The sequence below is a fragment of the Bacillus sp. Marseille-Q3570 genome, assembly GCF_946151055.1.
Taxonomy (GTDB): domain Bacteria; phylum Bacillota; class Bacilli; order Bacillales; family Fictibacillaceae; genus Pseudalkalibacillus.
Genome location: NZ_CAMGYZ010000001.1, coordinates 460,805 through 626,122, shown reverse-complemented (window position 1 = coordinate 626,122; position 165,318 = coordinate 460,805). Strand labels below are relative to the sequence as shown.

Genomic DNA, 165,318 nt, shown 5'->3' with positions numbered 1-165,318 from the left:
TGCTTTTTAACATCTTCAATTACATCAATTTTCTTCTGACCCATTATTTCTCCCCCCTCTCCCAGACCTAATTCAAGTTTACTTTGAACTCATTATGGTGTCTAAATGAATAAGGGGGCTTAAAAGATTTCCTAAATAATCTGTTCACTTTAACATATAATCTGTTCATTTCTCCAATTATTTTGTTCATTTTCAGGATTAATCTGATCACTCTTTTCCACTTTAAATAAAGGGGACTAGTAATGCCTTCTATTTATTCCATCTTCATAATGGATACCTTTTGTGTAAAGCCCAGTTTGAACTGCACGATTAAAAGCAATACGATAAAGTTGCTAACAAAAGCTAATCCTTATATACTGAGGTAACAATTCCTTAACAGGAGGCTGCAAGATGGATCGTAAAGGTGAACGTTTTTATCTGGTACAAGAGGATGTCCTTTCCGAAGCGATGACGAAAACGCTGGAAGCGAAAGCGCTTTTGGAATCTGGGAAAGTGAGTACAATCAATGAAGCAGTTAAAGCAGTAGATTTAAGCAGAAGTGCGTTTTATAAATACCGGGATCGGATTTTCCCTTTTGAAACCATGGTCCAAAAGCAAATCGTGTCTATTTCTATCCATTTGGAAGACCGTTCAGGATCATTGTCGTCCTTACTTAGGATTCTTGCCGGATTAGGATGTAATATCTTGACGATTCACCAAACGATTCCCCTGCAAGGAAAAGCAAATGTTACGTTATCGATCGAGACGGCATCTTCCAAAGAAGACATCAACGGTATTCTAAAAGCACTTGAAAAGTTGGAGCATGTCAGACAAGTGAACATAATAGGATCCGGCGCATAGCCAGTATTGAAAGATATCGGTAAATCACCAAATTACACCGAATTATTTTAGAATTACTGATAAAACCAGAGGTGCACCGATAAAATTAGAATTTGCTTCAATATAGGAAATCAGCAACTTCTAAAGAGCTAATTAAAAAAGTTATGATCGTGGCAACAAGTATCCTTTCTCTTCTAATGCTCTGCATGCTTGGTCCAACTGATTTTCTGAATCTGCTTCTAATGTGTGGAGGTGCACACCGTCCGTCAATTCAAGCAGATAAGCTGCATTGGTTTCCCTTACTTTATTGATGAATTGTTCAACATCATGACGACTTTGAATCATGATCACCCCAGTCAAGTCTCCATAGACAGGATGTTCAATCGTAACATCTTTTACCGTAACGCCATAATCGACAATTGTATTGAGTTCATCCATTGTTTCATCAGAAGCATGCTGGCAGGCAATGATTCTTTTGTATTTCTGTTTTGAAGATACGGGCTGGAAGTATAAGTATCCATTGGACGTAGCCATAATGGGTTCATTACGAGCTTTCAACAACGAAATATCTTGAACAATCACCTGCCGGCTCACATTGGTCTGTTTTGCAAGATAACTTCCCGTCAGTGGACTCTCACTTTGCTTCAGCCATTGAAGAAGAAGATCTCTCCGTTCTTCCCCTAAGACCTTATCTCCTTTATCTTTCATTACATTTTCCTCCTAAAACAACAGTTTCTTTCATTTAAGAATACCATATTTCCAATCGGAATAACGAGCTCTTCACACCCATAAAGAATATGTGTTTCAACAGGTTCATATATTGATTATAGTGAACAGACCGTTTTTTTAAAAGTGTAGCAAGATGCCCAATCTCTCATATACTGTGTAATGAATTAGGCAGGGAGGAGATCGTTTTGAAAATACACATTGTCAAAAAAGGGGATACACTTTGGAAAATTTCTAAAATGTACGGTGTAGAATTACAAGATGTTATCAAAGCTAATCCCCAAATACAGAATCCGGATACCATCTATCCAGGTGCCAAAGTAAAAGTACCAACCAGCAATCCGAACGGAAAACCAAATAACCCGAGTAATCTGAAAAACAAAGTTATGCCACATATGAATATGAAAATGAAGGAGAAACCAATACCAAAGGAAAAACCAATGCCTAAACCGAAAAAAGAAATGCCGATCCAAGCACCTAAGAAAAAAGAGATGCCAATCAAGAAAGAAATGCCGATCAAAAAAGAGCTGCCGATAAAAGAAAAGCCGATAAAGGAAAAACCGATTGTGAAAGAAAAACCTATTGTTAAAAAACCTAAAGCACCAATAACAGAAGAAGAATTCCATATTACATTAGGCTTACAAAAAGAAGAAAAGACCACCACATATGAAATGCCTAAGCCAAAACCTGTTAAACCTTGTCCGCCAGTTGAATGTATTCCATATGATGATTGCTGTATGCCTGATCCTTGTGCAGGACCGTGGGGGCAATACGGTTCTTATCAAATGATGGATCCATGCTATGGACCGATGATGCAACCGTATGGCTATCACCATCAAATGGGAGGTTATCCTATGTATGGTCATATGGACCAATATGGAGATATCCCAAATGGTTATGCGTCGCCACTCGAAATGTATGGAATGGAAGAAATGGATTATGATGACTATCAGTGGATGGGGCAAGAACATGGCGGGGGACAAATGATGCCATGGATGGGTCAAGATTACGGCGGCGGACAAATGATGCCATGGATGGGTCAAGATCAAGGCGGCGGACAAATGCCATGGATGGGTCAAGATCAAGGCGGCGGACAAATGCCATGGATGGGTCAAGATCAAGGCGGTGGACAAATGCCATGGATGGGTCAAGATCAAGGCGGTGGACAAATGCCATGGATGGGTCAAGATCAAGGCGGCGGACAAATGCCATGGATGGGTCAAGATCAAAGCGGAGGGCAAATGCCATGGATGAGCCAAGATCAAAGCGGCGGTCAGATGATGCAGCAAGGTCAGAATAATGAATCTCTTAATCCTTGGGCGAGCCAGGACCAAGGAGGAATGATGGGTCAGCTCCCAATGATGCAAGGCCAGCAGGGCAGCGGCCAAATGCCAGGCATGCAACAGGATCAAGGAGGAATGATGGGTCAGCTCCCAATGATGCAAGGCCAGCAGGGCGGCGGTCAATTACCTTGGATGCAACAGGATCAAGGAGGAATGATGGGTCAGCTCCCGATGATGCAAGGCCAGCAGGGCGGCGGTCAATTACCTTGGATGCAACAGGATCAGGGAGGAATGATGGGTCAGCTCCCGATGATGCAAGGCCAGCAGGGCGGCGGTCAATTACCTTGGATGCAACAGGATCAAGGAGGAATGATGGGTCAGCTCCCGATGATGCAAGGCCAGCAGGGCGGTGGACAAATGCCTTGGATGCAACAGGATCAAGGAGGAATGATGGGTCAGCTCCCGATGATGCAAGGCCAACAAGGCGGCGGTCAGCTGCCATGGATGCAACAGAATCAAGGAGAAATGATGGGTCAGACTCCAGGTAGGGATCCATATTGGGACATTGACATTCAGATGCAGCCAAGGAAACAAAAGAAAAAAGACACCAAAAAAGAATAGGGAACTATTTCCGTCTCAAATCGGATTAAATTAAACCTCTGATTGCCATTCTAAATGGTGAAAGGAGGTTTATAAATGAAAAAATTAATGGTATTGACTTCAGCTTTAATGCTGACCGGTGCATTGACGGCATGTAATGCAGATGGTAACGGTGCGATGGAAACACGTTATGATAATGACACTCGCCCTATTGGTTACTATACGAATGACGAGGCAAATGAGGGACCTTTTACTCAGATAGCAGATCGTGATCGAAGAGACCTTGACAGGGCAGAAGTCAATTATGCAGATGATTACAACGGTGGAGACCTTGCTGCTCGAATTTCCAAGCGGGTCAAGGAAATGAAAAACGTTGATGATGCACGTGTCGTTGTCAACGGTGATACAGTTTTAGTCGGTGTAGATACAAATGATCAAAACGATCAGGATATCCGAAAGAACGTAAAGGAAGCTGTGCAGCAAATGACTGATAAAAACGTTCGGGTAACAACGGACGAAGAAATGTTTACAAGAATCAGAAATGTCGATGACGATTTGAGAGATGGGAATGGTTTCACAGAAGTTCGTTCAGATGTGAATGCAATTATGAACGATATCGGGAATGCAGTGCAACGACCTTTCCAAAACAATCGTTAACGAAGTTTTAAGCTGGAGGTGACACCTTTTGTGTCAGCTCCATTTTCTTTTTTATGGATGTAGTTATGTGCTATATTGAAAAAAGAAGTGTAAGAAAAGGGGAGAAACAATATGGCAGGACATTCCAAGTGGAAAAATATACAACGCAGAAAAAATGCCCAGGATGCTAAGCGTGGAAAAGTGTTCATGAAACTCGCTAAAGAAATTTTTATAGCTGCAAAAGAAGGTGGTGGGGATCCCGAGACAAATCCATCACTCCGTTTAGCTGTGGATAAAGCCAAATCTGCCAACATGCCGAATGAAAATATTGATCGTGCTATTAAGAAGGCGACTGGAAATCTAGAAGGCGTCAACTATGAAGAAATCGTCTATGAAGGGTATGGAGCTGGTGGTACAGCTGTGATGGTTGAAGTCCTGACGGATAATAAAAATCGCACGGCTGCTGAAGTGAGACATGCGTTTTCGAAAAATGGAGGGAACTTAGGCGAATCTGGATGTGTTGCTTTCATGTTTGACCGTAAAGGTGTGATTGTCATTGATCAAGACGATGTTTCACTTTCTGAAGATGAATTCATGTTGGAAATCATTGAATCTGGTGCGGAAGAGTATGAAGTGAATGAAGGAACGTATGAGATCTATACCGATGCCGATCAATTTTCAAATGTTAAGAATGATTTATTATCAAAAGGTTATACACCTTCAACTGCAGAAATCACGATGATCCCTCAGACGCTGACAAAGCTTGAAAGGGAGGATGAACAAAGAATGTTCAATCTCATCGATGCCTTGGAAGAGCTTGATGATGTTCAGGAAGTATACCATAACCTAGAAATTGCCGAAGAATAATTGCGATTCATTTTAGATGGATAAATTCCCCTGATTCGGTAAAACTATTACTGAATGTATTTTGTCTGAAGAAGACAAACGTGAGGTGATAGTCAGGTGAAAACCTTCCCTGTAAAAGCAGCTTGGATTTTTCCTATAGTTGTATCTGTATTAGGGGCAGTTTATGTGCTGTTGTTTCATTCGTTTGAGGATGAGGTGAAAGCAAACCTACCTTCTCAAGGTCATACACTAGAGCAGGAAGCACAGACCGTTTCTGGTCCACTCACTGTCGAGGTTCTTCTACAGCGAACTTATTTAGACGGGGAAAGCAGTCAAGAAGTTATTTATGAAACAATCTGGTCGATGGAAGATTTTTGGGCAGCTTATGCTGATTGGCAAATGATCGACCAAGATTTGAAACGAGTCATATTCGAGCAAGAAATTGATGATATTTCACCACTCTCAAAAGTGAATGGGTTTTTCGGTCTTACGGATGATGGCATCCTAACGATTTTCAATGGTAGACCTCATGAAGACCAAGTCATACAGTCCTTCTTTCAAATCGATGTTAAGAAACTCGAGAGTAATCTTCTTGAAAAATTGAAAGAAGGGATACGGATCGAAACCAAATCCGACTACCAGGAAGTACTCAATCAGTATGAACCATATGCTATCAAAAAATGAAAAATTCAACGGCCTGCTACTACTTTTCCCAGCAGGTCGTTTTGATTTCACCTAGCGAAAACAGCTTTAAGAAATAATAAAGTTGATTTCTCCACTGATTTAGCGAAATTCGAATGTTGCAAAAGTAGATTGATACTAGCGAATGAACCTCCATCAGCTCTTATATTCTTTCGACTTTTCTTCAATAGATGTGCTACAATGAAAAAATAAGAAGAAACGTTCGTATTTTTATGAATTAACATAATCCGGCCAGTTTCAAAAATATTCCGGCCGCTTCCAACAGTAATCCGGCCGCTTTCACGGTCATTCCGGCCAAAAGTGTAAAAGGAAACTAAAAAAGAAAAAGCGCTATACTTTTAAAACAGAACTTTTCTATAAAGAGATCAGATTCACTACAAATAGGGGGGAAGGTTACAAACATTGATTGATTATATTACAGGATTAGTGAAATACATACATACAGATCATGTCGTACTCGAATGCGGCAATATCGGATATAAAATTAACTGCCCGAATCCTTTCATATATCAAAAACAAATCGGTAACACAACGACCATTTTCACGTATCAGCATGTACGTGAAGATATTTTGGCGTTGTATGGATTTGAAAACCTTGATGAACGTGATTTGTTCATGAAATTGATCCAAGTTTCTGGAATTGGTCCTAAGGGAGCTCTGGCCATTCTTGCTTCTGGGAAGCCGGATCAGGTCGTTACTGCTATTGAAAATGAAGATGAGAAGTTTCTGACCCGTTTTCCTGGGGTCGGAAAGAAGACGGCCAGGCAGATGATTTTGGATCTCAAAGGGAAATTGACGAACTGGACTGAAGTGAAAATCGAAGAGAAACCAAAAGTTGAAATGCCGGAAGATGGTCTTCAAGATGCATTTGAAGCACTTGAAGCTCTTGGATATGGTCAGAAAGAAATCAAGAAAGTTGCACCTCAGCTAGAAGGTGAAGGTGGATTGTCAACGGATCAATACATAAAGAAAGCTTTACAATTATTATTGAATTGACCTGAGGTGGGTATGAATGGAAGAACGGATAATTTCGAATGAACTCAATCAGGAAGATGAAACGCTTGAATTTAGTCTGCGGCCACAGTACCTCCAACAATATATCGGACAACGTAAGGTAAAAGAAAATCTTCAAGTCTTCATTGAAGCTGCGAAGATGCGAAGCGAACCACTTGATCACGTACTCTTATATGGCCCTCCTGGTTTAGGAAAGACGACTCTTTCCTGTATCATCGCTAATGAAATGGGTGTAAACATTCGGACTACAAGTGGTCCGGCAATCGAGCGTCCTGGTGATCTAGCAGCAATTTTAACTGCACTTGAACCAGGGGATGTCCTCTTCATCGATGAAATCCATCGGCTGCATCGATCAGTAGAAGAGGTCTTATATCCGGCGATGGAGGACTTTTGCCTTGATATCGTTATTGGAAAAGGGGAAACAGCTAGATCTGTACGTTTGGATCTACCACCTTTCACATTAGTAGGGGCGACAACCCGAGCAGGTTTGTTATCTGCTCCGTTACGTGACCGTTTTGGTGTCCATAGCAGGCTTGATTACTATGAATTAGATGATTTGACGGAAATCGTCATCCGTACAGGTGATTTTTTTGAGATAAAAGTTCAACCGGATGCTGCTGAAGAATTAGGGCGGAGAGCTCGCGGGACACCTCGTATCGTAAACAGATTACTGAAAAGGGTTCGTGATTTTGCCCAGGTACAAGGAGATGGAATCATAACAAAGGATATTGCGGTGCAAGCACTTGAAAGACTTCAGGTGGACCGTTTAGGATTGGACAATATTGACTATAAATTGTTAAGAGGGATTATTGAAAATTACAAAGGCGGTCCTGTAGGTTTGAATACCATCGCAGCAACGATTGGTGAAGAACCTCAAACGATCGAAGACGTCTACGAACCTTACTTGCTACAGATTGGATTCATCCAAAGGACACCAAGGGGGCGTATGACAACGGGACTTGCCTACAAGCATTTTGACTTGGAGGAACCGAAAAGGCCATGAGCAAAATTTTCATTGTAATCGGAATCGTATTTATTCTATTTGGAATCATCGGCAGTTTCATCGGAAAATTACCAGGCGATATCGTTTTCAAAAAAGGTAATACGACCTTTTATTTTCCGATTGTCACATCTATTGTCGTGAGTATCGTCCTATCGTTGATTTTTTATTTGATCGGACGATTCAGATAGAGCCATCTCTTAACAACAATGAACATACAAAAAAGCAGATAAATAGGTGAATGGATAATGAAAGTAAATGAATTCGATTTTAATTTGCCAGAATATTTGATTGCGCAAACACCACTGAAGGATCGTACAAAATCGCGTATGCTCGTGGTCGATCCTGAATCAGGTGGTATTGAACATAATGCATTCAGTGAAATCCCAAAATACTTAAAACCGGGCGATTGCCTGGTATTGAATGATACTCGTGTGTTACCTGCACGATTATACGGTATAAAATCTGAGACCGGGGCGAAAATTGAAGTCTTGCTTTTGAAAGAAGAAGCGGACAATACGTGGAAGACCCTTGTCAAGCCAGCAAAGCGTGTAAAAAAGGGGACAACACTTTCCTTCGGCGAAGGCAGGCTGAAAGCGAATTGTATAGAAGAAGGAGATCAGGGAGAGCGATTATTGAGCTTTACCTATGAGGGAGTCACATTCCTCGAAATTCTCGATCAACTGGGAGAGATGCCTCTCCCTCCATATATAAGGGAACAATTGAACGATAAGGAACGGTATCAGACCGTCTTTTCAAAGCATATTGGTTCAGTTGCAGCTCCGACAGCGGGTCTTCATTTTACAGAGGAATTGATTGAAAAGCTTCAAAACAAGGGAGTCCATGTAGCTTATATTACCTTACATGTGGGACTGGGGACATTCAGGCCTGTATCGGTGGAGAATGTTGAAGAACATGAGATGCATGGAGAATATTATCAGATTTCTAAGGGTACCGCGAACTTATTGAACCAAGTGAGGAAAGACGGAGGGCGGATCATTGCGGTCGGTACGACATCTGCACGTACGCTTGAAACTGTTGCACAAAACAGCCCGAAAGAATTCGATGAGCAATCGGGTTGGACAGATATTTTCATTTTTCCCGGCTATGAATTTAAAGGGATTGATGGACTGATAACTAACTTCCACCTTCCACAATCTACATTGATCATGTTAGTAAGTGCATTTGCAGGAAAAGATTTGATCATGAAGTCTTATGAAGAGGCTGTGAATGCAGAGTATCGATTCTTCAGCTTCGGAGATTCGATGCTTATTTTAGAAGGGAGTATCAGTCATCAATGAGTGCAATACGATATGAACATATCAAAACCTGTAAGCAGTCAGGCGCACGTCTTGGAAAAGTCCATACGCCGCATGGCATATTTGAAACACCAGTCTTCATGCCGGTAGGGACTCTAGCGACTGTCAAAACGATGAGTCCTGAGGAGCTTGTACAGATGGGGGCAGGTATCATCCTCAGCAATACGTATCATCTATGGCTTCGACCGGGCCATGATATCGTAAAAGAAGCTGGAGGGCTCCATACGTTTATGAATTGGGACGGTGCAATTCTGACGGACTCAGGGGGATTCCAGGTTTTCAGCTTAAGTGATCTACGGAAAATTACCGAAGAAGGTGTCCACTTCAGAAACCATCTTAGTGGCGAAAAATTGTTCTTAACGCCAGAAGGTGCAATGGAGATTCAGAATGCTTTAGGATCTGACATCATGATGGCGTTTGATGAATGCCCGCCATATCCAGCAGAGTATTCTTATATGAGGCAATCAGTAGAACGGACAAGCCGGTGGGCGGAACGATGCTTGGAAGCTCATCAAAGGCCGGAAGATCAGGGCCTGTTTGGAATCGTACAGGGTGGAGAGTATGAAGAACTTCGAAAACAAAGTGCTCAGGATCTTGTATCACTCGACTTCCCTGGTTATGCAGTTGGCGGTTTGTCCGTAGGGGAACCGAAGGACGTTATGAACCGTGTTCTCGAATTTACGACACCCTGGCTCCCTGATGATAAACCAAGATATCTTATGGGTGTAGGATCACCTGACTCACTTATCGATGGGGCGATCCGGGGCATCGACATGTTCGATTGTGTTCTTCCTACAAGGATTGCCCGCAATGGGACGTGTATGACGAGCGAAGGTAGATTAGTCGTCCGAAATGCGAAGTTCAGCAAGGATTTCCGACCACTTGATGAAAATTGTGATTGTTATACATGCCGCAATTACTCAAGAGCATATATCCGACACCTCGTTAAAAGCAGTGAAACGTTCGGCTTCCGGTTAACGACTTATCATAATCTTTATTTTCTGTTAAAATTGATGGAGCGGGTCAGACAGGCGATACGAGAGGATCGATTGCTTGATTTCCGGGGAGAGTTTTTTGAACAGTATGGTTTCAATAAACCGAATGCAAAAAACTTTTAACATACATTATGATTTGAAAGGGGTGAACAACAAATGGAAGGTTTAGGTGGATTAATACCAATTATCCTTATGTTCGTGATTTTCTACTTCATCTTGATCAGACCTCAACAGAAGCGTCAGAAGAAGACGGCTCAAATGCAGTCTAATCTAGAAAAAGGAAATCGCGTCATTACGATTGGCGGTTTTCACGCAACGATCGAAGCGATTGATGAGGAGAACAACTCAGTCGTCCTTCGTGCAGGAGATGGATCGAAACTTACATACGATCGCTCTGCAATTCGTGAAGTGATCGATAACAATCAATAATAACCGCAAAAAAAGAGGCTGAAACAGTCCGTGCATCTGAATGCAGATTACACGGTGGATCAGTCTCTTTTTCGTTGGCTGTGAATAAGTGTAAGCGACCTTCCTAGTCACTTGTTTAGGTCACTGAAAATTGACGAGGAGATGTAGCCGCCTCTGGAAGTTTGAAGAGAATCAAATTGGCTGGTCGCTGAGCTGGGCATCACTTCCTGATCTTTAACGGACACAGGAGACCTTATTTGACCAAAATAATGGAATTTCTCAACCTTAACGGACACCAGGGACCTTATTTTGTAAAATATCATAGGAAATCACTGCTTTTTTCACAAATAACGGTTGTGGTGTCCGTTAAAGTTTCAGAAACAGCGGTTTTACCACAAATAACGGCTCTGATGTCCGTTAATTTTTAATCATGGCTTCTAGGTCTCCTCTGGCTCACTTTCTCCACAGAGCCTCTTAATTAACCTTTAATTCGTTGTCATTCCTAGTGTTTATGTGAGGAGAAGTTGACCCCCATCATCCCCCCTAAAGCTGAGGCAAGTAAATAACCAAGGTGATAGATATACTGGTGCGGATCAAATTTCACCTGATAACCAAGGTATTGGACAAGAAAGACCACCAATGTGAATAGCAATCCCGTTCCTGCTCCTAGCAACCATCCTTTTTCCTTTCCTTTTCTTCCTGATACGATCCCTCCAATGAACAGCGCTATGACTGACAAACCAAGGATGACCCAGGTTAAAGATTGTTCAGTCAGATTTGAGAATCGGAGGATAAGTGATAGTAAGAAGCTGGTGGTCATGATGATCGCCAATACGACAACTAGTCCGAACCCCATTGCGGACATCATACGTCTAGACATATTCCCTCACCCCTTATAGGCATGTATATTCTTTAGTACAACTTATTCAGGACAAAGATAAATTAGAAGTCGAACATGTTTACCTATTCTCTGACATACGATGTACTATTACGGACAAGTAGAGGATGGGAAATGTGAACGTAACCTTAGCGTTTATCATTTTTTTAGCCAGTTACATCGGAATCATGACTGAAAAAATCAATCGTGCACTTGTGGCATGCTGCGGTGGAGTCATCATGATCATGATAGGCCTACTGGAGGTAGAGCAAGCTTTCTTCGAGCATGTCGATTGGAATACGATTGCTTTGTTATTTTCAATGATGGTACTCGTTTCGATTACGAGTCAAAATGGGGTATTTGAATACATAGCGATCCTTTTGGCTCAACAGGTCAAAGGAAAACCGATACCTTTATTGATCGTCATGTCCACGATTACAGCGGTTGGATCAGCTTTTTTGGATAACGTCACTACAGTACTGTTGTTGGTCCCGATCATCATAACCCTGACGAATATGTTAAAGGTAACTAGCACACCATTCTTAATATGTTCGATTATTTTTGCGAATATCGGAGGGACTGCAACGTTGATTGGTGATCCTCCGAACATCATGATCGGCCAGGCTGTCGATCATCTTAGTTTCAATGATTTCATCCTGAACCTCGGACCAGTTGTGTTACTCATCTATTTTGTGGTCATTGGGGGTTTATCTTTCTTTTACCGTCGCAGTTTATTCATTTCAAGTGAAAAAAGATTGCAATTGATGCAGCTTGATCCAAAAGAATACTTGAAAAAAGGACCGATGCTTTATAAATCTGTAACGATTCTTCTCATGACGATTTGTGGTTTCCTTCTTCATCCAATCCTTCATTTGGATTTGACTACAGTCGCAATGAGTGGTGCTTTGTTGTTATTATTGTTAACCACGAAAGAACAGGAGATTGAAGAAGTTTTCCGTTCAATCGAATGGGTGACGCTGTTTTTCTTCATTGGTTTGTTCATTTTGGTCGGTGGGTTGATTGAAGTGGGAATCATTGATGAAATGGCTAGAGGGATATTGTCTTGGACAGAAGGAGATATACCTAAGACTGCGGTCATCATTTTATGGGGATCAGGGTTATTGTCTGGGTTCGTAGATAATATCCCGTTTGTAGCTGCCATGATTCCAGTCATCATGGAATTCGAGGAATACGGTATTCAAAACCTCGATCCGCTCTGGTGGGCTCTTGCTTTAGGTTCGTGTTTAGGAGGGAATGCAACCTTGATTGGTGCTTCAGCAAATGTCATCGTGGCAGGATTAGCGTCAAAATCAAAACAAACCTTCAGTTTTATACAATTCTTATTGATCGGATTCCCTGTTGTCATAGTTTCACTGATCATTTCAACCATTTATCTGGTTTTACGTTATTTATTAGCGTACTACTAAAATTTTACCATCCAGATCTTTTCATATCTTCTCCTTAGTCGGTGAGACTATGTAAGGAAAGGAGAAGACTTCCATGGAAATCGGGATTATACTGTTTCGGACCCTTTTCATATACTTTATCATCATCATCGTGTTCCGATTAATGGGGAAGCGGGAAATCGGTCAACTATCGATTGTAGACTTTGTTGTGTCAATCATGATTGCAGAAATGGCAGTCATATCGATTGAAAGTCCTGAAAAACCGATGATGCAATCGTTGCTCGGTATCGGTGTTCTACTGATGTTGCAAGTGTTTTTTGCCTATGTCTCTTTAAAAAGTGAAAAAATGAGACATATTATTGACGGTAAGCCCTCGGTGATCATTGACCGAGGTCAAATAGATGAAACGCAAATGAAAAAGCAACGCTATAACTTCGACGATTTATTGATTCAATTACGTGAAAATGGGATAAATAAAATCTCGGATGTCGAGTTTGCGATTCTTGAACCGACAGGGAGACTTTCTGTAATTAAAAAAGAAGAAGAAGAAAATGAGGATGATCCTGGGAGTAATCTTTTTCCTTTGCCATTGGTTTTAGACGGAAAAATCCAAGAAGAGCATCTGAAACGGTTAGGTAAAACGGAGCTTTGGTTACGGCAGGAGTTGAAAAAGCTGGGCTTTAGGGATTTGAAAAAGATTTCTTTTTGTTCTTTAGAGTCAGATGGAATCTTTTTCATCGATCTGACAGAAGACGATTAAAAATCAACCCACTAAAATGTGCGGGTTGATTTTTTATTGGTTTTGTTTCAATTAAAGAAAGTTTCTTCAATATCAGGGCAACTAAGGCTTTTTCAAATCTGGATACTAAGGTCATAGTACTAAAGTAATGAATTGTTCAGATAGGGCCATAATTGTTCAAGCTAGGACCGAAATTGTTCAAGCAGGGGCTAAAATTGTTCAAGACAGAGGAAAAGTTGTTCTGTTCCAAGTCGATTTTGTTCACCCTCTCAATAAAATGCCTCATCTATCCTCTGCTTTTATCAAAGGGCGAAGCTTCATTATAAGTTTGCTTAATTCAGTTCACTAAAGTCTATCCAGTACATATGGCTAGGCGCTTTCCGAATGTATTCGTAAGATTTCACCGTACGATCTTTTTCAAGAATGGGATGTACTGGACGTCTTCTTTTTTAATTAATTTTAGACCAATGACCAGTAGCAGATACAATAGCAGCGTAAACCCGATAGAAAACAATGTCCGAGGGAGGAGTTGCAGATCCACTATATGATGGAAACCTGTAACTGCTACTGCTGTCATTGCGATTGCCAGGATGCCTTTTAAATAGTCTTTGACGACGATCGTGTAACTGATGGCCTTTACAATCGTGGCAAAATGCAGCATGGTGACAAGTACGACATTGATGACAATTGCAAGGGCTACACCCATGATCCCGAGATCCGGTCTTGAAGCGAGCAAAAAGATCGCGATGATTTTGACGATAGCCCCGATGATACTGTTGATCATTGCGGCTTTAGCAAGGTCAAGAGCCTGCAGCACAGCTTGAAGAGGACCCTGGAAATACAAGAAGAAGAAAAATGGCGCCATCAATTTTACATAAACCGCAACTTCCGGTGTGTTATACATCAAATCCATTAAAGGTGCTGCCAGGACATAAGTGATGACAACCGAGACCCCTCCGGAAAGCATTGAAATCCTCAGAGCTTGATTCAGCCTGTATTCCACGACATGATGCTTTTTTTGTGCAGCTGCTTCGCTGATGGCTGGTACAAGTGAGACCGATAATGAGTAGGTGATGAACATCGGTAATGTCAGGAAAGGGATGACGTAACCTGCGAGAGCACCGTATTGTTGAGTTGCGAGTGGTATTGCAATTCCCGCGAGAAGTAGGCTTTGTGTGACGACAATCGGTTCGAAAAAATATGAAACCGATCCGACCAATTGACTGGCTGTGGTCGGTAATGATATTCGCATCAATTGATTGAACGTTTCTTTTCCTTTTGTCACATAATTGAAAAATCCTCTTCGAATTCTGATACGTTTTTGGAGTTTGAACGCCGAAAACATATAGAGGAGAGATGCAAGTTCACCGATTACAACTGAAATCATCGCTCCTGCAGCCGCATATTCAACACCGTAAGGAAGAAGTGCACTTGTCAGCACTGCCACAAGTATAATGCGTACAACTTGTTCGATTACCTGGGAATAGGCAGAGGGCTTCATGTTCTGCCTTCCCTGGAAGTAACCACGTATAACTGAAGACAGTGCGACAATCGGAACGACTGGTGCAATCGCAATGAGCGGGTAATAAGTTCTGTGGTCAGTTAATAATGTTCGTGATAAAATAGGTGCAAGTGCAATCAGTGCAATTGTAAAAATAATACTTAGAATTCCTGTTATTGTTAACGAAACGACAAGGATTTGTTTGATTTTTCTCGGATTGTTTTGGGCGTCAGCCTCTGCTACCAATTTGGAGATCGCTACCGGCAGACCGAGACGCGTCAATGCAATCGTAAGCAATAAGGTCGGGACAGCCATCATATATAATCCTACACCTTCAGGACCCATGATCCGGGCAATGACGATTCGATTGATGAACCCTAACACTTTTGTGATCAATCCAGCAACAATCAAAATCATTGTGCCTTGTATGAACGTTTGTTTTGACATGAATTCGTCCCTGCCTTCTTTTACTGCATACTTTGTACATAACGGTTCTTTGTGAAGGATACGTGCTTTCTTTTTCATGTATATGCAGAAAAGTGGGCCAAGCATGACAAGTATAAAATTTTTGAGGTGTAGACATTGAAAGAAGATATCAAGCAGTTTTTGGTAGAAAATCTCAGTTTTCTGCCGAATGAAGTAATCGTAGTAATTGTTTCTGCAATGCCGATATTAGAATTACGTGGAGGCATCCCACTTGGATATGGTTTTGGATTTGATTTTTGGCCGGCAGTAGGACTTGCGATTCTTGGCAATTTACTACCGATCGTTCCATTGTTGATCCTTTTTCGTCCATTAAGTACATTTCTGATGCGATATCGCTGGTATAAGCGTTTTTATGACTGGTTATATGAACGTACATTAAAGAACAGTAAAAACGTTGAGCGGTTCGGTGCAATCGGCTTGATCTTGTTCACAGCCGTACCACTTCCTACAACTGGTGCATACAGCGCCTGTGTAGCAGCGGCTTTATTCAACATCCGTTTTCATTATGCTTTCCTTGCTATCGTAACTGGCGTTTTAATTGCAGGGTTAGGAGTCGGAATTGCAATGTACTCGATTTTCTAAAATGTAGATTGTTGAACGAATCATTTTTAAGAAGGAGGAAGACGATTCATGTGTGAAGCAACTAGTGAAACGATGGTGCTTGAAGACTGGTTTCCTAAGGTACTGCCTGCTTTGGTCAGTAAAAAGGAAGAAATGCACTTCATGGGGTATGAAAGTGTGACAGAAGAAGAAATCTGGAAATGCATTCTCTCTCGTGCAAAAAAGACGAAAGATGAAGATTGGATGATCCACCAAGTCGTTAATAAAATACTGACCCTATCGACGAATGATTTCATGAATTGGTTGACCGTACAAGCGGTTACTGATGATAACTGGTACGAATTAGACACACTGAAGGAAAATTGACACACAATTCATCCGATGGATATAATAGGATGTATTGTCATTACATAACATAAGGACGGACATCCAGAATTGTCGGCGTAAGGGGAGGAATATACATATGGTAAAAAGAGGACGGATCGTCGCCTTTTTCCTGCTTGTCATCTTGATAGCTGGAACAATCGGGGGGACGACCAAAGACATCGTCCAGGAAATTAAACTCGGTCTTGATCTGCAAGGTGGATTCGAGGTTCTGTATGATGTTGAACCTACAAATGAAGGTCAAAAGGTAGATAAGGAATTACTGAATAATACAGTTAGTGCTCTTAATGAAAGGGTAAACGTACTCGGTGTCTCTGAGCCTAACATCCAGATTGAAGGCGAGCGAATCAGGGTACAGCTAGCTGGGGTCGATGATCAAAATAAAGCACGTGAACTATTATCTACACAAGCGGAACTGACATTCCGTGATGTTGATGATAAAGTCATGTTGAATGGCTCTGATCTTAAAGAAGGTGGAGCAAAGGTAGAGTTTGCTCAACAATCGAATCAACCTATCGTAGCTCTGGGACTGAAAGACGGGGATAAATTCGGACAAGTTACCAGAGAAATCATGCAGAAGGGACCGCCCGACAATCGTCTTGCTATTTGGCTTGATTTTGAAGAAGGGAAGGATTCCTTCAAGGAAGAAGTGAAAAAAGAAGGAAACGCTTCTGGTGAACCGAAATATATCTCAGCTCCACAGGTAACGGAAGTCATCAATTCAAAACAAGCAACCATTACAGGAATAGACTCTGTTGAAGAAGCACAGAATTTGGTGGATCTTTTGAACGCTGGATCCCTACCGGTAAAATTGAAAGAAGTCTATTCGACTTCAGTCGGTGCGAAGTTTGGTCAAGATTCCCTTGATAAAACGGTGACCGCTGGATTAATCGGGATCGCTTTCATCTTCTTGTTCATGATCTTGTATTATCGTGTTCCTGGAACCATCGCAGTTGTCACTTTAACTACGTACATTTATTTAATCTTGCTCATTTTCGAGTGGATGGAAGGTGTGTTGACACTCCCAGGAATTGCTGCCCTTATTCTAGGGGTTGGTATGGCTGTCGATGCTAACATCATCACTTATGAACGGATAAAGGAAGAGCTTCGTGCAGGGAAGTCGGTCATGTCTGCCTTTAAAGCCGGAAATAAACGCTCTTTATCAACGATTCTTGATGCGAACATTACGACTATACTTGCTGCAACGGTCTTGTTCATATTCGGTACTAGTGCGATAAAAGGATTCGCCCTTGTATTGATCATAAGTATTTTGACAAGCTTTTTGACAGCTGTGTATGGATCAAGGTTATTACTCGGCTTATGGGTGAACAGCCGAATCCTGAACAAGAAGTTCGGGTTATTCGGTGTCAAAAAAGATCAAATCAGTGGGTTGGATGATACAGATCGTCTTGATATCTCCAAAAATAAGTTCAAAAACATCGACTTTGTAAAGCATCGCAAGAAGTTTTTCACATTATCTGGTGTTCTGATTGGTCTCGGACTCTTGTCGTTAGTAATATTCCAATTGAACTTGGGTATCGATTTTGAGAGTGGGAGTCGTGTGGAAATCACAGCTGATGAAAAACTTGACCAGGGAACGGTTGAAGATGAACTTGAATCCCTGGGTAAGGAAGCAGAAGAAGTGATCATTTCTGGTGAAAACCAAAATATTGCTGTTGCCCGTTATGTAGGCGTTCTGGGCCAAAGTGATATTGCTGAGTTGAAATCTTTCTATGATGAAAAATACGGAAGTGAGCCGAATGTAAGTACTGTCGATCCTACAGTGGGACGGGAACTTGCAAAGAATGCCTTATATGCCATTGCGATCGCATCAATTGGAATCATCATCTATGTAACGATCCGATTCGAGTGGTTGATGGCCCTGTCCTCCATTATCGCTTTATTACATGATGCGTTCTTTATCGTAGCACTCTTCAGTTTGTTGCGGCTTGAGGTGGATCTGCCATTCATAGCAGCTGTACTGACGATTGTCGGGTACTCGATCAACGATACGATCGTCACGTTCGATAGGATCAGGGAAAACATGAAGTATGGCAAGGTGAAAACATTCGATGATCTGTCAAGGATTGTAAATGTCAGTCTTGTTCAAACCTTCGGGCGTTCGATCAATACAGTACTAAGTACGGTCTTTGCAGCTTTAGCATTGATGATTTTTGGAAGCCCTGCAATTACGAATTTCTCATTTGCATTGCTGATCGGATTAGTCGCAGGTACGTATTCTTCTCTTTTCATCGCAGCACAGATATGGCTGGTTTTGAAAGGAAAACAACTTCAAAAAAAACGTGTAAAACCTGCTCAATCAGCAGATTAATTGGATAAAAGGTTGACCTATTGCCGGTCAACCTTTTCTTTCTTTTTAAGTTCTGAAGCGAAGCTTTCGACACTTCCTTGGGAAAAGCGAGCCAGGCGGCACCAAGTAGCCATGATTTATATTAATGGACACCAGAGCTGTTATTTGTGACAAAACCGCTGATTTCCTATGATATTTGCGAAATAAGGTCTCCTGTGTCCGTTAACGGGTTCGCGAGGATAGAGTGCAAAGGTAAGTTATAGCAGGAAGTGAGGTCCAGCATAGTGACCAGTCACTTCAAACTTCTTGCGGTGGTCGACATCTTATGTATAAAACCGGGTCGCTTCCACTTTTCGTTCGAGTGGATTTTGTAGAAATAAACAATAAAAACGAATATGGTCTAATGATTAAAAACAAAGACTGTAGCGTAAGTTATTATGGAGATTGTTAGTTTGGAGTGGTTTTGTTGGACAACCAGAACGAAGAACGGTTCAAACAAGGGGAATTCGCAGCATGGGTAGGCATCATTGGAAATCTCGTACTTGCTATTATTAAGGGCGTGGTCGGATTCATTTCGAACAGCCGTGCTTTGATTGCTGATGCTGTACATTCGGCTTCTGATGTTGCTGGCTCATTTGCAGTGCTGTTAGGCTTAAGGGCTGCAAAGCTTCCTCCTGACCGTGATCATCCCTATGGTCATGGTAAGGCAGAATCAATTGCAGCGATTATCGTGGCGGTCCTTTTATTCATTGTTGGACTTGAGATCGGTTACTCATCTGTAGAGTCATTCTTTCATCCGATAGAAGCGCCCAAGATCTGGGCTGTCTATGCTGTCGTTTTCTCCATCATTGCAAAAGAGCTGATGTTTCAATATAAGTATCGTTTGGGTAAAAGAATTAAAAGTGATGCGGTTATAACAAATGCATATGAGCATCGGTCCGATGTCTATTCTTCAATAGCAGCGTTGATTGGTATAGGTGCGGCTGTCCTTGGTGGAAAGCTAGGGATTGATTGGCTTGAGTATGCAGATCCGATTGCAGGCTTGGTAGTCTCCCTTCTTGTCTTACGGATTGCATGGAAGCTCGGCGCAGAGTCCATCCATAATACGATGGATCACGTTCTCCATGAGGAAGACACAGTGGAAATGAAAGAAATCGTTGAAAGCGTTGAAGGAGTCATGAACCTTGATGAGTTCTTTGCCAGGGAACATGGATATTATGTCATCATTGATATTAAAATTGCAGTAGATCCAAAGATTTCTGTCCAACATGGCCATGACATTGGAAAAGAAGTGAAGAGGCGGTTAATAGAACAATCCATGGTGCGAGACGTATTCGTTCACATAAATCCTTACAATAATGAGAAGGATGGTGAGTAAACTTGAGAAGAGAATGGAGCTTCATCATCGGGTTGCTCTTTGCAATCATCATCGCGGTTTTCGCTGTTATCAATGTAGAGGCAGTAGAAGTGGATTATTTATTCGGAACGGCACAATGGCCACTTGTTCTTGTTATACTAGGCTCAACAATGTTTGGAGCACTTGCAGTTGGTGTTGCAGGTGCAGCGAGGTTCTTCTCTATGAAAAAAGAATTAAGAGCATTACTTAAAGAGACTCGCCAGTTGAAGGATAATCATAAAAGTTCGATCGGAAATGCTGAAAATGATCCTCTATCAAGCAAGAATACTGCCAATTCAACAAATGCTTCCGATCACTCTACTTCATAGTATAAATTACAATTTGCCACCTCTTGAAACACTCTTGTATAATGAGTGAGTTAAGAGGTGGTTTTATGTTGAATTCGAGGACACGATGGAGTGTCATGGAAGTAGACCAATCAAAAAGGGATGAATTGGTGAACGTCCTAGGTCTATCACCGCTTGTAGCGGGTTTGCTGGTGAATAGAGGTAAGAAAGAAATAGAAGAAGTTACGAACTTTTTACATACTGAAAATGTTGATTTCCATGACCCATTCCTATTGGATGGAATGGATTCAGCTGTCGATCGAATCAAAAAAGCGGTCGCAGGAGAAGAAAAAATCTTGATATTTGGGGATTATGACGCTGATGGAGTCAGCAGTACCTCTGTCATGATCTATACATTACGTGAACTTGGTGCAGATTTCGACTATTATATTCCCAATCGGTTCACAGAAGGCTATGGTCCGAACGAAGCTGCATTCAGATGGGCGAAAGAGCAAGGTTATACGTTAATTGTAACAGTAGATACAGGAATATCAGCGATCCACGAAGCTGAGGTTGCAAAGGAAATAGGCCTTGATCTTATCATAACGGATCATCATGAGCCTCAACCGGAGCTTCCTGATGCCTTTGCGACGATCAACCCGAAAAAACCTGGATGCCCATATCCTTTTAAAGGACTAGCAGGAGTGGGTGTTGCGATCAAAGTCTCCCATGCACTTCTAGGTGAAACACCGACACATTTGCTTGACATTGCTTGTATCGGGACAATAGCCGACCTTGTCCCCCTCGTGGATGAAAACCGTCTGCTTGTCAAACTTGGGATCAAGAAACTTGAAACAACCCCCAAGCCAGGGCTGCAAGCTTTGTTGAAGGTCTGTGGATTAGAAGGGAAGCAACTTACATCCGAACACATTGGATTCGGTGTTGGTCCACGCGTCAATGCAGCTGGCCGCTTGGACACTGCTGATCCTGCCGTTGATCTGTTCACGATTTCAGATATTGACCAAGCTGAAATGATCGCTAAGGAAATCGATGCAATGAATAAGGAAAGACAAAATCTTGTCAATGGCATTACAAAAGAAGCGGTTGAGATCGTTGAAACCCAATACCCACCTGAAGATAATTCGGTTCTGGTCATCGCGAAAGAAGGTTGGAATCCTGGTGTAATCGGCATTGTTGCTTCTCGTATTGTGGAGAAATTTTATCGCCCCACCATTATTTTGAGTATTGATCCAGAAAAAGGGGTTGCAAAAGGATCGGCACGAAGTATTGTGGGCTTTGATATGTTTGAAAACCTATCAGAATGCCGTGATATTCTACCACACTTTGGTGGACATCCAATGGCAGCAGGGATGACACTTCAGCTTGAATACCTTGATGAGTTAAGGGAACGCTTGGATCGACAGGCAAAAGAAAAGCTTAAAGAAGAAGACTTTTCACCAATAACATCAGTCGACCTTCAATGTTCAGTGGATGAAATCTCCCTTGATGTTATCGAAGAACTGGAAGCATTAGAGCCTTTTGGTGTGGAAAATCCAAAACCGAAGTTCCTTATCGAGCAGTGCCAATTAAAAGAAATTCGTAGAATAGGCAGTGATTCTAAGCACTTGAAGCTAGCACTCAAGGGAAATCATACAAATTTGGATGCGATTGGCTTTCATTTCGGAGAGGTTTTTGAAGAAATCACGCCGAATGCTTCGATTTCAGTTGTAGGTGAACTTTCAATCAATGAATGGAATGGCTTCCGAAAACCGCAATTGATGCTTCAGGATATTGCAGTAAAAGAAAAGCAGCTATTCGATTATCGTGGTATAAAGAATCTTACGAGTCGATTGAAAATGCTTGACCGAACCAAAATCCAGCTGCTTTCTTTTAAAGATAAGACAATAGAATCATTGCGTTTAGATGAATGGAAGGATCAAATTGTCCGAATTACCGAGGGTATGACTCTTGATAACGTTGAACTGAATGGGAAATATCTGATCATTCTCGATCTGCCTTCACATAAGCAACAATTGGATCAATTGATGTCCCTTGGTTCTTCAGCAGAACGCGTCTATACGGTTTTTCATAATGAGGAAGACCATTATTTCAACCCTATTCCGACACGAGAATCTTTCAAGTGGTATTATGCCTTTTTGAAGAAACAAGGAAGGTTCGACTATAAAAAGCGTGCAAAGGAATTGGCAGCCCATAAAGGCTGGACTGTAGAGTCTGTCTATTTTATGTCAGAGGTGTTTTTTGAACTCGATTTTGTTACAATAGACAATGGTGTTATTACAGTATCAGACCAACCAATGAAACGACCGCTTACAGAATCGGTGACGTATAGGAGAAAACAAGAGCAGGAAAGCCTGGAGAATGACTTATGTTACTCCTCCTATCGTGATTTAAAGCGATGGTTTTTTGAGAACGAAAAAGATGTTGTTCGATTTGAGGAGGCTTACTAGAAAGATGGATTACAAACAATATATTGAAGTTGTTGAAGATTTCCCGCAGCAGGGTATCCGTTTTAAAGATATCACGACCCTGATGCAGGAAGGTGAAATCTACAAAAAAGCGATGGACGATATCGTTACATATGCAAAAGAAAAGCAGATCGATGTTGTTGTAGGACCTGAGGCACGTGGATTCATTGTCGGATGTCCCGTTGCTTATGCAATGGAAGTCGGTTTCGTACCGATTCGAAAAGAAGGAAAACTCCCCCGTGAAGTGGTAAAAGTAGACTACGGGAAAGAATATGGAAAAGATGTGTTGACCATTCATAAGGATGCGATCAAACCTGGCCAACGTGTTCTGATCACGGATGATCTCCTTGCAACTGGCGGAACGATCGATGCAACGATCCAATTGGTTGAAAAGCTAGGAGGAAAAGTGGTTGGAATCGCATTCATGATCGAATTGACATACCTGAACGGTCGAGATAAATTGGACGGGTATGACATTTTTACACTGATGCAATATTAGGATGAAGAATATAGAACGGGCTCGTTATCGGGCTCGTTTTTTGTACATTTCTTTCTGAATAAACTAAAAATCGTGTAATTATGGCGCTTAATCGAACAACTTGCAAAAACGTGCAACTTTGTACGATTTTACTGCGAAAATCTTCTCATTTTAGTTTCGGGAGAGTGCGAATCCGTGTTTAGGTCGATTCACGCGACTCAAGAAGGACAACGTGTGGTAAAAGTAGATGTAGTGATAGAAGAAATTGACATAAGAAATGATTCGACAAATTTCTCTTTTCGCTTTACAGGAAGTTAAATTTTAACGATAATAGAATTTATATACCAATCAACATATGATAGGTGATTGCATGGCCATACAAGATGTATTGAATAAAGCGGCAACCTATTTGCCGAAAGAAGATATAGATTTTCTACAAAGGGCGTACGAATTTGCAAGAGATGCACATGAAGGACAATTTCGCAAATCGGGTGACCCTTATATTGATCATCCTGTTGAAGTAGCAGACATCCTCGTCAATCTGGAAATGGATGCCCCTACGATTGCAGCAGGGTTTCTTCATGATGTCGTCGAAGATACAGACGTCACATTGGATGAACTGACTGAAGCTTTTACTGAAGAAGTCGCCATGTTGGTCGATGGAGTCACTAAGCTGAAGAAAATCAAATTTAAATCAAAAGAAGAACAACAAGCTGAAAATCACCGCAAGATGTTTGTAGCGATGGCTCAGGATATCCGTTGTATCCTCATCAAACTAGCTGATCGTCTTCATAATATGCGTACACTTAAACATATGCCCAAAGAAAAACAAATTCAAAAGGCGAATGAAACGCTTGAAATATTCGCTCCGCTGGCTCACCGGCTTGGTATTTCTACAATCAAATGGGAGCTTGAAGATGTTGCTTTACGTTATTTGAATCCACAGCAATACTATCGAATCGTGAACTTGATGAAACAGAAGCGGAACGAACGTGAGCAGTATGTACAAGAAGTCATTGATGATATTCAATCCAAATTGAGTGAAGTGAATATTGAAGCAGATATATGGGGAAGACCGAAACATATTTACAGCATCTATCGTAAAATGACGAAACAGAATAAGCAGTTCAACGAGATCTATGACTTACTTGCTGTACGTGTCATTGTCGATAGCATCCGTGATTGTTATGCCGTCCTTGGCATCATCCATACGTGCTGGAAACCGATGCCTGGAAGATTCAAAGACTATGTTGCAATGCCTAAAGCGAATATGTACCAATCCTTGCATACGACGGTCATCGGTCCTAAAGGTGATCCTTTGGAAGTACAGATCCGGACCGAGGAAATGCACCGAGTTGCAGAATACGGGATTGCTGCGCACTGGGCCTATAAAGAAGGAATGAATAATCGAACCAATACGTTTGAAGAAAAATTGACATGGTTTCGTGAAATACTTGAGTGGCAGAATGATGCGACAGATGCAGAAGAATTCATGGAATCTTTGAAAGTCGATCTATTTTCTGATATGGTATTCGTTTTCACGCCTAAAGGAGATGTCATCGAACTTCCATCTGGTTCGGTCCCGCTGGATTTCGCCTATAGGATCCATACTGAAATCGGAAATAAATGTATCGGCGCAAAAATCAATGGCAAGATGGTTCCGCTTGATTATAGGCTGAAAACCGGTGATATCGTCGAGGTATTGACTTCGAAACATTCCTATGGACCAAGTCAGGACTGGCTGAAGTTGACACAAAGTTCCCATGCGAAAAATAAAATCCGCCAATGGTTCAAAAAGGAAAAAAGAGATGAAAACGTAGCTAAAGGAAAAGAATTGGTCGAAAAAGAAATCAAAAACGATGGCTACGAATTGAGAGATGTCCTTACCCAGGAAAATCTGAACAGGGTTGCACAGAAATACAATTTTTCTAATATTGAAGATATGTATGCAGCAGTCGGATATAGCGGAATCACTGCTTCACAGATTGCAACTCGTCTTGCAGACAAAGTCCGGAAGAAGAAAGATCAAGAGGCGGAAAGTCTTCTTCAATCAATCAATGAAACGAAGAGCCCTCAACCCAGGAAGAAAACAGAAATTGGTGTCCAGGTAAAAGGAATCGACAATCTGTTGATCAGGCTTTCCAAGTGCTGCAACCCCGTCCCCGGTGATGACATTGTTGGTTATATCACAAAAGGCCGTGGTGTTTCGATCCATCGCAAGGATTGTCCGAACATCCGGATGGAAGAAGACGAGAGTCGATTTTTACCTGTAGAATGGGAAGGTAGCACGAACCAGTCGAAAAATTATAGTGTGGATATCGAGATCAATGGCTTCGATAGAAGAGGTTTATTGAACGAAGTCCTTCAAGCAGTTGCTGAAACGAAGACAAATATCAGTGCTGTTTCCGGTCGCTCTGATAAGAATAAGATGGCAACCATCAATATGACGATCTCAATTCATAATGTCAGTCATCTTCAGAAGGTTGTCGAGCGGATCAAACGTATTCCAGACGTTTATGCTGTTCGCAGAGTCATGCAGTAGGAGGGAAGTGTAATGAAGGTTGTCGTACAAAGGGTTTCCAGTGGTGAGGTCCTTGTGAAAGACCGAACAGTTGGAAAAATCGGTCAAGGTCTTGTCGTGCTAGTTGGAGTAACCCATGAAGATACGATAGAGGATGTAGAATTCCTAGCTGAAAAAATACCGAATCTCAGGATCTTTGAAGATGGAGAAGGTAAGATGAACAGATCCCTTTTAGATATTGAGGGTACGATTCTTTCCGTATCGCAATTTACATTGTATGGAGATTGCAGGAAAGGGAGACGACCGAATTTCATGAATGCCGCTAAACCGGATATTGCTGAAGATTTATATGAAAAATTCAATTCAAAAGTACGTGAAAAAGGGATTCAAGTTGAAACAGGAGAATTTGGTGCAATGATGGACGTTCGAATTTATAATGATGGACCAGTCACCTTGATCCTGGATACAGATGAAATGAAAAAGTAAAAGTTGAAGAGCCTATCACCCATAAGCCGAAAAGAATCTTATAGGTGAAGGCTCTTTTCCAAAAGATTGTTGCTTTTGAGTCATTTTTTAAAAAACACCTTTTGCAAGTTGATTGGAGAGCAAGAGAGCAAGATGCGAGACTCCTCAAAAATGAAAATCGCATTTTCTTCGTGCGATGTAACGCTGCCGGAGCTTTCCTTGTCCTGCGGGATCAGCGTGCCTGCTACCTGAATAATTTCCTTGCAAGGCATGCGACGAGGAAGCTCGCTTCGACAGGACTTTCTTGTAGACGCAGGAGCAGAAATGCTTCCTTGAAAAGGAGACTCTTGAGGCCGCAAGGCGACGAGTGGGCTCACCGTACGCCCCGCGGAAAGCGAGCATGCTGGAGCGGAATTCAACGGCTTTTTAAAGAAAACTTGGCGAGACCAAGCCTTTTGTAGGTCGAGCCTTAGTTGCAAACTTATACTGAAGAAAGTATTTTATACTTTCTTTAAGTGCAAGAGCAACAAAGTTTGCGAAAATAAACTTGGTGAAAAACGTATAGACGAAAAACAGAAGGGGCTGTCCTAAAAGTATTTGAGTCTCTCCGATTTGAATAACATTTTGAGAAAATCGTGGTTTTGATCCAAAATGGAATTGGAGGTTTGTGAAACTTTACTTCAGGACAGTCTTTTTTGTATTTGTTAAACGTTTTAACGTATTAGATGCTGACTCGATACTACTTTATAAAAAATTATGGGGGAGTCTAATGGACATACATAATATACTCGTAGCAGGAAACTATGAAGAGCAATTCCAAGAACAGTTACCAGCTAAAACACCTCTGAGCTTTCTCTTTAAACGGATTGATGAAATAACAGAAGAGGATTTAGCATGGGCAGATGCTTATGTAGGTTTTAAGCCATGTCCAGGTTTCAACATCACGGAAATCAAATGGGTGCATTCTTTTAATGCCGGTGTAAACAACTATTTGGAAATTGATGGATGGGAGGAACATGATATCCTTCTGACCCGAACTGTTTGTTCGTTCGGACAAAGAATAAGCGAGTATTGTTTAAGCTATGTGTTAAGGGATCTTCAATATCATCACTACTTTGAAGGAAAACAAACGGAGAAGAAGTGGACTCCAAAAACTCCACGAATGATGAAGGATCAGACGATCGTTATCTTTGGTACAGGGGAGATCGGACAGGAGGCTGCCAAAGTATTCTCAAACTTTGGAGCCACCGTTTATGGCATCTCGCAGAGCGGCAAGCAAAAGCAATATTTTCAGAAGGTGGGGGAAACCAGCTCTGCTGACATGTTGGTTGCACAGGCAGATTGGATTATCAGCACATTACCTCTGACAATAGAAACGACTAAGCTCTTTGACCGTACATTTTTCAGTAATTTAAACGGCGCAGCCTTTATCAATGTCGGCAGAGGGGACACGGTAGACGAGCAAGCACTCAATGAAGCCCTGAATTCACGAAGGGTCCGGTACGCTGTTTTAGATGTTCTTGAAAAAGAACCGCTGCCAACGTCTTCCGAACTATGGGAAAGAGACGATATCGTCATTACTCCTCATATTTCAGCTGTGACAGAGCTGGATGAAGCAATAGCATGCTTTTTGGATACGTTGAAGAGAGTTGAAAATAATGAAGTTTTACCTAATAGGGTGGATTTTTTGAAGGGGTATTAAAGTATAACGACGGTTCCGTAAAACCTGGCAAAACGCCAGGTTTTACAGCCCAAGAACGACTTCCATGTTAAAACTATAGGCACTAGACTAGATTGCCTTAAAGATTTTGCCAATTGAATTAGGCCGACTATTCAGATTTTGTATCTATAAATAGAAACTGATAGTCAATTAACGAGTCTCATATAAATTCAAGACATCACTTTGTTGAAAAATACTTTGCAAGCCCGCGATAGATGGCATGTCCTGCCTTATCCTTATACGATGCTGTACGAAGATAATGCTCTTCCTGTGAGTTTGAGAGAAAGCCGAGTTCCAACAGTGCGGCAGGCTGATGGTTGGTCCGTAATACTTGGAAATTTCCGTATGCGACACCGCGATTTGATAATCCAGTTTGTCTTACGAGTTCATCCTGTAAGAAACTCGCAAGCGCAGCATCTTTCAATTTGGAATAATAAAAAGAATGAATTCCTTTTGCACTCGGAAAAATTGATGAATTGAAATGCAGGCTGATGAAGGCATCTGCTTGATTCGAATGAGCTAAGTATACCCTGTAAGGTAGACTGATATATTGATTGTCATCTCTTGTCATGACTACTTTTGCTCCTGCAGCCTGTAATTTTGATGATACCGTTTTGGCAACACTTAAATTCAAGTCTTTTTCAAGTGTTCCATAGGTGATCCCTATTGCACCGCTGTCATGACCGCCATGCCCCGCATCGACCACGATGGTTTTTCCTTTCAAATGGTCACCGACAGTCGGATGTGCAACTTCAGGGAGAGAAGCCCCGCTTAAAGATGCGATCCATCCAGCGACATAAGCTTCTTGTTGATTGGAAAGCTTTATTTTATACCAATCACCTTGCTTTGATAGCACCGGAAATTGATCCCCTTTGTTTCCTCTAGCAACGACTGTATGGTTTGTTGAAGGACCGCTTCTAAGATTAGTTCCGTTATAAAGCAATGTAATCGAAGGTTCTTTTGATAAATCTTCATTCTTATTTGGAGTAGTAGTCTTTTTATTTTTCTCTAAATACCAGGATGCTGCCCAGCCCTTCATTTTTCCATACTCGATGTAGGACCAGTCGTTCTGTTCCTTTAAAACAGCAACTTCTGCATTCTTCTTCAACTGACCGATGATTTTTCCATTCAGAGAACCTTTATCTCTAAGGTTCAATATCGAAGCACTGACTTTTGCTTTAGCAGAAGAGGTTGAAGGTGGGGTAGATGGAGTGCCTGAAGTAGTATCTGCCTCTGTCGACTTGGTTACATATTTGCCAGCAACCCATCCATTGCCTTTGTTGAATTTGATCTTATACCAGCCATTTTGAATATCCAATATTTCAACAACATCGCCTTTGCTGACTGAACCAATTACGTTGGATGTCGTTCCAGGTCCATTACGTACGTTAAGACTTGCTACATTAACAACCGATTGGTCGGTGGTCGACGGGGTTTCTGTACGTGTTGGATGACTGGTTGATTGGATCAGCCACGAAGCCAACCAACCGTTGTTGCTCTTATAATTGATTTTTGTCCATGAGCCTTTGGTTTCAATGGTTTGGAACTTTTCGTGGGGATAAATTTGACCTAGTACTGTAAATGAAGTATCAGGACCAGACCGTACATTCAACCCATCCACATTTGAAGAGACCCATTTACCTGATGATGAATTGATGTTATCACTTTGATCAGTTGAGAATTTATTGGTTTTTTTCGCAAACCAACCGGCAATCCAGCCTTTTATACTTCCTGTCTGGATTTGTATCCAATCTCCGCTTTCAGATAGAATTGGGTATTCCTTATTCTTATGTACTTGTGCCACAATCGGGTTGCCGAGTCCTGGGCCAGACCGAACATTCAGTGTATCCACAGTAATCCTCGCATTTCCATGATTTGCTGCAGACACGGAATTTCCTAAGTCGGGTAATAGGGTCCCAGTGACCAACATGCTGACGAAGAAGATATACCAATACTTTCTCACCTATACACCTCCAAAACTGGTTTGTATCTCTAATATCGGTACGAAAAGTCCAAAGCTTTATTTATTGGGTTCTTCAATTTCGTGAAAAAACCTTTCTAACATGTAAAAAAATACGACTAAAAGGTAATGATAGGTACTAATATGAAAAGTTCAGGTGGTTGTGAAAATGAGAAAAAGCCTAAAACATGATGCTATGAATCATCGATCAAATGCTTTGTTCGGGATGGATTTCCATAAGTTCATCGAAAAGGAACATATGATGAGCAATTATGAATTAGCAGAAGAATTCGGTGTCAGTCTTGAAGCTGTGAAGAAATTAAAACAACGGTTGATGCGCTGATCTTTGTTGTTGATTTAAACGAAATTCACGACACTCCTTCGGGAAGAGCGAGACAGGTAATACCCCAAAACAGTCTTGTAATTATTTTGAATGAAAAATAGGCTTGACATCAGGGGTAAAGGCCCGTATGATAGTAATCAATTCAAATGATACGTAAACAACCAGTGATGGAGAAAAGTACTTCAGAAACTCATGTTCAGAGATGGGATGCCAATGGCTGGAAGCATTCCTACAAAGAGCCTGGAAGAAAGACACTCCGAAGGTTTTGTCCCGAACCAGACATATTTGCAGTAGGGATTAAACGTAGGCAGGCGTTAACTGCAGCTTGAGTGGAAGCATTTATTATTGCTTCAACTAGGGTGGTACCACGGGTATATTCTCTCGTCCCTTCTTTTGATAGGGGCGGGAGTTTTTTTATACTTAAATACTTTCTTCAGTAGAAGTGCACAAGCTGGTGGCTTCGGAAGCAATACACCGCACGAAGGAAAAGCAATTGCTTTTTCGAGGAACTATGGTTCAGCCTTCGCTAAAGCTGGACTTTACCTAGTTTTCTTTATTTGCTTCGCTTTGTTAAACCATTATTGATGATATATGTAAACAACAGTAAGGTTATCTATAGTGGAAAGCTGATAGATCGTTTGAAAAAAGGTGAGGAGTGAAACAGGATGAGTTTTCAAATTCCTAGAGGAACCCAGGATATTTTACCAGGAGAAGTTGAGAAATGGCAGTTGATTGAAGAAAAAGCGAAAGAACTTTGCCGGAAATACAATTATCACGAAATTCGCACGCCGATTTTTGAATACACCGAGTTGTTCCAACGTGGTGTCGGTGATACGACAGATATCGTACAAAAGGAAATGTACACGTTCAAGGATCGCGGCGATCGCAGCTTGACGCTTCGCCCAGAGGGCACCGCTTCGGTTGTACGTTCATTTGTACAACATAAACTGTTCGGTGAAGCGCAACAGCCGACCAAGCTTTATTACATTGGACCGATGTTCCGTTATGAGCGCCCGCAAAAGGGTCGTACGAGGCAATTTGTACAGTTCGGTATCGAGGCGTTGGGCAGCAATGATCCGGCAATTGACGCAGAGGTGATGGCTCTAGCGATGGAACTCTATCAAAAGCTCGGTTTGAAACATTTGAAGCTGATCATCAACTCCCTCGGTGATAACGACAGTCGTACAGCTCACCGAGAAGCGTTAGTCGATCACTTCAAACCTGTTGTCAATGAACTTTGCGAAGTTTGCCAGAACCGGATCCATACAAACCCGTTAAGGATCCTTGATTGTAAAAAGGATCGTAACCATCCGAAAATGCATTCTGCGCCTTCGATTCTTGATTATCTGAATGATTCCTCTAGGACGTATTTTGAAAATGTCAAGGCGTACCTAGATGAACTCAATGTCGCTTATGAAGTGGATCCGACATTAGTTAGAGGATTGGATTACTATAACCACACGGCATTTGAAATCATGAGCGAAGCACCTGGGTTCGGTGCGATCACCACGTTAAGTGGTGGTGGTCGGTACAATGGTCTGGTCGAAGAAATCGGCGGGCCGGAAACACCTGGGATCGGTTTTGCAATGAGCCTTGAACGTTTTCTAGTCGCATTGGAGGCAGAACAAATCGATTTGCCTGTGCAAAGGGGAATCGATTGCTATCTTGTTTCGTTAGGGGAAGAACCGAAAAAACGCAGTATGTCCATTTTACACGATCTCCGCAACGCTGGATTGACTGCTGACAGAGATTTCTTAGATAAGAAAATGAAGGCGCAATTTAAAGCAGCTGATCGTTTGAGTGCTAAATATGTGCTTGTTCTTGGGGAAGATGAGTTAGATAAAGGAATCATCAATGTCAAGGACATGGGTACAGGTGAACAGGTAGAGGTACAGATTGGGGAAGCAACAAAATATATCGTTGAACAACTTGAGGGAGGATCACATTCATGATCGGAAGAACACATCATTGCGGAAAACTAACAGAAAAAGAAATTGGATCAGCAGTTCAATTGAAAGGATGGGTCCAGAAGCGAAGAGACTTAGGTGGTCTTATATTCATTGATTTACGTGATCGTTCTGGTATCGTGCAGGTTGTATTCAATCCTGAAACATCCAGGGAAGCAACGGAACTGGCAGAACGTGTCCGTAACGAGTACGTCCTTGACGTAAAAGGGACGGTGGTTGAACGTGATGAAGCGACCATCAATGAGAATATTGCAACTGGTAAGATTGAGATTCGTGCAGAGCAAGTTGAAATTTTGAATGCTGCGAAAACACCGCCTTTCGTTATTTCAGATAAAGAGGAAATCACGGAAGATGTGCGATTAAAATATCGTTACTTAGATCTTCGTCGTCCGATCATGCAAGAGACATTCAAGACCAGAAGCAAAGTGACGAAAGAAATCCGTAACTTCCTCGATAGTTATGAGTTCCTTGAATTGGAAACACCAATGCTTACAAAAAGTACACCTGAGGGAGCACGTGATTATCTAGTACCAAGCAGGGTCCATCCGGGTCAATTTTTTGCACTGCCGCAATCGCCACAGATTTTCAAACAGTTATTGATGGTATCTGGTTTCGAGCGGTACTATCAAATTGTCCGCTGCTTCCGTGACGAAGACCTTCGGGCAGACCGCCAGCCAGAATTTACACAGGTCGATATTGAGACTTCGTTCATGGATCAAGAAGACCTCTTCAAGATGACAGAGGAAATGATGAGCAGGATCATGAAAGAAACAAAGGGTATTTCTTTAGAAACCCCGATTCCAAGAATGACATATGCGGAAGCGATGGATCGTTACGGTTCTGATAAACCTGATACTCGTTTCGGCATGGAGCTTGTGGATGTTTCAGCTCTTGTGGAAGGATCCGACTTCAAGGTATTTGCTTCTACTGTCCAAAGCGGCGGCTCTGTAAAAGGGCTCAACGTAAGCGGTCAATCAGATCGATTTTCGAGAAAAGATATCGATCAATTGACTGACTTTGTAAAAGTTTATGGCGCAAAAGGACTTGCATGGCTGAAAGTTGAGGAAGATGGTCTCAAAGGACCGATTGCAAAATTTTTTGATGAAGCAATGCAACAAGGATTGACCGACGCGTTCGATGCCAAAGCCGGAGACTTGCTATTGTTTGTGGCAGATAAGCCAAAGGTAGTGGCAGAAAGCTTAGGTGCATTACGTATGAAGCTAGGGAAAGAATTGGACTTGATCGACAAAGAGAAGTTCAACTTCCTTTGGGTCGTTGACTTCCCGTTGTTGGAATTTGATGAAGATGCAGACCGATATGTGGCGGCACATCATCCATTCACAATGCCGAAAGTGGAAGACCTTGATAAGCTTGAAAAGGATCCGGTGAAAGTCCGTGCCCAAGCGTATGACCTCGTGTTAAACGGCTACGAAATCGGCGGGGGATCACAACGTATCTATCAAAAGGATGTTCAAGAACGGATGTTCAAAGCACTTGGCTTCTCATTAGAACAAGCCTATGATGAGTTCGGATTTTTGTTAGAAGCCTTTGAATACGGGACACCTCCACATGGTGGAATCGCTCTTGGACTCGATCGGCTCGTCATGCTGATCGCTGGACGCAGCAATCTGAGAGATACGATCGCATTCCCGAAAACAGCAAGCGCAAGCTGTTTACTGACGAATGCACCAAGTGCAGTTAGTGGATCTCAACTTGATGAACTTCACCTTAAAATTCAAGAAAAAGACAGTAAATAACAATTAATGAGCCATTGGTCACCTTCTATTTGGAAGGTGGCCACTTTTAATGGACTGTTATATTAGAGTTCAGTCATAAGGCTACTGATTGGAGTTACAAAAGTCGACCCAAGAGAGTCCTTTAACACATTAGTGAACTGATTAGTAAAGAAGTCTGATTTTTATGAAAACACTGACGAATCATTGAAAGCGCTTAAAGTTTATGCTATTCTTTAAATACAATATCAAAGAGTCCTGGGGTGTACGTTTCTGCCGAACGTTTGAGCCAACACTTTACAAATGGGAGTCTGAGTTTATGATTTGCGTGCAAGCCTTCAGTGAAAGGACGCATAAGAATTGTAACAAGACACCCACCTTTTCAGGCAGGTTCAACACAGAAGGATTTCGACGGCACATATGGGACTCTTACATGTTCAAACCACTGAAGCAATCAGGTCAATCTGGTTGCTTTTAAATTTGTACTTGAATAGAGCAATTAAGGCTCAGTCTGTGCCAAGGCTTGGCTTTGCCGAATTTTCTTTAGTCAACTTCTGTAATGTAGAGATTCTTTTTATTGGTTGTTGCATTCAAGGTGTTCCTTCATATATGCTATTATGGACATTTGATTGGAGCACGGGAGGAATTCACAAGATGTTACATCAGTTTTCACGAAATGAATTAGCAATTGGAAAAGAAGGATTGAAAGCACTCGAAGGTTGCACAGTAGCAGTGCTGGGAATCGGAGGTGTTGGGTCATTTTCTGCTGAAGCACTTGCCCGTTCTGGGGTTGGCAGGCTTATTCTTGTTGATAAAGACGATGTCGATATTACAAACGTCAATCGACAGCTACATGCATTATTGTCGACGGTCGGACAGCCTAAGGTCGATTTGATGAAAGAGCGGATCGCTGACATTAATCCTGAATGTAAAGTCGAAGCTTTGAAGATGTTCTATACAGAAGAAACATATGAAGAGTTCTTCAGTTATCCACTTGATTTTGTCGTGGATGCGTCCGATACGATTTCTTATAAAATCCATTTGATGAAGGAATGTTTGCGCAGGAATATTCCGATCATCTCTAGCATGGGGGTGGCCAACAAAATGGATCCGACAAGATTACGTATTGAAGATATCTCGAAAACAAGCTATGATCCAATAGCAAAAGTCATCCGTACGCGGTTGCGCAAAGAAGGGGTCCATAAAGGAATCAATGTCGTATTCTCTGATGAAAAACCTGTCCAAATACGCGAAGAGATACGTAAGAGCATCGTGCCGGATGACAATGCGAAGATTCGTAAAGCGAAAATGCCACCTTCATCGAACGCTTTCGTTCCATCGATTTCTGGCCTTATGATGGCAGGACACGTCATCAATAAGCTGTTGGAAAGCAACGATATAAAAGTGGATCGAATCAGATAGCCCTATTAAAAGGAAGGCTAACTCTCCATCTTATCGGGATGTAGAAGTTAGCCTTTTTTTAATTTACAGAAGTATCAAATTCTTTCTTCAAGCGCAAATGAAGCTTAGCCTGTGCTAAAGGTTTGGCTTTAGTTTTCTTTATTTCATTCCTGGATTGGTTCGATATTCCGAAATAGGAATGTCGAGAGCAGTAGATAGTTTGAACAACATATCACGATCAGGAATAAGTTCATTGTTTTCGATCCTCTTCAAAGTATGAATCGACAATCTGGAATTCAAAGCAAGCTGCTCAATGGAAATGTTCAATTCCTCACGGTGACGTCTGATTGTATCGCCTAATTGCAAGTTGTTCGCCTCCCATCCAGTAGATTTTTAATGCCCCTGTCAATGCTTAATGTTGATTCATACAGAAAGAATCTTTAAGTGAAACTTACAAATCTCTGCGGTAAACGGAGTGAATTTACTCAGGATAAATGGTTTATATTCATATATATGATTCTATTCCCTTATATCATAACGACTTTGGAAGATTTAAGCTGTGACAATCCTCACACATACAAAAGCGGAGCTGTCCCAAAAGTGTCTGACACTTTTTAGGACAGCTCCGTTCAGATATTTACATTTTGAGACAAAACTATAACTGCCAACAGAAAAGACGAACAATAAAATAGATTGGAGAAAATGAAAGACGGAAAAGCGTAGACAACATCCGTAGACTCCTGCGGGAACAGCACGAGTCGAAGACCCCGCAAGAAAGCGATTTGTGCTTTCTGAGGAGGCTGTGGCCGTGCCCGCGGAAAGCGAAGGATGTTGACGAAGCGGAACCTTCATTTATTACCACTGAAGAAAACCCGGACAAATTGTTCGGGTTTTCTATTGAACAAAGTTCATTTGTCCCAGTCCCATGTTTTCTTTATTTCGCTACTTTTTCTAAATTACCATTTTTGTCCATTTTGAACTTTGAAGCGGAAATCTCTTCTTGGTCTTGGAGCAGGACCATACGTCTTGCACGATCCATGATTTGAAGTAATGCTTGATAATCATCCTTTAAGGATGCGAAATTATCTTTCAGTTCTTTCAATTCTTCTTCATACTCGTTATTTTGCTTTTTGAGCATTTCACATTCTTGTTCAAGACGCTCGTTTCTTTCTTTGACAGACTGGGAACCTGTGTTGTCGTTTTTCAACTGACTTAAGAAATGGATGACAGTATCCAAGTCCATTGATTGCTTTGCAACCTCTTGTCTTTGAACAGGTTCTTCTTCTAGTTGTACCTGATTTGTTTCGGATTTCTCTTCAGTTGTATAAGTTCTATACTTCGGTTCAGAAAGAGGATGATAGTTTTCAAAATCCATAGTGTCATCAAAGCGAGTTTGATAAGCAGTGGATTTCTCTGGTTGCTTCGGTTTGTTTGATGCAGCAGCTCGTTTACGTTCTTTTCGTTGACGGCGTGCAATCTTCAGGGCTTGCTCGTATTTTTTGCGTACGATGGCATTCCATCTGAATCCTACGGCTGCAGAGGTTCGATCCAATTTGTCACCTACCTCTTCAAAAGCTTGAAGCTGTGTACTCCCTTCACGAACGTGTCTTAGCACTGTTTCGGCTAATAGTAGATCATCTTCTTCTGACCATGCATCTTGTCTATGATTTGACATGAAAAATTCTCTCCTTTTTATCCCAGAAGGTTTTTAGCCTTATCTTGGACAAAAATGAGAGAAACTATACAAGATTACTATATTATTTTTCGACTAAAAGATTGATTGATAGGTTATTCTCCTTTTTCAATCCGCTCTTTAAAATAATCAAGCCTTCGCGTTACCGTTTTTTCATAACCTCGTTCACTCGGCTGATAGAAGGATTTATGCTTCAGATGCTCAGGAAGATATTGTTGGGGAACATATCCATCCTTATGATCATGTGGGTATTTATAGCCGACTCCAGAACCTAATTCCTTTGCGCCGCTGTAGTGGGCATCTCTTAAGTGGGTCGGCACTTGACCGGTTTTTTCATTTTTGACGGTGTTCAAAGCCCTATCAATCCCAGTGATGACCGCATTGCTCTTTGGAGCGGTTGCGATATATAACGCTGCTTCTGCAAGCGGAATACGTGCTTCTGGCATTCCAATGAAATCGACTGCCTGAGCTGCAGCTTGAGCGATCAACAATGCATTCGGATCAGCAAGTCCCACATCTTCAGCAGCATGGACATACAACCTCCGTGCGATGAACTTCGGGTCTTCTCCTGCATAGATCATTTTTGCAAGCCAATAAAGGGTCGCATCAGGATCAGAACCACGGATGCTTTTGATGAAAGCGGAGATCGTGTCATAATGGTTGTCACCTTGCTTATCGTATTGTAGTACACGCTGTTGGATCGATTCTTCAGCGATTTCTATAGTTATTTGGATGATGCCATCTGAATCAGGCGGAGTGGTAAGCACAGCTAGTTCGAGTGCATTCAAGGCTGTACGTGCATCTCCACCGGCTACATCAACCAAGTGTTCAAGCGCTTTTTCCTCAGCACGGATGTTATGGTTCCCAAACCCTCTTTCAGGATCCTTGATTGCTGATTCCAACACTTCCTTCGTATGTTGATCAGTCAGTAGTTCGAATCGGAACAGCCTTGATCTAGATAAAAGAGCTCTGTTGATTTCGAACATCGGACTTTCTGTAGTCGCTCCAATCAAAATGATCGTTCCATCTTCAACATACGGTAAAAGGGCATCCTGTTGACTTTTGTTAAACCGATGTATTTCATCTATGAACAAAAGTGTTTTCTGATTATCCATCTTCAAACGTTCCCGTGCCTGGGTCGTAATTGTACGAATATCTGCCACACCAGATGTGACTGCGTTGATTTGTTCAAAATGCGCAGATGTCGTATTCGCGATGATTTTTGAAAGAGTCGTTTTACCCGTTCCAGGAGGTCCAAAGAAGATCATGGCTGAGAGCTGATCTGCTTCAATCGCGCGACGGAGAAGCTTTCCTTTGCCGACAATATGTTCCTGGCCAATGAACTCATCCAAATTCCTGGGCCGCATCCGGTCTGCCAGCGGTTTGCCCTTCGGACCCTCTTCCATCTGCATATCGAATAAATCCATATGTTCACGTCCTTTCATGGACAATCTTCAATAATAATCAGGTTTTATGACAATTCAACTGAACGATACTATAGGACTTGATTCAATGCAAGAAGAACCCTTTTCGTGCTATAATGTCATAGGAAAAAAATTCAGATTCAAACTAAAAGAAGAATTACATCACAACTTGAATTATAGACAAGCGGCCTAAAGAATAACAATATGGGAAATAACTAGTTTTACAGGTGTATTTGAGTTGTCAATTGAGGAGGATACTATGAAAATTTCGACAAAGGGACGTTACGGATTGACCATAATGATGGCACTGGCGAAGAAACATGGTGAAGGACCTATTTCACTGAAATCAATCGCAAAGGACCACGAACTATCGGAACATTATCTTGAACAATTAGTAGGTCCGCTCCGTAATGCTGGTTTAGTCAAAAGTGTACGGGGGGCATATGGAGGGTATACTTTGACCCGTGATCCGGAAACCATAACAGCAGGAGATATCATCCGCGTACTTGAAGGACCAATCACCCCGGTTGAAATCATGGATGACGAAGAACCCGCAAAAAGAGACCTTTGGATCAAAATCCGGGATGCGGTCAAGGAAGTGCTCGACAGCACTACTCTAGAGGAGTTGGCTTCTTATAGTGGTGGGGATGAGGATCAAGAGTCTTACATGTTCTACATTTAATTGTTACTTCAAAATAAAACGAATGATAAACTGCGAATTTCTGCGTTGTTCGGTTTTTCCGGTCCTCACGTATTACAAAATACGCTTTGGTCCTCAAAACTGTCACGCCTTGAACTTCTTGTTTCTAATTCGTCCATTTTGAACCTTGATTGAAACTGTTACTTCAAAATAAAACGAATGATAAATTGCGAATTTCCTAAGCGCATAGTAAATCCTGTACCTGCGTCTACAAGTGTACCATTGAAGAAAGCTTCCTTGGTACAACTCGCAGTTGTCTTGCATGTTTTGCTCGTTGCTAGTACTGTCGTTGTCAAAGGGCGTTATGGTTTTAGGCTTTTCCAACAAAATAAAGTTTTGTTCAACCCGGGTTGAACAAATCAATATAGGTGATATTTTATGAATGCGATTTACTTGGACCATGCTGCGACTTCTCCTACCCGTGAAGAAGTGGTCGAGGTGATGGTTCCTTATTTTACATCTCAATACGGGAATCCTTCGAGCATCCATCAGTTCGGTAGGAATACAAGGCAAGCCCTCGATGAAGCTAGAAGAGTGATCGCCGGTAGCATCAATGCAAATTTCAACGAGATCATTTTTACAAGCGGTGGTACCGAATCGGATAATATGGCAATTATCGGAACTGCTTCCGCGCTTCAGGAGCAAGGAAAGCATATCATCACGACGAAGGTTGAGCATCATGCAGTTTTACATGCTGTTGAATACCTTGAAAAGAGTGGATTTGAAGTGACATACCTTCCTGTTGATGAAGAAGGGCTCGTCGATTCACAGCAAGTAGAGGATGCAATACGTGAAGATACGATTCTAGTGACAATCATGTATGGGAATAATGAGGTCGGTACGGTTCAACCGATTCAAGAGATCGGAAGAATAACGAGTGAAAAGGAAGTCCTTTTCCATACCGATGCGGTTCAAGCGTATGGAAGTGTGATCATGGATGTGAAGCATATGGGTATCGACCTATTGTCTGTCTCTGCTCATAAAATCAATGGTCCGAAAGGGAATGGGTTCTTGTATGTCCGCGAAGGGATTTGGCTGGAACCACGTGCATTCGGCGGTGAACAAGAGCGTAAGAGGAGAGCCGGAACAGAGAACGTTCCTGGAATAATGGGCATGAAAAAAGCAGTGGAATTGATTCAAGATGAAAAGATCAATCGCCATGGTGAGCTTCTTCAAATGAAAAAAAGAATGCTTGAAATTTTTGATGATGCTAGCATCGAGTATGTGTTGAATGGATCAATCACCAATTCGCTGCCACATGTTTTGAATGTCAGCTTTCCTGGAACAAATGTAGAATCAATGCTTGTCAATCTGGATCTGTCAGGTATCGCAGCATCCAGCGGATCAGCTTGTACAGCTGGATCGATCGAGCCGTCACATGTGCTGGCGGCCATGTTCGATGATCATGAGCGGATGACTTCTGCAATCCGTTTCAGCTTTGGTTTTGGAAACACAGTAGAAGAGATTGAACGGGCAGCGAACGAAACAGTCCGTATCGTCAATAGATTGACATCAATGTGAATGGAGGTGAGGAATATGGAAAAACGACCTGAAGATACAAGAGTCATTGTTGGAATGTCTGGAGGGGTAGACTCTTCAGTAGCTGCATTGCTTTTAAAAGAACAAGGGTATGATGTGATCGGGATATTCATGAAAAATTGGGATGACACGGATGAAAACGGCTTTTGTACAGCAACTGAAGACTATGAAGACGTCATCCGTGTCTGTAACCAACTTGGTATTCCTTACTATGCAGTGAATTTCGAAAAACAATACTGGGACAAAGTGTTTTCCTATTTCCTAGAAGAATATAAAGCAGGAAGAACACCAAACCCTGATGTAATGTGTAACAAAGAGATCAAATTCAAGGCTTTCCTCGATCATGCGATGAGTCTTGGAGCAGATTATGTAGCAACTGGACACTATGCGCGAATCGGTGAACGTAACGGCGAGAAGGTCATGCTCCGGGGTGTCGATGAAAACAAGGATCAGACCTATTTCTTGAACCAGCTAAGTCAGGAACAGATTTCGAAAGTGTTGTTCCCGATCGGGGAATACAAGAAGCCTGAAATCAGGGAGATGGCAGAAAAAGCGAACCTGGCGACTGCGAAGAAAAAAGACAGTACAGGTATTTGTTTTATCGGTGAACGGAACTTCAAAGAATTCCTTAGCCAATACCTCCCTGCACAGCCTGGTGATATGCAGACCTTGTCAGGTGAGGTGAAAGGGCACCATGATGGACTCATGTATTATACGATCGGCCAACGTCATGGATTAGGAATCGGTGGCGACGGGGATCCATGGTTCGTTGTTGGAAAAGATTTAGAAAAGAATGTCCTTTTCGTTGAACAAGGATTTCATAATGAGCTGCTTTATTCGGATAAGCTTAACGCCACGAAGGTCAGTTGGATGACTGGGAAAAGAATGCCGGATGAATTCAAGTGCACGGCGAAGTTCCGTTACCGCCAGCCAGACCGATCTGTGACTGTCCGAAAATTGGAAAATGACACGCTTGATGTTATCTTTGATGAACCGCAGCGTGCGATCACCCCAGGACAAGCAGTCGTCTTTTATGATGGTGATGTATGTCTTGGCGGGGGTACGATCGATAAAGTCTATAAAAAAGAGGAAGCAATTTCTTATTTGTAGATTGATGATGGAACAGAGTGGGGGCTGTCCCAAAGTGTCTGACACTTTTTTAAGGACAGTCCCCACTTCCATTTTTTATAAACGGGTTTTGTTAACGCATGATGTTGATTTTTTCAGAAGGAGGCAGATGATGTCTGATAACAATAAACGCGGAATCGAATTGATGAAAGAAGGAAAATACGAAGAAGCAGCGAAGGCATTTCATAGTGCTCTTGAAGAAAGTCCTGACGACCCAGTCATTTATGTGAACTTCGGAAACCTTTTAGAACTGGTAGGGGAATATGAGAAAGCGATGGGCTTTTTCGATAAAGCCATTTCCATGGATGAAACAATGGCGCCAGCCTATTATGGTGCAGGCGTTGTCTTTTATAAACTCGAGCAGTATGATGATGCGCTTGACCTTTTTCAAGAGGCGATCAAACGTGGGCTCTCAGATGGTGATTCACACTTCATGCTAGGGATGAGTTTTTCACAATTGGGCGATATCGCACGGGCTCTTCCGCATTTCCAATCTGCCGCTGAAAAGAATCCCGCGGATGTAGAAGCATGGTTCCAATACGGAATGACACTCGGAAAGCTGAATTTATTTAAACAAGCCATCAAAGCTTTAGAAAACGTGATCGAGCTCGCTCCAGACCATGCAGACGCTTACTATAACCTTGGCGTAGCATATTTGTACACAGAAAACATCCATAAAGCGAAAGAGATGTTTACGAAAGCAATCGAAAATCAGAACGATCATCTGTTGGCACATAACGGAATCAAGAAAATCAATGAGATTCAAGAGTCTACTGAAACTAATGATTAGTGGGGCGAAACGATGGAGTTACAAAGCCAATTCGATTTAGGATCAGACGAAAAACAGTTTGTGAAAGGTACGATTATTCATGTGATCTATCAAAATAAAGAGACTTTCTATTCCGTTTTGAAAGTGTCTGTGAAAGAATCCAATTTAGCGGAAATGGATAAAGATATGATTGTGGTGGGTACTTTCCCAGTGTTGATGGAAGAAGAGACGTACATTTTCTGGGGAGATGTGAAAGACCATCCAAAGTACGGGAAACAATTTGTGGTTGAGTTTTACAGAAAAGATCTTCCCAGGACAGAAGATGGGATGGTCCAGTATCTTTCAAGTGATTTGTTCAGTGGAATCGGAAAGAAGACCGCAGAAAAAGTCATACATACACTCGGGAATAACGCATTTTCCAAAATCATCGAAGATCCGGAAGTATTGAACGAAGTTAAGGATTTGTCCGAAGAACGTGCAAAGATCATTTATGAAACCTTGATGGAACACCAGGGTTTAGAGCAGCTTCTCAGTACATTGCATCGCTACGGGATCGGACCCTCTATTGCGATGAAAATCTATCAATCTTACAAGAGTGACGCAATTTCCGTCATTCAGACCAATCCTTATCAGTTGATTTATGACATTGATGGAATCGGTTTTCGTAGAGCGGATGAAATCGGAAATGCTTTAGGAATCGAAGAAACTTCTTCAGAACGTGTACAAGCTGGCCTTCTTTATAATTTGAAGGAGCTTTGTAATCAGCAAGGACATACATACATTGAAGTAGATGATTTAATAGAAGAAACCAAAAAACTGCTTTTTACAAAGCCTGTTGACTCTGATGTTGATTTCTACAGCGAGATTGTTGCTTTACATGGTGAAGGGAAAGTATTGATCGAGGATGAAAATGCCTATCTTCCATCGCTGTATTTTGCTGAATACGGCTTACTTCAAAAAATGGAACGCTTATTGAAACAGGAAGAATATGATCGTATCGAGCTTTCGGACTTTTATAATGCTTTAGGTGCTCTTGAAGAATCACATGGAATCGAATATGCGGATGCTCAGAAAGATGCCATTTATAAAGCACTGACTTCCCCGATGATGATTTTGACCGGTGGTCCTGGAACAGGAAAGACCACCGTCATCAAAGGAATCATCGAAACGTATTCTGAAATCCATGGACTTTCACTCGAACTTCAGGACTATAAGGATGAAGATTTTCCATTTTTACTCGTAGCACCAACTGGACGTGCCGCTAAACGTATGAGTGAATCCACAGGCATTCCTGCTGTGACGATCCATCGGCTTCTAGGTTGGAAAGGAGGCAGCGGATTTGAACATCACGGTGAAAATCCAATTGCAGGTCGACTTCTCATCATTGATGAAATGTCGATGGTAGATGTCCGTCTTGCCTACAGGCTTTTCGACGCATTACCTGAAGAAATCCAGGTGATCATGGTGGGAGATGAGGATCAGCTTCCATCAGTAAGTCCTGGACAAGTATTGAAGGATTTCATTTCATCTGAAGTCATCCCAACAGTAAAGCTTGATGAGATTTATCGACAAGCGAAGGGTTCGACCATTGTTCAATTAGCTCATGAAATGAAAAAAGGAGAGTTGCCTGGGGACCTGAGTTCTCCTCAACATGACAGGCGGTTCTTCCCGTGTTCACAGGAACAAGTGACCACAGCAGTCCTCCAGGTTTGTAAAAGCGCCATGACAAAAGGGTTTACAGCGCGAGATGTACAAGTATTAGCACCAATGTATAGAGGCCGAGCTGGAATTGATGAGATGAACAAAGAATTACAAGAAATGTTCAATCCTCAGACTGGACAAAAAAGGGAAATCGAGTATTTTCAATCCATCTATCGTGTGGGTGATAAGGTTCTCCAACTCGTCAATGTTCCCGAGGAGCAAATCTTTAATGGAGATATCGGGGAAATCGTCTCGATCATCTTCTCAAAAGAAACAACGGATAAAGAAGATCAGATCATCATATCATTTGATGGCATTGAGGTGACGTTCAAAAAGACGGACCTGAACCAAATTACGCATGCCTATTGTTGTTCAATTCATAAATCACAGGGAAGCGAGTTTCCGATCGTCGTCTTACCGATTGTTAAAGGCTATTTTCGGATGCTTCGGCGGAATCTGATTTATACAGCGGTTACCCGGAGTAAAGAGTATCTCATCTTATGTGGTGAAATGGATGCATTAAAAAGAGCGGTACAGCAAAACGACTCAGGCACTCGCAACTCACATTTAAGTATGAAATTGAAAAAAAGGATCGAAAGCTCAAACGATAGCGGGACAAAAAGAGAAAGCGTATAAATCCCGAAAATACGGGACATCCTATTCGTAGCACTTTTTTTGATTTATCAGGAGGAGGAACGAACAATGAGATGTCCCAACTGCCAATGCAAAGACCTTGGCAAAATCGGGGTGGACCAGTATTACTGCTGGGGATGTTTCATCGAACTGACTGCTGTTGAAGGCAAATTGACTCTTAATCAAGTAGAGGAAGATGGCAGTTTGACTTCTTTAGATGATTTGTTCGATGATGACGATCTAAGTATTTCGATGTAACTTCATACTGGGATGGTGTTTAATGTGAACCGTACAATCATGACTATAGCAACGACCTGTGCCGGTGCGTATCTGATTAAATCTTTATATGGAAGAAATATGAAGGTGAATGGCATGCTATCAACGAAGAAAATGAAGCGGATCCGTAAAAGGATTGCAAAAGCGATTTATTGAAAAAGGGCTGACGTTCAGATGAATGTCAGTTTTTTTTGACCCTATAATACTTCCTGGATATTAAAATTCGTAGTGTAATTCGCTGCCTTCCCCTGCGATTCGCAAGCAATACCTTTAAAGAAAGTATCCACTTCCACCTTGTAGTTTTCTTTCGCCATGCATAGGGTGTTCAATTAAGCGCACGTTAAAGATACAAGAATACTGTGAAAAGATCCGGTGGCGCTTATGAAAAAACTGTTTACAATTGAAGCACTGGTAAGGCTCGGGATGGTCTTATTAGCTTTACTCTGTGCATTTGTCTTTATGAAATTGAAACCGTTTTGGGATCCGATCTTTGATATGATTTTGGCCGTCTTCATGCCATTTTTCGTCGCTATCTTCATCACTTATCTATTACACCCAATTGTAGAATGGATTCATCGGCGGGGCATCCCCCGATCTCTTGCAATCCTTGTGATTTATCTTGCCTTTTTCGGTGGCATCGGGTTTTTGATCTTTAAAAGTGTGCCCTATCTGATATCACAGCTCAAAGACCTGAGTGAACAATTACCTATATTATCAGAAACTTATCGAAACTGGATTAGGGAATTTTACGAGCATACTGATAATCTGCCGGAAACGGTCCATAATGAATTTGAAAAAACGTTGAATGCAGTAGAGCAATATTTAACAACATTAATAAGCGGCGTTCTTATTGCAATCAAAGGATTTTGGCGTAACATTTTTGCGTGGATCGTCATTCCTTTTCTCGTGTTCTATATGCTGAAAGACTTTAAGGTTATTACACGTATGATTTGGAACCTGACCCCTAAAAAGTGGAGAGGACCGGGAAAGAAAATCATCCATGATATCGATGTTTCACTTGGTAATTATATACGCGGGCAATTGACAGTAGCATGTGCACTTGCAGTTCTCGCAATTGGCGCGTTCTGGATAGCTGGTGTGCCTTACCCAGTGATTCTAGGTATCATCATTGGTGTCACTGATTTCATCCCCTATTTCGGACCGGTCCTCGGGGCAGTGCCAGTCGCGTTGATCGCAGCGACAATATCGATAAATAAACTGTTGATCGTAATTGGAATTGTCATCATTCTTCAATTCATCGAGGGGAATATTCTCGGTCCGCTTATTGTCGGAAAAACATTGCACATCCATCCGATAGGAATCATATTAGCATTGTTGATTGGCGGGGAAATCGGTGGAGTTGTCGGCTTACTCCTTGCCGTACCTTTCTTTGCAATAGGAAAAGTCATTTTCCAACATGCAAGAGAGCATTTCAGAAATGTTGACAATGCAGAAAAGTAAAGTCTATAATTAACGACAGCAGAACATGAATATAAAAAATTGATGATGGAATGAGTAGGTCAAAACCCTTCCTTGCAGAGAAGAACCTCCCAGGCTGAAAGAGGTTCTGGATGAAGATTGACTGAACGCTGATCCGGAATGCAGGCAAACCCTGCCGGCGCACACCGTTAATGTGTCGAGGTGATGAATACAGAAGATGTTTTCATAACCAGGGTGGTACCGCGTGATAACTCTCGTCCCTGTTTTAGGACGTGGGTTTTTTTATTGTCTAAAAAAGACAAACTCATAAATAGGAGGGAATCAATGATGAAAACGCTCACTTCAGCTGAGGTAAGACAGATGTTTTTGGATTTTTTCAAAGAAAAAGGACATAAGGTTGAATCTAGTGCCTCTCTTGTACCGCACGAAGACCCGTCCTTATTGTGGATCAACAGTGGCGTTGCAACCTTGAAAAAGTATTTTGATGGTCGTGTCGTTCCGGAGAATCCTCGTATCGTAAATGCTCAAAAATCAATCCGTACAAATGATATTGAAAATGTCGGTAAAACTGCTCGACATCATACGTTCTTCGAGATGCTTGGAAACTTCTCAATCGGGGACTACTTTAAAAAAGAAGCGATTCTTTGGGCTTGGGAATTCTTGACGGATGAAAAATGGTTAGGAATTGACCCTGAAAAGCTAGCAGTTACGATTCATCCTGAAGATGATGATGCGCATGGCATTTGGCATAATGAAATCGGCCTTCCAAAGGAGAAGATCATCCGTCTCGAAGAGAACTTTTGGGATATCGGTGAAGGCCCGAGTGGACCGAATACGGAAATCTTTTTTGATCGCGGGGAGAAGTATGGGAACGACCCGAACGATCCAGAGTTGTTCCCAGGTGGAGAAAACGAGCGTCACCTTGAAATCTGGAACCTTGTGTTTTCTCAATACAACCATAACCCTGATGGCTCGTATACACCGTTGCCGAAAAAGAATATTGATACAGGGATGGGGCTTGAACGTGTCGTTTGTGCGTTACAGGATGCTCCGACAAACTATGAAACCGATCTGTTCATGCCAATGATCGAAGCAACAGAAAAAATATCTGGTACTGAATATGGCAAGAATCCAGAATTCGATACTGCTTTCAAGGTTATCGCTGATCATATTCGGACAGTTACTTTTGCAGTTGCAGACGGTGCGTTGCCATCCAATGAAGGTAGAGGCTATGTATTACGTCGCCTCATCCGCAGAGCAATCCGTTTTGCTAAACAATTGAACATCAGCAAACCTTTTATGTTTGAGCTTGTGCCAGTGGTTGCAGATGTCATGAAAGACTTCTATCCAAATGTCCTTGAAAACACTGATTTTATCCAAAAAGTTGTTAAGAATGAGGAAGAACGATTCCACGAAACCATCAACGAAGGTCTTGCGATTTTATCTGAAATGATGAAACAAGCGAGAGAAAATGGGAAAAATCAACTTTCTGGCTCAGATGCTTTCAAGTTGTATGATACGTATGGGTTTCCTTTTGAACTGACTGAAGAGTATGTGGAAGAAGAAGGTTTGACTGTGAACCGGGAACAATTCGAAGTGGAAATGGAAGCACAGCGTGAACGGGCACGTTCAGCACGTCAGGACACAGGTTCTATGCAGGTTCAGACTGGCGTCCTGAGTGATATCAAAACATCGAGTGAATTCATCGGTTATGATCAACTGTATACCTCTTCTAAGGTCAGCGTGATGGTAAAGGGTGCTGATACGGTCAATGAAGCAAATGCTGGTGAAGAAGTCCTAGTGATCCTTGATCAAACACCTTTTTATGCAGAAAGCGGCGGTCAGATTGCTGACAAAGGGACACTTGAAAATGACAATGTTTTTGCTGTCGTAAAAGACGTCCAAAAAGCACCGAATGGCCAAAATCTCCATACTGTCCATGTTGAAAAAGGGACATTGAAAGTCGATGAAACCCTTACGGCAACCGTCAACGAGATCAGTCGTGCTGGTATCATTAAGAACCATACTGCAACACACTTGCTTCACCAAGCACTTAAAGATGTACTTGGAAAACATGTCAATCAAGCAGGTTCTCTAGTAACTTCTGATCGCTTGCGTTTCGACTTCTCCCACTTCAATCAGATCACTCCGGAGGAATTGGAGAAGATTGAATCGATCGTAAACGAAAAGATTTGGAACACGATTCCTGTTGAAAAGATGGTCAAGCCGATTGAAGAAGCAAAAGCGATGGGAGCAATGGCATTATTCGGTGAAAAATACGGAAGTGAAGTTCGTGTCGTAAAAGTCGGAGATTACAGCCTTGAGCTTTGCGGTGGCTGTCATGTTACAAATACTGCAGAAATCGGGTTGTTCAAGACCATAGCTGAATCGGGTATCGGTGCGGGCACACGCAGGATTGAAGCAGTTACAAGTGAGGGAGCCTATCGCCATCTCACTGGTCAAGTCCAAATCCTTAAAGATACAGCAGACGCTTTGAAATCTAACTTGAATGATGTACCTGCAAAGGTCGGTACTATACAATTACAAATCAAAGAGCTTCAGCGTGAAAATGAATCGCTGAAAGGGAAGCTTGCGAATATTGAAGCTGGTTCCTTGATGGATCATGCTGAAGAAATCAATGGTGTAAAAGTATTAGCTAGAAAAGTTTCTGCCAGTGATATGAATAATTTACGCTCAATCGTAGATGATTTGAAGAACAAGATCGGAAGCGGAGTAGTCGTTCTTGGTTCTGCACAAAATGAAAAAGTGAATATTGTTGCAGGAGTTACAGATAATTTAACGAAAGAAGGCTATCATGCAGGCAAAATTGTAAAGGAAGTCGCAACCCGATGTGGAGGCGGCGGAGGAGGGCGCCCAGATATGGCTCAAGCTGGCGGAAAACAACCTGAAAAACTGGATGACGCATTAAATTATGTTTACGAATTCGTCAAATCCATTTCCTAAACCTGTATGTGTATTGTACAATAAAGGTAGAAAAAGCGGGGATTTCCCAATCTAACGCTAAAGAGAGGTGTCAAGATGAGCTCATTTGACAAGACGGTGAAGTTCAATTTTCAAGACGACTCGATGGATGCCAACGTCAAGAGTGTATTGTTGTCAGTATACGAGTCTTTGCAAGAGAAAGGATACAATCCAATCAACCAGATCGTAGGGTACCTCCTGTCTGGCGATCCAGCTTATATTCCTCGTCATAATGATGCTAGAAGCAAGATCCGCAAGCTTGAACGCGATGAATTGATTGAGGAACTCGTAAAATCGTATTTAGTACAGCATCAGGAAAGTGAGAGATAATTTCTGCATATGCGAAAATTAGGGTTAGACGTCGGTACAAAAACAATTGGTATTGCACTTAGCGATGCGTTAGGATGGACGGCACAAGGGATTGAAACATACCGACGTAAGGGAGATATCGACCAGGAAATGCAGTATTTGAAGCAACTGATTGATAAGCATGAAGTTGACACAATCGTGGTCGGTCTACCGAAAAATATGAATGGAACAATCGGCCCTAGTGGAGAAATGTGTCAAGAATTTGCAAAGCATATTGAGGACACATTAAAAATATCCACTGTGCTGTGGGATGAACGCTTGACCACGGCCGCGGCAGAACGTATGCTCATTGAAGCTGATGTCAGTCGCAAGAAGCGCAAAGGGGTCATTGACAAAATGGCAGCTGTGCTCATCTTACAGAGCTATCTAGACAGCCCAGCCGCCAACTAAAAAAGAGGTGCTAAAATGACTGAGGAAGAAAAAGAGCGGATCATCATCCCTGATGAAAATGGTGAGGAACATTTATTTGAAGTACTATTTACGTTCGATGTAGATGCAACTGAACGTTCGTACATGGTCCTTGTTCCTGTTGAAAATGGAGAAGATGAAGAAGATGTTGAAGTGTTCGCTTTCCGTTACGAAGATAAAGGCGAAAAAGAGGATGATATCGAACTTTTCCCAATTGAAACAGATCAAGAATGGGATATGGTCGAAGAAATGTTGAACACTTTCCAAGAATCAGAAGAACTCTAAACAAAGATGATGAAGGACTGATCACAAATGTGTGGTCAGTCTTTTTTTTTGTGACAAAAAATCAGGTTGCGATTTGAGATGAAAATTGAGACAAACATCTAACGGACACCAGAGCCCTTATTTACCTGAATGAGCTGAAAAAACATACTCGTTTGGCAAAATAACGTCTCTCATGTCCGCTAAATTGTGAAATTGCCTTATTTTGCTCAGAATAAGGTCTCCTGTGTCCGTTAGCGTGGCGACCTTAGCAGATTTAATGAAAGAAGCTGGCCAAGGCTAGACTTGCCAAGTTTTTATTTTTGCTCACTTTGATTGAAGCGATATTTGCAAAATTCCAACAGGAAATGCCATCCAGCCAAGACAGTGAGGAACGAGTGATAAGGCTCTCTTTAAGGGAGGAGGTGAATAGCTGACGAAATCAACTTTTCAATATAATAGCCCTTCTTTTACAAAAATAGAACTTAACAGCAATTCATATCCTGATTTTGACAAAATCTAAAAAAATTGACGAATTTAGGCCGAATCAATACTGAATTATAGTATAATGGAACAGATGTATTAGAGGGGGGATATTTCGGTGCTTCAACCAAATCTAGATCAAGAAACGATCATGCGCCGTAATCAGGAAGCAAAGATTGTAAGACGAGTCGTTTTTACCGTACTTACACTCCTGGTTTTTTCGATCGTAGGCCTTGGAATCGGTGGCTACGTATATATTAAAGGTGCATTCGAGCCTGTTGATACTTCCAATAAAGAACCGATAGAAGTGGAAATACCAATTGGCACATCAACCAGTACAATAGCGAAAAAATTAGAAGAAAGCGGTGTCATTAAAAGCGCACTTGTATTCAAGTACTATGTCAAATATAAAAATGAAGATGATTTCCAAGCAGGAAACTATGAACTAACCCGATCTATGGAGATGAAAGACATCATCCATTCTCTGAAAGACGGTAAAGTATATAAAGAAGCGGAAATGACCGTCCGTATTCCAGAAGGACTCCGCATCAATGAGGTAGTATCCAAAATTGCAGAACAAACGGATTACACAGAAGAAGAAGTCCAGGGAAAAATGAAAGATAAGAAGTTCATTGAATCATTGATGGCACAATATCCGCTACTGGATGAAAAAATCTTGGATGAAAAAGTGATCTGGCCGCTCGAAGGTTATCTTTTTCCAGCGACTTATGAATTTTACGTGAAAGATCCGAGTTTGGAATCCATCATTGAATCCATGGTTAAAAAGATGAGTACAGTGGTGAAGAAATATGAAGCAGGATTACAAGAATCGAGCTATTCGACTCATGAGATCCTCACATTAGCTTCCATCATCGAAGAAGAGGCGAAAGAAAAGGAAGACCGATTCAAAGTTTCTGGTGTATTTTATAATCGTCTTCAAAAAGGGATGCCTCTCCAATCAGATGTGACGGTCACCTACGCCCAGCAACAGTCGAAAATTACAGTAACGTATAAGGACACGGAAATCGAATCACCGTATAATACCTACCATGAGTCCGGTTTACCGATCGGACCGATTTCCGCTCCCGGGGAATCAGCCATCGATGCTGCTGTAAATCCTGAGCCGAACGAGAATTATTATTTCTTCGCACGTCCGAACGGGGAAGTCCTATATGCGAAAACATTGGATGAGCATAATAAGATCAAGGAAAAATACATCCAAGAGTGGCGTGACCTTGCAAATAAAGACAAAGAATAATATTGGAAACAAGAGGGGATGAGGGAGACTCGCATTCCCTCTTTTCTTATGTTAAAATAGACCGGGTTAAGAGGAGGCTTCCACATGATTTCAGATGAGTTGAAATATTATATTGAAGGATTGATCCCAGATAGGCAGCAAGAAATTTTACAGATGGAAGAAGATGCGCGGGTCGAAAATGTCCCGATTATGGATCTGATAGGAATGGAAGCTCTGTTACAACTTATTCGTCTCCATAAACCGAAGCGTATTTTGGAAATCGGAACTGCAATTGGTTATTCCGCAATCCGGATGGTACAAGCCGCTCCAGAAAGTCGTGTTGTATCCATCGAGCGCGATTCAGAGCGTTATAATCAAGCAATTACCAATATTTCGAAACTTGAACTACAAAATTCAATTCACGTAATTGAAGGGGATGCGCTAGAGAAAATTTCACAGATTGAAGAAGAAGGACCTTATGACTTCATTTTCATAGATGCTGCAAAAGGGCAGTACCAGCGTTTCTTTCAGGAATTTGAAAACATGCTCTTACCAGGCGGAGTTATTGTAAGTGATAATGTCTTGTTCAGAGGATTCGTAGCAAAAGGGAACGAAGAAATCGAAACAAGGAGATTTCGGAAGCTGACGGATAAAATTCGGAATTACAATGAATTTTTGATCAGACAAACCAGGTTCGATACAACGATACTTCCTGTTGGTGACGGAATGGCTATTAGTATTTTGAAAGATAAAGTAAAGGAATAAAGGGGAAGGAAGCATGGGTAAGAAACCAGTTGTAATTGGTGTTGCCGGAGGTTCAGGATCCGGAAAAACGACAGTAGCGAAAGAAATCTTCAGGCAGTTTGCCGATCAATCGATTTTAATTCTTGAACAGGATGCATACTATAAGGACCAATCCGAAAAATCGATGGATGAGAGATTAGAAACGAACTATGATCATCCTCTCGCATTCGATAATGATTTGTTGATTGAACATATCGAAAAGCTCAGAAACAAAGAGGGCATTGAAAAACCGGTTTATGACTATACAGCACACACAAGAAGTGATAAAATAATTCCAATTGAACCAAAAGATGTTATCATATTAGAAGGTATTCTTATTTTAGAGGACGAACGATTGCGTGATCTGATGGATATCAAATTATTCGTTGATACTGATGCAGACGTCAGGATCATAAGACGTCTCCTTCGTGATATCAACGAACGTGGCCGTTCAATCGACTCCGTGATCGATCAATACACTACAGTCGTGCGTCCGATGCATAATCAATTTATTGAGCCGACGAAACGATATGCTGATATCATTATCCCTGAAGGTGGCCAAAACCGAGTGGCAATCGACCTGATGGTGACGAAAATCAATACAATCTTAGAAACTAAAGAAATATTGAAATCATAACAGGGGGTACGATCACCTCTGTTTTCAATATGAGATGAATGTCTTATATTTCAAGTAGTGTACAATGGGTACGCTTACATTTTTTTATTAATACGTCTTTAGTTCCAATGCATATACTAGTCGGTAACGAGAAGGTTTTAGAGGAGTGAAGGATAATGGCAGAAGAAAAGAAACACTATATGACTGAAGAGGGTAAACAGAAACTCGAAAACGAATTGGAATACTTGAAAACGGAAAAACGTAAAGAAGTCGTTGAACGTATCAAGGTTGCTAGAAGTTTCGGAGATCTATCTGAGAACTCTGAGTACGATGCTGCGAAAGATGAACAGGCATTTGTAGAAGCACGTATCCAACAGCTTGAAAAGATGATCCGTAATGCAGAAATCATCGAAGAGCAGGATCAGAATCCACATGTTGTGTCCATCGGTAAATCAGTGAAATTCATCGAATTACCAGATGGAGATGAGGAATCCTATACAATTGTCGGTAGCGCTGAAGCAGATCCGTTCGAAGGTAAGATTTCAAATGACTCACCTATGGCTAAAAGCCTGATGGGCCGTACCGTCGGTGATGAAGTTGCTGTCCAGACACCAGGTGGGGAAATGAACGTACGCATCGTAGAAGTAGGCTGAATAGATGGATGAAAGGACTGTCCTAGAAGAAGAGTGTCTCACTCGGAGGACAGTCCTTTTTTACGCATGAAGAAAGTATAGATACTTTTTTCAGTATAAGAGCAACTAAGGCTCAGCCTGCGCTAAAGGATTGGCTTGGCCAAGTTTTATTTAGGCTAGGTAGCCCAGAATTACATATAAGGTGACCAATGGTTTCTCTTAATTACGGTCTTCCTCTGAATTTTTATGAATAAATACCAACTATGATGCGATAATTATTTCAGTTTTAACATCGTTTGAAAAGGTTCAAGTTTTGCAGGCCATTGCGTTCTCGTATCCAATTGAATAAATGGTGAGAATCCCATCTGAATGGATAAGGATTTTGTAATAATCAACAATAAATAAACACGAAAGTATTGTTTTAAATAAGCTGTTTCGGGCGAGAATGTTGATGAGGTGGGGCTCACATGAATAATCCGAAACGGCTTTATTATATGTTAATCATATTCAGTATCGTATTGAGCGTGTTGATCGGCAGACTAGCGCATATCCAATTGGTCGATACAAGATCGTTTTCAAAACACCAGGTAAATTTAGTTGAAGAAAGTGTCAAACAACGAATACACTCGATCGCTTTAGATGATGGGAGAGGGAAGATGCAGGATCGCTATGGTGAACTCTTAGCGGAAGTGCATGAACCTTCTGTCATCCTTTTTCCGTTTTTAAAAGAAGATGAAGAAGCACTTGAAAAATTATCTCCTATGGTGAGCCATTCGACGTTTGAATTGAAGAGTAAATTAGAGGGCAGGAAAGATCCTCTTGTAATCAAAAATGAATACATCACACGTGACACAGTTGAACATGTAAATGATCTGATGATTCAGGGTGCATTCGGCCAAATGCTCTCAATAAATGAAGAAAACACCTTTGCAACACATTTCATAGGTTCCGTAGGTGAAAACCCTGGGGTGTTACGCGAAAAATACCCTGAACGTATTGACAAAGGTCTGATAAGCATATCAACCAAAACAGGGATCAATGGGATACAGGCAGCTTTCGATCCTTTTTTGATTTCAGAAGGAGAATCGAAACTTATTTATCATGTTGAACAGTCCGGAAAGCCGCTTTTCGGATTTGATGTCAAATATACAGCACCATCTAACCCGTTCTATCCTGTGACACTACGGACAACATTGGATCCAAAAGCTCAACGCATCGTAGAGGACGCAATAGATCAATTCAAGATCACAATGGGTGGTGCGGTCCTATTGGATGTGAATTCAAGTGATGTACTTGCGATGGCCAGCCGTCCATTGCCTCCACATTCCAATCCTTTAGCTGAAGGTACAGCCAATAAAATGTTAGAGACACATTTCCCCGGTTCTGTTTTTAAAATTGTCACAGCGGCAGCTGCTATCGAAGAAGATCATCTCTCGACTGACCCTGATCGCGTGTTTGATTGCAGTAGAAACACGTATAATGAGGGGCAGGAGCAACGTGATTTAGGCAATTTAACTTTTAAAGAAAGCTTTTATCAGAGTTGTAACAATACCTTTGCGACTTTACTTAACGAAATGATGGAAAATGATAAAGAGATCACTGATGAATATGCTGCAAAATTAGGACTTACTGCATTTTCAGGATGGACAGGAGATGTGTTTCATTTTGAGGATTTCGAGCACTATCCAGGGGAACACCCGAACACGATATGGAATGATGAACAGGATAAAAATGTTTCTCGTGCAATTGCCCAAACGGCAATTGGTCAGTTGAATGTACGTGTATCCCCACTTTCGGTGGCTAATATGATGGCCACGATTGCAAGAGGCGGCACAAAAAAACAAGTGCGCGCAGCCCATTCTGTTTTATATAAGAACGGAACGACACTTGCAGATTTCAAGGAAAAAGAAATACCTGGTGATACTTTATCTCGCTATTCGATCAAAGAGCTCCAGAAATTATTGAAGGGAGTTGTCTCTGATCCAAATGGGACTGGACATAGTTCTTTCAGTCAATTGCCCTGGGCTGTGGCAGGAAAATCAGGTACCGCTGAAAAAGGAGAAAAGGGTCAGAAAGTGTACAATAAATGGTTTGCGGGCTACTTTCCTGCTTATGATCCAAAATACGCGCTGGTCGTTGTTGACCTGGATGCAGCAGAAACAGAAACTGCTACAAACAAAACATTTGCGCAGATTGTTCAACAGTTGTATGAAACACAACAACAACCAGACTGAGCGAGTGTATGTTATGCTTTGGGTTGTACGACTTTCACTTCGTGGTTGGGGAGCAAGTGGTCCTGAAGGTGCTGTTCTTTGTAAGGCGCCAGGATGAATTCAAAGAGCCTCTGTTCAGAAACATCGAACACTTCTAGAGTCGAACCATCATGTAAACAGACATGTAACGTTTGCGTGTCTTTTTGATAGCCAATTGTATGAAACGTTTTCAGATTCCATTCTTCTGAATGAAAAGTTGTAAACTGCATACATATCACCCCTCCTTATCCATACTATTAGCCATAGTATAGAGAAAATCCTTTTTAACGACAAAACTAGTTTAAAAATTACAAATATTCACACTATTGATTATACAATATTTTCTTGTACGGTACAAAAAATAATCCTTCATCGAAACAATGTAGAGTGGTAGAATAATATGTAGAATTGGAGGGGAGACCATGAGAGATGATTTTTCAACAAACTCGAGATATCAACGCACACAAAAAAGTAAAAAGCAAACACTTATATTGAATATATTGATCGGTGTTGTCTTCATTGGGATCCTTGCCGTAGGAGCAAGTATGCTTTTAGGTGACGATGAATCCGCAACTGAAAAACAACAGAATCAAGATAATACAGCATCTGTACCTGATACCGATGAGAACACAGATGAATCGAGCAATAGTGATTCTTCAAATGAGCAAGCTGCCGAAGAAGAAAATAAGGAAAATGAAAACAACACGGACAGCGAGTCTAAGGAAGAAGATGATACATCTGTAAAGAAAGAGGAAGAAGAGGCATCTGAGGGAAGCAGTGAAGACAGTGAAGGATATAAAACCCATTCTGATGAAACTGCTGGACCTGATGGAGAATGGGAACCAGTCGGTACGGTACAGGAAGGCTCACATCAATCAAGCTTCGATAAAGGTACCACAGATTGGAAGGAAAAAGAAAAAGCACTACAATATGCAACAGGACTATCACCTGATGAGATCGAGTACTGGTGGATCGGAAACGGCGGATCTGCAACTACAGCTAAAGGTATTGTTAGTAAAGCCGAAAATAAAGATAACCCTTATGTCGTCATGCTTGAATGGGTAGATGGTGAAGGTTGGAAGCCAACATCTGTCGAACGTGTTCCAGGTGCAGCTAATCAATAAGAAATGAGAGAATGAAAATGACCCGAAGGATGATTGAATCCTTTCGGGTCATTTTTTCCATCATTCATTTCGGGGTATAAAAGATATTGCTCCATTTTCGTTATGCAAACCGAACACCTGACACTCCTGAAACTAAACCGATGATGATGCCGACTGTACAGAGAATTATCCAGATCCGTCTGTTTCGTGGCTTGTTCATGTAAAACCACCCAAGGAAGCCAAATAATATTCCCTCAATCATAAACCATGGCTCGAATAACAAAAGATCCCATAATACAAAAGAATGCTCATTTATATTGAATGGTACAGATTCCAACTCGACTACACCTGTCATTTGAAATATCCGATAGAAGATCCCATAAATGCCATGGGAAGTCGCTATCGAACATCCAAATAAGGCTATTCCGAGCAGTAACCAGCTAACGACTTTTTGTTTCCTAATATAGATGAACGCAATTCCTACGCATCCGGCAGCTGTCAGGAATCCTGATGCTATCCAGTTTATCCTTTCCCAAAAAGCTGCTTCTGCTACAGATTCCTTCAGTAAGGACAAACCGATTGTGCCCCCTAAAGCCCAATAAAGGTGAGGCAGCATATAAGCTATCGACCAAATGAATACTGCATATCCCGTAAAAACTAAATAATGTCGATGTTGTGGCTGCGGATGAATCGAATTAAGGATGTCTGCTTTACTTTCGTTCATTAAAACCCTCCTAACCCAACAAACTATTAGAACACACCTTTAATGAATTTTAAGATGCCCACTGGATACGGAGAGGGCTATATGGTGATCTCCAGATCCATGAGTCCCTTCTATCCTTTTCCGATCAGAAGTTTCATTTTCCAATGGGAAATCACAATCGATATGTCCGCTGCCCACTTTTCCTTTTAACTTGAATCCAGCATCTGTTGGTAGGTCTAATTCGGCTGATCCGGAACTTATCTCAACATCAATGTCTCCAGTCAGTTCATCCATCTGAACGTCTAATTTACCTGAAGATAAATCGGCAGCCAATGCCCCCGTATAATTCATGATTTTTACATTCCCGGAACTGATATTGAATGTTCCTTCGTCTGTTTTCAGATTATTTACATCTACATTCCCTGATGATGCATCATGGGTGAACTTCCTTGCATGAATATTTTTCAGCTTGAGGTTTCCAGAATTAATATCGACCTTTAAGGATGTCAATTTCATTTGGTCTGATGGACCATAAAAAGTTAAATTACCTGATCCATTTTGCAGTTCAAGTTCTTGATCGTAATCCTCAGGGATGTGTATGGTCAGCTTGGTTCGATCGAATCCAAACCAGCTGAACCACCCTTTTCTCGCTTTTACATGGATGTCATCACCGCGGCGATTGAGATCTACATCGCCTTTACCATTCAACTCTATTCTCAGATCGTTTCGTTTTTCAGGAATGATCTCCGTATTCATACCGGATACATCAATGTTGATCCGATCTGCATCTTTTACCCCTTCAGAAAGATCCTTGCTATTTCCAAATAAAGACCAGGTTGGTTTCGCTTCAGAAAAGAGGAGATATCCCCCGATCAGAATGATTAATATTGCAAAAAACATTTTCATAATGGTTACCCACTTTCGCTTTACTTTATTTACTTCGTTGTATTCAGATTAGGATACTTTCAGAATTGGAACAACGCACTCAAGCATGATTTAAAATTAAGGCTTGAGACGTAGAAAAAAGGAGCCGTTCTGCTAAAACGACTCCTTTGTCTCATTCATCCTTTGTATTTGAAATGTACGACTGCTGAATAGATATGTTTTCCATTGGAGGGGTCGATGTTCACCTGGTGAGAAACATGATGGACCCGAAGTAATAAGGCCTGGTTTTGTTCCACTTTTTCTTGAACTGCCGCTTCTAGTTTTGAAAGATCACCTGCTTCGAAAAACTCTATTTTATCCTCAATAAAATCAAGATGAAGCTTCATTCTTTCACACTCCTAAAATTCACTTTGTTTACAGGGGATTTTATCCAAATCCTCCTATGCTGAATAAGATTTTACCATGAAGGGACTGCACATGGATAGACGAAACCTGCCAACTCGCGGTTTTACCCGGTTTGCAATATTGCCAGATTCTCTCGATTATGATATGTTGTATCCATATTAAAATTAAATCATACTATATTGATAGGAATAATAAATTTTAAAATTTAGGAGTGTGGACAGGGTGGGTAGAGAGTTTATCGATCTCTTTAACCAATGGGCAGAATCTTATGATGAGACTGTTTCAAGTAAAGATAATGAATATCATGAGGTTTTTGAACAATATGAAGAAATCCTTGAACGAGTCGCTAGCAAATCTTCTGGGACCGTTCTTGAGTTCGGTGTAGGAACGGGTAATTTGACGAACGTCTTGATCACTAACAAATTGGATGTGGTGGGGGTAGAGCCGTCACCTGTCATGCGGGAGAAAACGTTAGAACGATTTCCAGACTTAAAAGTCGTCGATGGTGATTTTCTATCTTTTCCTGAGCCCGAAGAAAACATTGACACCATTGTAAGTACGTATGCGTTCCATCATTTGACAGACGATGAAAAAGCACATGCTATTCGTAATTATGGAAACCTTCTTGGTAACAATGGTAAAATTGTATTTGCAGATACTGTGTTTGAACATGAAGAAGCGAGAAAAGAAATTCATGATCGAGTAAAGAGCCAGGGTTACAAAAACTTGCTTCATGATCTACAGACGGAATACTACACTACAATCGGTGTTCTATCAGAAATTTTTCAAAATAATGGCTTTGAAGTTAGCTTTGAACGACTGAATAGGTATGTGTGGTTGATTCATGCAGTAAAAAAAGATTTGTAAAGGAATGTGAATATGAAAGTCGCTATTATTGGAGCAATGGACGAAGAAGTCATTTTAATGCAAGAATTGATTGAGGATTGTAAAACAGAAACGATCGCAGGGTGTATCTTCTATACAGGGAAACTATACGATCAAGATGTCATTTTGCTGAAATCAGGGATCGGTAAAGTGAACGCAGCGATTGCAACAACGTTATTGAATCAATTATATAAACCTGATTATGTGATCAACACGGGCTCTGCAGGGGGATTCAATCCTGACTTGAATGTGGGGGACGTGGTCATTTCAACGGAAATACGACACCATGACGTAGACGTTACGGCTTTCGGTTATGAGTACGGTCAAGTACCGCAATTGCCTGCTTTTTATATGCCTGATCCATTGCTGGTGGAAATTGCAGAAGAAAGTGCAAAGGACGTCACTGACATGCAGATCGTCAAAGGGTTGATTGCATCGGGTGATTCATTCATGAACGATGCATCACGGGTAAAAGACATCCGTGGAAAGTTCCCTGAATTATTTGCAGCCGAAATGGAGGCTGCGGCAATCGCCCAGGTTTGTCATCAATTCAAAATCCCGTTTGTCGTGATTCGTTCTTTATCGGATATCGCGGGTAAAGATGCACCGATGTCATTCGATCAATTTTTGAAAGTAGCGGCGAAAAATTCCGCAGATTTAATTCTGAAAATGGTAAAGGAGCTGAAGAAACATGGCTAAAAAAATGAATGTGGAAAGTTTCAATCTCGATCATACGAAAGTTCGTGCACCGTATGTCCGTCTCGTAGGGGTTACGAAAGGTCAACATGGCGACGAGATTTCAAAGTATGATATCCGTTTCAAACAACCGAACAAAGCACATATGGATATGCCAGGACTTCATTCCCTTGAACATTTGATGGCGGAAAATATCCGTAACCATCATGATCGCGTCATTGATATCGGACCGATGGGTTGTCAGACTGGGTTCTACCTTTCTGTATTGAATCATTCGGATCAAGAGGAAATCATGGACGTTCTGGAGAAGACGTTGAACGATGTCCTCAATGCAGATGAAGTTCCAGCTTGTAATGAAGTGCAATGCGGCTGGGCTGCCAACCACAGCCTTGAGGGTGCGAAGGTAATCGCCACGGAAATGCTTGAAAAACGAAGCGAATGGAAAGATGTATTTGGAGAGGAATAACATGCATGAGGTATTTTAAAAACGTTCAAGAGCTGATTGGTCATACACCACTGGTGGAGATCGCCAACTTTGATCTTCCCAATGGTGTACGGCTTTTCGCTAAACTTGAGTTTTACAATCCAGGTGGAAGCATCAAAGATCGACTTGGAAAAGAACTACTTGAGGAAGCTTTCATCAACGGAAAACTCAAGGCTGGCGGGACGGTGATCGAGCCTACTGCCGGAAATACTGGTATCGGCCTTGCCTTAGCGGCGGTGAACAAGGGAATCGAAGTGGTCTTCGTCGTTCCTGAAAAGTTCAGTGTTGAAAAACAGGAATTGATGCGGGCGTTAGGTGCAAAGATTGTCAATACCGAAAATGAAAAGGGGATGCGTGGTGCTATAGAAAAGGCGAAGGAGCTTGAGAAAGAAATCGAGAATGCCTATTATCCTGCTCAATTTGCAAATCCCGTAAATCCGAATACGTATTATAAAACACTGGGACCTGAGATCTGGGAAGCGCTTGATGGAAACGTCGACGTATTCTTAGCTGGAGCAGGAACTGGTGGTACTTTCATGGGCACTGCCCGCTATTTGAAAGAACAACGCAAAGACATCAAAACGGTCATTGTTGAACCAGAAGGATCGATCTTGAACGGAGGAGAGCCGGGGCCACACAAGTCTGAAGGAATCGGCATGGAATTCCTCCCGGAGTATATGGATACAGGTTATTTCGATGCAATCCATACAATTGAAGATGTGGATGCTTTTAACCGGGTGAAAGAATTAGCCTTGAAGGAAGGACTACTTGTCGGCAGTTCATCAGGAGCAGTTTTACATGCAGCATTGATCGAAGCTCAACAAGCAAAGCCCGGCAGCCATATCGTCACGGTCTTTCCAGACAGCAGTGAGCGTTACTTAAGTAAAAAGATCTACCAGGGAGGCATATAAATGAAGCCGAAAACGAAAATGATCCATGCTGGTATTTTCGGTGACGAGCATACAGGTGCCGTTTCTACTCCGATTTATCAGGTAAGTACGTATAAACAGGAAAGTGTCGGTAACTTCAAAGGATACGAGTATTCTCGTACAGGAAATCCGACACGTTTTGCACTAGAAGAATTGATCAAGGATTTAGAAGAAGGGGAAGCTGGATTCGCATTCGGTTCAGGAATGGCCGCCATTAATTCGATCATGATGATGTTCAATACTGGAGACCATGTTGTTTTTACCGATGACGTCTATGGAGGGACATATCGTCTAGTTTCGAAGGTGTTGAACCGACTAGGTTTGGAATCGACATTCGTAGACACGAGCAACCTTGAAAATATTGAAGCGGTGATAAAAGACAATACGAAAGCTGTATATGTTGAAACGCCTACAAATCCCCTGTTGAAAGTGACCGATATCGCAGGAGCTTCTAAGATTGCGAAAAAGCATGACCTGTTACTGATTGTCGATAATACATTCAACACTCCATATTGGCAGGTACCAATCAATCATGGAGCAGATATCGTTTTGCACAGTGCTACGAAATATATCGGAGGACATAGTGATGTAGTCGCAGGTCTAGCTGTAGTTAATTCAAAAGAATTAGCTGATGAACTGCACTTCATCCAAAACTCAGCTGGAGCAGTACTCGGACCACAGGATTCATGGCTGTTGATTCGAGGGATCAAAACACTTGGCCTCCGAATGGAAGCGACTGAGAGCAATACGAAGAAAATTGCGGAATTCCTTGAGAAGCACCCTGCTGTGGAAAAAATCTTTTATCCTGGATTGGAATCACACCCAGGTCATGAGCTGTCGAAGCGCCAGGCAGGCGGTTTCGGTGGTATGATCTCGTTTGATGTTGGAAGCCAGGAAAGAGCTGATCAGGTCTTGAGCAAAACGAGGTTCTTCACACTTGCGGAAAGTCTTGGAGCGGTTGAGAGCTTGATTTCTGCTCCTGCACGTATGACACATGCTTCCATTCCGAAAGACCGACGTGATGAACTAGGAATCACCGATGGGTTGTTACGGATATCAGTTGGAATTGAAGACGCAGAAGACTTGATTGAAGACCTTGAACAAGCGTTGGAAAGCTGAGCGCTTTAATACAGTTCAGTTGAAAGAGAAGGGTCCGCTAACGGCAAAGGGAATCTATGCCGGCGGGCTTTTTGCCTTTATAAGTAGCAATAGACCAAGCTAGTGCCGAAAGCCATGTCTGGTAACTTCAGGAATTGTCAGATAATCTCTTACTCTACTATCTGAATCATGTTACGATGATACCAGTAAAGGGGTGGGAGTATTGTCAAAGGAAATGGTCAAAGACACCAAAGATAAAATTGCAGATTTCAAACGTTTCAGCTTTGTACTCCTATCGTTGAGTGCATTTCTGTATATCGGGAGTATCGTCCCGTTTGATGGGAAAGAAACAGCAGATCAACTCGTGCTGTTGAGTACAAGCTATGTCTCAATTGCAATCGCATTGTTCTTTTATCGGAAAATCTCATTATGGAAAAAACAACTTAAAGAAGAATCATAGATACGGAAAGGACTGCGACAGTCCTTTCTTTTTTGTTGTTTTTGTAGTTTTAGGAGACCTTTTTGTCGTTAATGGCTTCATTTTTGTCGTTTATTTCAAATTTTTGAACAAAATCCTGAATTTTTGTAGTTATTGGCACTGCCGGCGGTTTTTTCGTAATGCGAACGCCGAAAAGAAGATGAAAATCATTAAAATAGCAGGATTTCATACTTGAAAAGCTAAACTAAAGAGGTAAATACGTAAAAAGGAGACGCATCCGGCTATGTTTTTCACTCAGTATCTTTTCCAGAATGACAATCCTTTTAAGACGACAATCCGTAATTACACTGATTCTGACTTCGAAGAGCTAATAGAGATTCAAAAGGAATGCTTTCCACCACCGTTCCCTTCTGATCTTTGGTGGACGAAGGAGCAGCTCGAAAACCATGTTCGACTTTTTCCACAAGGCGCGATTTGTGCAGAAGTGGACCGTGAGCTAGCTGGTTCGATCACGACACTGATCGTAAATAATCACGGAGAAGATCATACCTGGGAAGAAATCACTGATAACGGATCCATCGGTACACACGACCCTGAAGGAAATGCATTATATGTTGTCGATATCAGTGTCCGCCCCAGGTATCGGAAAACAGGTTTAGGAAAATTACTCATGCAATCACTCTATCATCTTGTTGTTGAATTAAAGCTTGAATCCGTACTTGGAGGAAGTCGTATGCCTGGTTTTGATAAAGTGAAAGATCAAATGGATCCACAAGATTATTTAGATCGGGTCATCCGGGGCGAATCCGAAGACCCTGTCGTATCGTTTTTGATGAAAGCTGGTCGTACACCTGTAAAGCTTATGCCAAATTATTTGGACGATCCTGAATCGGGGAATTATGGGGTGTTGATGCAGTGGAAAAACCCATTTTTTTAATAAATCAAATAAATTTTAAAAAAGAGGTTTACTTTTTATAACGAAGTGGATATAATTTACTCTGCAGGTTAAAAATTACCAAAGGAGGTCGAGCAAAATGATTTTATACGTAACTGGAATAGTAGCTCAATTGAATAGTCAAATCGTTCGACCGGTGAAACAAGCGTAATTTAACCGTTACTCAAACACGTTAATGACGCCACAGGTCGACGACTGCCTGTGGCTTTTCTATGCCTTTAGACGGGAGAAGAATGTCTAAATGTCATTGCGCCACAGGGAGTTATTCCTGTGGTGTTTTTTAATGGAGTAAATGAAAGGAGGCTGAATGGAATGTTGTATGAAAAAGTAGAAAGAAATTATTGGCTCAAGTGGGGTGTGACCCTGAAGTAAATCATAGAAAGGAGGGAATCCGCTATGATGCCGATCCATTTATTTTTATTGACGATCGTACAAAAAACATTGAAATTTGAAATGACATATGAAGAAATCAACAAAAAGAAGCATAATGAAGATTTGTATGAGCAAATGCGTGAGAAAGCATTCTATTACATTTCCATGATGTGAAAAAATAAGGAGGTTGAAGACAATGATAAGAGGCAAGGTTTTTCTTGATTGGATAGTTACGGAGAAAGATACGACCTGAAAGGAATTTCGCAAGGATAGGAGGGATACGGTATGATGCCATTTCAATTATTCATTTTAACGATCATTAAAAAAGTACGGAATCATGAGACTGATACACATATGATCGAACACAATGCACGCGTCCAGTCTTTGATGGATGCTGCCCATGATAAATCAGCACAATACATGGATATGATGTAGAACTAAAAAAAGCAAGCGGGGATCGCCACCGCTTGCTTTTTTAATATGAATGAGCGAACAAGTCGTACTCTTTATCAGAATTAATCATTACTATAGTCACGCTTTCCCTGTTATTTTTAAAACATTTGTAGCAGAGGGATTTGTTGAATGAAGTCGAATGAATTATTATCAGAAAATTATGAACAATAAGGGTGTTTTAAAACTTAAGGTTACAGTCTTTCCCAGATTAGTGAAGGTACAAATCAACGTAGGTGTTTAAAAAAGGAGTGTGAAGCAATGGAACAGAAAATCGAAAAGAATTATGAGGAATCGTATTCAGTGACTGCACCAACCACCACCAGATCAAAATTGAAGTTGATAGGTCCCGGTATTGTAGTTGCTGCTACTGGTGTAGGAGCAGGCGATTTTGTTATGGCAACGATTGCAGGCGCTAATTTCGGTTTGACGTTATTATGGGTTATCATTGCTGGGGCCTTGATTAAATTCTTCCTGACAGAAGGAATCGGGCGTTGGTATTTAGCTTCAGGAAAAACGATTTTAGAAGGATGGCACTCATTAGGATGGTGGGCAACCACTTATTTAGGAATCTATACCATAATATTTGGAATCATATACGGAGCTGCAATAACAGGTACATTTGCGCTAATCATGACGGCTATGTTTCCTGGTACACCTTTTTCACTTTGGGCCATTAGTTCAGGTGTAGCTGGTTTCCTATTGGTATGGTTTGGAAGGTACCGGTTATTAGAACGTTTCATGATGGTGTTGATCGGAATCATGTTCATTACAATCATCGGATCTGCGATTATTATTATCGCTAATTCCGGCAGTGTTGACTATAGTATAGCTCCTTCAATACCAGAAGGATCATTTTTTCAAATTTTAGGGATTTTAGGCGGGGTAGGTGGCTCTATTACTATTACAAGTTACTCATATTGGCTTAATGCTAAAGGGTGGAGAGGCAAACAATGGGTACCTACTATGAAAATTGATTCAACAGTTGCATATACGATTACAGGGTTGTTCGCCATAGCCATGATGATCATTGCTGCAGAATTATTGTTTGGATCAGGGACAACGATTAATGGGAATGAGGGTCTTGTAGGCCTTGCAGACTCTTATGAGGAGAGGTTTGGAAGTGTTGCACGCTGGGCCTTATTAATAGGTGTATGGGGAGCTGTTTTCACCTCCATTCTTGGTCCCTGGCATGGTATATCATATTTATTTGCAGATTTTATAAGGGTATTAAGAAAAAAAGGAAAGAAATCCTCACTCACAAATGATTCGATTACAGAAAAAGATCCCGCATACCGCGCTTATCTTATATGGATTACATTCCCGCCAATGTTGTTGCTGTTATTTGACCAACCAGTAGCCATTGTGCTTATGTATGGAGTACTGGGATCGATTTTTATGCCTGTCCTTGCTGCCGTTCTACTGTATTTGTTAAATTCGAAACAAGTTAACCATATCTATCAAAATAGTAAAGTTGGTAATACCATTTTTGGACTGATTATTTTATTGTATGTTTACTTAGGCGGAAGTGAGCTTTATAACATGTTCTTTGGATAAATTTCACCAGTCCCAATAAAAAATCTTCTGGTATGATTATGAGGAGGAACAATGAAATATCTAGCTGCAGTCTTACCGATGAAAGATCAGGAAAAAAGTGCTCAATATCGTCCACAACATTTGGAGTATCTTGAAGAACAAATGAAGAAAGGGAGGATTTTTGCAAAAGGGCGTTTTTCAGATGGAACAGGTGGGTTGGTTATATACATGGCTCCATCACTGGAAGAAGTGATGAAGATAGCAGAAAATGATCCATATGTTCTCAAAGGAGCAAGAGAATTAGAGATGCATGAATGGGAAATGGATAGTCCTTTTAATCATGAATAATGGTATGAAAGACTTTTGTAATTGGAAAGAATGCAAAACCATAATCACCTGACTGAAAAATATGGAAGCTGCATTTACACGCTTAATAAGAATAAGGATGTGTATAAAGATAAGAAGGAGCTGCTGGCCTCCTTCTTATCTTTTTTGCAAAGAATGAAAAGTGTAGTTCTGTTATGGGAGGGCGCTTACGAAATGCTGTTGTGCTGTCACCATGAGAAAGTCTCGGAAAGGCTTGCTAAAATATAGTTATGTTCCATCCAATTGTTCTTTTAACCTTTTAGTAAATCCCCACCGCATCAAATCCAGATTGAACTGCTGCCTCTTCATCACTATCCTCACCATAAATATCTGTTGCCGATTGAACGACGGCTGTACGTGCGTCGCTAAATTGAGAAGTTGGTGTTAAATAAACGGTCAGTGCACGATAGAATATTTTTCCTAGTTTTTCCCTGCCAATTTCTTGACCGATCAAGTATGCGGCATGGTTCGTAATAGAGGAGTTAACATGAACACCACCATTATCAACAGAACGTGGCATGTCATAATACTCATCCATATGGGCCGGATAGACTCCGCTTCCATACGCCGCTCTTTGCTCATTGCTGACTACAACACTGTTCGGATCACTTAAGCTGCGCAATCTCGTTTCACCATCAGCTATAGCAGCCGGCGCCATAATATCCTCACCGATTTCCCAATCACTATCATCGACGAGTGCACCAAAGATGTCAGCAAACGATTCGTTCAGTGCGCCGGATTGAAAACGGTACTGCAAATTTGCCGAATGAGAGATGACACCATGAGTCATTTCGTGAGCTGCAACATCAAGACCAGCTGAAAGTGAAATAAAGAATTCACCGTCACCATCTCCATATGTCATATAAGCTCCATTCCAAAATGCGTTGTTATAATTGTTGCCAAAGTGAACTTTAGAGATGATTGACATTCCTTCACCATCAAGGGAATTGCGGTCATGCTCATTCAGGTAATACTTATATACCTCTTCGGAATTATAATGTGCATCAACGGCAGCTCGATCATAATCGTCGATGAAGGCAGCATCATTCCCACTAAAGAGTTTATCATTACTGGAACTCCAGTCATTTTTTGCATCATAGGTAACAATACCTCCGAGATTTGCATGAGAGTAATCCGCTAATGCAAACTGAGTCCCGGATTTCTCTTCTCTTTGTTGGGAAATGTGTAATTCTCTGTGATCGCCGTGGACTCCTAATCCGAATCCCTTTTGAGTTTTCATTTCATCAGCATGCATCAAGCCATTATACTGATCGATGACTTTCCCAGTATTTGCATCCACATACACAAACCAGTTACCAGGCTTGTCTCCCATGAAGTTGATATTCGCTTTATAAGCTGTGAAATTTTCCCCTTCGAAAGGATATACAACAAGATCAACAGTCGGTTCGTATGTAAACTCTTCAGGAGCATCTATAGAGGATTGAGCAACTTGAAGGGCCTCTTCTTCACTAACAGAAGGTGTCGTATCCACTGCATCATCGACAACAGTCTGATTAACCCTTCCGTTTACGGCTACCACTTCATTATCCTTATTAAAATGAACAATGATTTCATACCCTTCTATTGGAACTCCATTTTTCGTCTGGTTAAAACGAACGTGAGTCATGCCCAATTCGTCTTTTTGGACATTTTTTACCTTCAAATTTTTATCCGGGCTATTGATTCCGGTTTTACCTTCATTTTTCTTGAGATAATTTAATGCATTGGAAGAGTTGCTGGCTGAGAATTTCTCTGCAAACCGCTCCTTCACGAAGACAGGAACATTAGCCTTTTCATTCCATTCCTTTTGAGCTTGTACACTACTTACCAAACTCGAATCATCATACTTCGCAAACACACTGTTCATTTGGATAGAACCCAACAATAATGCTGAAGACAGGGCAACAGGAACAATAATCTTTTTTTTCAATATTTCGACCTCCTAAATAAATTGGATGGATTAAATTATAAATTAAAAAAAGAAACAACTCTACAAATTATTGGAAAATTAGCAAAATTTCCCTAATTAATTATCCCATTATAGGAAAAATGTCCCGCAAAAGAACAAAATTTCTGAATGCACAAAGTGTCATATCGTCGAGAAAACTATATGAAAATATGAGAATCTCAAACGTTTGTTATTACATGAAAGGACAGGCAGGTTAGGAATACACGTTTAAAAATTTCGTAAAATAGATTAATAACCAAAAAGGAGGAAAACGATGAATACATTTCTTATCTTCGTGAACATCGCGGTTTTATTATTGCTTATGTTTGGTTTGTTCTTCATGCAAAAGAAGCAGGTCTCATTTTCGAAACGCGTATTCACAGGATTAGGTCTAGGAATTATTTTCGGTTATATCATTCACGTAATCTATGGAACTGGGCATGAAGTTACAGTTGGATCAATTGACTGGTTCAGCATTGTCGGCAGCGGTTATGTAAAACTTCTGCAGATGATTGTAATGCCGCTGATCTTCATTTCAATTGTCGGAGCGTTTACGAAATTGAAATTGACTAAGAATATCGGGAAAATCAGTTTCCTTGTCATTGGATTACTTCTTGGGACGACTGCTATTTCGGCAGCAATTGGAATTGGTTCCGCATTAGGATTTGGTCTCGATGGCGTAGAGTTGACTGCTGGTGAAGCAGAGAACGCTCGGAATGAGCAATTACAGGGACGGGTCGGAACTGTAGAAAATATGACGCTTCCTCAACAAATCCTTGAGTTGATTCCAAGCAATCCATTTCTAGACTTAACAGGTGCCCGAGCAACCTCTACAATCGCAGTCGTATTTTTTGCTGCAATTGTCGGGCTTGGCTACCTTGGAGTAAAACGTAAAGATCCGGAGCATGCTGAATTTTTTGCGAAGATCATCGACAGTCTATACAGTGTCATCATGAGAGTGGTAACGTTGATTCTCCGTCTGACACCATATGGTATCCTGGCGATCATTGCAAAAGTTGCTGCTACAAGTAATTATGATGCGATCATGCAATTAGGCACGTTTGTTGTGGCTTCTTATGTGGCATTGATTTTGGTGTTTATCATGCATTTACTGTTGTTATCATTCGCAAAACTAAACCCTGTGAATTATGTGAAAAAAGGGTTGCCGACTTTAACGTTTGCCTTTACGTCACGTACAAGTGCTGGAACACTGCCGATGACAATCAAGTCACAAACAAAGGATTTTGGTGTTTCGGATGGGATTGCAAACTTTGCAGGTTCCTTTGGACTTTCAATAGGACAGAATGGATGTGCTGGTGTTTATCCGGCAATGTTAGCCGTCATGGTAGCCCCAGCCGTGGGTATTGACCCTCTCAGTCCATCATTCATCATCTCTCTGATTTTAGTAGTGGCAATCAGTTCATTTGGCGTTGCAGGTGTCGGGGGAGGAGCAACCTTTGCAGCTCTCATCGTACTATCGGTCATGGATCTTCCGATTGCGATCGTCGGGCTGCTAATCTCAGTTGAACCTCTAATTGACATGGGCCGTACAGCGGTAAACGTCAGTGGAGCAATGACATCTGGAATCCTGACAAGCAAAGCCACAGGAGAATTCGAAAACGAAGTGTATCAGCAGAAAAATGTTGTAGAAGTGTAAATTAAAGTGGTGTCAAGTACCATTCGTGTATGAGTGATACATTTCTTCTGATTTCCTTAAAAGATTAAGTTGATCATTATCTAAAAGACCTTATTTGGATTACACCAGATAAGGTCTTAAGTTTGAACAAGGAAGATTTTTAATATAATAAAAATGTTTGTATACACGTTTAGACGTGGGTCGTTGTCGTACTGTCGTTTAACCATAAAAAATAAAAAGAGGCAGTGATAAGGGGGATCACTACCTGGCGAAAAAGTGAATTAAATAATGTGTTGCTTTAAAGCATAATAGTATTAAAGGAAAAAGTAAATAATACGAAAGTAGTATGCTTGATTAGAAAATTAAGTTAACAGCAATTTCATTTAAAGCAGCTATATAATCTGCTGAAAATAATATGAATATTCTTGCTTCTACAGGTATCAGCATTACAGGTGTTTTTGGTATTTTTCCGGATCGCTTATTTATTCGTTTAAATAAGAAAATGAATAAAAGTGGTACAGACACAACCAAGCCCAGCGTTACATAGGATGAAGTATGTGTGATAGCTGCCTATGGAGGTGAGGATGTGTCAAGCATCATCGCAGCACTGGCTTATTTTTTCAAAGAAGTCATGTTCTTCGTATCTTATGTGAAGAACAATGCGTTTCCACAACCATTGTCACCGAAAGAAGAAACCAGATACTTGAAAGAAATGGCGGAAGGGAATGAAGAAGCCCGGAATCGCTTGATTGAACATAATTTGAGACTCGTCGCACATATTTGCAAGAAATTCGAAAATACTGGAGAAGACACAGAGGATTTGATCTCCATCGGTACCATAGGTTTGATCAAAGCGATCGAGAGTTACTCAAGGGGGAAAGGGACGAAACTCGCGACTTATGCTGCCCGTTGTATAGAAAATGAAATCCTCATGCATTTGAGGGCGATTAAAAAGACGAAGAAGGACGTCTCCTTACATGACCCGATCGGAACGGATAAAGAGGGAAATGAAATCACACTGATCGATGTCCTCAAAGCCGATCTTGATGACATTGTCGATACCATTCAATTGAAGATGGAAAAGAAACAGATCTACGAACATATCCATATCCTCGATGATCGTGAAAAGGAAGTCATTATCGGCCGTTTTGGACTCGATCTAGAAAAAGAACGGACTCAACGAGAGATTGCAAAAGACCTGGGAATCTCAAGAAGCTATGTCTCTCGGATCGAAAAGCGTGCTCTGATGAAATTGTTTCATGAATTCTACAGACAAAGGAACGACAAGGAAAAAGGGTGAAAGCAACAGCTCTGGTGAACGATGCCAGGGCTGTTTTTTTATAAGTACAGGTAATATTGTCAAATGGATTAAATAAAGTTGCATTTAAATAATAACAACTAACTTATAAATTTATGTTACCATTTAATCTAACAAAATGGACGGGAGTGGTCATGATGTCAAAAGGGCTCGAGGGTAAGCATATCGTACTTACAGGATCAAGAAAGACTGAAGAAATGAGTACTTTAGTAGAAAAACAGGGAGGAATCCCCATAGTAAGGCCTGCTCAAGGTACAGTATTTTTGGATGAGAAAGAGGTAGCACCAGAGATAATACGAATCGTGGATGAAGGTGTTGATTGGATCGTTTTTACAACGGGGATAGGGACAGAAACACTTTTTAAAAGTGCTCGAAATTTGGGTGTATATGAACGTTTTCTTACTACAATCCAAAATTCAAATGTAGCTTCCAGGGGATATAAAACACGTTCAGTATTGAAAAAATTAGGAATTGAGCCGATCGCTATTGATGATGACGGAACAACCCAGGGACTTATCCGTAACCTTGAGGAATTTGATTTTAATGGTCAGAGAGTGATGATTCAGCTCCATGGTGATTCTGCACCAAATCTTATTCGATTTTTAGAGGGAAGAGGAGCTGTCTACTCGCAAATTCTCCCTTATAAACATCTGACCCCTGATCCTCAAGTTTTAAAAAGTTTGTGTGATGAAATCTCTAGTGGAAAAGTAGATGCGGTATGCTTCACAACAGCACTGCAGGTCCGTTTTCTTTTTGACTATGCACGAGATACTCAGTATTTATCTCAAATCAAAAATATGTTCAAAGACAAAGTGATGGCTGCAGCCGTGGGTAAAATAACAGCAGAAGCATTGCATGAAGAAGGGATAGAAAACATACTCCAACCTGAAAAACAGCGGATGGGTGCAATGATCATGAAATTGTCCCGATATTATTTAGAGAATGAAAGAAATACTGATCCTTATTAAAAAAGTAAGTTCTCTCTTTTTGAAAGATGATCGAATATTGAAAATCCAGTGCCCTCACTGTTTTTCTATACGCTATACCTCTTCTGTTTCAATGATTCTATTTTTGAAAGCGTTTACCATTCTAATCCTCCCATGACGGGCAATACTACACAGCTCTTGCGGTATTATGTGTTAATTTCCCTCATATTGATTACCTCAATAGTCTCTCTTCCGGTGCGAAAAAGGATAACTCCATTTTAATGAAAGTAATAACCGGGGACTCCAAAATGAAAGTCTGGCTGTATATTTGTCCCAAAATGCCAGCAATATGATTGTCATTACCGTGACTTGAGGAGAGAACAAAACATAATCAAATACCCCGGTTAACAGGATGACAGGCAACGAAAGTAAGAAAGCGTCCAGGTATTTGTTTTTTTGTTCAGTGAAGTAAAGATAAAGTACCTTATATACATTGATGATAACCACGATCAGAAAAGCCATTCCACCTAAAGTTCCGAACTCTGTGAACATAGCTAGAACCATGTTATGGGCGTGGGGGATTTTTTCATTGAAATGATATGAATATTCTTCTTTGAAACCTAAGGAAGTCATTCCGAATAAAGACTGTTCCTTCCAAAGATAGAATGAATTTTTCCATATACCCATTCTCGTTTCTATCGATTGTAAAATATGCTCATTCCTTGGCATCCATTGCAATAGCCAATTTACATTCATGCTCATGATTAAGATTAAAATGAAAGTGAATCCTTTCTTCAATCTGAATAAGAACAGGATGAAGATGACTACCATGGTTGAAAAGCCAGCCTTTGATCCCGTTAAAAGAATGGCATGGATGAATATCCAAGTAATGACTATTTGAGATCCTGCCAGAAAATAAGCCCCTTTTTTCAAGTTATTCAAGCATTCAGCAAGCAGAAAGGCTAAGCCTAACAGCAGTATAGTGACTGAAAAGTTTGGGTTGTAAGCAGCTCCAATCAATCGTTTGTAATCCTGCAGACTGGCATCACCAACTAAAACTGTGCCATAGATATAGTTCTGTAGACTAGGGAAGATCAATCTCCCTTGAAAAGGATACAAGCAGTAAAAATAAACACCTCCGAATATCATGATCCACTTGTATGTTGTAAACGTCTTCTTGACGCCTTCCTTCGTAATTTTCATATAAATACCGAAATAAGCCAGGATTAAAGAAGATACAAGAAAGTACGATTGGTCGTCCATTACGATCGAGGCACCAATGGATGAAACGAACAAACACCCAAACAAGAATAGACCAGTGGTCAGCCTCGCGAATTTTCCATACCTCCAGGTTTGATGCAATTCCCAGATTCCAATGATCAAAAGCATGATTACACCGATCGGCGGTAAAATGAAACAGAGCAATAGGCCAATTTCCAAGAGATATTTCTTAATGAATTGTTGAGCAGTTATATTCATAAGTAACCTCTTTAAGAATTGATTTAAAAATAATGTATCATACAGAATCTTGAATTTTTGATTTTTTACATTAATAAAATGAAATCTTTACGGTTGATCATTCGTTTAGTATGCCCCCAGTAGGTGGTTGGATTTAAAGGGGAAAGTCAGAACCCAGGCAAAGATGTGATGAAGGGATTTTTTATCTTATTAATCAAACACGTTATATGTTGCCTCTTCAAGGGTATGAAGGGAAGATAGAGAGGAGGCTAGAGGGGTGTTACAATCTAAACTGTTTCGCGCACTCATATGGATACTATTATTGTTCATCATTGTTTGGATCGGGACGGAAATATCCTTTCTATTCAAACCGATCGGAATCCTGATCACAACTTTATTCTTTCCAATTGTCGTTTCAGGTGTTTTTTTCTATTTATTCCGTCCAGTGGTCAAGTGGATACGGAAGTTGAAGATCCCTAAAATGTTGGCGATTTTGATCGTCTATCTTGCTTTTGCAGGGGTTGCCACAGGTGTTTTCTGGACATTTGGACCTGTTCTACAAGAGCAAATGAAAGGGTTAGTGGACGGTGCTCCTGAATTAGCAGAAGACTTCAAGGGAAAAATGGAGGATTGGAAACAACATCCTGCAGTATCTCGATTATTAGGCAGTGAAATGGTCAAAGAGGGGAATCTTACAGAACGGATATCCGGCTCTATTGGAAATATATCTTCTTCTATAAGCAGTCATATTCTTTCATTCTTGAATATACTGACGAACATCATCATCGTGATCATCCTGCTTCCGTTTATCCTTTTCTATATGCTTAAGGATGGAGAGAAGCTTCCAGGCTCCATTCTTCGTTTTTTACCTGAGAAACACCGTGAGGAGGGATTACGGATTCTAAAGGACATGGATGAAGCGTTGAGCGGCTTCATTCAAGGTCAATTGATCGTAAGTGTCTTTATCGGGACCTTCGTGTATATCTGGTATCTTATTATCGGTTTGGATTATGCTTTGATCCTTGCGTTGATTGCACTGGTATTGAATGTTGTGCCATTCATCGGCCCGATCATCGGAACTGCACCAGGCGTGATCGTTGGGTTGATCCAATCTCCTATGACGGCTTTATATGTCATCCTTGGTGTCATTGTCATCCAGCAGATTGAAAGTAACCTGATATCGCCACAAGTGATGGGGAAACGATTAGATGTCCACCCATTGACGATCATCTTGCTATTACTTGTCGCAAGCGCGATAGGCGGTATTTTAGGTTTGATCCTCGCTATTCCGACTTATGCTGTAGCAAAGGTCATCGTCATCCATACGAAACGACTAATCAAGCTTTATGGGAATAGTACATGAACCAATAATGGGGATGACCGGCTTGGTCACCCCCATTTTCATGTTTTCTTCTATTTCACTGTAGATATAAAACAAGCTTCATCTATTCTTATTGTTAAAAATCAATCAAATCCATCAACGCTTCTTTCGTAATCAGATTATTCCATGAAATTTCAGGGAAAGAGGCGAGCCAATCATTTCCTGTCATTTTCCCGGTAATGATCATCATACCGAAAAACACGATGATGATTGAGGAAATGATTACAATACCTTCAAAAAGATCTTTATTATTTTTCATTTTTTATCTCTCCTATTATCCTTTGTATGGATGGGCAAACTATTTTTCCAACACAAAATCACTCTTGTCTGATTTAAAAACAGAAAGAGCCAGTGGTTATGATCCAATTTCTTGGAAACTAAACAGTTTTTTAGGAGAGATAATTCGAGTGGTACATGACTGCATAAATGAAACTGATGGCATCAGATATGCGATGAGATCCACTTGTGAAGTCGTAAGGAACACATTCTAAAGGTTCTTCAACAAACAAGGACTGAAGGTTGGAGAGTGATTTAGAAGAACCTTTCGGATTGGTGGTAGGCGATGATAGGGTGACACTTTCTGCCGACACAAGATATCCGTAAGTCGAGATGACCTTTTCCTCATCAGGTTCCAGTGTCAGTTGATCGATTTGTTGAATAGGTGTGATGAAGGCTGATGAAATTGAAAGAACAAGTAATAACCCTAAAATAAACATTCTTCTCATGTTGAACGCCTCCCCTACAACCCCATATTACAATAAAACCTTCAAAATGAATATCATTAAAAAATTCACAAAAATCCCAACCATCCTTTGACGATAGCTGGGATTGCATTTCACGTCTTCAACTGATTTTCTTTAAATCTTCATACATGATGCATTCTTTCTCTTGAGGTGAGAGCAATGTAACAGCCAAGATTACCAATAAGGACACAGGAAGCCCGATGAAAACGGGATGTAGTCCAAACGGATGTCCGGCAATCTGCCAGATTACAGCTACGATCAATCCTGACCACATCGATATGATGCCTGCTGTTTTAGTGGTCCGTTTCCAAAACAATCCAAACAGCACGGGAGCCAGCAACCCTGATACGAGCATAGCTGATCCTGTGATCCATAAAGTGATCAATTGTGGAATATAGAGTGCTAATAAAAGAGCTACGCCGGATACAACTGCAACCGATAAGCGACTGTATAGCAGCATTTTCCGATTATCGATATCGCCCATCCTCGGTTTGATAATATCGTTGACGATTGAGGATGAAGCTGCGACAAAGAAAGAGTCTGCACAGGATATTACAGTAGCTAACAGGGCGAGCAACATCACGATCACCATTGGAAACGGAAGTACTGCACCAATTACCTCATAATAGATCAGTGCGGGATCAATATCTGTCATCAATAATCCGAATTTCGTGAAAACGCCAATTGCGACCACAATTGCAGCAGTGAGAAACCCAAGTACGATGGCTGCCCAATAGCCTGATTGTGCAGTCTTTATATCCTTAGCAGCCCAAAAACGCTGCCAGAGATCTTGCCTGATAAATTGATAAGCGCCGATCGTCAACATATAGACCAAAAACTCGGAAGTGGAGATATTGAAAATACTCAACATATTACCGTTTTCGGTATTCGTTGCCCTTGCTGAAATACTGTTCCAATCACCCATCGTAAACAAAATCACAGCAAAAAGAATGAATATCCCTACCGTTTGGATCGTCCCGTGGATAGCATCTTGCCAAATGACGGACTTCAGCCCACCGAAATAGGTTTTCAAAGTTAAAAGAACCCAGCTGATCAAGATTCCGACCGTCATGCTCATTCCAATCGTCAAATTCAAAATCGTAGCGATCGAAACGAATTGCATTCCTGTTATGGCACAATAAGCGACCATTATACAGATGACTGTGGGTATTCTTGCACCTTCTCCATAACGAAGAGCGGTAAAGTCACCGAGTGTGACCATATTGTATTTTTCACCAAGTAATCGGATCCGCTTCAATAAAAATATCGCCATTACAATCGACGTCAAGGTAAAGCCTATAGCCAGCCACTGCTGTCCCATGCCAAAGCGGTAGCCATTGGTCATATATCCAAGTAAAATCGAGCCGCCAATCGCTGTTCCGACAAAAGTGAGGATAAGGGGGACAAGAGAGACCGAGCGGCTTGCTACATTGTAATCATCATACGTTTTGATCCTTCGATTGATAAATAGAGATAAACCAAATAAAAAGAGAAAGTAGACGGCCACCACCGATATAAGAATCAATTGCTGCTGTTCACTAAACATCACATTCTCCTTTCCAGAACTTCATAATGAGTAGATTCGTGAATCATTTTTCCTTCAAGAAATGTTTTTTCAACCTTGATATCTTTCAATTTTTCTACATCTACATGCATTGGATCTCCTGAAGTGACTATAAGATCGGCTTTTGCTTTTGGCTTGATGACTCCGATCGTTTCCTCTTCAAATGAACTGTAGGCTGCATCAGTCGTATAAGCTTTTAATGCATCCCATACGGATATGTTTTGTGATTCATCAAGCACCTGTCCGCTGGATGATTTTCTTGTCACTGCTCCGTAAATACCCATCCATGGATTTACATCTGTAACTGGCGAATCCGAATTTCCTGGAGCGATAATTCCGAATTCCTTGAAAGATTTATGAGGTAAAAGATCCTTCATCCGTTCTTTTCCTAACTTATTTAAATAATTATCTCCGATATGGAAGAGAAATCCGATAGATGAAGCAGCAATCAATTCAAGCTCTTTCATACGTGAAAGGTGATTCCGGGTTGGTAAGGCACAATGCTCGATTCGGTTCCGCATACCAGCGACTTCATTCGTTTCATTGATCTTTTCAAATGCACTGAGAGCGACTTCAATCGCTCGATCTCCAATAGCATGAATGGCAATTCGTAAGCCTGATTCAATCCCTTTCTTCATTAATGGGAATATTTCGTCGGTGTCGTTATAGAGAATGCCGGTTTCCTGCGTTCCTAAGAATGGTTCAGTAACGGCTGCAGTCTTGCCGCCGACACTACCATCCAACATGAATTTCAACCCCTGGATTTTCAACATGTCGTTTCCAAAACCACTTCTTAATCCCACTTTAAGCACTTCCTCCATCGATCCATCAAAGCCATTCTGATCGATGGCCCAAATCCATGGCCGAACCCTCACTTTGAGCGCATCCTTTTGTAATAGATACTGGTAAAGTTGGAGATCTGATGTTTGAGTTGCCATGTCATGAACCGTTGTAATCCCTAATTGTGCGAAATACTCTTGGGCAAGTTCCATCCCTCTGATCATGTCCGCCAGCTCATACTTTGGATCAGCCAGCAACCCTTGAGCTTTTTCTTGCAATAAGCCAGTCAATCTCCCATTCTCGTCCCGTTCGATGTTACCACCAGTTGGATTGGGTGTATCTTCAGTTATTCCGCTCAATTCCAGAGCTTTTGTATTAACTACCGCCATGTGTGCACATGATCTTTTTAATAAAACAGGGTAATCAGGTGCGATTTCATCTAGTTCCCAACGAGTCGGATTTCGTTTTTCAGCAAGTTTGCTATCATCCCATCCCCAGCCTTTAATCCATTCACCTTTTGGGGTTTTGGCTGCTTGAGCGTCAACTTTCTGTAAAAGATGGGGGATGGATGGAGTGGTAGTTGGCTTGCAATCCACTTCTAATAAAGTCAATCCAAAAATGGAAGGGTGAATATGACTCTCGATGAAACCAGGCATTAACGTTTTACCGTCTAAGTCAATGACTTCAGTATCTTCATTTAAGAAGGACAAAGCACCAGGATGATCCCCCACGTATTGTATGACTCCATTTTTCACTGTTACAGCATCAGCTGAAGGGAAGGCGTCATCCATCGTAATCACCTTACCATTTAAGAAAATCATATCTGCATTTTCCAAAAAAACGCTGCCTCCTTAGTTCTTTTCTATGTATTGCAGTTAATAATAAAAGCCAGAAATATGAACAGCACAGGTAAATAGACATACTTACCCCCTGTACATATAACTGGCTTAAGCATCTAATGGATCGCTCTACTTTTGTATCAGTAAAGTCGGATTAGATGGTCAGTTATTCTACCATATAGTATTTGAATATATTAATAACCTATCAAGTATGAGGAACAAGGTCAATATAATTATTTGATAATTCAAACAAAATAGATAATTAGTGACCATTGTATCATAGACGAAATTCGTAATACAATAGGTGATAAGTGATGAGATTGGATTAAGGAGGAATTTATGAATATATTGTGGGATTTTGATGGAACGCTTGTGGATAGCTATCGTCTTTTTGTGAAGCTGTTCAAACAAGTTCTTGGGGATGACACCACGGAAGAAGAAATCTTAAGTCATATAAAAGTTTCGTTCACTCATGCATTTGAGTATTATGGATTTTCAGAAAAGTTGAAAGAGGAATTCCGAGCACTGGAGGATGAACTGGAACCTTCTGAATTTATCCCATTCGAATATTTGGAGAAAGTATTAGAGATTGCGGACCATAATTTCATTGTCACCCACAACTCGAAGAAAGTTGTAAAAAGTGTAATGGATCACCACGGGTTAACAGGGTATTTCACGAAAATCATTGGCTACGAGGATGAATTTCCGAGGAAACCAGACCCTGCAGCCTATAAATACATACTGAGAGATTATTCAATTGATCTCGTCGTCGGAGATAGAGAATTGGATTTGCTTCCTGCAAAAGAGCTTGGAATCGCCACATGCAGCTTCCAAAATGATGCGATTGAAGGAATGGATTATTACGTACATACTTACGAAGAACTTTATGCCATTATAAAAAAGAACGTCTTTTAAAAATTCCAAGAGGAAAAGGATAGGAAAAGAAGGTTAATCAGCGTGGGTTTGTGGAAATATACATAATACAATGGCAAAAGAGGGGTGAGGTTGAACGTATGGAAATCATTTTCAATGTATCCTTGATCCTGATGCTGGTCTACTTCATGTATGCATGTGCATTTGATTAAAAAACAGACACCCCGAGTGTCTGTTTTTTAAGTGGTGCTCCCAGCATGAGCACACACTCTGGAGTTCGAGGACCAACGTTGAAGATTGTTGTTGCCGTTAATGGAAAGGTGCGATTCTGGATACAGTATGGAGTCAGTGGCCACCAGGTTTGGACAGCGTAACACTTTTTTCTTGTTTTCTGTCCGAAGTTGTCCCGAGTTCGGACAGCATAACATTTTTTGCTCGAATAAATCGCATCTCTCAAAAAAGGGGAACAATTATGTCGAATGCATTCTCTTTTTTATTTTCACAATCTTCTTTATAATAAAGGTATTACATATTTTTAGGGAGGATGTCTATGAAATTAACACAGTTACCCCAAAAGTGGAATTTAGAAAATATTTTTCCAGGTGGTAGTTCATCTCAAGAATTAAAGGCATACATACAATCCATTGAGGAACAGATCGTAGAAGCGAAAAATACAATCGAGGATTGCAATCCGCAAAATCATGAAGATCTTGCCAAAGTAGTCGAAGAAATGAGTCGCCTATCTTCTCGTCTTCATGAGAGCGGTGCGTTTGTGGGATGCCTGGTTGCACAGGATGTAAAAGATAAAGAAGCAGTCGCTATCCGAGGGAAGCTGGATCAGATCGGTGCGAAATACCATTCTTTATGGACGCAGTTCGATGTGAAACTGACTCAACTAACTGAGAATGAATTGAAAACGCTTCTTCAATACGATGATCTTTACCCATACACGTTTGTATTGAGTGAACGTCAAAAAAATGCAGTAGAGAAACTCGGCTTTGAACAGGAATCGCTCATCAACGACCTGGCGGTTGACGGCTATCATGCATGGTCCAACCTTTATGATCTTGTAGTCGGTAAGATGAGCATTCCATTTGAAGAAGATGGTGAGAAAAAAGAGTTATCAGTCGGTCAATTGGATAATAAACTATCCAGTCAGAATCCAGAAATCCGTCATCGTGCTTTTGAAGCCTATGAAAAGGCGTGGGAAGAACAAGAAGATTTCTGTTCTGAAGCATTGAATCACCTTGCAGGGTTCAGATTGAACACGTATCAACACCGTAAATGGGATTCAGTCCTGAAAGAGCCGCTCAAGATCAATCGCATGAGTCAAGAGACATTGGATATGATGTGGAAGGTCATCGAACAACACAAAAATACTTTTGTGAAATATTTGGATCGCAAGGCAGAAATGCTTGATCTGGAGAAGCTTGGCTGGACTGATGTGGATGCACCAGTAGGCAAAGCCGATACAAAGGTCTCCTATGATGAAGCGGCTAATTTCATAATTGAGCAATTCAATCGGTACAATCCTAAAATGAGCGAGTTTTCACGTAAAGCATTTGAAAAAGCATGGATTGAGGCTGAAGATCGTACTGGAAAACGTCCAGGAGGGTTCTGTACCAGTTTTCCGAATGCAAAAGAAACACGAATCTTCATGACATTTTCGGGGACAGCAAGCAATGTCTCGACACTAGCACATGAGCTTGGACATGCTTATCACCAGCATGTTATGGATGAACTCCCATATTTGAATCAGAATTACGCAATGAACGTAGCGGAAACAGCTTCCACCTATGCGGAGATGCTTGTGTCAGATGCTGCTGTAGAAGCAGCGAAGACAGAAGAGGAGCGTATCGTTCTTCTTGAAGATAAGATCCAAAGGTCTGTCGCGTTCTTCATGAATATCCATGCACGTTACTTGTTCGAGACACGTTTCTACAGTGAAAGAGAAAAGGGGCTTGTGTCTGTACCTAGATTGAAAGAATTGATGGAGGAAGCACAAAGAGAAGCTTACCGTGATGCATTAGGAGAGTACCATCCATATTTCTGGGCTTCCAAGTTACATTTCTATATAACGGATGTGCCATTCTATAACTTCCCGTATACGTTCGGATATATGTTCAGTGCAGGAATTTATGCGATTGCAAGAAAGCAAGGGGCTGCATTTGAGGATAAATATATCGCTTTGCTACAAGATACTGGAACAATGTCGGTAGAAGAATTAGCAGAGAAACACCTTGGAGAGGATTTGACAAAGCCGAACTTCTGGAATAATGCGATTCAACTCGCAGTACAAGATGTGGAAGAGTTTTTGAAACTGACAAAATAAGAACATTAAAAAGGGACTGACTCATATAGGGTCAGTCCCTTTTTGTACTTAAAGAAAATATGAAAATACGTTCTCCAGTATAAGCGCAACTAAGGCTCAGCCTGCGCAAAGGCTTTGCTGAGACATTTTTATGTGCTACCGTTTTTTCACACTTACATTACTGATCATTAAAAAGGAAAATATAAGTACGAGGAACATGAAGATGTAATTCGGAACCATGTTCACTGTCAAAAAAGATAGGGCTATGATGCATCCGGCAGCTGTGATCGGTAAACCCCTGAAGTGGCCATCAAATTCAGTAATGTTGAATCTTGCCAACCGTATTGCACCACATATGATAAAAATAATGATAAAGACGATTCCTGGAATACCGAATTCATGAAGTACCGCCTGGTAGATCAAGAAGGCTGGAGCGACTCCGAAAGAAATCAAGTCACACAAGGAATCAAGTTGTTTACCAAACTCTGATTCTATTTGCAACTTCCTCGCAATCATTCCATCAAACCGGTCAAACAAAGCGCAAAGGAAGATGAACCAAAAGCTCAATTCCAATTGGCCTTTCAGGATACAGACGATTGCAATCGCACCTAATGTCAGGTTCAACAAAGTCATTGCATTGGCAGTCTGACTCTTCATCCGTTTAAGTGTATGGTCAACCCGTTCCAAAAAGTACATGATATAAGTCACTCCTTATTGGTTTTTCATGAAAATGAAAAATGAAAAATCCAATTTCTTTGAGTTTTTAAAACTATTATATGCCACAACCTCATAATAAGAAAGTCTTATTTAACAATTACTTAACATTTCAAATGATTACATCTAAAAACGTTCACATTTGTTTGTTAACGATATCAAATTTAGTCCAATTCCGTGGTTGATCACACGTTAATCCGGCGAGAATCTTACATAATCCGGCCAGTTTGAGGAATAATCCGGCGGGAATCACGCGTAATCCGGCCACTTTTGAACATAAACCGGCCAAAGGTTACTTTTTACACCAAATCCGAAGGGAAAGCCTTCTTTTGCTTAACTTTCACAGAAAAATAGAAGCTGGCAGATTATTTGCCTGCCAGCTTTCCGTTATCTGTTTCATGAAGATTCATCGTTATATTTTTTCTGTAATTCGTCTTTAATCGTCCGTTCAGAGAGTGGTACGCCTGTACGATATGCTGCCCTTGAAATCATGTGGCCAGATACAGGAGCAGTCATCAATACGAAAAGGATACCAAGGATCAACTTTCCACTGACCATGCTTTCCTCGACGATAAAGAAGATGAATGCTGCTATCAAGACACCAGATACTCCAAGTGTCGCACTTTTGGTTGCCGCATGAAGCCTGGAATAAACATCAGGAAATCTTAGGATTCCAAGCGAACTCGAGAAAACGAAAAATGTACCGAGTAAGACAAGGACACTAATCACGACTTCGATCAATGATAACACCCTTTTCTAAGAATTTCGCAATAGCGACCGTTGCGATGAATGTCAAAATTCCAATCAATAATATTACATCATTCAGTCTGATTGTGCTTAATTGAATTGCAACCAATCCAGTCATGGAAATGAGGTTGATGCCAATTGTATCGATGGCAACAGCTCTATCTGGATTAGATGGTCCTTTGATGGCACGATAGAGCAGAAAGATGATGGATATCGAATTGATGACCATACATAGCCAGACGACATTGTGTAGTAATGAGCTCATCGTGTCACATCCTTTATCGCATTCTCAAACGTTCCTTTGATCTGATTGATCGTTTCATCGACATCCGGCAAATCCATCGCATGGATGTAAAGGAATTTGTTATCAGCGGATACATCTACAGACAATGTCCCCGGTGTCAAAGTGATGAGGTTAGCCAGCAGGGTGATTTCCCAATTGGTTTTCAAATCGATCGGGAGTGCTATTATTCCTGGTTGCATATCCATTTTCGGTTTATAAACCATTTTCAATACATCGATATTTGCGATGAGAAGTTCCTTTGCAAATAAAAGGATAAGCTTCCAAATTGCAATCACATATCTCAAATAAAAGGTATCTGGTATAAAACGGTTTAACAAAAACAGCAGGAAAATCCCGATGATGAATCCAATCAAAAATGTAACAAAGGTATAGGATTCCATCAAAAACATCCAAATCAGACCGATTGCAAGATTGATTATTAGTTGAAATGCCATATCAAACTACTCCTTTAAGACTGCGTCGATATAAACAGAAGGCTCTGTCAAATCAACACCGATTTGTTGGATATGTGGTAAAAACCATTCTGCTCCAACTCCAAGTACAATCGAGAAAATCAATAGAAAGGAAATTGGAAAATACAGTGGTCTGATCGAGCGTTTTTCCTGTGGTAATTCCATTCCTTCACCCCAAAAGCCGAGGATGAAGATCCGCATGACTGAGATTAGAATCAATAAACTTGTCATCAACGCGATGATTGCAATTACATAGTGGCCATTTGCAAATGCACCTTGCAACAATTGTAGTTTGCCAATGAACCCGCTGAACGGAGGTAACCCTGCTAACACAATCGCAGCAATGAAGAACATCCAGCCAAGCAGAGGATAGTCCTTGATCAAACCGCTGATTTTTCGTATATCAGAGGTACCAGCTACGATAGCAATTGCTCCAACCAATAAAAACAACGCTGCTTTGATTACCATATCATGAACCAAGTAATAGACGGACCCAGATAGAGATACATCACTGAAAATACCAACTCCCATGATCATGAAACCGACAGCTGGGATGATGTTATACGCTATGATCAGTTTGATATTATTCGTCGATAAAGCCCCAGCGACCCCGAAAATCAATGTAAACCCAGCTAATACAATGAAAAATGTATGCGTATAATCGATATTTCCGTTAAAAATCAAGGTGAAAATCCGAATGATCGAATAAACGCCTACCTTTGTCAATAACGCACCAAACAGGGCTGATATCACTGCTGGTGGTTTTGTATATGAATGAGGCATCCAGAAATATAAGGGAAACAAAGCACCTTTCGTCGCGAAGACGATAAAGAATAATATCCCGATTGTTGTCAAAATTCCTGACTGATTGACCTGGTCCACACGTTGGGATAATTGAGCCATGTTGACTGTACCAGTTACCGAATAAAGAAATGCTACTGTTGTGACAAATAAGATTGAAGAAAAAAGGTTCAATAGGACATATTTGATTGATTCCCGAAGCTGTTGTCTTGTCCCTCCAAGAACAATCAACCCATATGAAGCCATTAACAATACTTCAAAAAAGACAAAGAGGTTGAAAATGTCCCCTGTCAAGAATGCACCACTGACCCCTCCGATGAGCATAAGGAAGAACGAGTAAAAATAAAATTCTTCACGGCCCTTATCTAAAGAAAAGGGTGCGTAGAATGCAGCAGCTACTGCAACGACATTCGTAGTCAGGAGCAGTGATAACGAAAGCCCATCACCGACTAGGATAATTCCGTAGGGGGCAATCCATCCACCAGTTTCAAGGACGATGGTACCATGTTGTATTACATGAAATGTGGCATATGCTGTGACAGCCAGATTGATAATGGTGGCAATTTGTGTTCCTGTACGGACCAGAGGCAGTCTTTTTCTGAAAAAGACGAACATGGTGCCGGCGATGAGTGGTATCAAAATTGGTAATATGATTAGATTAGTCATGATCAGATCCCCTTAGTTGCTCCATGTTGTCTGATTTATTGGTTTTATAAGCTCTATAGGCCAACACGAGTAAAAATGATGTTACACCAAAGCTGATGACAATCGAAGTCAAAATCAGAGCCTGTGGAAGAGGATCCGTATACACATCGATCCCTTCTTCCAGAATAGGAGGCGCGCCTCTGTTAAGCTTTCCCATCGTCAAGATGAGCAAATGGGCGCCATGAGATAATATTGCTGTTCCGAATATGATTTTCAGTAATTGTCTTTGAAGTAATAGGTAGACCCCAGCTGAAAAAAGAATGCCAGCCAGGATCGACATGATGATTTCCATGATTAATCGATCTCCTCCTTGTCGCGGAGTCGGATCATTGCGTAGATCCCTAATGCAGCTATACCGAGAACTGTGATTTCAAACAACGTATCCAGTCCACGCATGTCAACAAGAATTACGTTTACCACGTTATTTCCACCGCCAAGATGGTGTGATTCTTTAATGAAATAGTGAGCGATCGTTTCAAAGCTCTTTGAACTATGCGATGCGATCGCAATCAAAGTAACTAGCACGCCAACTGACGCTGAAATGATGATATTAACCGTTTTGGCTCCAGGTGTTGTTTTTCCCGTATCAAGCTTCGGCAAGTGGTAAAAGCACAGTAGAAATAATGCAACCGTCACTGTTTCGACAATCAATTGTGTCAAAGCAAGGTCAGGTGCACGGAAAAACACGAAAAGTAGAGATAATCCATAACCTACCACACCAAGAACGAGAATTGCAGCAATACGGTTTTTCATCATTATCGTTGCAAATGCAGCAACCGCCATAACGAGACCGACCGCGACTTCTGGCCAGGAAATTGGTGCTAAGTCACCAGTCTCAATTACGAATCCGTCTGTCACAAACAGGGTTACTCCAACTGCCCCAATTATGAAAATAAGGATGTATAACACATAATGTCTGATTGATCCTGTCATATAAGTCCGGGTTGTTTTCTCAGCAATACGGAATTTCATATTATAGATGGAATCATAAGCTTTATTTGCACTTAACACCCCAGGTATCCAATTATAGACAGCCTGCCATTTTGCTCTTGTCAAATAAAGGATGACCCCTAAAGCGACTACGATCAATGACATGTAGAGGGGGAGTTTAAAGCCGTGCCAAAAGACGATATGTTTACTAGGAATCTCACCGAAAATTGCCGCTGTAGCTGGTGTCAAAATTGGACCGTTGATCAAATTCGGTAATAATCCGATCACGACGACAAACATGACCAGCACGATAGGCGATATTAACATGCCTATTGGTGCCTCATGTGGTTTGACCTTCAATTCGCCACGTGTTTTCCCCGTAAACGTATGGAAGAAAAAGTACATTGAATAGACGAAAGTGAAAATGCTTCCTAATACAGCAATGGCTGGGACGAATGGTGCAAGGCTAGCGACAAGTGGTGATGTCGTATCCAAATCCAGGGACGTTTGGAAGAACATTTCCTTACTTAAGAATCCGTTGAAAATCGGTAAGGGAAAACCAGCCATTGAAAAGGCACCGAAAAATGCTAATGTTGCCGATATCGGCATCAGTGTCATTAAGCCACCCAGTTTTCTAATGTCGCGCGTTCCTGTTTCATGATCGACAATTCCAGCAACCATGAACAGACTTCCTTTAAAAGTCGCATGGTTGAAAATATGGAAAACAGCTGCGAAAACAGCCTCTTTCGTACCAAAGCCCAGCATTGTCATGATCATTCCCAGCTGACTGATCGTGGAAAACGCAAGGATCGCTTTTAAATCTGTTTGACGGACAGCCATGTATGATCCCCAACAGAGCGTCAATAAACCAAAGCCTGTTACTAAAACGAAAAAGATATCTGTACCGCCGAACAATAAGAAAAGGCGCGCAGTCAGATAGATCCCTGCTTTCACCATCGTTGCAGAGTGAAGGAAGGCACTGACCGGAGTCGGTGCTTCCATCGCATCTGGTAGCCAGATATGGAACGGGAATTGTGCAGATTTCGTGAAAGCACCTAACAGGATCAATAGTAAAATACCTGTAAAATAAGGACTCTCTAGTACGCTATCGCTAGCTGCAATCATCTCCCGTATACTTGTCGTTTCTGTAACGATGGTAAGGAGGATGAGTCCGCCGAGCATGGCAAGACCGCCTAATACAGTGATGATCATCGATTTCAGCGCACCATAACGTGATGCTTGCCGTTCATACCAATATCCGATCAAGAGGAAAGAAGATAAACTTGTCAACTCCCAGAAAAGATATAACGCATAAACGTTATCTGAAAGAACGACACCAAGCATTGCGCCCATGAAAATGAACAAGAAAACATAAAAATTATGCAACTTTTCGTTTTTATTCAAATAAAAAATGGAATACAAAACTACAAGAGTTCCTATTCCGCTTATTAATAATGAAAAGAGTAAACTGAGTCCATCTAAATAAAAACTGAAGTCCATTCCAAGCGAAGGCACCCATTGGACAAGCGAGTGAACATTTGCGCCTTCTGAAATTGTAGTAATTTGTGATAAAAAATACGCAAAGATCCCAAAAGGAATTGGGAGGATTAACCATCCTGTGTGGATTGCCCGTATGTATCGAAAGAAAAACGGCACAAATAATGCCGTAATGAACGGAGCAAGGACTGCATATTGCAACATAAAAAAGATCCTCCTATCAAGATTTCCGTATCAGTTATGTACTGTACCATTCCCATTGTAATCACAATAACTATGGATTATCAACAATTTTAACGTCAAATGACCTTAAAAATTCAACGATGTTACAATCTACTGACGATTTATCTTATTCTATTATCACCCAAGTTTGGAACTTTAATAGTTGTTAATGCTCAGGCTTTTAGATTTCTGTGAAATTCACTTCCATTCCGTTGGCGATTCAAGCCTCCTCATGAAATACCTCAATGTGGGGTCTCACCTGGCTCGTCTTTCCCGAAGGAGTGTGGGGAGTATCGCTTGTAAGTCGATAAAGTCATTGAACAGAACGAATGCAAAAAAAAAGAACCAACAAAAAATGTTGGTCGGGTTATAAGTGCGTAGAAATTAAGTTAGTAGTCAAATGCCGTCGGTCAATCTCTTTTTTGATCAAAGTGATGAATTCGTGGCTCAGTTTCAACTCTCTCGCTTTGTGATAGGACTCAATCAAGAGCTCATCAGATAGATTTTCCATAAGCACAGCCGAAAATGGGCTTCGCACCTCCAGACTCATTTAGAAATTAGTAGGATCGTTCTTTTGTAAAAAGTTCTGTTTTTAATGAAAGTATAAGTTCGAATATGATCAACATAGAGGAAAGCGTTGAGGCTCGTCATAAAAGATTTTTATAAGTCATATTGAATTCGAAGCTTGCATAAACTTTTATGTTATGATGTAAACCTAGCTTACCATGAAATGGAATGAGGAACAATCGTTCTCTTATCCACAAAACGAAGTGGATAACTTGTGGGTAAAATGTTCATAAAGTAAATGATTGGTTAATTTTCAATGTGTATATTGTGAGTAAAGTTATCCACAAATTCTGAATAAATCGAAATTTGTCGAAAAGTTTTTGTTTTTTTGTTTTGAGGAGTTTATCTTTTGTTTTAGAAGTTAGTGGCTTGGAATAGGATAGAGCGTTTTCCTCTGTCTATTCATTTTAAATTTGACACGTTTTTCAAAATGGATCTGTCTACAAGAAATGGTGAAAAAACATTGTCGATGGGTAAATTATTGATACAATAAAGGTTGGATTGAAGAAGAATTGGATATGAGGTGTATTGGTAGTGTTTAAACAATTATTGCCTAATGAACATGTTCCTTCTATTTATGATATAGATGCGAATGAGTTATTGGAAAGAGGAATCAAAGGAATCATTACAGATCTTGATAATACATTGGTCGAATGGGACCGTCCTGAAGCTACCCCTGAATTGATCAAATGGTTTGCGATGTTGAAGGATAAAGGTTTACAAGTGACCATCGTTTCAAATAATAATGAGGATCGGGTACGTAGTTTTTCTTATCCCTTGAATATCCCGTTTATTTTCCGAGCTCGTAAACCGATGACCAAAGCTTTCAAACGAGCAGCGAAAAATATGAAACTTCAGCATAATGAAGTGGTTGTCGTAGGAGATCAGATTTTTACAGATGTTCTTGGAGGCAACAGGCTCGGGTTATATACCATCCTTGTCGTTCCTGTGGCAAAAAGTGATGGAATCGCTACAAAGCTCAATCGTTATATGGAACGCCATGTTTTGCAGTGGATGAAACGTAAAGGGTTAATTAATTGGGAGGAATGATCTTTGGGTAATTCGATATTTTGTGAGGGCTGTGGAGTGGCCATCCAAACGGAAAATAAAAAAGAGTTAGGGTATGCTCCTCCATCAGCATTGGAAAGAGAACAAGTGATTTGCCAACGCTGTTTCCGTCTGAAGCATTATAATGAAATACAAGATGTATCACTTACAGACGATGACTACCGTAAAATCTTGTCAGGGATCGGTTCACAAGATGCATTGATTGTGAAGATTGTTGACATTTTTGATTTCAGTGGAAGCTGGTTGACAGGTATCCACCGCTTTGTCGGAAAGAATCCGATTCTGCTTATAGGCAATAAGCTTGACCTCCTGCCTAAATCAGTCAAACCGAATAAAATAAAAAATTGGATGAAGTATGAAGCCAAACAATTAGGCGTAAAAGTAATCGATGTCGAATTGATGAGTGCTGAAAAAGGTATGAGGGTAAAAGAAGTTGCTGCGACGATAGATGAGTATCGGAATGATAAAGATGTATACATAGTCGGTGCAACGAATGTAGGTAAGTCCACGTTCATCAATCAATTGATCAAAGAATTCAGTGAAGAGACATCAACATTAATTACAACATCACATTATCCCGGAACGACGCTTGATCTCATAGAAATTCCTTTAGATGAGAAGCGTTCACTTTATGATACACCGGGGATTATTAATCACCATCAGATTGCGCACTATATTAATAAGAAAGACCTTAAAAAAATCACACCGAAAAAAGAGATAAAGCCTAAGGTTTACCAGTTGAATGACGGACAAACCCTATTCATGGGCGGTCTTGCACGTTTTGACTTCGAATCTGGACCGAAGCAGTCGTTCATATGTTACTTGTCTAACGAGCTGCCCATTCATCGGACAAAGCTCGAAAAAGCATCAGACCTTTATGAAAAACAGGCAGGAGAACTGCTGAGCCCGCCTGATTCAGATGATGTGAGTCAATTGCCACCATTAGCAAAGCATGAATTTTCCATTAAAGAGGATAAGGTAGATATCGTGTTTTCTGGACTTGGATGGATCACGGTAACCTCTGCTCCTGCAAGAGTAGCAGCTTATGCTCCTAAGGGAGTGGGTGTCTATGTACGACAAGCGCTTATCTGAATATGCTGTGATTGGTGACCCGATTATACAATCGATGTCTCCGGAAATCCATAATGCATGCTTCAAACAACTGGGAATCGATGCAAAATACGAAGCAGTTCATGTGAGAAAAGAGGAACTGGTACAAAAGGTGCAAGCCCTTATTGAATCCGGCTACAAGGGCTTCAATGTTACCATTCCTCATAAGCTGGATATCATCAACCTTCTGGATGAAATGGACCCTTTCGCTAAGGCCATAGGAGCTGTCAATACGGTCATTGTGGAAGGATCTAAACTGAAAGGTTACAATACAGATGGTCCTGGATTTTATCAGTCTTTGCTTGAGGTTCATCCTCTCAATTTGAAGGAATCGAATATTCTTATTATCGGTGCTGGGGGAGCTGCCCGTGCTATTGTAAAGGCATTTCTTTTGAATGGAGTAGAACAGGTGACAGTCACAAACAGGACTGAAGAAAAAGCTGTTCAACTTCTTGAAGGGAGCAATGGACAAACCCTTCCACTAGAGGAAGCTGCATCGAGATTAGCCCAATATGATATTGTCATCAACACGACACCGATCGGGATGGTCCAAAATATCAACGGAACACCAATTTCCTTGGATTATCTGGAACCCCACACAGTCTTAGTTGATATCATTTATAACCCGTTGATGACGAAGTTTTTGAAAACAGGACTGGAAAAAGGATGTACGGTCCAAAATGGAGTGCCGATGTTCATACATCAAGCAGCACTTTCATTTGAACTTTGGACGGGGAGAAAGCCTGATCTAGGTTTGATGAAGTGGACTGTCGAACAAAAGCTTGGAGGGAAATGAACATGTTAACAGGAAAACAAAAGCGGTTTTTGAGGTCGAAAGCCCATCACCTGGATCCGATTTTTCAGGTTGGAAAAGGCGGTACAAATGAAAATATGTATTCACAAATCAATGACGCACTTGAAGCTCGTGAGTTGATTAAAGTCAGTGTACTGCAAAATTGTGAAGAAGATAAGGACACTGTGGCTGATACTTTGACAGAAAAAACTGGAGCTGAGCTTGTACAGGTAATAGGGAATACCATCGTTTTATATAAAGAATCGAAAGAGAAAAAAACAATCGAGCTGCCGTCCTGATCCAATGAAAAAGAAAAAAGTTGGCATTCTAGGAGGTACCTTTGATCCACCTCATATCGGTCATCTCATCATGGCACAGGAGGCGCTTGAGCAATGTAACCTGGACAAGATATGGTTTATGCCCAGCGCATCACCACCACATAAAAAGATTGATGGCGTCTCGTCTGGAAATGATCGCGTGAAAATGGTGGATAAAATGATTGAAGAAGTGGAAGAATTTGAACTTTCTCTTATTGAGTTTGAACGGGAAGGCCCGTCTTTTACAGTCGATACGATGAAAGAGATGAAAATGAAGCATCCTGATTATGATTTCTATTTCATCATCGGGGGAGATAGTATAGCAGCATTGCATACCTGGGAAAGGATCGATGAATTGATAGAGGACGTCACCTTCATCGGCATTGAACGACCGGGACATGAGTTCAAGAGCCCTTATCTTGGTAGTATCATCGCTATTGAAACCCCTTTGATCGGAATTTCTTCCACAATGTTAAGGGAACGTTTCCGACAAAAGAAAAACACAAAGTATTATGTGACTGAAACAGTCAAGGATTACATTGAGGTGAATCGGTTATATGACGAAGGATGAAGCGCTGAAAATCGTGAGAGAACAGCTTACGGAGCACCGATACCAGCATACGATCGGTGTCATGGATACAGCGGTAGAATTAGCTGAGAGATTCGGGGCAGATTCTGAAAAAGCGAGGATGGCTGCGATATTCCATGATTATGCCAAATTTCGTTCTAAAGAAGAAATGAAAAGAATCATTAAGGAACAGAATCTTGGAGAAGATCTGTTACGCTATGGTTCAGAGCTATGGCACGCTCCAGTTGGTGCTTACCTTGTCGAAAAAGAAGCGGGGATGGAGGACGAAGAGATCCTTCAAGCGATAAGTAGTCATACTTCCGGCAGAGTCGGGATGTCCATGTTAGAAAAAATCATTTTTCTAGCAGATTATATAGAACCAGGAAGACATTTCCCGGGAGTAGAGGACGTCAGAGAAGCAGCCAAAGAGAATTTAAATGAAGCTGTGAAGCAGTCTCTAATGAATACCATCACATTTCTTATGAAGAGAAATCAACTCGTTTTCCCTGAAACGCTATACACTTATAACGATATCGTTCGACAACAAGGAGGAAAAAATGAATGACATCAAATGAATTGGTTGAATTATCAGTACGAGCTCTTGATGATAAGAGAGCTGAAAACATAGTCGTCTTGGATGTGCAAGGGATTTCACTTGTGGCAGATTACTTCATAATATGTCATGGAAACTCGGAAAAACAAGTTGAAGCGATTGCCCGTGAAGTAAAAGACCGAGCCCAAGAAAACGAATACCCTGTCAAACGTTTGGAAGGATTGGATCAATCGCGGTGGGTCCTCATCGATCTTGGAGATGTCATCGTTCACATCTTCCATAAGGATGATCGCATGTATTATAACCTCGAGAAATTATGGGGCGATGCGCCAACGTTGAACATTGAATCTATGCTGACATAATGGAGTGAAATCATGAGTTATCAACATTTTGCAGGATTATATGATCGGTTGATGGAGGATGCACCTTACGATATGTGGGTCAGTTTCGTCAATAGAGCGATTGACACATACTGCAGCGGTCCTGCAAGCTCTTTACTTGATATCGGGTGTGGAACAGGTGAGATATCGTTACGCTTGTCGGAGAAAGGCTATAACGTACAAGGAATCGATCTTTCAGAAGAAATGTTGACTGTTGCAAGGGAAAAGGCTGAACATAAAGGTTTGCATGTTCCATACTATCAACAGGATATGAGAGATCTTGATGGTTTCAAAGAGCAAGACGTGGCGCTGATCTTTTGTGATTCTCTCAACTATCTTCGTACCCCAAACGATGTGAAAACGGCATTCCAATCCATATCTAAATCATTGAAGGTTGAGGGATTGCTCTTGTTCGATGTGCATACATTATACAAGATAGAAACTGTTTTTTCTGACCACATATTCACGTTGAATGATGAGGAAATCAGCTATATTTGGGAATGTCATCCTGGGGAAGAAGAAGGAAGCATCCATCATGATTTGTCCTTCTTCGTACATACTGGAAATGATGTATACAAAAGGTATGATGAGAGTCACTATCAAAGAACTTATTCGTTAGAAACATATCAATCATTACTTGATGAAGCAGGGTTTGAACTTCTCACTGTAACAGGGGATTTTACAGATCATCATCCGAATGATACATCAGAGCGTCTGTTTTTTACAGCAAGAAAAAGAGCTAGACTATGATTGATAAATGTAGGTAATCAAAAACCCGAAAATGACCTTTGAGAGTCATTTATTCGGGTTTTTTATTGTCGATAAGTGAAATCCACCATAATCCTGTGGGAAAATGCTACAATTTCCATCAACAAGGTAGAGCGTCTATTTAATTAAAGTAAAAAAAGGAAAAAGGTGATTTGTGTCGAAACATACCTTAATCCTAATATTGCTTTGTAAATTGTTGTTCGACGGCTTCGCAGTCTTCTTCGTATTTTGCGTGAGTTCTCTTGATCACATTGTTGAAAAGAGGACCAAGTTCTGCATCAAACACTTTTAAAGCCTCTCCGGTGACCCCGCCTTTGACACATACTTTTTCCAGCAAGGTAGGTAACGTATAAATCTCCTTCTCTATCAATTTACCCATCCCGATGATCATTTCACTTGCAAGCTGGGTAGCCTGTTCCTTAGAAATTTCCGTCTCCTCAACAGCGCTTTCGATGTAAGCTTGGAGTAAATAACTGAAAAATGCAGGACCTACACTTGATAAATCGGAAGCGACCCTCGTAATGGATTGATCGATTTCAACAGGTGAGGAAATCTTACTCATCAAGTTCTTCAAATTTCTCTTATGGGTTGGTGTACAACGTTTTCCGAATGTTATGAGGGACGCGCCGGAAAGCGCACGGTTCGTGATACTTGGTATCACTCTGGCGACACAGCAAGGGCTCACTTCTTCCAATTGTTCAACGGATATCGGACTAGTAATCGAAACGATCAGCTTTTCATTGGTTAAACATGGTGCGATCTTTTCTATCAATGCATGATACTCAAGTGGTTTAACGCAGATGAAGAGTATATCCGCAAAGGAAGCGACTTCACTGTTCGTTTTACCGACATTCAGGCCAGGATATTGTAGTTTCAATGCTTCTGCTTTTCGAGCAGTTCGATTGATGATCATTAAATCGGACGGCCTGACAGCTAACGATTCCATAAAAGCAGAGATCAATATTGTTCCCATGTTCCCTGTACCTATAACGCCCACTTTCATATATAAACCCTCCTCTTGACCGTCTTCTATCTTCAAATGTATGTGCCACTGACACCATTTATGAATAAAAACAAACCGTGGTAGGTTCTAAAGGATTAATGAATGGAAAGGAGGTGATCGTTTTGAATTGGGATTCCTTTTCAAAGCGGGAACGTATTTTAATTTTATTGATCATACTACTTGTCGGTGGCTTCTTTTGGATGTACCAGGGGGTTACGACAGGACCTGATGTCTCAGGAATACCCTCTACACTTGGAGAAGATGAAGAGGAAGGAGCTTTACCGAGCCAAGTAAATAATCAAAAAACAGAAGCGAGAGTTGAAAATCGTTTAATCGTTGATGTTAAAGGGGCTGTACGTTCACCAGGTATTTTTGAAATGAAATCTGGACAGCGGGTGAATGATGCTGTTCAGCTAGCCGGTGGATTTAATGAAGATGCTGACCAAAATAGTATCAATCTAGCGCAAATACTCGTTGATGAAATGGTCATCTATGTGGCTGCAATCGGAGAAACAGCGCCTCCTGTTGCTTCTGCGGAAAAAGAAGATGGAAAGATTGATATCAACCATGCAGAAGCATCAGCATTAGAAACAATACCAGGAATAGGTCCATCGAAGGCAGGAGCGATCATTTCCTATCGGGAGGAGAATGGAGGGTTTGCATCGATCGATGATTTGATGAATGTGCCAGGGATAGGGCAAAAAACATTTGAACAATTGAAAGAATATATTACAGCTTCGAAATAAGATTGCACAGGGGACAATCTATCGATAAACTTAAGGGAACAAGGGAAGGGGGCTTACGATTTTGGGTCGTATTTCATGGAACCAATATTTCATGGCACAAAGTTCGTTGCTCGCATTACGGAGTACATGTGAACGATTGGCTGTGGGAGCAACGATTGTAAGAGATAAAAGGATCATAGCAGGAGGTTATAACGGTTCGATCTCCGGTGGTGTCCATTGCAGGGATGAAGGATGTTATGTGATTGATGGGCATTGTGTCCGCACGATTCACGCCGAAATGAATGCACTTCTCCAATGTGCCAAGTTCGGTGTACCGACGGAGGGCGCTGAGATATATGTGACACATTTTCCGTGCCTTCAATGTTGTAAGGCGATCATCCAAAGCGGTATCAAGAAGGTTTATTATGCTGCTGATTATAAAAATCATCCGTACGCGATCGACTTATTCGAACAATCAGGTGTCGAAACAGAACTTGTGGAATTGCAAGACCAGTATGATCTGACCTCTAATGCCAAAAGGGATTTCACTTCTGAATTACTTGAACAACTTTCAAAACATTTGGATGACGAAAAAGCTGTTGATCGTCTGAATGAAAAGTTTGCACTACTTTACGAACGTGATGGACATTCTTGAAAAATGAAGATGCAATTTATTGCCATAACAGCCATCCTCGGGATTCTCACGACTACAACCCGATGGTGGCTGTGTGCTATCCTGATTAGTTACCTCATCATTAACTTCTATCTGAAAAGGTTATCCTTACTGGTATGTATAGTGATGACAGGTACCTATCTCTTTTTTGTCCTCTATACGCCTTTTTATAATGATCTCCATGCAACACAACTGTCTCTGGATCAAACATCCCTCACAGGCACGATCATTTCCACGCCGAATATCGATGGAGATCGTATCACTTTCCACTTAAAGCTTCCTAATAAAGAAAAGATTCTTGTCAAGCATAAAATCCAGACAGAAAAGGAACAAGATGACCTTAAAAACCTATATTACGGAGATGTTTGCAGGTTTTCAGGAGAATTGGAACAACCGGATGCGAACCGGAACTTCTACGGATTCAATTATCGTATGTATCTTAAAAACACTTTCAACATCCATTGGGTTTTTAGCACAACCAAGCTTTCTATAACAAATTGTGCAACAGGAGAAGGGATTCTTACTTCTTTACATCGTTTTCGTCAAGATCGTATCGCAATGATAAATGAAGACTTCCCGGAAGACCTGCGGGGGATGATGAATACCCTGGTATTTGGTGATCGGACCGGAATTGATGAAGATTTACAAGAACGTTATCAAAGCCTCGGATTGATTCACCTTCTAGCGGTTTCGGGTTTACACGTAGGGACGATTCTGGGCATTTTCTATTTTCTTCTCATTCGTGCAGGTGTCGTGAAAGAAACTGCCTTGTGGACCCTACTACTGTTCATTCCCTTTATTATTTTACTGACTGGTGGAGCACCGTCTGTCATACGTGCAGGGTTGATGGCTGCACTGGTGTGTCTTATCTTGCTGCTACGGATCAAAATGACGACTTTCAATCAATTGTGTATGATCCTGCTCGGACTGTTGCTCTTTAAACCAATTTTTGTTTACTCCATCGGTTTTCAGCTCTCCTTTCTAATTACCGCTTCGCTCATTTTATCAAGCAAAACGATTTTGCGTGATCTCCCACCATACAAACAGCTACTGTACGGGTCCTTCATCGCGCAAACTGCTGCCTTGCCGATTGTCTTATGGAACTTTTATGAGTATTCCATTTGGTCTCTTCCTTTGAACATGATTTTCACCCCTTTCATGACTATTGTTCTTCTCCCGTGTATCTTACTTACTTTTTCCATGTTCCTTTTGATTCCATTTCCCGTGTGGGAGTTGCCGAGTGCATTACTAAGTTTTAGTTTCAAGTATATTCATCTTGTCATGCAATGGGTGGACAACCTTCCGTTTGGGCTTCTGACTCTTGGAAGACCGAATGTGATCCTGCTTTTTGGGATAGTGATATGTTTTTATTTCCTGTTGGTGTCATGGGAAATAAATTTTAAGCGTTTGCTTTTACCGTTTATCAGCATCGTATTGCTGTTAAGTGCCCAGTTTATCCATCCAAAATTCAATGCAAATGCATATGTGACTTTCCTTGATGTCGGTCAAGGGGATGCAATCGTCATTGAATTACCGTTCAGAAAAGCAGTCTATGTGATCGACACAGGGGGAATCATCCGTTTCAACCAGGAAAAATGGATGGAAAGGAGGAACGAGTTCGACACAGGAGATGATATCGTTGCAGATTTTTTAAAAGCGCGTGGAATACGTAAGGTGGATGCCTTGATCCTTTCACATGGAGACTTCGATCATATTGGCGGTACAAACGGATTGTTGGAAAAAGTGAGGATAGAGCAGGTAGTGTATGGAAAATCAGATCATCTAGAGGCTTCAGAATTGGAATTTTTAAAAGGACTTGGGGCACCAATTCAATTGTTAGAGGAGAATGTATCGTGGAAAATCGGCTCCTCTTCATTCAAGACCCTGAATCCAGACCGAACACGTGAAAGCCGTAATAACAGATCGCTGGTTTTATATGCGGATATTCATGATAATGCTTTTTTATTCACAGGAGATATCGATCACAAAATTGAGGAGAGGATCTTAAACGAATATCCAACGTTAGAGGTGGATTACGTGAAGATTGCTCACCACGGGAGTGATACTTCTACATCACAATCATTTATAAACAAATTAACTCCTAAAGCTTCTTTTATTTCTGTAGGTGCAGATAACCGATATAATCATCCATCATCTTCGGTCATCGAAAGGTTGGAGAATCACAACATTGACATTTTTCGCACCGATGAACATGGTGCGATTATGGTAATTATTTCACCTGATCAAACACGTATAAAAACCGTTTCTCCATAAGATGATAAAGGAAAATCTATAGTCCTCTCCTATAATATTGTTAAAGTATTACAAACCGAAAATAAAAAAAGCGACAGGAAAAATCCCCTCGCTTTTCTAAAAAACGTATATGTACCCAACGAATTTCGGGTTTCTTTAAAGCGCAACAGCTTTAATGATCACTGCCGTAAAGAAAATGACGGTGAAGAACAAGAAAGAATAGAGAAAACCAAGTCCAGAATCAACTACATCATTGGTTTTAGCCTGTACATCTTTTTCAAAGTCATTCATTTCCGCAACCCTCCTGTTTCAACTCAAGTATACGGTATCTATCGCAAAAAATCCATATCTCTATTTTTTACGATTAGGTGAAACTTATGCGATTCATGTCATTCTTTAAACACCTAAAATCTTGCCCATATTGCTAAGAGTTGACACCTATACTTTCACCCTGCATAGGATAACATAACAATAAGCTTACGGGGAAGAGTTTTATCGTTAGTGGTGAAGCTTCCCGGGTCTTGACCGCTAACGTTTATATAAATGGAGGTTTGACTTTAGGGGTCGGACCTCCTTTACCCTGTACCTTGGCAATTTTATCATATATGCTTAAGATATTATAGTGGGGTGATGAAATTGTCTATAAAAGATTTGAATAAGAAACTGAAGAATGAAGCTTACTCTTCACTTTATTTATTATACGGAAAAGAAAAATACATACTGGAATATACGCAAAAAATGATTGTACAAGCTGCTCTGGATGAAGAAACTGCTGATTTCAACCTATCTGCTTTCGATATGGAAGAGCAGTCGATTGATACTGCGATTGAAGATGCAGAAACCCTTCCATTCATGGGGGAACGCAGGGTTGTCATCATACAGAATCCGTATTTTCTGACAGGCGCAAAAACCAAAAGTAAGGTCGAACATGATTTGAAGCACCTAGAATCGTATCTGAAAGATCCGGTCGAGCAAGCGATTGTCATTTTTGTCGCACCATATGAAAAGTTGGATGAACGGAAAAAGATCGTCAAGACGTTGAAAAAGCAAGCGGAAGTGATTGTAGCAGATAAAATGAATGTCCGGCTGCAAAAGGAGTGGATAGAACATGCAGCAAAAGAAGCCAATGTCACAATCTCAAACGAGGCCGCAGAAAGACTGATACAACTTCAAGGTGAAAATTTGGCTTTACTCATCAGTGAAGTCAAAAAAATGGCACTTTACGTAGGCGAAGGCGAGCAGATCGATCCTCGTACTGTCGACGAATTGATTTCGCGTTCTCTCGAAAGCAACGTGTTCACGATGGTGGAGCATGTTGCAAACCGGCGGATTGATTCAGCTTTACGAATCTGCTATGACCTATTGAAACAGAATGAGGAACCGATCAAATTGATGGCTTTACTTTCAAGGCAGTTTCGAATCATACTCCAAGTCAAACAATTGCGAGCACAAGGCTATACTGAAAAGAATATTGCATCAACTCTGTCTTTACACCCTTATGCGGTAAAGATTGCTGCAAAACAAAGTGTTTCTTTTCAGGAGGATGAGTTGAAAGCGTTACTGATGAAAGCAGCCGATGCCGATTTTGAGATGAAAACCGGCCAACGGGACAAAACGCTGACTCTGGAACTTTTCTTGACTAGCCTCGCCCGGCAGCCACAATCGAATTAAGTTAGCAGTAGAGACTGACTCCTCTCGTGATGGAAGAGTCAGTTTTTGTTATATATATCTACCCCTATTACCCTCACGACAAGCTGAGGTCTTAACGCGTTTTTCGTAAGTGGGGGAGCTGTTGGAATTAGAGGACAACTGTTCCGCTATCTGTGCCAAAAAGTGTTGATTTCAAAAATTAGAGGACAACTGGTACGTTATTTGGGTAAATTGACTCTGATTTTCTTTGGTTTTAGACGAATAAGGTCTCTGGTGTCCTCTAATTTTTGATATAGGAGGATTTGGGTCAAATAAGGGCTCTGATGTCCACTAATTATCGGTCGGGAAATGTTCTTGCTTAGAAACAGTGGTTTCCAAGCAAGTGAGCTTTGTGGATCATCAGTGGAATTTTAAACGAAAATAAAAACGACCTGTTATGTAGGTCGTTTCAGATTCCAGTATTTCATTCACTTATGAATTAAGCGCTAAGGCCGTTTAATTGCTTAGCAAGACGAGATTTCTGTCTAGCTGCAGCGTTCTTGTGAAGGATTCCTTTACCAGCGGCTTTATCAAGCTTTTTGGTTGCAACCAAGAATGCATTTTTAGCACCTTCAGCATCGTTGTTAGCTACTTTCGTTTCAAAGTTCTTGATAGCAGTACGCATGGATGATTTCATCGCTGCATTATGTGCACGACGCTTATCGTTTGTTTTAACACGTTTAATAGCAGATTTAATATTTGCCAATTCCGTTCACCTCCCTTGAATGCAACCGAAATTGCGGAAAATACAACACAAGATATTCTATCAAACCGTCCGTATAATTGCAATCTCTTTTGTACAAAGATAATCAGTTGACTGCTCTTTTTTAAAGAGAAATCTGAATCGAAAGAATGAAAAAAGTAGGAGAAGGCTATGCTATTTGATAATGCTATCAATAATCAGGGGTGAGCTGCCAATGGATAAAGATCTAGAATTATATAACGTCAGAACCGATTTGGCGATTGAATCCAATGAGATGATTACAAAAGAACAGGAAGAAGAATCGAAGCACAAGATCGATGGCGTCATCGTCAAAGAACGTGATATGGATGGAATTAAACTCACTAGGGTTGAAATAGAAGAAGCTGGACAAAAAGCGACTGGGAAAAAACCAGGAATTTATTTGACTATGGAAATGCAAGGTATTCGACAAAAGGATTCTGCTTTACAGCAGCGGGTTCAGGACGTCTTTGCCCATGAGTTCGCTAATTTCCTTCAGGAGCTTCAGATTGCGAAAGATGCAAGCTGTCTTGTAGTGGGTCTTGGAAATCTGAATGTCACACCGGATGCTCTTGGACCTCGTACGACAAATAACCTTCTCGTCACGAAGCACTTGTTTGAATTGGCACCAGAAAACGTAGAGGAAGGGTTCCGTCCAGTCAGTGCTCTTTCCCCCGGGGTCATGGGGACAACTGGAATCGAAACGAGTGATATCATCGTAGGTGTCATTGAAAAATCTAAACCTGATTTCGTGATTGCAATTGATTCCTTAGCATCCAGGGCAGTGGAACGGGTGAATACGACGATTCAAATCTCGGATACTGGCATCCATCCAGGTTCAGGTGTGGGAAATAAGCGTAAAGAATTGAGTCGGGAAACATTAGGAATTCCGGTCATCGCAATCGGTGTTCCTACAGTTGTTGACGCGGTCACAATTACAAGTGACACGATTGATTACATTTTAAAACATTTCGGTCGTGAGATGCGTGAAAAGGATGATCCTACAAAAGCACTGACACCAGCAGGAATGACATTCGGTGAGCGTAAAAATCTATCAGATGAGGATATGCCGGATGAAGAAAACCGGCAGGCATTTCTAGGAATGATCGGAACACTTGAAGATACGCAAAAAAGACAATTGATCAAGGAAGTCTTAGCGCCGCTGGGACACAACCTGATGGTTACGCCTAAAGAAGTGGATGTTTTCATTGAAGATATGGCGAATGTGATTGCTGGTGGATTGAATACAGCATTGCATGGTCAGGTCGATCAACAAAACAGCGGATCCTATACACATTGAGTTCTAATAGTTCTACAGCTTGCATAGGCTTGTACCAACACAAATTTCACATGGATTCAGTAGGAGGAAGTCGGATGGTCCGGTTCATGATGAAGAGTTTCATACTGATATCTGTCCTTTTGTTCGGCATTCTGATCGGAATGCAACAGGTCGGAGTTCAAATGGACAAGATGAAGGGTTCGGAAGGTAACAGCGCATTGGAATGGAAAGTTAATGATAGCGGTGATATTGAAGCGGAAGTACTCGGTTCGCAAATCACGAGCCATGACATAAAAGAAAAACAAAAGAAGCTTGAAGAAGTAGAAGCGTTCAATTTGTTTTCCAAGTTAGGAAAAATGGTTTCATCATTGATCAGTGAAATCCTGACAATCATCATGACGGTAATCGGCACAATACTGGACAAGATCTTGCACTTTCTGTTCACTTGAATTGAAGAAGGATGGGCTCATAACGTATCAGTTCATCACGATACGATAGGGCCGATTCTTTTTTTATTTGGCTTTTTTTAAAATGGCTTTTACGCAACCTTGTTTTGGGCAAATAAGCATTCCTGTGTCCGTTAACGGGTTCGTGCATCCTGGTTTAAGTGAAGGATAGAGTACGGAAGTCGGGTTTCCAGGGACCTCGCGGGCAACTTCCGCTTTTCTTTAGCCCACGGAGTAAATTTCAAAAAACAATAACCTATACGAAAAACAGACTTCAATAACCCATGCCTAGTCGCTAGTGGATGGAGAACGAAACATATAAAAATCAGAAATTTCTCACAATACTGGGCACATGCAGATAAATGCAGAAACAATTGAATAAAAAGAGTGCTATTGCTATAATCAATGCTAGCTTAGTTGTACGACCTTAGGAGTGAAGAGAATGAGTAATGATAAAAAATTGGAACGCCAATCGAGAATCCGTAACTTCTCGATCATAGCCCATATCGATCATGGGAAATCTACGTTGGCAGACCGGATTCTTGAACAAACCAGTGCTCTGACGCACCGTGAAATGAAAGAACAAATGCTTGATGCCATGGATCTGGAACGTGAACGTGGGATTACAATCAAATTGAATGCTGTTCAATTGACATATAAAGCAAAAGATGGAGAAGAGTATATTTTCCACCTAATTGATACACCTGGCCACGTCGATTTTACATATGAAGTTTCACGAAGCTTAGCTGCTTGTGAAGGTGCTTTATTGATTGTCGATGCTGCCCAGGGAATCGAAGCACAGACTTTAGCGAATGTTTATCTGGCACTGGAGAATGATCTTGAAATTTTGCCGGTTATCAATAAAATCGATTTACCGAGCGCAGAACCAGAGCGTGTCCGTCAAGAGGTTGAGGATGTAATTGGACTGGATGCTTCTGATGCTGTATTGGCTTCAGCGAAAAACGGCATCGGAATTGAAGATATCCTTGAGCAGATCGTTGAAAAAGTACCTGCACCTCAAGGAGATCCGGAAGCACCACTTAAAGCATTGATCTTCGATTCGCTTTATGACAGTTACCGTGGTGTCGTCGCTTACATTCGAATTACAGAAGGTACCGTCAAGGTTGGTCAAAAAATCAAAATGATGGCTACTGGTAAAGAATTCGAAGTCAATGAATTAGGTGTATTCACACCGAAACCAGTCATGAAAGACGAACTGACAGTGGGGGATGTCGGATTCCTGACTGCATCAATCAAAAACGTCGGAGATACCCGAGTCGGTGACACGATTACGTCTGCTAAAAACGGGGCAGATACACCGTTGCCCGGTTACCGTAAAATGAACCCGATGGTCTTCTGCGGATTGTATCCGGTTGATTCGAGTAACTATAACGATCTTCGTGAAGCTCTTGAACGGTTAGAATTGAACGATTCATCCCTTCAATATGAAGCAGAGACCTCTCAGGCACTAGGATTCGGTTTCCGTTGTGGGTTCTTAGGACTTCTACACATGGAAATCATCCAGGAACGAATTGAAAGGGAATTCGGGATCGACCTGATCACCACTGCACCTAGTGTCATCTATAATGTCCATTTGACAAACGGTGAAGAATTGGTGGTCGACAATCCAGCCAATATGCCTGATGCGCAAACAATCGATCGTGTAGAAGAACCCTATGTAAAGGCATCGATCATGACGCCAAACGACTATGTTGGCGCAGTCATGGAAATCTGCCAGAAGAAACGAGGGAACTTCATTACGATGGAGTACTTGGATGATATCCGCGTCAATGTGATCTATGAAATCCCATTATCGGAGATCGTGTACGATTTCTTTGATCAATTGAAATCAAGTACCAAAGGTTATGCTTCTCTTGATTACGAATTGATCGGTTACAGACAATCCAAACTTGTCAAGATGGATATCTTATTGAACGGTGAGAAAATCGATGCTCTCTCTGTCATCGTCCACCGGGATTTTGCTTACGAACGCGGAAAAGCTGTAGTAGAGAAATTGAAAGAACTGATTCCGCGTCACCAATTCGAAATCCCTGTCCAGGCAGCAATTGGGCAAAAGATTGTCGCACGTACAAATATCCGTGCTTTACGTAAAAATGTACTTGCCAAGTGTTACGGAGGCGACATCTCCCGTAAACGTAAGCTGTTAGAGAAGCAAAAAGAAGGTAAGAAACGGATGAAAACCGTCGGGAATGTCGAAGTTCCACAAGAAGCCTTCATGTCTGTACTACGTATGGATTCTGACGATTGATAATATGCTGGTAAGGACTGGCCGACGCCAGTCCTTCATTTATATACTGAAAGTGTGATGAAGATGGTAAAAGCTGCATATATCCACATACCGTTTTGCGAACAAATCTGCCATTATTGTGATTTCAATAAATTCTTGATCGAAGGACAACCGGTCGATGATTACTTGGATGCTATGGAACATGAAATCAAAAAAATGTTGAAAGAGTTTCCTGCAGTTCCGATCGAAACGATATATATCGGCGGAGGGACCCCGACGGCTCTTGATGATACTCAGCTAAAGCGGATGCTCGACATTGTAAACATTAATCTTAAGCCGGGTGTCGATACGGAATTTACAGTGGAAGCTAATCCGTCTGTAACCGAAAGACAAAAACTTCAAATTTTAAAAGAAGCGGGAGTCAATCGGCTTAGTATCGGGGTACAAGCATTCCAGGATACTCTCCTTACTGCACTCAACCGCAACCATCGAAGGAACGATGTTGCCAGAATGATCAATGATGCTCAGACGATTGGATTTGAAAACATCTCCATCGATTTGATGTTCGGATTACCCGGCCAGACAATTGAAATGTTCAAAGAATCTGTAAGTCTTGCACTTCAATTGAATGTGCCGCATATTTCTGCTTATTCCCTTCAAGTAGAAAAACAGACGGTATTTGGAATACGTGATAGGAAGGGACAGCTGTCGCTCCCTGGGGAAGAACAGGAATCGGATATGTTCGAATACCTGATTGATACACTGAAACAAAACGGTTTCACCCAATATGAAATCAGCAATTTTGCAAGACCAGGATATGAAAGCAGGCATAACCAGATGTACTGGAAGAACGAACGCTACTATGGGATCGGTGCTGGGGCTCATGGATATGTGAATGACATCCGATACGAAAATGTCAAACCACTCCCGCATTATATACGTAAAATCAATGAAGGGGTATTACCCCAAAGAATCGTGACTAGACTAGAAAAGAAAGACCGTATGGAAGAAGAAGTTTTTCTTGGACTCCGAAAAATGGATGGGGTCGATAAAGCTCGCTTTTATGAAAAATATAATCTTGAAATCGAGGAAGTTTTTTCTGAACAGATTGATAAATTGACTGCGGATGGACTCCTGATCAATGATCGAAAAAGCATTCGTCTCACGGATAAAGGACTTTTTCTAGGTAATGACGTTTTTCAAGAATTCATTGGTGTAATAAAATATTGACAAAGTATTTTCTCATTTGGTAATTTATAAATTAGAATTAGCACTCAAACAGATCGAGTGCTAACAAAGGGGATGAGATTCGATGTTAACGGATCGTCAGCTGTTGATTCTCCAAATACTTATTGATGAATATATACAGAATGCTGAGCCTCTCGGATCAAGGAGTATCTCTAAGCGGCAGGACATTTCGTTCAGTTCTGCAACGATTCGAAATGAGCTTGCTGATCTTGAAGATATGGGTTTTATCGAAAAGACACACAGTTCTTCAGGGCGGATCCCTTCTGAAAAAGGGTACCGTTTCTATGTGGATAATCTATTGTCACCTGTAGAAATGCGAAACAAGGATATGAAGCGGATTCATTCTTTGTTCCATGAAAAGATGCTGGAGCTAGAGATGTTGATTGAACATTCAGCGAATCTACTCTCTGAAATCACCAACTATACATCCATCATCTTAGGACCTGAAGTTTATGAAACGAAGCTGAAGCATTTGCAGATCGTTCCTATTTCTAAAGGTACTGCGATATTTGTATTGATTACAGATACCGGACACGTAGAAAAATATACGGTCGAATTGCCGGATGAAATGGATGCAACTGACCTTGAGCGGACGGTCAACATTTTAAATGAACGTTTGAAGGGTGTCCCGTTTTCACATCTGAAGATGAAGTTGCATCAAGAAGTTCAAGGTTTATTGAAAACACATCTTCATAATTATGAGAAGACACTTGATTTCCTGGCACAACTCTTCAAAAACGAAAAATCCGACAAAATCTATTATGGCGGTAAAACGAACATTCTCAATCAGCCTGAATTCCAGGATGTCGAAAAAGTGAAAGCTCTTTATAATGCGATCGAGAAGCAAGATTTGATCCATCAGCTTCTACATCAAGGGAATACTGATAAGATCAATGTCAAAATCGGCGCTGAAAACACCATCCAGGAGATGAAGAATTGCAGCCTGATCACGGCAAGTTACTCTATAGGCGGACAGCATATGGGGACTCTTGCCATCCTGGGACCGACCCGAATGGAATACCCACGAGTGATCGGATTGCTTGATCTGCTTTCAAAAGATTTGACGAGAGTACTTACGCAACGGTATTATTCAAACTGATTGTGGTAATACCTTTATAAGGACGAAAACTTATTCAACACATTTAAAGGGTGGGAGAACTCTTTATCTCCCATTCTTCAGTATGTTTTTTATACTGAAGAAAGTGCAAAAATACTTTCTTCAGTATAAGCGCAACTAATGGCTCAGCCTGTGCCATTGGTTTGGCTTTACCAAGTTTTCTTTAACGGAATTAAGATTGATGATAGAATCATTGATCAGGTCAGGGAGGTGAGTGTAGTGGAAGAAAACAAACAACAGCGTGTTCAAGATAATGAAGAATCCATCGAAGAATCAAAAGAGGAAAATCGAGATGAAGAAACGGTAGAGGAGTCTGCCGATAACACGATTGAGCTTGGAAATGAAGAAGATAACCGAGTGACTGAATTAGAAAAGGAACTCGAAGAAATAAAAAATCGTATGATCCGAGTGCAAGCTGACTATGATAATTTCCGTCGCCGTACGCGAGAAGAAAAAGAAGCGGCTGCGAAATATAGAGCACAAGGAATTGTAGAAGGGCTGCTTCCAGTCATCGATAACTTTGAACGTGCCTTGAATGTACAAACTGATGTTGAACAAGCTGATTCTTTACATCAAGGAATGAAGATGGTTTATAATCAGTTGATTGAGGTATTGAAGAATGAAGGTGTGGAGGAAGTGCCGGGAGCAGGAGAGGTGTTTGATCCTCATCAGCACCAGGCAGTCATGCAAGTACAGGAAGATGATTACGAAGACAATACGATCGTAGAGGTCCTACAAAAGGGCTACAAATTGAAAGACCGTGTTGTACGTCCTGCAATGGTGAAAGTGAATTCAAAGTGATTATCAATTCACTAATTGATCACCTTTAATTGGTAGTGTTGAAAATACGCGACACTCTTCCGGAAAACGTGCCATGAAAGACTTCAGCATCACGCACATCCATGTGTAAGCCAGAAAGCTTGCACATGGACAAGGAAATAGAGTGTATTTCACTTAAGTGAACAAACTCACGTTCAGCACAAATCAAAACGTTACATATTAAATATAGGAGGAATTGTCATGAGTAAAGTAATTGGTATTGACTTAGGAACAACAAACTCTTGTGTTGCCGTAATGGAGGGTGGGGAAGCAACAGTAATCCCGAACCCCGAAGGTAACCGCACGACACCATCTGTCGTCGCATTCAAAGATGGAGAGCGTTTAGTCGGAGAAGTCGCAAAACGTCAAGCTGTTACGAATCCGAATACGATCATTTCTATCAAACGTCATATGGGTACTAACTATAAAGTAGAAGCTGAAGGAAAAGAATACACACCACAGGAAGTTTCAGCTATCATCCTACAAAAGCTTAAAGCTGATGCTGAGGCATACCTTGGTGAAAAAGTAACTAAGGCTGTCATCACAGTGCCGGCTTACTTCAATGATTCTCAGCGCCAAGCAACGAAAGACGCTGGAAAAGTTGCAGGGTTGGAAGTTGAACGTATCATCAACGAACCTACAGCAGCTGCGCTAGCATATGGTCTTGAAAAAGAAGATGATCAAACAATTCTTGTATATGACCTTGGTGGAGGAACATTCGACGTTTCCCTGCTTGAACTTGGAGATGGATTCTTCGAAGTTAAAGCAACATCCGGCGATAATGAACTTGGTGGAGATGATTTTGACCAAGCGATCATCGACTATCTCGTGAGCGAATTCAAAAAAGAGAATGGAATTGACCTTTCTCAAGATAAAATGGCCCTTCAACGTTTGAAGGATGCTGCAGAGAAAGCGAAGAAGGACCTTTCTGGTGTAACGCAAACTCAAATTTCGTTGCCATTCATCACTGCTGATTCATCTGGTCCAAAACACTTGGAAGTGAACTTATCACGCGCCAAATTCGACGAAATGACTTCAGGACTAGTTGAACGTACCATGGGACCAACCCGTCAAGCGATCAAAGATGCTGGCCTTACGCCATCTGAGATTGACAAGGTTGTTCTTGTCGGGGGGTCAACTCGTATTCCTGCTGTACAAGAAGCAATCAAGAAAGTCACTGGTAAAGATCCGCACAAAGGTGTCAACCCTGATGAAGTGGTTGCACTTGGTGCAGCAATCCAAGCAGGTGTTCTTACAGGTGACGTAAAGGATGTGGTCTTATTAGACGTAACACCACTTTCTCTTGGAATCGAAACGATGGGTGGAGTGAATACGAAGCTTATCGAGCGTAATACGACGATCCCGACTAGTAAGTCACAGGTTTTCTCGACTGCTGCAGATAATCAGCCGTCTGTCGATATCCACGTCCTTCAAGGTGAGCGTGAAATGGCTGCAGACAACAAGACCCTTGGACGTTTCCAATTGACTGACATCCCACCAGCACCACGTGGGGTACCACAAATCGAAGTCTCATTCGATATTGATGCGAACGGTATCGTAAATGTTAAGGCGAAAGATCTTGGAACAAACAAAGAACAATCCATCACAATCACTTCTTCTTCCGGTCTTTCAGAAGAAGAGATCGAAAAGATGGTAAAAGATGCAGAAGAAAATGCAGAAGAAGACAAAAAGCGTCGTGAAGCGATAGACCTTCGCAACGAAGCAGATCAGCTTGTATTCACAACTGAAAAGACTTTGAAAGATCTTGAAGGTAACGTCGACGAAGCTGATGTGACAAAAGCGAATGAAGCAAAGGATAAAGTGAAAAAAGCTCTAGAAGGAGACGACCTTGAAGAGATCCGAACAGCAAAAGACGAATTGCAACAGGTCGTTCAAGAGCTATCAACAAAACTATATGAACAAGCTGCTCAGCAAGCTCAAGCTGCACAAGAAGGCGGAGAAAATCAAAACGCCCAAAATGATGATGTAGTGGATGCTGATTATGAGGAAGTAAACGACGATAACGAGAAGAAGTAACCACAATAAGGAAAAGTCAAAGTCAGTCTTCAAGGCTTTGGCTTTTTCTATGCTAGGGCAATTTAATGGCAACATGTTGCAGAATTGTAGACTATAGTGATATGATAATCGTTATGTAAAAGAACCGGGAGTGAGAGTGTTGAGTAAGCGTGATTACTATGAAGTCCTTGGCGTTGACAAGAACGCTTCGACTGATGAAATAAAAAAAGCTTATCGAAAACTCGCCAGGAAATTTCATCCGGATGTCAATAAAGAATCGGATGCTGAGGAGAAATTCAAGGAAGTCAAGGAAGCCTATGATGTCTTGAGTGATTCTCAGAAGAAAGCCCACTATGATCAGTTTGGACATTCAGATCCTAACCAGGGATTTGGTGCAGGTGGAGCAGACTTCGGAGGTTTCGGTGATATTTTCGATATGTTCTTTGGCGGTGGTGGTGGACGTAGAAATCCGAATGCTCCCCGTCAAGGTGCAGATCTGCAATATACGATGACTCTTAAATTTGAAGAAGCTGTATTCGGTAAAGAGACAGATATTCAAATCCCTAAGGAAGAAGAATGTGATACATGCTTTGGTTCTGGAGCGAAACCTGGAACAAAGCCTGAAACATGTTCACATTGCGGCGGCAGCGGTCAATTGAATGTCGAACAGAATACACCATTCGGCCGTGTAGTAAACCGCAGGGTTTGCCACCACTGTAACGGAACAGGCAAATTCATCAAGGATAAGTGTCATACTTGTGGTGGAAAAGGCAAAGTACGCAAGCAGAAGAAAATCCATGTGAAAATTCCGGCTGGTATTGATCACGGTCAACAAATTCGTGTAGCCGGAAAAGGGGAAGCTGGGGAGAATGGCGGACCTCCTGGAGATCTTTATGTGGTAGTTCGTGTATCTCCGCATGAGCTTTATAAGCGCGATGGAGATGATATATTCATTGATATGCCGCTTACATTTTCTCAAGTAACACTAGGGGATGAGATTGAAGTTCCGACACTACATGGCAAAGTGAAGCTTAAGATTCCAGCGGGGACCCAATCAGGAACGAACTTCCGTCTTCGCGGAAAAGGTGTTCAGAACGTTCGCGGTTACGGTCAAGGGGACCAGCATGTCAAAGTGAAAGTGGTTACACCGAAAAACCTGAACGAACGACAAAAACAACTTCTTCGTGAGTTTGCTGATATCAGTGGAGAAACAGTAGATGAACAGCATGACAATTTGTTCAGTAAAGTAAAAAGAGCTTTTAAAGGCGAATAACAACTGAAATAAAGTACCCGGACGATCCTGATGAATGAAAAATGAAAGGAAGATGGTAGATCTCATGAAATGGTCTGAAATCAGCATTCTTACAACACAGGAAGCAATTGAACCGATTTCGAATATCCTGCACGAATCTGGAGCTAGTGGAGTTGTAATTGAAGATCCGCAAGACTTGGTGAAAGTGTGGGATACCTCTATGGGAGAGATCTACCAGCTGAATCCGGACGATTACCCTGAGGAAGGTGTGGTCGTAAAAGCTTATTTGCCAGTTAACAGCTTTTTAGGTGAGACTGTCGAAGAGATAAAAGAAGCGGTCAATGGACTGTTGCTTCATAATATCGATATCGGCCATAATAAAATCACAATTAGTGAAGTACATGAGGAAGAATGGGCGACAGCTTGGAAAAAGTATTATAAGCCTGTGAAAATTTCTAAACGAATCACGATCATACCAACGTGGGAAGAGTATGAAAAAGTAAGTACGGATGAACTGATCGTAGAACTTGATCCAGGAATGGCTTTTGGAACAGGAACTCACCCTACGACTGTCATGTGTATCCAGGCAATAGAGAAAACTGTGGAACCTGACGATGAAGTGATTGATGTCGGAACAGGATCAGGAGTTCTAAGTATTGCTGCAGCGAAACTTGGGGCAAAGCATGTAACTGCATTGGATTTGGATGAAATCGCAGTGAAAAGTGCTCGATTGAACATCAAGCTAAATAAATCCCAGGATCAGATCACAGTAAGTCAAAACAACCTTCTGGATAACGTCAGCGGCGAATATGACATGATCGTAGCGAACATATTAGCAGAAATCATCCTCCGCTTTGATGAGGATGCTTTCAAATTACTTAAACCTGATGGGAAGTTCATTGTTTCAGGGATCATTAAAGGAAAAAAGGATGAAGTGAAACAAGCACTTCTTGAGCATGGATTCGTCATAGATGAAACGTTACTTATGGAAGACTGGGTCGCTTTCATTGCGAGAAAACCTTTACAAAAACAGGGGACACAATAATGCAACGGTACTTCGTCCAGCCTGATCAAATGACTGATAACTTGGTTACGATTGAAGGGGAAGATGTAAAGCATATCTCGAAAGTTATGAGGATGTCTCCTGGCGATCAAGTGATTTGCAGCGACAATCAAGGTCGTGTGGCCAATTGTACGATTCTTGAGTTGACAGATTCATCTGTGGAACTTTCGGTAGCCGAATGGATAGAAAACGAAACAGAACTGCCAATTTCTGTAACGGTTGCGCAAGGTCTCCCAAAGCATGATAAACTAGAGATGATTGTCCAGAAAGGTACCGAACTCGGTGCTGAGCGATTCATTCCTTTTCAAGCAAACAGGTCGATTGTGAAATGGGACTCTAAAAAGTCCAAAAAGAAAACAGATCGATTGCAAAAGATCATTAAAGAAGCCGCTGAACAATCGCATCGAAACAAAATGCCTGAATGTATCGAACCGGTTTCTTTCAAGGAATTGATTTCTCTAAGTGAATCGTATACGATGAAAATCGTTGCATATGAAGAACAAGCGAAACAGAACGAAACGTCCCGACTGGCAAAGCTTCTTAGCAGAGCGGATATCGGAAATGAGAATATCATCATTGTCATAGGACCAGAAGGTGGTTTGACAGTAGATGAAGTCCAACATCTTCAGGCTGCCGGTTTTATCGCCTGTGGTTTTGGACCGCGTATTCTTCGGACAGAGACTGCTTCATTATATGTACTCTCTGCTATTTCTTATCATTTAGAATTATTGAGGTGACCATAAATGCCTTCTGTAGCGTTTCATACATTAGGATGTAAAGTGAATCATTACGAAACTGAAGCGATCTGGCAGCTATTCCAGAGTCAAGATTACGAGCGTACAGATTTCGAAAAGCGTGCGGATGTGTATGTGATCAACACTTGTACCGTAACGAATACTGGGGATAAAAAAAGTCGTCAGGTAATTCGCCGTGCCATCCGGAAAAATCCCGATGCCGTCATATGTGTAACAGGATGTTACGCACAAACCTCACCTGCCGAGGTAATGGCGATTCCAGGTGTGGACGTCGTCGTAGGAACACAAGACAGAGTGAAGATGCTCGAATACATCGAGCAATATAAACGTGAACGTCAGCCGATCAATGGAGTAGGAAATATCATGAAAGCACGGGTCTATGAAGAGCTTGAGGTTCCTGCTTTCACCGATCGTACACGTGCTTCATTAAAGATCCAAGAAGGTTGCAACAATTTCTGTACCTTCTGTATCATTCCCTGGGCGCGTGGACTTTTACGCTCAAGAAAACCAGAGCATGTCATCGAACAAGCTCAGCAGCTTGTGGATGCTGGCTATCAAGAAATCGTTCTAACAGGAATCCATACAGCTGGCTATGGCGAGGACATGAAAGATTATAATTTCGCCCAGCTTTTATCAGATATTGATAAACAGGTCAAAGGCTTGAAACGTTTACGGATTTCTTCTATCGAGGCGAGCCAGGTGACCGATGAAGTGATCGACGTATTGGATCGTTCTGATATTGTTGTCCCTCATCTCCACATACCATTGCAATCTGGATCTGATACGGTGCTAAAGCGTATGAGGAGAAAGTACAGTATGGAAATGTTTGCGGATCGACTGAACAAATTGAAAAAAGCGCTACCAGGGCTTGCGATAACATCAGATGTGATCGTCGGCTTTCCGGGAGAAACAGAGGAAGAATTCATGGAAACATATGATTTCATTAAAGATCACAAGTTTTCTGAACTTCATGTATTCCCGTTCAGTCGCAGAACAGGAACACCTGCAGCCAATATGGAAGATCAAGTTCCTGAGGATGTGAAAAATGAACGCGTCCATCGGTTGATTGAGCTTTCGAATCAATTAGCAAAGGAATATGCCTCTCAATATGAAGGAGAAGTCCTTGACATCATCCCGGAGGAACTTGATAAAGAGAATCCGGACGGAGATCTGTACATCGGTTATACAGCGAATTATATGAAAGTCCGTATTCCTGCGACTGAAGACATGATTGGCAAGCTCGTTCGTGTAAAGATTACCCAAGCAGGATACCCTGTAAACGAAGGACAATTTGTCAGAGTCATGGATTCAGAGCAGACAACCGCGTCGGCTTAAAAAAACAAGATGTTAAAGTTAAGACATGTTGTTGATAACAACACGCGTGATTAAAAGGGCAAAAGTTAATGATTAAAGAGGAGATGCGAGTATGAACATTGCCAAAATGATCGACCACACAGCATTAAAGCCGGAATTGACAAAAGAAGACATTGTAAAGCTTGCTGAAGAAGCAAAAGAATATTCATTTGCTTCTGTTTGTGTTAATCCAACATGGGTTGGAACAGCATTCGAAATCCTGAAAGATACAGACGTGAAAGTATGTACAGTAATCGGTTTCCCGTTAGGTGCATCAACTCCTGAAACAAAAGCGTTCGAAACCAAAAATGCGATTGAAAACGGAGCGACAGAAGTGGATATGGTCATCAACATCGGTGCACTTAAAAGTAAAAACTACGATTTAGTGAAGGAAGATATCAAAGCGGTTGTTGATGCCGCAAAAGGGAAAGCTCTTACGAAAGTGATCATTGAAACATGTCTTCTTACTGACGAAGAAAAGAAACAGGCATGTGAACTTTCAGTGAATGCTGGAGCGGATTTCGTAAAAACATCTACTGGTTTTTCAACAGGTGGAGCAACTCCGGAAGACGTGGCATTGATGCGTAAGGTCGTAGGACCAGAAATCGGTGTAAAAGCGAGCGGCGGAGTAAGAGGACCAGAATCCGCAAAAGAAATGATCGATGCTGGAGCAACACGAATCGGTGCAAGTTCAGGAATCGCTATCGTTAAAGGTGAAACTTCACAATCAGATTATTAATACGAATGCAAAAAGGAGCTGTCCAAATGTGTCTGACACATTTGGACAGCTTCTTTTTTAGATAAGATTTGTTAATCTACTCTGTTGGTTTCAAACTTAAAACTATATTGCTCTTTCCCCATGAAGCTTCGTAATCAAAGCCGCAAGTAAACCTGCACATGGCAGCAGCAATAAGGATGAAATGACATTGAACAACACACTGGCATGTGCAATTTGCACGTCTGGAAGGTGGGTCAACAAAATGACGAACTCCGAAAAGATTTTCAAAAACGGAAGAAATAGGAACACACCGATGATATTGATCCAAATATGGGCAAAAGCGACGAGCTTCGCTTCACGTGTCGTACCAAGGGATGCAATCACTGCCGTGACACAAGTCCCGACATTAGCACCTAACATGATAGCGATGCCTGATGTTAATGTAAGGATGTTCTCGTGCATGAGCGACATGATGATAGCTGTAGTGGCTGTACTGGACTGGATGACCGCTGTCATTGTCGTTCCCAGGCCTAATCCGAATAATATATGTTCATTTGTCCTTTGAAGGAAATGCTGAACCCATGAGAGCTCAGTTATTGGACCTGCTAAAGCTTCAAAACCGTTCATTGCTACAAACATGCATCCTAACCCGAATAGGGCTGATCCGGAGCAAAACGACCATTTACTCGGATAAAGAATCATTATGAACCCGATGATCAGAAACGGTATGATCATCTGATTAAGTTCAAGTGTTATGATCTCAGTAGAAACGGTTGTCCCGATATTCGCTCCAAGTATGATTCCAATCGATTGCCGGAAACTCATGAGACCAGCCGCAACAAGACCGATGACGATCACCATGACAGCAGAACTGCTTTGTACGACGGCAGTAAGCAACGCGCCTAATAAAAAACCTTTCCAGGTCTTATCTGTATAACGAAGAAGTAAATCCTTGAATTTTTCTTGAGAAGCAGTATTCAAACCTAGACGCATCACAGTCATTCCGAAAATGAATATCGTCAAAAAAACTGCGAATAATGAGATTATCTGTGTCATCTGATCTTCACCTCTAGTCTATTTTATGGACGAGGTGTTTAGGACATGACGAAATAATTACACGAATAAAGGAAATAAAGTTGACGAAAAAAATAGGCATATATTATAATGTTTAAAGATATGGTTTTTCGCTCCTTTTCTATTTTTTTGAAGGAGCTTGGAGGGAGGGAAATATATGTCTATTAGAACAAGTGTTCGTAAGAACGAATCTATAGAAGATGCACTTCGTCGTTTTAAGCGCAACGTTTCTAAAGAAGGAACATTGGCTGAGGTACGTAAGCGTAAGCATTACGAAAAGCCTAGCGTAAAGCGTAAGAAGAAGTCTGAAGCAGCTCGTAAGCGTAAGTACTAAGAGAGGGTGTTCTAATTGAGTCTTCTTGACCGTTTGAATCAAGATATGAAACAAGCGATGAAAAATAAAGAAAAACAACGACTGACGGTCATTCGTATGGTGAAGTCTTCTCTTCAGAACGAGTCGATCAAGTTAGGACACGAATTGAATGAAGAAGAGGAATTAACGGTTCTTTCACGTGAAGTTAAACAACGGAAAGACTCCCTCCAGGAATTCGAAAAGGCTGGTCGTGAAGACTTAGTCGAAAACTTACGTCAAGAGATTGAAATACTCAATGAGTATCTCCCTGAACAATTATCCGAAGAAGAAGTCAATCAACTTGTCAAAGAAACGATTGAACAAGTAGGAGCAACTTCAAAACAGGATATGGGTAAAGTGATGGGAGCCATCATGCCTAAAGTGAAAGGCAAGGCAGATGGTGGTCTTGTGAACCGTTTAGTACAACAGAACTTATCATAATAAATGAGCTGAAAACGTCTTGCATATGCAAGGCGTTTTTTTACGCTTTAGAGAGTTGTGTGGATATGGTTCGGATTTTATAGACAAAATTTCGGATTATCTTACCAAAACTCCGGAGTATTTGGATAACTCTCAACTCATATTTTCGATGTTTGCTCTTACAAAAATATTTCCTTTTAAAAATGTGAAACTTAAATGTATTATTATACGTAGAAAGTGTAGATAGTAAAGGGGGTGGGTTTTATGAAATTGTTAACAAGAAATATGAAGATCACATTCTATATGCTCTTGATTTTATTACCAATGATTCTTGTACAAATAAATCCTTCACAAGCTGAAGACGGGAAGCCGGTTGTTTATGTTGCCCCTGTTCAGGACGCGGTGGAAAGAGGCTTAGAATCTTTTATTAAACGTTCCATCAAAACCGCTGAAGATAACAATGCAGACTACTTGGTCCTGGAGTTGGATACACCGGGTGGACTGGTCGATGCAGCTGGAAACATTGCAAAGATCATGAGGGAGTCTGAGGTGCCGATCGTTGCATATGTTACGAAACACGCTTTATCTGCCGGAGCGTACATTGCTTTAAATGCGGATCAGATCGTGATGAAACCATCGACTACGATGGGATCTGCTGGAGTCATCGATTCCCAGGGTAATGCAGCAGGGAAAAAAGCTGAATCAGCATGGATCGCCACAATGGAAGCTTCCGCAGAGTTAAACGATCGTGACCCGAAATATGCTAGAGCAATGGCAGATCCTGATGTTGAGATTGAAGAATTGGGTGTATCGAAGGGGGAATTCCTGACGCTGAATGCGACACAAGCGAAAGAAGTCGGTTATGCAGAAGCGATTGTCAGTAATCGCAATGAACTATTGAGCTATCTTGAAGTACCTGATGCTGAAATCAAGGAGATTGAAGTATCTTTTGCTGAAACAATCGCCCGTTATGTAACACATCCAGTCGTCGTTCCGATCTTATTATCCATTGGGAGTATCGGACTGGTGCTTGAACTTTATTCACCAGGATTTGGTATTCCAGGTGCATTCGGACTAGGTGCTTTACTTTTATTCTTCTTTGGCCATATGATCGCTGGACTTGCAGGTTGGGAATCTCTCATCTTGTTTGTATTGGGGATTGGATTGATTATAGCTGAGGTATTCGTGCCAGGTGGCATCCTCGGGGTTGGAGGAATTATCGCAGTGTTAGTGGGTATCGTGCTTGCTGGTGGATCTCTCGGAAATATCTTGCTTTCAATCTTGATTGCTTTAGTTGCTACAATCATTGTGTCAATCCTTTTCTTAAGATATTTTGGATATAATGGTCCATTAAAGAAAATCATACTCTTCGACTCCACTTCCAATGATAAAGGATACATTTCGAATATTACGAAGAGTGAGTTGATCGGTATGACTGGAACGACGATGACTCCTCTACGACCATCGGGTACAGCAATTATCGGAGAAGATCGTTATGATGTCGTCACCGAAGGCAGTTACATTGGAATAAATCGTCCAATAAAAATCATAAAAACGGAAGGTTCTCGAATCATCGTTAGAGAAATAGTAGAAGTAGAAAATCAAGGGGGTAACTAATTAAATGGATCCTAACATCTTAACCATGGTCATTCTAATAGGGGCAGTCATCATCGCCCTGGCCGTATTATTCACGTTCGTACCTGTAGCCCTGTGGATTTCCGCACTTGCTGCAGGAGTAAGAGTAAGTATTTTCACACTGATCGGAATGCGCTTGAGACGTGTTATTCCATCACGCGTCATCAATCCGTTGATCAAGGCGGTAAAAGCTGGACTTGAACTTAGTACAAACCAGTTGGAAAGTCACTACTTAGCAGGTGGTAACGTAGACCGGGTCGTAAATGCACTGATTGCGGCTCACAGAGCAAACATTGAATTGAGCTTCGAACGCTGTGCAGCGATTGATCTTGCTGGACGTGACGTTTTGGAAGCTGTTCAAATGAGTGTCAATCCGAAAGTAATCGAGACACCTTTTATCGCTGGTGTGGCGATGGATGGTATCGAAGTGAAAGCGAAAGCTAGAATCACAGTACGTGCAAACATCGAGCGCCTTGTCGGTGGTGCGGGTGAAGACACTGTCATCGCCCGTGTAGGGGAAGGAATCGTATCAACGATCGGTTCATCGGATAATCATAAAAAAGTCCTTGAGAACCCGGATTTGATCTCTCAAACAGTACTTACAAAAGGTCTTGATGCTGGTACAGCGTTCGAAATTCTGTCGATTGATATTGCCGACGTTGATATCGGTAAAAACATCGGGGCAGAATTACAAACCGAGCAAGCTGAAGCAGATAAGAATATCGCTCAAGCGAAAGCGGAAGAACGCCGTGCAATGGCAGTAGCACAAGAACAAGAAATGAAAGCGCGTGTTGAGGAAATGCGTGCCAAGGTTGTGGAAGCTGAAGCCGAAGTTCCAATGGCAATGGCAGAAGCGTTACGTTCAGGAAATATCGGGGTCATGGATTATATGAACTATAATAACGTAAAAGCCGATACTGATATGAGAGGATCGATCGGTAAAGCGACAGACCCTAAGGATGAAGACGACAATCCAGGAGGAGGCACTTACTAGTGCTAGAAGCAATCTTTGAACTGCTGATGCAAAACATCTTCTTCGTGATTTTGGTCATTGGCGGGATTCTCAGCTTCTTCAAGCGTCAAATCGAAAAACAAAATGAACAGCAGCAACCTAAACGTAGACCACAACAAAATCAACAACAGCCGCGTCCAGTTGAAACAAGACCTGCTCGTGCTGAGGAGAAGCCACGATCAGAACGGCAGTGGAAGGAACGCGGTGAAAAGCTTTCTACAGATTTGCAAGAAATGTACGAAACAAAACGGGAGGAAATAGGGCAATCGGTTCAAAAACAATTATCACGAGACTATGTACCAAGAGAATCGAGACTGCCTCGCCCCCAACCTAAGACAAGACCGAAACCTACCCAGAGTCAACTTCTGCCTAATCCAGACAATGTTGCTCAGGGGGTCATCTGGGCAGAGGTGCTTGGTCCGCCCCGTTCCAGAAAACCGCATTCTGTATCCGCTCGTTTAAGACAAAGGTAAAAATGATAAAGCCATGTACGCAATTTTTGTGTACATGGTTTTTTATTGCTTAAGTAAAGTATAAAATACTTTATTCAATATAAGGGCAACAAAAGCTCAGCCTGCGCCAAAGGCTTGCTTTACCAAGTTTTCTATACGCTCTATATTCATCATCGTTGATTACCAAATTTCTTTTCCTCACGGCGATCCACCAACCTCCTCACTTGAACAGATCTCAATGCAAAATGAAATCATTCTCCGTTTCTGAATGTTTCCTTATGAGCCCCTCTCTTTGGACATTTTCTGCTGATGGAAGCGGATATAATCTTTTCCGCATGAATTCAAATATGAAAAATATAATGGTGAAAGTATGGATAACGGTGATAGTTATTGCTTTTCATTCATAAAAATGAGATGAGAGGGGGTTCGTTTATGGCGCGTTTGAAACAGAAAGTGAAAAAGTGGATGACCCGTTCTTTGGAGTTGCCAGCTGATGTCGTCATGGACCTGCCCAGGATCACGATGATTGGACATTTGCACCTATATATTGAAAACCATAAGGGGGTTAAGAAATTCACTAATGAAGAACTCCGTCTTAACCTTCAACAAGGGGAGGTCTTGATTACAGGTGAGGATTTTGTGTTGAAAACGATCCTCCCTGAGGAAATTTTAGTAGAGGGTAAAATTCTTGATGTGCGTTACATAAACATTTCTTAAAATCAATAGGGGGAGGAGCCATGAAAAAATTTTGGACAAAGTACCTCAAAGGAACTGTTATTGTAAAAATTGAAGGAGAACATGCAGAAACCTTCCTCAATTATTGTTTGAATCATAATATTCACCTTTGGGATATAAGACGACGGAATGAATCACAGCTGGAATTTCATATGTTCACCGATGATGCTCTACACATGAGGAAAGGATTAAGGGAATCCGGATGCAGATTTACAGTGGTTCGAAAACAGGGAGCACCATTCATCGTTAAAAGGATGATATCTAGAGGCGGATTCATTATAGGGCTGCTTTCCTTTTTCGTTATTGTCTTCCTCTTATCCAACATGGTTTGGAAAATTGAAGTGAGCGGGGCCGATCCCAAAACTGAACATCACCTCAGAAAAGTGGTTGATGAGTTAGGGATCAAGAAAGGAAAGCTTTTATTCAGATTACCGGACCCGCGTGAAGTCCAATATTATGTTACCGAAAAAATGGACGAGGTCACGTGGGTCGGGGTCACGTTGGACGGGACGACCTTCAAGTTTAAAGTCGTGCAAAAGGAATTGCCTGAAAAGGTGAAGGTGACAGGACCACAAAACCTCATCGCTAAAAAGAAAGCCTTCATTACAGATATGTTCATCGAGCAAGGTCAGCCGAAAGTGGAAAGAAATCAATTGGTCCAAAAGGGAGAATTATTAGTTTCAGGGTATATTGGAAAAGATAAAAATACGCGTACCGTTGCTGCGAAAGGCAAAGTGTTCGGTGAGGTTTGGTATCGAGGAGATGTGACGCTGCCGCTGCAGTCGAGCTTCGAAACCTACACAGGTAACAATATTCACAAACATTACTTAAGCGTATTTGGTAAAAATATTCCGATATGGGGATTCAGCGATGTCACCTATGAGAATTATGAAGTATTGGAGGAAGAAAAGTCGTTTCGAATGTTCATTTGGGAATTACCGATCTCTTATTTAAGAAAAGATGTACAGGAATCAGAACGTGTCGTTCGCAAATATACAGAGAACGAAGCCATTGAAAAAGCAAAAGAAATGGCTGGCGAAGATCTGAAAAGCAAACTGGATGATGAAGCGACAATCAAGAGCGGAAAAATTTTGCACCATACAATTGACAATGGTAAAGTAAAAGTATCGATGTACTATAAAGTCATCGAAAATATTGTAAGTGAACAACCAATAATTGGAGGAGATTGAGCCATATTGTCAGAACACTTGAATTTAAAGAGTTTACAAATAGACAATCCTTCGGAAGGCATTGCCTTATTCGGTCCTAATGATTCACACCTGAAAACACTTGAACAGACGTTGGATGTAGAGATCGTTACGCGTGGCGGCGGAGTAGCTGTGACTGGGGAGGAGGATACAGCCCAACTGGTTGAAGATGTCCTTAACGCCCTTCTCTCATTGATCCGTAAAGGTGTCAATATCACTGACCGGGATGTCATCTATGCCGTACAGCTCTCGAATGAAGGCATACTCGAAGAACTTGATCAATTATTCGAAGAAGAAATCACAACAAATATCAAAGGTAGACCGATTCGTTCAAAAACACTCGGTCAACGCCATTACATCAATGCGATCAAAAAAAATGATCTCGTCTTTGGTATTGGTCCTGCAGGTACAGGAAAGACATTTTTAGCTGTTGTCATGGCAGTTAAAGCTTTGAAGGAAGGGAAGGTCAAAAGGATCATCTTGACGCGCCCTGCAGTGGAAGCAGGAGAAAGCCTTGGATTCCTGCCGGGTGATTTGAAGGAAAAAGTTGATCCATATCTAAGACCTTTATATGATGCACTACATGATCTTTTCGGAGTGGAACATACGGAAAGACTTATTGAGCGTGGGACGATTGAGATCGCGCCTCTGGCATATATGAGAGGACGTACATTGGACGAGGCATTCGTCATTCTTGATGAAGCCCAGAACACAACTCCTGAACAAATGAAAATGTTTTTGACGAGACTTGGTTTCGGATCCAAAATGATCATTACCGGTGACATCACCCAAATCGATTTACCACGTGGAAAAGCATCAGGACTTCGTAAAGCACAGACAATTTTCAAAGACATTCAAGGAATCAAGATTATGCATATGCAACAATCCGATGTAGTACGCCATCCTCTTGTACAAAAAATCATAAATGCTTATGAAGTCGAAGATAATGATTAAGACCAATCCCGCTTCAAGTCAGAACCTCTCATTTTTAAAATCGAGTTAACTGACTGGAAGTGTGGGATGGTCTTTTTTCTTGGCTGTTTTCGCAAATTTCGTTGCACTTGCACTTAAAGAAAGTAAAAAATACTTTCTTCAGTATAAGGGCAACTAAGGCTCGACCTACAAAAGGCTTGGTCTCGCCAAGTTTTCTTTAAAAGTCGTTGATTTCCGCTCCAGGATGCTCGCCTTCCGAAGCGTGCCCGCTCGTTGCCTTGCGACCCTTTTCAAGGAAGCATTTGTGCTCCTGCGTCTACACGAAAGTCCAATCGAAGCGAGCTTCCTCGTCGCATGCCTTTCGAGGAGATTATTCAGGTAGTAGGCACGCTGATCCCGCAGGACAAGGGAAGTTCGGCAGCGTTGCATCGCACGAAGAAAATGCGAATTTCATTTTCGAGGAGTCTCGCCCCTTGCTCTCCAATCAACTTGCACACAAGGTGTTTTTTAAAAAATGACTCAGAAGCAACAATCTTTTAGAAAAGTTGCGTTGAAAAAATCCTTCCCTTACCGCAGTTGCTTAAATATGAAGTTATTTTTGAAACTTTTTACGTTCATGAAAGGTAATAGAAGTATGCCTTCTTTACACTTAAAGAAAGACCAAAATAATTTCTCCAATATTAGCGCAACTAAGGCTCGCCTGCGCCAAAGGCTTGGCTTTGCCGAGTTTTCTTTTACAAAATTTTCTTAACCCTTGTCCCTATGGGTCGAAATACGTGATAAAATGATAACATGAGAGAATTTTTGATTTTAATCTTTATCTGACAAACCAGTGCACCACCAAAAGGAGTGGGATTGAATGTCTCCCAAGGTAATTAATCAACTGAAAACGAAATGGAATCAAATTGAAAATAGTAAAATAAGCAGATTCCTTCTTTATTTGGCGCTCGCTTTTGTAATGGTGGTTACGATGATAAGCAACGTCATTCCTGAAAAGCTGGATGTCAGTTTGAATTCGATTGCTGAAGATGATATTCAATCCCCTTACCGTATTCAAAATCAAAGGGAAACGAATGCTAAAGAAGCGGAAGCAGCTGCTTCTGTTCCGGATGAATATGTGGAAAAGGAAAATGTTGTCCTTGACCAGGTCGTTTATATAGAAAAATTGTTCACTCAGATCCAGGAGATTCAAGCAGAGACTTCCAAAGAAAACGATAAAACGGATCCTAAAAAAGAGGAAGATACACCTGAAACAAATGCTGACAAAATCACTACAACCAAACAAAACATCAGTTTGATCCGTGACAACCTTCCTGAATTCATTTCCAAAGACATTAAGGATGATTCATTGATCACTTTTTTGAATGCTTCTAAAGCGGATGTTTCAATGGCTAAAGATGTTGCGACCTCGACGATAAAAACGATCATGAAGGATAAAATCACCGTTGAGCAGATTAATGAAAAGAAGAAGGAAGTTGAACCTTTCATCGGAAATGCGTTCATATCTGACAGTGTTAAACCAGCTTTAAGCGAGATAACAGCAAGTGCGATTACATCGACTTATACATTTGATGCAGAAGAGACAAAAAGATTACGTGAAGAGGCGATAGCGAATGTAGAGCCAGTCTTCATCCGAGAAGGTGAAATCATAGTTGAACAAGGAAGCCGTATCACCAGTGATGTCCTCTATAAACTGGAGATTGTCGGCTTATTAAAAGAGGACTTTTCTCCTTATCCATACATCGGCCTAGGATTATTGGTCCTCTTAATGACCGCTTTCTTGATCTATTACTTACGTGATCTGATTGGTGATAAGAAAAAAGAAAACATCAAATTGATCATATATGTGTTATTGTTTTCGATCACTCTTATATTGATGAAAATTACCAGCTTGCTCAGTATCTATTATCCTAGTGTGGCATTCATCGTACCAGTCGCTTTTGGAACCATGATGATCAAAATGTTGATCGATGAACAGAGTGCAATCATTTCAAGTATCGTTTTCGCAATTTGTGGAAGTTTAATTTTTAACGAGAATACGGCAAGTCCATTCAATTTCACGATAGGAACGTATGTCCTGATCAGTTCTCTTTCAGGTATCCTTTTCCTTGGAAAAAGGAACGTCAAATCTAAAATTCTGAAAGCCGGATTCTTTGTATCTGTCATCAATTCGATTGTTGTGTTGCTCATTTTGGCATTGACGAATGGCCAATTTGGACTGACCGATATCTCCTGGCAAGTTGGATATGCCCTATTCTCGGGGTTCATATCCGCTGTATTGACCCTTGGGCTTTTACCATTCTTTGAAGCAGGTTTCGGTATATTGACTTCCATGAAGCTGATTGAACTTTCTAATCCGAACCATCCATTACTCAGGAAATTGCTCATGGAAACTCCAGGAACGTATCATCATAGTGTTGTTGTCGCTAATTTGTCTGAGGCTGCATGCGAAGCGATCGGGGCAAATGGTCTTCTGGCAAGAGTGGGATCTTACTACCATGATCTTGGAAAGACGAAGCGTCCTCACTTTTTCATTGAGAACCAGATGAATATTGAAAATCCACACGATAAAATATCACCACAGCTCAGTAAAACGATCATCATAGCACATCCGTATGATGGAGCAGAAATGCTGAGGGAATATAATCTCCCGACAGAGATTGTTGATATCGCAGAGCAACATCATGGCACCACGTTATTGAAATATTTTCACCATAAAGCGATGCAGCAATCGGATAAACAGGTCACCGAATCCGATTTCCGTTATCCGGGGCCGAAACCGCAAACAAAAGAAATTGCAATCGTGTCGATTTCAGATTCTGTAGAGGCTGCTGTCCGTTCTATTGCAAAGCCTACACCGACTAAGATAGAATCATTAGTACGGAAAATCATTGCCGAACGATTGGAGGATGGACAGTTCAACGAATGTTCGATTACATTAAAGGAACTCGAAACCGTTACGATAAGCATTTGCGAAACGTTGAATGGCATGTTCCATTCCCGTATTGAATATCCTGAGGAAATTCATAAGAAGAAAGTGAGCCAAGCATAATGTTATCTATAGATTTATTTGATGAAACCGAACAATTGGATGAATCCTTTATAAGTGAAGTAGAAAGTCTGCTTCAGCATGCTGCGAAGGAAGAATCGATCAAACAAGGAACAGAACTCTCTGTGACGTTTGTGACGAATGAACGTATCCAAGAGATCAATTCCGAATATAGAGGGATCGACAGGCCGACTGATGTCATTTCCTTTGCCCTTGAAGACGAAGTAGAGGGTGAATTGAAGATTGTTGAGGACGATCATCCGATTTTGCTTGGAGACATCATCATTTCAATTGAAAAGGCGGCCGAACAAGCCGAAGAATATGGTCATTCATTCATGCGAGAGACTGGTTTTCTAGCTGTCCATGGGTTCCTGCACTTATTAGGATATGATCATATGGGCGATGAAGATGAAAAGCAAATGTTAGAGAGACAAGACGCTATACTCAATTCCTATGGATTGAAACGGTCATGATCAAGGGGGTTGCGAGAAGTTTTCGCTTTGCGTTTGAAGGAGTATTACAGGGCTGGCGAGAGGAACGTAATTTTCGCATCCATTGTGTTTTTGCTGTTTTCACCATTATTTTTGCTTTCTTGCTCGATTTTTCATTTGTGAAGTGGTCGATTCTCTTGCTAACGATTGGAATCGTGATGGGACTGGAATTGATGAATTCGTCAATTGAACGAGTTGTCGACCTGCTGACAGATGAATATCACCCAATCGCGAAAAAAGCAAAGGACTTTGCTGCTGGTTCAGTCTTTATTTTCAGTATCATTGCTGTTATAATAGGATTCCTTCTATTTGCTGGACCAATAATTGAAATCGTTTTATAGAGGTGAATATACTTGACAAAAGATGAATTGATACAAGAAGCAATTGAAGCAAGGAAGTATGCATATACACCATATTCTAAATTCCAGGTCGGAGCAGCATTATTGACTGAGGAAGGTAAAGTCTATCGTGGAGCTAACATTGAAAACGCTGCCTACAGTCTATGTAATTGTGCTGAACGGACTGCCTTGTTCAAGGCATACTCAGAAGGGGACAAGACGTTCCAGGCTCTGGCAGTCGTCGCAGATACAAAACGACCAGTTCCACCTTGTGGAGCATGCAGACAAGTGATCTCAGAGCTATGTACACCTACCATGCCTGTTTATCTGACCAATCTGAAAGGCGACATCCAAGAGCTGAAAGTCAGTGATTTACTGCCAGGCGCTTTCTCACCGGAGGATTTAAATGAGTAGAGAAGGATTCAAATCAGGATTCGTTTCCATCATTGGACGTCCGAATGTTGGAAAATCGACGCTTTTGAACCATGTACTTGGACAAAAGATCGCCATCATGAGTGACAAGCCTCAGACAACTCGAAACAAAATCCATGGTGTCTATACAACGAATGAGGAACAGGTGGTTTTCATCGACACACCTGGGATTCATAAACCGAAACATAAACTTGGTGACTTCATGACAAAAATTGCGCAAGAGACGTTGAATGAAGTTGACATCATCTTGTTTTTGATCAATGCCGAAGAAGGTTATGGACGTGGGGATCAGTTTATCATTGATCGCCTGCAAAATATCAAAAGTCCTATTTTCTTAGTGATCAATAAGATAGATAAAGTGCATCCTGATGAGTTGCTGCCGATCATAGAGCAATATCGTGAAAAACTGGATTTTGCGGAAATTGTACCTATTTCAGCGCTGAATGGGAACAATATCAACACGTTGATGGAACAGATCACAAAATATCTTGAAGAAGGTCCGCAATATTATCCTGAGGACCAGGTGACGGATCATCCGGAACGTTTTGTCGTCGCTGAACTGATCCGTGAAAAAGTGTTGCATCTCACACATGAAGAAGTACCTCATTCCGTTGCAGTTGTCATTGATGAAATGAAACGCCGGGAGAGTGGGAACATGGTCGATATCACTGCAACGATCGTTGTCGAACGTTCTTCACAAAAAGGGATATTGATCGGAAAACAGGGCGGTATGCTGAAAAAAATCGGCTCCCTTGCGCGTCAGGATATCGAGCACCTCTTGGGTTCTAAAGTTTATTTGGAACTGTGGGTGAAAGTGCAGAAGGATTGGCGGAACCGTCCGTTCAATTTGAGAGATCTAGGATTCAGTGAGGACTCATACTGATTAAGCGGAATCGAATCGCCAGCTGGTGTAGATTCACCTTCATCACTAGGAATGTGTAAAGTGAAATTGTCAAAAATTCCATAACATGAAATTTGTAATCAAGGTCACTCTAATGATAAGGATTGCTTATTTTCTTTCGAAAGGTGGAGATATTCCATGAGGGACTTTACCTGGAAATTGTTTTGCGAGACAGGTAATATTGATACGTATCTCTTGTTAAAGGAACTAGAGAGTGAAAACGAACGATCATCTGACCTGTTGGAAATTGAAGAAAGGAAAGGCGATTTTTTAGAAACAGAACTTTGATTGCATCACATTGATAGTAGGCGGTGATGGTGATGTTGATCAAATCAGAAGCAATCGTGATCCGTACGTCGGATTACGGGGAATCCAACAAAGTAGTAACCGTTTATACAAAGGATTTTGGCAAAATGGGGATGATGGCAAGAGGGGCGAAAAAGACGAAAAGTCGCCTCTCTTCTGTTTCCCAGTTATTTACTCATGCTCACTTCCTAATACAAAAGGGTGGCGGGTTAGGCAGTTTAAGCCAGGGAGAAATCATCAATACGTTCCGGGCGATCAAACAGGATATTTTTAAAACAGCGTATGCTGCCTATATGGTCGAACTTCTGGATAAAACGACTGAAGATAACGAAGCCTCACCCGCTTTGTTCGAGTTTTTAAAGCTATCTCTGACCTATTTGGATGAGGGTGTTGACCCGGATATTTTGAAAGCGATCTTCGAAATGAAAATGCTTCGCCTTTCTGGGGTAAGTCCCCAGGTCGATCGGTGTGTCCTCTGTGGCAGAAGGGAAGCAATCTTTTCTTTTTCAATTGGTGAAGGAGGGTTCCTCTGTAATCAATGCAAGCATTCCGATCCTAATGCGCTTGTCCTGACAATGCAGACTGCAAAGCTTTTGAACCTTATTTACCATATTGATCTATCAAGGTTAGGAAAGGTTTCTGTAAAAGAGGAAACGAAAAAGACCTTGAACAAAGTTTTGACTACATACATCGATGAATATACAGGAGTCCGACTGAAGTCGAAACGGTTCCTTGATCAATTACAACAATTTGAATAAGATTTGACAAACTTATCAAAAACGATTATGATACTTTCAACAAAATTTAAATTGATGCGTTGAAGGAGAGGAGTACTTACTACTTCAATTCCAAGCGACTCTAGGATGGTGAAAGCTAGAGATTGAAAGGTAAGGAAGGGCGCTCTGGAGCATTTTAATAAAGCGGGGGCTGATGGATTAATCGAACACTTCACACTTGATCATCCTGTAGATGATCGTATGTATGAAGTCAGTCGATTAGGGACTCAACCCCAAATAGGGTGGAACCGCGGGTGAACTCTCGTCCCTATGTCAAGCCAGACATAGGGATGAGAGTTTTTTCATTTGCACTTGAAGAAAGTACAATAATACTTTCTTCAGTATAATGGCAACTAAGGTTTCAGCTTGCGACAAAGGCAGGGCTTCACCAAGGTTACTTTATACGACTTACCTGTGTCAGGTTCGAAAAGAAAAAACAAAACATTGAACGTGGAGGTGCGTTATGAATTTACAAGATATGATTCTTACACTGCAGCGTTTCTGGGCAGAACAGGGATGTTTCGTCATGCAAGCGTATGATGTGGAAAAAGGTGCAGGAACGATGAATCCTATGACATTTTTACGAAGCATTGGACCTGAGCCATGGAACGTGGCTTATGTTGAGCCCTCAAGACGACCTGTAGACGGCCGATATGGAGAAAACCCAAACCGCCTTTACCAGCATCATCAGTTCCAGGTAGTCATGAAGCCATCACCTGATAACATCCAGGAACTATATTTGGAAAGCCTTAAGGAAATCGGAATCGATTCAACAGAGCATGATATCCGCTTTGTAGAAGATAACTGGGAGGCACCGACTTTGTCTGCCTCTGGATTAGGTTGGGAAGTGTGGCTCGATGGCATGGAAATTACACAATTCACTTATTTTCAACAAGTAGGCGGTTTAGATGCAAAACCTGTTTCCGCTGAAATCACTTATGGAATCGAGCGTCTTGCTTCTTACATACAGGACAAAGAAAATGTATTCGATTTGGAATGGCATTCAGGAATTACGTATCACGATCTTTATTATCAATCTGAATACGAACACTCGAAATATACGTTTGAAGTATCAGATACAGAGATGATGTTCAACCTTTTCAATATCTATGAAAAAGAGGCGACGCGGGCAATCGAAGATCGGCTGGTATTCCCGGGTTATGATTATGTATTGAAATGTTCCCATGTCTTCAATCAACTTGACGCAAAAGGAGCAATTTCTGTTACAGAACGAACGGGATATATCGGACGTGTCAGAAATCTCGCAAGGAAATGTGCCAGAGCTTATTATGAACAAAGAGAACAATTAGGTTTTCCGATGTTGAAGGGGGCGAAAGTCGATGAGTAAACAGGATCTCTTATTAGAAATCGGTTTAGAGGAAATGCCTGCACGTTTTGTGACAGATGCAATGTACCAGCTATCTGATAAAGTTGCAGGTTGGCTCACGGAAAACCGGATTCCTTTCGGTGAGGTACTGCCTTACTCCACACCTAGACGACTCGCTGTGAAAATAACAGATGTTGCAGAGAAGCAAGAGGACCAAGAAGAAGAACTTAGAGGTCCTGCGAAGAAAATCGCTCTTGATGAAAATGGAAACTGGTCAAAGGCTGCGTTAGGCTTTGCCAGAGGACAAGGAGTAGATCCTGAAAACCTCTACTTTAAAGAAGTGAAGAATAATGAATATGTATTTGCGAATAAGTACACAACGGGTGTATCTACCATGGATCTATTACCTCAATTGGATAAAGTGATCCAAAACCTCCATTTTCCAAAGAATATGAGGTGGGGGGATCAAGAATTCAAATTCGTCCGCCCGATCAAATGGATTCTTTTCCTATTCGGTAGTGAAATCCCGAGATTAGAGGTTGCTGGGGTGCAAGCAGATCGAAAAACGTTTGGTCATCGTTTCCTTGGTGAAGAGATTGAAATAGAATCACCTGAACAATATCCTACGGATCTTCTTGGGCAATTTGTCATTGCAGATCCGAAAGAACGGAAAGAAGCAATCCAACATCAATTGGAAAACATCCAGGAGGAAGAAGGATGGAAGATTCCAATTGACGATGGACTATTGGAGGAAGTAAACAATCTTGTCGAGTACCCGACTGCTTTACATGGGAAATTCGATGATGAGTTTCTGGAACTTCCATCTGAAGTACTGATTACTTCGATGAAAGAGCACCAACGTTATTTTCCTGTCCAGAACCATGATGGAGAGCTTCAACCATATTTCGTAACAGTGCGGAATGGTGATCATAATCACCTTGGAAATGTCGTCAAAGGTAATGAAAAGGTCTTACGGGCGCGCTTGAAGGATGCTCAATTCTTCCACAACGAAGATAAACGAAAGTCAATCGATCATTACCTGGCTAAACTTGAATCCATTGTGTTTCATGAAGAGTTAGGGACTGTCGCGGATAAAGTTGAACGTATCAAGATTCATGCTTCTTCTACATGCGGTTTGCTCCAGTTGGATAATGAGTCGGAAATATTCATTCAGCGTGCTGCTTCTATCTGTAAATTTGATCTTGTCACCCAGATGGTTTATGAGTTTCCAGAACTGCAAGGCGTGATGGGTGAAAAATACGCAAAACTATTCGGAGAAGATGAGTTGATAGCTGCTGCAGTGAACGAACATTATCAACCACGGTTTGCAGGGGATTCTCTCCCAGGAACTGTCGTTGGTTCTGTTTTGAGTGTCTCTGATAAATTGGATACGATCGTCGGCTGCTTCGGTATCGGTATAATACCGACGGGTTCGCAGGATCCTTATGCACTGAGAAGACAAGCGGCTGGCATATTGCAAATCATGATTCAGAAGGCATGGCCGGTTGAGCTTGAACAACTCTTGAATGCTGCTTTAGATGTATATGAGGAAAAACAATTATTGAAAAATGATCGCCAAGAAGTTTTTAATCAGTTGATCGAATTTTTCAATATCCGCTTAAAAACGATTCTCCAGGATCAAGATGTCCGATATGATGTAATCGACGCAGTCTTGACCGGCAGATTAGGTCGGGTAGACTTACTGATCAAAAGAGCCGAAATTCTAGGTGCAAATATGAAACAGGAAACATTCAAAGATGCAAATATCTCCTTGACTCGTGTACTCAATATCTCTAAAAATCTGGATGAATCATTAAGTCATATAGACTCAGCATTATTCGAAAATGAAGAAGAAAAGGCATTATATGACCTCTATTTAAGTTGTAAAAAACAAAGCGAGGATTTACAACAACCAGAGGATGTCAATGGATTTTATATTCGTTTGATGCAATTGCCTGAAGTTATCGATCGGTACTTTGATAACACGATGGTCAACGCGGATGATGAGTCGATCAGAGAAAACCGCCAGTCACAGATGAAAAACTTATCAAAAGTGATTCTTTCATTTGCTGATTTCAATCAATTAGTGCTTTAAGGATAGTCTTTGATACAGAGTTTGTTGCATATGAAAAGAAGACCTTATGACAATGGTCTTCTTTTTCCATTGACTCTGCGAAAGGGAGTTGATTTAAAATCACTTTCTTTTTGTCTAGCTCTAGAAACCAGTATCTTTTCTTATTATGCTTTACTATTTAGGTATTAAGGTTACGTTTATTCGGAAATACTTCCTATTTCCATCCGGAGTAGGATATAATGTATCCAAAAGAGTATAGCATATACTGGGCAGTAAGGTGGTGTTACCAATCGAACTGAATGATAGACAAGAACGCATTGTAGAAATCGTCAAAGATTTAGGTCCTATAACAGGAGAACAAATTGCAGATAAATTAGATTTGACAAGAGCTACGCTTCGCCCGGATCTTGCCATTTTGACAATGGCAGGTTATTTGGATGCACGACCACGTGTCGGTTATTTTTATACAGGAAAAACAAGTGCACAGCTATTAACCGAGAAGATTCGGCAAATCAAAGTGAAGGAATACTTATCACTTCCAGTAGTCGTACAGGAGTCTTCGAATGTGTATGATGCTATTTGTACAATGTTTCTAGAAGATGTAGGTACACTTTTCGTGGTCAATAAAGAGTCTAGATTAGCAGGAGTTTTATCTCGTAAAGATCTCTTAAGGGCAAGTATGGGAAATCAAGAGCTGACATCAATCCCTGTAAATATCATAATGACTCGCATGCCGAATATAACGATGTGTACGAAAGAAGATTTATTGATCGAGGTAGCGGAAAAATTGATTGATAAACAAATCGATGCTGTACCTGTTATTAAAGATACATCAGGGGAAGATGCCTATGAAGTAATCGGGCGGATTACCAAGACGAACATAACGAAAGCATTAGTAGATTTCTCAAGTGATGCAATTCTATAAGAATTACATTAGTGTCGATAAAGGAGGTACCAATGTCAGACAAAATAGAACGACCAATCGTGTATGTCGTGTCAGATTCAGTAGGGGAAACGGCTGAATTAGTTGTCAAAGCAGCGGCGAGTCAGTTCAACTCTACCAATATTGAAATCAGACGGTTTCCATATGTGGAGGATGAACAAACTGTAAGAGAGGTTGTTGCATTAGCAAAAGATAATCATGCAATCATCGGATTCACCCTCGTAGTGCCAGAAATTAAAGACTATTTAGTAGAACTCGCGGCTAGTGAAGGTGTAGCTGCCATCGATATTGTGGGGCCGATGATCAATCAAATGGCAACGGTTTTTCAAAAAAGTCCTCGTAATGAACCTGGACTTGTCCATAAGCTTGATGAAGAATATTTCAGGAAAGTGGAAGCGATCGAATTTGCAGTCAAGTATGATGATGGGAGAGATCCAAGAGGGATATTGAAAGCGGACATCGTATTAGTCGGTGTATCACGGACTTCAAAAACACCACTTTCCCAGTATTTAGCGTTAAAACGGTTCAAAGTTGCGAACGTACCGATTGTTCCAGAAGTAGAACCACCCGAAGAGTTATTCAAGGTATCGACTTCAAAGTGCTATGGGCTCCGTATCAGTCCTGAAAAATTGAACGATATCCGCAGAGAACGTTTGAAAGCTCTCGGGTTGGATGATCATGCAAATTACGCCAACATGAGCCGGATCAAGGATGAACTGGAGTACTTCGATAAGGTTGTCGACCGCCTCGGCTGCAGAGTTGTGGATGTTTCAAACAAAGCAGTAGAGGAAACGGCAAACTACATTCTTAACATCCATAAAAACAAGAACCGGTAAGGAATAATCAGAATAGAAATTGAATAGGATGAAGGGGTTGACAAAAAGTGATCTGTCAGCCCCCTTCTTTTTTATATTGGAAGACGAATGGTATTACGGTATTAGGTAAATCAAGTGAATATAGAAAAAGGTTTTTAGAAATAGGTGAAAGAATTCCAAAATAAAAAAGGGTATTTGCATTTTTTGTCGAAATGTAAGGACAAAGAAATCTTTATGATAGTCAACAAAAGGAAAATGCGTTATAATACTCTATTGTGTGGATTTTGCACAAGTTATGAATAAACCATATTTTGGTTATACTATAAAAGCAGAATTCGACAATATTCTGAAATATAAAACATTGACCTGTTGGCAGGAATTCTTGAGAGGATGTAGAAATACAAGTACATGAAGAAAACTCGAAATGTGTTGGTTGATGCTGATGCTTGTCCGAATCAAATAAAGAAGGCAATCCTTGAAATCTCGAATTTCTATGAGTACAAGGTTTTTTTTATTGCCTCTTACAGTCATGCTACAGATCAACATCGAAGTGCCGAATGGATCATGGTAGACTCAGAACCAGAATCTGTGGACATGTATATCGTCAATCATTCTATAGAAGGGAATGTTGTCATCACTCAGGACCATGGCCTTGCAAGTTTATTGGTTTCCAAAGGTGTTAACGTCATATCACCCCGCGGGAAACGTTTTACAGAGGATGAAATGCCCTCATTATTACAATCTCGCTATTACTCAAGTAAACTGAGACGCTCGGGACACCGTACAAAGGGCCCGCCCCCATTTACAGAAGATGATGCTCAAAGGTTCAGTGAGAACTTCACAAAAATCTTTTCTGAAGGGACTAAATGAAACACTTTTTGTTTTCTTGTTTTAAACAAGGACAGAACAGTAAAGAATGGTGATAGCATGGGATCTCGGATTCCTGAAGAAACAATCGAACAAATACAAAAGTCGAATGACATCCTCGATGTTGTTGGTGAGTATGTTCAACTTAAAAAACAAGGCCGCAACTACTTTGGTCTTTGTCCGTTCCATAATGAAAACACACCTTCATTTTCTGTCTCAGGTGATAAACAGATCTTCAGGTGCTTTGGCTGTGGTAAAGGGGGAAACGTCTTCTCATTTTTAATGGAAGTAGAAGGTTTCACTTTCATTGAAACGGTCAAAAACCTCGCAGACCGCGTCGGTATCGAATTACCAGAGTTAGCTTCCTTCAATCAAAATGACAAAGTCAGCAAAGAAAAAGAAATCATGAAGGATGGCCATGGCTTACTTGCCCGTCTTTATCACCATTGTTTAACAAATACCGATTACGGGCAAAAAGCAAAAGAGTACTTGTATAATCGAGGCTTTACCGACGAAATGATCGAACACTTCCAAATCGGTTATGCCCCGGACTCCTGGGAATTCGTTAGCTCTTTCTTGCAGAAAAGGAATTATTCGCTTCCCATGATGCAGGAAGCAGGATTGGTTGGAAAGCGGGAATTCGATGGGAAATTTTTCGATCGGTTCAGGGACCGGATCATGTTCCCGATCTGGGATACCCAGGGGAAGAACATCGCTTTCGGGGGCAGGATACTTGGTGATGGAGAACCGAAATACTTGAACAGTCCAGAAACGAAAATCTTCAATAAAGGGAAGATTCTGTATGGGTATCATCTAGCTCGTCCAGCTATGCGGAAAGAGGATAAAGTGATCTTGTTCGAGGGCTATGTGGATGTCATTGCTGCATGGAAAGCTGATGTTACAAATTGTGTTGCAACATTAGGGACCTCATTGACACAAGATCAGGCAAAATTGCTAAGTCGGAATGTCTCGACAGTCATCATTTGTTATGACTCTGATAATGCTGGGATAACAGCAGCATTTCGTGCTACAGAACTTCTGGAAAAAGTGGATTGCAATGTGAAGATTGCACAGATGCCTCAAGGTTTAGACCCTGATGACTATATCCAGAAACACGGTGGAGATCGTTTTAAACAGGATGTAATAGGGGCAAGTTTAACAGTAATGGCATTCAAAATGCAGTTCATGCGTAGAGGAAAAAATCTCCAAGATGAAGGAGAACGCATGAGGTATATCGAAGAGATACTACATGAAATTGCAAAACTTCCTAAAGCTGTTGAAAGAGATCACTATTTACGGCAAATTGCCGAAGAATTCAACCTTTCTTTAGACGCAGTGAAGCAACAACAATATCAAGCATTTTTAAGTATTAAAAGGAAAAAGGATAATGATGGTCGAAATAGGGAGAATAACCATAAGAAATATATCGGGCAATCCTCACGGCTATTACCTGCTTTCCATAATGCGGAAAGAATATTGTTGGCGCATATGCTGAAAGATGTAAGTCTTGCTGAGAAAGTTGAAGAACTACTGGGTGGTTCATTTAACATCGAGGAATATAGTGCAATTGCGGCTTATTTATACGCATTTTACGCAGAAGGTCACACACCGGATATCGGCTTGTTCTTAGAGAGAGTCGATGATCAACGCCTGAAGCAAGTCGTTACTGAATTGGCGATGCTTACAATTAATGAGGATATATCGGATCAGGAATTATATGATTATGTTAATCAAATTAAAAAATATCCTAAATTAATTCAGATACAAGAGAAAGAAAAAGACAAGAAACGTGCAGAACGCGAACAGAACATGGTTGAAGCTGCACAAATCGCGATGGAAATCGTCGAGCTGAAAAGAGCATTGAAAGTCAATAACAGAAGTTAGAAGTATGGAAGGAGGGGATCGTATGGCTGAGAAACCTAATCGCCAAGAAGCGGAGGGTGAATTAACCATCGATCAAGTAAAGGAACAATTAGTTGAACTCGGAAAGAAAAGAGGCGTCCTCACTTATAATGAAGTAACCAATAAACTCGCCCCATTTGAGCAGGATTCAGAGCAAATGGATGTTTTCTATGAGTATTTGGGTGATCAAGGTATTGAGATAGTGGATGAAGAGGACGGCGATGACCCAAATATTCAAGAGGTAGTGAAAAGCGGGGATGACGAGTTCGACTTGAATGATTTAAGCGTACCTCCTGGAGTGAAAATAAACGACCCGGTCAGGATGTATCTGAAAGAAATCGGTCGTGTGGATCTATTATCTGCAGACGATGAAATCAGTCTAGCGCAACGGATCGAACAAGGCGATGAAGAAGCGAAGCGCCGATTAGCAGAAGCGAACCTTCGACTCGTCGTAAGTATTGCAAAACGATATGTAGGAAGAGGAATGTTATTCTTGGACTTGATCCAAGAAGGGAATATGGGCTTGATCAAAGCCGTTGAAAAGTTCGACTATCGTAAAGGTTATAAATTCAGCACCTATGCAACCTGGTGGATTCGTCAAGCGATTACTCGTGCTATTGCAGACCAGGCGCGTACTATCCGTATTCCTGTCCATATGGTCGAAACGATCAACAAGCTGATCCGGGTACAACGACAACTCTTACAGGACATCGGACGTGAACCGACCCCAGAAGAGATCGGGAAAGAAATGGAGCTTACCCCTGATAAAGTCAGAGAAATTTTGAAAATCGCTCAAGAACCGGTTTCACTTGAGACACCAATCGGTGAAGAAGATGACTCACACCTGGGTGATTTCATTGAAGACCAGGATGCTCTTGCTCCTTCGGATGCTGCTGCATACGAACTATTGAAAGAGCAGCTGGAAGACGTCTTAGATACTTTGACAGACCGGGAAGAAAACGTCTTGCGACTCCGATTCGGTTTGGATGATGGACGCACGAGAACACTTGAGGAAGTTGGTAAAGTGTTTGGTGTTACTCGTGAACGAATCCGTCAAATAGAAGCAAAAGCCTTGCGTAAGCTTCGTCATCCTAGCAGAAGTAAACGGTTGAAAGACTTTTTAGAATAAGAGTTCGATAATGAACGGATCATCCCGCAATTGGGATGGTTCGTTTTTTTATTGCTTCTTTGTCCTTTATTTTACTTATTTTCAACTCCATTTGCAAACCTTGTTCGGAAATTTTTGGTATATACGATTACTATTTTACACTATTTTCGGACTTTTTTTAACTGTTGAAAAATTACTGTATTTATACGTATAATTGATGTAAGCGTATACAAAGAGAATACAATTGAAACAGTCAGGAGTGGAGAAAATGAACTTCGATTTAACAGATGAACAGAAAATGATTTACAAAATGATCAGGGAATTTGCTGAGGAGGAAGTGGCACCTGGAGCAGAGCAGCGTGATAAAGAGAAAAGATTCCCTGTTGAGATTTTCAAAAAACTGGGAGACTTAGGGATGATGGGTCTTCCATTCCCTGAAGAATATGGCGGTGGTGGCGCTGATACTGTCAGTTTCGCAATTGTAGTAGAAGAATTGAGCAGGGCATGCGGTTCGGCAGGGATTACATATTCTGCCCATATTTCATTAGGTGGCGCGCCATTACACATGTTCGGTACAGAAGAACAGAAAAAGAAATACCTTACCCCAATATGTACTGGAGAATCACTTGGTGCTTTTGGTCTCACTGAACCGAACGCTGGCTCAGATGCAGGCGGAACTGAAACGACTGCGGTTCAACAAGGGGACGAGTGGATCATCAACGGAAGCAAATGCTTCATCACAAATGCAAGCTACGCGAAAAATTTAGCGTTGACAGCAGTAACTGGTCGCAAGGATGGGGAAAAGGAAATTACAGCATTCATCGCAAGTACGGACTCACCTGGTTTCAAAGTCATCGATAATTATGAAAAGTTGGGTCTGAACTCATCTAATACAACTGAATTGATCATGGAAGATATCCGTGTACCTGAAGAGAATATGCTAGGCCAGAGAGGTAACGGGTTCAGACAATTCCTGATGACACTTGATGGCGGAAGAATTGGTATTGGTGCTATGGGAGTGGGCATTGCTCAAGCTGCATATGAAAAAGCACTTGCTTATGCCCAAGAAAGAAAGCAATTTGGAAAGACACTTTCAAAATTCCAGGCTACCCAATTCAAGCTTGCTGATATGGCTATGAAGATTGAATTGGCAAGGACGATGGTCTATAAAGCTGCTTGGTTGAAAGATCAAGGCCGCAAGTTCGCGAAAGAAGCATCAATGGCAAAGCTTTATGCATCTGAGATCTGCATGGAAGTATGTACACAGGCCATCCAGATCCACGGCGGTTACGGATACATGAAAGATTATCATGTTGAAAGATTTTATCGTGATGGAAGACTTCTTGAAATCGGAGAAGGAACTTCTGAGGTCCAACGTATGGTCATAGCAAGAGAATTAGGCTGTTGATTACTGCTCATATTATTTTAGGGTGACCCTTTGAAGATCAAGTGTTTCCGATCATGGGAGCGGATCTTGATGGATAGGGCCAGCCCTTCTTTAAATAAGTCTGATAATTTTGATTATTCACACTTTAAAAAACGGAGGTGCTCGGATGTATTTGAATAAAACGATTGGTCAATTATTGAAGGAGAACGCAGAGCGGTTACCAGAGCATGACGCAGTGGTCTACAGTAAAGAGGGAATCAGACATACGTATGAAGAATTCTATAAATTGACTGGTCAAGTTGCTAAAGCCTTGATGGCATTAGGGGTCAATAAAGGAGATCATATTGCTGCATGGTCGACGAACCGTTTCGAGTGGTTATTGCTTCAATTCGGCTCAGCACGGATGGGAGCTGTACTAGTTACAGTCAACACCAATTACCAGAAGAGTGAATTGGACTATTTGTTGAAACAATCGGATACGACGACCCTATTCATGATGGACAAGTTCCGAGATACATCTTACGTTGAAATTGTTCAATCAATTGTCGGTACGACAGGTAATAATGGTAGGGTGAAATCAAATGATCTCCCTAAGTTGAAGCAACTTGTTTTCATGGAAGAGCAAGAAACTGATGGATTAATTTCCTGGAAAAGCTTTTTGAAAATGGCTGCTTCGACTTCGGATGAAGAATTGAAGAAGCGCGAAGCAGAACTAGACCCGCATGATGTCATCAACATGCAGTATACAAGTGGTACAACGGGTTTTCCGAAGGGGGTCATGCTGACCCACCATAATATCGTCAATAACGGCTACCAGGTAGCAAATGCAATGAATCTATCAGAAAAGGACAGACTATGCATCCCAGTTCCCTTTTTCCATTGTTTCGGCTGTGTACTCGGTGTACTAGCCTGTGTATCCGTTGGTGCCACTATGGTTCCTGTCGTACAATTTGATCCCGAACTTGTTTTACAGACAGTTGAAAAAGAAAAATGCACAGGGCTGCACGGAGTACCAACAATGTTCATAGCAGAATTGAACCTTGAAAGTTTCAATGAATATGATCTTTCAACGCTAAGAACTGGAATCATGGCGGGCTCTCCATGTCCAATCGAGGTTATGAAGAAAGTCATCAATTTGATGGGAATGGATGAAATCACAATTGCTTATGGTCAGACAGAATCTTCCCCTGTTATCACACAAACACGCACAGATGATCCAATTGAAAGACGGGTCGAAACAGTCGGGAAGAAACATCCAATTGTAGAAGTCAAAATAATTGATCCAGTGACAGGAGAAGAAGTTCCGACTGGTGATCAAGGAGAACTCTGTACAAGAGGATACCTCGTGATGAAAGGGTATTACAATATGCCTGAAGCAACAGCACAGGCCATTGATTCAGATGGATGGCTTCATACAGGAGACCTTGCTACGAAGGATGAGGATGGTTATGTGAAGATCACAGGGAGACTGAAAGATATGATCATTCGTGGTGGAGAGAACATCTACCCACGTGAAATCGAAGAGTTTTTGTATACCAATCCAGCAATCATCGATGTCCAAGTGATCGGGGTTCCGGATGAAAAATATGGAGAAAAGGTTGCGGCTTGTGTGCAAGTGAAAGAAGGGGAGGGCGTTACAGAAGAAGAGATCCGCTCTTATTGTGAAGGGAAAATCGCACACTATAAGATTCCAGAATATATCTTTTTCGTAGATGAATATCCGATGACCGCTTCTGGAAAAATACAAAAATATAAACTGCGAAAAATGGCAGAAGAATTAAAAGATAATTCTATGAAAACTGTTTGATATTCACCAAGACCAGCAGTTAAAGGCGGGGGAATCGTGTCCAAATCATGACAAATGTCTCGTCCCTCCAGTTAAGACTTTCCTTCCTATGAATTTTAAAGTAAAATAGTAAATGGCTTGTTTACTATTACATAGGTAGGAAACACTAACAACAGTATCAACCTGCATCAAAAGGAGGATAAGAGATGAAAAGAAATCCATTGATTCCATTCGCCATTACTGCTGTTTTCGGCATTGCTATTATGATTGTTTTATCTGCTGTAGGTGTTAACGAAGCGAAAGAAAAGGCAGCTGGCGGCGGAGAAGAAGTGAAACCAGAGCAAATTGTACAACAAACCTGTACATCCTGCCATGGTCAAAACCTAGAAGGTGGTATGGGACCTGCTCTTACAGATGTCGGTTCTAAGTATAAACCAGAAGAGATAGCTGATATCATCCAAAATGGTAAAGGCCAAATGCCTGCTCAGTCTTTGAGTGCTGAAGAAGCCAAAGCAGTCGCTGAATTCCTGGTAAATGGCGGAAAAGAAGGCGGCGGAGAAGGCGAAAAGTAAAAAGAATAGTAAGATCATCTGTAAAGGTTGACTCTATGTTAATGTTTGGCGTACAAACATCAAGGGTCGCCTTTTTTATACTTAAAGAAAGTATAAAATACTTTCTTCAGTATAAGTGCAACTAAAGGCTCAGCCTGCGCCTAAGGCTTGGCTTTGTCAAGTTTTCTTTATTAAGCATATTTGATAGATACGAATAAAAACGGCTATAGTAGGACTGTATTTCAAAAGAATAGGTGAAAATATATGATAACCATTTCAAACCGATTAGAAAAAGTAACGACATACATACCGAAAGGTTCCATACTGGCTGATATCGGTTCAGATCATGCCTTCCTGCCTTGTTTTGCTGTGCAAAAAGGTATTATCAGCAAAGCAATCGCAGGAGAAGTGAACGCAGGGCCTTTCCGTTCAGCCTATAATCAAGTGAAAGCACTCGACTTAGATGAGAAAATCGAGGTAAGACTAGGAGACGGCTTAGAAGTGATCGACCCACATGAGGTTTCGGCCGTAGTGATCGCAGGTATGGGCGGCCAGTTGATCAGCAACATTTTAGAACGAGGAAAAGAACGTCTTCAGGGTGTTGAACGTCTTATTCTTCAACCGAATATGGGGGCTCGTTTCATACGGGACTGGTTGGAAAGAAATAATTGGAAATTGATTGGAGAATCGATTCTTGAAGAGGATGATAAAATTTATGAAATCCTCGTGGCAGAACCGTCCGATGTACAGGTTATCTTCAATGATACGGAAAAGTTGTTAGGTCCATTTTTAATGAATGAATGCAATAGTACGTTCGAAAAGAAGTGGAAACGGGAAAAGGAGAACTGGGAGAGAATTCTTATTCAACTGGAAAAAGCTCTACCTACCGAAGACATCCGTGAACGCAAAGCACTTTTAAAACAGAAAATCAATGCTGTAACGGAGGCGATAAAGTGAGTAAACAACATGCACACGCTCAAGAAATCATACAAAGGATTGATAAGCTTGCCCCAAAATGGATGGCAATGGAAGGAGATCCGATCGGCCTACAAGTCGGTTCCTTGCAAAAACGCGTAAAAAAAATCATGGTGACGCTGGATGTCATTGAAACTGTTATCGATGAAGCAATCCGTGAAAATGTTGATTTGATTGTTGCTCATCATCCTCTCATCTTCAAACCATTAAAGAAGATCGATCTTGATACTTCATACGGGCGCACGATCCAAAAGCTGATGAAGAATGATATAACAGTTTATGCCGCCCATACCAACCTGGATGTTGCAACGGGTGGTGTCAATGATCTGCTTGCGGATGCAATTGGTATGACAGATACAGTGGTGCTAGTGGATACGCTTGAAGATAAGCTTAAAAAGCTAGTCGTGTTTGTGCCGGAAACGAATGCAGATGACGTGAGAAACGCATTAGGAAAGGCTGGAGCAGGTTTTATCGGAAACTACAGCCATTGTACATTTAATACACCAGGGACGGGGACATTTTTACCGCACAAGGGAACCAATCCACATATCGGTGAACAAGGTAAAATGGAATTCGTCGACGAGGTGAAAATCGAGACACTCTACCCAGCAAGTATTGAAAAGGAAGTATTGGAAGCACTACGAAAATCCCATCCATATGAAGAAGTGGCATATGACCTTCTTCCACTTGAGAACCAGGGTGAATCACTCGGGATTGGACGAATAGGAAAGCCCAAAGATTCCATGACAGTCGGCGAACTTGCCGAAAAGCTTAAGGAAACATTCAATTTGAGCGGTGTCCGGGTAGTCGGTGATCTTCAAAAGCAAGTGAACAAAATTGCTGTATCCGGTGGGGAAGGAAATGACTTCATAAGTAAGGCGATGTTTAAAGGTGCTGATGTATTCATCACCGGAGACATCAAGTATCATTATGCACATGATGCATGGATGGAAGGCATGGCGATCATCGACCCCGGACATAATATCGAAAAAGTGATGATTGACGGGGTGGCCGACATATTGGACCGCTGGCTGACCGAAAAGAACTCTGGAACTGAAGTATATAGAAGTAAAGAACATACCGATCCATTCAAGTTTATCTAGCTGTGATTTTCTTACGTTGAAATCAAATTGTGCAAGATTAAGTTTTTTAACGTTTTGGAGCGGCAAAACATCCCAGAAAATTCAAGGTCAAAGACTGAAATAATTATAAAACCACTCAATAAAGTCTAAAGGCATACAAAAGAAGGGGCTGTCCCAAAACAATCGTGGGACAGCCCTGATGTATTATTTTTTTGCAGCTTTAACCTTCGGCAGGATTTTGCTGGATTTTACTTTTGGCTCTCTTTTCCAGGTTGTTTCATCCTCATGATCATATTGATCAAGGAACATGATGACTTCTTTCGTGATAGGTGTCGGCGTAGAAGCTCCTGCTGTAACAGCAACCGTTTCGACGTTGTCCAACCACTCGAGCTTAATTTCTGTGACATCTGCAATCCTGTGTGATGGAGTACCTGCAATCTCCCATGAAACTTGGGCGAGGCGGTTTGAGTTGTTACTGCGAGGGTCTCCGACGACAAGCAACAGATCAGCCTCAACTGCTTGAACCGCAACAGCTTCCTGACGGACCTGAGTAGCCTTGCAAATTTCTTCATGTACTTCGGCTTGTGGGTATTTTTCCTGGATCTGTTCAATAAGATGTTGGACATCCCACTGACTCATGGTGGTCTGATTCGTAATTAAAATTTTATCTGCTTTGATATCGAGATTTTCAACATCATTTTTATTTTCTATCAAATGGACGATATCAGGTGCGATCCCCATAGCTCCTTCGGGTTCAGGATGCCCTTTTTTTCCGATATAAGCGACATGATAGCCTTCTTCTTTCTTTTCTTTGATCAGATCGTGAGTGACTGTCACATCCGGGCAAGTCGCATCTATTGTATGAAGACCTTTTTCACGCGCAATCCTTCGGACCTCAGGTGAGACACCATGAGCTGTGAAAATAACGGTTCCTTCATTTACTTGTTTCAGTATTTCAAGACGGTTTGGACCATCCAAAGTAATGATGCCTTCTTCTTCAAAAGCATCGGTGACATGTTTATTATGAACAATCATACCCAGGATATAGATTGGCCTAGGTATTTCGGGGTCACTTGCAGCTTGTCTGGCGATGACCATTGCATCCACAACGCCATAACAATACCCGCGAGGTGAGACTTTGATTACCTTCATATAAAAGGTCCTCCTTTAATAACAAGCACTTCTCGCTTTATTATAAAGGAGGACCGATACCGTTGACAAATATATATCGTCTAAATATACAATTTTGGTACCGAATCGCGTTTAAGTGCTTGAGGCGCAGGTTTAACATGCTTCACATTCGGAATGGATTTTTTCTTCAGTGGCTTCGTCGAAGCTTTCTTTCCACTACTTGCTGACGTTTTCTTTTTTTTACTGCTTGTTGATGTTTTCTTTTTACCAGTGCTTGCGGCTTTCTTTTTACCAGTAGTGGTAGATGTTTTTTTCTTACTAGATGACGATTTTTTATTTTTGTCTACGGCATTTTTCATTTCATCTTTTTTATCTTCTTTCTCTTCTTCTGTTGAGTCAGAATTGGAAGAATAACTTTGGTATTCTTTCAATAGCTCCAGCATAGATGGTATGTTCTTCACCATCGGACCATACTGTTGTATGAATGGCCTGACAGTATCAGCCATTTTCATTACCTTTTGTGCGTTTTCAACCATACTTACGAGATTGAGTCCACCGCCTGGATTGGGTGAAAGAAACCGAGTCAAAAACCCGGCTGATCGTGCAGCGGGAAATCCCCCTCTGAATGGCATCATTTGTCCGAATGGCGACATGGGCCCAATCCCATAGGGTCCAAATCCGGGAGGCATACGGTACATTAAGATGCTCCTTTCTCCTACTATCGATAACTTTACAGAAAAGTGGTTATTCTGATAAACAAGATATGCGAAAAATGAATGATTGGTGTCCATCCAACAAAAGAATGGGTATATCCCCAAAAACATGGAGATTTTTCTCTGTATCCTCTATAATACTTAAAGTGGGAAATACAACTGAAGGTGATAATAGATATGAAAAATAATGTGTTTGAACAACGTTTCAAATTAAAACCGTTTTTATTTGAGGCACTAAGAAAACAGAACTTCGAACGTCCGACTGAGATACAAGAACGGCTTATTCCGAGCATCATCAAAGGGAATGATGTAATCGGTCAGTCACAGACTGGCTCTGGAAAGACACTTGCCTTTTTGCTGCCTATTTTAGAAAAAATCAATCCCGAGGTCCAAAAGGTTCAAGCCGTGATTACAGCACCAACAAGAGAACTAGCGAGACAAGTATATAATGAAGCTGTGAAACTAGTTGAAGATTCATCCATCGTTGTAAAGACTGTGGTGGGCGGAACAGACAGGAAGCGTATGGTCGATCAATTGAAATATGAACCACATGTGATAGTAGGAACACCTGGGCGTATAAAAGATGTCGTTGTCGAAGAAGGGATATCCATTTTCAATGCGGATATGCTCGTCGTCGATGAAGCTGACCAAATGCTCGATATGGGCTTTATAGAGGACGTAGATCAGATTGCTTCACGTATGGCACATGAATTACAGATGATGGTATTTTCAGCAACGATTCCTGAAAGCCTGAATCCATTTTTACGTAAATATATGAACAACCCGAAGCATGTTCATGTGAAACCTGAGGAAACGTCTCCGGCAGAAATTGAACATATTGCAGTTCCTGTACGACATCGTGATCGGATTCAATTGACAATTGATATTGCGAAAAAGTTCAATCCTTATTTAGCGATCGTGTTTGCGAATACGAAAAAAGATGCTGATGAAGTGGCAGATGCAATGATACAAGAAGGGTTGAATGTAGATAGGCTTCATGGGGATCTTCCTCCACGGACACGTAAGCATGTGATGAAACGGGTTGCGAATGCGGAGTGTCAGTATTTGGTCGCAACTGATTTAGCGGCTAGAGGAATCGACGTAAAGGGAGTAAGCCATATTATCCATTATCAAATCCCGACCGACCTCGACTATTACATCCATCGATCTGGACGTACGGGTCGTGCAGGTATGAGTGGTATAGCTGCTGTCTTATATGAACGAGATGAAATTGAAAAACTCGAGAAGCTCGAGAAAAAAGGTATTACCTTCGAACACAAAGATCTTAAGGATGAGGAATGGGGAACTGTGAACGTCCAGCGTACCCGGCCAAAAAAGAAATCTAAGGATCCAAACGATTTCTTAATGCCGAAGCCTAAGAAGGTCAAACCAGGCTATAAAAAGAAATTCCAAGAAAAAAAGAAGCAATTGAACCGTAAAAGAAAGAAATAGAGGGGGAGCAATACATGATTAAATTAGGATCACATGTTTCAATGAGCGGAAAGAAAATGTTGTTGGGTGCAAGTGAAGAGGCGATCTCCTATGGTGGGAACACATTCATGATTTATACTGGAGCACCTCAAAACACACGCCGTAAAGCAATTGAAGAACTGAATATCGAAAATGGCGTTGCACATATGAAGGAAAACGGAATAGAGGAAATCGTCGTACACGCTCCTTATATCATCAATATCGGGAATACGACGAAACCACAAACCTTCCAGCTGGGAGTAGATTTCTTGCGATCCGAAATTGAACGGACAGAAGCGATTGGTGCCAAACAGATTGTATTGCACCCTGGAGCCCATGTCGGTGCAGGCACGGAAGCAGGCATAAAAAAAATCATCGAAGGGTTGAACGAAGTCATAACTCCTGAACAGAATGTCCAGATTGCATTAGAAACGATGGCAGGAAAGGGCTCTGAATGCGGGAGGACATTCGAAGAATTGGCAGCGATCATTGATGGCGTAACTCACAATGAAAAACTCTCAGTGTGTTTTGATACATGTCATACACATGATGCCGGGTACGACCTTATTAATGACTTTGATGGCGTATTAAATGAATTTGATAAAATTATCGGGCTTGATCGGATCAAAGTCCTTCACATCAATGATAGTAAAAACGAGTGCGGAGCAGGTAAAGACCGTCATGAAAATGTTGGCTTTGGAAAGATCGGATTCGATACATTGAATTACGTTGTTCACCATTCACAGCTTGAGGAAATTCCGAAAATCCTTGAAACCCCTTATGTACCTGTTAATGGAGACAAGAAAAACAAGAAACCTCCGTATAAGTTTGAAATCGAGATGCTGCACGGGAAAAAATATGATGCAGAACTACTTGAAAAAATCGTCCAAGCATAAAGTTGATTTTTTTTTACTGAAATGACTTTATTAATTTCTGTTTAATTTTGAATGTAGCGAAATTTGCGCCATTACTGCAGGAAAATCGGGCAAAGCGAGACAATAAAGTATAACAAAGCTGTTGAATTGAAATAGAGAAATAAAATAAAAGGCTGACTCTGAAAAGTATACCTGTTAAACCGAGCCTATGTAATGGCGGGTTTTATCAGAAACTATGGAGTCAGCTTTTTCTTGCATTTTCATCGTACGATCGATTGAAACATAACCTTTACAGTCTGAGCAGTATGTGGGCCAACGACAGCCTCAATTTGTCTGATGATTCGTTCCCTTTGCTGAAGATCTGCCACATCAATCTTCTCTTTTCTCAGAATTCGAATGATCTGAACTGCTTGTGTGTCAGTTAACTGGATGTTGTATTGTGATGCTAATGCAGTCAATTCCTCAGCAGACAGATTGTTCAGTTTATGGTTGATCATTTGTTGTAGAAAAGGATTCATCCTCCGTTCCCCTCCTCTTTGCATAATGTATGAGGCTGGCAGAATTTGTGTGCTTGTATGTAGAGGTGAATATTGAATGTGAAAATGTTGATTTTTGCCGAGATATGTCTAGGGATTTATTGGTTGTTGCACTAGGTATTGGAAGGCATATTTAGTATAATAAATATACTATGTCAATTATAATCGGGGGCGTGCTATGCAATATTGTCAATCTGACAACACTTTTGCAGCCTTTCAACATATTATGAATGATCTTACGGACGATATATATCTACTAATCAAGCCGAATGGTTCGATTATTGAATCGAACAGTATTGCCCAAGAGTCTATTCTGAGCGTATCGAATACAAATTTCTATGACCTTTTCATAAAAGAAGATCAGCCTGCTGTTTTCAAGTTTATTGAAAATCTCAGCTCCAAGAATGCCTCTGAAGGGGTTTTTGATCATTATTCAAATGAGGAGAAGATGAAAATCAAGTATCTTGGAAAAATGGTCGATGATGAAATTGTACTTCTCGGGAAGTTTCTTGATAATCCAAACAAAAAGAAAGAGCATCATGAAATTGATTACAAAGAAATGTACGAAAAAGAACACGAGTTCCGTAAGTTCATGTTCCGCGAGCTCGAGATTGGAATTTTGACGATCAATGCTACAAATGAAATTGATTGCTGTAACGAACGGATGAAATTGTTCGTGGACTTAGATTCAGTCAATCAGTTGATCGGAAAAAATCTTTTTCAACTGGATCATAAGCATCCTCTTTTATCGCAAATGCGCGAGATGACCAGGGAAATAAGGAGTACAGAAATCGTCAATGAACGCTTCTATTATGAAGACGATTGCCTTTATCAAGTGAAAGGGATGTATTTTGATTCCGATGAGAGCATAAGGTTCGTTCTATATGATCGTTCACATCAACAGCGTTTTGAAAATCTTCTGATGTATAAAAAACAGATGGAATCTGTATCCCATCTGGCCGCTGGTGTTGCTCATGAATTGCGCAATCCATTATCTGTAATACAAGGATTCATACAATTGTCAGCTGTCACGAAGGATTTCACCAAATACTATGATACCGTATTGTCGGAACTATCCCGTATGAATGAAATAATTGAGGATTTTCTGTCTGTCTCAAGACGTAAGATGCAGAAGCAAAAGCAAAGGCCTGATCTTATTATCAAATCTCTGATCCACATCATTCAATCAGAATGCCTATTACATAATATTGTATTTGAATGGGATGTGGAAGAAGCTGATGGATATATAATGGTTAATGAATCAATGATCAAGCAGGTTGTTTTGAATTTACTTCGAAATTCGATCGAAGCATATACCAAACAACAAAAGAATCGACTGATCCAGCTCTATGGAAAGGGAAGAGATCATCATTATGAAATCACATTCAAAGATCAAGGGCCTGGTATGGAGCAGGCGGTATTGGAACAACTCGGGAAACCGTTCTTTACGACAAAAGAAAAAGGGAATGGAATAGGGATCCCTCTATGTAAAAAGATCATTGAAGATCACGGTGGGACATTTCATATTGACAGTAAGCTTGGGGAAGGGACTATGATAACTTTCCAACTGCCTTTCTTACCTGAAAAAAACAACTGACTCCGTTGGCTGTTTTTTCTTAAAACCCACCACTGATTTTTTACCAGGGGTGTCGAGAAACTTAGGGAAAGCCAGCCGTAAAATCAGAAAAAACGCAAGTGATTCCAAGATAGGAATTTACTTGCGTTTTTAGTTTATTTACCAGTTCACATGTAAAAATGGAAGACGAAATTCAATATGAATAACGATGCCATTACATACATGGTTCTTGGTACTTGTTTAAATTGTCCGACTGCCATTTTGATGATCGGGTAAACGATAAATCCGAAAGCTAGTCCGTCAACAATACTATAGGTCAACGGAATCAAGGCAATGATCATGAAAGCTGGAAAACTTTCTGTGAAATCATCCAGCGGAATGTATCGGATCGATTGCATCATGACACCACCGATAATGATCAGAATTGGTGCAATGGCAGCGTCTGGTATCCCAGTAAGGACGGGTATGACGAATATTGAAAAGATGAATAACAAACCTGCTACTACTGCTGTCAAACCGGTACGCCCGCCTTCAGCAATACCTGAAGCACTTTCTGCTGTTGATATTGTCGGACTTGTTCCGAAGAATCCAGATAAAACACTTGAAAATGCACTTGATTGGAACGAACGATCAAATTTTTCTGTATCTGGCAACATTCCATATAACAACCCCATATTTTCTACGATCAATATGAGTGCAAGAGAAAATGATGCAATCCAGAACTTTGTTGTCATCCAACTCGAAAGATCTGCGTTGAAAATCAAAAACACCGATTCTTCACCATAAGCTTTTGATTCCGGGGTCAGCCCGAAAACATAAGCTGCTATGGTGATGATGATGATTGAAAGGATGAATCCTCCTTTAATTCTCTTGACAAACAATGTCAAGCAGATCAACAGTCCTGCCAATGCCAACAGAGTAGATGGTTCACTCAGATCGCCCAGTTTTACAAATGTATCCGGACTTTTCTCGACAATACCAGCTTTTTGTAAACCGATAAATGCGAGGAACAACCCGATACCGACTGTAATTCCATGCTTTAGTGAGTCCGGTACTGAACGTGACAATAATGACTTGATCGGGGTGAATGCTGCGATACAGAAAAGTAAACCTGCCATTACAACTGCGCCAAGTCCTTCCTGCCAGCTCAATCCCATACCTTCAACAATCGTGTAGGTGAAAAAGGCATTAACACCCATTCCTGGGGACAATATTATTGGTGCATTTGCATATAACCCAATGAAAATGCACGAAATGATACTGACGAGTATTGTTGCCATTAAAGCTCCATAATAGGGGATTCCAGCATCAGCCAGAATTAATGGATTGACGATAATAATATAACTTATCGTAAAAAAAGAGGTGATCCCCGCAATCAGTTCCTTTTGTATCGTTGTACCGTGGTTAGACAACTGGAACCAATTTTCAATAAGTTGTTTCATCAATAACCTTTCTTTCTGAAATGATCCCTCTCCCACCCATGACATAATAGATATGCCACGATTGTTAATTATAGCGGATTTTTTAAGAGTTTCAAGTAAACATGATATAATAATTCTTGGATATACCATGAACTAACTGTTAAGGGGTGACCAATGGAACAAGTTAAACAACACAAAAAAGAAAGTATCCCACACTTAATTTATCGATTTGGCATGATCATTCTTGGGGCTGGTCTTGCAGCACTTTCAATCGAATTATTTTTGATCCCGAACCAAATCATTGACGGAGGCATCATTGGCGTCTCGTTGATTTTGGATTACCTGACTCCGTTGAACTTCGCCATATTAGTCATCGTTTTAAACCTTCCATTCATGTATTCAGGTTATAAACAGATTGGGAAGACATTTGCCATATCTTCCCTTGTAGGAATTGTGTTCTTAGCAATATTTGAGACGCAACTGCACCATTTTGAGCCTTTTACGAATGAGCTGATCCTTGCTACGGTATTTGGAGGATTGACCCTTGGAGTTGGAGTAGGCCTTGTCATTCGTCACGGGGGTTCTTTAGACGGAACGGAGATTTTTTCAATACTGATTACAAAGAAAATCCCTTTTTCAATTGGTGAAATCGTCATGTTCTTGAATATTTTCGTATTTGCCTGGGCAGGTTTCGTTTTCGGTCCTGAACGCGCAATGTATTCGATCCTTACATACTATATTGCCTTTAAAACGATTGACACGGTAATCCAGGGTCTTGATGAAACAAAAGCGGTCTTGATCGTCTCAGACCACTATGAGGAAATCTCAAGCGCAATCCTGGACCGTTTAGGACGAGGTACAACGAAGTTGATGGGGAAAGGCGGTTATACAGACGCCCAAAAAGAAGTCATCTATGCAGTTATAACAAGGTTGGAAGTGACCAAGCTTAAGAACATAGTATATGATATTGATAAACAAGCTTTCATAACAATCATGAATACCCAGGAAACGAAAGGGGCTAAATTCAAGTCTCCAATCCATTAACGATCGAACTGTAAAATAATGTATAAAACACTTTAGCTGCTTGTTTTCTATACCCTCATCGTCTATGATGAAAGGCGTGTGCCAAAATATCTAGACGGTGAGGTGTTTTTATGTTTAAGAATAAATGCTTTTTATCTATCTCAGCAGTGATATTATCGCTCATCTTAGCGATTTCTTATACACTTGTACAAAATCATGAACTGAAACGAGACTTGAAAAAAGAAAAAGAACAATCTCAAATGTTTGAGGCTGAACAAGATTATAAACAGATGGTTTCTTTTTATAAGCAAAAAAGCCAAGGCGGAAAACCTAAAGCAAGCGGTTATGAAATGATGATAGAGTCCAAAAAGCTTGCAAAGCAATTTACAAAAGCAAGTGATGGAAGATTCAAGGAAGAGTGGGGACGCTTCCTTGTAAGGGAATCGATGAAGAAAGATATCGATCCTTATATCGTGTATGAATTATTACGTGTAGAGACCGGGAACCAATTCGATCCTAAAGCAGTGGGGCCGGAAACGAAATATGGACGAGCTTATGGGATGGCTCAGTTCATGGAAAACACAGCACCCTGGATTTCAAAGATGGCTGGACTTGAATACAAAAGTAAAGAGCAGTTATTTGATCCACTTTACTCGATTCAGCTTGCAATCGTCTATCTGGATTATTTGCATTCCAAATATGATGATTGGGATAAAGCACTGACAGCATATCACCGAGGCATATATGGAATGGAAAAATACATTCAGGAAAAAGGACATGCAAAAAGTTGGTATGCTGAAGAAATACAACAAAAAGCGAAAGAACAGGAATTATTAGCTGTTACAAATTGATGATATTGGAAAGGCTGACTATAACCGTCAGTCTCTTTTTTTAGCTCCCATATTGTATTTGATTTGACCAAGTTTCTTTACAAATGAGATATTTTAGATATACTTAATAAAGTAAATCGGAATCATTCCTAATTTCATTCCATTATGTTTTTGAAAGGGGATTGCGATGAAATCATCTATCGTATCCATAAAAAACGTTACATTCAACTATCAAGAGCGTAAAGTTCTTGAAAATATAAATCTGGATGTTCCTGAGGGATCTTTCCTTGCCTTGCTCGGACCGAACGGCTCTGGTAAATCAACACTTATCAAGATGATCCTTGGGCTGCTACCATTACAACAAGGTTCGATCTTCTTATTTGGCCAGAATGTGAAGAAATTCAAGAAATGGCCAAAAATCGGCTATGTTTCCCAAAAAGCAAACAGCTTCAACAGTGGTTTTCCAGCCACCGTTTTTGAAGTTGTCTCAATGGGTCTTTTCGGGAAAGTAGGGATGTTTAAATTTTTGAAAAAACATCATAAGAAACGGGTTCATGAAGCAATTGAAATCGTCGGATTGCAAGATTATACGGATCAAAATATCGGCGAACTATCCGGAGGCCAGCAGCAACGTGCCTTCATCGCAAGAGCTTTGGTAAGTGACCCGCAGCTTTTGATTTTAGACGAACCGACTGTTGGTGTAGATGCTACCTCAGTAGAAAGCTTTTATGAATTGTTAAGAGAATTGAATCAGCAAAAAGGAATTACGTTGATTCTTGTTACACACGATATCGGACCTGTCACAAACCTTGTTACGCATGTCGCGTGTTTGAATAAACAATTGCATTTTCATGGTGATACCCATGAATATGAAGATTTTGATAACCGTCAACTTTCATCCTTCTATGGTCACCCCGTCCATATGATGGATCACAAGCATTAGAGGAGTGCACTTATATGATCCAAGATTTTTTACAATATGACTTTATACGAAATGCCGCTTTGGTCGGTCTGATGATCGGTTTTCTTGCGCCTTTGCTTGGTGTATTCATCGTCGTGCGAAGACAAGCATTGATTGCAGACGCATTGTCACACATTACACTGGCAGGGATAGCTGCCAGCTTATTGTTGAGTAAACAAGTCATTGCTTTTAAAATGTTGAACCCTGTATACATCGGAATGGCTTTTTCAGTAGCAGGGTCAATTTTGATCGAGCGGCTGAGGAAAGAATATAAGCACTATCAAGAGCTTGCGATTCCCATCATTCTCTCTGTAGGAATCGGTTTGAGTGTCATTTTCATCTCATTAGCGAATGGCTTTAATACAGACTTATTCAACTATTTGTTCGGAAGTATCATTGCAGTTGGAACCTCGGATGTGTGGATGGTCTTAACCATATTGATAATCGTCGTGATTTTGGTTTTCGTTTTTTATAAAGAGCTATTTTTACTTTCTTTTGATGAAGATCAAGCACAAGTATCCGGAATCCGCTCACGTTCCATCCATTTCATGTTCATGGTGATGGTGGCATTGGTTATTGCAGCTTCGATGAGAATTGTCGGCATTTTACTTGTTTCATCCCTTATCACGTTACCTGTCGCCGCAAGCATCCGGATTTCGAGAGGGTTCAAACAGACGATATTCATTGCAATTCTTTTTGGGGAAACCTCTGTAATAGCGGGACTTGTGTCAGCTTACTATTTTGATTTAGCTCCTGGTGGTACAATAGTAATATTAGCGGCATTGATTCTTGTACTCGTGATTCTCTGGAAAAAATTCAGATTTTCATCTGGAACGAATAGAAAAGTGGGGGAAGAAGCATGAATGTAAGTGAAGCTCTCAAGATCCTCAAAGAAAATGGTTATAAATATACGAGTAAGCGTGAGATGTTTTTAGAGCTTTTTTCAAATGAAAGACGTTACTTGACGGCGAAAGATGTACTTGAGTACATGAAACCATCTTTTCCTGGACTCAGCTTTGATACGATTTATCGAAATCTTTCCGTTTTTACTGAATTAGGAATTGTTGAAGAGACAGAACTGGACGGAGAAAAACATTTCAGGTTTTCTTGCGCGACAAAAGGACATCATCATCATATTATTTGTCTTCAATGTGGTAAAACAAATGCAATCGAAGCATGTCCGATGAATGATATAACACCTGATGGTTTTGTCATTACGGATCATAAATTTGAAATATACGGTTACTGTCAGCAATGTCAATAAAATCTTTCATGTTTTGATGGAAAATGTGGCATTCTAACCTCTAAGGAGGAGATTAGAATGCCAGAAGTAAAATGTAACGTAGCAAACTGTGTATATTGGGCTGAAGGAAACAACTGCCATGCGGATGCTATTTTGGTTGAAGTGGACCAACATGCGAATGAAAATTACGATATGTCCGCATCAGGAAATTTCGTCGATGACGCTTTACACAAAGACAAAGCGGAACATGTTGCAGAAACTTGCTGCCATACGTTCCGTCCTAAGCATTAATCTTTTTTGAAATCCATCCAACTGTTTTGGATGGATTTCTAATTTTGCGGACCAGAGTACGATTCAAACCACTGGAATGTGTCGAAAACCATCAAATGTTAATAAAAGTGAAAATATGAACATTTATAATGGGAAATGTTCAATATATGCCGGGAAATGTACATAACCAAAACCTTTCTTCAAAAAACTTTTCGTATTTTATCAAATCTTCCCAAAACTGAATATGCTGTACAAAAATTCCCAACCGTTGATGTTATTAAGGTTAACAATCATTGACATCATGAAAGCCTCAAGTATGACCAATAATAAGAAGGCTCCTCCACTTTTGAAGAAAGAGAGGGATCCTGATGGAAAATCGATACGATCGTGAAAACGAAAATCACCGAGAGTATGAAGAGGATTTCATGGAAGAAACAGCAGCAGAGGTTCTCCCTCTACCTGAGCAAGAACGCGTAATGGATAAAGGACGCGAAGATCAAGATTTGTACAACGAAGTTGAAAATGGAGAAAATACTGAGGGGCGTGGCATGGGGATATTCGCCATTGCTTTATCGATTCTCTCCTTATTCTTCCTTCCTGTTTTATTAGGTGCCGCAGGCATCATTGTAGGATTTTTTGCAAGAAGACGAGGAGCACGTACGCTTGGGAACTGGGCAATCGGACTTGGTATCGCTTCAATAGTGATCAGTCTGATATTTGCTCCATTCTTTTAGTGTCGAAACGAAGGCAGTTCACCCTGCCTTCGTTTTTACATTTTAGTGCAAGAGCAACAACGTTTGCGAAAACAGCCAAATTTTATTGTTGATAAGAATCATTTTGTTAATAAAAGAAATCATTTGGATTCATGTATCTTCTTCTTATAAAATAAATACATATGATAATGATAATCAATTTGAGGTGATCCTTATGGATATAATCGAAGCGATCAGAACAAGACGGACGATAGGAAAGGTTACGGATCAGGTTCCTGATAAAGAATTGATCAAGACAATTCTTGAAGCAGGGACATGGGCACCTAATCATTATCGGACGGAGCCATGGAATTTTATCGTTCTGAGTGGTCAAGGTAGGGATATTCTAGGAAGGATATATGGAGAAATCGCAGTTGAGGAGTTGACCGATCCAACAGAAAAGGAAATTGAAATAGCCAAAGAAAAAGGGATGAAGAAAGCAAGGAGAGCACCTGTAATCATTGTCATGGTAATGGAACCCAGCGACCAAGAAAAGGTTGTATGGGTTGAGGAAATAGCTGCTTGTGCGTGTGCTGCACAGAATATGATGCTTGCTGCTCATTCATTGGGGCTTGGATCAATTTGGCGGACGGGGCAGCCAACTTACACCCAGAAAATGAAAGAAGCATTCAGGGTCTCGGAAAAAGGGCAGATTATGGGGTTTTTATATATTGGATATCCAGCTGCGAAACCGAAATCTTCTCGGCGAAAATCAATTTCAGAGAAAACGCAATGGTGGGATGGAAAATAACTAGTACTAAAAAAAGAGCCGTTTGAGACGGCTCTTTTCATGTCTTGTTTATACTTGTTGTTCTGCTTCTTCTTTTGCTTTTTTCTCGTGATATTCCTTTGCTAACTTATCGACTTCTTTTTTCAATTCATCAACCATCGTATCTTCTGGAATTTTCCGGATGATTTCTCCGTGGCGGAAAAGAAGACCTTCACCGCGTGCCCCGGCAATGCCGATATCCGCTTCCCGTGCTTCACCTGGACCGTTGACTGCACATCCCAGAACAGCGACTTTAAGTGGTGCTTTGATTTTCGAAATATACTCTTCGACTTCATTTGCAATCGAAATCAGATCAATTTCAATACGGCCGCAAGTAGGGCAAGAAATCAAGGTTGCTGCATTTGATGCTAAACCGAAAGTTTTCAACAATTCGCGAGCGACCTTCACTTCTTCAACCGGATCTGCACTTAAGGAGATACGCACTGTATTTCCGATTCCTTTGTGCAGTATAATGCCAAGTCCTGCAGCACTTTTCACTGTTCCCGCAAACAAAGTACCCGATTCGGTGATTCCTAAATGCAACGGATAATCAAATGCTTTTGAAGCTTTTTCATACGCCTCGACAGCTAGATTGACATCAGATGCTTTCATCGAAACAATGATGTCGTGGAAATCCAAATCCTCAAGGATTTTAATATGGCTTAAGGCACTTTCAACCATTCCGTCTGCAGTGGGATAGCCGTATTTTTCTAGGATTTTACGTTCTAATGATCCAGCGTTGACACCAATACGGATTGGAATTCCTTTTTCTTTCGCTGCCTTCACGACAGCTTCCACCTTTTCTTTTCGTCCGATATTACCCGGATTGATCCGGATTTTATCTGCTCCACCTTCGATCGCTTTTAGTGCGAGCTTATAATCGAAGTGGATATCAACTACCAAAGGAATGTTTATTTGTTTTTTGATGTCAGCAATTGCTTCCGCTGCTTTCATATCAGGACAAGCAACACGAACGATCTGGCAGCCTGCTTCTTCTAAACGGTGAATTTCTTTGACTGTTGCTTCTATATCATGTGTTTTTGTTGTCGTCATACTCTGGACAACGACTTCATTATTTCCGCCGATAGTCAGGTTTCCGACTCTTACAGGTCTTGTATTCGTACGGTGAGTAATTTCACTCATGTATATATCGCTCCTTTAAGGACGTAGATTACATATGGTACCGTCTTTCATTTTAGCAATGGTTTGAAGGTTTTGGCAAGGAAATGTGTCCTAGTCGAAGAAAGGGAAGCGATACGTTTGATTTGCTTGGATTGAATGTGCCGATGTATCAGGATTCAAACGTTCGAATTCAGATACTGCTTTTTCAATCGACACGGGGATACTGCCATTATGAATTCGCTCCAGGATCGTCAATACAGTCTCCCCAGGCTGGACCTGGATTTCTTTGTATACTAACTCATCGGCCGGAACCGAATTTGCTACTTGTACTTCGGCATCATCTTTGGCGGATGTCGGTAATGTCCCGACTTTCAAATCGAAATATGCACTATAGAAGAATAGAATGATCAGACTTGTGATTATGAATTTTTTCATGATCGATTCCTCCTGCGTCAGATATCGAATCTAGCAATCGTTCTAGTAAATGTATATGCCTGTCCAACTGCAGTATTCATGTTATTTTCACTTATAAAATGAAACCAAACTTCTATAAAAGCGTCTATTATCAGTAGAGTTATCTTAAAAAAGCCTGGAAATAAAGATAGCCAAGTCCTGTCATGCGTTGTAAAATATAGCCAGTACCTACAAAAAAACAGATTTTAAACGTATGGTATAGAGAATTCTTTCATAAAAAGGAGAGAAAACATGAGATTTAACAAATGGATTGCAATCATGATTTTAGTTGCATGTATGATTCCGGGAGTTGCTTTAGCAGATGCAGCACCTGGTGATATCATCGTCACATTGGGGGAAGACTTAACGGATAGTCAGAAACAAGATCTGATGGAAGAAATGGATGTACCAGCAGATGTTGAAACTGTCACCGTGACAAATGAAGAAGAACATCAATACTTAGGTGAATATATATCTAAAGCACAAATCGGATCTAAAGCGATATCCTCTACTAAAATTACAGTTGGTGAAAAGGATTCCGGACTGAATGTAGAAACGAACAACATCAATTGGGTAACCGAAGAGATGTACGCAAACGCACTTACAACTGCGGGTGTTACTGATGCGGATATCTATGTGACAGCCCCATTCGAAGTCTCTGGAACAGCTGCACTAACAGGTATTTTAAAGGCTTATGAAGTTAAAGCTGAAGTTGAAATCCCAGAAGAGAAGAAACAGGTAGCGAATGAAGAAATGGTGAAAACGGTCAAGCTTGGTGATCGTGTCGGTGCGGAAAAAGCGACTGAACTGATGACGAAAATCAAGCAGGAGTTAGCCGAAAACCCAGTTGAGACAGAAGAAGACCTCCGAGCATTGATTCAACGTGTTGCAGAGGATGTGGGCATCACCTTAACGGATGAAGAACTGAACGGGCTTGTATCCTTGTTCAACAAGATGAAAGATTTGAACATTGATTGGGACCAAGTGAAAAATAATCTTGAAAATGTGCGGAACAACCTGAGTGAATTTCTTAATAAAGAAGAAACGCAGGGATTCATCAGAACAATTCATGATTTCCTGATCCAATTGATCGAATCGTTGAAAAACCTTTTCAAATAATATGTGAAAAAAAGAGGGTGACATGTTGTCATCCTCTTTTGGTGTGTAAGCATTATCATTCAGTTTCTGTTGTCTTAGGTAATGGCACAAATTTAATGACTTGTGAGAGGAAAAAGATCGCGACAACCCAATAAAGTAGGAATTGTCCTGGGATGACGATGTTTAAAGCTTCTGTAATCGCAAAAAAGATTGTTGGAAGAGTCACTGTATAAGCAGAGAGAATCCATAATTGTCCGTAAGAAAGCTTTCTTTTCATCGTATTTTTGAGAATCAGCCCGATCAGTGCAAGGACTGTAATTCCAATAAACTTTAGTGCAGTCATGAAAATATACGAAACAAGGATTATCACACTAATGATCAAGGGTAATAAAGTATTAGCTGAATCTAAGAAATTGACGATATCGCTTTTTTGAAAACTGACATCCTGCATCATCGCATAGTCGAATGAGTCTGCCTGGCCAGCAGAAACAACTATAAGGCGATCGTCCAAAATTGCTACGACATCAGAATATTGATCAAGGTCATCTCTTGTGGTCTCTCCAGTCGTATCAAAAATGAAAGTTTGTTTTCCATCCTGACGGATAATCGGTTCAGAAATATCCGATGTCAACTGTCCATCCTGGAATTGAAAGGAAGGGATATCCTCTTCAAGAGCGCTTTCGAATTCATTGACAACATTCGTGATTGATAATGCAATATTCGTGCCTACGAATATGAAACTGATCAACATCATGACAAAAACATAACCGATCGTCTTGCCGATTTTTTGAAAACGGAACATGGCCACCGTTTTAGGTGAGTACAGGCTCATTACAAACTGTTTGAATATATTCATCGTGTTCCCCCTTTTATTCTCTAAAATCATTGTATCTTTACTGAACAGTACGGACAAGATAAAAAATGCCGTTAAGGGAAAAAATGCCATTGTTATAATGTATTGTTTTACAAAAAAATTAAATACCCTTAAAAGACTTTACAAACAAAACGAAGTTAGTTAATAATGAATGGGGCAATTTATGTCGAATATATGCGTAGGAGTTGAAAAAACTTGGATTTAGATATTCAGAAATTGATATTTGAATTTCTTGGTGGACTTGGTATCTTCTTATTCGGAATCAAGTACATGGGAGAAGGACTTCAAAACTCTGCAGGTGATCGTTTAAGGGATATCCTTGATCGCTTCACATCAAATCCTTTCATGGGAGTACTTGCTGGTATCATCGTTACGATATTGATTCAATCAAGTTCCGGTACGACAGTATTGACGGTTGGACTAGTCAATGCCGGTTTCATGACCCTCCGCCAGGCAATCGGCGTCATTATGGGTGCAAATATCGGTACAACGGTGACTGCTTTCATCATCGGTATTGATATCGGAGCATATGCCTTACCGATCATCGCTGCTGGTACCTTGATCATATTCTTCTTCAGTTCTAAAAAGTTAAGGAATTATGGACAAATCATCTTTGGGTTTGGTGCTTTATTCTACGGACTTGAACTGATGGGGGATGGAATGAAGCCTTTACGAGGTCTTCAATCATTCCAGGACTTGACTGTAGACATGAGTGAAAATGGATTGCTGGGAGTAGTGATTGGTACTTTATTTACGGTAATCGTTCAAAGCTCCAGTGCAACAATCGGTATCCTTCAAGAATTGTATTCACAAGGGTCATTAGAGTTGGATGCAGCTTTACCTGTTCTATTTGGGGATAATATCGGGACAACGATTACAGCTGTTCTTGCAGCCATTGGCGCAAGTGTGGCAGCGAGAAGGGCAGCTTTGACCCATGTTATTTTCAACTTATTGGGAACAACTGTCTTCCTTCTATTGATTGTTCCATTTACAGCTTATGTTGAATTTTTGACAAGCTGGTTAGACCTTGAACCGAAAATGCAAATCGCTTTTGCCCATGGATCATTCAATATTATCAACACATTGATTCAAGTCTGGTTCATAGGAGTGCTAGCTTACATCGTTACCAAGCTCGTCCCTGGAGATGACGGTGTGATCGAATATAAAGCGAAACATCTCGATCCGATCTTCTTAGAGCGTTCTCCTGCCGTCGCTTTAGGACAAGCGAAGATGGAAGTCATGCGAATGGCGGAGTATGCTAAGAACGGATTGACTGAATCGTTTGAATATCTAAACTCAAATCATAAAAAGAACGCTGAAAAAGCATATCAATATGAAGAAGCAATCAATAATTTAGATCAACGTATTACAGAGTACTTAGTTAAACTATCATCGTATACGTTATCTGCTCATGATTCTGAACAACATTCAATTCTAATGGACTCTGTACGTGATATTGAGCGGATCGGAGACCATATGGAAAACATCATTGAATTAGTTGAATATCAATTGACCCATAAAGTCGTCATCTCTGAAAAAGCAAAAGCTGATTTAGAGGAAATGTTCCAATTGACGATGTCAACGATCGATGAAGCTTTCCATGCGATTGAAGAAAAC

Annotated in this window: 163 protein-coding genes, 1 other RNA gene and 2 other annotated features (1 of these 166 running past the window's edge); of the genes, 128 read left to right on the top strand and 36 right to left on the bottom strand. The window is 41.0% G+C overall.

Annotated features, from left to right (window positions below):
* Positions 1–390: 390 nt before the first annotated feature.
* A complete protein-coding gene (locus tag N8M93_RS03220; RefSeq protein WP_261129656.1) occupies positions 391–840 on the top strand; it encodes an ACT domain-containing protein in 450 nt (149 codons plus the stop codon).
* A gap of 141 nt (positions 841–981) precedes the next feature.
* Here N8M93_RS03220 and N8M93_RS03215 read toward each other — a convergent pair whose 3' ends face one another.
* Positions 982–1,527, bottom strand: coding sequence for a transcription repressor NadR (locus N8M93_RS03215; protein ID WP_261129654.1), 546 nt, complete (start codon positions 1,525–1,527; stop codon positions 982–984).
* 206 nt (positions 1,528–1,733) lie between these two features.
* Here N8M93_RS03215 and safA point away from each other — a divergent pair, with 206 nt between their 5' ends.
* The 10 genes from safA to yajC all read left to right on the top strand — a co-directional run bounded on the left by safA (position 1,734) and on the right by yajC (position 10,369).
* Positions 1,734–3,449 (top strand): SafA/ExsA family spore coat assembly protein, encoded by a 1,716-nt coding sequence (safA, locus tag N8M93_RS22765; protein ID WP_314728248.1) that lies wholly within the window; start codon positions 1,734–1,736, stop codon positions 3,447–3,449.
* Between the two features lie 75 nt (positions 3,450–3,524).
* Entirely contained in the window at positions 3,525–4,085 is a 561-nt protein-coding gene (locus N8M93_RS03205; RefSeq protein WP_261129653.1) for a YhcN/YlaJ family sporulation lipoprotein, read from the top strand.
* A gap of 111 nt (positions 4,086–4,196) precedes the next feature.
* Complete coding sequence (locus N8M93_RS03200; RefSeq protein ID WP_261129652.1) at positions 4,197–4,931, top strand: YebC/PmpR family DNA-binding transcriptional regulator; 735 nt, start codon at positions 4,197–4,199, stop codon at positions 4,929–4,931.
* A 96-nt stretch (positions 4,932–5,027) separates the two neighbouring features.
* On the top strand, positions 5,028–5,594 hold the full coding sequence (locus N8M93_RS03195) for an intercompartmental signaling factor BofC (RefSeq protein ID WP_261129651.1): 567 nt from the start codon (positions 5,028–5,030) through the stop codon (positions 5,592–5,594).
* A gap of 420 nt (positions 5,595–6,014) precedes the next feature.
* Positions 6,015–6,608 (top strand): Holliday junction branch migration protein RuvA, encoded by a 594-nt coding sequence (gene ruvA / locus N8M93_RS03190; protein ID WP_261129650.1) that lies wholly within the window; start codon positions 6,015–6,017, stop codon positions 6,606–6,608.
* Positions 6,609–6,624: 16 nt separating this feature from the next.
* Positions 6,625–7,629, top strand: a complete 1,005-nt coding sequence (gene ruvB / locus N8M93_RS03185; protein WP_221566211.1) for a Holliday junction branch migration DNA helicase RuvB — start codon at positions 6,625–6,627, stop codon at positions 7,627–7,629.
* A complete protein-coding gene (locus N8M93_RS03180) occupies positions 7,626–7,817 on the top strand; it encodes a DUF2905 domain-containing protein (protein ID WP_221566209.1) in 192 nt (63 codons plus the stop codon). The genes ruvB and N8M93_RS03180 overlap by 4 nt, the downstream gene beginning before the upstream one ends.
* Positions 7,818–7,874: 57 nt before the next feature.
* The gene (gene queA / locus N8M93_RS03175) at positions 7,875–8,927 is read left to right on the top strand and encodes a tRNA preQ1(34) S-adenosylmethionine ribosyltransferase-isomerase QueA (RefSeq protein WP_261129649.1); all 1,053 of its coding nucleotides are present in this window, start codon (positions 7,875–7,877) and stop codon (positions 8,925–8,927) included.
* Complete coding sequence (gene tgt, locus N8M93_RS03170; RefSeq protein WP_261129648.1) at positions 8,924–10,063, top strand: tRNA guanosine(34) transglycosylase Tgt; 1,140 nt, start codon at positions 8,924–8,926, stop codon at positions 10,061–10,063. The genes queA and tgt overlap by 4 nt, the downstream gene beginning before the upstream one ends.
* Positions 10,064–10,096: 33 nt before the next feature.
* Positions 10,097–10,369, top strand: a complete 273-nt coding sequence (gene yajC, locus N8M93_RS03165; protein WP_261129647.1) for a preprotein translocase subunit YajC — start codon at positions 10,097–10,099, stop codon at positions 10,367–10,369.
* Between the two features lie 481 nt (positions 10,370–10,850).
* Here the strand turns inward: yajC and N8M93_RS03160 are convergent, their stop codons facing one another.
* Positions 10,851–11,228, bottom strand: a complete 378-nt coding sequence (locus N8M93_RS03160; protein WP_261129646.1) for a TIGR04086 family membrane protein — start codon at positions 11,226–11,228, stop codon at positions 10,851–10,853.
* A gap of 134 nt (positions 11,229–11,362) precedes the next feature.
* On the opposite strand from N8M93_RS03160, the gene N8M93_RS03155 reads away from it, so the two are divergent.
* Both N8M93_RS03155 and N8M93_RS03150 read left to right on the top strand, forming a co-directional pair.
* Positions 11,363–12,652, top strand: a complete 1,290-nt coding sequence (locus tag N8M93_RS03155; protein WP_261129645.1) for an ArsB/NhaD family transporter — start codon at positions 11,363–11,365, stop codon at positions 12,650–12,652.
* 73 nt (positions 12,653–12,725) lie between these two features.
* A complete protein-coding gene (locus N8M93_RS03150) occupies positions 12,726–13,391 on the top strand; it encodes a DUF421 domain-containing protein (RefSeq protein ID WP_261129643.1) in 666 nt (221 codons plus the stop codon).
* 379 nt (positions 13,392–13,770) lie between these two features.
* Here the strand turns inward: N8M93_RS03150 and spoVB are convergent, their stop codons facing one another.
* Positions 13,771–15,318: a stage V sporulation protein B gene (spoVB, locus tag N8M93_RS03145; protein WP_261129642.1), complete on the bottom strand. Its 1,548-nt coding sequence runs from the start codon at positions 15,316–15,318 to the stop codon at positions 13,771–13,773.
* Positions 15,319–15,453: 135 nt separating this feature from the next.
* Here spoVB and N8M93_RS03140 point away from each other — a divergent pair, with 135 nt between their 5' ends.
* The 10 genes from N8M93_RS03140 (at position 15,454) to N8M93_RS03095 (ending at position 27,948) form a co-directional block, all read left to right on the top strand.
* Complete coding sequence (locus N8M93_RS03140; protein WP_261129641.1) at positions 15,454–15,939, top strand: small multi-drug export protein; 486 nt, start codon at positions 15,454–15,456, stop codon at positions 15,937–15,939.
* Positions 15,940–15,987: 48 nt separating this feature from the next.
* On the top strand, positions 15,988–16,284 hold the full coding sequence (locus N8M93_RS03135) for a post-transcriptional regulator (protein ID WP_261129640.1): 297 nt from the start codon (positions 15,988–15,990) through the stop codon (positions 16,282–16,284).
* A 97-nt stretch (positions 16,285–16,381) separates the two neighbouring features.
* Positions 16,382–18,634, top strand: coding sequence for a protein translocase subunit SecDF (gene secDF, locus N8M93_RS03130; RefSeq protein ID WP_261129638.1), 2,253 nt, complete (start codon positions 16,382–16,384; stop codon positions 18,632–18,634).
* Between the two features lie 445 nt (positions 18,635–19,079).
* The gene (locus N8M93_RS03125; RefSeq protein ID WP_261129637.1) at positions 19,080–19,991 is read left to right on the top strand and encodes a cation diffusion facilitator family transporter; all 912 of its coding nucleotides are present in this window, start codon (positions 19,080–19,082) and stop codon (positions 19,989–19,991) included.
* 2 nt (positions 19,992–19,993) lie between these two features.
* Positions 19,994–20,338, top strand: coding sequence for a lipopolysaccharide assembly LapA domain-containing protein (locus tag N8M93_RS03120; RefSeq protein WP_261129636.1), 345 nt, complete (start codon positions 19,994–19,996; stop codon positions 20,336–20,338).
* Positions 20,339–20,403: 65 nt separating this feature from the next.
* Complete coding sequence (gene recJ / locus N8M93_RS03115) at positions 20,404–22,764, top strand: single-stranded-DNA-specific exonuclease RecJ (protein WP_261129635.1); 2,361 nt, start codon at positions 20,404–20,406, stop codon at positions 22,762–22,764.
* Between the two features lie 4 nt (positions 22,765–22,768).
* Positions 22,769–23,281 (top strand): adenine phosphoribosyltransferase, encoded by a 513-nt coding sequence (locus tag N8M93_RS03110; RefSeq protein WP_261129634.1) that lies wholly within the window; start codon positions 22,769–22,771, stop codon positions 23,279–23,281.
* Between the two features lie 349 nt (positions 23,282–23,630).
* Positions 23,631–25,802 (top strand): bifunctional (p)ppGpp synthetase/guanosine-3',5'-bis(diphosphate) 3'-pyrophosphohydrolase, encoded by a 2,172-nt coding sequence (locus N8M93_RS03105; RefSeq protein WP_314728247.1) that lies wholly within the window; start codon positions 23,631–23,633, stop codon positions 25,800–25,802.
* Positions 25,803–25,814: 12 nt separating this feature from the next.
* Positions 25,815–26,267, top strand: coding sequence for a D-aminoacyl-tRNA deacylase (dtd, locus tag N8M93_RS03100; RefSeq protein WP_261129632.1), 453 nt, complete (start codon positions 25,815–25,817; stop codon positions 26,265–26,267).
* 748 nt (positions 26,268–27,015) lie between these two features.
* Positions 27,016–27,948: a D-2-hydroxyacid dehydrogenase gene (locus tag N8M93_RS03095; protein ID WP_261129631.1), complete on the top strand. Its 933-nt coding sequence runs from the start codon at positions 27,016–27,018 to the stop codon at positions 27,946–27,948.
* A 196-nt stretch (positions 27,949–28,144) separates the two neighbouring features.
* Here the strand turns inward: N8M93_RS03095 and N8M93_RS03090 are convergent, their stop codons facing one another.
* Positions 28,145–29,929 carry an SH3 domain-containing protein gene (locus tag N8M93_RS03090; protein ID WP_261129630.1) on the bottom strand — a complete coding sequence of 595 codons (1,785 nt, stop codon included), beginning with the start codon at positions 29,927–29,929 and terminating at the stop codon, positions 28,145–28,147.
* Positions 29,930–30,095: 166 nt separating this feature from the next.
* Here N8M93_RS03090 and N8M93_RS03085 point away from each other — a divergent pair, with 166 nt between their 5' ends.
* The 5 genes from N8M93_RS03085 to N8M93_RS03065 all read left to right on the top strand — a co-directional run bounded on the left by N8M93_RS03085 (position 30,096) and on the right by N8M93_RS03065 (position 35,391).
* Positions 30,096–30,269, top strand: coding sequence for an RNA polymerase subunit sigma-70 (locus N8M93_RS03085; RefSeq protein ID WP_261129629.1), 174 nt, complete (start codon positions 30,096–30,098; stop codon positions 30,267–30,269).
* Positions 30,270–30,424: 155 nt separating this feature from the next.
* Positions 30,425–30,661: a binding site (T-box leader), on the top strand.
* 273 nt (positions 30,662–30,934) lie between these two features.
* Entirely contained in the window at positions 30,935–32,221 is a 1,287-nt protein-coding gene (gene hisS / locus N8M93_RS03080) for a histidine--tRNA ligase (RefSeq protein ID WP_261129628.1), read from the top strand.
* Entirely contained in the window at positions 32,218–33,993 is a 1,776-nt protein-coding gene (gene aspS / locus N8M93_RS03075) for an aspartate--tRNA ligase (RefSeq protein WP_261129627.1), read from the top strand. Before hisS ends, aspS begins: the two co-directional genes overlap by 4 nt.
* A gap of 228 nt (positions 33,994–34,221) precedes the next feature.
* Positions 34,222–34,400: non-coding RNA, 6S RNA (gene ssrS, locus N8M93_RS03070), on the top strand.
* Positions 34,401–34,623: 223 nt separating this feature from the next.
* Positions 34,624–35,391 carry a tRNA threonylcarbamoyladenosine dehydratase gene (locus N8M93_RS03065; RefSeq protein WP_261129626.1) on the top strand — a complete coding sequence of 256 codons (768 nt, stop codon included), beginning with the start codon at positions 34,624–34,626 and terminating at the stop codon, positions 35,389–35,391.
* Positions 35,392–35,529: 138 nt separating this feature from the next.
* Here the strand turns inward: N8M93_RS03065 and N8M93_RS03060 are convergent, their stop codons facing one another.
* The 3 genes from N8M93_RS03060 to N8M93_RS03050 all read right to left on the bottom strand — a co-directional run bounded on the left by N8M93_RS03060 (position 35,530) and on the right by N8M93_RS03050 (position 38,490).
* Complete coding sequence (locus tag N8M93_RS03060) at positions 35,530–35,736, bottom strand: helix-turn-helix domain-containing protein (protein WP_261129625.1); 207 nt, start codon at positions 35,734–35,736, stop codon at positions 35,530–35,532.
* 568 nt (positions 35,737–36,304) lie between these two features.
* Entirely contained in the window at positions 36,305–37,045 is a 741-nt protein-coding gene (locus N8M93_RS03055) for an RsfA family transcriptional regulator (RefSeq protein ID WP_261129624.1), read from the bottom strand.
* A gap of 113 nt (positions 37,046–37,158) precedes the next feature.
* Positions 37,159–38,490 carry an AAA family ATPase gene (locus tag N8M93_RS03050; RefSeq protein WP_261129623.1) on the bottom strand — a complete coding sequence of 444 codons (1,332 nt, stop codon included), beginning with the start codon at positions 38,488–38,490 and terminating at the stop codon, positions 37,159–37,161.
* Positions 38,491–38,746: 256 nt separating this feature from the next.
* Here N8M93_RS03050 and cymR point away from each other — a divergent pair, with 256 nt between their 5' ends.
* From cymR to N8M93_RS02965, 17 genes are all read left to right on the top strand, one after another.
* On the top strand, positions 38,747–39,169 hold the full coding sequence (gene cymR / locus N8M93_RS03045; RefSeq protein ID WP_261129622.1) for a cysteine metabolism transcriptional regulator CymR: 423 nt from the start codon (positions 38,747–38,749) through the stop codon (positions 39,167–39,169).
* A 396-nt stretch (positions 39,170–39,565) separates the two neighbouring features.
* A complete protein-coding gene (locus tag N8M93_RS03040) occupies positions 39,566–40,708 on the top strand; it encodes a cysteine desulfurase family protein (RefSeq protein WP_261129621.1) in 1,143 nt (380 codons plus the stop codon).
* 15 nt (positions 40,709–40,723) lie between these two features.
* A complete protein-coding gene (gene mnmA, locus N8M93_RS03035; protein ID WP_261129619.1) occupies positions 40,724–41,836 on the top strand; it encodes a tRNA 2-thiouridine(34) synthase MnmA in 1,113 nt (370 codons plus the stop codon).
* Positions 41,837–41,966: 130 nt separating this feature from the next.
* Positions 41,967–42,644: a tetratricopeptide repeat protein gene (locus N8M93_RS03030; RefSeq protein ID WP_261129618.1), complete on the top strand. Its 678-nt coding sequence runs from the start codon at positions 41,967–41,969 to the stop codon at positions 42,642–42,644.
* A 12-nt stretch (positions 42,645–42,656) separates the two neighbouring features.
* Positions 42,657–44,960 (top strand): ATP-dependent RecD-like DNA helicase, encoded by a 2,304-nt coding sequence (locus N8M93_RS03025; RefSeq protein ID WP_261129617.1) that lies wholly within the window; start codon positions 42,657–42,659, stop codon positions 44,958–44,960.
* A gap of 66 nt (positions 44,961–45,026) precedes the next feature.
* Entirely contained in the window at positions 45,027–45,215 is a 189-nt protein-coding gene (locus N8M93_RS03020; protein ID WP_261129616.1) for a hypothetical protein, read from the top strand.
* A gap of 24 nt (positions 45,216–45,239) precedes the next feature.
* Positions 45,240–45,389, top strand: coding sequence for a DUF3918 family protein (locus N8M93_RS03015; RefSeq protein ID WP_261129615.1), 150 nt, complete (start codon positions 45,240–45,242; stop codon positions 45,387–45,389).
* 225 nt (positions 45,390–45,614) lie between these two features.
* On the top strand, positions 45,615–46,694 hold the full coding sequence (locus tag N8M93_RS03010; RefSeq protein WP_261129614.1) for an AI-2E family transporter: 1,080 nt from the start codon (positions 45,615–45,617) through the stop codon (positions 46,692–46,694).
* Between the two features lie 33 nt (positions 46,695–46,727).
* Positions 46,728–46,938: a binding site (T-box leader), on the top strand.
* 62 nt (positions 46,939–47,000) lie between these two features.
* Positions 47,001–49,637, top strand: coding sequence for an alanine--tRNA ligase (gene alaS, locus N8M93_RS03005; protein WP_261129675.1), 2,637 nt, complete (start codon positions 47,001–47,003; stop codon positions 49,635–49,637).
* Between the two features lie 75 nt (positions 49,638–49,712).
* Positions 49,713–49,985 (top strand): IreB family regulatory phosphoprotein, encoded by a 273-nt coding sequence (locus N8M93_RS03000; protein WP_261129613.1) that lies wholly within the window; start codon positions 49,713–49,715, stop codon positions 49,983–49,985.
* A 9-nt stretch (positions 49,986–49,994) separates the two neighbouring features.
* Entirely contained in the window at positions 49,995–50,414 is a 420-nt protein-coding gene (ruvX, locus tag N8M93_RS02995) for a Holliday junction resolvase RuvX (RefSeq protein ID WP_261129612.1), read from the top strand.
* A gap of 15 nt (positions 50,415–50,429) precedes the next feature.
* A complete protein-coding gene (locus N8M93_RS02990) occupies positions 50,430–50,717 on the top strand; it encodes a DUF1292 domain-containing protein (protein ID WP_261129611.1) in 288 nt (95 codons plus the stop codon).
* A 577-nt stretch (positions 50,718–51,294) separates the two neighbouring features.
* The gene (mltG, locus tag N8M93_RS02985) at positions 51,295–52,434 is read left to right on the top strand and encodes an endolytic transglycosylase MltG (protein ID WP_261129610.1); all 1,140 of its coding nucleotides are present in this window, start codon (positions 51,295–51,297) and stop codon (positions 52,432–52,434) included.
* Between the two features lie 84 nt (positions 52,435–52,518).
* A complete protein-coding gene (locus N8M93_RS02980) occupies positions 52,519–53,178 on the top strand; it encodes an O-methyltransferase (RefSeq protein WP_261129609.1) in 660 nt (219 codons plus the stop codon).
* Between the two features lie 13 nt (positions 53,179–53,191).
* On the top strand, positions 53,192–53,833 hold the full coding sequence (udk, locus tag N8M93_RS02975; RefSeq protein ID WP_261129608.1) for a uridine kinase: 642 nt from the start codon (positions 53,192–53,194) through the stop codon (positions 53,831–53,833).
* Positions 53,834–53,988: 155 nt separating this feature from the next.
* The gene (greA, locus tag N8M93_RS02970; protein WP_261129607.1) at positions 53,989–54,465 is read left to right on the top strand and encodes a transcription elongation factor GreA; all 477 of its coding nucleotides are present in this window, start codon (positions 53,989–53,991) and stop codon (positions 54,463–54,465) included.
* 446 nt (positions 54,466–54,911) lie between these two features.
* A complete protein-coding gene (locus tag N8M93_RS02965; RefSeq protein WP_261129605.1) occupies positions 54,912–56,678 on the top strand; it encodes a penicillin-binding protein 2 in 1,767 nt (588 codons plus the stop codon).
* Positions 56,679–56,689: 11 nt separating this feature from the next.
* Here N8M93_RS02965 and N8M93_RS02960 read toward each other — a convergent pair whose 3' ends face one another.
* Positions 56,690–56,926 carry a KTSC domain-containing protein gene (locus tag N8M93_RS02960; RefSeq protein WP_221566106.1) on the bottom strand — a complete coding sequence of 79 codons (237 nt, stop codon included), beginning with the start codon at positions 56,924–56,926 and terminating at the stop codon, positions 56,690–56,692.
* A 192-nt stretch (positions 56,927–57,118) separates the two neighbouring features.
* On the opposite strand from N8M93_RS02960, the gene N8M93_RS02955 reads away from it, so the two are divergent.
* The gene (locus tag N8M93_RS02955; protein WP_261129603.1) at positions 57,119–57,820 is read left to right on the top strand and encodes a DUF1510 family protein; all 702 of its coding nucleotides are present in this window, start codon (positions 57,119–57,121) and stop codon (positions 57,818–57,820) included.
* 100 nt (positions 57,821–57,920) lie between these two features.
* Here N8M93_RS02955 and N8M93_RS02950 read toward each other — a convergent pair whose 3' ends face one another.
* The 3 genes from N8M93_RS02950 to N8M93_RS02940 form a co-directional block, all read right to left on the bottom strand.
* Positions 57,921–58,523 (bottom strand): DUF3995 domain-containing protein, encoded by a 603-nt coding sequence (locus tag N8M93_RS02950; protein WP_261129602.1) that lies wholly within the window; start codon positions 58,521–58,523, stop codon positions 57,921–57,923.
* 39 nt (positions 58,524–58,562) lie between these two features.
* A complete protein-coding gene (locus tag N8M93_RS02945; RefSeq protein ID WP_261129601.1) occupies positions 58,563–59,408 on the bottom strand; it encodes a DUF4097 domain-containing protein in 846 nt (281 codons plus the stop codon).
* 155 nt (positions 59,409–59,563) lie between these two features.
* Positions 59,564–59,773 carry a YrzA family protein gene (locus tag N8M93_RS02940; RefSeq protein WP_261129600.1) on the bottom strand — a complete coding sequence of 70 codons (210 nt, stop codon included), beginning with the start codon at positions 59,771–59,773 and terminating at the stop codon, positions 59,564–59,566.
* Positions 59,774–60,014: 241 nt separating this feature from the next.
* On the opposite strand from N8M93_RS02940, the gene N8M93_RS02935 reads away from it, so the two are divergent.
* From N8M93_RS02935 to N8M93_RS02885, 11 genes are all read left to right on the top strand, one after another.
* Positions 60,015–60,659: a class I SAM-dependent methyltransferase gene (locus tag N8M93_RS02935; protein ID WP_261129599.1), complete on the top strand. Its 645-nt coding sequence runs from the start codon at positions 60,015–60,017 to the stop codon at positions 60,657–60,659.
* Between the two features lie 12 nt (positions 60,660–60,671).
* Positions 60,672–61,376: a 5'-methylthioadenosine/S-adenosylhomocysteine nucleosidase gene (gene mtnN, locus N8M93_RS02930; RefSeq protein ID WP_261129598.1), complete on the top strand. Its 705-nt coding sequence runs from the start codon at positions 60,672–60,674 to the stop codon at positions 61,374–61,376.
* On the top strand, positions 61,369–61,839 hold the full coding sequence (locus N8M93_RS02925; protein ID WP_261129597.1) for an S-ribosylhomocysteine lyase: 471 nt from the start codon (positions 61,369–61,371) through the stop codon (positions 61,837–61,839). Before mtnN ends, N8M93_RS02925 begins: the two co-directional genes overlap by 8 nt.
* A gap of 5 nt (positions 61,840–61,844) precedes the next feature.
* On the top strand, positions 61,845–62,768 hold the full coding sequence (locus N8M93_RS02920) for a PLP-dependent cysteine synthase family protein (RefSeq protein WP_261129596.1): 924 nt from the start codon (positions 61,845–61,847) through the stop codon (positions 62,766–62,768).
* Positions 62,769–63,905, top strand: coding sequence for a bifunctional cystathionine gamma-lyase/homocysteine desulfhydrase (locus N8M93_RS02915; protein ID WP_261129595.1), 1,137 nt, complete (start codon positions 62,769–62,771; stop codon positions 63,903–63,905).
* Positions 63,906–64,107: 202 nt separating this feature from the next.
* Entirely contained in the window at positions 64,108–64,344 is a 237-nt protein-coding gene (locus N8M93_RS02910) for a YrhC family protein (protein ID WP_261129594.1), read from the top strand.
* Between the two features lie 262 nt (positions 64,345–64,606).
* Positions 64,607–65,260 (top strand): GNAT family N-acetyltransferase, encoded by a 654-nt coding sequence (locus N8M93_RS02905; RefSeq protein ID WP_261129593.1) that lies wholly within the window; start codon positions 64,607–64,609, stop codon positions 65,258–65,260.
* A gap of 414 nt (positions 65,261–65,674) precedes the next feature.
* Entirely contained in the window at positions 65,675–65,824 is a 150-nt protein-coding gene (locus N8M93_RS02900; RefSeq protein ID WP_261129592.1) for a YrzI family small protein, read from the top strand.
* Between the two features lie 111 nt (positions 65,825–65,935).
* Positions 65,936–66,085, top strand: coding sequence for a hypothetical protein (locus N8M93_RS02895; RefSeq protein ID WP_261129591.1), 150 nt, complete (start codon positions 65,936–65,938; stop codon positions 66,083–66,085).
* Between the two features lie 276 nt (positions 66,086–66,361).
* The gene (locus N8M93_RS02890; RefSeq protein WP_261129590.1) at positions 66,362–67,657 is read left to right on the top strand and encodes an Nramp family divalent metal transporter; all 1,296 of its coding nucleotides are present in this window, start codon (positions 66,362–66,364) and stop codon (positions 67,655–67,657) included.
* A 51-nt stretch (positions 67,658–67,708) separates the two neighbouring features.
* On the top strand, positions 67,709–67,984 hold the full coding sequence (locus tag N8M93_RS02885) for a YciI family protein (protein WP_261129589.1): 276 nt from the start codon (positions 67,709–67,711) through the stop codon (positions 67,982–67,984).
* 277 nt (positions 67,985–68,261) lie between these two features.
* On the opposite strand, the gene N8M93_RS02880 is transcribed toward N8M93_RS02885, so the two are convergent.
* Positions 68,262–69,932, bottom strand: coding sequence for a M4 family metallopeptidase (locus tag N8M93_RS02880; protein ID WP_261129588.1), 1,671 nt, complete (start codon positions 69,930–69,932; stop codon positions 68,262–68,264).
* 292 nt (positions 69,933–70,224) lie between these two features.
* Here N8M93_RS02880 and N8M93_RS02875 point away from each other — a divergent pair, with 292 nt between their 5' ends.
* The 3 genes from N8M93_RS02875 to N8M93_RS02865 all read left to right on the top strand — a co-directional run bounded on the left by N8M93_RS02875 (position 70,225) and on the right by N8M93_RS02865 (position 73,872).
* On the top strand, positions 70,225–71,607 hold the full coding sequence (locus N8M93_RS02875; RefSeq protein ID WP_261129587.1) for an L-cystine transporter: 1,383 nt from the start codon (positions 70,225–70,227) through the stop codon (positions 71,605–71,607).
* A gap of 565 nt (positions 71,608–72,172) precedes the next feature.
* Positions 72,173–72,886, top strand: a complete 714-nt coding sequence (sigK, locus tag N8M93_RS02870) for an RNA polymerase sporulation sigma factor SigK (RefSeq protein ID WP_261129586.1) — start codon at positions 72,173–72,175, stop codon at positions 72,884–72,886.
* A gap of 155 nt (positions 72,887–73,041) precedes the next feature.
* On the top strand, positions 73,042–73,872 hold the full coding sequence (locus tag N8M93_RS02865) for a uroporphyrinogen-III synthase (protein WP_261129585.1): 831 nt from the start codon (positions 73,042–73,044) through the stop codon (positions 73,870–73,872).
* Positions 73,873–74,067: 195 nt separating this feature from the next.
* Here N8M93_RS02865 and N8M93_RS02860 read toward each other — a convergent pair whose 3' ends face one another.
* Positions 74,068–75,309, bottom strand: a complete 1,242-nt coding sequence (locus tag N8M93_RS02860; protein ID WP_261129584.1) for an O-antigen ligase — start codon at positions 75,307–75,309, stop codon at positions 74,068–74,070.
* A 256-nt stretch (positions 75,310–75,565) separates the two neighbouring features.
* Here N8M93_RS02860 and N8M93_RS02855 point away from each other — a divergent pair, with 256 nt between their 5' ends.
* Entirely contained in the window at positions 75,566–76,651 is a 1,086-nt protein-coding gene (locus N8M93_RS02855) for an AI-2E family transporter (RefSeq protein ID WP_261129583.1), read from the top strand.
* 94 nt (positions 76,652–76,745) lie between these two features.
* Here the strand turns inward: N8M93_RS02855 and N8M93_RS02850 are convergent, their stop codons facing one another.
* From N8M93_RS02850 to N8M93_RS02835, 4 genes are all read right to left on the bottom strand, one after another.
* A complete protein-coding gene (locus N8M93_RS02850; RefSeq protein WP_261129582.1) occupies positions 76,746–76,928 on the bottom strand; it encodes a hypothetical protein in 183 nt (60 codons plus the stop codon).
* 130 nt (positions 76,929–77,058) lie between these two features.
* Positions 77,059–77,394, bottom strand: a complete 336-nt coding sequence (locus tag N8M93_RS02845; RefSeq protein ID WP_261129581.1) for a hypothetical protein — start codon at positions 77,392–77,394, stop codon at positions 77,059–77,061.
* 118 nt (positions 77,395–77,512) lie between these two features.
* Complete coding sequence (locus N8M93_RS02840) at positions 77,513–78,958, bottom strand: sodium:solute symporter (protein ID WP_261129580.1); 1,446 nt, start codon at positions 78,956–78,958, stop codon at positions 77,513–77,515.
* Complete coding sequence (locus N8M93_RS02835; protein WP_261129579.1) at positions 78,958–80,592, bottom strand: amidohydrolase; 1,635 nt, start codon at positions 80,590–80,592, stop codon at positions 78,958–78,960. Before N8M93_RS02835 ends, N8M93_RS02840 begins: the two co-directional genes overlap by 1 nt.
* A 342-nt stretch (positions 80,593–80,934) precedes the next feature.
* Here N8M93_RS02835 and N8M93_RS02830 point away from each other — a divergent pair, with 342 nt between their 5' ends.
* Positions 80,935–81,510, top strand: a complete 576-nt coding sequence (locus N8M93_RS02830) for an HAD-IA family hydrolase (protein ID WP_261129578.1) — start codon at positions 80,935–80,937, stop codon at positions 81,508–81,510.
* Positions 81,511–82,018: 508 nt separating this feature from the next.
* Complete coding sequence (locus N8M93_RS02825) at positions 82,019–83,800, top strand: M3 family oligoendopeptidase (protein WP_261129577.1); 1,782 nt, start codon at positions 82,019–82,021, stop codon at positions 83,798–83,800.
* Positions 83,801–83,935: 135 nt separating this feature from the next.
* Here the strand turns inward: N8M93_RS02825 and pssA are convergent, their stop codons facing one another.
* The 8 genes from pssA to N8M93_RS02785 form a co-directional block, all read right to left on the bottom strand.
* Positions 83,936–84,475 (bottom strand): CDP-diacylglycerol--serine O-phosphatidyltransferase, encoded by a 540-nt coding sequence (gene pssA / locus N8M93_RS02820; protein WP_261129576.1) that lies wholly within the window; start codon positions 84,473–84,475, stop codon positions 83,936–83,938.
* Positions 84,476–84,889: 414 nt separating this feature from the next.
* Positions 84,890–85,243, bottom strand: a complete 354-nt coding sequence (gene mnhG, locus N8M93_RS02815) for a monovalent cation/H(+) antiporter subunit G (protein ID WP_314728246.1) — start codon at positions 85,241–85,243, stop codon at positions 84,890–84,892.
* The gene (locus tag N8M93_RS02810) at positions 85,215–85,505 is read right to left on the bottom strand and encodes a Na(+)/H(+) antiporter subunit F1 (protein WP_221565728.1); all 291 of its coding nucleotides are present in this window, start codon (positions 85,503–85,505) and stop codon (positions 85,215–85,217) included. The genes mnhG and N8M93_RS02810 overlap by 29 nt, the downstream gene beginning before the upstream one ends.
* On the bottom strand, positions 85,502–85,978 hold the full coding sequence (locus tag N8M93_RS02805) for a Na+/H+ antiporter subunit E (RefSeq protein ID WP_261129574.1): 477 nt from the start codon (positions 85,976–85,978) through the stop codon (positions 85,502–85,504). The genes N8M93_RS02810 and N8M93_RS02805 overlap by 4 nt, the downstream gene beginning before the upstream one ends.
* A 6-nt stretch (positions 85,979–85,984) precedes the next feature.
* On the bottom strand, positions 85,985–87,463 hold the full coding sequence (locus N8M93_RS02800) for a Na+/H+ antiporter subunit D (RefSeq protein ID WP_261129573.1): 1,479 nt from the start codon (positions 87,461–87,463) through the stop codon (positions 85,985–85,987).
* Entirely contained in the window at positions 87,456–87,794 is a 339-nt protein-coding gene (locus N8M93_RS02795) for a Na(+)/H(+) antiporter subunit C (protein WP_261129572.1), read from the bottom strand. The genes N8M93_RS02800 and N8M93_RS02795 overlap by 8 nt, the downstream gene beginning before the upstream one ends.
* 2 nt (positions 87,795–87,796) lie before the next feature.
* A complete protein-coding gene (locus N8M93_RS02790) occupies positions 87,797–90,133 on the bottom strand; it encodes a Na+/H+ antiporter subunit A (RefSeq protein ID WP_261129571.1) in 2,337 nt (778 codons plus the stop codon).
* 385 nt (positions 90,134–90,518) lie between these two features.
* On the bottom strand, positions 90,519–90,662 hold the full coding sequence (locus N8M93_RS02785; RefSeq protein WP_221565718.1) for a sporulation histidine kinase inhibitor Sda: 144 nt from the start codon (positions 90,660–90,662) through the stop codon (positions 90,519–90,521).
* Between the two features lie 590 nt (positions 90,663–91,252).
* Here N8M93_RS02785 and N8M93_RS02780 point away from each other — a divergent pair.
* Genes N8M93_RS02780 through N8M93_RS02745 form a run of 8 tightly spaced genes read left to right on the top strand, consistent with a single transcriptional unit; the run spans position 91,253 to position 96,257 of the window.
* The gene (locus N8M93_RS02780; RefSeq protein ID WP_261129570.1) at positions 91,253–91,768 is read left to right on the top strand and encodes a YqeG family HAD IIIA-type phosphatase; all 516 of its coding nucleotides are present in this window, start codon (positions 91,253–91,255) and stop codon (positions 91,766–91,768) included.
* Between the two features lie 3 nt (positions 91,769–91,771).
* Positions 91,772–92,878, top strand: a complete 1,107-nt coding sequence (yqeH, locus tag N8M93_RS02775) for a ribosome biogenesis GTPase YqeH (RefSeq protein ID WP_261129568.1) — start codon at positions 91,772–91,774, stop codon at positions 92,876–92,878.
* A complete protein-coding gene (gene aroE / locus N8M93_RS02770; RefSeq protein WP_261129567.1) occupies positions 92,856–93,692 on the top strand; it encodes a shikimate dehydrogenase in 837 nt (278 codons plus the stop codon). The genes yqeH and aroE overlap by 23 nt, the downstream gene beginning before the upstream one ends.
* A gap of 2 nt (positions 93,693–93,694) precedes the next feature.
* Positions 93,695–93,988, top strand: a complete 294-nt coding sequence (gene yhbY, locus N8M93_RS02765; RefSeq protein ID WP_261129565.1) for a ribosome assembly RNA-binding protein YhbY — start codon at positions 93,695–93,697, stop codon at positions 93,986–93,988.
* A 4-nt stretch (positions 93,989–93,992) separates the two neighbouring features.
* On the top strand, positions 93,993–94,577 hold the full coding sequence (locus N8M93_RS02760) for a nicotinate-nucleotide adenylyltransferase (RefSeq protein ID WP_261129564.1): 585 nt from the start codon (positions 93,993–93,995) through the stop codon (positions 94,575–94,577).
* On the top strand, positions 94,564–95,139 hold the full coding sequence (gene yqeK / locus N8M93_RS02755; protein WP_261129562.1) for a bis(5'-nucleosyl)-tetraphosphatase (symmetrical) YqeK: 576 nt from the start codon (positions 94,564–94,566) through the stop codon (positions 95,137–95,139). The genes N8M93_RS02760 and yqeK overlap by 14 nt, the downstream gene beginning before the upstream one ends.
* Positions 95,136–95,489, top strand: a complete 354-nt coding sequence (rsfS, locus tag N8M93_RS02750; protein WP_261129561.1) for a ribosome silencing factor — start codon at positions 95,136–95,138, stop codon at positions 95,487–95,489. Before yqeK ends, rsfS begins: the two co-directional genes overlap by 4 nt.
* 12 nt (positions 95,490–95,501) lie before the next feature.
* Positions 95,502–96,257, top strand: a complete 756-nt coding sequence (locus N8M93_RS02745; protein WP_261129560.1) for a class I SAM-dependent methyltransferase — start codon at positions 95,502–95,504, stop codon at positions 96,255–96,257.
* A gap of 193 nt (positions 96,258–96,450) precedes the next feature.
* On the opposite strand, the gene comER is transcribed toward N8M93_RS02745, so the two are convergent.
* Positions 96,451–97,278 carry a late competence protein ComER gene (comER, locus tag N8M93_RS02740; RefSeq protein ID WP_261129559.1) on the bottom strand — a complete coding sequence of 276 codons (828 nt, stop codon included), beginning with the start codon at positions 97,276–97,278 and terminating at the stop codon, positions 96,451–96,453.
* 122 nt (positions 97,279–97,400) lie between these two features.
* On the opposite strand from comER, the gene N8M93_RS02735 reads away from it, so the two are divergent.
* The 3 genes from N8M93_RS02735 (at position 97,401) to N8M93_RS02725 (ending at position 100,950) form a co-directional block, all read left to right on the top strand.
* Positions 97,401–98,024, top strand: coding sequence for a ComEA family DNA-binding protein (locus N8M93_RS02735; RefSeq protein WP_261129558.1), 624 nt, complete (start codon positions 97,401–97,403; stop codon positions 98,022–98,024).
* A gap of 61 nt (positions 98,025–98,085) precedes the next feature.
* A complete protein-coding gene (locus tag N8M93_RS02730; RefSeq protein WP_261129557.1) occupies positions 98,086–98,658 on the top strand; it encodes a ComE operon protein 2 in 573 nt (190 codons plus the stop codon).
* 3 nt (positions 98,659–98,661) lie between these two features.
* Positions 98,662–100,950, top strand: coding sequence for a DNA internalization-related competence protein ComEC/Rec2 (locus N8M93_RS02725; RefSeq protein ID WP_261129556.1), 2,289 nt, complete (start codon positions 98,662–98,664; stop codon positions 100,948–100,950).
* A 135-nt stretch (positions 100,951–101,085) separates the two neighbouring features.
* On the opposite strand, the gene N8M93_RS02720 is transcribed toward N8M93_RS02725, so the two are convergent.
* Positions 101,086–101,220 (bottom strand): YqzM family protein, encoded by a 135-nt coding sequence (locus N8M93_RS02720; RefSeq protein ID WP_221565692.1) that lies wholly within the window; start codon positions 101,218–101,220, stop codon positions 101,086–101,088.
* A gap of 345 nt (positions 101,221–101,565) precedes the next feature.
* Between N8M93_RS02720 and holA the strand changes: the two genes are divergently transcribed.
* On the top strand, positions 101,566–102,600 hold the full coding sequence (holA, locus tag N8M93_RS02715; protein ID WP_396125351.1) for a DNA polymerase III subunit delta: 1,035 nt from the start codon (positions 101,566–101,568) through the stop codon (positions 102,598–102,600).
* A gap of 457 nt (positions 102,601–103,057) precedes the next feature.
* Here the strand turns inward: holA and rpsT are convergent, their stop codons facing one another.
* The gene (gene rpsT / locus N8M93_RS02710; RefSeq protein WP_221565688.1) at positions 103,058–103,324 is read right to left on the bottom strand and encodes a 30S ribosomal protein S20; all 267 of its coding nucleotides are present in this window, start codon (positions 103,322–103,324) and stop codon (positions 103,058–103,060) included.
* Positions 103,325–103,535: 211 nt separating this feature from the next.
* Between rpsT and gpr the strand changes: the two genes are divergently transcribed.
* The 12 genes from gpr (at position 103,536) to deoC (ending at position 117,674) form a co-directional block, all read left to right on the top strand.
* The gene (gpr, locus tag N8M93_RS02705; RefSeq protein ID WP_261129554.1) at positions 103,536–104,639 is read left to right on the top strand and encodes a GPR endopeptidase; all 1,104 of its coding nucleotides are present in this window, start codon (positions 103,536–103,538) and stop codon (positions 104,637–104,639) included.
* A 74-nt stretch (positions 104,640–104,713) separates the two neighbouring features.
* Positions 104,714–105,067, top strand: a complete 354-nt coding sequence (locus N8M93_RS02700; RefSeq protein WP_261129553.1) for a YqxA family protein — start codon at positions 104,714–104,716, stop codon at positions 105,065–105,067.
* 439 nt (positions 105,068–105,506) lie between these two features.
* Positions 105,507–107,333: a translation elongation factor 4 gene (gene lepA / locus N8M93_RS02695; RefSeq protein ID WP_261129552.1), complete on the top strand. Its 1,827-nt coding sequence runs from the start codon at positions 105,507–105,509 to the stop codon at positions 107,331–107,333.
* A gap of 63 nt (positions 107,334–107,396) precedes the next feature.
* The gene (gene hemW / locus N8M93_RS02690) at positions 107,397–108,542 is read left to right on the top strand and encodes a radical SAM family heme chaperone HemW (RefSeq protein WP_261129551.1); all 1,146 of its coding nucleotides are present in this window, start codon (positions 107,397–107,399) and stop codon (positions 108,540–108,542) included.
* Positions 108,543–108,624: 82 nt separating this feature from the next.
* Positions 108,625–109,659, top strand: a complete 1,035-nt coding sequence (gene hrcA, locus N8M93_RS02685; RefSeq protein WP_261129550.1) for a heat-inducible transcriptional repressor HrcA — start codon at positions 108,625–108,627, stop codon at positions 109,657–109,659.
* Between the two features lie 237 nt (positions 109,660–109,896).
* On the top strand, positions 109,897–110,478 hold the full coding sequence (gene grpE, locus N8M93_RS02680; RefSeq protein ID WP_261129549.1) for a nucleotide exchange factor GrpE: 582 nt from the start codon (positions 109,897–109,899) through the stop codon (positions 110,476–110,478).
* A gap of 219 nt (positions 110,479–110,697) precedes the next feature.
* Complete coding sequence (dnaK, locus tag N8M93_RS02675) at positions 110,698–112,533, top strand: molecular chaperone DnaK (protein ID WP_261129547.1); 1,836 nt, start codon at positions 110,698–110,700, stop codon at positions 112,531–112,533.
* A gap of 139 nt (positions 112,534–112,672) precedes the next feature.
* Complete coding sequence (gene dnaJ, locus N8M93_RS02670) at positions 112,673–113,785, top strand: molecular chaperone DnaJ (RefSeq protein WP_261129546.1); 1,113 nt, start codon at positions 112,673–112,675, stop codon at positions 113,783–113,785.
* A gap of 64 nt (positions 113,786–113,849) precedes the next feature.
* Positions 113,850–114,809 (top strand): 50S ribosomal protein L11 methyltransferase, encoded by a 960-nt coding sequence (gene prmA / locus N8M93_RS02665; protein WP_261129545.1) that lies wholly within the window; start codon positions 113,850–113,852, stop codon positions 114,807–114,809.
* On the top strand, positions 114,809–115,564 hold the full coding sequence (locus N8M93_RS02660; protein ID WP_261129544.1) for a 16S rRNA (uracil(1498)-N(3))-methyltransferase: 756 nt from the start codon (positions 114,809–114,811) through the stop codon (positions 115,562–115,564). Before prmA ends, N8M93_RS02660 begins: the two co-directional genes overlap by 1 nt.
* Positions 115,565–115,570: 6 nt before the next feature.
* A complete protein-coding gene (mtaB, locus tag N8M93_RS02655; protein WP_261129543.1) occupies positions 115,571–116,917 on the top strand; it encodes a tRNA (N(6)-L-threonylcarbamoyladenosine(37)-C(2))-methylthiotransferase MtaB in 1,347 nt (448 codons plus the stop codon).
* Between the two features lie 91 nt (positions 116,918–117,008).
* The gene (deoC, locus tag N8M93_RS02650) at positions 117,009–117,674 is read left to right on the top strand and encodes a deoxyribose-phosphate aldolase (RefSeq protein WP_261129542.1); all 666 of its coding nucleotides are present in this window, start codon (positions 117,009–117,011) and stop codon (positions 117,672–117,674) included.
* 102 nt (positions 117,675–117,776) lie between these two features.
* Here the strand turns inward: deoC and N8M93_RS02645 are convergent, their stop codons facing one another.
* Positions 117,777–118,709 carry a Na/Pi symporter gene (locus tag N8M93_RS02645; RefSeq protein WP_261129541.1) on the bottom strand — a complete coding sequence of 311 codons (933 nt, stop codon included), beginning with the start codon at positions 118,707–118,709 and terminating at the stop codon, positions 117,777–117,779.
* Positions 118,710–118,884: 175 nt separating this feature from the next.
* Between N8M93_RS02645 and rpsU the strand changes: the two genes are divergently transcribed.
* The 28 genes from rpsU (at position 118,885) to N8M93_RS02505 (ending at position 146,605) form a co-directional block, all read left to right on the top strand.
* Positions 118,885–119,061, top strand: a complete 177-nt coding sequence (gene rpsU / locus N8M93_RS02640) for a 30S ribosomal protein S21 (protein WP_221565661.1) — start codon at positions 118,885–118,887, stop codon at positions 119,059–119,061.
* Between the two features lie 15 nt (positions 119,062–119,076).
* Entirely contained in the window at positions 119,077–119,520 is a 444-nt protein-coding gene (locus N8M93_RS02635; protein WP_261129540.1) for a GatB/YqeY domain-containing protein, read from the top strand.
* 243 nt (positions 119,521–119,763) lie between these two features.
* Positions 119,764–121,116 (top strand): nodulation protein NfeD, encoded by a 1,353-nt coding sequence (locus tag N8M93_RS02630; RefSeq protein WP_261129539.1) that lies wholly within the window; start codon positions 119,764–119,766, stop codon positions 121,114–121,116.
* 4 nt (positions 121,117–121,120) lie between these two features.
* Complete coding sequence (gene floA / locus N8M93_RS02625) at positions 121,121–122,128, top strand: flotillin-like protein FloA (RefSeq protein ID WP_221565655.1); 1,008 nt, start codon at positions 121,121–121,123, stop codon at positions 122,126–122,128.
* On the top strand, positions 122,128–122,619 hold the full coding sequence (locus tag N8M93_RS02620) for a hypothetical protein (protein ID WP_261129537.1): 492 nt from the start codon (positions 122,128–122,130) through the stop codon (positions 122,617–122,619). The genes floA and N8M93_RS02620 overlap by 1 nt, the downstream gene beginning before the upstream one ends.
* Before the next feature lie 411 nt (positions 122,620–123,030).
* Positions 123,031–123,315 (top strand): sporulation protein YqfC, encoded by a 285-nt coding sequence (gene yqfC / locus N8M93_RS02615; RefSeq protein WP_261129536.1) that lies wholly within the window; start codon positions 123,031–123,033, stop codon positions 123,313–123,315.
* 20 nt (positions 123,316–123,335) lie between these two features.
* Complete coding sequence (gene yqfD, locus N8M93_RS02610; protein ID WP_261129535.1) at positions 123,336–124,523, top strand: sporulation protein YqfD; 1,188 nt, start codon at positions 123,336–123,338, stop codon at positions 124,521–124,523.
* A 6-nt stretch (positions 124,524–124,529) separates the two neighbouring features.
* Positions 124,530–125,495, top strand: coding sequence for a PhoH family protein (locus tag N8M93_RS02605; RefSeq protein WP_261129534.1), 966 nt, complete (start codon positions 124,530–124,532; stop codon positions 125,493–125,495).
* A gap of 493 nt (positions 125,496–125,988) precedes the next feature.
* A complete protein-coding gene (locus N8M93_RS02600; protein ID WP_261129533.1) occupies positions 125,989–126,225 on the top strand; it encodes a hypothetical protein in 237 nt (78 codons plus the stop codon).
* 108 nt (positions 126,226–126,333) lie between these two features.
* Positions 126,334–128,526, top strand: coding sequence for an HD family phosphohydrolase (locus N8M93_RS02595; protein WP_261129532.1), 2,193 nt, complete (start codon positions 126,334–126,336; stop codon positions 128,524–128,526).
* On the top strand, positions 128,523–128,996 hold the full coding sequence (gene ybeY, locus N8M93_RS02590) for an rRNA maturation RNase YbeY (protein ID WP_261129674.1): 474 nt from the start codon (positions 128,523–128,525) through the stop codon (positions 128,994–128,996). The genes N8M93_RS02595 and ybeY overlap by 4 nt, the downstream gene beginning before the upstream one ends.
* Complete coding sequence (locus tag N8M93_RS02585) at positions 128,993–129,355, top strand: diacylglycerol kinase family protein (protein WP_261129531.1); 363 nt, start codon at positions 128,993–128,995, stop codon at positions 129,353–129,355. The genes ybeY and N8M93_RS02585 overlap by 4 nt, the downstream gene beginning before the upstream one ends.
* 12 nt (positions 129,356–129,367) lie before the next feature.
* Entirely contained in the window at positions 129,368–129,766 is a 399-nt protein-coding gene (locus tag N8M93_RS02580) for a cytidine deaminase (protein ID WP_261129530.1), read from the top strand.
* Entirely contained in the window at positions 129,759–130,667 is a 909-nt protein-coding gene (gene era / locus N8M93_RS02575) for a GTPase Era (protein ID WP_261129529.1), read from the top strand. The genes N8M93_RS02580 and era overlap by 8 nt, the downstream gene beginning before the upstream one ends.
* A 156-nt stretch (positions 130,668–130,823) precedes the next feature.
* Complete coding sequence (locus tag N8M93_RS02570; protein WP_261129528.1) at positions 130,824–130,973, top strand: YqzL family protein; 150 nt, start codon at positions 130,824–130,826, stop codon at positions 130,971–130,973.
* A gap of 32 nt (positions 130,974–131,005) precedes the next feature.
* A complete protein-coding gene (gene recO / locus N8M93_RS02565) occupies positions 131,006–131,749 on the top strand; it encodes a DNA repair protein RecO (RefSeq protein ID WP_261129525.1) in 744 nt (247 codons plus the stop codon).
* Positions 131,750–132,230: 481 nt separating this feature from the next.
* Positions 132,231–133,115 carry a glycine--tRNA ligase subunit alpha gene (glyQ, locus tag N8M93_RS02560; protein ID WP_261129524.1) on the top strand — a complete coding sequence of 295 codons (885 nt, stop codon included), beginning with the start codon at positions 132,231–132,233 and terminating at the stop codon, positions 133,113–133,115.
* Entirely contained in the window at positions 133,108–135,189 is a 2,082-nt protein-coding gene (gene glyS, locus N8M93_RS02555; RefSeq protein WP_261129522.1) for a glycine--tRNA ligase subunit beta, read from the top strand. The genes glyQ and glyS overlap by 8 nt, the downstream gene beginning before the upstream one ends.
* A gap of 259 nt (positions 135,190–135,448) precedes the next feature.
* On the top strand, positions 135,449–136,093 hold the full coding sequence (locus N8M93_RS02550; protein WP_261129520.1) for a helix-turn-helix transcriptional regulator: 645 nt from the start codon (positions 135,449–135,451) through the stop codon (positions 136,091–136,093).
* Positions 136,094–136,125: 32 nt separating this feature from the next.
* Positions 136,126–136,947 carry a pyruvate, water dikinase regulatory protein gene (locus N8M93_RS02545; RefSeq protein ID WP_261129519.1) on the top strand — a complete coding sequence of 274 codons (822 nt, stop codon included), beginning with the start codon at positions 136,126–136,128 and terminating at the stop codon, positions 136,945–136,947.
* Positions 136,948–137,334: 387 nt separating this feature from the next.
* Positions 137,335–137,796, top strand: a complete 462-nt coding sequence (locus tag N8M93_RS02540) for a DUF188 domain-containing protein (RefSeq protein WP_261129518.1) — start codon at positions 137,335–137,337, stop codon at positions 137,794–137,796.
* A gap of 57 nt (positions 137,797–137,853) precedes the next feature.
* On the top strand, positions 137,854–139,677 hold the full coding sequence (gene dnaG, locus N8M93_RS02535) for a DNA primase (RefSeq protein ID WP_261129517.1): 1,824 nt from the start codon (positions 137,854–137,856) through the stop codon (positions 139,675–139,677).
* 22 nt (positions 139,678–139,699) lie between these two features.
* Entirely contained in the window at positions 139,700–140,824 is a 1,125-nt protein-coding gene (gene rpoD, locus N8M93_RS02530) for an RNA polymerase sigma factor RpoD (protein WP_221565630.1), read from the top strand.
* Positions 140,825–141,071: 247 nt separating this feature from the next.
* Positions 141,072–142,211 (top strand): acyl-CoA dehydrogenase, encoded by a 1,140-nt coding sequence (locus tag N8M93_RS02525; protein WP_261129516.1) that lies wholly within the window; start codon positions 141,072–141,074, stop codon positions 142,209–142,211.
* A gap of 145 nt (positions 142,212–142,356) precedes the next feature.
* Positions 142,357–143,997 (top strand): AMP-binding protein, encoded by a 1,641-nt coding sequence (locus N8M93_RS02520; RefSeq protein ID WP_261129515.1) that lies wholly within the window; start codon positions 142,357–142,359, stop codon positions 143,995–143,997.
* A 185-nt stretch (positions 143,998–144,182) separates the two neighbouring features.
* Positions 144,183–144,548 carry a cytochrome c550 gene (gene cccA / locus N8M93_RS02515; protein WP_261129514.1) on the top strand — a complete coding sequence of 122 codons (366 nt, stop codon included), beginning with the start codon at positions 144,183–144,185 and terminating at the stop codon, positions 144,546–144,548.
* A gap of 243 nt (positions 144,549–144,791) precedes the next feature.
* Positions 144,792–145,484: a tRNA (adenine(22)-N(1))-methyltransferase TrmK gene (locus N8M93_RS02510; RefSeq protein WP_261129513.1), complete on the top strand. Its 693-nt coding sequence runs from the start codon at positions 144,792–144,794 to the stop codon at positions 145,482–145,484.
* A complete protein-coding gene (locus N8M93_RS02505) occupies positions 145,481–146,605 on the top strand; it encodes a Nif3-like dinuclear metal center hexameric protein (RefSeq protein WP_261129512.1) in 1,125 nt (374 codons plus the stop codon). The genes N8M93_RS02510 and N8M93_RS02505 overlap by 4 nt, the downstream gene beginning before the upstream one ends.
* A 183-nt stretch (positions 146,606–146,788) precedes the next feature.
* Here N8M93_RS02505 and N8M93_RS02500 read toward each other — a convergent pair whose 3' ends face one another.
* A complete protein-coding gene (locus N8M93_RS02500; RefSeq protein WP_261129510.1) occupies positions 146,789–147,736 on the bottom strand; it encodes a 4-hydroxy-3-methylbut-2-enyl diphosphate reductase in 948 nt (315 codons plus the stop codon).
* An 80-nt stretch (positions 147,737–147,816) separates the two neighbouring features.
* Positions 147,817–148,413, bottom strand: a complete 597-nt coding sequence (locus tag N8M93_RS02495; RefSeq protein WP_261129509.1) for a YqfQ family protein — start codon at positions 148,411–148,413, stop codon at positions 147,817–147,819.
* Positions 148,414–148,605: 192 nt separating this feature from the next.
* On the opposite strand from N8M93_RS02495, the gene N8M93_RS02490 reads away from it, so the two are divergent.
* Positions 148,606–149,880, top strand: coding sequence for a DEAD/DEAH box helicase (locus tag N8M93_RS02490; RefSeq protein WP_261129508.1), 1,275 nt, complete (start codon positions 148,606–148,608; stop codon positions 149,878–149,880).
* Between the two features lie 14 nt (positions 149,881–149,894).
* Positions 149,895–150,794 carry a deoxyribonuclease IV gene (locus N8M93_RS02485; RefSeq protein WP_261129507.1) on the top strand — a complete coding sequence of 300 codons (900 nt, stop codon included), beginning with the start codon at positions 149,895–149,897 and terminating at the stop codon, positions 150,792–150,794.
* Positions 150,795–151,033: 239 nt separating this feature from the next.
* Here the strand turns inward: N8M93_RS02485 and N8M93_RS02480 are convergent, their stop codons facing one another.
* Positions 151,034–151,291 carry a DUF2624 family protein gene (locus N8M93_RS02480; protein ID WP_221565611.1) on the bottom strand — a complete coding sequence of 86 codons (258 nt, stop codon included), beginning with the start codon at positions 151,289–151,291 and terminating at the stop codon, positions 151,034–151,036.
* A 196-nt stretch (positions 151,292–151,487) separates the two neighbouring features.
* Here N8M93_RS02480 and N8M93_RS02475 point away from each other — a divergent pair, with 196 nt between their 5' ends.
* Positions 151,488–152,906, top strand: a complete 1,419-nt coding sequence (locus N8M93_RS02475) for a nitrogen regulation protein NR(II) (protein ID WP_261129500.1) — start codon at positions 151,488–151,490, stop codon at positions 152,904–152,906.
* 146 nt (positions 152,907–153,052) lie between these two features.
* Here the strand turns inward: N8M93_RS02475 and N8M93_RS02470 are convergent, their stop codons facing one another.
* Complete coding sequence (locus N8M93_RS02470; RefSeq protein WP_261129499.1) at positions 153,053–154,327, bottom strand: NCS2 family permease; 1,275 nt, start codon at positions 154,325–154,327, stop codon at positions 153,053–153,055.
* A gap of 153 nt (positions 154,328–154,480) precedes the next feature.
* On the opposite strand from N8M93_RS02470, the gene N8M93_RS02465 reads away from it, so the two are divergent.
* The 8 genes from N8M93_RS02465 (at position 154,481) to N8M93_RS02430 (ending at position 160,136) form a co-directional block, all read left to right on the top strand.
* Entirely contained in the window at positions 154,481–155,350 is an 870-nt protein-coding gene (locus N8M93_RS02465) for a YitT family protein (RefSeq protein ID WP_261129498.1), read from the top strand.
* 110 nt (positions 155,351–155,460) lie between these two features.
* Positions 155,461–156,180, top strand: coding sequence for a lytic transglycosylase domain-containing protein (locus tag N8M93_RS02460; protein WP_261129496.1), 720 nt, complete (start codon positions 155,461–155,463; stop codon positions 156,178–156,180).
* 166 nt (positions 156,181–156,346) lie between these two features.
* Positions 156,347–157,102 (top strand): metal ABC transporter ATP-binding protein, encoded by a 756-nt coding sequence (locus N8M93_RS02455; RefSeq protein ID WP_261129495.1) that lies wholly within the window; start codon positions 156,347–156,349, stop codon positions 157,100–157,102.
* 14 nt (positions 157,103–157,116) lie between these two features.
* A complete protein-coding gene (locus N8M93_RS02450) occupies positions 157,117–157,983 on the top strand; it encodes a metal ABC transporter permease (RefSeq protein WP_261129494.1) in 867 nt (288 codons plus the stop codon).
* Complete coding sequence (locus N8M93_RS02445) at positions 157,980–158,384, top strand: Fur family transcriptional regulator (RefSeq protein ID WP_261129492.1); 405 nt, start codon at positions 157,980–157,982, stop codon at positions 158,382–158,384. The genes N8M93_RS02450 and N8M93_RS02445 overlap by 4 nt, the downstream gene beginning before the upstream one ends.
* A gap of 57 nt (positions 158,385–158,441) precedes the next feature.
* Positions 158,442–158,654: a DUF1540 domain-containing protein gene (locus N8M93_RS02440; protein WP_221565600.1), complete on the top strand. Its 213-nt coding sequence runs from the start codon at positions 158,442–158,444 to the stop codon at positions 158,652–158,654.
* Positions 158,655–159,001: 347 nt separating this feature from the next.
* Positions 159,002–159,367 (top strand): DUF4190 domain-containing protein, encoded by a 366-nt coding sequence (locus N8M93_RS02435; RefSeq protein WP_261129491.1) that lies wholly within the window; start codon positions 159,002–159,004, stop codon positions 159,365–159,367.
* Between the two features lie 193 nt (positions 159,368–159,560).
* Entirely contained in the window at positions 159,561–160,136 is a 576-nt protein-coding gene (locus N8M93_RS02430; protein WP_261129490.1) for a nitroreductase, read from the top strand.
* 48 nt (positions 160,137–160,184) lie between these two features.
* Here the strand turns inward: N8M93_RS02430 and ispG are convergent, their stop codons facing one another.
* Positions 160,185–161,297: a flavodoxin-dependent (E)-4-hydroxy-3-methylbut-2-enyl-diphosphate synthase gene (gene ispG, locus N8M93_RS02425; RefSeq protein ID WP_396125347.1), complete on the bottom strand. Its 1,113-nt coding sequence runs from the start codon at positions 161,295–161,297 to the stop codon at positions 160,185–160,187.
* A gap of 90 nt (positions 161,298–161,387) precedes the next feature.
* Positions 161,388–161,711, bottom strand: a complete 324-nt coding sequence (locus N8M93_RS02420; RefSeq protein ID WP_261129489.1) for a LysM domain-containing protein — start codon at positions 161,709–161,711, stop codon at positions 161,388–161,390.
* Positions 161,712–161,981: 270 nt separating this feature from the next.
* Here N8M93_RS02420 and N8M93_RS02415 point away from each other — a divergent pair, with 270 nt between their 5' ends.
* Positions 161,982–162,848 (top strand): DUF1002 domain-containing protein, encoded by an 867-nt coding sequence (locus tag N8M93_RS02415; RefSeq protein WP_261129487.1) that lies wholly within the window; start codon positions 161,982–161,984, stop codon positions 162,846–162,848.
* Between the two features lie 55 nt (positions 162,849–162,903).
* On the opposite strand, the gene N8M93_RS02410 is transcribed toward N8M93_RS02415, so the two are convergent.
* Positions 162,904–163,683, bottom strand: coding sequence for a DUF1189 domain-containing protein (locus N8M93_RS02410; RefSeq protein WP_261129486.1), 780 nt, complete (start codon positions 163,681–163,683; stop codon positions 162,904–162,906).
* 213 nt (positions 163,684–163,896) lie between these two features.
* Here N8M93_RS02410 and N8M93_RS02405 point away from each other — a divergent pair, with 213 nt between their 5' ends.
* Positions 163,897–165,318, top strand: the 5' portion of a protein-coding gene (locus N8M93_RS02405) for a Na/Pi cotransporter family protein (RefSeq protein WP_261129485.1). 210 nt of this gene lie beyond the right edge of the window; only the first 1,422 of its 1,632 coding nucleotides appear in the window; the start codon lies at positions 163,897–163,899; its stop codon lies off the right edge, out of view.

Bases quoted from the DNA above. Each gene is read 5' to 3' on its own strand.
- N8M93_RS03220 (WP_261129656.1), top strand. From the start codon at position 391: ATGGATCGTAAAGGTGAACGTTTTTATCTGGTACAAGAGGATGTCCTT.
- N8M93_RS03215 (WP_261129654.1), bottom strand. From the start codon at position 1,527: ATGAAAGATAAAGGAGATAAGGTCTTAGGGGAAGAACGGAGAGATCTT.
- N8M93_RS03205 (WP_261129653.1), top strand. From the start codon at position 3,525: ATGAAAAAATTAATGGTATTGACTTCAGCTTTAATGCTGACCGGTGCA.
- N8M93_RS03200 (WP_261129652.1), top strand. From the start codon at position 4,197: ATGGCAGGACATTCCAAGTGGAAAAATATACAACGCAGAAAAAATGCC.
- ruvB (WP_221566211.1), top strand. From the start codon at position 6,625: ATGGAAGAACGGATAATTTCGAATGAACTCAATCAGGAAGATGAAACG.
- N8M93_RS03180 (WP_221566209.1), top strand. From the start codon at position 7,626: ATGAGCAAAATTTTCATTGTAATCGGAATCGTATTTATTCTATTTGGA.
- queA (WP_261129649.1), top strand. From the start codon at position 7,875: ATGAAAGTAAATGAATTCGATTTTAATTTGCCAGAATATTTGATTGCG.
- tgt (WP_261129648.1), top strand. From the start codon at position 8,924: ATGAGTGCAATACGATATGAACATATCAAAACCTGTAAGCAGTCAGGC.
- yajC (WP_261129647.1), top strand. From the start codon at position 10,097: ATGGAAGGTTTAGGTGGATTAATACCAATTATCCTTATGTTCGTGATT.
- N8M93_RS03160 (WP_261129646.1), bottom strand. From the start codon at position 11,228: ATGTCTAGACGTATGATGTCCGCAATGGGGTTCGGACTAGTTGTCGTA.
- N8M93_RS03150 (WP_261129643.1), top strand. From the start codon at position 12,726: ATGGAAATCGGGATTATACTGTTTCGGACCCTTTTCATATACTTTATC.
- spoVB (WP_261129642.1), bottom strand. From the start codon at position 15,318: ATGTCAAAACAAACGTTCATACAAGGCACAATGATTTTGATTGTTGCT.
- N8M93_RS03135 (WP_261129640.1), top strand. From the start codon at position 15,988: ATGTGTGAAGCAACTAGTGAAACGATGGTGCTTGAAGACTGGTTTCCT.
- secDF (WP_261129638.1), top strand. From the start codon at position 16,382: ATGGTAAAAAGAGGACGGATCGTCGCCTTTTTCCTGCTTGTCATCTTG.
- recJ (WP_261129635.1), top strand. From the start codon at position 20,404: ATGTTGAATTCGAGGACACGATGGAGTGTCATGGAAGTAGACCAATCA.
- N8M93_RS03110 (WP_261129634.1), top strand. From the start codon at position 22,769: ATGGATTACAAACAATATATTGAAGTTGTTGAAGATTTCCCGCAGCAG.
- N8M93_RS03105 (WP_314728247.1), top strand. From the start codon at position 23,631: ATGGCCATACAAGATGTATTGAATAAAGCGGCAACCTATTTGCCGAAA.
- dtd (WP_261129632.1), top strand. From the start codon at position 25,815: ATGAAGGTTGTCGTACAAAGGGTTTCCAGTGGTGAGGTCCTTGTGAAA.
- N8M93_RS03095 (WP_261129631.1), top strand. From the start codon at position 27,016: ATGGACATACATAATATACTCGTAGCAGGAAACTATGAAGAGCAATTC.
- N8M93_RS03085 (WP_261129629.1), top strand. From the start codon at position 30,096: ATGAGAAAAAGCCTAAAACATGATGCTATGAATCATCGATCAAATGCT.
- hisS (WP_261129628.1), top strand. From the start codon at position 30,935: ATGAGTTTTCAAATTCCTAGAGGAACCCAGGATATTTTACCAGGAGAA.
- aspS (WP_261129627.1), top strand. From the start codon at position 32,218: ATGATCGGAAGAACACATCATTGCGGAAAACTAACAGAAAAAGAAATT.
- N8M93_RS03065 (WP_261129626.1), top strand. From the start codon at position 34,624: ATGTTACATCAGTTTTCACGAAATGAATTAGCAATTGGAAAAGAAGGA.
- N8M93_RS03055 (WP_261129624.1), bottom strand. From the start codon at position 37,045: ATGTCAAATCATAGACAAGATGCATGGTCAGAAGAAGATGATCTACTA.
- N8M93_RS03050 (WP_261129623.1), bottom strand. From the start codon at position 38,490: ATGGATTTATTCGATATGCAGATGGAAGAGGGTCCGAAGGGCAAACCG.
- cymR (WP_261129622.1), top strand. From the start codon at position 38,747: ATGAAAATTTCGACAAAGGGACGTTACGGATTGACCATAATGATGGCA.
- N8M93_RS03040 (WP_261129621.1), top strand. From the start codon at position 39,566: ATGAATGCGATTTACTTGGACCATGCTGCGACTTCTCCTACCCGTGAA.
- mnmA (WP_261129619.1), top strand. From the start codon at position 40,724: ATGGAAAAACGACCTGAAGATACAAGAGTCATTGTTGGAATGTCTGGA.
- N8M93_RS03030 (WP_261129618.1), top strand. From the start codon at position 41,967: ATGTCTGATAACAATAAACGCGGAATCGAATTGATGAAAGAAGGAAAA.
- N8M93_RS03025 (WP_261129617.1), top strand. From the start codon at position 42,657: ATGGAGTTACAAAGCCAATTCGATTTAGGATCAGACGAAAAACAGTTT.
- N8M93_RS03020 (WP_261129616.1), top strand. From the start codon at position 45,027: ATGAGATGTCCCAACTGCCAATGCAAAGACCTTGGCAAAATCGGGGTG.
- N8M93_RS03010 (WP_261129614.1), top strand. From the start codon at position 45,615: ATGAAAAAACTGTTTACAATTGAAGCACTGGTAAGGCTCGGGATGGTC.
- alaS (WP_261129675.1), top strand. From the start codon at position 47,001: ATGAAAACGCTCACTTCAGCTGAGGTAAGACAGATGTTTTTGGATTTT.
- N8M93_RS03000 (WP_261129613.1), top strand. From the start codon at position 49,713: ATGAGCTCATTTGACAAGACGGTGAAGTTCAATTTTCAAGACGACTCG.
- ruvX (WP_261129612.1), top strand. From the start codon at position 49,995: ATGCGAAAATTAGGGTTAGACGTCGGTACAAAAACAATTGGTATTGCA.
- N8M93_RS02990 (WP_261129611.1), top strand. From the start codon at position 50,430: ATGACTGAGGAAGAAAAAGAGCGGATCATCATCCCTGATGAAAATGGT.
- N8M93_RS02980 (WP_261129609.1), top strand. From the start codon at position 52,519: ATGATTTCAGATGAGTTGAAATATTATATTGAAGGATTGATCCCAGAT.
- udk (WP_261129608.1), top strand. From the start codon at position 53,192: ATGGGTAAGAAACCAGTTGTAATTGGTGTTGCCGGAGGTTCAGGATCC.
- greA (WP_261129607.1), top strand. From the start codon at position 53,989: ATGGCAGAAGAAAAGAAACACTATATGACTGAAGAGGGTAAACAGAAA.
- N8M93_RS02965 (WP_261129605.1), top strand. From the start codon at position 54,912: ATGAATAATCCGAAACGGCTTTATTATATGTTAATCATATTCAGTATC.
- N8M93_RS02960 (WP_221566106.1), bottom strand. From the start codon at position 56,926: ATGCAGTTTACAACTTTTCATTCAGAAGAATGGAATCTGAAAACGTTT.
- N8M93_RS02955 (WP_261129603.1), top strand. From the start codon at position 57,119: ATGAGAGATGATTTTTCAACAAACTCGAGATATCAACGCACACAAAAA.
- N8M93_RS02950 (WP_261129602.1), bottom strand. From the start codon at position 58,523: ATGAACGAAAGTAAAGCAGACATCCTTAATTCGATTCATCCGCAGCCA.
- N8M93_RS02945 (WP_261129601.1), bottom strand. From the start codon at position 59,408: ATGAAAATGTTTTTTGCAATATTAATCATTCTGATCGGGGGATATCTC.
- N8M93_RS02940 (WP_261129600.1), bottom strand. From the start codon at position 59,773: ATGAAGCTTCATCTTGATTTTATTGAGGATAAAATAGAGTTTTTCGAA.
- mtnN (WP_261129598.1), top strand. From the start codon at position 60,672: ATGAAAGTCGCTATTATTGGAGCAATGGACGAAGAAGTCATTTTAATG.
- N8M93_RS02925 (WP_261129597.1), top strand. From the start codon at position 61,369: ATGGCTAAAAAAATGAATGTGGAAAGTTTCAATCTCGATCATACGAAA.
- N8M93_RS02920 (WP_261129596.1), top strand. From the start codon at position 61,845: ATGAGGTATTTTAAAAACGTTCAAGAGCTGATTGGTCATACACCACTG.
- N8M93_RS02915 (WP_261129595.1), top strand. From the start codon at position 62,769: ATGAAGCCGAAAACGAAAATGATCCATGCTGGTATTTTCGGTGACGAG.
- N8M93_RS02905 (WP_261129593.1), top strand. From the start codon at position 64,607: ATGTTTTTCACTCAGTATCTTTTCCAGAATGACAATCCTTTTAAGACG.
- N8M93_RS02900 (WP_261129592.1), top strand. From the start codon at position 65,675: ATGATGCCGATCCATTTATTTTTATTGACGATCGTACAAAAAACATTG.
- N8M93_RS02895 (WP_261129591.1), top strand. From the start codon at position 65,936: ATGATGCCATTTCAATTATTCATTTTAACGATCATTAAAAAAGTACGG.
- N8M93_RS02890 (WP_261129590.1), top strand. From the start codon at position 66,362: ATGGAACAGAAAATCGAAAAGAATTATGAGGAATCGTATTCAGTGACT.
- N8M93_RS02885 (WP_261129589.1), top strand. From the start codon at position 67,709: ATGAAATATCTAGCTGCAGTCTTACCGATGAAAGATCAGGAAAAAAGT.
- N8M93_RS02875 (WP_261129587.1), top strand. From the start codon at position 70,225: ATGAATACATTTCTTATCTTCGTGAACATCGCGGTTTTATTATTGCTT.
- N8M93_RS02865 (WP_261129585.1), top strand. From the start codon at position 73,042: ATGTCAAAAGGGCTCGAGGGTAAGCATATCGTACTTACAGGATCAAGA.
- N8M93_RS02860 (WP_261129584.1), bottom strand. From the start codon at position 75,309: ATGAATATAACTGCTCAACAATTCATTAAGAAATATCTCTTGGAAATT.
- N8M93_RS02850 (WP_261129582.1), bottom strand. From the start codon at position 76,928: ATGAAAAATAATAAAGATCTTTTTGAAGGTATTGTAATCATTTCCTCA.
- N8M93_RS02845 (WP_261129581.1), bottom strand. From the start codon at position 77,394: ATGAGAAGAATGTTTATTTTAGGGTTATTACTTGTTCTTTCAATTTCA.
- N8M93_RS02840 (WP_261129580.1), bottom strand. From the start codon at position 78,958: ATGTTTAGTGAACAGCAGCAATTGATTCTTATATCGGTGGTGGCCGTC.
- N8M93_RS02830 (WP_261129578.1), top strand. From the start codon at position 80,935: ATGAATATATTGTGGGATTTTGATGGAACGCTTGTGGATAGCTATCGT.
- N8M93_RS02825 (WP_261129577.1), top strand. From the start codon at position 82,019: ATGAAATTAACACAGTTACCCCAAAAGTGGAATTTAGAAAATATTTTT.
- pssA (WP_261129576.1), bottom strand. From the start codon at position 84,475: ATGTACTTTTTGGAACGGGTTGACCATACACTTAAACGGATGAAGAGT.
- N8M93_RS02810 (WP_221565728.1), bottom strand. From the start codon at position 85,505: ATGAGCTCATTACTACACAATGTCGTCTGGCTATGTATGGTCATCAAT.
- N8M93_RS02805 (WP_261129574.1), bottom strand. From the start codon at position 85,978: ATGGCATTTCAACTAATAATCAATCTTGCAATCGGTCTGATTTGGATG.
- N8M93_RS02800 (WP_261129573.1), bottom strand. From the start codon at position 87,463: ATGACTAATCTAATCATATTACCAATTTTGATACCACTCATCGCCGGC.
- N8M93_RS02795 (WP_261129572.1), bottom strand. From the start codon at position 87,794: ATGGAAATCATCATGTCGATCCTGGCTGGCATTCTTTTTTCAGCTGGG.
- N8M93_RS02790 (WP_261129571.1), bottom strand. From the start codon at position 90,133: ATGTTGCAATATGCAGTCCTTGCTCCGTTCATTACGGCATTATTTGTG.
- N8M93_RS02785 (WP_221565718.1), bottom strand. From the start codon at position 90,662: ATGGAAAATCTATCTGATGAGCTCTTGATTGAGTCCTATCACAAAGCG.
- aroE (WP_261129567.1), top strand. From the start codon at position 92,856: ATGTACGACAAGCGCTTATCTGAATATGCTGTGATTGGTGACCCGATT.
- yhbY (WP_261129565.1), top strand. From the start codon at position 93,695: ATGTTAACAGGAAAACAAAAGCGGTTTTTGAGGTCGAAAGCCCATCAC.
- N8M93_RS02760 (WP_261129564.1), top strand. From the start codon at position 93,993: ATGAAAAAGAAAAAAGTTGGCATTCTAGGAGGTACCTTTGATCCACCT.
- yqeK (WP_261129562.1), top strand. From the start codon at position 94,564: ATGACGAAGGATGAAGCGCTGAAAATCGTGAGAGAACAGCTTACGGAG.
- rsfS (WP_261129561.1), top strand. From the start codon at position 95,136: ATGACATCAAATGAATTGGTTGAATTATCAGTACGAGCTCTTGATGAT.
- N8M93_RS02745 (WP_261129560.1), top strand. From the start codon at position 95,502: ATGAGTTATCAACATTTTGCAGGATTATATGATCGGTTGATGGAGGAT.
- comER (WP_261129559.1), bottom strand. From the start codon at position 97,278: ATGAAAGTGGGCGTTATAGGTACAGGGAACATGGGAACAATATTGATC.
- N8M93_RS02725 (WP_261129556.1), top strand. From the start codon at position 98,662: ATGAAGATGCAATTTATTGCCATAACAGCCATCCTCGGGATTCTCACG.
- N8M93_RS02720 (WP_221565692.1), bottom strand. From the start codon at position 101,220: ATGAATGACTTTGAAAAAGATGTACAGGCTAAAACCAATGATGTAGTT.
- gpr (WP_261129554.1), top strand. From the start codon at position 103,536: ATGGATAAAGATCTAGAATTATATAACGTCAGAACCGATTTGGCGATT.
- N8M93_RS02700 (WP_261129553.1), top strand. From the start codon at position 104,714: ATGGTCCGGTTCATGATGAAGAGTTTCATACTGATATCTGTCCTTTTG.
- lepA (WP_261129552.1), top strand. From the start codon at position 105,507: ATGAGTAATGATAAAAAATTGGAACGCCAATCGAGAATCCGTAACTTC.
- hemW (WP_261129551.1), top strand. From the start codon at position 107,397: ATGGTAAAAGCTGCATATATCCACATACCGTTTTGCGAACAAATCTGC.
- hrcA (WP_261129550.1), top strand. From the start codon at position 108,625: ATGTTAACGGATCGTCAGCTGTTGATTCTCCAAATACTTATTGATGAA.
- dnaK (WP_261129547.1), top strand. From the start codon at position 110,698: ATGAGTAAAGTAATTGGTATTGACTTAGGAACAACAAACTCTTGTGTT.
- prmA (WP_261129545.1), top strand. From the start codon at position 113,850: ATGAAATGGTCTGAAATCAGCATTCTTACAACACAGGAAGCAATTGAA.
- N8M93_RS02660 (WP_261129544.1), top strand. From the start codon at position 114,809: ATGCAACGGTACTTCGTCCAGCCTGATCAAATGACTGATAACTTGGTT.
- mtaB (WP_261129543.1), top strand. From the start codon at position 115,571: ATGCCTTCTGTAGCGTTTCATACATTAGGATGTAAAGTGAATCATTAC.
- deoC (WP_261129542.1), top strand. From the start codon at position 117,009: ATGAACATTGCCAAAATGATCGACCACACAGCATTAAAGCCGGAATTG.
- N8M93_RS02645 (WP_261129541.1), bottom strand. From the start codon at position 118,709: ATGACACAGATAATCTCATTATTCGCAGTTTTTTTGACGATATTCATT.
- rpsU (WP_221565661.1), top strand. From the start codon at position 118,885: ATGTCTATTAGAACAAGTGTTCGTAAGAACGAATCTATAGAAGATGCA.
- N8M93_RS02630 (WP_261129539.1), top strand. From the start codon at position 119,764: ATGAAATTGTTAACAAGAAATATGAAGATCACATTCTATATGCTCTTG.
- floA (WP_221565655.1), top strand. From the start codon at position 121,121: ATGGATCCTAACATCTTAACCATGGTCATTCTAATAGGGGCAGTCATC.
- yqfC (WP_261129536.1), top strand. From the start codon at position 123,031: ATGGCGCGTTTGAAACAGAAAGTGAAAAAGTGGATGACCCGTTCTTTG.
- yqfD (WP_261129535.1), top strand. From the start codon at position 123,336: ATGAAAAAATTTTGGACAAAGTACCTCAAAGGAACTGTTATTGTAAAA.
- N8M93_RS02600 (WP_261129533.1), top strand. From the start codon at position 125,989: ATGACTCAGAAGCAACAATCTTTTAGAAAAGTTGCGTTGAAAAAATCC.
- N8M93_RS02595 (WP_261129532.1), top strand. From the start codon at position 126,334: ATGTCTCCCAAGGTAATTAATCAACTGAAAACGAAATGGAATCAAATT.
- N8M93_RS02585 (WP_261129531.1), top strand. From the start codon at position 128,993: ATGATCAAGGGGGTTGCGAGAAGTTTTCGCTTTGCGTTTGAAGGAGTA.
- era (WP_261129529.1), top strand. From the start codon at position 129,759: ATGAGTAGAGAAGGATTCAAATCAGGATTCGTTTCCATCATTGGACGT.
- N8M93_RS02570 (WP_261129528.1), top strand. From the start codon at position 130,824: ATGAGGGACTTTACCTGGAAATTGTTTTGCGAGACAGGTAATATTGAT.
- recO (WP_261129525.1), top strand. From the start codon at position 131,006: ATGTTGATCAAATCAGAAGCAATCGTGATCCGTACGTCGGATTACGGG.
- glyQ (WP_261129524.1), top strand. From the start codon at position 132,231: ATGAATTTACAAGATATGATTCTTACACTGCAGCGTTTCTGGGCAGAA.
- glyS (WP_261129522.1), top strand. From the start codon at position 133,108: ATGAGTAAACAGGATCTCTTATTAGAAATCGGTTTAGAGGAAATGCCT.
- N8M93_RS02545 (WP_261129519.1), top strand. From the start codon at position 136,126: ATGTCAGACAAAATAGAACGACCAATCGTGTATGTCGTGTCAGATTCA.
- N8M93_RS02540 (WP_261129518.1), top strand. From the start codon at position 137,335: ATGAAGAAAACTCGAAATGTGTTGGTTGATGCTGATGCTTGTCCGAAT.
- dnaG (WP_261129517.1), top strand. From the start codon at position 137,854: ATGGGATCTCGGATTCCTGAAGAAACAATCGAACAAATACAAAAGTCG.
- rpoD (WP_221565630.1), top strand. From the start codon at position 139,700: ATGGCTGAGAAACCTAATCGCCAAGAAGCGGAGGGTGAATTAACCATC.
- N8M93_RS02525 (WP_261129516.1), top strand. From the start codon at position 141,072: ATGAACTTCGATTTAACAGATGAACAGAAAATGATTTACAAAATGATC.
- N8M93_RS02520 (WP_261129515.1), top strand. From the start codon at position 142,357: ATGTATTTGAATAAAACGATTGGTCAATTATTGAAGGAGAACGCAGAG.
- cccA (WP_261129514.1), top strand. From the start codon at position 144,183: ATGAAAAGAAATCCATTGATTCCATTCGCCATTACTGCTGTTTTCGGC.
- N8M93_RS02510 (WP_261129513.1), top strand. From the start codon at position 144,792: ATGATAACCATTTCAAACCGATTAGAAAAAGTAACGACATACATACCG.
- N8M93_RS02500 (WP_261129510.1), bottom strand. From the start codon at position 147,736: ATGAAGGTAATCAAAGTCTCACCTCGCGGGTATTGTTATGGCGTTGTG.
- N8M93_RS02495 (WP_261129509.1), bottom strand. From the start codon at position 148,413: ATGTACCGTATGCCTCCCGGATTTGGACCCTATGGGATTGGGCCCATG.
- N8M93_RS02490 (WP_261129508.1), top strand. From the start codon at position 148,606: ATGAAAAATAATGTGTTTGAACAACGTTTCAAATTAAAACCGTTTTTA.
- N8M93_RS02485 (WP_261129507.1), top strand. From the start codon at position 149,895: ATGATTAAATTAGGATCACATGTTTCAATGAGCGGAAAGAAAATGTTG.
- N8M93_RS02480 (WP_221565611.1), bottom strand. From the start codon at position 151,291: ATGAATCCTTTTCTACAACAAATGATCAACCATAAACTGAACAATCTG.
- N8M93_RS02475 (WP_261129500.1), top strand. From the start codon at position 151,488: ATGCAATATTGTCAATCTGACAACACTTTTGCAGCCTTTCAACATATT.
- N8M93_RS02470 (WP_261129499.1), bottom strand. From the start codon at position 154,327: ATGAAACAACTTATTGAAAATTGGTTCCAGTTGTCTAACCACGGTACA.
- N8M93_RS02465 (WP_261129498.1), top strand. From the start codon at position 154,481: ATGGAACAAGTTAAACAACACAAAAAAGAAAGTATCCCACACTTAATT.
- N8M93_RS02460 (WP_261129496.1), top strand. From the start codon at position 155,461: ATGTTTAAGAATAAATGCTTTTTATCTATCTCAGCAGTGATATTATCG.
- N8M93_RS02455 (WP_261129495.1), top strand. From the start codon at position 156,347: ATGAAATCATCTATCGTATCCATAAAAAACGTTACATTCAACTATCAA.
- N8M93_RS02450 (WP_261129494.1), top strand. From the start codon at position 157,117: ATGATCCAAGATTTTTTACAATATGACTTTATACGAAATGCCGCTTTG.
- N8M93_RS02445 (WP_261129492.1), top strand. From the start codon at position 157,980: ATGAATGTAAGTGAAGCTCTCAAGATCCTCAAAGAAAATGGTTATAAA.
- N8M93_RS02440 (WP_221565600.1), top strand. From the start codon at position 158,442: ATGCCAGAAGTAAAATGTAACGTAGCAAACTGTGTATATTGGGCTGAA.
- N8M93_RS02435 (WP_261129491.1), top strand. From the start codon at position 159,002: ATGGAAAATCGATACGATCGTGAAAACGAAAATCACCGAGAGTATGAA.
- N8M93_RS02430 (WP_261129490.1), top strand. From the start codon at position 159,561: ATGGATATAATCGAAGCGATCAGAACAAGACGGACGATAGGAAAGGTT.
- ispG (WP_396125347.1), bottom strand. From the start codon at position 161,297: ATGAGTGAAATTACTCACCGTACGAATACAAGACCTGTAAGAGTCGGA.
- N8M93_RS02420 (WP_261129489.1), bottom strand. From the start codon at position 161,711: ATGAAAAAATTCATAATCACAAGTCTGATCATTCTATTCTTCTATAGT.
- N8M93_RS02415 (WP_261129487.1), top strand. From the start codon at position 161,982: ATGAGATTTAACAAATGGATTGCAATCATGATTTTAGTTGCATGTATG.
- N8M93_RS02410 (WP_261129486.1), bottom strand. From the start codon at position 163,683: ATGAATATATTCAAACAGTTTGTAATGAGCCTGTACTCACCTAAAACG.